General features: G+C 50.5%; 159 protein-coding genes and 4 pseudogenes (1 of these 163 cut by a window edge). 54 read left to right on the top strand and 109 right to left on the bottom strand.

The genetic code is table 11. From position 1 onward, the window contains the following. The first annotated feature begins 241 nt into the window (after positions 1-241). Positions 242-5,716 (top strand): CBM35 domain-containing protein, encoded by a 5,475-nt coding sequence (locus tag MHI42_RS30750; RefSeq protein WP_342421638.1) that lies wholly within the window; start codon positions 242-244, stop codon positions 5,714-5,716. A gap of 671 nt (positions 5,717-6,387) precedes the next feature. On the opposite strand, the gene MHI42_RS30745 is transcribed toward MHI42_RS30750, so the two are convergent. The 6 genes from MHI42_RS30745 to MHI42_RS30720 form a co-directional block, all read right to left on the bottom strand. Next, positions 6,388-7,539: a DUF4432 family protein gene (locus MHI42_RS30745; protein WP_342421637.1), complete on the bottom strand. Its 1,152-nt coding sequence runs from the start codon at positions 7,537-7,539 to the stop codon at positions 6,388-6,390. Positions 7,540-7,681: 142 nt separating this feature from the next. Further along, positions 7,682-8,389 (bottom strand): beta-phosphoglucomutase, encoded by a 708-nt coding sequence (pgmB, locus tag MHI42_RS30740; RefSeq protein ID WP_342421636.1) that lies wholly within the window; start codon positions 8,387-8,389, stop codon positions 7,682-7,684. After that, the gene (locus MHI42_RS30735) at positions 8,367-10,625 is read right to left on the bottom strand and encodes a glycosyl hydrolase family 65 protein (protein ID WP_342421635.1); all 2,259 of its coding nucleotides are present in this window, start codon (positions 10,623-10,625) and stop codon (positions 8,367-8,369) included. The genes pgmB and MHI42_RS30735 overlap by 23 nt, the downstream gene beginning before the upstream one ends. A gap of 52 nt (positions 10,626-10,677) precedes the next feature. Next, positions 10,678-11,502, bottom strand: coding sequence for a carbohydrate ABC transporter permease (locus MHI42_RS30730; RefSeq protein WP_171717275.1), 825 nt, complete (start codon positions 11,500-11,502; stop codon positions 10,678-10,680). 20 nt (positions 11,503-11,522) lie between these two features. After that, complete coding sequence (locus MHI42_RS30725) at positions 11,523-12,398, bottom strand: sugar ABC transporter permease (protein ID WP_342421634.1); 876 nt, start codon at positions 12,396-12,398, stop codon at positions 11,523-11,525. Between the two features lie 288 nt (positions 12,399-12,686). After that, entirely contained in the window at positions 12,687-14,036 is a 1,350-nt protein-coding gene (locus MHI42_RS30720) for an extracellular solute-binding protein (protein WP_342421633.1), read from the bottom strand. Between the two features lie 315 nt (positions 14,037-14,351). Here MHI42_RS30720 and MHI42_RS30715 point away from each other — a divergent pair, with 315 nt between their 5' ends. After that, on the top strand, positions 14,352-16,184 hold the full coding sequence (locus MHI42_RS30715) for a sensor histidine kinase (RefSeq protein ID WP_342421632.1): 1,833 nt from the start codon (positions 14,352-14,354) through the stop codon (positions 16,182-16,184). Beyond that, positions 16,177-17,799 (top strand): response regulator, encoded by a 1,623-nt coding sequence (locus MHI42_RS30710; protein ID WP_342421631.1) that lies wholly within the window; start codon positions 16,177-16,179, stop codon positions 17,797-17,799. The genes MHI42_RS30715 and MHI42_RS30710 overlap by 8 nt, the downstream gene beginning before the upstream one ends. Before the next feature lie 26 nt (positions 17,800-17,825). On the opposite strand, the gene MHI42_RS30705 is transcribed toward MHI42_RS30710, so the two are convergent. Beyond that, the gene (locus MHI42_RS30705) at positions 17,826-18,398 is read right to left on the bottom strand and encodes a hypothetical protein (RefSeq protein WP_342421630.1); all 573 of its coding nucleotides are present in this window, start codon (positions 18,396-18,398) and stop codon (positions 17,826-17,828) included. Between the two features lie 274 nt (positions 18,399-18,672). Here MHI42_RS30705 and MHI42_RS30700 point away from each other — a divergent pair, with 274 nt between their 5' ends. From MHI42_RS30700 to MHI42_RS30690, 3 genes are read left to right on the top strand one after another with little or no spacing between them, the layout of a single operon-like run. Further along, positions 18,673-19,443: an amino acid ABC transporter substrate-binding protein gene (locus tag MHI42_RS30700; protein WP_342421629.1), complete on the top strand. Its 771-nt coding sequence runs from the start codon at positions 18,673-18,675 to the stop codon at positions 19,441-19,443. 29 nt (positions 19,444-19,472) lie between these two features. Next, positions 19,473-20,132: an amino acid ABC transporter permease gene (locus MHI42_RS30695; protein ID WP_342421628.1), complete on the top strand. Its 660-nt coding sequence runs from the start codon at positions 19,473-19,475 to the stop codon at positions 20,130-20,132. Between the two features lie 15 nt (positions 20,133-20,147). Then, positions 20,148-20,891, top strand: coding sequence for an amino acid ABC transporter ATP-binding protein (locus MHI42_RS30690; protein ID WP_342421627.1), 744 nt, complete (start codon positions 20,148-20,150; stop codon positions 20,889-20,891). A gap of 593 nt (positions 20,892-21,484) precedes the next feature. Here MHI42_RS30690 and MHI42_RS30685 read toward each other — a convergent pair. Continuing rightward, positions 21,485-25,108 carry a glycosyl hydrolase 115 family protein gene (locus MHI42_RS30685; protein ID WP_342421626.1) on the bottom strand — a complete coding sequence of 1,208 codons (3,624 nt, stop codon included), beginning with the start codon at positions 25,106-25,108 and terminating at the stop codon, positions 21,485-21,487. Positions 25,109-25,239: 131 nt separating this feature from the next. On the opposite strand from MHI42_RS30685, the gene MHI42_RS30680 reads away from it, so the two are divergent. After that, positions 25,240-26,055 (top strand): helix-turn-helix transcriptional regulator, encoded by an 816-nt coding sequence (locus MHI42_RS30680; protein WP_342421625.1) that lies wholly within the window; start codon positions 25,240-25,242, stop codon positions 26,053-26,055. Positions 26,056-26,290: 235 nt separating this feature from the next. Here the strand turns inward: MHI42_RS30680 and MHI42_RS30675 are convergent, their stop codons facing one another. Next, on the bottom strand, positions 26,291-27,397 hold the full coding sequence (locus MHI42_RS30675) for an AI-2E family transporter (protein WP_342421624.1): 1,107 nt from the start codon (positions 27,395-27,397) through the stop codon (positions 26,291-26,293). Positions 27,398-27,574: 177 nt separating this feature from the next. Here MHI42_RS30675 and MHI42_RS30670 point away from each other — a divergent pair, with 177 nt between their 5' ends. Together MHI42_RS30670 and MHI42_RS30665 are read left to right on the top strand one after the other, a co-directional pair. Continuing rightward, positions 27,575-28,246, top strand: coding sequence for a response regulator transcription factor (locus MHI42_RS30670; RefSeq protein WP_342421623.1), 672 nt, complete (start codon positions 27,575-27,577; stop codon positions 28,244-28,246). Continuing rightward, complete coding sequence (locus MHI42_RS30665) at positions 28,243-29,313, top strand: HAMP domain-containing sensor histidine kinase (RefSeq protein WP_342421622.1); 1,071 nt, start codon at positions 28,243-28,245, stop codon at positions 29,311-29,313. The genes MHI42_RS30670 and MHI42_RS30665 overlap by 4 nt, the downstream gene beginning before the upstream one ends. A 75-nt stretch (positions 29,314-29,388) precedes the next feature. Here the strand turns inward: MHI42_RS30665 and MHI42_RS30660 are convergent, their stop codons facing one another. Beyond that, complete coding sequence (locus MHI42_RS30660) at positions 29,389-30,402, bottom strand: suppressor of fused domain protein (RefSeq protein ID WP_342424836.1); 1,014 nt, start codon at positions 30,400-30,402, stop codon at positions 29,389-29,391. A gap of 251 nt (positions 30,403-30,653) precedes the next feature. Between MHI42_RS30660 and MHI42_RS30655 the strand changes: the two genes are divergently transcribed. The 6 genes from MHI42_RS30655 (at position 30,654) to MHI42_RS30630 (ending at position 37,107) form a co-directional block, all read left to right on the top strand. After that, the gene (locus MHI42_RS30655) at positions 30,654-31,211 is read left to right on the top strand and encodes an SMI1/KNR4 family protein (RefSeq protein ID WP_342421621.1); all 558 of its coding nucleotides are present in this window, start codon (positions 30,654-30,656) and stop codon (positions 31,209-31,211) included. A 227-nt stretch (positions 31,212-31,438) separates the two neighbouring features. Next, positions 31,439-32,005 (top strand): papain-like cysteine protease family protein, encoded by a 567-nt coding sequence (locus MHI42_RS30650; RefSeq protein WP_342421620.1) that lies wholly within the window; start codon positions 31,439-31,441, stop codon positions 32,003-32,005. A 40-nt stretch (positions 32,006-32,045) separates the two neighbouring features. Next, complete coding sequence (locus MHI42_RS30645) at positions 32,046-32,789, top strand: hypothetical protein (protein ID WP_342421619.1); 744 nt, start codon at positions 32,046-32,048, stop codon at positions 32,787-32,789. A 46-nt stretch (positions 32,790-32,835) separates the two neighbouring features. Next, positions 32,836-33,357 (top strand): hypothetical protein, encoded by a 522-nt coding sequence (locus tag MHI42_RS30640; RefSeq protein WP_342421618.1) that lies wholly within the window; start codon positions 32,836-32,838, stop codon positions 33,355-33,357. 226 nt (positions 33,358-33,583) lie between these two features. Continuing rightward, positions 33,584-35,341 (top strand): ABC transporter ATP-binding protein, encoded by a 1,758-nt coding sequence (locus MHI42_RS30635; protein WP_342421617.1) that lies wholly within the window; start codon positions 33,584-33,586, stop codon positions 35,339-35,341. After that, a complete protein-coding gene (locus MHI42_RS30630; RefSeq protein ID WP_342421616.1) occupies positions 35,341-37,107 on the top strand; it encodes an ABC transporter ATP-binding protein in 1,767 nt (588 codons plus the stop codon). The genes MHI42_RS30635 and MHI42_RS30630 overlap by 1 nt, the downstream gene beginning before the upstream one ends. A gap of 91 nt (positions 37,108-37,198) precedes the next feature. Here the strand turns inward: MHI42_RS30630 and MHI42_RS30625 are convergent, their stop codons facing one another. The 12 genes from MHI42_RS30625 to MHI42_RS30570 form a co-directional block, all read right to left on the bottom strand. Beyond that, a complete protein-coding gene (locus tag MHI42_RS30625) occupies positions 37,199-38,788 on the bottom strand; it encodes a diguanylate cyclase (RefSeq protein WP_342421615.1) in 1,590 nt (529 codons plus the stop codon). Positions 38,789-38,951: 163 nt separating this feature from the next. After that, complete coding sequence (locus tag MHI42_RS30620; RefSeq protein ID WP_342421614.1) at positions 38,952-39,914, bottom strand: alpha/beta fold hydrolase; 963 nt, start codon at positions 39,912-39,914, stop codon at positions 38,952-38,954. A gap of 28 nt (positions 39,915-39,942) precedes the next feature. Beyond that, positions 39,943-40,968 (bottom strand): glycoside hydrolase family 130 protein, encoded by a 1,026-nt coding sequence (locus tag MHI42_RS30615; RefSeq protein WP_342421613.1) that lies wholly within the window; start codon positions 40,966-40,968, stop codon positions 39,943-39,945. A 23-nt stretch (positions 40,969-40,991) separates the two neighbouring features. Then, positions 40,992-41,825, bottom strand: coding sequence for a carbohydrate ABC transporter permease (locus tag MHI42_RS30610; protein WP_171717289.1), 834 nt, complete (start codon positions 41,823-41,825; stop codon positions 40,992-40,994). 3 nt (positions 41,826-41,828) lie between these two features. Then, complete coding sequence (locus tag MHI42_RS30605; protein ID WP_042138986.1) at positions 41,829-42,710, bottom strand: sugar ABC transporter permease; 882 nt, start codon at positions 42,708-42,710, stop codon at positions 41,829-41,831. A 123-nt stretch (positions 42,711-42,833) separates the two neighbouring features. Beyond that, positions 42,834-44,204 (bottom strand): extracellular solute-binding protein, encoded by a 1,371-nt coding sequence (locus MHI42_RS30600; protein ID WP_042138987.1) that lies wholly within the window; start codon positions 44,202-44,204, stop codon positions 42,834-42,836. A 319-nt stretch (positions 44,205-44,523) separates the two neighbouring features. Next, a complete protein-coding gene (locus MHI42_RS30595; protein ID WP_171717291.1) occupies positions 44,524-45,291 on the bottom strand; it encodes a response regulator in 768 nt (255 codons plus the stop codon). A 117-nt stretch (positions 45,292-45,408) separates the two neighbouring features. After that, a complete protein-coding gene (locus MHI42_RS30590; protein ID WP_342421612.1) occupies positions 45,409-46,704 on the bottom strand; it encodes an ABC transporter substrate-binding protein in 1,296 nt (431 codons plus the stop codon). Continuing rightward, positions 46,701-48,602, bottom strand: coding sequence for a sensor histidine kinase (locus MHI42_RS30585; RefSeq protein ID WP_171717292.1), 1,902 nt, complete (start codon positions 48,600-48,602; stop codon positions 46,701-46,703). The genes MHI42_RS30590 and MHI42_RS30585 overlap by 4 nt, the downstream gene beginning before the upstream one ends. 438 nt (positions 48,603-49,040) lie before the next feature. Then, the gene (locus MHI42_RS30580; protein WP_342421611.1) at positions 49,041-51,158 is read right to left on the bottom strand and encodes a cellulase family glycosylhydrolase; all 2,118 of its coding nucleotides are present in this window, start codon (positions 51,156-51,158) and stop codon (positions 49,041-49,043) included. Positions 51,159-52,475: 1,317 nt separating this feature from the next. Further along, entirely contained in the window at positions 52,476-53,039 is a 564-nt protein-coding gene (locus tag MHI42_RS30575) for a hypothetical protein (RefSeq protein ID WP_171717294.1), read from the bottom strand. Positions 53,040-53,249: 210 nt separating this feature from the next. Continuing rightward, positions 53,250-53,396, bottom strand: a complete 147-nt coding sequence (locus MHI42_RS30570) for a lmo0937 family membrane protein (protein ID WP_144026097.1) — start codon at positions 53,394-53,396, stop codon at positions 53,250-53,252. Between the two features lie 227 nt (positions 53,397-53,623). On the opposite strand from MHI42_RS30570, the gene MHI42_RS30565 reads away from it, so the two are divergent. Further along, complete coding sequence (locus MHI42_RS30565; RefSeq protein WP_342421610.1) at positions 53,624-54,652, top strand: alpha/beta hydrolase; 1,029 nt, start codon at positions 53,624-53,626, stop codon at positions 54,650-54,652. Here the strand turns inward: MHI42_RS30565 and MHI42_RS30560 are convergent. The 6 genes from MHI42_RS30560 to MHI42_RS30535 all read right to left on the bottom strand — a co-directional run bounded on the left by MHI42_RS30560 (position 54,649) and on the right by MHI42_RS30535 (position 62,657). Beyond that, positions 54,649-56,232: a glycoside hydrolase 43 family protein gene (locus MHI42_RS30560; protein WP_342421609.1), complete on the bottom strand. Its 1,584-nt coding sequence runs from the start codon at positions 56,230-56,232 to the stop codon at positions 54,649-54,651. The two genes, MHI42_RS30565 and MHI42_RS30560, sit on opposite strands and share 4 nt — an antisense overlap. Before the next feature lie 42 nt (positions 56,233-56,274). Then, positions 56,275-57,627, bottom strand: coding sequence for a sugar ABC transporter substrate-binding protein (locus MHI42_RS30555; protein ID WP_171717296.1), 1,353 nt, complete (start codon positions 57,625-57,627; stop codon positions 56,275-56,277). A gap of 96 nt (positions 57,628-57,723) precedes the next feature. Next, positions 57,724-58,563, bottom strand: coding sequence for a carbohydrate ABC transporter permease (locus MHI42_RS30550; protein ID WP_171717297.1), 840 nt, complete (start codon positions 58,561-58,563; stop codon positions 57,724-57,726). Then, positions 58,556-59,503 carry a sugar ABC transporter permease gene (locus tag MHI42_RS30545; RefSeq protein WP_342421608.1) on the bottom strand — a complete coding sequence of 316 codons (948 nt, stop codon included), beginning with the start codon at positions 59,501-59,503 and terminating at the stop codon, positions 58,556-58,558. The genes MHI42_RS30550 and MHI42_RS30545 overlap by 8 nt, the downstream gene beginning before the upstream one ends. 96 nt (positions 59,504-59,599) lie before the next feature. Further along, positions 59,600-60,868: a response regulator gene (locus tag MHI42_RS30540; RefSeq protein ID WP_342421607.1), complete on the bottom strand. Its 1,269-nt coding sequence runs from the start codon at positions 60,866-60,868 to the stop codon at positions 59,600-59,602. Next, on the bottom strand, positions 60,861-62,657 hold the full coding sequence (locus tag MHI42_RS30535) for a sensor histidine kinase (protein ID WP_342421606.1): 1,797 nt from the start codon (positions 62,655-62,657) through the stop codon (positions 60,861-60,863). Before MHI42_RS30535 ends, MHI42_RS30540 begins: the two co-directional genes overlap by 8 nt. A 223-nt stretch (positions 62,658-62,880) precedes the next feature. Between MHI42_RS30535 and MHI42_RS30530 the strand changes: the two genes are divergently transcribed. From MHI42_RS30530 to MHI42_RS30515, 4 genes are all read left to right on the top strand, one after another. Further along, positions 62,881-65,256: a helix-turn-helix domain-containing protein gene (locus MHI42_RS30530; RefSeq protein WP_342421605.1), complete on the top strand. Its 2,376-nt coding sequence runs from the start codon at positions 62,881-62,883 to the stop codon at positions 65,254-65,256. A gap of 288 nt (positions 65,257-65,544) precedes the next feature. Beyond that, on the top strand, positions 65,545-67,137 hold the full coding sequence (locus MHI42_RS30525; RefSeq protein ID WP_342421604.1) for an extracellular solute-binding protein: 1,593 nt from the start codon (positions 65,545-65,547) through the stop codon (positions 67,135-67,137). An 89-nt stretch (positions 67,138-67,226) separates the two neighbouring features. Further along, complete coding sequence (locus MHI42_RS30520; protein WP_342424835.1) at positions 67,227-68,165, top strand: ABC transporter permease subunit; 939 nt, start codon at positions 67,227-67,229, stop codon at positions 68,163-68,165. 12 nt (positions 68,166-68,177) lie between these two features. Next, positions 68,178-69,059: a carbohydrate ABC transporter permease gene (locus tag MHI42_RS30515; RefSeq protein WP_342421603.1), complete on the top strand. Its 882-nt coding sequence runs from the start codon at positions 68,178-68,180 to the stop codon at positions 69,057-69,059. Between the two features lie 96 nt (positions 69,060-69,155). Here MHI42_RS30515 and uidA read toward each other — a convergent pair whose 3' ends face one another. The 4 genes from uidA to MHI42_RS30495 are packed head-to-tail and all read right to left on the bottom strand — an operon-like array spanning position 69,156 to position 74,179. Beyond that, positions 69,156-70,955, bottom strand: a complete 1,800-nt coding sequence (gene uidA / locus MHI42_RS30510; RefSeq protein WP_342421602.1) for a beta-glucuronidase — start codon at positions 70,953-70,955, stop codon at positions 69,156-69,158. A 32-nt stretch (positions 70,956-70,987) separates the two neighbouring features. Beyond that, positions 70,988-72,331, bottom strand: a complete 1,344-nt coding sequence (locus tag MHI42_RS30505; RefSeq protein WP_342421601.1) for an extracellular solute-binding protein — start codon at positions 72,329-72,331, stop codon at positions 70,988-70,990. A 28-nt stretch (positions 72,332-72,359) separates the two neighbouring features. Further along, entirely contained in the window at positions 72,360-73,190 is an 831-nt protein-coding gene (locus MHI42_RS30500) for a carbohydrate ABC transporter permease (protein WP_342421600.1), read from the bottom strand. A gap of 11 nt (positions 73,191-73,201) precedes the next feature. Then, positions 73,202-74,179, bottom strand: a complete 978-nt coding sequence (locus MHI42_RS30495; protein WP_342421599.1) for a sugar ABC transporter permease — start codon at positions 74,177-74,179, stop codon at positions 73,202-73,204. 159 nt (positions 74,180-74,338) lie between these two features. Between MHI42_RS30495 and MHI42_RS30490 the strand changes: the two genes are divergently transcribed. The 3 genes from MHI42_RS30490 (at position 74,339) to MHI42_RS30480 (ending at position 79,481) form a co-directional block, all read left to right on the top strand. Next, positions 74,339-76,126 carry a histidine kinase gene (locus tag MHI42_RS30490; protein ID WP_342421598.1) on the top strand — a complete coding sequence of 596 codons (1,788 nt, stop codon included), beginning with the start codon at positions 74,339-74,341 and terminating at the stop codon, positions 76,124-76,126. A gap of 1 nt (position 76,127) precedes the next feature. Beyond that, the gene (locus MHI42_RS30485; protein ID WP_342421597.1) at positions 76,128-77,735 is read left to right on the top strand and encodes a helix-turn-helix domain-containing protein; all 1,608 of its coding nucleotides are present in this window, start codon (positions 76,128-76,130) and stop codon (positions 77,733-77,735) included. Between the two features lie 90 nt (positions 77,736-77,825). Beyond that, entirely contained in the window at positions 77,826-79,481 is a 1,656-nt protein-coding gene (locus MHI42_RS30480; protein ID WP_342424834.1) for a ribonuclease J, read from the top strand. A gap of 68 nt (positions 79,482-79,549) precedes the next feature. On the opposite strand, the gene MHI42_RS30475 is transcribed toward MHI42_RS30480, so the two are convergent. The 8 genes from MHI42_RS30475 to MHI42_RS30440 all read right to left on the bottom strand — a co-directional run bounded on the left by MHI42_RS30475 (position 79,550) and on the right by MHI42_RS30440 (position 88,911). Continuing rightward, positions 79,550-80,263 (bottom strand): glycosyltransferase family 2 protein, encoded by a 714-nt coding sequence (locus MHI42_RS30475; RefSeq protein ID WP_342421596.1) that lies wholly within the window; start codon positions 80,261-80,263, stop codon positions 79,550-79,552. A 47-nt stretch (positions 80,264-80,310) separates the two neighbouring features. After that, complete coding sequence (locus tag MHI42_RS30470; protein WP_342421595.1) at positions 80,311-81,072, bottom strand: SDR family oxidoreductase; 762 nt, start codon at positions 81,070-81,072, stop codon at positions 80,311-80,313. 257 nt (positions 81,073-81,329) lie between these two features. Beyond that, complete coding sequence (locus tag MHI42_RS30465; RefSeq protein WP_342421594.1) at positions 81,330-81,983, bottom strand: response regulator transcription factor; 654 nt, start codon at positions 81,981-81,983, stop codon at positions 81,330-81,332. Beyond that, positions 81,980-83,179 (bottom strand): sensor histidine kinase, encoded by a 1,200-nt coding sequence (locus tag MHI42_RS30460; RefSeq protein WP_342421593.1) that lies wholly within the window; start codon positions 83,177-83,179, stop codon positions 81,980-81,982. Before MHI42_RS30460 ends, MHI42_RS30465 begins: the two co-directional genes overlap by 4 nt. Before the next feature lie 139 nt (positions 83,180-83,318). After that, positions 83,319-85,511 carry an MMPL family transporter gene (locus tag MHI42_RS30455; RefSeq protein WP_342421592.1) on the bottom strand — a complete coding sequence of 731 codons (2,193 nt, stop codon included), beginning with the start codon at positions 85,509-85,511 and terminating at the stop codon, positions 83,319-83,321. Between the two features lie 155 nt (positions 85,512-85,666). Further along, positions 85,667-86,569, bottom strand: a complete 903-nt coding sequence (locus MHI42_RS30450; RefSeq protein WP_342421591.1) for a carbohydrate ABC transporter permease — start codon at positions 86,567-86,569, stop codon at positions 85,667-85,669. Further along, positions 86,566-87,432: a sugar ABC transporter permease gene (locus MHI42_RS30445; protein ID WP_342421590.1), complete on the bottom strand. Its 867-nt coding sequence runs from the start codon at positions 87,430-87,432 to the stop codon at positions 86,566-86,568. The genes MHI42_RS30450 and MHI42_RS30445 overlap by 4 nt, the downstream gene beginning before the upstream one ends. 96 nt (positions 87,433-87,528) lie before the next feature. Beyond that, positions 87,529-88,911 (bottom strand): extracellular solute-binding protein, encoded by a 1,383-nt coding sequence (locus MHI42_RS30440; protein WP_342421589.1) that lies wholly within the window; start codon positions 88,909-88,911, stop codon positions 87,529-87,531. A gap of 150 nt (positions 88,912-89,061) precedes the next feature. Here MHI42_RS30440 and MHI42_RS30435 point away from each other — a divergent pair, with 150 nt between their 5' ends. The 3 genes from MHI42_RS30435 to MHI42_RS30425 are packed head-to-tail and all read left to right on the top strand — an operon-like array spanning position 89,062 to position 93,429. After that, positions 89,062-90,855 (top strand): sensor histidine kinase, encoded by a 1,794-nt coding sequence (locus MHI42_RS30435; RefSeq protein WP_342421588.1) that lies wholly within the window; start codon positions 89,062-89,064, stop codon positions 90,853-90,855. 20 nt (positions 90,856-90,875) lie between these two features. After that, positions 90,876-92,456 carry a response regulator gene (locus tag MHI42_RS30430; protein ID WP_342421587.1) on the top strand — a complete coding sequence of 527 codons (1,581 nt, stop codon included), beginning with the start codon at positions 90,876-90,878 and terminating at the stop codon, positions 92,454-92,456. After that, a complete protein-coding gene (locus MHI42_RS30425) occupies positions 92,437-93,429 on the top strand; it encodes a helix-turn-helix domain-containing protein (RefSeq protein WP_342421586.1) in 993 nt (330 codons plus the stop codon). The genes MHI42_RS30430 and MHI42_RS30425 overlap by 20 nt, the downstream gene beginning before the upstream one ends. A gap of 54 nt (positions 93,430-93,483) precedes the next feature. On the opposite strand, the gene MHI42_RS30420 is transcribed toward MHI42_RS30425, so the two are convergent. The 5 genes and pseudogenes from MHI42_RS30420 to MHI42_RS30400 form a co-directional block, all read right to left on the bottom strand. Further along, positions 93,484-95,061, bottom strand: coding sequence for a sugar hydrolase (locus tag MHI42_RS30420; protein ID WP_342421585.1), 1,578 nt, complete (start codon positions 95,059-95,061; stop codon positions 93,484-93,486). A gap of 201 nt (positions 95,062-95,262) precedes the next feature. Beyond that, positions 95,263-96,219, bottom strand: coding sequence for a family 43 glycosylhydrolase (locus MHI42_RS30415; RefSeq protein WP_342424833.1), 957 nt, complete (start codon positions 96,217-96,219; stop codon positions 95,263-95,265). A 225-nt stretch (positions 96,220-96,444) separates the two neighbouring features. Continuing rightward, positions 96,445-97,161: pseudogene (locus tag MHI42_RS30410) on the bottom strand (glycoside hydrolase family 43 protein); the annotation flags it as partial. Positions 97,162-97,348: 187 nt separating this feature from the next. Next, positions 97,349-98,209 (bottom strand): alpha/beta hydrolase, encoded by an 861-nt coding sequence (locus MHI42_RS30405; RefSeq protein ID WP_342421584.1) that lies wholly within the window; start codon positions 98,207-98,209, stop codon positions 97,349-97,351. Between the two features lie 97 nt (positions 98,210-98,306). Further along, on the bottom strand, positions 98,307-99,245 hold the full coding sequence (locus MHI42_RS30400) for an NAD(P)-dependent oxidoreductase (RefSeq protein WP_342421583.1): 939 nt from the start codon (positions 99,243-99,245) through the stop codon (positions 98,307-98,309). A 296-nt stretch (positions 99,246-99,541) separates the two neighbouring features. On the opposite strand from MHI42_RS30400, the gene MHI42_RS30395 reads away from it, so the two are divergent. The 4 genes from MHI42_RS30395 (at position 99,542) to MHI42_RS30380 (ending at position 106,432) form a co-directional block, all read left to right on the top strand. Beyond that, positions 99,542-101,305 (top strand): thiamine pyrophosphate-binding protein, encoded by a 1,764-nt coding sequence (locus MHI42_RS30395; RefSeq protein WP_342421582.1) that lies wholly within the window; start codon positions 99,542-99,544, stop codon positions 101,303-101,305. 5 nt (positions 101,306-101,310) lie between these two features. Further along, entirely contained in the window at positions 101,311-102,219 is a 909-nt protein-coding gene (locus tag MHI42_RS30390; protein ID WP_342421581.1) for an acetaldehyde dehydrogenase (acetylating), read from the top strand. Continuing rightward, on the top strand, positions 102,200-103,207 hold the full coding sequence (gene dmpG / locus MHI42_RS30385) for a 4-hydroxy-2-oxovalerate aldolase (RefSeq protein ID WP_342421580.1): 1,008 nt from the start codon (positions 102,200-102,202) through the stop codon (positions 103,205-103,207). The genes MHI42_RS30390 and dmpG overlap by 20 nt, the downstream gene beginning before the upstream one ends. Before the next feature lie 165 nt (positions 103,208-103,372). Further along, positions 103,373-106,432, top strand: a complete 3,060-nt coding sequence (locus MHI42_RS30380; RefSeq protein ID WP_342421579.1) for an ATP-binding protein — start codon at positions 103,373-103,375, stop codon at positions 106,430-106,432. 14 nt (positions 106,433-106,446) lie between these two features. Here MHI42_RS30380 and MHI42_RS30375 read toward each other — a convergent pair whose 3' ends face one another. After that, positions 106,447-107,490 (bottom strand): glycosyltransferase, encoded by a 1,044-nt coding sequence (locus MHI42_RS30375; protein ID WP_342421578.1) that lies wholly within the window; start codon positions 107,488-107,490, stop codon positions 106,447-106,449. 181 nt (positions 107,491-107,671) lie between these two features. Here MHI42_RS30375 and MHI42_RS30370 point away from each other — a divergent pair, with 181 nt between their 5' ends. Further along, positions 107,672-107,827 (top strand): hypothetical protein, encoded by a 156-nt coding sequence (locus MHI42_RS30370; protein WP_171717346.1) that lies wholly within the window; start codon positions 107,672-107,674, stop codon positions 107,825-107,827. 67 nt (positions 107,828-107,894) lie between these two features. Next, positions 107,895-111,008 carry an ATP-binding protein gene (locus MHI42_RS30365; protein WP_342421577.1) on the top strand — a complete coding sequence of 1,038 codons (3,114 nt, stop codon included), beginning with the start codon at positions 107,895-107,897 and terminating at the stop codon, positions 111,006-111,008. Between the two features lie 21 nt (positions 111,009-111,029). Here the strand turns inward: MHI42_RS30365 and MHI42_RS30360 are convergent, their stop codons facing one another. The 5 genes from MHI42_RS30360 to MHI42_RS30340 form a co-directional block, all read right to left on the bottom strand. Continuing rightward, a complete protein-coding gene (locus MHI42_RS30360) occupies positions 111,030-112,157 on the bottom strand; it encodes a glycosyltransferase (RefSeq protein WP_342421576.1) in 1,128 nt (375 codons plus the stop codon). Between the two features lie 103 nt (positions 112,158-112,260). Next, positions 112,261-112,668 carry a hypothetical protein gene (locus tag MHI42_RS30355; RefSeq protein WP_171717349.1) on the bottom strand — a complete coding sequence of 136 codons (408 nt, stop codon included), beginning with the start codon at positions 112,666-112,668 and terminating at the stop codon, positions 112,261-112,263. Between the two features lie 37 nt (positions 112,669-112,705). Next, complete coding sequence (locus MHI42_RS30350) at positions 112,706-113,116, bottom strand: hypothetical protein (protein ID WP_342421575.1); 411 nt, start codon at positions 113,114-113,116, stop codon at positions 112,706-112,708. Continuing rightward, positions 113,116-114,453, bottom strand: a complete 1,338-nt coding sequence (locus MHI42_RS30345; protein ID WP_342421574.1) for a nucleotide sugar dehydrogenase — start codon at positions 114,451-114,453, stop codon at positions 113,116-113,118. The genes MHI42_RS30350 and MHI42_RS30345 overlap by 1 nt, the downstream gene beginning before the upstream one ends. Positions 114,454-114,482: 29 nt before the next feature. Beyond that, the gene (locus MHI42_RS30340; protein WP_342421573.1) at positions 114,483-115,220 is read right to left on the bottom strand and encodes a glycosyltransferase; all 738 of its coding nucleotides are present in this window, start codon (positions 115,218-115,220) and stop codon (positions 114,483-114,485) included. A 174-nt stretch (positions 115,221-115,394) separates the two neighbouring features. Between MHI42_RS30340 and MHI42_RS30335 the strand changes: the two genes are divergently transcribed. Continuing rightward, positions 115,395-116,108 (top strand): GT-D fold domain-containing glycosyltransferase, encoded by a 714-nt coding sequence (locus MHI42_RS30335; RefSeq protein WP_342421572.1) that lies wholly within the window; start codon positions 115,395-115,397, stop codon positions 116,106-116,108. Between the two features lie 79 nt (positions 116,109-116,187). Here MHI42_RS30335 and MHI42_RS30330 read toward each other — a convergent pair whose 3' ends face one another. From MHI42_RS30330 to MHI42_RS30300, 7 genes and pseudogenes are all read right to left on the bottom strand, one after another. Then, positions 116,188-116,907 (bottom strand): glycosyltransferase, encoded by a 720-nt coding sequence (locus MHI42_RS30330; RefSeq protein ID WP_342421571.1) that lies wholly within the window; start codon positions 116,905-116,907, stop codon positions 116,188-116,190. Between the two features lie 229 nt (positions 116,908-117,136). Next, positions 117,137-118,018: a glucose-1-phosphate thymidylyltransferase RfbA gene (gene rfbA / locus MHI42_RS30325; RefSeq protein WP_342421570.1), complete on the bottom strand. Its 882-nt coding sequence runs from the start codon at positions 118,016-118,018 to the stop codon at positions 117,137-117,139. Between the two features lie 1,655 nt (positions 118,019-119,673). Further along, a pseudogene (locus MHI42_RS30320) lies at positions 119,674-120,075 on the bottom strand (hypothetical protein); the annotation flags it as partial. Positions 120,076-120,504: 429 nt separating this feature from the next. Further along, positions 120,505-121,725: a hypothetical protein gene (locus MHI42_RS30315; protein ID WP_342421569.1), complete on the bottom strand. Its 1,221-nt coding sequence runs from the start codon at positions 121,723-121,725 to the stop codon at positions 120,505-120,507. 65 nt (positions 121,726-121,790) lie between these two features. Further along, positions 121,791-123,005 carry a hypothetical protein gene (locus MHI42_RS30310; protein ID WP_342421568.1) on the bottom strand — a complete coding sequence of 405 codons (1,215 nt, stop codon included), beginning with the start codon at positions 123,003-123,005 and terminating at the stop codon, positions 121,791-121,793. Positions 123,006-123,313: 308 nt separating this feature from the next. Beyond that, complete coding sequence (locus tag MHI42_RS30305; RefSeq protein WP_342421567.1) at positions 123,314-124,411, bottom strand: hypothetical protein; 1,098 nt, start codon at positions 124,409-124,411, stop codon at positions 123,314-123,316. A gap of 28 nt (positions 124,412-124,439) precedes the next feature. Further along, positions 124,440-125,537: a collagen-like protein gene (locus MHI42_RS30300; protein WP_342421566.1), complete on the bottom strand. Its 1,098-nt coding sequence runs from the start codon at positions 125,535-125,537 to the stop codon at positions 124,440-124,442. Between the two features lie 717 nt (positions 125,538-126,254). Between MHI42_RS30300 and MHI42_RS30295 the strand changes: the two genes are divergently transcribed. The 3 genes and pseudogenes from MHI42_RS30295 (at position 126,255) to MHI42_RS30285 (ending at position 133,139) form a co-directional block, all read left to right on the top strand. Further along, positions 126,255-127,361 carry a DUF4573 domain-containing protein gene (locus tag MHI42_RS30295; RefSeq protein ID WP_342424832.1) on the top strand — a complete coding sequence of 369 codons (1,107 nt, stop codon included), beginning with the start codon at positions 126,255-126,257 and terminating at the stop codon, positions 127,359-127,361. Positions 127,362-127,466: 105 nt separating this feature from the next. Continuing rightward, a pseudogene (locus MHI42_RS30290) lies at positions 127,467-130,955 on the top strand (hypothetical protein); the annotation flags it as partial. Between the two features lie 1,956 nt (positions 130,956-132,911). Beyond that, complete coding sequence (locus MHI42_RS30285; protein ID WP_342424831.1) at positions 132,912-133,139, top strand: histidine kinase; 228 nt, start codon at positions 132,912-132,914, stop codon at positions 133,137-133,139. A gap of 253 nt (positions 133,140-133,392) precedes the next feature. On the opposite strand, the gene MHI42_RS30280 is transcribed toward MHI42_RS30285, so the two are convergent. The 6 genes from MHI42_RS30280 to MHI42_RS30255 form a co-directional block, all read right to left on the bottom strand. Then, positions 133,393-134,562 (bottom strand): collagen-like repeat preface domain-containing protein, encoded by a 1,170-nt coding sequence (locus tag MHI42_RS30280; RefSeq protein ID WP_342421565.1) that lies wholly within the window; start codon positions 134,560-134,562, stop codon positions 133,393-133,395. A 33-nt stretch (positions 134,563-134,595) separates the two neighbouring features. Then, positions 134,596-136,305: a glycosyltransferase gene (locus MHI42_RS30275; RefSeq protein WP_342421564.1), complete on the bottom strand. Its 1,710-nt coding sequence runs from the start codon at positions 136,303-136,305 to the stop codon at positions 134,596-134,598. Positions 136,306-136,523: 218 nt separating this feature from the next. Further along, the gene (locus MHI42_RS30270; RefSeq protein WP_342421563.1) at positions 136,524-137,576 is read right to left on the bottom strand and encodes a sugar phosphate nucleotidyltransferase; all 1,053 of its coding nucleotides are present in this window, start codon (positions 137,574-137,576) and stop codon (positions 136,524-136,526) included. An 18-nt stretch (positions 137,577-137,594) separates the two neighbouring features. Continuing rightward, positions 137,595-138,368, bottom strand: coding sequence for a hypothetical protein (locus MHI42_RS30265; protein WP_342421562.1), 774 nt, complete (start codon positions 138,366-138,368; stop codon positions 137,595-137,597). Positions 138,369-138,402: 34 nt separating this feature from the next. Then, positions 138,403-139,659: a glycosyltransferase family 2 protein gene (locus MHI42_RS30260; RefSeq protein ID WP_342421561.1), complete on the bottom strand. Its 1,257-nt coding sequence runs from the start codon at positions 139,657-139,659 to the stop codon at positions 138,403-138,405. Continuing rightward, the gene (locus MHI42_RS30255; protein ID WP_342421560.1) at positions 139,656-140,780 is read right to left on the bottom strand and encodes a glycosyltransferase family 2 protein; all 1,125 of its coding nucleotides are present in this window, start codon (positions 140,778-140,780) and stop codon (positions 139,656-139,658) included. Before MHI42_RS30255 ends, MHI42_RS30260 begins: the two co-directional genes overlap by 4 nt. A 180-nt stretch (positions 140,781-140,960) precedes the next feature. Between MHI42_RS30255 and MHI42_RS30250 the strand changes: the two genes are divergently transcribed. Further along, positions 140,961-142,148, top strand: coding sequence for a glycosyltransferase (locus MHI42_RS30250; RefSeq protein WP_342421559.1), 1,188 nt, complete (start codon positions 140,961-140,963; stop codon positions 142,146-142,148). 275 nt (positions 142,149-142,423) lie between these two features. Then, complete coding sequence (locus MHI42_RS30245) at positions 142,424-142,918, top strand: acyltransferase (protein ID WP_171719033.1); 495 nt, start codon at positions 142,424-142,426, stop codon at positions 142,916-142,918. Positions 142,919-143,077: 159 nt separating this feature from the next. Here MHI42_RS30245 and MHI42_RS30240 read toward each other — a convergent pair whose 3' ends face one another. Further along, positions 143,078-143,707 carry a hypothetical protein gene (locus MHI42_RS30240; protein WP_342421558.1) on the bottom strand — a complete coding sequence of 210 codons (630 nt, stop codon included), beginning with the start codon at positions 143,705-143,707 and terminating at the stop codon, positions 143,078-143,080. Then, positions 143,697-143,978 (bottom strand): hypothetical protein, encoded by a 282-nt coding sequence (locus tag MHI42_RS30235; RefSeq protein WP_171719035.1) that lies wholly within the window; start codon positions 143,976-143,978, stop codon positions 143,697-143,699. Before MHI42_RS30235 ends, MHI42_RS30240 begins: the two co-directional genes overlap by 11 nt. A gap of 214 nt (positions 143,979-144,192) precedes the next feature. Here MHI42_RS30235 and MHI42_RS30230 point away from each other — a divergent pair, with 214 nt between their 5' ends. Continuing rightward, positions 144,193-144,555, top strand: coding sequence for a hypothetical protein (locus tag MHI42_RS30230; protein WP_171719036.1), 363 nt, complete (start codon positions 144,193-144,195; stop codon positions 144,553-144,555). A gap of 234 nt (positions 144,556-144,789) precedes the next feature. Here MHI42_RS30230 and MHI42_RS30225 read toward each other — a convergent pair whose 3' ends face one another. From MHI42_RS30225 to rfbH, 5 genes are all read right to left on the bottom strand, one after another. Continuing rightward, positions 144,790-145,191, bottom strand: coding sequence for a MerR family transcriptional regulator (locus MHI42_RS30225; RefSeq protein ID WP_171719037.1), 402 nt, complete (start codon positions 145,189-145,191; stop codon positions 144,790-144,792). Between the two features lie 164 nt (positions 145,192-145,355). Beyond that, on the bottom strand, positions 145,356-146,456 hold the full coding sequence (locus MHI42_RS30220; RefSeq protein ID WP_342421557.1) for a glycosyltransferase family 2 protein: 1,101 nt from the start codon (positions 146,454-146,456) through the stop codon (positions 145,356-145,358). Next, positions 146,453-147,571, bottom strand: a complete 1,119-nt coding sequence (gene rfbG, locus MHI42_RS30215; RefSeq protein ID WP_342421556.1) for a CDP-glucose 4,6-dehydratase — start codon at positions 147,569-147,571, stop codon at positions 146,453-146,455. Before rfbG ends, MHI42_RS30220 begins: the two co-directional genes overlap by 4 nt. Continuing rightward, the gene (rfbF, locus tag MHI42_RS30210; protein ID WP_171719040.1) at positions 147,553-148,329 is read right to left on the bottom strand and encodes a glucose-1-phosphate cytidylyltransferase; all 777 of its coding nucleotides are present in this window, start codon (positions 148,327-148,329) and stop codon (positions 147,553-147,555) included. Before rfbF ends, rfbG begins: the two co-directional genes overlap by 19 nt. Further along, positions 148,326-149,657, bottom strand: coding sequence for a lipopolysaccharide biosynthesis protein RfbH (gene rfbH / locus MHI42_RS30205; protein ID WP_342421555.1), 1,332 nt, complete (start codon positions 149,655-149,657; stop codon positions 148,326-148,328). Before rfbH ends, rfbF begins: the two co-directional genes overlap by 4 nt. A 420-nt stretch (positions 149,658-150,077) precedes the next feature. Between rfbH and MHI42_RS30200 the strand changes: the two genes are divergently transcribed. Continuing rightward, on the top strand, positions 150,078-150,239 hold the full coding sequence (locus MHI42_RS30200; protein ID WP_342421554.1) for a hypothetical protein: 162 nt from the start codon (positions 150,078-150,080) through the stop codon (positions 150,237-150,239). Positions 150,240-150,281: 42 nt separating this feature from the next. Here MHI42_RS30200 and MHI42_RS30195 read toward each other — a convergent pair. Then, positions 150,282-150,402 (bottom strand): annotated as a pseudogene (locus MHI42_RS30195) (VanZ family protein); the annotation flags it as partial. 259 nt (positions 150,403-150,661) lie between these two features. Between MHI42_RS30195 and MHI42_RS30190 the strand changes: the two are divergent. Next, positions 150,662-150,940 carry a hypothetical protein gene (locus MHI42_RS30190; protein WP_342421553.1) on the top strand — a complete coding sequence of 93 codons (279 nt, stop codon included), beginning with the start codon at positions 150,662-150,664 and terminating at the stop codon, positions 150,938-150,940. 45 nt (positions 150,941-150,985) lie between these two features. Here MHI42_RS30190 and MHI42_RS30185 read toward each other — a convergent pair whose 3' ends face one another. Together MHI42_RS30185 and MHI42_RS30180 are read right to left on the bottom strand one after the other, a co-directional pair. Beyond that, complete coding sequence (locus MHI42_RS30185; protein WP_342421552.1) at positions 150,986-152,170, bottom strand: ATP-binding protein; 1,185 nt, start codon at positions 152,168-152,170, stop codon at positions 150,986-150,988. Between the two features lie 120 nt (positions 152,171-152,290). Further along, the gene (locus MHI42_RS30180; protein ID WP_342421551.1) at positions 152,291-154,990 is read right to left on the bottom strand and encodes a response regulator; all 2,700 of its coding nucleotides are present in this window, start codon (positions 154,988-154,990) and stop codon (positions 152,291-152,293) included. 815 nt (positions 154,991-155,805) lie between these two features. Between MHI42_RS30180 and MHI42_RS30175 the strand changes: the two genes are divergently transcribed. The 3 genes from MHI42_RS30175 to MHI42_RS30165 are packed head-to-tail and all read left to right on the top strand — an operon-like array spanning position 155,806 to position 159,859. After that, the gene (locus MHI42_RS30175) at positions 155,806-156,948 is read left to right on the top strand and encodes a glycosyltransferase (protein WP_342424830.1); all 1,143 of its coding nucleotides are present in this window, start codon (positions 155,806-155,808) and stop codon (positions 156,946-156,948) included. A gap of 24 nt (positions 156,949-156,972) precedes the next feature. After that, positions 156,973-158,445, top strand: a complete 1,473-nt coding sequence (locus MHI42_RS30170; protein WP_342421550.1) for a glycosyltransferase — start codon at positions 156,973-156,975, stop codon at positions 158,443-158,445. 22 nt (positions 158,446-158,467) lie between these two features. After that, the gene (locus MHI42_RS30165) at positions 158,468-159,859 is read left to right on the top strand and encodes a class I SAM-dependent methyltransferase (protein ID WP_342421549.1); all 1,392 of its coding nucleotides are present in this window, start codon (positions 158,468-158,470) and stop codon (positions 159,857-159,859) included. Positions 159,860-159,984: 125 nt separating this feature from the next. Here the strand turns inward: MHI42_RS30165 and MHI42_RS30160 are convergent, their stop codons facing one another. Beyond that, positions 159,985-162,048 carry an S-layer homology domain-containing protein gene (locus tag MHI42_RS30160; RefSeq protein WP_342421548.1) on the bottom strand — a complete coding sequence of 688 codons (2,064 nt, stop codon included), beginning with the start codon at positions 162,046-162,048 and terminating at the stop codon, positions 159,985-159,987. 172 nt (positions 162,049-162,220) lie between these two features. Next, positions 162,221-168,229: an S-layer homology domain-containing protein gene (locus MHI42_RS30155; RefSeq protein WP_342421547.1), complete on the bottom strand. Its 6,009-nt coding sequence runs from the start codon at positions 168,227-168,229 to the stop codon at positions 162,221-162,223. A gap of 290 nt (positions 168,230-168,519) precedes the next feature. Here MHI42_RS30155 and MHI42_RS30150 point away from each other — a divergent pair, with 290 nt between their 5' ends. After that, positions 168,520-170,601 carry an RICIN domain-containing protein gene (locus MHI42_RS30150; RefSeq protein ID WP_342421546.1) on the top strand — a complete coding sequence of 694 codons (2,082 nt, stop codon included), beginning with the start codon at positions 168,520-168,522 and terminating at the stop codon, positions 170,599-170,601. A gap of 914 nt (positions 170,602-171,515) precedes the next feature. Here the strand turns inward: MHI42_RS30150 and MHI42_RS30145 are convergent. The 7 genes from MHI42_RS30145 to MHI42_RS30115 all read right to left on the bottom strand — a co-directional run bounded on the left by MHI42_RS30145 (position 171,516) and on the right by MHI42_RS30115 (position 182,560). Beyond that, positions 171,516-172,952, bottom strand: a complete 1,437-nt coding sequence (locus tag MHI42_RS30145; protein ID WP_342421545.1) for a glycosyl hydrolase family 28 protein — start codon at positions 172,950-172,952, stop codon at positions 171,516-171,518. A 93-nt stretch (positions 172,953-173,045) separates the two neighbouring features. Continuing rightward, positions 173,046-174,617, bottom strand: coding sequence for an extracellular solute-binding protein (locus tag MHI42_RS30140; protein ID WP_342421544.1), 1,572 nt, complete (start codon positions 174,615-174,617; stop codon positions 173,046-173,048). 80 nt (positions 174,618-174,697) lie between these two features. Then, entirely contained in the window at positions 174,698-175,570 is an 873-nt protein-coding gene (locus MHI42_RS30135) for a carbohydrate ABC transporter permease (RefSeq protein WP_342421543.1), read from the bottom strand. A 20-nt stretch (positions 175,571-175,590) separates the two neighbouring features. Then, entirely contained in the window at positions 175,591-176,364 is a 774-nt protein-coding gene (locus tag MHI42_RS30130; protein WP_342421542.1) for an ABC transporter permease subunit, read from the bottom strand. A gap of 724 nt (positions 176,365-177,088) precedes the next feature. Continuing rightward, positions 177,089-179,305 (bottom strand): helix-turn-helix domain-containing protein, encoded by a 2,217-nt coding sequence (locus MHI42_RS30125; protein WP_342421541.1) that lies wholly within the window; start codon positions 179,303-179,305, stop codon positions 177,089-177,091. A gap of 188 nt (positions 179,306-179,493) precedes the next feature. After that, on the bottom strand, positions 179,494-180,858 hold the full coding sequence (locus MHI42_RS30120; RefSeq protein ID WP_342421540.1) for a response regulator: 1,365 nt from the start codon (positions 180,856-180,858) through the stop codon (positions 179,494-179,496). A gap of 1 nt (position 180,859) precedes the next feature. Further along, entirely contained in the window at positions 180,860-182,560 is a 1,701-nt protein-coding gene (locus MHI42_RS30115; RefSeq protein WP_340985940.1) for a histidine kinase, read from the bottom strand. Positions 182,561-182,906: 346 nt separating this feature from the next. Between MHI42_RS30115 and MHI42_RS30110 the strand changes: the two genes are divergently transcribed. The 3 genes from MHI42_RS30110 to MHI42_RS30100 are packed head-to-tail and all read left to right on the top strand — an operon-like array spanning position 182,907 to position 186,358. Further along, complete coding sequence (locus tag MHI42_RS30110; protein ID WP_342421539.1) at positions 182,907-183,746, top strand: ABC transporter permease subunit; 840 nt, start codon at positions 182,907-182,909, stop codon at positions 183,744-183,746. A gap of 14 nt (positions 183,747-183,760) precedes the next feature. Then, positions 183,761-184,630, top strand: coding sequence for a carbohydrate ABC transporter permease (locus MHI42_RS30105; RefSeq protein WP_340985938.1), 870 nt, complete (start codon positions 183,761-183,763; stop codon positions 184,628-184,630). A 42-nt stretch (positions 184,631-184,672) separates the two neighbouring features. After that, positions 184,673-186,358, top strand: coding sequence for a hypothetical protein (locus tag MHI42_RS30100; protein ID WP_342421538.1), 1,686 nt, complete (start codon positions 184,673-184,675; stop codon positions 186,356-186,358). An 83-nt stretch (positions 186,359-186,441) separates the two neighbouring features. On the opposite strand, the gene MHI42_RS30095 is transcribed toward MHI42_RS30100, so the two are convergent. The 14 genes from MHI42_RS30095 to MHI42_RS30030 all read right to left on the bottom strand — a co-directional run bounded on the left by MHI42_RS30095 (position 186,442) and on the right by MHI42_RS30030 (position 204,386). Beyond that, on the bottom strand, positions 186,442-188,427 hold the full coding sequence (locus MHI42_RS30095) for a beta-galactosidase (RefSeq protein ID WP_342421537.1): 1,986 nt from the start codon (positions 188,425-188,427) through the stop codon (positions 186,442-186,444). Positions 188,428-188,651: 224 nt separating this feature from the next. Beyond that, a complete protein-coding gene (gtfA, locus tag MHI42_RS30090; protein ID WP_342421536.1) occupies positions 188,652-190,121 on the bottom strand; it encodes a sucrose phosphorylase in 1,470 nt (489 codons plus the stop codon). A 13-nt stretch (positions 190,122-190,134) separates the two neighbouring features. Next, a complete protein-coding gene (locus tag MHI42_RS30085) occupies positions 190,135-191,091 on the bottom strand; it encodes a sugar kinase (RefSeq protein ID WP_342421535.1) in 957 nt (318 codons plus the stop codon). Between the two features lie 32 nt (positions 191,092-191,123). Continuing rightward, complete coding sequence (locus MHI42_RS30080; RefSeq protein WP_171720075.1) at positions 191,124-191,978, bottom strand: AraC family transcriptional regulator; 855 nt, start codon at positions 191,976-191,978, stop codon at positions 191,124-191,126. A gap of 152 nt (positions 191,979-192,130) precedes the next feature. After that, positions 192,131-193,243 carry a sialidase family protein gene (locus MHI42_RS30075; protein ID WP_342421534.1) on the bottom strand — a complete coding sequence of 371 codons (1,113 nt, stop codon included), beginning with the start codon at positions 193,241-193,243 and terminating at the stop codon, positions 192,131-192,133. A gap of 85 nt (positions 193,244-193,328) precedes the next feature. Beyond that, a complete protein-coding gene (locus tag MHI42_RS30070) occupies positions 193,329-194,204 on the bottom strand; it encodes a carbohydrate ABC transporter permease (protein WP_171720073.1) in 876 nt (291 codons plus the stop codon). 12 nt (positions 194,205-194,216) lie between these two features. After that, positions 194,217-195,110 (bottom strand): ABC transporter permease subunit, encoded by an 894-nt coding sequence (locus MHI42_RS30065; RefSeq protein ID WP_218639446.1) that lies wholly within the window; start codon positions 195,108-195,110, stop codon positions 194,217-194,219. A gap of 152 nt (positions 195,111-195,262) precedes the next feature. Continuing rightward, complete coding sequence (locus MHI42_RS30060; protein ID WP_342421533.1) at positions 195,263-196,834, bottom strand: extracellular solute-binding protein; 1,572 nt, start codon at positions 196,832-196,834, stop codon at positions 195,263-195,265. A 183-nt stretch (positions 196,835-197,017) separates the two neighbouring features. Continuing rightward, on the bottom strand, positions 197,018-197,935 hold the full coding sequence (dapA, locus tag MHI42_RS30055) for a 4-hydroxy-tetrahydrodipicolinate synthase (RefSeq protein ID WP_342421532.1): 918 nt from the start codon (positions 197,933-197,935) through the stop codon (positions 197,018-197,020). Between the two features lie 52 nt (positions 197,936-197,987). Continuing rightward, entirely contained in the window at positions 197,988-198,992 is a 1,005-nt protein-coding gene (gene pdxA / locus MHI42_RS30050; protein ID WP_171720113.1) for a 4-hydroxythreonine-4-phosphate dehydrogenase PdxA, read from the bottom strand. A gap of 4 nt (positions 198,993-198,996) precedes the next feature. After that, positions 198,997-200,361, bottom strand: coding sequence for a four-carbon acid sugar kinase family protein (locus MHI42_RS30045; protein WP_342421531.1), 1,365 nt, complete (start codon positions 200,359-200,361; stop codon positions 198,997-198,999). 72 nt (positions 200,362-200,433) lie between these two features. Next, positions 200,434-202,185, bottom strand: a complete 1,752-nt coding sequence (locus MHI42_RS30040) for a PrpR N-terminal domain-containing protein (protein ID WP_342421530.1) — start codon at positions 202,183-202,185, stop codon at positions 200,434-200,436. Between the two features lie 74 nt (positions 202,186-202,259). Then, positions 202,260-203,420, bottom strand: a complete 1,161-nt coding sequence (locus MHI42_RS30035; protein WP_342421529.1) for an iron-containing alcohol dehydrogenase — start codon at positions 203,418-203,420, stop codon at positions 202,260-202,262. A gap of 279 nt (positions 203,421-203,699) precedes the next feature. Then, positions 203,700-204,386, bottom strand: coding sequence for a hypothetical protein (locus MHI42_RS30030; RefSeq protein ID WP_342421528.1), 687 nt, complete (start codon positions 204,384-204,386; stop codon positions 203,700-203,702). Positions 204,387-204,581: 195 nt separating this feature from the next. Here MHI42_RS30030 and MHI42_RS30025 point away from each other — a divergent pair, with 195 nt between their 5' ends. The 5 genes from MHI42_RS30025 (at position 204,582) to MHI42_RS30005 (ending at position 212,268) form a co-directional block, all read left to right on the top strand. After that, entirely contained in the window at positions 204,582-205,337 is a 756-nt protein-coding gene (locus MHI42_RS30025; RefSeq protein WP_342421527.1) for a LytTR family DNA-binding domain-containing protein, read from the top strand. Next, entirely contained in the window at positions 205,324-206,622 is a 1,299-nt protein-coding gene (locus tag MHI42_RS30020) for an ATP-binding protein (protein WP_342421526.1), read from the top strand. The genes MHI42_RS30025 and MHI42_RS30020 overlap by 14 nt, the downstream gene beginning before the upstream one ends. A 123-nt stretch (positions 206,623-206,745) precedes the next feature. After that, positions 206,746-208,785: a serine hydrolase domain-containing protein gene (locus tag MHI42_RS30015; protein ID WP_342421525.1), complete on the top strand. Its 2,040-nt coding sequence runs from the start codon at positions 206,746-206,748 to the stop codon at positions 208,783-208,785. Between the two features lie 705 nt (positions 208,786-209,490). Further along, positions 209,491-210,672: a collagen-like protein gene (locus MHI42_RS30010; protein ID WP_342421524.1), complete on the top strand. Its 1,182-nt coding sequence runs from the start codon at positions 209,491-209,493 to the stop codon at positions 210,670-210,672. Between the two features lie 27 nt (positions 210,673-210,699). Next, on the top strand, positions 210,700-212,268 hold the full coding sequence (locus MHI42_RS30005) for a hypothetical protein (RefSeq protein ID WP_342421523.1): 1,569 nt from the start codon (positions 210,700-210,702) through the stop codon (positions 212,266-212,268). A 195-nt stretch (positions 212,269-212,463) separates the two neighbouring features. On the opposite strand, the gene MHI42_RS30000 is transcribed toward MHI42_RS30005, so the two are convergent. Then, positions 212,464-213,633 carry a hypothetical protein gene (locus tag MHI42_RS30000; protein ID WP_342421522.1) on the bottom strand — a complete coding sequence of 390 codons (1,170 nt, stop codon included), beginning with the start codon at positions 213,631-213,633 and terminating at the stop codon, positions 212,464-212,466. 188 nt (positions 213,634-213,821) lie between these two features. Here MHI42_RS30000 and MHI42_RS29995 point away from each other — a divergent pair, with 188 nt between their 5' ends. Continuing rightward, positions 213,822-214,358: a cupin domain-containing protein gene (locus tag MHI42_RS29995; protein WP_342421521.1), complete on the top strand. Its 537-nt coding sequence runs from the start codon at positions 213,822-213,824 to the stop codon at positions 214,356-214,358. A 354-nt stretch (positions 214,359-214,712) separates the two neighbouring features. Here MHI42_RS29995 and MHI42_RS29990 read toward each other — a convergent pair whose 3' ends face one another. The 11 genes from MHI42_RS29990 to MHI42_RS29940 form a co-directional block, all read right to left on the bottom strand. After that, complete coding sequence (locus MHI42_RS29990) at positions 214,713-217,298, bottom strand: glycoside hydrolase family 2 protein (protein WP_342421520.1); 2,586 nt, start codon at positions 217,296-217,298, stop codon at positions 214,713-214,715. A 242-nt stretch (positions 217,299-217,540) separates the two neighbouring features. Then, the gene (locus tag MHI42_RS29985; protein WP_076243773.1) at positions 217,541-218,611 is read right to left on the bottom strand and encodes a Gfo/Idh/MocA family oxidoreductase; all 1,071 of its coding nucleotides are present in this window, start codon (positions 218,609-218,611) and stop codon (positions 217,541-217,543) included. A 22-nt stretch (positions 218,612-218,633) separates the two neighbouring features. Then, on the bottom strand, positions 218,634-219,791 hold the full coding sequence (locus MHI42_RS29980; RefSeq protein WP_076243774.1) for a Gfo/Idh/MocA family oxidoreductase: 1,158 nt from the start codon (positions 219,789-219,791) through the stop codon (positions 218,634-218,636). Between the two features lie 12 nt (positions 219,792-219,803). After that, a complete protein-coding gene (locus MHI42_RS29975) occupies positions 219,804-220,661 on the bottom strand; it encodes a sugar phosphate isomerase/epimerase family protein (protein WP_076243775.1) in 858 nt (285 codons plus the stop codon). Between the two features lie 66 nt (positions 220,662-220,727). Continuing rightward, positions 220,728-221,597: a carbohydrate ABC transporter permease gene (locus MHI42_RS29970; RefSeq protein ID WP_076243776.1), complete on the bottom strand. Its 870-nt coding sequence runs from the start codon at positions 221,595-221,597 to the stop codon at positions 220,728-220,730. Then, entirely contained in the window at positions 221,597-222,553 is a 957-nt protein-coding gene (locus MHI42_RS29965; RefSeq protein WP_076243777.1) for an ABC transporter permease subunit, read from the bottom strand. The genes MHI42_RS29970 and MHI42_RS29965 overlap by 1 nt, the downstream gene beginning before the upstream one ends. Before the next feature lie 97 nt (positions 222,554-222,650). Further along, on the bottom strand, positions 222,651-224,207 hold the full coding sequence (locus tag MHI42_RS29960; protein WP_076243778.1) for an extracellular solute-binding protein: 1,557 nt from the start codon (positions 224,205-224,207) through the stop codon (positions 222,651-222,653). Between the two features lie 76 nt (positions 224,208-224,283). Then, positions 224,284-226,113 (bottom strand): histidine kinase, encoded by a 1,830-nt coding sequence (locus MHI42_RS29955; RefSeq protein WP_076243779.1) that lies wholly within the window; start codon positions 226,111-226,113, stop codon positions 224,284-224,286. Between the two features lie 2 nt (positions 226,114-226,115). Next, complete coding sequence (locus tag MHI42_RS29950; RefSeq protein WP_076243780.1) at positions 226,116-227,129, bottom strand: response regulator; 1,014 nt, start codon at positions 227,127-227,129, stop codon at positions 226,116-226,118. 294 nt (positions 227,130-227,423) lie between these two features. Beyond that, positions 227,424-229,037: a response regulator gene (locus MHI42_RS29945; RefSeq protein WP_342421519.1), complete on the bottom strand. Its 1,614-nt coding sequence runs from the start codon at positions 229,035-229,037 to the stop codon at positions 227,424-227,426. Then, positions 229,012-230,686: the 3' portion of a sensor histidine kinase gene (locus tag MHI42_RS29940; protein WP_342421518.1), read on the bottom strand. Its footprint extends 89 nt past the window's final position; the window shows 1,675 of its 1,764 coding nt (coding positions 90-1,764); its start codon lies off the right edge, out of view — the gene reads right to left on this strand; it ends in the stop codon at positions 229,012-229,014. Before MHI42_RS29940 ends, MHI42_RS29945 begins: the two co-directional genes overlap by 26 nt.

Genomic DNA, 230,686 nt, shown 5'->3' with positions numbered 1-230,686 from the left:
CCCCTCTCCGGCTCGGCCAATCGCTCAAAATATCGCAAAACATGATGCGGAAAAACAGTTCCGCTCTTATTTTATAATGGAAGCGTAGCGCTGCAATTAATAGTAAGCGGTTTCAAGAAAAGCAGGGTCATATCTTTGCGGAGGAGGGCAAGTGAACATAACTTTTGTCAAATTGATCAGAAATTGCTTAGAAAAGGAGATTCATATGAGGAAAAAAAGCTCAAAGCTGCTCCCCCTGGTGTTGATACTTTCATTACTGCTGTCAGGCATCTCTTACGCGGATGTAACCTCAAATTACGTTAACCCGCTTATGGGCGGTGCTGATCCTACAGTGGCCAGGGCTGCGGACGGTTATTACTATTCTGCATCTTCAGGCGATAACAACATCACCTTGAAGAGGCATGAAACCATTCTCGGCGTATCTACGGCCAAAAGCAAAGTGGTCTGGAAGAAGCCCGATAACTTCGGCTATGTGTGGGGTCCATATGTCTACCGGCTGGACGGCAAGTGGTATCTGTATTTCTCTTCCGGCCCGGAGGACAGCTTCGGATATGGACATCCAAGCTCCTACGTTCTGGAGAACGCATCACCCGATCCTTTTGAAGGAACCTGGGAGCTGAAGGGCGAATCCGCCAATGAAGACAGCGACGGGCAGGTTACGGTCAAGCAGGGACTGCTGAACACGGAAGGCTACGGTTTGGCCTGCGGCGTGGTTACTATTAAAGGGGAACCCTACTTCACCTATACCAAATACTATTATTTCGAGGACCCTCAGAACCCGGAGAATACGAAATTCGATGAGAGTCCGACGATTGTCAAAATGAAGAACCCGTGGACCCTGGAGGGCCCGGAAGGCACGGTGGCCAAACCGGAATATGATTGGGAAAAGAAAAACGATAATATCAACGAGGGCGCTGCGGTAGTCGAAAGAAACGGTAAAATCTATTTTGCCTACTCGGCCAGCAGCTTCATGAATGATAACTATGCGGTAGGCGTATCCGTTGCGGATGCATCCTCAGATGTGATGAATGCGGATTCATGGGTCAAATATCCTGAGCCTGTGATGAAAAGATCGGATGAGAACAGCTCGTATGGCCCCGGCTCTCCCCTGTTCCTGAAGTCCGAAGACGACAGCGAAGACTGGATTCTGTATCACGGCATACCGACCCATGGGCAAGGCGGCGGGAACAGAGGCATAAGAGCGCAGCGGATTCACTGGGATGATAATGATTTCATCAATCTTGGCATTCCTTCCAACCCCGGCACAGTCCTGAACAGACCTTCCGGAGAAGAGAGAAGCGAAATCTATGAAGCCGAGGAGGCAAAGCTGTCGGGAGTAGCGAGAATCCCCGGAGGAACCGCTTATGCTTCGGGCGGCGTATACGAGAAGTACAATAACAGCAGCACTAATGACTATATAGAGTTTACAGTAAACACTACTGCTGGCGGGACCTACTCGCTGGATTTCAGATACAACAATAACACGGCGAATCCGGTTACCATGAAATTAGGCGTTAATGGGGCAGCCCGCGATCTTTCCTTCCCTTCGAATGCCGGATTTGAGGCGAATTTCGATCTGAAATCCGTTTATAACCTTCAGCTTAACGCCGGAAGCAACACAATCCGCCTGTCCGGCAAGAGTGCTTTGGCTCTGGATGCCATGATTATCAAGCGCAGCACCTTGTATGAAGCAGAAAATGCCGTGCTGTCCGGCAATGCAAAGGTTGATGCAGATCATCCGGGTTACAGCGGAACGGGATTTGCCGGAGGACTCTGGACCTCTAGCTCTGCCGTTTCATTCAAGGTAAATGCCGCTGCTGCCGGCAGCTATTCGGTTAAGCTGGGCTACAGCCTGGGATTCAACGATGACCGGACGCTGACTATGTATGTAAACGGGCAAAAGCTTAAGCAGGTCGATTTCTTCAGCCTAAAAAGCTGGGACCGCTGGGCCGACCGCTATGATAATGTTTTCCTTCAAGAAGGGGAAAATACAATCACTTATAAATATGACGAAGGCGATACCGGCAACGTCAATCTGGACTTTATAACCGTAACAGAAGCCACTACCTGGCATTATGGAGCAGAAGATGCCAAGCTGACTGGCGGTAACGATGCTGCAGTGGTTTACGCCAAAGACGGCAATCTGGGAACCGGTTATGTCACCGGGCTGTCCAAAGCGGGTTCGTCCGTAGAGTTCGCGGTAAATGTGGAGAATGCAGCCTCTTATGATGTGAAGCTGAGATATGCCAAAGAAGCTGCAGGCACAATCTATGGCCTGTATTTGAACGGCACGAAGATTAAGAATATTAGCCTCCCCTCTACCGGCGGACTTACCGTCTGGAGGGAGCAGCTTGACACGTTAAGTCTGAAGGCGGGTAAGAACACAATTACTTATAAGAATGAAACAGGAAACTCCGGCATTCTAAGTATGGACAGTATTCACCTTAACAAGCGTACTCCGTGGAGATATCAGGCCGAGGATGCCACCCGGCAAGGAAGCCTCAAGGTTGTCAGGGATCATTTATGGTATGAAGGCAACGGGTTCGTAGGCGGATTCGAGCAGACCGGGGACACGCTGAAGTTTGAAGTAAATGTTCCTAATACGGCTGATTATACGTCAACTTTGCGTTATTCCGGGGTACAAAGCTCGAATATTACCATGTCGATGGTGGTCAATGGACAGAAAATCAAGCAAGTGTCCTTAACTCCGACAGCGAATTGGGATATCTGGGCTAACAGTACGGAGTCCGTGAACCTCAAAGCCGGCAGGAATACGATTGAATTCATCCGCGAACAAGGAGATACCGGCAGATTCAATGTCGACAGTCTCACGATTGATAAGACGAGCGGCGGATTCATGAGCTCGATTGCGGGCAAGATCATTCCGGAGAAAATGGTCAAAATCCAGCCCAAGCACAGCGGAAAAGCATTGGATGTGGACAGAGTCTCCAGTGATCCGCTGGCGGTGATTAACCAGTGGTCCAACGGTGACGGTAATAATCAGCTGTGGAGATTCCTGGATCTCGGCACAGGCTATTATCAGATCCAATCGGTCCAAAGTGGCCATGTGCTCGATATTCTTCCCGGTTCAGCAATCCAGCAGCTGTGTCAGAATACAAAAGCTTCCGGAACGATACCGGATACGCAGCAGTGGAAGCTGGAGAAAGACGGAGATTACTACAAGATCATTAACAAAAGCAATAATAAAGTAATCACTGTAGAAGGAGCGTCCAAGAGTGACGGTGCAGCAGTGAGAGTAGCGGATGATCAGGCGAAGGATAACCAGCGGATGAAAATTGAAGTCCGTAACCTCAGCAATAGTGAAATCAGCGCTCTGACCGAGCTGAACGGGCGCTATGATATTACTTTTGATGCGGGTGGCGGAAGTCCGGCGCAGACAGTCGTTCAGGCTGCATACGGCGAGCAGTTAACGGCTCCGGCCGTAATGAATAAAGGTTATGTGCTGGAGGGCTGGTATAACGATTCAGAAAAATGGGATTTTGCCAATCAGACCGTGCCGGGAGTAATGACGCTGACGGCCAAATGGAATCAAAAGGCGCCGGAGGTGCAGATTGTCAGTGAAGGCTTGATGCGGGCGGGTTCAGCTGGAGTACTCCGCGCCGCCGGTAAAGGAGAAGGAACCCTGTCCTTCACCTGGTACCTCGACAAGGGCGATGGCTATGGTTATGGTGAGCCGGTCGGTTCGGGCGACAGCCTGACGCTGGCGGCGTTGACAGAAGCGATGAGCGGCTACCGGTATAAGGCGGTTGTGGCAGACGATAGCGGCTTAACCGGCGAGCAGGAATATATATTGCAAGTGCTCCCGGCTGCAGTAGAGTGGATTCCCCCTGCCTTTGCGGTAGATTTACCTTCTGCCATGGACGCCGTTGAGGGCGAACCTTTGACGCTGCTCGTTGATGCAACAGGTGACGTAGCGTCTATCGGTTGGGAAGTAAAACGTCCGGACAGCGGGGATTGGCTGCCGCTAACGAGTGTTACCGGTGCAGTATACCGCTTCACGCCGGGAATGGAAGATGACGGAACGCAGTACCGTGTGGTGCTGACCGGCAAAGCCGAGATGAATCCGGAACGTATCACCGGAACGGAGCTGGTGCTCAAGGTCTATCCGGCACATGAAATACCGGTGGTCCAGTCGTTTACGGCAAGTGTAAATCCGGTAAAGGAAGGGGATTCAGTTACCTTTAACGTTGTAGCCAATTCTGTGTATGGAGAGCTGAGCTACCGCTGGCTGAAGAACGATCTTGTGCTGGATGGTGCGGCCGGGAGCAGTCTGACACTGGATAAGGCTGCTATATCTGATGCAGGGGCATACAAGGTTGAGGTTATGAACACCCGTATGATCGGGGAGTATGCTTATATGGATGCGGTCGATACAGAGACGATTGAGCTGACTGTCAACCGTCAGCCGGTAACACCAACAGATCCTCCGGCGACACCAACGGACCCGCCGGTGACAGCAACAAGTCCGCCTTCATCTACGGCGAAGCCTGCGGCAACACCACAGCCTACCGCAACGCCGGGTCCTTCGGCTGCAGTCATAACAGCTGCTCAGCTGAGCAGTCCTGCGGTGAACGGTGTAGTTACAGTGCAGGCGGGGCAAGCGGCTGTGGTTGAGCTTCCGGTGAATGCCGGGGAGCTGCTGGGAACCTATTCCCTGCGTGTGCAGGGAGACGGAATAGAGCTTGTGCTGGCGCCGGAGCTGCTGAAGCAGCTGGCCGAAGCCCTGCCTGCTGGCGGGAGCAGCGGTGCCAAGATTGTGCTGAAGGTGCAGCCCAAGACACTGGAAGCTGCGAAGCTGAAGACAGAAGCTGGCGTAGCGCTGGCAGGCAAGCTGATGGATTATGACCTGAGTCTGGTAAAGGCAGACGGGACAGCGCTCCATCTGGAGGATTATCCGGTTCCGGTGAGCGTCAGCTGGCAGGCCGCCGGTCTGGACTCGAGGCTGCTTGGCCTGTACCGTGTGAGCAGTGACGGTACACTCACTTATCTGGGCGGAGCAGCTGAAGCGGGCAGATTAAAGGGACTTCTCGAGGGCAGCGGCACGTATGCGCTGCTGGAGTATTCCAAGCAATTCAGCGATGTTCCAGTCACACACTGGGCGTTCGAAGCCTTGCGTGAGCTGTCTGCGAAACATCTGATCAAGGGAATCTCGGAGCAGGCTTATCAGCCGGGCCGGAATATTACCCGGGCTGAATTCGTGCAGCTGATGGCCGGTGCGCTGCAGCTGGGCGGCAGAGGTAGCAACAGTGGCAACGGCAGCGGGAACGACAGTGGGAACGGCGACAGCGACACCAGCGGGAACGACAGCGGGAACGGCGACAGCAGTGGCAGCATCGCATTCGCTGATGTTCCGCAAGATGCCTGGTACAGGGATGCTCTTTCCGGCATGGTGCAGGCAGGGCTGATTACCGGACGGAGTCCGGTGTCCTTCCAGCCGAATGCAGAGATCAGCCGCGAAGAGATGACTGTCATTCTGATGCGGGCTTACAAGCTCCAGCATGGTGCAATCCCGGCCGCTCTAGACAACACTACTTCTATAAAGGATGCTGAGGACATCTCCGGCTGGGCAGCGGATCAGGTAGCCGCTGCGGCCTCACTCGGCTTCGTGAACGGACGGGCGGACGGAACCTTTGCTCCGAAGGCTGCCGCCACCCGTGCAGAAGCTGCGCAGATTCTGCTGAATTATTTGAAATAAGTCTAGCACGGAAACAGAGTGTAGCTGTTCCGTTCTGCAAGGCATAAATAAGGCGTCCCCCTGGATACAGTTCCTGGGGGAGCGCCTCTTATATATCCTATGACTATAAACTTCTACTTCTACTTCTACTTCTACTACTTCCGGAGCAGATTCGTACGAAATCGCTTCCCGGAATCAGATGCAACCGAACAATGGCTTAAGACCACCTGGCGAGGATACAAATGTTGTACTTTCTGCAACTTGCCTGCCAGGATACGGGGCTGTAAGGGAGGATTGTTGTACGAAATGCAAGAATTTCCCCGGTAGGCCGCTCGAGGAAGGAGAAATGTTGTATTTCATACAACAATCTTTAATTACCGCCGATTTAAGGAGACAAATGTTGTATTTCGTGCAAGATTTCAGGTTGTATACGCACGCTGGAGGGATGCCCGCAATAAAGTTTGCTGTCTACCGAAAACCAGGAACATACTGAAAGTTAAATAACCAGCCGCCGGTAGCTTTCCGGTGGCTGGTTATTTGTAATCCCTTTTAAACCTATTGTAGAAGGAACTTAGATTCTAACCTGCGGTGCTGGCCGAATCCTTGATCTACACAGGAAGTGTCAATCAGTTGGCCATCGTTCTTAAGTTTACCTTAATATAGCTGGAGTCCATGCTCCGGGTATAAATCAGTTATTTTGCTGCGCTACGGATCATGTGCGCAAGGGTTGTGATTTCCTGGGGATCACGCGAAGCCCCGATGATGATCCAGCCGGTGCTCTGGCCGCGGGGGCCGATATAGACTACTTCACCGTCTATCGTTTTTTGCTCCAGCGAATTGGGTCTGGTCTTGCAAGGCTCCAGCGCATACATGCAGTCACTGATCGCCCGTTTGGCGATTAGTGACCGGGGATAACATTGCAGGGAACGAATGACATAGGCTGCCGTATCCTGCCCGGCGTTCACCAGCATCTCGGCTGTCAGCTGCTCCCCGCCCCCGTCTGCACAATAGTCCCGGACCTGCGGCAAATCCAGAAGCCCCTCTACCGGCTCAGGAACGTATTGATAACAGCGGATCGGGTCCAGCCTGGTCTCGGAATCGTAGATGGTTAACGGGTCCACCTCAGGCGGGGCAGAGTCGCGGAGCAGCATTTTTGCGGTGGAGACCGGCAGGATATAACTCCCCCCACCCGTCATATAAGCTCCTGCCAGCTGAATATGGTACCCGTCATCCATTGGCTGGGCAACCTCCGTTAAATTCCGTACCGTGTCTTCCCGGAACAGGTAGGCTGCCCCATAGCGGGTTACGATCCGGACTGTTTTGGCATACACAGGCAAGGGCCCGTAGCCCCTCACCGGAACATTACCCTCCAGGCAGATCTGCTGCTCATCCCAGGTCAGCCGCACCGATTCCGGCAGTGCCGGGGAATAGGACCCCGTCCCGTGGACGGTTCTTACCTCATCCGGGGTACCGAAGATTTCCGGCCCAATGGCAGCCACCGCTGCATAGAAGCCTGAATCCCAGCCCGAATGCTCATTGTCGGATAGATCTACATGATCCGGATGGAGCAGGTACCGCTCTTCACGCTCCCAGCTGATTTTCTCCGCATCCAGCCGGATTTCCCCAATGTCCATCCCCCGTTCCAGAATCACGGTAAAGACAAGCCGGCCATTGGATATAGTCAAAAGGTGTAGGTGCGAGCCGAAGGAGTCCGTAACAAGCGTCAGGGTGACAAAGCCTCCTCCAGGCAGCACCTGGGGAGTGCCCGGCTGCAGCTGCTCCAGCGTCAATTCGCTTATTCGCTGACTACTATTTTGCTCATTGCTGTTCGGTTCATTGCTCATTCGCTGATAGTTCTTTTGCTCGTTGCTATTCGTCTCATCACTTATTCGTTTATTACTTACTCGCCCTTTGCTTATTCGTTCATTACTTACTAGCTCATCGCTTACTCGCCCATCGCTTACTCGCTCATCACTTCCCCGCCCATTACTCATTCAAACAGTCCCCCCTTCCGGAGGAACCGTTTAAGCCAATGTGGCTAAGCAGAAACACGGGGTCAAGCTTTTCGAAGCTGGCGATGGTAAGGTGAGCGCGGGCAAGCAGTGCCCCGTCTCCGATACCAACAACCCGCATGCCCGCCCGGATCGCCCCTTCTACACCGGCGGCCGCATCCTCAAAGACAAAACAAGCGGCCGGGGCTACTCCAAGCAGCCTGGCTGCTTGCAGGAACACCTCCGGGTCCGGCTTCGCCCTGCCGATGGTGTTCCCGTCCGCCACTGCGTCAAACAACGGCCTGATGTTCACCTTCTCCAGAATCAGCGGAGCATTTTTGCTGGCTGAGGCAATCGCTGTTCTGACTCCGCGTGAGCGTAACAGCCCAAGAAAGCCGCTTACACCGGGTAATACATCACCCGGAGTAAGCGTCTCCAGCAGCTCCTTGTACCACTCATTTTTGCGGGAGGCCAGCTCCTCCTTACGTTCCGCCGTCAGATCTGTGATTCCGCCGGAGCGCAGCAGAAGTTCAAGCGATTCCATACGGCTAACGCCCTTCAGCTGCTCATTGGTGCTCTCGCTGAAATCGAAGCCGAGCTCACCGGCAAGTCGCTTCCAGGCATGATAGTGAAATTTCGCGGTATCGACAATGACACCGTCCAGGTCAAAGATAGCTGCCTCAAAGGGTTGTGCCCGCAACATAGCCCCTCCCTTCCAGCTTGTACACTTCATGAGCATCCGGATGAATCGTGATCCGGTAGCGCTCCCCCTGCCAGGCAAGCTGGAAGCTCAGCTCCGTCCAGCCCTCAGGCAGCCGCGGCTCAAGCTTAATGTCCTTGCTCCACATCGCACTCTTCAGACCGGCTAACCCGTAGACGATCAGCTGCCACAAGCCGCCGCAATTGGCGATATGAATCCCCTCGGCAGCACCCTTCTTCTCCAGCGAAAGGTCGATAGCCATCACCCGCTGCAGGAAATTCGCCGCCGCTTCCGGCTGATTCAGCCAGGAGGCCACAATGCCGTGAACCGCCACGGACAAGGAGGAATCATGGGTAGTGATCGGCTCATAATAATCATAGGAGGCCTTCAGCTGCTCCTTGGAGAATTCCTGCGGGAACAGCAGCATCAGTTCCAGAACATCCGCCTGCTTAAGCGCCTTGGAGCGGTAATTGCGCTCCTGGGAGATGAAATGGCCGAAGGGTCTGGACCTGTCAGTCCAGATCCCGGCAAAATCCACATCCGCAAAGGAAGCAAAATCGTCAGACTGCGGAACAATTCCCGTTCCGCTGTCATAGGGCAACCGCAGCTTCTCCGCCGTATGCCGGAACAGCTCTTGTTCCTCCGGGCGAATACCCAGCCGCTCTACAGCAGCTGCATAGCTGTCCGGTTTGCTGCCTTGCAGGCTGTCCAGGCAGGCAATCGTCTGCTCCAGACTGAATTTGACCATGCGGTTGGTGAAGGCATTGTTACGGGTAAAGGGCAGATATTCGTCCGGTCCCATCACGCCGAGCAGCTCGCCCACTCCTTCCCGGTTCCAGTCTACCCGGTCACACCAGTACCGTGCCGTCTCCACCAGAATATCAATGCCGTAGTGCTCCAGGAAATCTTGATCGCCTGTTGCCCGCACATAATGGTAGAGGGCATACACAATATCCGCTGTTATATGAATTTCATGATCGGCGTATTGCCAGTTGGCGCATTGCTCTTCCCCGCTTAACGAGGACTCCCAGGCATACCTTGCTCCCCTGTAACCATAATTCTGCGCATTGCGTCTGGCTCCGTCCAGCGTATTGTAGCGGAACAGAAGCAGATTGCGGGCCGCCTGCGGGTTGGTGTGCAGGTAGAAGGGCAGCAGGTTGATCTCTGTGTCCCAGAAATACCGGCCGAAATAGGCCTCACCGGCATACCCCTTGGCACAAATCGCCACCCGGGCATCCTCCGGTGCGTTGGCACGAAGCAGATGATAGAGTGAAGCGCGGACATTTAATTGCGCCAGATCATCTCCCTTGATGATGATATCGGCCCCCTGCCATTTGCTCTTCCAGCAAGCAGCATGCCGTTCATATAGCTGGTCCCAGCCTATCTTACGTGCATGGCTAAGCTGCGCAAGCGCTCTGCTGCCGGCTTCGCCCTCCTCCATATCCCGGTCCGTGGTCACCGCCGTCAGCTTACTGATAGTCAGCCGGTCCCCGATCTGCATGGCGAATTCACCCCGGAGAGCAGCCGTCACCAGGCTATTCTCCTCCTGCCAGATCACCGCTTCAGAGGCTTCAAGCACAGAGTGCATGAAGATCCGGTTCCCCTGCTCCGTCAGCGTTTCAAGTGACAGGCTGCCCCCAACTTCCGCCGTGGGAACTACACTATCAAAATGATTCATCCCATTGGTGCGTACATCTCCCCGGAGAGAAGCAGCAGCCTCCAGCCTGCCTTCGCCTGCCAGCACCTCAACCTGTATTCGCTGGATACACAGATGGGTATCCGCCATACTGATGTAGCGCTCGAAGGTGCACTGTAGCTGCATGCCCTCTGCTGTCTCCCAGATTAATGTACGATGAAGGCTTCCATCGCGCAGATCCAGCCAGCGTCTGTAGCCGCTGATCCGGGAGCGGTCCATATCCAGGCTCTCCCCCGCAGAGCACAATTCAAGCCCCAGCATATAAGGAAGATTAACAATCTCCTCCTTCAGCAGCGGATGCCGGGCGACAATGCCCGGGATGAATGTCCCCTGCTTGGACTTCGGATGCCGCGGCTTCTCCAGCGTGACGTTATCCGGAAAGCGCAGATACTCCTCATCCTGAGGGGCATCGCTGCACCCCTCTTCAAAGCTTCCACGGGCATGCATATAGCCGTTCCCCTGGGTAAACAGCCCCTCATAATGCTTATGCAGTCCGGCATCATACCCGTTTTCTTTCAGACACCACAGGTGTTCCTCATTCATCTGCAACCCCTCAATTCTCCGGTATCTTTCCTTGGCATTCCCGTCCGCTCCGTCATCCCTTGACCGCTCCCGCAGCAAGTCCGGATACTACCTGCTCCTGCAGCAGGATATAGACTACAATACTCGGAATGATGACGACCATCGTAGCCGCAAACATGACGCCGTAATCACTGGCAAACTGGCTTTTGAAATAATAGAGCGCCAGCGGCAGGGTCCGGCTCTGATTGCCTGTCGTCAGAATGATCGCGAATTGAAATTCATTCCAGCAGAGCAGGAACTGCATGACTCCCGCCGTGCCGAAGCCCGGCTTCGAGATCGGCAGTATAATCCGGAAGAAGGTCTGAATGAAGCTGGCACCATCCAGGTAAGCCGATTCCTCCATCTCCTTGGGGATCGTCAGGAAGTAGCTGGATAGAATGTAGAGCGAGACCGGCAACCCAAAGCCGGTATAGACAATAATAAGTCCGATCAGCTTGTCGTACAGCCCGAGCGCGTTAACCGTCAAGTACAGCGGCTGCAGCATCGCAGCGCCGGGAATCAGCAGCGAGAGGGAGAAGGCTCCCATCAGCAGCTTTTTACCGCGGAAGTGAAAGCGCGCCAGGACATAAGCTGCCATTCCGAGCAGAAGCAGATTGAGCAGTGTTCCGAAGATCCCTACAATTACACTGTTGATGTAGAACCGGGATATCGGCGCGATCTGGAAGGCCTTCGTGTAATTGGAGAAGCGGAAGCTGCTTGGCCAGCCGAGGGAATTGCTCAGAATCTCGGCATTCGTCTTAAACGAAGCCAGCAGCACCCACAGGAACGGACCCAGCGACAACAGGACAATCAGGATTACAAATCCATACTTAAGTACACCCAAACTTTTTTTCAACATTCTCACCCCATCCGCTCCATTCAGTTTTGGGAGCTGCCTATTCTGAACAGATTTCGGCATAGCAGGACAAAGATCAAGCCAAAGCCGATTAGGAAAACGCCCACTGAGTTGGAATAACCGAAGTTATTGTCCATGAGAGCGGTCTTGTAAATGTAAATGGGCAAATTCATCGTTTGATTGCCGGGTCCGCCGCCTGTTGTCATTAGAATAATATCCATCTTCTGCAGCATGCTTGTTCCCGACAGAATCACGCAGGTCCCGATAATGTTGCGCAGCATAGGAATGATGATGTACAGGTTGATCTTGAAATTGCTGGCCCCGTCGATACGTGCCGATTCGAACAGACTTTCCGGAATGGCCGCAATCTCGGCCAGAATGAGAATCGTGACGACTGCCGCATACGGCAGCCAGGTCATCGTAACGGATAGAAAAGCCGTGGCATAATCCATGAACCAGTTCTGGGAGTAATCCGCATTGCCGAATAAACGGACGATACTGTTCACCGCACCGAATTCAGGATTGAGCATACACAGGAACAGCATACCTACGGCAGCCCCTGAGATAATATTCGGAAACATGTACACTGTGCGGGCAAACTTCCAGTAGAATTCCTTCATACTGAGAATAACCGCGAACAGGGTGCCGATGGCCACGTGGACCGTAGATTGCAGCACGACCCAGATCCCCGTATTCAGTGCGCTTTGGCGAAAATCGGCATCGTCCGTGAACAGCTTGATATAGTTAGCGAGACCGATGAACACCGGGCTGCGTCCTGCCGACCATTCCGTAAAGGATGTGCCGAACAGAATGACAAGTGAGACGGCATAAACAATAATAAACAATGCTACAGTCGGTAGCAGGAAAAGCGTGATATACCCTCTATTTTTCCTAACCATCCATATGGTCCTCCCCAATCCTCGTCATGCAATATAAGCTAAAATTAAGATGCTAACTTAAAGTTCAATCGTCACTGCGGTGAATATTTGGACTTCCGGCCGCTGCCCGCCCCCAGATTTCTTGATTTAAACCGCTGTTCGCGGTAGAAATCCGGTGACTGCTTATGCTTCCGGAGTGAGCTTTCCTCGGAAAGCTTTCAGGCGATCGCTATCGCTCCTACAGTTCCAAAATCCCCCTCCGGTCCTCTCACTTTTTGTTAATTTCTTTTATTCAGCTTACGTTGCTCTTTATTTATTCTTAGCGGCAATTTCCGTCAGTTCCTTGGCAATCTCTTCAGCCGTTGCCCGGCCCGCTGCCAGCTTCGGATACAGGTTCTTCCAGGCATCCGTTACGTTCGGATAGACGATGGAATCCAGTGTCCGGTAATGCAGCTGTGTCTTTTGAGCGACTGTAATCGATTCGACCATGATCGGATATTTCTCTTTTAGTGCATCTGATGGCTGAACTTCACTCGATACCGGCATGACATTGCCGTATTCAAGAGCGAGGGTCTGTCCTTCAAGCCCTGTTTTGAACTTGATGAATTTCTCCGCAGCATCGCGGGTTTCCGGCGTTTTGGCTCCGATCATATAGCCAACCTCATAAGTGGAAATCAGGCTGTTATTCGGATAAGCGGCGACACCCACTTTTGCATCGAAACCTTCACTGGATTTGGTCGGATCGCTGAAGTCTCCAATCATCCAGGGACCGTTGGCAATCATCGCAGCCTTGCCCTGGCTGAACGCGTTCGCTGCATTGGCATATCCCGCCCCAAGCGCATCCTTCGTCGTATACTTCTCCAGCAGCTCCTTCATCATATTAAGCGCCTGAATCATTTCGGGCGTATTGAAGTCGGTAGGGTGCAGGGTGTTCATGAACGTCTTGCCTTTCTCCCCGTTAGTGCCGATCATCGCAGCAAGAATCAGGTTGGATGTCCAGGCATTCTCCCCGGTCATCAGTGCGAGCGGAACGAAGCCTGCAGCCTTCAGCTTCTCGTTGTTGCTCATGAATTCATCCCAAGTCTCCGCCGGCTTAATGCCTGCCTTGTCAAACATTTCTTTATTGTAAAAGTAGCCGATATTCTGCTTCTGATCGCTGATCGACCAGATCTTCCCGTCCCGGGTATTGGAAGCGAGTGCATCTTCTCCGATGGCTGCCTTCCATTCCGCGTCCTTGTCTAAATAATCATTGAAAGGGGTTGCAAGATTCCCTTTGATCAAGACATCATTAATTCCGTCCTTGCCCATTACGACATCCGGCACATCCCCGGAGGCTGCCAGAATCTTAATCTTATCCACGTATGCCGCATCACTTGGAATCTCTTCAACCACAACCTCCACTTCATTGCCATATTTGGCATTGAACTGCTTGATCTGCTCTTCCTCCATCTTGGCTGATGCATGCGTGCCGACCCGGAAGGTAAGATAAGAAATTTTGACCGGCGCTTTAGCCGCAGGCGCTGCTGCATTTCCTGAGCCTGCCGTTGCGGCCGCTCCATTATTCTCTGCTGAATTCCCTGATCCGCATGCCGTAATGGACATGGTCAGCATCAGCATGCCTGCTAAGGTACAGCCCGCTTTGTACAAAGACTTTCGCACAATAAATCCCCCTTTAGAATGATGGCTTAAGCCAGGGCATCACCCTGCAGCCGATTACAGTTGTTTACAGCTCTCATTGTAGAACATAGAAAAAAAGTTATGAATTCGTTTTTCCGCATGATCTTTTATAATATCTTGAGCAAATCTGATTTGGCAGCGGGGCGGGTGTAAGGGTTTTCAGATTTCTTTAACTCTGTATCGTTTTCTTTACCATCTGGCCGGAAACGGCCCAATTTCACCCGGCTCTGCTATTCGCTGCCAAGAAATGAATATATAATGGCTGTACTACAGACTCATCAGCAAGGAGCAACCAACATGTCCAATCAGCATATCCTGAAGCGGATCAGCCTTCGTCCCCTACTCGGACGTTTCTCCCTAATTCCGGTACGAAATAAAATGGTCATTATTATCTTCCTGCTAATTCTGCTTCCGATGACGTTCGCCGGCTGCTACTTCTATTGGAGCATCTCCCAGATTCTAACGAGGAATGCCAATGATAATCTGTCCCTGCTGATCCGCCAGACCAACGACAATATCGAGAAGTCCTTTCAAATTATCGATAATACCTCCCTGCATTTCCTCTCTACTAAAATGTTAAGAAACTGGTTAATCGACGATATGTCGCTGAGCGATGACTTTTACAAGAAATTCGTCAATAAAAGTGAAATGGAGGAGGATTTGAAGTACAGCCTTATGTTCAACAATGCTTGGAATATCAGCCTGCTGTCAACGGCCTATGTATTTTTTGATAACGACAACTATGTATCCGTTCTGAAGTCCCCGCCTAACATTGAGCAGATTAACCGGAACAATCTCGCAGTCTATCAGTCGGTTAACGGCAGAATGGTCCGCGGCAAAGAAATCCTGACGCCAAGTCCCGGCGATCCCACGCTCTATTTCACCCGGGTGATGTCCAATATTAATCTTCCCGAGCAGCGCCTGGTGCTGATCTTCGGCACGAATGAAGCTGATTTAGCAGAGGAATATGCCGGACTGCTCGAATACCCGGGCGCCATAGCTTACATTATTGATAACCAGGGAGTCATCTATTCTAGTGCGGGTAAGCAGGAATTAGGTTCAACTGTTCCTCCCGATGTGCTCGCGCTGAGGGATCATACGGAAGTAAGTGAGGTCAAGCTTAATCAGGAGACTTATCTGGCCGCTTCCCGCAGCATCGGTACTACCGGTCTTACCTTCATTGCCGGCATTCCGAGGAAGCAGGTACTCGCCAAATTATCGGGAAGCATGCACAATTATATCTGGTTTATCGCACTGATTGCGTTCGTCTCGCTTGCAGCAGGTGTCCTGCTGTCGCTTCGCTTCACCCGGATTATCCGCGATCTGCTGCGGAGTATCCGTAAGGTCAAGAAAGGGGATTACAACACCAGAATGCCCGCTTTCAAGGACGCAGAGCTCAACCAGCTCAGTTCCACCTTCAACAACATGACTGACGAAATCAATTATCTGATCAAGGAAGTCTATGAGAAGCATCTGCTGGTCAAAGAGTCAGAGTTCAAATTTCTGCAGGCTCAGATGAATCCGCATTTTCTGTTCAATACGCTGATTACCATCGGCTACAAGGCAAAGCTGTCCAAAGATGAGACCGTTTACAAAATGGTCACGTCCCTCACTGAGCTGCTGCAGGCAAGCATCTATTCCAACAGTCTGGCCAAAATCCCGATCCGGCAGGAGCTGGATTTCATCAGATTCTATCTGTATCTGCAGAAGGAAAGGTTCGAGGACAAAATGGAGTACACGATCCAGATCGAGGATGAGGCCATACTGGATCTGTTGCTGCCCAAGCTCAGTGTTGAACCGCTGGTCGAGAATGCTGTGGTGCACGGGGTGGAGCGGAAGCTCGGCAAAGGAAACATCAACATCCGCATTTACCGCGAGAACGATTCGGTCTATTTCGAGATCACCGATAACGGCAGCGGGTTTGAGCATGTGCCCAAGAATTGGAATCATTTCGAGAGCGACACGATGCGCAAGCAGGGCCACAACAATATCGGCCTGATCAACACGCATAAACGGGTTAAGCTGCTCTACGGCGAGCCTTATGGCATTGAGGTCGAGAGCGAGCCTGGGGCAGGCGCGAGAGTCACTCTACATATACCGGCAGATCAGGGGGAACTAACACATGTATAAGGTGATGATTGTAGACGATGAGCCTGTGATCAAAAAAGGGCTGCAGTGCTTCATCGATTGGAGTATTCTTGAGTGCGAGGTTGTTTGTGAGGCGTCGAACGGGCTGGAGGCGGTCGAGCTGCTGGGCTACTACGATGTCGATATCGTTGTCACGGATATCCGCATGCCGGGAATGGATGGGCTTGCGCTCTCAGAGTATGTGCACCAGCACTTTCCGCAGACGAAGGTTATCATTCTTACGGCCTTCGCGGACTTCTCCTATGCCCAAACGGCCATTCAATATGAAGTCGTCGATTTTGTAGTCAAGACCAATCCCACAGAGCAGATTCCCCGGGCGATTGAGAAAGCCACACTGCTGCTGGAAAAAGAACGGGAGCAGAAGCAGAAGGTCCGGCAGCTGGAGAGCAAAATCAACGATAATCTGTCCGAAATCAGCGAAAAATTCCTCCGGGAAGCCGTCTATGGCCTGATTAGCGATGAAGCCGGTCTGTTCAGCCGCTCAAGCGAGCTGGGGCTGCAGCTGGAGGACTATTTCGCCATCTATATGGAGGTAAAAGATATACCCGGACCCCATGGCTCTGCCGGGAGCCCGGCGAATGACCATTACCGCTTCCTGGCCTCCATCCGCCAATTCCTTGCCCTGGCCTTCGGGGAGCATCCCTCTTATATTATGGCCATGGAGAAAAACACCCTGCTGGCGCTTGTCTCCATGACCGGCGGCAATACCGCGGTCTCCACCCAGGCCCTGCTCACGATCAGCAATGAAATCCTCGCCATGGCGGAGAATTTCAGGCAATATCATGTCAATATCGGCATCAGCCTGCGGCACCGGGATATATCGACGCTGTCAACGGCCTATCTTGAAGCGAGAGAGGCGCTGCAGGGCAGCTTTTATAATGATAATTATGTGGCTGTATATATCCCTCATGCGAACCAGGCCCTTACGCCTGCAGCCCCTCCCCATCATGCCGCCGAGCAGATTGCCGGACATCTGCAGCAGGGAGACAGCGAGTCGGCCATCCGTCAGCTGGACCAGCTGCTGGAGAACTACAGAAGCATTAAAGAGCCGATTGAGAACGTGAAGGTAGCCTGTCTGCTGATCAGCTCCTATTGCTTCCGCTTGCTGAGCACAAGCCAGCCCTTCGCACCGGAGATGGAGGAGAGCCAATCCGCCGTGTATAAGCAGATTCAGGAGAGCAAAAGCATCCAGCTGCTGGCAGATATTCTGGGGCGCCTGATTCTAAGCTGCTCAAGGGCCGTGGCGCGGAGTGACAGACAGCCTAATTACATCGTAATTGAATGCCAGAAATATATACGAGAGCACTACAATCAGAACCTGAGCCTGCAGATTATTGCCGACCATATCCATATCAACAGCAGCTACCTCAGCCGCCTGTACAAGAAGGTCACCGGTGAGTCCATCATCGATGTGATCAACAAATACCGGATTGACATGGCCAAGAAGCTGCTCCGGAACCCGGCAAGTAAAGTATTCGAAGTCGCGGAAGCCGTTGGTATTGAGACACCCGCCTATTTCACTCATGTGTTCTCCAAATACACAGGGATGAGCCCCAAGGAATATAAGCTGAATTATTCACAGACCGAACTGGGATAACCGGAAGAAGTACACCAGACTGTTGATCATATTGTCCACTCCGGAGCCTTGAAGGCCGAACATAATCCTTCGCTCCGGTAGTACGCAATGGCTCCGTTCAATTCCTCCAGATCGCATTCGATCTCTGCCTTGGTCATTTCCCGCACGATTTCTTGTGCCTTCTCCACGGCATTTGCCTTGACGTAACAGTGCAGGCACTCCAGGTACAGCCGGGGCTCTTTCTGTGAAGCCTGCTGCAGATAAGCCCCCCACTCATACCAGCCGTCATCCTTAAGATCCGCAAAATTCTCAATAGGAGCATAGGAGGTGAAAGAGGGATAGGTATCCGCCAGCTTGAAGCCTACCCGCTCCGCTACGGCCCGCTTTTTCCGCAGCTCCGGCAAATCTATCTTCTCCAGCACATACCCCTCAGGCAGCGATAGTTCGATTGGCGTGAACGTCTCACGGGTTACAATGTACCGGTGTCTTGTATACTCCCGTATGTATTTGTTGGGATGAACCTCTGGTATCTTCAATCTCCACTCTTCATTATCCGGTGTGACCTGATCCCAGAACCCCAGTGATTCTGTGAGCGCCTGGTTAAAAGCATCGTTGCTCATTATTCAATTTTATCACCTTAGACATTCCTCCTTATTTCAGGCCGCCTGTGTACCTGTTACAGGAATCTTATCCGATTACGAATTGAGATAAAATGGAAAAAATAAATAAAATAAGAGTCTGCGGAGCGGCATGCTTTGATTTATTTTGGACACAATTGTGTTCCCCTACTCTATCGACATTAACTCACATGATATGTTATTATGATAAACTGATAACGTATTAACGAACTAAAGCGCAGGCTGCTGCGTGTAATCTACTAGGGGGAATAGAGAGATGAAGAGACAAGGGATACTGGGTTTATTGGTAATTATGGCGATTGCTATAATAGCAGGCTGCTCCAGTTCGGGTGGCAATGACGGTAAGCTGGTGATCGGTATAGATGATAAGTTTGCCCCGATGGGCTTCCGGGATGATAACAATGAAATTGTAGGTTTCGATATTGACTATGCGAAAGCGGCTGCTGAGAAAATGGGCAAAGAAGTTACCTTCCTCCCGATTGACTGGTCTGCCAAGGAATCGGAGCTGAATAGCGGACGCATTGATATGATATGGAACGGCTACACCATCACGGACGAGCGCAAGGAAAAAGTGTTATTTACCAAGCCTTATCTGGAGAACAGTCAGGTTGTAGTCGTGCTTGCGGATTCAGCGCTGTCTACGCTTAAGGATCTGGCCGGCAAAGAGGTCGGACTGCAAAGCCTCTCCTCTGCTGCCGATGCCCTGGATGCTAATCCGATTAAGGCAGAGCTTAAAAATGTCTCCGAATTCACTGATAATGTGCTCGCCCTGACAGACCTGAAATCGGGTCGACTGGATGGAGTGGTCATTGATGAAGTTGTGGCCAGATACTACATAGCCAAGGATCCGGAGACTTACAAGCTGATGGATGAATCGCTGGCCCCAGAGCAGTATGGTATAGGGATTAAGAAGGGCAATGAAGATCTGCTGACGGAGCTGCAGAAGGCATTGGACGCGCTGAGCAGTGACGGAACGGCGGCCGAGATTTCCACGAAATGGTTCGGAGAGAACAAAGTACTTAACTAGATGGTTTCCTTTAGGAGTCGGGTGAAGATATGAATATTGACTATATTATTAAAATTTCCGGACCGATGCTGGAGGGGGCACGGACAACGGTATTGCTGTTCCTGATTGTGATCGTATTGTCCATTCCGCTTGGGATGGTGGTCACACTAATGGCCAAAAGCTCGATCAAGCCGCTGGCCTGGATCGCACATACGTATATTTACGTAATGCGCGGCACTCCGCTGCTCTTGCAGCTCTTGTTCTTCTGCTTCGGCCTGCCGCAGATTCCCGTGATTGGGCAATATCTGGTCATGGACCGTTTCGTCGCGGCCAGCCTTGGATTCATTCTGAATTATGGCGCTTATTTCGCTGAGATCTTCCGCGGGGGAATGCTCTCCATCGATAAAGGCCAGCATGAGGCAGCCAAGGTACTCGGGCTTAGCAAATGGCAGACCCTGCGCAAGGTAATTCTCGCCCAGATGTTCCGGGTGGCGCTGCCTGCGGTAGCCAATGAGTCCATAACCCTGGTCAAGGACACTGCCTTGCTGTATGCCGTAGCCGTACCGGAGCTGCTCAATTTCGCCAAAACGGCGGTAAACCGTGATTTCACGGTCACCCCTTTTGTCGTAGCGGGCGTAATATATTTGCTGATGACACTGGTGCTTACGCTGTTCTTCAAGACGCTGGAGAAACGTTTCAAATTTGAGTAGAAGGGCTGTTTGGCTATGAGTAGTATGATTGAAGTATCGCAATTGCAGAAATCCTTCGGCAGCCTTGATGTGCTGAAACAGATTACCTTTGACGTTAACCCCGGGGAAGTCGTTGCGGTGATCGGGCCTTCCGGCTCCGGCAAAAGCACCATGCTGCGCAGTCTTGTGCATCTGGAGGAGGTCACCGGGGGAAGCATCCTGATCTGCGGCCGGGCGCTCGTGGAGAACGGCAAATATGCCAGCGGCGCGGAGATTAGGGAAATCACCTCAACCATGGGCATGGTGTTCCAGCACTTTAATCTGTTTCCGCATCTCACCGTAAGGGGCAACCTGGAGCTTGCGCCGAGAACGCTGAAGCGGGAGAGTATTCAGGATATTACGGCCAAAAGCGAGGCGCTGCTCTCCAAAGTAGGTCTTGCCGATAAAGCAGACGTGTATCCCTCCATGCTGTCCGGCGGGCAGAAGCAGCGGGTAGCAATCGCCAGAGCGATGATGCTGAATCCGGACATTCTCCTGTTCGACGAGCCGACCTCGGCACTGGATCCCGAGCTCACCGGCGAGGTGCTGCGGGTCATCCGCCAGCTTGCCGAGGAGCACATGACGATGATTATCGTCACGCATGAGATGAATTTTGCCCGCGATGTGGCCGACCGCGTCTTCTTCATGGATAACGGCGAAATCGCCGAGTCCGGCACACCGGAGGAAATCTTCGGCAACCCGCAGCTGGAGCGGACCCGGACATTTCTGAACCGGGAGTAACGGGAGTAAATAGATGTGGATTTTAATAAGGGACAGTCCCATTAGCCATACAATGGCCACTTGGGACTGTCCCTTTTCCCTTTTCGTTTACCCTCGCAGTGGCATATTGTATTCGGTTTTTCGCATACATTTAGCTCGTTTACCCTCGCAGTGGCATAATGTATTCGGTTTTTCGCATACATTTGGGTCGTCACCCCTCGCAGTGGCACATTGTATTCGGTTTTTCGCATACATTTGGTTCGTTACCCTTCGCAGCGGCACATTGTATTCGGTTTTTCGCATACATTCGGTTCGTTTACCCTTCCACATTGCTCACTTCCGGCGGATTCAGGGGTACTTGTGCTCTTCATTTCCTCAGTTTGCCCACTTCCAGCCGATTCAGGGGCACTTATGCTCCTCATTCCAGCAGTTTGCCCGCTATCGGTGGATTCAGAGGAATCCCTCTATATCCGTAACAAAAAAAACAGCAGCCGGGAATTCCAATTCCCGGCTGCCGCTTTTATTCCCTTGATTCCTTGATTCCCTCGATTCCCTTGATTCCCTCGATTCTCTTAATCCCCTCAATTCCCCCCGAGTTCCTCAATTCCCCGTAGCTATCTTCGCTCCGAGTCCTTCCACTGCGCATCAACTGGCGGCAGCTCGTTACCGGTGGTCAAGTAGATCCGGTCGATCCGCAGCTGCGACTTTCTGGCCAAAACGGAGAGTACATGCTCACCGGCCGTGAGCGCAAGGTCGGATATCGCACACCAGTAATATACATACGCAGTGTTGTACGTATGCAGCGTACCTCCGCCGAACTGTTCGGATATCGGCTGCACCTCGCCATCCAGCGCCAGATAGCAGGAGTCCGACTTGTCGTTATAATGCCGGAGCAGCATCCAGACCTGGTAAGTTCCCGGTGTACTGATATTCAGCCGGTAATGCAACGCCGGAGCCTGCTCCGGGTGATCCCAGCGGATTCCCGGCATGGCAACGTGCATCGCCAGCCCGGTCCGTCCGTTCGTTTCCGCCTGCAGATGGCTCCAGCTCAGGCCGCTTCCGTCCGCAGCCGTTGTGAGATAAGCATTCGCTGAATTCTCCAGCGCATACTCCGCTTCAATCGCCAGAACCCCGTCCTGTTCAACGAAGACACCCGAACCAAATTCCTGAAGCCAATCCTTACTCCCGCCACTTCCGCTGATGTTAGCATAGCGTGGCTCACCTAGCTCAGCCTGCGGGGCATTCACAAGCTTATTAAAAATCTCAGTGTTCATCGTCTTGAAGAACTCCCGGTCCGCATACAGGACATTAGGGGGAGGAACTTCATCCGCACTTGTTAAATAAAGCCCGCTGCCCAGCTGTTCAAGCTTATCCCACTGCACATCGGGACTCTCGAGTCCATAGGCGGGAACCGGTGTTTCACCATGTCTGCTGAAGACAGGACCCAGATTGCTTCCGCTTTGCGCGTTGGTATACAGCACAAGTTTGGTAAGGGTCACATAACGGTCGACCATATAAATTTTTAGGGTATGGGCTCCAGAAGAGAGGAACGGAAGCTCCACCATGATTTTCTCGCCATTATCGAACACAGCTTCCTTCCACGCGCCAAGCCATTCGTCACGGGTCTCGCTTTCTACGATAAACGGCTCTTCTTCATCTATGCCGACGCCGAAGCGGATCTGCCCCGTGGAATCCAGTGTGAGGAACCGGTAAATTTCCAGCTCGAACTTCCCGCTATGCTGCAGATACAGATCATATTCCAGATGAGGATTCTCCTTCAGCACATCCCCGGCCGGAGTGAGCTCCGAGTGCCAGGCCATCACCGCGTCCCCTTCATGTCTCCCGAGGCCCGGCACGGTTACCCAGCCAGCCTTCGCCGCTTCTCCTTCCACACCATCATGAAAAATATTCCGGTCGTATCCCGCTGCCGGGATGGATACATAGCCGTCCGCTTCAATATAAGCGGCAACCCCTTCGGGTAGCTCTACGGCTTCCTCAACTTGAACCTTAACCGGAATCACACTGCCGTCCCTGTGATCAAGAACATTAATAATTCCCTGCTTACCCGCATGCTCCGCCGGATTCAATACCGATACGAGAATTCTCTTCTCGGTGTGGATCGTCCCTTCACTCTCAGAGAGGGTAATCCAGTCCGCTCCTTCAATGACTTCGATAGAATAAGGAAGGCTGCCAGCTCCCTGGTTCCCAATCTCAATCCACTTCTGCGTCATCCCATAAACTGAGAATGAGAGTACCTCATCATCATTCCACAGATTCACTTTTACACCGCTTCCGGAAATGCTCAGGGCAGGCTTTCTTGCCGGAAACATCGCTGTCGGCGGCGGCGGGAAGCTCTCAGGCGTGAGGATGCCCTCCCATTTTCCTTCGCTCATCTTATAATTGTAGAAATGCAGCATGGTCCGCTTGTAATCCAGCATTTTACCGGATAGCTCCGTGTACTGGTCTGCTGCCTGCATATTCCCCCGCGCGTAGGAAAGGTTGCTCCGGTCAGCATAATAGAACTCATGGTTGGTATAGTAGGACGCGTGAATCTTCATCAGGAACAATTGGAAGAATGCAGCACGCTCCTCCAGCGGCAGGCTGTCCAGAATCGCATTTCCCCGCCGAAAAATATCCTCAAGCATCTTCAGCCGGCGTCCAGCCTCATCCCCCAGCACCGTTTGCGTGAAGACATCCGAATTCATATGTTCAATCTTCCGCACATTGGTTACCCGGGCAAAAACTTCATATAACTCAGCCGCTTCAGCACCATGATTACCGGAGAAGTTCGTATTGATCCAGTGCTCGGTGAACTGCCGGGTATTCCTGGTAATCCCCGTTTCTTTCCCTGCTTCCCAGCCGTAGCGGATGAAGAATTCCATATCCTGCTCCAGCGGCTTGAGTCCGCCGATATTCTGCACCCATATATTCCGGATTCCCGATCCATAGGACTTCTTCAGTTCATTGCCGGTATGGGCCAAGGGAATCGAGTTGATAAACAGATAACTCATGGCCGTTCCCCCGTGCGCCCAGTAGGATGAATGGTAATACAGCCCGTGCCCGCCGCTGCGCCCCCGTTCCGCCTCATTCGGATAACGGCGCACATGCCCGAAATTGTCATTCGCCCAGATCAGTGTGACATCCTCCGGCACTTCAAGACCGAGATTGTACAGATCCAGCACCTCTTTATAGGGGACAAAAGTCTGCAATACCTCGGCCCCCTTGGCTTCCCCGAGTACTTTTATCAGAATCTTGCGCTGATCCTTGATAATATCACCAAGCAGACGTACCTTAGCCGTGGTCTTCTCCTCCGCGCTTAAGGAATCATCTTCATCAATCGACTTCGTATGAAACCCGGAATCATGAATACCGCGCATGCCCATCGTAAAGCTCACTTCATAATCCTTATTCTGTTCCACACTTTCCTGCCAGTATTCCAGCAGAACCTCGCGGTTTCTTCCTTCTATAGAATAGTCGTAGACGGCATCCGTATAGCCTTTGCTCATGATCCACGGCGTCCATTCGTTCTGGTTGCTGCGCAGCAGCATATCACAGTGGGATGTCCCGACGACAATCCCCATCTCCTCCGCAAGTGCGCCGTTCCGCAGGTTGCCATTGAAGAAATTCACATGCATCGCCGGCCAGATATAATTCCCTTTCAGGCGGAGCAGCAGCTCAAAAATTTTCTCATATGCCTCCGGGCCAATCGTATCGTCAGCGGTATGCAGCTTCGCCCAATCGTTCAGCTCCTCTTCATCATTCAGGAAGATGCCTCTGTATTTCACCGACGGCCAATCTGTCTTGGAGTAATCCGCAGGAAGGCTGAAGGATTCTTTGACTTTAACCGGAACATCCGCCCAGTAATACCACGGAGAAACGCCGAGCTGCTCACATAAATCGTATATTCCATAAATAGTCCCGCGTCTGTCTGTACCGATGATATACAATACACCGTCCACCAGCTCATGGAGAAAAGCTTCCCAGCGGTAAGCGCCTTCAGCTCTAAGCTTGTTGAGCGATAACTGCTTCCCAGAAATGTTCTCAGCCACCGCCTCGTTACCTGCGGTCCCGATTATAATGCTGCATTGACCGATCTCTTGTGACAACTCAGCCTTGCAGCCGCACACCGCCGCAATATCCCGGATAAGGTTGTTAACCGCTATATGTACCGCGCTGTTCTCTGTTTCGGACATGTAGATTTGGATTGTGGTGTTTCTCTTAAGTAATTCGTACGACAAGCTGCTTGCCTCCTATATCAACTCTATTTATTGACTCGAATATACAGCAAATCACAGCAATAATCTTTTAGTATATTGTTCATTTCGCGATTTGTTGTATTATATTGCTATAGATAAGGGAGGCGTCATTTATGAAAGCTGATTTATATCAAGCCCATCCGTTATTCTCCATGGAATACGAGAAACATGACTCCAACTACGAGATGCCGGCATTCCACTATCACAACTCGTATGAGCTATATTTTCTCGAAGACGGATATCATCATTTCGTGGTCAATGACGCCTTGTACGACATCACGATGCATGACGTGGCCTTATTCAAGCCCAATTCCTTTCACAAAAGCCGGGGCAATCACTCCTGCGCCAGGACCTGCCTGTATTTCACTGATCGCTTTCTGCGGCTGCACTTCACGGACCGCTCGATTCAGTCGCTGCTGGGCTGCTTCGACAAAGAAATCATCTCCACCAGCAAAGAAACTTTTCCGAGAATTAAGAAGCTGCTGCTGCTGCTCGACAAGGAGAACATTGATGATCCCTCTAACCGGATTTTCATCTATTTAGCGGATATCCTGAATATCCTGAATGAGAATGTAAGATCACCCAGAGTGGAGCATGTGCCTGCGGCCTACGCAAACTTCGCCCCGATCCTGCTATACATCAGTCAGAACTATAACCGGATCAGCAAAATCGAAGAAATCGCCGAAGCATTCTTCATGTCCAAATATTATTTATGCCATGTCTTTAAAGAAGCGACCGGTCTAACCCTGATCCAATACCTGAATAATATCAAGATCCAGCATGCCTGCAATCTGCTTGTGAATTCCAATCTGTCCATTCTTGAGGTCGGGAATGCCTGTGGTTTCAACTCCTCCATGTATTTCTGTAAAATCTTCAAACAGGCGCTATCGGTAACGCCCAGCGAGTTCAGAAAACAGGCCGCGCAGTAAGGGCCCTGTTAGTGGGATTAATCCCACTATTTTCATCATTCGGGCCATTTCCGGCGCTATTAGTGGGATTAATCCCTCTATTTTCACCATTCGGGCCATCCTCGGCGCTATTAGTGGGATTAATCCCACTATCTCTCACCATTCGGGCCATCCCCGGCGCCGTTAATAAGCATCATCAAGTCCAAAAAAGACCGGAAAGCCTAAAAACGGCCTCCCGGTCTTACCCGCACACAGCTTAATCCCCCGCTTCCGCAGGCACCTCCGGTTCCTTTTCCCAGCGCTGCCGGACAAACAGCTCATATAGCTTGACTGTGATAATCTTCAGCATCATGTAGACGGGAATAATCAGCAGGATGCCGATAATACCGCCGAAATCACCGCCCGCCAGGACCAGAATAATCGTGGTCAGCGGATGGATATCCATGCTTTTCCCGAAGATATAAGGCGCCACCAGGTTATCCTGAATCTGCTGCGCGACCAGCACAACCACGATCGACCAGATGGCCGTGGACGGCGACTCGATCAGACCGAAGATGAAGATCGGCACGGTGGACAGAATTGCCCCGATAAACGGGATGAAGTTCATCAGCACAGCCACCAGTGTCAGCAGCAGCGCATACGGCAGCCCAATCAGCAGAAAACCGAAATACATCAGCACGCCCAGCGCCAGATTGACCAGCACCCTCCCGACGATGAAGCTGCTCATCACCCCGTCGATTTCAGCAACAACGGACGCACCTTCCTCATGATACCGCTTTGGAAAGAAGCTCACGAGCTTATCGCCGAACTTCCCGCCTTCCTTGAGCATGTAGAACAGCAGGATCGGAAAGGTAAAGAGTACAATGGCGAAATTGGAGACGAAGGAGAATAGCCCCGACACATAGACCGTCAATAGCGAAAAGCCTTTATTCAAATAATCCATCAGCTGGCTGGCCGGATTCATATCCGCAGGAATCAGCTTCGACAACAAATCGCTGTCCTCCAGCTTCGTCAGCTGTTCTCCCACGGCATTGAATACGCCAGGCATATTATTAGCCAGATTCACCAGCTGATTCTGCAGCGACGGCCAGACACCTACCGTGAATCCCAGCAGCAGCACCGCAATAACCAGATAGACCAGCAAGATAGCGACGGTCCGGTTCAGCCTGCGGGAGGCCAGGTAATCAATCAAGGGACGCAGCAGATAATAGAAGAAGACGGCCAGCATTAACGGCACAATGACGACACTGAACAGCGAGATAACGGGTGTGAAAATAAAGTCCACCAGTGAGCTTACATAGATAATTCCCAGCACCAGCAGCACTGCGATACAAATGCGGATAAACAAATTCAGTTTGGCCATGAGTGACTCCCGTTTTCATATTTGAACCGGCGGTTCTTTTCCCTATAATATAGTGCGTCATTCTTAATTCAGACTAAATCGAGTCTAAAGAAAAGCTAAAGATTTTGTCTTTAGCCTTTTTTTACATTAGAATGATGGGGAAACGCGGTCAAATCCGACAACCTATGGAGTGAAACCATGATAAAGATCCTTGTTGTAGAAGACGATAAGCATGTACGCAAGCTGATGAACGCTGTCCTGAAACGGGAAGGTTATGACGTGGTAACGGCTGAGAATGGAAGAGAAGCACTGGAGGTTCTTGAAGTCCAGTATATCGATCTGATTATTCTGGATATTATGATGCCGGAGATGGACGGGTACGAATTTGCCGAAGAGCTCAAGGAAGCGGACAATCGAATTCCCATCCTAATGGCCACAGCCAAACAGCTACCTGAGGATAAGAAAAAAGGCTTCCGGCTCGGAACCGATGATTATATGACAAAGCCTGTAGATACAGAAGAAATGCTGCTGAGAATCCAGGCCCTTCTCCGCCGCTCGCAGATTGCGAGTGCCCGTAAGCTGGTGATCGGCAGGGTTCATCTGGACTATGACACATTAACCGTGACCCGGGACGAGGACAAGCAGACGCTTCCGCAGAAGGAATTCTATCTGCTCTATAAGCTTTTATCCTATCCGGAGCGCATCTTCACCCGCATCCAGCTGATGGACGAGATTTGGGGGATGGACAGCGAAAGCACGGACACTACGGTGAATGTGCATATCAACCGCCTGCGCAAACGTTTTGAAGCCTATCCGGAGTTCGAGCTGGTCTCTGTCCGCGGGCTCGGATATAAGGCGGTGAGAACATGAACATGATCAAGAGGCTGACGGGTAAAATCGGCCTGTCGCTCTACTTCTCGCTTGCTGTATTTATCATCTTCCTCATTACTGTTCTGATTACCGGTATACTGGTCTATCTGTTGATGGTCTTTGGTGTGCTCAATGAACGCATCATTCAGGATTTCAAAGTCCTTACCTTTATCACATTAATTGCCTGCATCATGATCGGCACCGTCACCTCGGGTCTGGCCAGCCGGAGGATGCTGAAATCCATCCGTACCTTCATCGATGCCACCAACCAGCTGGCAGGAGGAGATTTCACCACCCGGCTGCGGCTCAATAATCCGCCAGAATTCAAGATTCTCTCCGCTAATTTCAACCGGATGGCGGATGAGCTGGGCGGCATTGAGATTCTGCGCACGGATTTCATCAACAATTTCTCGCATGAGTTCCGTACCCCGATTGTGTCGATCAAAGGGTTCGCCGAAATTCTCAAGGATGATGAGCTGAGCAAGGAAGAACGGAATGAATATCTGGATATTGTCATTGAGGAATCCACCCGTCTGGCCGCCCTCGCCTCCAACGTCCTGAGCCTGTCCAAAGTGGAGGCCCAGACGATATTAACGGGCCGCGAGCCCTTCAACGTTGGCGAACAGATCCGCCAATGTGTCTTACTTCTGCATCCCAAAATGGAGAAAAAGCATATATCCATCACAGCCAACGTACAGGACTATGAGGTGCCGGGGAATAAAGAGATGCTGAATCAGGTCTGGCTGAATCTGCTCGACAATGCCATTAAATTCACTCCCGAGCATGGCGAAATCGAAGTTTCGATGCGGCAGGCCGAAGACAAGATCGAAATCACCTTCCGGGATAACGGTGCCGGGATCAGTGCGGCTGCACTTCCCAGGGTGTTCGACAAGTTCTATCAGCAGGATACTTCCCACTCCACTGCGGGTAACGGGCTGGGGCTTACCATTGTCCGTAAAATCACTGAGCTGCACGGCGGAACCGTCACCTGTGATAGTGTTCCGCTGCAAGGAACCACCTTTACCCTGCTGCTCCCTGCCTCAAAAAAGCTTCCGTCCACCAAATAAAATATCCCCACAAAGTGGGGCCTTATCTTCGATGATTACTCAACAAAGGGCGGTCCACCTGACCGCCCCCACCTATTAGCCGATGGTATCTATTACCTTGCCCTCCTGGTCTTTGATATACGTCTTTCTCACCCGTATCATCAGTTCTTTGGCCGTGGACAGCTTGAACTCGCTTTCCTTAGGCTTAAGCTTCGATTCCAGCTCCAGGACAGCAGCTTCACTTAGGCCGATGCGGATGTTCCCGCCGTCTTCCTTGCAGCCGGTCTCTTGTGCCGGTTCCAGCACAACCTGCAGCTTAGGGCTGGTGAGCGTCAGCTTCCTGCCCTTCAGCAGACGGCCGCGCAGCAGCCTGACTACCGTCGCTGCCTGCTGTGCCCCCATAGCCAGGACGGCCGGTGCTTTGCTGAGCAGACGATTTCTGCCAGGCTCGAAGTCCAATTGATCCACATACAGGATGCCTGTCTGGGACCCGTCACGTTCAATCCCCTGCCGCACTGCATCCTCTATTACCGGAAGCCGCAGCAGTGAATCCCGTCCAAGATCGGTGATAAATGCAGGTAGTACTCCTTGGCTGGCCTGCAGGAATGCGTTGGTATTCCAAGACATCATGGCTTCCAGTTCATCGGCGGTAATCCCCACCATTTGCAGAAACTCTACCCGTCCATTCGGGGTATCAATTGCCGGAAGCTCCGGATCACCGGTAAAAGCCAGAGCGGTCAGCCTCGTGTCTGCACCCAGACAGATAGGACCGTTCGCATCCAGATAATGTCCGGAAGCAAAAATATTGCCGCTGCTGAACACATATCTGGCCATATTCTGCAGCAGGTTCATCGCCCAGGCCGGAGGCTCCTCTTCTCCGGCAGTACGTGCCAGCCGGAAGGTCAGCTCAAATCCGTAGCCGCTGTATTCCGGGTCCTCTGATTCCTTGTCATATAGCTCAGAGAATCCGAAGGTTACAAAGTGCCAATGGGGATAAGGCAGCTCCGCCTTATAGGCACTGATTCCGTTCAGCGGGTCCTTTCCGCCTAGCATGTAAGGCAACAAGGCAGCATAATGCTTCGGCTCCTGTTGTCCATACAAACCCGACATCTGTTCCTCAATGGCATCCCAGCCGGTTGCTTCCACTTCTTCCTCGCTCACTTTGGTTCCCTCCGAATTCGAAATTATGTATTTTCGGCCTATTCAAGCCCTTAATCTCCCGTTCATTACCCGGAATTTATCTGTCATAATCAGCTATAACCAGTGCAAGATTCAGCTGCCTCCAAGTAATTGCCCTGATTAACCTGCCGCTCTTGTTCATGTTACACTAAATCTACAAGACTTAAGGGGGCTACCAGAAGATGAATGTAGAATCGTTGTTTGAGATTTGTTACCAGAAGCATCCGGGGGCTTCTGAGCCTGAGCTGACACGCTTCACAGAGGAATGGCAGAAGCCTTTGACGCAAGAGGAAATTGCGGAGATCACCGGACGGCAGCGGAATCCTTTTCCGGTTACCGATCCGCTTTATGCCGTATACCGGCCGTTCGATCCGGCACTCTGGACCATTCCTGACTTGCCTCTGCCTGCAGCATACCTGAGTTTCCTGCGTTACTCTAACGGCGGAGAATTCGGCAACGGTGAACGGTATGTCCAGCTGTTCGGTACGGACCAGTTACGCTCTATGATGCTTGCATACGAATTCCCCGAATACATGACGGGCGGGGTTCCCTTCGCCATGGACGGCAGCGGCCATCACTATATCTGGGATATGCGTACGGCCCGGGAAGATGGTGCCTATCCCATCCTCATCGCCCATTCCGGTAATCTCGGTTATGACGACGCAGCATGGATTGCCGGCAGCTTCGAAGAGCTATGCCGGGGAACCGTCTCGGCGGAAGATGTACTTTATAATTCTTGAAGCAGTGAGGTATTTAGGCGGAGCTGACCAGCTTCGTCTTTTTTAGTATTTACTCAGCATCTGCCACTGCACTACTTTCCTCAAATATAAAATCTATATTTTTCTATATAAACCCTTTAATTCCCACATTTAAAAAACTAATTGTGAATTATACAATCTAACCAGAAGACTATCGGCCGGTAGATTTCCGCTACATATTAACCCAATGCACAGGAAGGAACGTGAAGATGAAATTCTCCAGACCAAAAAAACTATCAATTGTTGCATGCTCTATTATTTCTATTTGTTTATTTTCAGCAAGCGCCTTCGCTGCAACTGCAGTAAAAATTAATGATGTAACCGCTCAGGTTCAGCAAGGAACCTATTTATGTTGGGCCGCAGTATCCAGTATGGCCGCCAAATATCTGGGAGTTACAAATGCAACTCAAACTAATATTGTAACCGCTGTTATAGGTTCCTACTATGATACAACAGGAAATGTTTACGATATGCAGAGAGGTCTTGCGGCATATAATGTTTCCTCGACAGCCTTAGTTACTGTCCCTACCTTCGAGAATGTAGTTTCCAACATTGATACAAACTCTAATGTAATTGCCGCTATGGTAAAACCAGGAACCAATAGCGGTCACGCTTTTTTGATTAACGGTTATTATTATAACACCGCAAATAGCACACAAAATTTGTACTACATTGATCCGCAATACGGCTCAAGCAATGTCCAGAACTTCAATACCTTTAAAAGCAATACCAACTGGACATGGGTCAATACAGTAAACAACATAAAACGAAAATAACTTAAAGCGCTTACTTTAAAAATGAACAGGGGGATTTTTTTTGAAACGTTATGCTATGGCGATGTTAATACTGTTTAGCATGTTAATCTGTAGTGGCTCAGTTTATGCAAGTACGGACTTTGAGAAGGCCGATTCTTCCATTAAAGAGATTATTCTGTCTGATTATCAGCTCCATTATGCCGATACGCTGGAATCCCACAAGGACAGTTTTCACGGTCTCAAAAATACAGTTTTTCACGATGCGACTCTGGGTGAAGGAATAGCATTTTATAGAATAGCTGATCTATCAGATATCTCTTCGCTAGAGTTTGCCGGATATAAATTCCCGCTCTATTTGGATGGTAAGCAAGTTGCTGTAATAGAAGCGAACAACGACACTGGCGAGTATAAAATATTCAATATCAGTAACCAGGATGATTTCGATAGAAAGCTTAAACAAGCAATAACTCAATATAAAGGCAAGGGCCAGATTCAACTCATTGATGACAAACACTATAATATTAATTCAGTTTATATTAACGACGAAGCAGACAAACATTATATTGACTTGAACACCAATAAGCTATCCACTCCAAAAGAACTTAATAATAAACTTAATGAACTTAATGACAGCTTTTATAAAACTAATACAGAAGATATGGGAGCGGCAGTTGTGGGTCTGGGAGGCGGAGCGCTTCAGCAGCCAAAAACTTCCATTTTATTACCAGTGGTTTTATCCGTTCTAGGCATGCTCTTCCTCACTCCTTTAGCATTACTCTTGTTCAACAAAAGAATCGGGAAATAATGAATATGATTAAGCCAGCCTCATCTAAGCACAGGAGAATCCATGTATGAAAAAAACAGTCTTCATCATGATGGGAATTATTCTGCTGTTGTTCACAGCCTGTAATAAAAAAGATTCAAACAGGATTCAAGATGATGAACGAGCTGCCGCAGAATATGTGAATTCACTGGGATACAAGATCATTGTCAACGAGGGGGAGACCTCAAGGTATACTCTCAGCCGGGAAATGTTTAGTGACCTTTCGTATATGAAGCTTTGGGCCGTTCAACAGACAGAGCCAGAATCCTATCTGGGGAAAGAAATCGTCACCTATGACTTTATTGTAAGCGGCCATCCTCTTGAGAAGAAATTCGCTTCTATCTACAAGCAAAATAATTATGACACCTCAGTAATGGTCATGTTTGCAGATGGTAAGGTTATCGGAGGCGGTTCAACACCTAAGAGCAAAAACAAACTTATTGTTATGACGGGCGGATACTATGCACTGAATGGTGACAGTCTGGAAGAGGTTACAAACATGAGTTATTCGGAATGGCTTGAAGAATGGAAACAGAAGTACGCAAATTAAGCAATATCATACTGATTATCCTTCAATAAACAGAGGCTATCCCAAGCTGAACGGCCACCTCATGGCCGCTCCCGGGATGGCCTCTTTTGTCATATCCGGTCTTCTTGGCCGCTCCCAGGACGGCCTCTTTTTCATAGTATTTTCTGCTTGTTTCAGCAAAAGTTAATTTTCAGTTTATCATTCTCCGGTACGATCATAGCAACAAACACGCAAAGGAGTCATTCTTATGTTGAAATTACTGAAGAACCTGGAGCCCAAAGAATGGTTCTTATTCGGCATCAGCCTCATGTTCATTATTGCGCAGGTCTGGCTGGACCTGGAGCTGCCTGACTACATGAGTGATATTACCCGGCTGATCCAGACCCCGGGCAGCGAAATGAGTGAGATCATTACGGCCGGAGCCTGGATGCTGCTCTGTGCGCTCGGCAGTCTGGCGACCTCGATTGTCGTGGCAGGGATTGCCGCCAGAATCGCGGCCGACCTGTCAGCCAGATTACGCGCCAATTTGTTCGATAAGGTGCAGTCCTTCTCCATGGAGGAGATCAGCAACTTCTCGACCGCCAGCCTGATTACCCGCTCCACGAATGATATCACCCAGGTGCAGATGCTGATTGTCATCGGCTTACAGCTGCTGGTCAAGGCACCTATCCTTGCCGTATGGGCAATCCTCAAGATTACGGGTAAAAGCTGGCAGTGGACGCTGGCGACAGGCGCCTCTGTTGGGCTGCTGGTACTGATTGTCGCAGTCAGCGTCACTCTCGTTCTTCCTAAATTCAAAAAGCTGCAACAGTTAACGGACAACCTGAACCGCGTATCCAGAGAAAATCTGAACGGTCTGCGGGTCATCCGGGCCTACAATGCCGAGAGCTATCAGGAAGAGAAATTCGCTTCTGCCAATAATGAGCTTACCCGCACCAATTTGTTCGCCAACAACGTAATGACCACGCTGATGCCGAGTATCTCCTTAATCATGAGCGGACTCAGCCTCTCGATCTATTGGATCGGAGCCGTGCTTATCCAAGCCGCCGAGGGCACGGCCAAGATGGGATTGTTCTCGGATATGATCGTCTTCTCATCGTACGCGATGCAGGTCGTAATGGCTTTTATGATGCTGATTATTATCTTCATCCTGCTGCCCCGTGCCCAGGTATCGGCCAAACGTATCAACGAAGTGCTGGAAACTGCGCCTAGCCTGAAGAACGGATCAATCACTCATTTCCCTGTGAAGCGTGAGGATGAGCTTGAGTTCAGGGGAGTCAGCTTCAAATATCCTGACGCAGAGGATTATGTGCTGGAGAATATCAGCTTTACGGCGAAGCAAGGGGAGACGGTTGCTTTTATCGGCTCAACAGGCTGCGGCAAAAGTACGCTCGTTAATCTCATTCCACGTTTCTATGATGCTACTGAAGGCGAAGTGCTAGTGAACGGCATCAATGTCAAAGAATACGACCAGCAGGTGCTGCGTAATAAAATGGGCTATGTCTCCCAGAAGGCGGTACTGTTCGGCGGAACGGTGGCTTCGAATATTGCTTTTGGCGAGAACGGTGCCGGTGAGGTGCTCAGCTCCGATATTGTAGATGCGGTGTACACGTCCCAGTCCTCTGAATTTGTGGAAAAGCTGGAGGGCAACTACGAGGCCCACATCGCCCAAGGCGGCTCCAATCTGTCCGGCGGACAGAAGCAGCGGCTGTCGATTGCCAGAGCGATTGCCCGGCGCCCGGAAATCTTGATCTTCGATGATTCGTTCTCGGCGCTTGACTATAAGACGGACCGCAAGCTGCGCAGCGAGCTGAAGAAGGAGGCTCATGCGTCCACGATGCTGATCGTCGCCCAGCGCATTGGTACGATTAAAGACGCCGACAAAATCATCGTGCTGGAAGCCGGGCAAATTGCCGGTATGGGCACGCATGACGAATTAATGCAGACCTGCGCCGTCTATCAGGAAATTGCTTACTCACAGCTGACCAAGGAGGAGCTCGCCTAATGAAGATGAAAACCAAAGCTAAAGGACAGAATACCTGGAGCAAGCTGCTCCGTTACTGCCGTAAATACGTTCCGGTGATCGTCATTGCGCTGATCTGCGCGGCGGCCGGAACCGTGCTCACCCTGCTCGGTCCGGATATGCTCTCCGAGATTACGGACAAAATCACTGCCGGTCTCGCAGGCGGGATCGATATGGACGGCATTGCTGCCATCGGCATTACCCTCGTCGTGATCTACGCCATCAGCGCCGTGCTCTCACTCTCGCAGGGCCTGATCATGTCGAATATTACCCAGAAGATCTCCAAGAAATTAAGAACCGATCTGGCTCATAAGATGAACCGGCTCCCAATCTCCTACTACAATAAGTCGGCCACAGGGGATATCCTCTCCCGGGTAACGAATGATGTGGATACCATCGGCCAGGCGATGAACCAGAGCATAGGTACAGTCGTAACCGCCGTAGCCATGTTCATCGGTTCGATCATCATGATGCTCCGGACCAATGTAATTATGACCCTTACCGCTATCGTAGCGACAATTATCGGCTTCGGCCTGATGGCGGTTATTATGAAGAAATCGCAGAAGTATTTTGCCAGCCAGCAGGAATTCTTGGGCAAAATCAACGGTCATGTTGAGGAAGTCTATACCGGGCATAATGTTGTAAAAGCCTACAACGGTGAAGCGCAGATGCGCACCACCTTCCAGGAACTGAATCAGGGGCTGAAGAACAGCGCCTTCAAAGCGCAATTCCTCTCCGGGCTGATGCCGCCGCTAATGGGCTTTATCGGTAATCTTGGTTTCGTTGCCGTCTGTGTCGTTGGCGCTGTACTGGCCTTGGATGGAACTATCTCCTTCGGGGTTATCGTCGCCTTCATTATGTATGTTCGTTACTTCACCCAGCCGTTATCCCAGATCGCCCAGGCCGCGCAGAATCTGCAATCGGCATCGGCCGCAGGCGGACGCGTGTTTGAATTCCTCGAAGAAGCGGAAATGGAAGACGAGAGCCGCAAAGAGAACACACTGGCAACTGCCGCAGGCAAAGTAAGCTTTGACCAGGTGAAATTCGCTTATGAGAATTCCGGGAACCTGGTGATCAAAAACTTCTCGACAGAAGTGAAGCCGGGGCAAAAGGTGGCCATCGTCGGCCCGACCGGCGCAGGCAAAACTACGCTCGTCAATCTGCTCATCCGCTTCAATGAGCTGACCGGCGGAGAAATCTACATCGATGACACACCGATCAGCAGCCTGACCCGGGAGAACATCCACGATTTGTTCTGCATGGTGCTGCAGGATACCTGGCTGTTTGAAGGAACAATCAGGGAGAACCTGATCTACAATCAGCAGAATATCACGGACGAGAAGCTTGTAGAAGCCTGCAAGGCCGTTGGCTTGCACCGCTTCATTCAGAGCCTTAGCGACGGATATGATACCGTACTGAACGATAAGGTCAACCTGTCCGCCGGACAAAAACAGCAGCTGACCATTGCCCGCGCGATGCTGAAGGATGCGCCGATGCTCATTCTTGACGAAGCTACAAGCTCCGTGGATACCCGGACTGAGCTGCTGATTCAGCAGGCGATGGATCAGCTGATGGAGGGCAGAACCTCCTTCGTCATCGCCCACCGGCTGTCCACGATCAAGAACGCCGATGTGATTCTGGTCCTGAAGGACGGCGATATCCTGGAAAGCGGCAGCCATACAGAATTGCTGGCGAAGAACGGATTCTATGCCGAGCTCTATAACAGCCAGTTTGAGCAGGCTTCCTAAGCGGAGCTTGCCCTTCAATGTGGAGCCTCCTTCACATTGAAACCGCAAAAACAACGGCAGGCTCGTAAATGAGCCTGCCGTTGTTTCGTGTTCATTCAGCGATAACCGTTCGGTTCCTCCCCCCGCTCTTCGCCAGATACAGCGCCTGATCCGCCTTCTCCAGCAATCCCTCCTGTTCAGGGGAATGCGATGGATAATGCGCCACGCCCTGAGAAACCGTAACCTGCACAGGAACCGGAGCCTCGCTTTGTTCTACTGCCCGGCGAATTCGTTCAGCTGCCTTAAAGGCTTCTTCAGGCGTGGTGCGGGCCAGGAGAATAACGAATTCTTCACCGCCATAGCGGTAACAGATATCGTCCGGGCGGAGAGAGGCCGCCACCACCCCGGCAATATGTATTAACACTTCATCACCACTGTTATGGCCATAAGTGTCATTAACGAGCTTGAACTTGTCTACATCCAGCATGACAAGTGAAAAGGGTAAATCGGCGGTTATCCATTGATTTATCGTTTGTTCAAGGGATCTCCGGTTCATCAGGCCAGTCAGAGCATCCGTCGCAGCTTCCTGGGTCAGTTGATCGGTCTGCTCCTGAATATTGGCCAAGGCAAGCAATACACCATTGGTCAGCAGATAGGCTTCCCGGCTCCAATACTGCTTCGCTTCCCGTAATTCTATCTTTTCCTTCCCCATCTTGCTCACCACATTGGCCAGATAGACAAAGGGGCTTGCAAACTTGCGCGCCAGGAGAATAACGCCCAGCAGCATGATGATAAACGGGAATAAGGAATAACCGATCAGGATACGAATGTGGCCGATCAGTTCCTTATGGATTTGCCCAATCGGTGAGACCACCACAATTCCCCATCCATTGGCCGGAACGCTCGAGTAGCCGGCAAGCAGCTCGGTGCCCCGGGTATTCCGCACCTGTTGCTCCCCGCTCTCCTTATTCATCAATCTTTGGACAACTGCATTGCTGCTGACACTCTCTCCGATAAGCTGCTTGTCCGGGTGATACACCAGATGCCCGTCCGAATCCACAATATAATAATAAGCGCCGGAATCCTCCTCCTGGCCGTTGTCAAAAATTTCAGACAGGACATTATTCTCCTGCAGATAGATCGTGCCGCTTAACATTCCGAGATATGTACCGGTGTTACCAACGATCGGTTGGCTCAAAAACACGATCAGCCGCTTAGTATTCGCTGTCAGATACGGGGAGGATATATACGGTTTTTGGACCGCCAAAGCTTCCAGACTATTGCTGGAGGTGATGTGCTTACCTGCTGTTCCCAAGCTGACAGGTGATACATTGCGGATTAATCCGCTTGCTTCGACCACTGTCATAGAATTGAAGAAATTGCTGCTGCTGCGCATCAGATCTAAATATTCATTCACTTTCTCCGGTGCCATGGTCTCGATACCGGACAATATACCGGCATTGTATTTCAAGCTGCCCTGCATAGATAGAAATAAGGAATCCATCGTCCTCGACATACGGTCAGCATTAATATAATTCAGATGGAGCGTCGTCTCCGTCAATGATCGTTTCTTGGACTCATACGAACCCACCAGAAGAATACCCGAAGTTAGCAGAATTACCAGCGTCACGAGCCCCGTTAACAGCGTTGTGAGACTCAGCTTATTACTTATGAGAAGCGCATTATTTAACCTATTAAGCAACCTGCAATCCTCCTTGGTGTCTGAAAACATAGTTACTTAATATTACAATGAATTATAGTATTGTTCGACAATGGATTATTTGCAGGAGAATTCTTGATTAGTTTCAGAAAAAAAGACAACAAAAAACAGCCCGTTCACAATGGTGAACGGGCTGTTGTTCATCTCACAACACCATAAATGCCTGCAGTGTCCGGTCGGCAAGATACGGAAGGTACTCATGGCCGTATTCGTGATATACCAGGAGTTCCTTGTCAGACGTGATTTTATTATATGCAGCAAATTGGGTCGAAGGAGGACAGATGGTATCTGTCAGCCCGGTTACCCACAGCACCTTAGCCTGCACCCGGTCTGCCAGATTCTGAATATCGATATAACCCAGGCGGCCAAAAATTTCATCCTCGCGCAGATGATGCGGGTCGAAGAAGCGGAAATAATAGTTCAGCTCCTCATAGGCAGAGGTTGTAATATTCGTCTCCCAGGCCCGCTTATAATCGGAGAGGAACGGATATACAGGTACGGCCACCTTAATGCGCGGCTCCAGCGAGGCACAGGCAACAGTAAGCCCGCCGCCCTGCGATAACCCAAAGGCGCCGACCCGCTCCGGGTCAACCTCCGGCATGGCCATCAGGATACGCGCGGTCTGGGCGGTATCGAGAAATACATTGCGGTAGTACAGATGATCCGGGTCCGGATCATCGATCCCGCGGATGATATGCCCCCGGACCGTTGTGCCCTGAACGCTCAGGTTATCCTCGGACAATCCGCCCTGGCCGCGGCAATCCATGGCGAGTACGCTGATCCCGTGGGCGGCATACCCCACCTTCTCCAGCCAGTCACCGCTGTCACAGGCGTAGCCGTGGAACATGACCACGCCCGGACCGCCTTTCCCGCCGGATAGGGTCTTGGGCCTTACATATTTGCAGTGTATTCTGGCTCCGCCGACTCCGGTGTAATACAGATGGAAGCAATCCGCCAACGGGCTCGTAAATTCCGCCGGCACCAGCTCATAATCCAGCGGCTGCGCATCCAGCTCGCGCAGCGCGCGCTCCCAGTAGTCCTCAAAGTCCACGGGCCTCGGGCTGCTGCCTTCGTATGCCTGCAGTTGCGGCAGTGATCTTTCGTTCATGCTGACTCTCCTTAGGGTTGATGATGTCCTAGATCTTGCCCAGGCCGGCATCATCGCCCACTTCCTCATGGGTGTCGATGACGTAGTTCACAATATCCTGCACAGTGGTGTAAGCTATGCCTACATAGGTATCGGCAGCGCCGTAGTAGATGGCGATGCGGCCGGTTTCAGCGTCGGTCAGCGCTGCGCAAGGGAACAGCACGTTGTTGACGAAACCTCTCTCCTCATACCATTCTTCCGGGGTAAGCACGAAGTTTCTCGAGCGGCATTTGACTCTCGACGGCTCGTCCTTATCCAGAATCACCGCACCCATGCTGTACACGAGGCCGTTGCAGGTTCCTGTAACCCCGTGATAGAACATCAGCCAGCCTTCGCTCGTTTCGATGGGGGCAGGACCGCCGCCGATCTTGGTGCTCTGCCACCAGCCTTGTCCGCCCTTGGTCATGACATGACGGTGTTTGCCCCAGTACACGAAGTCCGGGCTTTCGCTCAGGAAGACATCGCCGAACGGTGTGTGTCCGCTGTCGCTCGGCCGGGACAGCATCACGAAGTTGCCGTTCAGCTTCTTGGGGAACAGCACGCCGTTGCGGTTGAACGGCAGGAACGGATTCTCCAGGCTGATGAACGTTTTGAAATCCTGTGTCTTGGCTACCCCGATGGCAGCACCATAGAAATCTGTACACCAGATGATGTAATAGGTGTCTTCCACCTTCACCAGACGCGGGTCATACGCATAACGCGGTGCATACGGCTGGCCCGCTTCATCTATAAACTGAATCGGCCCGTCATCGATTGTCCAGTCCAGACCGTCCGCACTATGGCCCATCCGCAGGTGAGGGCGGGTAGTGTTGTCCTCTACACGGAACACGCCGAGAAAGCTGCCCTCATAAGCAATAACAGCACTGTTGAAGATCCGGGCAACGCCTTTGGCCGGATTGCGTTTGATGACCGGGTTGTCACTGTGTCTCCATACCGGATGGTCATTGCCTGCGGGTCTGTCCTGCCAAGGCATGTTCGGGATATTCTGGTCAGTAGTCAGCTTAACTTCTTTCAATGTAGGATTCCTCCAAATGTTTTTTATTTTACTGAACCTTGTGCAAAACCGTTGTAAATGTACTTTTGCAAGGAGACGAAGGCAATCAGCGTCGGAATGATCGCAATCATAATTGCCGCACAGATGACTTCCCATTGCGAGCCGTAAGGCCCTTTAAATTTGAATAGCGCGGTAGAGACGACCTGCAGGCTGCTTTTTGGCATGTACAGGAAAGGCGTGTAAAAGTCATTGTAGATGTTAACGCCCTTCACGATAATGACCGTAACAATGGCAGGGCTCAGCAGCGGCAGAATAATTCTCCAGTAAATCGTCCAGTACGATGCCCCGTCCAGCATGGCCGATTCATCCAGCGACTCGGAGATCGAGTCCAGGAACTGCATGAAGATATAAACGGCGATAATGTCTGTTCCAAGATACATCAGAATGGGCGCCCAGCGCGTATTGAACAAATCCAGCGAGTTGATGATCTGGAAGGTAGCAACCTGTGTGGTTACCGCCGGAATCAGGGTTGCCAGCAGAAAAGCGCCCATCAGCAGGCTGCTGCCTCTGAATTTGAAGCGGGCGAGAATATAAGCCATCATCGATCCGGTCAGGGTAGCGCCGGCAATGGAGATCAGTACGATGATGATGGTGTTCATGAAGCCCAGCAGCATTTTGCCGTCGACAAAAGCTTTGGTATAGTTGGTGAAATTCAGCCAGTTCTCCGGCATGGTAAGCGGTCCGGTACTGGCATACTCCGCATTGGTTTTGAGCGAGGCGAAGAAGACGACAATAATCGGAATTAGGGCGGCAAGCGCGCCTAAGACTAAGGTAAGGTACTTGAAGAAAGAAGCTGCGCTGTATTTGAAAGGTTGCATCTCTTACTTCTCCTCCTTAATCAGCACACGCTGCAGAATGGTCACGACAATAACAATACCCAGAAGCACTACAGCCATTGCCGAAGCAAGACCCAGCTTGCTGTATTTAAAGGCCACATCGACGGTCTGAATGACAAAGGTACCGCTGCCGTTAGAGCCGCCGGTCATGACATACGGAATTTCGAAGACACCGATCGCTCCGCTCACCGCGAGGATCAGATTGAGCTGCAGAATACGCTTGATGCTCGGAATGATAATATGTCTGAACTGGTGCCAGCGGTTCGCACCGTCAATTTCCGAAGCTTCATAAATATCGCTGCCGATGGAAGAAATCGCTCCGAGGAAGATGATGAAGTTCATCCCCATGTATCTCCAGACGGAAGCAAAGGCGAGGGAAATGTTGATCAGATGCGGATTCAGCAGCCACTTCTGCTGCCATGCGCCGAGTCCAACCAGGTCCAGCAGCGTATTGAGGGTTCCCTCCGGCTTGAAGAAGAACAGGAAGATGAACCCTATGGCTACCCCGTTGAGCAGTGTCGGGAAGAACAGAATGCCTTTGAACCAGTTCTTCAGACGGACATTGAAGCTCAGGATGGTCGCGAAATACAGGGCCAGTCCCATTTGCACAAAGGTGGCGAAGAAATAATACAGACTGACCTTAAACACGGCGAAATACTCCGGTTTGGTGAAGATCGTCTTATAGTTGTCGAAACCGACATAATCCATTTTCTTGCTGAAGCCGTCCCAGCTTGTGAAGCTGTACTGGAACATTTTGAATACGGGTAAATATGAGAACGTCAACAGCAGCAGTACCGGAACTAACGAGAACAGCAGGATGATCAATATCCGCTGATTTTTATAGCTTAAGTTGGACAATCTCTCCACACCTCCTAAGAACACTAGCTTATTACTCCATATCCTGCCTGTACCCGCAAAAGCGAAGGGGAAAATGCGCTGACGCATCTCCCCGTTCTCTTGAATCTGTCTTCACTCTGCGAGGTTTAAAGCTTATTGTGCGGTTGTAATCTTAGCTCTTGCCGCTTTCCATTTGTCGTTCAGGTCCTTCATGATATCGTCATAGGAATCCTTGCGGTTGCCGATGGCGGCTTCAATGATTACCTTCTTGAAGTCAGGCTGCCAGAGGCCGATCTCTGCCTCTTTATCGATCGCATCCACCCAGCCCTCTTCACCGGCTTTGGCGGGTGCAAGGGTGTCGAAGGTTACGTCCGTGCCTTCAAATTGCTTGAGGATTTCCGGAAGCTCAGCGCCCTTAACCGGGCTCATGCCGCCGCCTTCTGTGGTCGGATAGCCGGATTCATTAATGAACCAGTCCACCCAGGCTCTTGCCGCTTCCTTGTTCTGGCTGTGGATGCTTACACCCAGGTTATAATCGTCGGACAGCGGGACCAGAATTTTGTCTGCGTTGGTAGGGAAAGGCATGAAGCCGACATCATCCGGATTGGCAGCCAGGCCTTTGATCTGGCCGATGGCCCAGGAGCCGAGCATCATCGTCCCGATTTTACCGTTCGCCAGATCAGCCTTGGAGGATTCCCAGTCAGTAGTCGTAGGATCTTCTTCAATCAGTCCGTTCTTCGCGGCATCGTACATTACTTTGTACAGGTCGTAGTGAGGTTGTCCCGGCACGAAGTTATCATCCGAGGCAACCTGAGCGATATTTACATAATCGCGGTCTCCGGCAACCGTAGCCAGATCGGATTCCCATTGGGTGAGCGTCCAGCCTGCTGCATAGTTCGTGTACAGCGGAACTGCATCCGTCTTGTCTTTGATGCTCTGCAGAGCAGTCTGGAACTGTTCAAAGGTTCTTGGAACCTCAGTGATACCCGCATCTTTGAATACCTGCTTGTTGTAGATCACACCGGAGAAGTTAACGGTGACCGGAATCCCGTAAGAAATGCCGTCAACCGTGCGTTCTTCCAGGCCCGTATACTGCTGCTCCAGATCGGACATTTTACCCAGCGGCTCAAAAAACTCCGGCAGGTCCTTGATCGCCACGCTGGTTGGCAGCAGCAGCACATCACCGTAATCGCTCGTGCTCATCCGGATTTTGATCTGGTCCTCATAGTTCGACAGCGCTTCAAAATTTACTTTGACATCCGGATATTTCTCGTTGAACTTGGCTGCGTAATCCTTGAATACGGTATCAACGATATCCGTTCTTTGGGTGATTACCGTGATTTTGCCTTTAATATCCTTGGCTGCATCTCCCTCAGGAGCAGCAGTAGCCTCCGTGCCTGTCCCTGTATTCCCTGCGTTAGTTGCTGCTGCATTATCCGCATTGTTATTGCTCGAACAGCCTGCGAATAAACCCGCCATCAGCGTCAATGCTGCTAAACTTGTAACTGCCTTTGTCTTCTTCATTGCTGGTTAGACCCCTCTCTCCGATTCACAGATCATAATAACAATAAACTAACAGACTTCCACGGAATTAAAGATTAATTCACCACACATGAGCTTCATTAACGCCTATTCTCGTGAAAAAGAGTGTTGGTATCGCTTACAGACTAATTATAGATCGTATTCAACCCTAAAACGATGGTTTGAATTGTTTTTTCTGGTCTTCAATTTGTTATTTTTGTTTTTATTATTTTATTATTTAATACAAAAAAACATCAAAAAAAGAGGGCTTTCGCCCTCCGCAATTCATTTCATCCTGTTCACATGCATTTATCCGCGCTTCTTACTCTTTGGGAACTCGGCAGCCGCTCTTATAATCCTTGGGAGTCATGCCGCATATTTTTTTGAACAGCTTGTTGAAATATACGGGATCATTATAGCCGACCCGTTCGGCAATCTCGTAATTCTTGAGTTCAGGCTGCCCGGTCAGGAGCTCCTTGGCCTTCGCAATCCGTATACCAATCAGATAATCGGTAATCGTCTGTCCGGTCTTGTATTTGAACAGGCGGCTGATATAGCTGGCATTCATTCCGACCGTCTCCGCCAGGCGCTCCAGCTCGAAGTTATGGCTGTATTCCTTCTCCAGGATCACTTTGGTCTGTTCGACCACGTGATGTTCCCTGCCTCCCGGAGCCTGCAATACCGGCTGTTCCGTTCCGGAAGACTTCAGCTGCCTGTTCTCCTCTACCCGCTTCAGCAGTTCGTATAACTGGGCTTTCTCGATTGGCTTCAGCAGATAATCCATCACGCCGAACCGGATCGCCCGCCGAGCATATTCGAAATCGTTGAACCCGCTCAGTACCGCAATGGGCAGATTCTTCATATGGCCTCTGGCTTCTTCAATCAGCTTAAAGCCGTCCATCCTAGGCATCTTGATATCCGTAATCAGCAGATCAAGATCCCCTGATGACATCGCTGAAAGGTGATTCCACGCCTCCAGACCGTTACCATACGAGCCGATAACCTCCACTTCCACATCCATTCTGGAAGTAATCTTCTCAAGCCCGCGGCGAATTACTTCCTCATCATCCGCAATCATGATTCTGATCACTTGGCAAACCGCCTCCAGCCTTATTATCGCTTGCACAATGATTGCGTTACCATTTCAATTATAGGCTTCATCCCGGCAATATAAAATGTGCTGTATTGCTTTTTTATAGTCTTCTCTTTACTTTGTGTCCGTTAAAGCGCGTGCTTCCTCCCACTTCTCATTCAGTCCGTCAAAGGCCTTCTGTAAATCCGGCGCGGCAATCAGCTCCTGGATATAATCTCCGGAGGCAAAGGACAGCTTCGAGCGGTTGGCCATATCAATAAAGGTGTCCGTCTGTACGGTCGCCTCTACCAGCTCAGGCTGATAGGAGAGAAATTCACGGTATTGTTCCATGGAGGGCTCTGCGTTATCGTCCAGCGGAAGAAATCCTTCTGCGGTATAAGAGGTTTCATGGACCAGGAAGTCCACCCAGGCCATCGACAACTCCTTGTTTCTGCTGAATTTGCTGACGCCGATGAACCAGTCGGGATTCAGAGGTGCATAATGCTTCAGCCCGTTATCATAGGGAAACGGGAAAAAACCGATATCCTCCGGAGCCGCTCCGGCATCAAGGATCTGGCGGATAGTCCAGTTGCCGCTCAGGAACATCCCGGCCTCCCCTTTAGCCAGCTTGGTTTTGGAAATCTCCCAATTATTCGAGAACAGCTCTTCCTCTGCATAACCGCGGGCTATGATGGTACGGGTAATTCCGAGTAATCGGCCCCATTCATTATCAAGCTGCCAGGGAGCATTCTCATGAACCATATCGTTCAGGTAATCAGGATTCCCGGTCATGTAATTAACCATATTATTGCCCCATTCCCGCAGAGGCCAGACTGCACCGTAATTCATATAGATCGGTGTAATGTCCGCTTGCTTCAGCTTGGCGCAGATGGCGTAGAATTCATCCAGCGTCTGCGGAATTTCCGTGATGCCCGCCTGCTTGAACGCCTTTTTGTTATAGACAATCCCGCTTGTCGTTGTCCCGGTAGACAGCCCGTATCTTCTGCCGTCATAGGCAGCAAAGGTAGTGAACCTCTCCCCGGCAGACATCTCCGCACTAAGCGGCTCAAAAAAATAATCCAGCTCCTTCGCCGGCAGATTGACCGGCAGCAGCAGCACATCACCGGCATCCTTGGTGGAGAGACGCACCATAATATCGGTCGCATAGTTGGATAAGCCTTCGAATTCTACGCTTGCTTCCGGATACTTCTTCATAAACTGGTCGGCATACCCCTGCATTGTACCGTTCTCAATAAGATCAATCCGGTTCGTCAGCATGAGAATGGTACCGGACAGGCTCTGCTGTTCATGGTCTGCTGCAGGCGTTGCCGGAACGGCCGGCTGGCTGCCGGAGTTGTCACAGCCCGCAGACAGCAGAAGCAGCAGTAACAACATTATACGCAGAGGCCGGTGTGCGTTCGTCTTTTTCAATCCGGTTGACTCCCTTCTGTCTCTGATTCACTGGCCGAGCGGTACGGGGGAAGCGGCAGCGAGAGGATAACATCCGTTCCCTCGCCTAGCTTACTGAACACCTCAATGCCATAAGCTGCCCCGTAGTTCAGCTGTAACCGCTGATGTACATTTTTCATGCCGATCCCGCCATTGATGCTTTTCTTCGGAGGCGATTCCCGTTTCAGATCATCGTTCAGCTTGTCCAGGGTCGCCTGCTCCATCCCGCAGCCGTCGTCGCGGATATGGAACAGCAGCTTCTGGCTGGTGATCTCGCAGCTGATGCTGAGATGCATATGCTCTTTACTGTCATCAAGCCCATGGTACGCGGCATTCTCAATAATCGGCTGGAACACCAGCTTGATGATCGAATAATGATCCAGCTCCTCAGGTACATCGATCTGCAGCACGAACCGTCCCGGATAACGGCAGCCCAGAAGCTCAACATAGTTGCGGACATATAACAGCTCCTGCTTCATCGTTGTCCGGCCTGACAATTCACTGGTGCTATACCGCAGCAGCTTGCCCAGAATTGAGATCATATCGGCAGCTTCTACGTCATCGTTAATCTCCGCCGTCATCCGGATGGACTCCAGTGTGTTATAGATGAAATGCGGGTTAATCTGGCTCTGCAGCGCATGCAGCTCCGCTTCCTTCTTCTGCTCCTCGATCCGGTATATATCCTGAATCAGCTGCCTGATGCGGGCCAGCATCCGGTTGAACTGATGGCCGAGCAGGCCAATCTCATCCCGGCGTTTCACGCGGAAGTTAACATCCAGATCACCGCCCTGCACCCTTTTCATCAGCTGAATCATTTGCGTCAGCGGTTTGGTCAGCGCGAAGGACAGCACAATGGAAATGAACAAGGCCAGCACAATAATAATCAGTGTCGCCGCCAGGGTCGCGTTGCGGGTCAGCTTCACATCACGGGTTAATTCATCGACCGGAATGGAGATAATCACCTTCCAGCTCGTCTTGGAGGAGCTGGAGTAAATATTCAGCCGCTCCTTGCCCGAGACTGTATCATAGAAGCTTCCGGCCGCGCCCTGAGCGCTGCGGAATAGCGGAGTCTGCGAGATATCCTTCGTCAGCAGCTTCTGGTCACTGTCATAAATGACCTTGCCCTTCTCGTCCACGATCAGCGATGTACCGCGGGTTACCCGGTCAAGCTCCGCTACCTGGGTCTCCATATTGCTGATATTAGCCTCCACCGCAATCAGTCCGACCGGATTCCAGAGACTGTCGACAATTTTGCGGACAACGGTATAAGCATAACGGGTGCTCTGCAGATTGGTAGTGTAGGCCTGTGTGCCGAATAGCAGCGCTTCACCGCTGGAATCCTTGGCCTGCTCGGTCCAGAAGGCATAGCTCTGATCCAGATCAAGCCGCACGCCGCCATCCTTGGCAGAGTAATAACCGTTACCGTAGGCGTCAAAAATATAGACGGAGTTCGTCCCCCGCTTGATATTGTTAATGAAGGAGATGTTGCCCTCTATTCCCCTCTGGATAGACAGCAGCAGATCGAAATCGCCCGGCGCTACCCCGGCGTTTCCATGGTCCCCCTGGGTCATTTTCTTCTGTTCATAATACCGGTTGGACGCGATCAGATTCTGCTTGATATCGTTTACATAAGCCGGCATTGAGGAGATCCTTTTCATATCTTCTATGTAGTCATCGATCCCGTCCATCATTTGATCAATCAGCTTCTCTGAATAAGCGACGGTATTCGCTTGAATCGACTCGGAATAGCTCTTAAAGCTGATGATGCTGATAATAGAAAGAGGCAGTGTGATAATAACCAGAAAGACGAGCAGCAGCTTACGCTCCATGCCCATGTCCCTGATAAAAGACCACCTGCTGTGTTTGTGTTGATCCATCATTTGGTCTTCCCCTTCATCAGCTTTACCTAACTTTTTACAATACACCATAACATTTAACTAACAAAACAATTATACTTGTTAGCTTTGGCATACACAAGGAAAACTGCCTGCTGCTTCTATTAACTAGTAATGCCGCGGAAACATTAATAAATACCCTTTCACTTCTTACCGGGAAGTGAAAGGGCAGCAAAGTTAAAGCTCACGTGATTATGATTACGGTTCTACTCCCTGTAAATAATTATTAAAACAAACTAAATAATTGTCATGAAAGCGGTTTATTATTATTTTATCAGCAGATTCATTAATGAACAGGGGCTGTGTTTACATTTATATAACTGTATTTGTATTCCATTAAAAAAAGCTGTAAAAAACAAAGACTGCAACCCGATAACGGGTACACAGTCTTGGAGTGGTGAAAGATACATGAATGGTAGTTGCTTAATTGTTTGCTGCTGCATCAAAAACCGCAGCCCGCTTCGAGGTTGCTCTGATTCCGTCCGGCCCGTTGATGAGCGCATTTCCTTGTTCGGTGTAGCTGGTTCCTGCCCAATCATTGGACATATCCAGATACTCCAGACCGGGGCCATTTCCTTTCCAAGACCATCCGAGATACCCGACGCCTTTTTGCCGGGAATAGCTCATAATAGCCGCTTCATCGACATCACCATTCGTATGTCTGATTCCGAACTCACCGATAACCAGCGCCAAATTCTTGTTCAGCACATTATCAATATTAGTCTTAACCGTTGCCGCGTTCCCGCCTGCGTATTCATACATATGAATCGAGAACATCGTATTTTTCAGGGGATCCGCATTAAATACCTGTGTTCCATAATCAACTATGGATTGCGGATATTGCCCCCAGCCTGCTCCGTCAACCATAAGGGTGTTCTGGATACCGGCATTTCTAAGCTTCGGTATTACAGCTGTATATCCTTTAGCCCAGTTAGCCCCATCCCACGTGCCGTACCACTCATTGGCGATGTTGAGGATGACCGTCTTTTCTTTACCGATAAGCGCACTCTTCATTTCAATCCAGTAATTCGCAATATTATTCAGAACAGTCTCGCTGTCCGAGCCGGTTCCATCATGGACTTCAAGGACGGCTACCAGTTTATTCTGTTCACACAAGGTAATCAGACTCTGGATAGCTGCCAGATTATCTTTCGACCACTGCTGCCCATCGGAGAGAACAATTCTTACCGTATTTGCTCCTGTCCGCGCTATTGCAGGGATGGCAACGGTGTCCTGATCTTTGTACCAGGTGTAAGCATGGTTAATTCCCCTCATCACAAACGGAGTTCCGTTAGACTCATACAAGGTCGTTCCCTGTATATAAAATCCCTTGTTAGCGGAAGTTGAAGCGGTGGTTACACTCAAAACTGCGCTTGCCGGAGATACATTCCTTGCTGCGTCCTTCGCCTTGACTGTGAAATTGTATGCTGTATTGGCAGTCAAGCCGGTTACCGTATAGCTTGTGGTTGTACTCGTTCCGGCCAGAGCCGTTCCATTATAAATGTCGTACCCCGCTACTCCCGCGTTGTCCGTAGATGCTGTCCAGGTAAGGCTTACGCTGGTTTCCGTTTTTGAGGAGCTCTGGAGATTTGTTGGTGCAGTTGGCGGAGTGGAGTCCGGGGTAGTTACGATCTGTGTAAATCTCCATCTCTGTTGTGCGTTCCCGTTATCTGTCCATTGCTGTACATTAGCTCCATCTGCAGATGAGCCTCCTTCTACATCCAGGGCTTTACCGCTGCTTTTGGATATTAACTTGTAATATCCGTTGCCTGTAGCAACAATGCTCCACTTCTGACTGGCTGCATTGTTGTCCGTCCATTGGCGGACATTGGCTCCGTCTGTATTTGCAGGTCCTGCAGCATCCAGTGCCTTGCCGCTGGATTCGGCGATCAATTTATAGGCCCCATCCCCCGCATCAATCACCTTCCACCTTTGCTGGAGGGTCCCATTATCTGTCCACTGCTGCACATTGGCTCCGTCTGCGGCTGCACCTCCAGCCACATCAAGAGCTTTGCCGCTATGACGGGCGGTAAGCTTATACACCGCTCCGGAAGTAATACCGTTATCCACGGGGCCGCTATCCAAATACACTTCGAAATCCCAGAGGGAATACCCGTACTGGGTTGCCCGCTGCGTTCCATACATTCTCACATATCTGGCACTTCTGGCTTCAAATGAAATTTGATCAATCCCGCCGTCACCTGTTGTTGTCGAGTATACTGTACTCCAGCTGCTGTTATCTGTGGAGACCTGAATTTGATACGCTTTCGCGTAGGCAGCTTCCCAGTTTAGCCTAACCCCATTTACATTGTTTGCGCTTCCAATATCAACGCTGATCCACTGCGGATCTGCATAAGCAGAGGACCACCGGGTGGAAGAATTTCCGTCAACGGCCATATCCGGTGTTTTTGTTGAATCCTCGCTTGAGCTTGCAGCTGCGGTTGTGTTCCCTGCAAGGTTGGCCGCTGCACTAGTCTCCAAGGGCGGTACCACCCCAATAAGCAATCCGAACACCATAATTAATGACAACATTTTCTTCAAGCAACATCCCTCCCGTAATGGATAATCCCTGCATTAATTCCACTTTCGTTTGAATGGATATAGACCCAGCCCCGTCCTCCTTTCTCCTAATGGATTCAGTAGCCCTCTAACGACTACAGAATATTGTTTTGTTAGCATAACTGTCAATGGTTTCAATAACATAATTATAACTTTTGGTTCTTTCCGCCTATTTATTTTGTTATCAAGATGGACATTCGCTTTATAGCAAATTATATACACAAACCCAATTTTTTCTTATAAAAAAGCAAAAAAATAATACATCTCCTCCTTATTATTTCGATTAACGGAAAATGAAGGACAACTCCTCCCCTTTTCGCCGCTTATCCCGATACATGAAATTCAGCCCATTCCTTATGGCCGCTGTCATTGACGGGAAAGCGAATCCTTTCTATATACAAGAGCTGTAGTTTAAGACACTCATTTTGCAACATTTATATAAATATTAGATTCTTGTTAGTATGACTGGATTACATTTTTTCAGCATCCGGGACTTTGTACTCACCTTAGAGTGTGGAATACGGAATTGCGTGCGGCGTATACCATGCGCTCAAGATAATCCTATTAGAGAAAAATCACCCTAACGGGTGAGTAACGTTTGCGGTCAGCACTTCCCGCAGGCTTCCGCGGGTGCTTGGCGGGCTTATAAATTTGCCCTCTCTGGACCATCGGCTAGTCCAACGGACTGACAATCCGTTACGTTTTTGCAGGCTAAGCGGACTCAGATTCCGTTAATTGGCCCGCCGCAGCCCGTTTCATGCCCCATGAAAAGATAATAGATTCTCAGTCCCCTTCACTCTGCTGACGGTACGCTCAGATAATCCTCAACTGTTGCTTGGCAAGACACCTCCAGTGACCCCGGCGCTGGCGCTGGCGCTGACTCCGGCTCCGCAAATATTAGTTGGAAAAACGTATCTTAATTCAGAGGTTTTGGATGTTTTAAGGTAATTAGTTGTATAAACGTCATTTAATTTCACGCTTCCTCCCTACTGGGAGTGATTCCCGGCATATTAAGTGCTGTTTATCCAACTGCTGCCCGGCAAGGGTGCCTCCGTTCATAAGCAAGTGGAGAAATTCCAACTAAATAAATTGTACTTGCAATCATTCTGGTATAGCATTGCCGTGACTCCCAAGCATGTCTGGCCATCCGGCCGCTGCCCTCTTACAGTTCCAAAAATCCCTCTCCACATGTCCGTAAACCCTACAATTTCCTTAACAATAAAAAGAGGCTATCCCAGGCAGCCATTTCATGGCTTGCTGGGATAGCCCTTTATAGGAGATGCAATCTCCGGACTACGGCTACTGCCGTGTCTGCAGAATTTCATCCACCCGCTCCTTCGCCCCCTGCCAGGAGGTCATCAGCGGGAAGGCATATTCCTCCCGGGCCCGCAGGTTCCAGGGATGCGGGATACAGAGCACCTTCTTCCCTGCCTGTACAGCGGGCAGCAAATTATGCGGACCGTCATCAATCAGCAGATCGAAGCCGATCAGATGCTTGCGCTTGCAGGTGAAGAAGTTCTCGGCCGGGATATACGGCATGTGCTTTTGCAGCCAGTTCCATTTCTCAAGCACCGTTTTGGGCACAGCGGCTGTAACAATAATGACATCATACGCGTTGTGAAGCTTCTCCATCTCTTCGGTCACATATTCATCGAACAGCTCCAGCTCCTCGTACAGACCGGGTCTGCCGAAGAAAAGGTCCATCGTGCTGTCCGGATGGCGAAGGTGGTCTGTGTTCCAGTCCATCATATCCTCGTAGCGGAGCGGATGCGTAGGAAACTCAATGTTGTTGTGGTATATCGCACGTTTGACGAGATGGCAGATGGTATCATCCATATCAACGGCGATGATCGGCTTATTCATTGATTCTCCTCCAGGGTTGCATAGTGATTACATTATAGGCATCCGGAGGGGACGTGTCCAGACTTGCCGGAAGCAGGACTATTCCTTAAGGTCTCCTCTGCGGGAGAATTCAAGGATTACGCACGAAAGCACGCGTCCCTATTAGGGTACCGCGTGCTTGTGTGTGAACTGCTTAATTAAGTATTTGAACCAGCTCTTGTTTATGTCCTGTTAACTCCGGGATCGTCCCCGGAACAGGTTAATCACAAACAGTACCGCAGCGACAAATAGCAGAAGGTGAATCAGATTGCCCATAACATCAAAGATAAAGCCGAACAGCCATACTACGACAACGAGTCCGATTAATCCCCACAGCATAAGCTTACCGCCTTTCTCCTCGAGGGGTGTTTCTCTCTTTTTACCCTTCTGGAAGGAGGTTCAAACGGCTGCTTTGCAGACCGGAGGCCGTGATCCTGTGCCCAACCGGCAGATGCCGTTCCGGCTGGAGCAATTCCCATGACCCGTAGCTTGCTTGAATAGCGGGCATCCTGCTATACTGTTTTAAATAATACAATTGTATTATAAAAGGAGATTAACCAAACGCCATGATAAATTCTGCCCTTATCAAGAATTCCGCTTCCCGCAAACTGCGGAGCAAGCTGCTGAAGCTATTGTTAATTCTTATATCCGCAGCTGTTCTTATTACAGGGTTGGGGTTCCTGTATGAAGCCATTGCCTCCGCATCCGCCAAAAAAGATTATCCTGCACCGGGGAAACTGGTGGATGCCGGAGGATACAACCTGCATCTCCTGCAACAAGGAGCCGGAGCTCCCACGATTATTCTGGAAGCCGGAAGCGGGGAAACCAGCCTGTCGTGGAGAAATATTCCTGAACAGTTAGCCGAAACAGCTACCGTTGTCAGTTACGACCGGGCTGGATATGCCTGGAGTGAGCAGGCCGATACGGAACGCTCAGGCGCCAATATTGTGCGTGAACTACATAACGCACTTCAGAATGCAGGCATCCCCGGCCCTTACCTGCTGGTCGGACACTCCCTCGGCGGCATGTATGCCCGTCTCTTCACTCAGACCTACCCGGAGGAAGTAACCGGGCTGGTACTTATTGATGCCAGACCCGAGAATGACGACCGTGAGACGAAGCCGATTCTGGAGGCCGAGAATTATGCCGGCAACCCGAGTGCTTCCATGCTTACCTTGCTCAAGCGCTCGGGTGCGCTTCGACTGTTCCAGAACCAGCTGCTGGAGGGTCTGGTTGCGAAACAAGACCGCGGGCAATTCATTAACGTCATCTCTACACCAAGCTACTTTGCCGCCAAGGAGCAGGAAGCAGCGCTGGCAAGCTCTACCGAGGATGCTATCCGCGGACAGACCTTAGGAACACTTCCGGTGAAGATCATCGCCCGGGGAATGCCGCAGGATTACGCTGCTTTTGGGATGTCCGAAGAATCGGGCCGACGGCTGGAGGCCATCTGGCAGGCAGGACAGCGCAACATGCTGAACCTTTCTTCCAATAGTGAGCTTATCGTCGCCGGGAAGAGTGGGCATATGGTGATTCACGATCAGCCGGAGCTGGTCGTCAGGGCAATTCTGAGTGTACTCGAAGAGAAGTCTTAACGCACCTCGAACCGCCCGAACTCAGCGTAGCCGTTCTCCGCCGCTGCGTTAACCGGACCGCAAGCTAGCGCGAACAGGCCGAACTTGGCACCTACCCAGGCTCCTTCGCCTTCCTTCAACCGGAAAGGAGCTCCCAAATCCGTGTAAGCTTCTCCGTCAAGACTGTACGCCAGGCGGCATTCCGCTTCTTCCGAGACCATAAGCTGAAGATATACAGCGTCCGAGTCCAGCTTCACAAAATCATCCGTAAACGCACACTCCTGCTCTGCTTCTTCCTCCGGGCTTGCCGGCAGGCTCTCGAACCGGCCCAGGCATAGGCCGCCATCTTCACCGGAGAACAGGCTTAAATGTACCGCTTTATGCCCCAGCACTACCAGGCCTGCGCGTTCAGACAATGCTCCGAAATGCGGTTTGATCTGTACCTGCGCCGTGAATGCAGGCGCAGCGAACTTCTGCATCAGGAGCTGCGGCGCATCGTATAACCGCTGCGTCTCCAGCGGCGCGCAGCGGAGCCGGAGCCCCGGAGCCGGGTGAACGGAGGCAAGCCAGCCGTCCTGCGGATTGGCCTGCCACTGCCACTGCAGCCCCGGACGTCCGTCCGCGAAATCATCGGAGGTCCGGGGAGCCGCCGGAAGCGCTGTCCCGGTGCCTGAAGACTCCGGCTTGTACCATTCGGGTACCGGCTCTCCGGTCAAACCTCCCGCAGACTGCTGCCCTATTACCGGCCAGCCGTCAATCCATTCTACAGGCTGCAGATGGACAATCCGCCCGTAAGCCCCCTTGTCCTGGAAATGCAGGAACCAGCTTTCTCCTTCCGGCGTCTCTACCCAGCCGCCCTGATGAGGACCATTCACCAGGGTATCCCCTTGTGCCAGCACAATCTGATCCTCATAAGGGCCATAGATGGACTTGGAGCGGAAGGCAGCCTGCCAGCCGGTGGACACGCCGCCCGCAGGGGCAAGAATGTAATACCATCCGTCCCTCTTGTACATTTTGGGACCTTCCAGTGTCGGATGATCGACCGTTCCGTCAATAATCAGCCGGCCTTCATCCAGCAGCTCCCTGCCGTCCGGGCTCATCCCGCACACATGCAGAATATGCTTGATGCCGCTGCGGCTCTTCGCGAAGGCATGGACCAGGTAAGCCTGTCCGTCCTCGTCCCAGAAAGGGCAAGGATCAATCCAGCCTTTGGCTGCTTTGACCAGATGGGGTACAGTCCACTTCCCGAGCGGGTCCTCAGCCTGCGTCATGAAGATTCCTTCATCCGGCGTACCGAAGAAGATCCAGAACTTCCCGTCATGATGGCGCAGGCTGGGTGCCCATACGCCTTTACCGTGCTGAACCCGGTCATATCCCGGCAGATCCAGCCTGTCCAGCGCGTGATTGACGATCGTCCAGTTCACCAGGTCACGGGAATGCAGAATCGGCAGTCCCGGCATGTGGTTGAAGCTCGACGCGGTCATATAATAATCATCCCCGGCCCGGATCACATCCGGGTCGGAATAATCTGCATACAGCACCGGATTGCGGTACCGGCCGTTGCCAAGGTCGGATACCCAGGGCGTATTGATTGTCTCCATTGAATAACTCCTTCAGCGCCGGACGCCTACCGCCCGGGCAGTTTATTGTGCCGCCTTCTCCTGTTCCAGCAGCGATGCCCATTGATCCAGCATTTCCTGCGCGGTCAGCTGCTTGGCCATCACCTTCTGAATCAGCGGTTCCACCGATTTCTGCACATTGGAATATCCCGCCAGATAATAAGGCACATCGGAGAACTTCGTCTCCTGGCTGTTCAGCAGATCGGAGGCCGATTTCATATAAGGCACGCTCTGCACCCATTCATCGCCGGCAGCTTCTGTATTGGCAGGAATTTCGCCATAGAGTTTGCCGTATTTGCTGTTGATATCATGCGACAGGTAGAAGGTCATGAATTTCCAGACCGCATCCTTGTTCTTCGCCGATTTGCTCATCGTCAGCCCCAGCGGCATAAGGCCAGGGTGTTCGCGGTAGCCCTTCACGCTCTTCGGAAAAGGTACAGCTTCGAACTTCGTATAGTCACCGCCGAAGGCTTTCTCATGGGAGCTGGCCGAGCCTAAGTTATGCACAACGATTCCGGCTTTGCCCGACTGGAAGGTTGCGGCCAGTTCACTCCAGCCTTTATTGAGGTCATCCTCAGGTGTATAGACATTGTAAGAGCCCAGGTATTTCTCTACAAATTCAACATTAAGCGGGTCATTAATTGTTGCTTTGCCGTCTGCCGTGAAATAATCGGTAATGCCGGAGTAAGCATACATCAGCATTTCGAGCGTATTGGCACTGCCTGCGCCGCCGCGGATACTTAGCCCGTAACGGTCTTTCGATTTATCCGTCAGCTTGGCGGCAGCATCGAAGAATTGGTCCCAGGTATCGGGCAAGGTCAGTCCGGCTTCCTTGAACCAGTCCGGACGAACCCACAGATTCCAGGTTTGCGAGCTGTATGGTAGCGCATACAATTTACCTTCTGCCGTATCCAGCTTGCGGTTACTTGCAATCAGTTCCGGGTTGAGCAGGTCCTTGTCCGCCCACTGCTCATAATAGGTGTCCAGCGGCTCCAGCACCCCCCGGGCCAGCAGATCGGATTTGAAGTCATTCATCACATCCGGCGCCTGATCGGCAGAGATGGCCACGTTAACCTTTTGCTCATAAGCCGCGAGGTCTCCCGGTACGCCCAGATAATCCACGTCGATATCCGGATTCTCCTGCTCGAACTGCTTCACGATCTCTTCGAAGAAGGCATTGCGTTCTGTGGTTACAGCTGCAGCCCAGAAGCTGATTTTGGCTTTCTCTCCGCTTGCTGCTTTACCTGCCCCGTTATCCGCAGCTGCCGCGCTGTTCCCCCCGTTATTCCCGCCATTATTTCCGCCGCAGCCGGCCAGCAGCAGCAGCAATGCTGCCGATACTAGCGCCGTGCGTTTCGCTTTGTGTTTCCCCATCATTCTGTGATCCTCCCTAATTGAATTTCTTATATATATCTCAAAGGACGGAACGCGGCGTGTTCTGCCTGGCCGTGTCCATCCTTGCGATACCGGACACTAGCCTTTGACTGCGCCGCCCAGTCCTTCGACCAGATAACGCTGAATGAACATGAAGAGCAGCACGGGCGGAATCAGCCCGATAATACTGCCGGCCGCCAGCGACGCGTACTGGACGCTGAATTCGCCAACCATGAATTTGAGGCCGATCGGGATGGTGAAGCGGTCCGGCGTCGTAATGAACGAGAAGGCAACCAGGAATTCATTCCATACCCCGATGAAGGCGAACGCGCTTGTTGCTACTATTCCCGGCAGCACGATCGGCATAATTATCGCGAAGATAATCCGGAACCGTCCGGCTCCGTCGACCATCGCCGCTTCATCGATTTCCTTCGGTGTCGAGGAGATGAAGCCGCGCATCAGAATCGTGTTGAACGGAACCTGGAGCACGATGTAGAACAAGATAAGCGCGTACGGCGTGTTGATCATCCCGAGATTCTTGAAGATCAGGAAGAGCGGAATGACGAACAGAATGACCGGCATCATCTGGGTCGCCAGCAGCACCAGCATGAAGGCCCCTTTGCCCTTGAACTTGAAGCGGCTCATGGCGTAACCGTTAAGCACAGACAGTACCGTAATCGCCACTACCGACAGCACCGACACGAACACACTATTCATGAAATATTGCGAGAAATTGTTGTCATTCCACACATGTACGAAGTTCTCGAAGGTCGCCGGACTCGGAATGTACCGGACCGTGCCGCTAAGTACATCCCCCTCCCGCTTCAGCGAGGTGGAGATGGCCCACAGGAACGGAACCAGCACGAACATCAGTGTCAGGGCCAGCGGTATGTAGAACAGCAGCTTCGAACCCAGCTTGCGTTGCCATTTGCTATTCATCCTGCATCCCTCCTGACCGGTTCAGTCTGAGGTACAGGACAACGAAGATCATCAGGAACGCGAAGGTGACCACGCCAATGGCGGAACCATAACCATAGTTTCCTTCAAGGATGGAGGTCTTCATCATATAAATCGGCAGCGTGGTGGTCATATCCATTGGTCCGCCGTTCGTCATCGTAAAGATCATATCAATGGAGTTGAACTCCCAGATGGCACGCAGCAGCGTTGCGAACACAATACTTTCCTTCAAGAACGGCAGTGTGATGAAAAAGAGCTTCTTCACGCTCCCCGCACCATCCACCTCACAGGATTCATAGACCTCGTGCGGAATGGTCTGCAGCGCCGCCAGCAGCGTGATCGCGAAGAACGGAATGCCGCGCCACAGCTCGGCGACAATCACGGAACCAAAAACGGTATGAATATTGGCCAGCCAGGCGACCGGCTCAGAGATCAGTCCCACCTTCATCAGGATATCGTTGATGATCCCTATATGCTGGTTGAACATCAGCGACCACAGCATGGTGGTCAGCACACCGGACACCGCCCAGGGAACAAGCACCAGGGAACGGACCAGACCGCGCAGCTTGAACGCCTGATTCAGCAGCAGCGCAACCACGAGTCCGAATACGAGCTGCAGCACTACTTCTATCAGCACCCATTTCACCGTGATCCACAGTGAAGAGTAGAACATATCGTCCTGCGTGAATATATTCTTGAAGTTCTCGAGTCCGATGTAACCCGCTTTCTGCAGCCGGGTGAAATCATAGCTCTGCACACTGAGATCGAATACCCTGAAGATCGGGAAGACGAGAAGTCCCGCGATCAGCAGGACTGTCGGTGCGATCAGCAGGTAAGGGAACCAGCGGTCGCCCATTTTTTTGCGGGAAGATTTAGATTTGACGGACATTGTCTTGCCGCCGGTTGATTGGGATAATTCCATAACAGCACCTCCACGCTTATCTTAAACCAGCGCGTGAACATGCTGAATACACTATCTTTCGAAGATTGTTTGTTTTCTTTCACTCCTTTATTTGCTCTAGGAATGCTGCTGGTCCCTGCGGTACTCGGAGGGCGATTTGCCGTAATGCTTCTTGAACAGCACGCTGAAGTATTGGGGATTGCGGTACCCTACCTGCTCCGATACCTCATAGGATTTCGCATCTGTGGTAGACAGCAGCTCCGCTGCCTTGTCTATACGCAATTGAATGAGGTGCTCGCTTAAGTTCATGCCTTTATATTTCTTGAAGAGCGTGCTGGCGTACGCGGATGAAATATGGACATGGTCCGCGATGGCGGTCAGGTTCAGCTCCTCCTCATGAAAATGCAGCCGCATATACTGCTCCATCTCCTTCAGCAGCGTATGATGCGAATTCTGCGAATGGCGGATCTCACCGCTGACGAATACACCGGCCCCTCCGATGATCGGCTTCAGCTGGGCAGCGTTCAGAGCCTCGCTGTAGGAGATTGCGATGCGCTCAATTCCTTCCCGGCTGCTGCCCAGACCAATGCTGACCTGAAGCTTCAGACAGTTCTCCAGTGTCCGGCGGATCTCCTCCAGATGTTCAGTCAGGTGTTCTGCAGTGCCTTCATTGTCTGGCGGAGCAGGCAGGTTAAAGAGCAGATTGACCCGGTTGTTATAGACTGCCGAATACCGGTAAGGAAATGGCTCAGACACAAGCTCCGAGCAGATATTGTGGATGGAGAAGAGCAGCAGCTCCGCATTATCCCCTTCTCCGGAGCGGGCGAAGCGGCGGTTGTCCTCCGGCTGAATCACCGCTACCCGGAAGCAGGCCTCCGGCGCAGCTATGCCGAGATTGTCCAGTTCCTTCCGCGCCCACTCCGGGTTGGCGCAGCCCTCGAACAGCTCTGCGAAGAACTTGTTCTGAATCAGTGCCTGGCTCTTCCGGGCTGTCTCGGCTCCTCTCTTCTCGGCCAGCAGTGTGCTGGCGGCAGAAGCAACCGCATTTAGAATCACTTCATTATCCTCATATTTCAGAATGTAATCGGCCGCCTGCAGCCGCAGCGCCTGCTTGGCATACGAGAAGTCATCGTAGCCGGTCAGGAAGACGACCTTGGTTCCCGGATAGTCTTCGTTAATTCGTTCAGCCAGCTGCAGCCCGTCCAGAAAAGGCATCTGGATATCAGTCAGCACCAGATCCGGCCGCAGCTCCTCCATCCGCTTCAGCGCTTCTTCTCCGTCAGCGGCTGTGCCGGCTACCTCAATGCCAGCCTGCTCCCAGCGGATATTGCGCCGCAGGCCTTCCCGGATCCACACATCATCATCCACAATAAGCAGTTTAATCATGGGAATCTCCTTTCTTCTGCAACCGGGGCAGCTGTACCGTGACCCGGGTAAACTTCATCTCTTCGCTGTCCAGGACAAGGCCATAGACCGGCCCGTATTGCAGCACCAGCCGGCGGTGGGCGTTCCACAGTCCGAAGCTCAGCGCATTGTCGCCTGTGCTGTCCGCCTGCAGTGAACTGCGCAGCTGCGCAAGCCGCTCAGGGCTGATGCCTTGTCCGTTATCATAAATCTCCAGCACTGCGGATGCTTCATCTGCATAACCCGTTATCGTCACCATTCCTTTGCCGCGCTTGTTCTTGATGCCGTGATAGACGGCATTCTCCACGATAGGCTGCAGCGTCAGCTTCGGGATGCGCAGCGGCAGCAGCTCTTCATCCACTTGGATGGTATAATCGAAATCCTGGTTATACCGGATGTTCAGAATGAGCAGGTAGCTGCGCACATGCTCAATCTCTTCCGCGACAGTAATCAGCTCGGCGCCTTTACTGATGCCGATGCGGAAATACCGGGTCAGCGCTCCCACCATCACAGAGGCCCGCTCCCTCTCCTCCAGATCAATCAGATGCTTGATTGAACCGAGCGTATTGTACAGGAAATGCGGCTGAATCTGCGCCTGCAGTGCCCGCATTTCGGCCTTACGCTTCTGCTCCTGCTCCTCGCGCACCTCATTCAGCAGCTGCTCCACCGAATCGGAGAGCCGGGTCAGTCCGGTGGCCAGGACGCCGATTTCATTGCGCTGGTCAATCTGGAAGCTGACACTGAAATCCCCGCGCTCGAACCGCTTCACCTGCTTGGACAGGTAACGGATCGGGTTGCTCAGATTGCGTGCCGCCAGCGTCGCTGCCGCTGCCACCAGCACAAGGATAACCAGCGTGACCGCCAGAACGATCCACTGGATGCGCGATGCACCTGCGAGAATATCCTTCTCCGGCACAATGGCGGCCAGCACCCAGCCGTTCAGCGGCAGTGTCTGATAGGCAATATCCAGCTTCTGGCCTGCTGTACTGTCCACGGCAAGGCTGCCGTTCCCGCCTGCCAGTTGCCGTAATTCTGCAATTGTGCCCGGCTTCACCTCATAATCCACCTTCAGGGATTTGGAGAACAGCTCCCCGTCCGGGCTGATCAGCGCCAGTGCGCCGTTCGGACTGATCTGTACATTCTGCATAATTTCCAGGAAGTAGCTTTCACGCAAATTGATCAGCACAATTCCGCTGGAGGAGGAAGTCGGCGTGCCGATCATTTTGAAGCTGCTGAGCACCCGCCTGTCCTCCACTGTATCGAAGATGGCATCTTTGTGGCTGTTCAGCCAGTAGTAGCCTTTATCTGAATGGTTATACCGTTCCTGCCACGCCGGAAGATCGATTGAGACGCTCCGGGGCACGTATTCCTGCTGGAGGTTGAAAGACCGGCCGTTGTTGAAGGCAACATAAATGGAATCGACCATGGCATTATAGGAGTGGTATACGCTTTCAAGACGGTTATGAAGTTCAATAATGTCGTTGAATTTCTGGGGAGTGTCACCCTGATCGTTCACGGATAGCAGATTGCGCAGCGAGGTGGTATCCTCCAGATTAACCAGCTGTTCGAAGATCGTCAGAAATTTATCATCCAGGAACAAGGCGGTCTGATAGGTTGTATCGGCTAATGAATACAGCGAGTTCTTACGGAGCTGGTCACTGGCGGACCAGTAGGAGAACGAGCCTGTTGCAATAACGGACAGAATCATGACTGGCAGGAAGGTAATCAGCAATTTGGTCTGTATGGGCTTATCGAGATAATAACGTTTCATGTCCTCTTCCTCTCCCCTGTCTCGCAGCACAGCGGATGATTTTGCCTGCAGGCGCAGATGTAAGGGCTTTAATAAAGACTGAGTCTAGCACAGAACCGGGCAATTGGAAACATAACTTATCAGGAGCTTACCGTTATTTCCCTGTAATGACAATTGTGCTAACCTTGGGATGCATGTACAATATACGAAGCTATCGATTTGCAGCCCGGACAGGAGAATGCGGATGAAGAAAAGAAGAAGCAAATGGCTGGGCAGCCAGAGTGTATTGCTGACCTGGACCTTATCTTATATGGCCGTGCTGCTGCTTCCGGTCATTCTGAGTTCCATCGTTTACTTTCAGTCCAGCAAGATGCTCGCTGACGAGATTCATCTGGCGAACAATTCCTTGCTTAAGCAGCTGCGAGAGAACATGGATAAGCAGCTGGAAGCGGTCAACCGGCTCAACTTCGAGCTGAATTGGAATACCAAGTTCAGGGAACTGGTCGATCAGCACAAGTACTCTATTTTCCCGGAAGATTATATGTATGATCTGTACGACGCAACCAAGGATATGTCCTTATATCAATCGGCTTATGCCGAAACCGGCCTGTTCTATATCTATCTGGCCTCACGGGATACGATTCTGCTCCCCGGCGTTTACCGGAATACGAGATTCGCCTATGCCGAGCATAACGCCTCCGGCACCTTAAGCTATGAAGCATGGTTAGATATCCTCCGCCAGAACAAATTCAAGGGCTATGTACCGCTGACTCGTACAACCGAGAACGGCGTTTCCGTGAAAGCGCTCGCATATGTCAGCACCTATGACTACGAGGACGGCAAGCCGTCCGGAGCCAATGTGATCATGATCGACAACGACCAAATATTATCCTCGCTCATGAATATTGAAGCGTTCAGCAAAGGGCATGTGCTCATCACAGACTCCGACAACCAGGTGCTGGTATCCAGCTCCAATACAGATCTTCCGGCACAATTGCCCTTCGGCAAGCTGACCGGTGACAGCGGAATGTTCCTCTGGGAATTCGGCGGCGAGCGGTATGAAGTCTTCTCGATCCAGTCGGCCGAATCTAACCTCCGCTACATTTCCATGATTCCGAGTGAAGTCTATTGGCAAAAGGCGGAGCTGGTCCGCAGGCTGACGCTGCTGAGTATCATGGCCAGCCTGCTGGGAGGCGGGTTCTTGACTTATATTTTCCTGAGGAAAAACTATAATCCGATCCAGCGGATTGTACGTGCTTTCAGCAGCAAGACAGCCATCCGGGAGAAAGGCTCCAATGAATTCCTGTTTATCCAGCAGGCTGTGGATAGTACGCTGAGCGAACTGGACCATATGCTGCTGGAGAGGAAGCGGCAGAATTATTCGCTGCGTTCCAATTACATCCTGCGGCTGCTCAAGGGCAGGCTGGACGATGAGCTTCCTTTGGCCGAAGCCTTAAGCGCCTTCGATATTCAGCTCCTCTCCGGGGATTGTGCGATTCTTCTATTCTACCTGGAGGATCTCGATGTCTTCCTGGAGCGTGTCCAGGGCAAAACCTCCGCCCAGAAGCTGCAGCTGCTGCATTTCATTGTAAATAATGTAATTGAAGAGCTGGTCAACGTTAAGCACAGGGGCTATATGGCCGAAACGGATGATGCCATGCCTTGTCTGGTCAGCCTGTCTCCTGTCTCACCGGATGAGCACAATAGCGATCTGCTGCAGGTGGCCCGTTCCGCTCAAGAGTTTCTTGCACAGACGTATAATATCTACCTTACGGTGTCGGTCAGCCGGGTTCATCACGGCATTGATCAGATTCATCAGGCTTATCAGGAAGCATTGGATGCCATGGAATATAAGCTGGTGATGGGCAAACAGGAGATTCTGTCCTATGAAGAGATTGAGCGGAACAACATCCGTCCCGATACAGATTCCGGTTACTTCTATCCCCTTCAGCTGGAGCAGCAGTTAATCAATTATGTCAAAGTGGGCGATTTCCAGTCGGCCGTAACCGCCTTGGACGATATCCTGCAGATGAACCTGTCGAAGCACCCGGTGAAGGTGCCTTTAGCCCGTTGCCTCATGCTCGACCTGGTGGGGACTTTGATCAAGAGCATCGGTGAACTCGGACCCGCGCAGGATAATATCCTGCTGCAGAATCCGAAGCGTATTGACAGACTCACTTCTGCAGAGACGTTAGCTGAAATGCAGGAGCAGCTGAAGTCCATGCTTAAGGACGCCTGTGAATATGCCGGGACCAGACGGCTGCAGAATGTTCAGGAGAACCGTCACCGCGCCTTGAATGATCTAATCAGCGGGGTATCTGCATTTATAGACGAACATTTCACGGATCCGGGCTTGAACGTCTCCCTGCTGGGGCAGCATTTTGATATGAAGCCTACTTATCTGTCGAAGCTGTTCAAGGAGCAATCGGGGGAAGGGCTTCTGGATACGATCAACAAGCGGCGGATTGACTGGTCCAAGCAATTGATTCAGCAGCAGCGGCTGACGGTCAACGAAGCGGCCGAGAAGTCAGGCTTCAATGATGTGGGTACCTTTATCCGCACCTTCAAGAAGATCGAAGGCATTACACCCGGCAAATACAAAGAAACCATCGAAGATTAACAATGCCCTGCCCGTCACCCAACCGTGGCGGTCGGGTTTTTTTTGCGGTCAGCAAGGGCTTAATCCGCTCCCGCAGAGCAATCGCCTATCGTTTTGTGCATTTTGCCGATACCCGCAGCGGCTTTTTCAATTACATTGGATGTACTGCACATATACACCAAACCGGGGCGGACCGTATAGTTAGGGCATGAACCCGGCAGCACAGCAGGTTCTTACAACTACTAATGGAATCATTTGAGGAGGTTAACAGGAATGAGGAGAACAAGCAGAAAAATAATGTTTTCGCTCATGGCATCTCTGCTCGCAGGCAGCACGCTGGCAAGATGCTCGGAGAACAAGGCAGGGAATAATTCCCCATCCGGCTCAGACACAGCATCAGAATCAGCGGCGGTATACCCGATGCAAACGGACACTGCACTCACTTATTGGGGAGCATTACCCAATAATCTGACGGGAGTAAAATCTGCGCATGCGGAGGTTCCTTTTTATCAGGAATGGCAGAAACGTACTGGGGTGACCGTAGATTTCACCGCCCCTCCGGCTAACCAGATCGACGAATCCTTCAACGTGATGCTCGCCTCCGGTGAATTGCCTGATATGCTGGAGTACAACTTCTTCAACTTCCCGGGCGGTCCGGAAAAAGCAATCAAGGACGGCTACATCATGGAGCTGAATGACCTGATCGACAAATATGCCCCGAACTACAAGAAATATCTCCAGGAGCATCCCGAGGTTGAGAAAATGGTCAAAACAGACAAGGGAAGCTATTACTCGTTTCCTTTCATCCGCGGGGATGAATCGCTGCTTACCTTCCAGGGGCCGGTGATCCGCAAGGATTGGCTGGATGAGCTGGGTCTGCCCGTGCCTGAAACCATCGATGAATGGACCACTACTTTGAAAGCGTTTAAAGAGAAAAAAGGGGCTGCTGCACCGATCTCCTTCGTCGCCAAACCGCGTGTATTCAATGAACTGGGCAACGGCGCATTCATCGGGGCATTTGGCGTTACCCGCGACTTCTATCTGGAGGACGGGAAGGTTAAATTCGGTCCTGCAGAACCGGGTTATAAAGACTTCCTGAGCTTATTCCGGGGATGGTATGCGGACGGACTGCTGGATAAAGATGTGGCCACCGTCGATTCCAAGGTGATGGATGCCAATATTACTTCGGGCCAGACCGGGGCTACCTGGGCCAATGCAGGCGGCGGTATCGGGAAATGGCAGCCGATCCTCAAGGGAGCCGATCCGCAGGCTTCCATTGTCGCGGCCCCTTATCCGGTGCTGGAGAAGGGCACTACTCCAAAGTTCGGCCAACGGGATTATGCCTTCTCCACCGGCGGGATGGTAGCGATCTCGGCGACGTCCAAGAATGCGGAGCTGGCGGTCAAGCTGCTTGATTATGGCTACAGCGAAGAAGGCAATAAGCTGTTCAACTTCGGCACAGAGGGTGTCAGCTACACCATGGAAGACGGTTATCCGAAATTCACGGATCTGCTGATGAGCAATCCAGACAAGCTGGCCCCTGCACAAGCCATGTCTCTATACATCCGGGGCAATACGATGGGTCCCTTTGTCTCCGATAAACGGGTCTCCGAACAGTACCTGAACCTGCCGGAGCAGCAGGCCGCGATACCTATCTGGCAGAAGACGGACATGGTCAAATACCAGATTCCGCTGGTAACTCCAACTCCGGAGGAAAGCGCTGAATATGCCAACATCATGGCGGATGTGAACACGCTGGTCGATGAAATGACACTGAAGATTATCCTTGGAACGGAGCCGCTTGAGGCTTATGACAAGTATCTGGAGAAGCTGAATTCCGTCAAGCTCTCACGTGCCATTGAGATTAAACAGGCCGCACTGGAGCGGTACTTGAAGCGCTAAACTACAGTCAAGCCGGGAGCAGATCGTTGATCGGCTGAAGAGCTGCTCCCGTAAGGAGGAATAGAGAAACCATGTCCAAATTAGCTCCTATGACCGGTGTCCAAACTTCTGTTAACAACAGCTTTAAGCACCGTTTCCTCCGGGATTTCAAGCTGAACAGACTGCTGTATATCATGATGATTCCGGTCATCCTCTACTATGTCGTATTCCATTATGCACCGATGTATGGCGCGATTATTGCCTTCAAGGATTTCTCACCGATGAAAGGGATTCTAGGCAGTGACTGGGTAGGACTCCAGCACTTCAGGGATTTCTTCTCCAGCTATTATTTCTGGCGGATTCTGAGTAATACCATTATCATCAGCGTGTATTCGATTCTGTTCATGTTTCCGGCCCCGATCATTCTGGCTCTGCTGATCAATGAAGTGAGAAATCAGAGCTTCAAACGGATAGTCCAGACCTTCTCGTATATGCCCTACTTCATTTCACTCGTTGTAATTTGCGGGATGATTACCGACTTCACCAACAGCAACGGGGTCATTAATACACTATTCTCCTGGCTCGGGTATGACGGAACCGCTATGCTGCAGAAGCCAGGCTTGTTCCGCCCGGTCTATATCCTGTCTGAAATCTGGCAAAAGATCGGCTGGGAATCGATTATTTACATTGCCGCCTTGGCCGGTATTGACCAGGAGCAGTATGAAGCCGCCCGGATTGACGGTGCCAGCCGTCTGAAGCAGATGCTGCACATTACCCTGCCGGGAATTCTGCCTACGATCACCATCATGTTCATCCTGCGGATGGGCAATATGCTGAATGTCGGCTTCGAGAAAATCATTCTGCTCTACAATCCTGTAACCTATGAAACAGCTGACGTCATTTCTTCCTTTGTGTACAGAAAAGGCTTGCTGGAATTCGGCTGGAGCTATAGTTCAGCAGTCGGCTTGTTTAACTCGGTTGTGAATCTCATTCTATTGATCTCGGCCAATTACATCAGCCGCAGAGTTAATAAAACCAGCCTTTGGTAGGAGGAAACCGTTATGCATGCCGACACCGGCCTGAGAAATAAACTCTTTGATTACACCATTAACACCGTGCTGATTCTCCTTGTTATCGTAACGTTATATCCGCTTCTATATGTACTGTTCGCCTCCTTCAGCGATTCCGCGGAGCTGGTTGCGAATAAGGGATTCCTGTGGAAGCCGCTGGGCTTCAGTCTCGAAGCTTACAAGAGCGTGTTCAGCAATCCCGGCATTATCAAGGGTTACGGCAATACACTATTCATTCTGGTCTTCGGTGTCACCCTTAACATGCTGCTGACCGCAATAGCAGCCTATGTGCTGTCCAGAAGAAATGTAATGTGGAACAGCGTCTTCACCCTGCTGATCGTGTTCACGATGTTCTTCCACGGGGGCCTGATTCCGATGTACCTGATCGTCAAGGGTGTCGGATTGATTGATTCCATCTGGGCCACCATCATACCGTTCGCTGTCAGCACCTTTAACCTGATTATCATGCGCACCGCATTCTCGGCGATTCCCGAGAGCCTGGAGGAATCGGCCAAGATCGACGGCGCTAACCATTTGACGATCCTGTTCCGGATCGTATTGCCTTTGTCCAAGCCGGTTATAGCTGTAATGGTGCTCTATTATGCCGTCGAGAAGTGGAACGCGTGGTTCTATGCATCCATCTTTCTGAGGGACAGAGACCTGTTCCCGCTGCAGCTGATACTCCGGGAGATTCTGATTGCCAATTCGACAGACAGCATGTCGGCAGGAGCAAGCTCGGCGGACCAGTTCATGATCGGAGAAACGATTAAATATGCCACCATTATCGTGGCAACGGTGCCCATCCTGTGTGTGTATCCCTTCGTCCAGAAGTATTTCGAGAAGGGTGTAATGATTGGTGCGGTGAAAGGATAGTCTCAGAATATGCCCAAAAAGCCCGCCACAATGAACACTGCATAAATCGCAGGTGTACATTGTGGCGGGCATAATGCTATGTGTATCAAGCTTCCATTATTTCGGCTTATACCCGAAATCCGGGATAGCCGTCCATCTCTTGCGCAACTCATGTGCCGCTGCTTTGGGCTGGCGTTCCCGGGTGAAGATCCCCTTCTTGTTGCCTTGTACCCGGATAATTCCCTGGCCCGTGGCAAAGTCTGCGAAATTCCAGACCTGTTCGCCGACGAAATCTTCAAATTCGTCGAAGATCCCGTGATTGGCCCTGTAGAACTCCACCTGATATTCTTCCGTGAACATGATCGGTTCCACATCATGCAGTCCGGCTACGGTATCTGTTCCGTATTCAGTCATCATCATCGGTTTACCCGGACAACGTTTGGTCCAGGCCTCCAGTTCAAGACGGAGCTTGCCTTTGGCTGATTCGAGATCGCCTCCGTCCACATACCAGCCATAGTAACGGTTGAAGGCGAGCACATCTATCAGTTCGGAGATCTTATCGTTTAAGGGCGAAGCCTCTATATGTGTCACCAGGGTAACCGGGCGGTGCTGCGGATCTTCATCCCGCATCTGCTCGATCAGCGGCTTGAAGTACTCGTATGCTCCCTCTTCATAGGATGCCGGTTCATTAGCCACATTCCACATCACTACACAGGCATGGTTCTTATCCCGGTTAATCAGCTCCCGGATGACCTGCTGGTGATGCTCAAAGGTTTGGACTTCCTTCCATGTCTCTTTCTTCGATCCCCCGGATAACATCACCAGGAAATTAAGATCCAGACCTACCGCGGGCGTCTCATCAATGACAACGAAGCCTTCACGATCGGCAAGCCGCATCACTTCTTCGGCATAAGGATAATGCGCGGTACGGAAGGAGTTGGCTCCAGTCCATTTCATTAGGTTGAAGTCCATAATATTCGCTGCTTCATCTAAGCCCCGGCCATGAAACGGGGTATCCTCATGTCTGCCGTAGCCCTTGAAGTAAAAGGGCTGGTTGTTGATCAGGAACTGCCCCTCCCGCACTTCGACTGTCCGCACGCCAAACGGCAGCCCGTAGACATCCAGCACCTGCTCCGCTTCCAGCAGTTCAATCTTCAGGGTATACAGGTAGGCATTCAACGGCTGCCATAGGGTAACGCCGGGAATATCCAGCCGGCCGGAGCTTCCGGTCCCCGAGGAGACTGCGTTTCCCTCTTCATCCAGAACAGTGACCCGGATATCTGCTTCTCCGCTGACATCCACGCTGTAACGGACAATCCCGTTACCGCCGTGATAATCGGTTACGACAGTAATATCCTGCACGAAGGTTTGAGGCGTAGAGTAGATTTTCACCGGCCGCTGCAGTCCTGCAAAGTTGAAGAAATCGAAGTTCGGCTGATTCTTCAGCCTGGTCTTCCCGCCGGGTTCTTCAGTCTCTGTGTATAGACCTACAGGCAATGTCGTGTAATCCACAACATTATTGACGGCAACCGTCAGCCGGTTCGATCCAGTCCGGATATACTCATTAATCACGGCTTCGAAGGGCAGAAATCCGCCGGAATGCTCCATCACAAAGCTTCCATTGATGAATACCTTGGCCTTATGTGTAGCCGAGCCGAATCTGAGGACTAGACGCTCCTTCAAGATGTTCGCTGGCAGGGTTAGCTCCCGCTCGTACCATACCCAGCCGACATGATTGCGAATCTCCGGCTTCACGCCAAGATCATTATAGGCAGAGGGAACCGCCATAGGGATCGTATCTGTCAGCCTGGATGCATACCAGTTCTCTTCGAATCCCAAGCCGTGATCCAGCTTGAAATTCCATACCCCGGCCAGATCATACAGACCGCGGGTTTCCGTCATTATTGGATAAAGCACGGGCAGCACTCCTATCTAATCTCTGTTTTCATTCAGGATTTGGAATCAATGATCTTCTGGATCTTGGTTTGGGCATTCTGGATCGTCGCATCAATGCTTTGACCCGAGAGCATCATTTTATCAAACTCCTCCAGGAGCACTTTCTCAAGCTCTGCGTGATAAGGCACCGCTGTGGCTGTCGTAGTTGATTTGGTATTCTCCAGCACATAGAGCAGAGATTCTTTATCGATCATTTCCGGATTTTTGCTGCCGGCGATGATCCGGTCGACCACATCATTCAGATCAGCTTTTTTCCAGGATGGGATATTCTTCCCTTGCAGCACAATCCCTTCGGTGGAGAACCAGCGGATGAAGGTGTACGCTTCGTCTTTATGCTTGGATTTGCTGTATAGGCTCAGTACGTCACCGCTGACATTCGCAGAGATCGGATCTTCGGCATTCAGCTTGGGAAGCGGAGCAAACACAGTTTTGAAGCTGGCAGGAATGGTCTCGGTTCCCCCGGTTTCCGGGATCAGGAAGGAGCCTGTGACCAGCATGCTTGTATCCTGATTGAAATATTGCGGTCTGTAATTCAGCTTCTGGCTGACCACCTCCGAATACGGTGTGGCGGAGCCTTCCGCTTCTCCCTGAAGACGCAGCTCCAGCGACTTACGCATGAATGGATTATCAATATTGGCTTTCTTGCCGTCATCGGTGGTCAGATTCGCATTCACCGATTGGCCGAAGTTCTGCACCAGGTATCCATATTGAATCCAGCTGTGGAAATAGGTTCCGTACCGGGTTTTATCGCCCTCTTTTGTCGTCATAGCCTTCGCGTATTCCATATACTGATCCCAGGTCCAGTCCTTGGGCAGCTCGAGTCCCGCTTCCTTCAGATGATTCTCATTGATAATAACGAGACCCTGGGAGGACTTGCCGGGTAATCCGTAGACCTTACCGTCAATTCTGGTGTCGGACGTGTATTCATCCGTGTAATTAATTCCGTCTGTGGCCAAGTATTCATCCAGCGGCTCGATCATCCCCAGCCCGGCCCGTTGGGACAGGTAAGTCATATTGCTGAACATGATAATATCCAGATCATCGCCGCCGGCAACGGCCAGATCGAGCTTCTTGTAGAATTCGTTGGAGTTGTTATCTTCTGCGGAAGCGAACTCCACTTTGATATTGGGATGCGTCTTTTCGAACTCTGCAATCACTACATCCCAGTTATCCATTTTTTTGGCATACCAGTTGCTCAGCTTAATCGTTACCCGTTCATTCGTTCCTTCTCCGGTACCCGGGGTAGCCCCTTCTTCCGATTTGGCACCGCCGCACCCTGAAATCAGCAAGGATAATAGCGGTACCAGGATGAATAATTTCTTGTTGGCTTTGAACATTGTATAGACCCCCTATAGTGTAATTAGTCTAGCCTTTGACACTTCCCATAGCAACTCCCTCAATCACCTGCTTCTGCCCAATCATGAAGATGATTAATAGAGGTAGAATGGCTGAAACTGCACCTGCCATCATTAAGGAGTAGAACTCGCCGCTGAAATCAGCGAATTTCCGGATACCCAGCTGTAAGGTGAATAAAGAATCAGAACGAAGAAAGATCAGTGGATTCTGATAATCATTCCAGGTCCAGATGAAGCGGAGAATCATATAGGTTGCCAGGGCCGGCTGCACAAGCGGCAGGGCGATCCGGCTAAAGATCGTCCAGTGGCCTGCAGCATCAATCCGGGCGGATTCAATAATCTCATCATGAATACCGAGGAAAAACTGTCTCAGCAGGAAGGTTCCCAGCACACCTGAAGCGGCAAGCAGCACAAGTCCGATATGACTGTCAAACAGTCCAAGCCAGCGGTACATAATAAATTGCGGAACGAGAATGGCTTGGGTTGGAATCATAAAGGTGGCTAAGACAAGCAGGAATAGCATATCCCGTCCTTTAAAAATAACCTTCGAGAATCCATAGGCTGCCATGGCGGAAATAATCAAGGACAGCGCTGTCGACATCAACGTTACCTTCGCACTATTCCAGTAATACAGGGAGAACGGCACGGCTCCAGCCCATACCTGCCTGTAGTTCTCGACCATATTCCATTTCGTCGGAATCCACTGAATCGGATACTTCATGACATCAAGCTCCGGCTTAAAGGATGCGGAGATCATCCATAAGAAAGGCATAATAAACAGAATCCCTGCAACACCCATACACAATGTCACAATAACGCGGCTAAGCTTAATCGATCGCATGTTTAAACCTCCTAGTAGTTGACCCATTTCTTTTGTCCGACCCATTGAATCAGGGTCACCAGCAGGATGAGCATCAGCAGAATAATCCCCATCGCGGATGCATACCCCGACTCCAGGTTAATGAATGCAACTTCGTACAGATAAAATACGATTACTGAGGTTGAACCTGCCGGCCCGCCACCCGTCAACACCATAATCAGATCAAACACCTTGAAGGATCCGACAATCCCCGTAATTAACAGGAAGAATGAGGTTGGAGATAGTAAAGGTAATGTAATTCTGAAGAATTGTCTCAGCGGTGAAGCACCGTCCACATCAGCGGCTTCATACAAATCCCGTGAAATATTCTGCAGCCCGGCCAGATAAATCACCATGTTGAAGCCTAGCGAGGTCCACACCATAATAATCATGACCGAGATCAGCGCAAACTTGGGATCTGCTAACCACAGGGGAGGATTGTCCACACCTATGGATCTAAGAAATCCATTGATTGGGCCATTGTTCGGATGGTACAGCACTCTCCACAATAGGGCTATGGCAACAAAGCTCGAAATGAAGGGCATGAAATAAATCACTTTGAAGAATGTTTTGAAATACGTTGCTTTGTTAATTAATGCTGCCAGCACCAAAGCCAGAAACATCGCTACCGGGACCACGGCCATCATAATAAGGTTGTTAATCAGCGAACGGTGAAAGGATTCATCCTGCACCAGCCTGGTGTAGTTGTCCAGCCCGACAAAATGAAACCCCTCCAGCCCGGACACAAAATTCCAATCCGAGAAGCTAATCACACCGGATAAAAGAATCGGAATGATCACTAGGGTTGTGGTCAGAATGAGCATGGGTGAAATGAATAAGTACCCGGCAATATTGTCATACAAAGCCTGCTTGCGCATTCTGCCGGCCCCCGGCTTCCCGAACCGCTTCATCGTCCCCTCTTTAGGTATAACCTCCACGTTTTCCACCTCGTTTTCTTTTTGTATCTTCATTATAAAATCGCCCGTTTTATTGCACATGCAACGAATTTATCTATAGCGAAAAGTTTGTATAGCATTATTTTTTCTGAAATGAAAAAATTATTGGATGAGGTTAACGGCATAATAAAGTACCATGATCTAGTGAAGTTCTGTTACTGGAGGGGGAAATGAATGAAGAAGAACTATAGGCTAAGTCAATTATCCTTCCGGCAAAAGCTTATCCTGACCTCTATCGCCTGCCTGGTTATACCAGCGATCGGGATGCTGTATATAACGATGGTGTATTCCAAGCTTATTATCCGGGAGCATTCTTTGGAAAAAGCTACGCAATCCTTAACGATTGTGCAGTCACAGATCGATGTGATCTTCGAAGAGATGGTATCGGTCTCGAATTTCGTCCACTTTGATCCGGAGATTAAGACCCTGCTGGAGGATGCCAAGACCAATCCGGTCGCCGCAAGAACCTTGACCAGCCGGCTGGAGCAGGTGGCCGGCGATACCCTGGACTTACGCATCACGCTTCTGGACAAGGAAGGACATGCCTATTCCGATTATTCCTTTTACGACTATGATCCGCGTCAATTCATTGGACAGGGCTGGTTCCCAACTCTGGAGAAGCTCACACCGTATGACACTTTATTCATGGGGGCAGAAGCCAATTATCTGACCTCCCTTGAGCCTGAGAAGCCGTTTGTATTCATGACAGCTCGGGCATTAAGAGAGGGGATTGCCGCTCCGCCCTATGCCTACCTTATTGTCAGCCGCAGTGAAGCCTCCATTCGTGAGCGGTTTGCTTCATTAGAGGAAGATGTTTATCTGCTGAATGATAAGGATACAATTCTGTCCAACCGGAACCAGGCCCTGATAGGGTCTGATTTTAATACTCTGTTGCCAATCGATGAGCTGGTATTCCCTGATATCGTAGAATTTAAGAACGAGAATCAGCTCCTCCTCTCGCTGCCGCTTAAATATGCCAAATGGCGGTTAGTCAGCGTAGCCCCCTATGAACAGCTGACAGAAAGATTGAACGGGATCAACCGGACCGGCTTGTTCATTCAAGCTATTTTTGCGGTCAGCTTTCTGTTCGCACTAACTTATCTGCTGCGGAGATTCACGAAGCCTGTGCTTGTCCTGGGGAAGGTTGCCCGCAGAGTGGAATCCGGGGATATGATGGTCCGCTCCAACATCCGGGGAACCGACGAAATCGGCAGCCTGGGCCTCTCCTTTGATAAAATGCTGGACCGTGTCCAGCTCATGCTGCAGCAGGTGGAAGCCGAGCAGGAATTGAAACGCCAGGCGGAAATTGCGATGCTGCAGGCTCAGATTAATCCTCATTTCCTGTTCAACGTGCTAAGCTCCATCCGGCTAAAGCTGCTGATGAAACAGGATGAGGAGAATGCATTTATCGTCGGCTCCTTATCCTCTATGCTGCGGGCCAGCTTTTCAAGTCAGGATGAATGGGTCTCGGTGGCTTATGAGCTTGAATCCGCCAAGCAATATATGGAGCTCATGCGGTTTACGATGAGATACCCCACCAGCTCTGAGGTTCATGTGAATAAAGACTTGCTGCTGGAGACCGTTCCGCGGTTTATTCTGCAGCCGGTTATTGAGAATGCTTATAAGCACGGATTCGTACAAGGCGGGGGCAGGATTATAATTTCCATCATAAAAATCAAATCCATGCTTAACATAAGCGTCGAGGACAACGGAACGGGAATGGATGAACCTACGCTGATTGCGTTATTGCAGCATATTAAACAGCAGGAAGTGGATACAGATCCGGTGAATGTTGCCGGGTCCCTTGAACCTCCGCCCGCTCACGGGATCGGACTAATTAATGTCTATCAGCGGTTAAAGCTCATTTACGGGGACGACTTCGACATGAATATTGAGAGCATTCACGGACACCGTACAATCGTACAATTAGTACTGCCTGTGAAGCGGATAGGAGTGGACTAACGTGGTATATAAAGTAGTATTAGCCGATGATCACTATCCTGTACTGGAATATCTGAGCGCCAGTATTCCCTGGGATACCTTAGGCCTGGAGTTGTCGGCCGCATGCTCTGACGGCAAACAGGCCTGGGAAGCCTGCCGGCTGCATCAGCCTGATATTCTGCTCACAGATATCGGCATGCCGGCGATGGACGGGCTGGAATTAATCCGGAAGGCCCGGGAGGTGAATCCCCAGCTCCAGGCGATTATCCTGTCCTGCCACGGGGAATTCGAATATGCCCAACAGGCGGTGAAATTAAATGTTGCCGAATATATATTGAAAGAAAGTTTGCAAATTGATCAGGTCATTTCAGTATTGACTGAGGCGGTTTCCCGGCTGGAGGTTAAAATGATCTCCCAGAATAATTACCTCCAGATGCAGAAGCTGGTCACACAGAACCACTCTGCAATCCGGACGAGATTTATCCGTATGTTCCTCGAGCAGCCTGTCTGGGATGAGGCTGAATGGTTCGGACAAGCCGCCGCTATGGACATTCGCCTGCAAGAGGGACTGCCCTACCTGCCTGTCCTGGCTATCCCGGAACGCTCCCATGAGCTGGAACGGCGTTTCGGAGGCATTGTGAACATGCAGTTCGTGATAGATAATGTGCTGCAGGAATTTCTTGAGATCGAGGGCATTATCCAGTTCGCCTTAACCGAACGGCAGTTCATCCTCTTCATCCCCTTTCCGCGTATTCTGATCCGGAATCTTCATGAGGAATTCAGGGATAAATTCCGGCATGTCCAGAAGATGTCGAAGCTGCATCTGCGAATGGGGATTTCATTCTTTTACAGCGAGGCAACGTCAAGTCTGATCGACATCAAGAAGCAGATTCAAGCCTTACTGGATTCACAGGCCCTGCGCTTTTATACGGCTGAGGGAGCCATAATGAAGCTTGAACCTGTCCAGACAACTAATGAGGATCTGTTTGTTCATTATGCTGAAATTCTTCAGCAGTTAAGAGACTGTATTCAGAATGAGGATTGTGCACGGGTTACTGCTGCAGTTACAGAGATCAAGAAGCATATCGGGGACAAGAAATATCCGGTCGAAAGCGTAAAAAGCTGGCTCCTCAAAATGGTAATGGAGCTGGAATTAAAATATATCGTCATGCAAAATTTCGTAAACAATTTCAACAGTGAAATGCATCAGCGCTCCATCCGGGAGCTTGAGACCCTGGATCAGCTAATGGAGTGGCTGGAACAGTTCCTGAAAGACAAGATCTTGATGCTGAGGTCCATGTGGAAGCAAAATGTCCGGAAGGAAGTAGCCGAGGCCAAACGTTATGTCATGAATCATATTGGGGAGAAGGTAGGCATGGATGAGATGGCCCGGCGGCTTGGCCTGAACCCTACCCATTTCAGCCGGTTATTCAAATTCGAGACCGGTCTCACCTATATAGAGTTCGTGACCAAACTAAAAATGGAACGTGCGCAGGAGCTGTTGAATCAGACGAACATCACCATAGTAGATATAGCAGAGCAGTTAGGCTTTGACAATGTCAGCTATTTCATTAAGCTCTTCCGTAACTTCTCCGGTATGACTCCGGTAGAATACCGGAAATTGATCTAATGAAGGACCCTGTCTCCTGCTTGTGAAACGGATAATTCCCCATACCCTTAACCATAATAAGGATGACTGATATGAGGGGGTGTGGGATTGATGCCAGAACAACGGTTAGTGGTTGCCGCCTTGGGCGGTGTGAATGAAATCGGCAAGAATATGTATTTCCTGCAATACGGGGATGATATTGTTGTCATTGATTGCGGCTCCAAATTTCCGGACGAGAGTATGCTTGGCATTGATTTGATTATCCCGGACGTAGCATATTTATTAAAACAAATAGATAAGGTGCGGGCACTGGTAGTTACCCACGGGCATGAGGATCATATCGGCGGCATCCCTTACCTGCTCAAACAACTGAACCTTCCTCTCTATGCCTCCCGTCTGACCCTTGGATTAATCGAGAATAAACTGAAAGAACACGGGCTTCTCCGTGATGCCAGCCTGAACTGTATTGATGCTGACTCCATCCTCACCTTCGGCCAGATTACCACCTCCTTCTTCAACACCAATCACAGTATTCCGGACTGCCTGGGTGTTGTCTTCGATACTCCCGAAGGAAGGGTGGTTCACACAGGGGACTTCAAGTTCGATATGACCCCGGTGAACAAGCAATACCCTGATATACATAAAATGGCGGACATCGGTAAAAAAGGCGTCCGGATTCTGCTCTCGGAGAGCACGAATGCGGAACGTCCCGGCTTCACTCCATCCGAACAGCTTGTTGGCGCTCATCTGGAAGATGCCTTCAAAAAAGCAGAGCGCAGAATCTTTGTCTCCACCTTCGCCTCCAATGTACACCGGCTGCAGCAGGTTGTAGACGCTGCGGTTGTGACAGGACGCAAGCTCGCCTTGCTTGGACGGAGTATGGTGAACGTTGTTGCCGTATCCCGTGATCTGGGATATTTGAGCATTCCGGACGGCATGCTGATCGAGCCGGCTGAAGCGGCCAAGCTGCCGCCGCATGAGGTGGCAGTTCTGGTTACGGGAAGTCAGGGGGAGCCTATGGCTGCCCTCTCCCGCTTGGCGAATTCAAGCAACCGGCAGATGGAGATCGGCGCAGGCGATACCGTCCTGCTGGCCGCCAGCCCGATTCCGGGTAATGAACGTAACGTCTCGCGGATTGTAGACAATCTCTACCTCCTTGGCGCAAAAGTCATTTACGGAGCACGCAACGAGCTTCACGTGTCCGGACATGGCAGCCAGGAGGAATTGAAGCTGATGCTGACCTTAATGAAACCGGATTATTTCATCCCCATTCACGGGGAATACCGGATGCTGCATCATCACCGCCTGTTAGCCGAAGCTGTCGGGGTTCAGGGGGATCATATCTTTATTCTCAAGAATGGAGAGCTGGTCGAGTCGGCAAGAGGTGTGGTCCGTCCAGCGGGACGGGTAACTGCCGGGCAAATTTATGTTGACGGGATCGGCGACATCGGTAATGTAGTCCTGCGGGACCGGCGGCAGTTATCTGCAGACGGTGTGCTGATTACAGTCGTTACACTGAGTCAAGCGGATGGACGGCTGCTGAGCGAACCGGATACCATTTCACGCGGGTTCATTTACGTCCGCAATTCAGACAAGCTGATTGAAGAAATCAATCAGCTTGTCATTGCAACTCTCCAGAACATGAACGCAGCTGACCTCGGCCAGTGGAATATTATGAAGCAGACCCTCAAGGGAGCCTTAAGCAAATTCCTGTATGAGCAAACCAAACGCCGTCCCATGATCCTTCCGATTATTATTGAAGTATAAAATAACGGCCTGCTTTTGGTGTTCTACCAAAGACAGGCCTTTACCTTTCCTTCAAAGAATCCTGGAATTCACCTGGATTCGTTGTTGATCTGGTACAGAATCCCTCTTTTTTTGAGCCAGCCAATCACCATTGCATCCATCACGCCGGTACACCCGCTCTTCCAAATTCCATATTTAGATACGCCGTGCTTTCTTATTTGATGGGTTACCGTAACTTCAACGACCGAGAACCCGTTCATCTTGGCCAGTGTCGGCAGAAAACGGTGCATTCCATTGTATAAATGAAAGCTGTCCCCGACCTCCCGGGTGAACAGCTTCATTGGGCAGCCTGTATCATAAACCGCTTCTCCTGTAATCCAGTTGCGGATTCCATTGCCGAGCCGTGAGGATATCCTCTTAAGTCCCGTGTCTTTACGCTCCAGCCGTCTTCCGTTTACAAAATTTATCCTTTCGATAAAAGGCATCAGTCGGAATATATCCCGGGGATCGGTCTCCAGATCTGCATCCATCAGAGCGATTAACCCGCCCGTTGAACTTTTTATTCCAGCTGAAATCGCAGCGGTCTGCCCGTAATTCCTTTTGAAATGAATAACCTTCACTGCCGGGTCCAGCCGAGCGATCTCATTAAGCAGCAATGAACTCCGGTCCTTGCTTCCATCATTGACCAGGACAATTTCATAACTCTCAATTCTGCCGCTCAGCGCCTCCGTAATACTCCAATACAGATCGTTTATATTGTCTTCTTCATTATAAACCGGTACGACGACTGACAGACGGATCACCTGAAACACCTCAATTTCTGTTTAGGCATATGGCGGCAGACTGTGAGTTAGAAACCTGCTGTCCAGCCTGCATCCGCAGTAATTACAGCACCGTTGACGAAGCTGGATTCATCCGATGCAAGGAATAGAGCCACCTTGGCGATTTCCTCAGGCTGCCCGAGGCGGGGAATTACCCCTTTGATTACCTTAGTGCGTGCCGCACCAAGCTCATTTACATTGTTTATCGAATTGACGATATTCGTCATTGTCGCACCGGGAGCGATTGCATTACAGCGGATTCCTTGCTGTGCGTACATAAAACCTGTGTTCTTCGTAATGCCGACCACTGCGTGTTTGGAGGCGGTATATGCGACTCCGGCATGTGCTCCGCAGAAGCCCCCGGTCGATGCAGTATTTACGATAACACCCTTTCCTTTTGCAAGAAATATCGGCAGAGCCTTACGTATAGCCCTCACCACACTTTTCGTGTTCACATCAAACATCAACTCCCATTTCTCATCGGTAATATCACCGGCTGGCGCCATATTATCCATAATGCCGGCGTTGTTAACCAGAATATCAAGCGTACCAAAGGTGGAAACTGCCAGATCGATCATCTCATGAATGTCGTGCTCAAGGGCAACATTAGTCTGGATGGCAACCGCCTCTCCGCCGCTCGACCTGATACCAGCCGCAACGGCTTCTGCTCCTTCCAGGTTCAGATCGGACACGATGACTCTGGCACCTTCTTCCGCGTATAACTCCGCAATGGCCTTGCCCATTCCTGAGGCGGCACCTGTAATGACTGCTACTTTATTGTTCAAACGCATAATAATATTCCTCCTAGTTATAGATCCTGCAATGAATTAGGTAATGTTCTTCCATGCCTTAATCATACAGAGCGAAGGATTCTTTAACATCGTCCTAACGGGAAGAGCGGCCTGCCCTTTCGGGCAAGTAGAAACGGCTTTGCCGTCCTTTAATAAGGACGGTACCGTTTCAGCGAGAAAGATAAGGAATATTTATTGCGCGAAGCATATAAATTCTTATCTTTCAAAAAAAAACATGCGGAAACGGTCTCCGCATGTTACATATTCAATAATCCCCGCTCCAGGGCTGTAGCCACTGCCTGCGGCCTGGAATCCACACCCAGCTTGTTGTATATGTTGGTCAGATGAGCTTTAACTGTCCGCTCAGAGACACCCATATCGAGGGCGATGGCTTTGCTGGTGTCCCCCCGGGACACACTCTGCAGGATGAACACCTCCCGTTCACTGAGCAGGGAACCAGCGTCCCGGGAAGGGGCCGGAGCCTGCTGCTTGTCACGGACAGACAGGACACGTTCCAAGATATCGGCAGTGAGTAAAGTCTCCCCGCGTACCGCCGACTCTATGTTCCGGAACAGGTTCTCCCGGCTGGTGTCCTTCAGCAGATACCCTTTCGCTCCAAGCGCCAGACCTTTAATCATTAATTCATCTTCGTTGTAGGTGGTCAAAATAATAACCGGAACTGTACTATTCCTGCTCTTCAGCTGTTCCATCGTTTCCAGCCCGCTCATCACCGGCATGTTGAGGTCCATCAGAATTACATCCGGCTGCAGCACGTCTATCAAAGGCAGAGCCTGCTGCCCGTTCACGGCTTCACCGACAACCTGGAACTCATCACCTGTCTCCAGGATAAGCTTGAGCCCCTCGCGGACTACGTAATGATCGTCCACAATCAGTATTTTATACATGCTCATATGGATTCTCCCTTAACCAGTGGTGTCTCAATCGTAATCGTTGTTCCTTGGGAATTACTGAATACCTTCAACTCCCCGCCAAGAAGTCTTACCCTTTCCTGTAATCCTAACAGCCCGTAATGACCGGCCTCCCGGCCGATAGCTTCGGTGTTGAATCCGATTCCGTTGTCGGTAATTCCGATCGATAGCCGGCCCTTCTCATCCGACAATGACACCCAAACCTTGTCGGCCCGCGCATGCCGGGCGATATTCGTCAGGCATTCTTTAACGATATGGGAGCTGTGCTCCATCAGCAATCTGGATAAACGTCTGTTCAGCTTAAGGTCTGTAACTACAGGAATACCTGTCGAGTCTGTAAAATGCAGGATTTCATCTTCAACCGACTCCTTGAAATCAATTTCCGGAGCTGATTTGAGCCGTAAATTATCGATCGCTCCCCGTGCATCAGCCAAGGTCCTGCGGGCCTGCTGCATGGACTGTTTAATAATCTCCCCGGTCCTCTCAGTATTACCGCGTGACAAGTGTGCATCCGCAGCCTCCAGCCGCATAATCAGCCCCGCCACCCCCTGGGCCAGCGTATCATGCAAATCCCTGGCCATCCGCTGCCGTTCATTGGCGAGCGTCAATTCCTCCACTTTCTTATGAGCTTCCTGCAGATCCTGGAGAAAGCTCTGAATGCGCTGGCGCTCGTGCACCTGCCGGAAGAACATAATTGCAAAAGCAAACATAATGATCAGCATTAGTACAAATAGGGGGAGTAAAAAAATAATTTCTTTCGTATCTCCAACCGTCAGACCGGCGTCAAAAAAGATGATCACGCTGACAATAGCAGCAATGGATATTCTTTTGATCTGAATAGAAGAGTTGAGACTCTGGGCAATAAGCACGGGGAGCAGTCCGATTAGAACCGCCTGGTATCCGCCCGGCATCAGAATTGCACACCAGTAAATTAAAACGCCTTGTATAGAGAAATACAGCCAGAATTGTTTATTCGTAAACTTGTATGAAAACCAGTGCAGCAGTACATGGACTGAGAATAATCCTGTGAATACTGAAGGAGACAATATCTGCGGATCATGGTAAAACTGAAGAAACACAGTGGAAATATATACGACCGATGTCCAGATGACAGTCGGCAGTCTCGCTACGAACAAATCATTTATAAACTGATTAACCGTTGGTTTATTTTCTTCCACAGGATCGGCCTCCCCACGCAATTATACAATACTGAAGCATTGGTATACATCTTCCGATCCACAGATAACAGCAGGGAACCGGCTATCCGCCGATCCCTGCTGCCAGTATTCTATCTATTTCATTATCGTTATTGCGTATCTACGCCGATCTGGACACCTTCTGTGAATGCTTCAGCTCTACTTCCTTCATTACTTCCTCACCCTCGACATCCAGGTTCGGGAGCAGGCGGTCCAGCCACTTCGGGAAATACCAGGCTGACTTCCCAAGCAAGGTCATCACGCCGGGAACAATAAGCATCCGGACGATAAAGGCATCAAAGAGAACACCAAAGGCAAGCGCCAGTCCCATGACCTTAACCATCGGCTCCTCTGCCAGAATGAAGCCGGTAAATACAGCGACCATAATCAATCCGGCTGCAGTTACCACTCCGCCGCTGTGATGAATACCGGCAAGAACCGACTGTTTGGCATCTCCGCTCTTCTTGAAGGCTTCACGCATCCGGCTGACCAGGAAGACTTCGTAGTCCATCGCCAACCCAAACAGTACACCCACTACGATGATCGGCAGGAAATTGAATACCGGTGCCTCTGCATAGAATCCAAACAGCTTCTGGAAATAGCCATCCTGTACGACAAAGGTGACAAAGCCTAAGGTTGCACCCAGCGACAGAATGAATCCCAGTACAGCCTTGACCGGTACCAGAATCGAACGGAACACCAGCATCAGCAGCACAAAAGCCAAGCCGACGATGATCAGGCAGAATTTAGGCAACGCCTGGTTCAATTTCTGGGTGATATCAATGTTGACGGTAGTGCTGCCCGTTACACCAATCTTGACATGATCCTGCTGTTCAATGGCCGGGGCTTTATCCCGAATCAGATGCACAAGATCGATCGTTTCGGAATCATTAGGACCCGTTGCCGGCATGACGGTAATCAGCGACACTTTACCGGAAGGTCCGGTGACTGCCGGATTTACGGCAACCACATTGGGATAGGTTTTCACTTCCTCCATTACTTTATTAAGATTAGCCGCCGCCTCTTCTCCGCCATCCGTTTCGGCCAGAATGACCAACGGTCCGTGGTAGCCTGCACCGTAGGTCTCAGACAAGAGATCGTATGCCCGGCGTTCAGTGGTATCCGGCGATTTCTGCCCGTCATTCCCCAGGCCCGTCTCCATGTGGAAGAACGGCAGCGCAATGGTTGCCAGCAGCGCTACACCTGCCACGACAGCTATTAATGGCTGCCCGGTAACAAACCTTCCCCACAAATTCCCGCTGCCTGCGTTTTTCTGTTTGCTGCCTCTATTCCGGGAACGCTTAGCAGGAGCCTTAATCCGGCCGCCCAGCAAATCCAATACCGCAGGAACTACGAATATGGATGTCAATATTGCGGTGAGCACACAGAGCGCACCTGCCGCTCCCATCGCGGTAAGGAAGGGTACGCCAACGAACGAGAACCCCAGAAGCGCGATAATGACGGTTACTCCTGCAAACACAACCGCACTTCCGGCTGTGCCGTTCGCTATGGCAATCGCTTCGCGTCTCTCATATCCTTCTCCCAGCTGCTGGCGGTATCTGGCAATAATGAATAGTGCATAATCGATGCCGACAGCCAGTCCAAGCATCCCGGCCAGTGACAGGGCAAAGGAAGGGATATCCAATATACTTGTTCCGATGATAATCAGCATAATGCCAAATCCGAGCCCCAGACCAGCGGTAAGCACCGGGAGAACACCGGTAAGGATGGAGCCGAGTGCAACAGCGAGAATCACCAGAGCCAGCAATACCCCAAGTCCTTCAGCAGGACTGCTGGTTGCCATTTTTACATAGCCGTTCCCGATCAGTTCTGCCTGCCAGCCCGTATCCCGAAGTGAATCTGCAATTTCAAGAACGGAATCCTTCGATTCCTCTGTAACATCATCACCCGGAACGTTATAAGTAATCGTGGCATACCCGACGGTACCCTCCGCATTCAATGAATGATTGTCGTACGGACTTACAACTGAGGCTACCTCCGGGTCCGCTGCCGCTTCCTTGAGCTTCCCGGCAATCAGCTCCTTGGAGGCTTCAGAAGACAAGGTTTCGTTGTCCGGCGCCTTCAGCACCAATTGGGTTGTCCCAAGATTTCCTTGCGGATTCGGGAATTCCTTGTTCATAACCTCGAGTGTTTTCTGTGAAGCAAGCCCGGGAATACTGGTCTCCTCACCGAAATGGATCCCCATCGACAACGCCACAATCGCTGCTGCCACCACCAGCATAAGGCTCCCAATGAGGACCTTTAACCGGTTCTTCGCCGACCAATATCCCAGCCGGTATAATAATTTCGCCATAACAGTATCGTCTCCTCTGTGTAAGTTCTTCTCTATGCCCTTATCTTATAGACGTGTGAGCCTGCTGCCATCGTCCGATCGGGCGGGAAGCATCTGCCCTTTTGGGCAGACGCCGAAAAGCCCCCATATAGGGGGCCTTACCGGAAATCTTCATTTCATCCCTTAACTGATCCCACCGTAAGTCCCCCTACGAAATACTTCTGCAGAAAAGAGAAGGCAATCAGAAGCGGAAGTGCGCACAGCATACAAGCTGCAAACAGCACGTTCCATTGGGTCGGATTCTGCTGGTCGCCCATGAAGCCGAGCATAGCCAGCGGTAGCGGAGACTGCGATGACTTGGAGATAAACGTCATATTGAAGAAATAATCATTCCAGATCCAGATGCCCTGCGTGATGATCACCGATACCGTAACCGGAATCAGCAGCGGGAATACGACCGTCCAGAACCGGCGGAAGAGTCCCGCACCGTCAATATGGGCTGCTTCCTCTACTTCTTCCGGAACACCGCTGCGGATAAAGCCGGTATACAGGAAAGTGGAGAATGGCAGACTGCAGGTTACAAACATTAGAATCGGCGTGTACTGCGTGCTGGGAATCCCCAGGCTGTTGATCATTTGCACAATGGGGATCAGCACCATCTGCCCCGGGACAACCAGACCGGCCAGGAAAAAGAGGTACAGGAACTGGCTCCATCTGCTTTTGATCCGCGCCATCGGATAGGATGCCATGGCTGCGAAGACCACTACCAGCAGTACGGAAATGGCCGTCAGCACCACACTGTTCAGGAGAGCAGTTCCAAAATGCATCCGCTCAAAAGCTGTCCGGTAACTGGCAAAGGAAAGCTCATTGAACAAATTCAGCGGATTCGTATTGTTATCCGGAGACCGCAGTGAGGTGGATAATACAATCACCAGCGGAATCAGATTGAGCACCATAATCACGATGACCAGCAGCTGAAGCAGTATTTTTTTAAGTAAAGCTCCGGGGTTGAGCGCTTTACGCGTCTTTATGGCAGGCTCAGGCTGCAGTATTTTACCTGCTGTGGTTCCGCTATTCATGCTGACACCTCTTTTCTATTCATCAGCAGTACCGAGACGGCAGTAACAGCGATAATCAGGATAAACGAAATAATCCCCAGCGCCGAAGCCTTGCCGAACATCTGCTCCGTGAAGGCCATTTTATAAATTGAATAAATCAGGGTGTTAGTCGAAGTTCCGGGACCGCCATTGGTCATAATGAACGGGAAGTCGAAGGCTTTCAGCCCGTTGATCAGACTCAGCGTCGTGTTAATCGTAATCGAGGTGGCAAGCAGCGGTAGCTTCACATAACGCAGCAGCTTCCAGCCGCCGCAGCCGTCAATCCGGCCAGCCTCCAGCAGATCATTCGGAACCGTTTGCAGCCCTGCAAGGAAGATAATCATCGTTGTGCCGACATTCTTCCAAATTTCCACGAAAATGATCGAGTATAGCGCAGATGAATAGCTGCCCAGGAAGTTTAAGTTGTCATTCGGAATGCCCAGCTTATCCAGAAATGTGGCAATCATCCCGCTGTCCGGCATATAGACATAGCTCCAGATGAAGCCGACCACAATTGCACTGAACAACGTTGGAATGTACGAGATCGAGCGGTAGAAGCCCTTCCCCCGGATCTTCATGTTCAGCAGCAGCGCCAGCGCAAGTCCAATCAGGTTGCCCGCCACTACACTGACTACGGTATAAACCAGTGTGTTGCTGATCGAATTACCAAGCGTCCCTCCGTTAAACAAAGCCTTGTAATTATCGAAGCCGATATAATTGAAGGTCTGAGCAAACCCGTTATAGTCCGTCACACTATATTGAAACAGCTTGGTAATCGGAAAGATCCAAAAGGTCAAATAAAAGAGCAGCGCCGGGACTGCGAAGAAATACATCGTTTTTTTCATTACAGTAGATTTCATCTCTGTCTTATCCTCCTGTCCATAATTGTTCCGCCTCCCGCTGATAGATGACAGGTTGGCGGAACAATGATCAGTTATACCTTATTTGTTCTTCCACAATTCCTTGAACTTCGCATCCATAGCCTCTGTAACCTGCTCCGGAGTGGTCTTGCGTCCGCCAATAATTTCAGCAAATTTAGCTTCCATTTCTTCAGCTACACCTGTCGGCCACATCTGATTGGGGAAGTACACGGATTTTCCGTTATTCAGGTAGGAATCGTTGACTTCCTTGAAGAGTTCATGGTTCAGGGCCACACCTTTATATACACTGATCGAGCTGTTCGCTCCGGTCCAGGCTTTGAACAGGTCAGACTGGCCGTCAAACAGATAATTCATCACTTCTTTGGCGACATCCAGATTCTCCGACTTGGCATTCAATGCGAACCCGGCAGCAGTTGCAGCGGACACGTAAGTCGGCTGTCCTGCTTCATTCGCCGGCAGGGAGAAGAATCCGCGGGTAAAGTCAGCTGCACCTTTGGCCGTTAATGTAGCATAATCCCAGGTTCCGTCAAAAATCATCGCCGATTTGCCGTCAATAAACAGCTGAGCCGCTTGCGCACTTCCAAGTCCGAGTGAATTTTTGACCACATAGCCTTTGTCGTACAATTCCTTCATCTTGGAGATTGTAGCTGCCCATTTCGGATCTGACAGTGATTTCTCACCCGCCTGAAGCTTGGTGTCAAAATCCATTTCATCCGGGTAAACGACATTCGCGGCAATCTGATACATTCCGAACTGCAGGAACCACGGATCTTTATCCGCCAGTGAGATTGGAGTAATACCCGCGTCCTTCAGCTTCTGGCAGGCTTCAAGGAATGAAGGCCAGTCTTGCGGCATTTCCGTAATGCCCGCCTGCTTGAACAAGTCCTGATTATAGTAGACCCCCAGGTAATCCAGGCCGCCTGCGATTCCGTAAGGCTTGCCCTCGTAAGACATATCCTCCTTCGCGCCCTGGCTGATGTTATCCCAGAAGGCCAGATCGGACAGGTCGGCCGCATAACCAGCTTTGGCCATATCCAGCACTCCAAGGGATGCATTTCTCGGGAAAACCCAGTAAATATCCGGCCCTTGGCCTGAAGCAAGCTTGGTACGGATAGAAGTGAAATACTGCTCATCCGGAAGCTTCGAGGTTTCCAGCGTCACGTTAGGGAACTTCTCCTTGACGAGCTTAGGCATGATATCGAGTGCGAAATCCTGTCCGTCCGGGGCTTTCGTGCCGGATACCATCATTGTGAGTGTCACCTTCTTGGTGCTGCTGGAGGTATCTGCGGTTGCCGCAGCCGAAGCCTCAGCTTCCGGCTTGGTTGAAGCGTTCCCATTATTGGCCGGCTGATTCCCGTTGTTTCCTGATCCGCAGCCGGCAAGCAGTGTAAGCATCAACGCCAGCAGCAGCGTGCCCGTCCGTTTCTTTGATCGCGTTTTCATTAAATAACCTCCCTATTCTTCTATACCTTCGTTTTCCCGGCCGCCCTTCATCCCGGTGGCTGTATTGATATCTTAATCGTGAAAGCGGTATAATTACTTTTGCATTTAAGGTGCACTATTTTACGGTCTTCTACATCGGAGGAAACAAGCATGAAATTTGTCAGTATCAAAACGAAGCTTTTTCTGGCGCTGGTCCTTGTCTCCGTCATTCCGATAGTCATTGTCACGTATAGCTCCTATCAGAGCTATACCGATCTGGTCAACCAGCAGACCTCACTTGTTGCCTCCAACACCGTTCATAATACGGTTCAGGGCATTGAGGACATTTTCGGAAATATTGAACGCATCTCGCTGACCATCCAGCAGCAGTCTTCGAGTGCAACCGCATACAGTACGGTAAGTGATGAACTGAAGAAGCTTGCACTTACCAGTGACTCCTACGACATTTTCATTATACAGAACAAGCTGAAGCTGATCTTCGAGAATTTGCTGCTCAGCTATGATTATGTTAACGGAATTTATCTTTTTGCCCCTGACGGCAAAAACATCAGCTACGGCAGCACCGCCGAGCTTCAGGTCGGCTATGTCCCGTTCCAGGATGACTGGTATCAGCAGACCATAGCCAGCAAAGGCCAGCTTTATATCGGAGAACCCGGTGTAAAGCCCTATATTATTAATTCTGAACCTTCCCTTGTCTTCTCCCGGGCGCTTTACGATATGAAGACCCAAGAGTTCCTCGGCGTATTCATGCTGGACTGCAGTCTGGACATTTTCAAGGGCCTGAACCAGGATGCCGTACCTAATATGAGCTACTTTGTCCTGGCGAATGACGACGGCAACATTATCTATGACAGTACCGGCAAGAACACCGACACCCGGCTGCCAAGCGCCTTAATCCGCAGAACGGAGGCCATGGCGGGCGATGAGCTGGAATTTTACGACGGGGACATGTTAACTGTGATTCAAAAGCTTCCGGTCTATCACTGGAGTGTCATCGCCAATATCTCACTAAGCGGGCTGTATGAGAAATACGGGATATCCCAGAAGCTGATCGTTTACATTTCTCTGACCTGCGCGGTTATTTTCATTCTGCTCTCTATCCTGCTGTCCAACTGGATTACCAAACCAATTACCCGGCTGGCCCGGATCATGCGCAAAAACAAATCACAAAAGTTCATCACGACCGATATTGAGCCTCAGCGGGTGGACGAAATCGGCTTCCTGTATACGGAATACAACAAGATGATGAAGGACATCGATACCTTTGTCAGGGAAAGCTACCAGAATAAAATCCTGACCATGGACTCGCAGATGAAAGCGCTTGAAGCCCAGATTAATTCACATTTCCTGTACAACACGCTTGAATCTATCAACAGTATTGCCGAGATTGAGGAGGTAGACAGCATTGCAGTGATGACCAAATCCCTGGGGGACATGTTCCGTTATAGCATCAAGACCGACAGTGAGCTGGTGCTTGCCCGGGAAGAGCTGCAGCATGTCGATAACTATATGACCATCCAGCAGATCCGCTATGGCAGCAAAATCCGTTATGTCAAAGAAATGGAGCCGGCTGTGCTGGATGCCAGAATTCTCAAGCTGATTCTTCAGCCTTTGGTGGAAAATGCCGTCTACCACGGATTGGAGAACAAGAAGGGCAGCGGATTGCTTCTGCTCAGAGGCTACCTGGAGCCGGAGAGCGGGCGGATTATCTTTGAAATCCGCGATGACGGGATCGGTATTCCCGCCGAACGGCTGAATGAAATTCAGGAGCTGCTGGAGCTGCAGCCTGAGTTCATGGGACTGGGGCATCGCAGCAGACAGAGCATCGGCATTAAGAATGTGCACTCCCGCATTGCGCTCTATTACGGCTCTGACTTCGGACTGGCGATTACCAGCGAACCTGCGACGGGTACGGCCATAACCTTGACTCTCCCCTCCAAATAACACTGAAAGTAGGCTGGACCATGTACAAATTCATCATTGTCGACGACGAGCCTTTGATTCGCCAGGGCCTGCTGAAGAAGATCCGCAGCGTAACTGCTGAGCTCAGCTTCTGCGGTGAAGCAGACAACGGCGAGGATGCTCTTGAGCTCGTCCGCACACAGGACCCGCATCTGATCTTCACCGACATGCGGATGCCGGTCATGGACGGCAAATCATTGTTGCGGCAGCTTCAAAGCCAATATCCCGATAAAAAGATCATCGTCATCAGCGGTTACTCCGATTTCGAATATATGCAGGAGGCCATTTCGGCACGGGTAGTCCACTACCTGCTGAAGCCGTTCAGTAAAGACGAGATCCTTGGCGCTATCTCCAAAGCAATAACCGCGATCGAAAGTGAGCAGTCCTCCAAGGCGGAGACGCTGAGCATCACCAGAGAAGCTGAGCAGCTCAGTCTGCTTGGAGATATGCATGCCCTGCTGCAATATATTTCCGGATTCTATCCCGTGGAGCACCCGCCCGTGTTCCGCTCTGCCCCCATGCGGAATCTCATGTCTGCCGGCAGAATGGTCCTGTTAACTCTCTATACACCGGAAGAATTAGCTGCCCAGGAGCCTGCTTTGAAGGGGACCTGCCTGTTTCTTCTACACCCGCAGAGCAGGAAGGTGGCCTTCTCTCTCCAGCTCTATGACAGTTCACTTCCAGAGACCGAGATCCTGGAGCTGGCCGCCTCCGAAGCCCGGAAGCTGATTGCCGGTACAGGACCCCAGGCCTGCATTGGCATCAGCAGTGTAACAAGCACTGTGTCCGGGCTGCAGCAGGCACGCGAGGAATCTATGTCTGCCTTGAACTGCCGTGCCATCGCAGACCAGGGCCAGTATTTCCTCTACCATCCCGGCAGCTACCAGACCACGCCCGTGATGTGGGAAGGCAGCCGGGACCTGATCTTTTTCATTGAATCGGGCAACACAGGCAAGGTCACTGAAGGGGTGCACGAATATTTTGACTATTACCGCGGGCAGCCTGCAGCGACCATTCATCAGCTCAAAGAGAATTGCCGGCAGATCATCGCAGAGGTCAAAACGCTGATCTCGGCTTACTTCCCTGCCCAGAACGGACAGCATCCATCTTCGAGCCTCGAGGCCGTGCTCAGCATCTCATTCGATGCTGAGGAGATCCGGCTGTACTTCCTGACGGTGCTCACCTCCACTGCGGACTTGCTCAAGGAGCAATCAGTATACTCTTCTCCAAATGTCATCGACAATGTGAAGGTATATATCCGCAAAAACATTGCCTCACCCGTCACACTTGAGCATTTGTCAGGTCTGTTCTACATCAGCCCGAGCTATCTGAGTTTTCTGTTCAAAGAAAAAACCGGTGAGAATCTGATTGATTATGTCAACAAAGAGCGTATTGAGCGCGCCAAGCTGCTGCTGCGCACAAGTGAGGATAAGATTTATAAGATCGCCAAAGCTTTAGGAATCGACAACGCCAAATACTTTTTCCGGCTGTTCAAGAAAATGACGGGACACACACCGGAAGAATACCGGAAGCTGTGTGCAGCCGGAAAGGAGACCGGACCGGATGGATCACCGGGAGCTTGACCAGGAGCTGCGACGCCATAATACCATAGAAGCCAAGCAGCGGCTCACCCGCCGCAACATCGAAGAGTTCGGCGGCCAAGAAATGACCCTGCCGCCCGGAGAACGGGTTCCGCGTCTGCCGGAACACCTCTTCTTCTGCCAGGGTGATTATCATATCAGCAAGCACCACAGATTTGCGGCGATGCCGGAGCATACCCATTCTTTTATCGAGCTTAATTACATGTACTCCGGCCGCTGCCGTCAGAGGATCGGCGGCTCTGACATTGAGCTGACTCAAGGCCAAATCTGCCTACTCGATACGGATATGCCCCATTCGATATCCATTCTTGAAGAGGATGACATTCTGATTAATATTCTGATGCGTAAGGAAACGCTGAGCGCGGCATTTCTGACACGCCTCGGCATTGACGGGAGATTAACCGACTTTCTGGTCAATGCCCAGTCTCCTTCCACCGCCCATGACCGTTATCTCCTCTTCCGCTCGGAGCACTACCTGAACCTTCACCATATTCTCGCCAGCCTTATGTGCGAGTATTTCGATCCCCGTGAGTTCTCGGCAGATATGATCAGCGGCTATATGGTCATCGTATTCACGGAGCTCATGCGGGTACTGAACCAAGATCCTGCGCTAAGCGGGCTTCCTTTGACCAAGCGGGCCGATCTGCTGGAGATTCTGCAGTATCTCGAGCGGCACTTCCGTCATTGTTCCCTGAAGGATCTGGCTGCGCACTTTAATTTCAATCCGAATTATCTGGGCAATCTACTGAAGAAAAGCACCGGCAAAACCTTCGGGGAGCTGGTTCAGGAGCACCGTATGGCTTATGCCGCTCTCCTGCTCACCAGCAGCGGCAGCTCTATCGGAGAGATTGCCGGCGAATGCGGCTATGAAAGCCTGAGCTTTTTCCACAAGAAATTCGTTGAGCGCTACGGGCTATCTCCGCTGCTCTACCGCAAACATAACCAAACAACCTGAGACGCCGCTTGCTGCGGATGCTCAGGTTGTTCGTGCTGCCTTATCCAGTAGCTTCTACAGCTGATATTTACGGATCAGATAAGCCGGAGTACAGCTCCACGCATGGCAATAGCTGTTAATCAGATGACTGCCGTAAGGTGAAAAGCTCTTGTCGTTTGGATCATACAGCTCCCAGAACGTATCCGCTCCGTCCTTAATCATCTGCCCCCAGTACTTCTTGATCTCCCGGATGGCTGTCTCCCTCTCGCCTACCTGAATCAGTGCCTCAATGAAGTGATGAACCATATAAGGTGTGGACATCGGAATCGCAGACTTGTCCTCCAGCAGCCTCAGCATGAGCGCCTTCGCCTGCTCCGGTTCCGGAACTTCAGCCAGCACCATCCAGATCTGTGACGCATGGGAGACCTGTCTGTCCCTGCCGCTGATGAAGCAGCCGGATTGGGCGTCCCATAGATGCTCCGCCGCCGCTTGTGTAAGCTCTCCGATTGTCCGCTCCAGCGTAGCCTTACGCTCATCTCCGAGCAAAGCTGCCAGATGCAGCGCGCGCTTCAAATTATAGATTAAGATAGCTTGGGAAGGGGCCTGCTTGTTCAGGTTAGGGTGCCAGTCAATAAAGGACCACCAGCTCTCATCATCAGCAACGATTCCGCGTTCGTCGAGCCGCTCCAGCCCCAGCTCGATCTGCCGGTAAGCAGACGGCCACAGCTCCTCCAGCGTATTCCGGTCACCCGTAGCCAGGAAATAATCGTGAAGCACAGAGACAAAAAAGAGTGAATAATCATAGAGATACGTATCGTCCGCAATGACCTGCGGCTTCATGAACAAATTGGCTGTGATCCTTCCCCGTTCATCCGGATAAGCCGCGAACAGGTACAGACAGCGTTTCACAAGACCGTTGCCTGAGAATGTCTCATAATTGGCGAGCGCCTGCAGCCGCAGGTCACCAAGCCATAGTCTGCGGTCCCGCTTGGGCCCGTCCTCGAACACCTCCTGCATACACTCCTCCAGCGTCTTTACGCTGACTTCATCAATCGCCTGCAGCTCCGCGTCCGCAGAGGTGAGCGTGGCGGATAATGCAGAACGGTCAGCAGAGGTTACAGCTGTGCAGCTGATGTCGGCAAAGGATACCTTGTACTTGGGCGAGGTATCCAGAACCTTTAGCTTGAGATACCGGAAGCTGTATCTTCGTTCCAGCTTCAGGGCAGCGGGGAGCACATCCAGATGAATCCGCTCCTCCTGCAGCCAGGAGCTGCTAAGCCATCCGTTGTATTCTGAGAAGGGTTCCGCCATCTCCACCGGCATTTCACCAAGTGTAATCTGCAGATGCAGCGGGGCATCCGGCGGGCTGCCGACGGGAACGATCCGGATTGCCAGAGCTCCGACCAGATGCTCGCCGAAATCCACAATCACCTCTTCACCTTTGCCGAATGACATGCCGGGCAGGTCTTGTGCGTGTTGCACCGCTTCTGCCTGCCAGCCATGGATCAGCTGTTCATTCCTTATCATCCGGACGACCTGCTTCGGCGTACATTCCCGCTGAATGAGCCGGGGCTCCAGCTGCGCGGCAACTGCGGCAAACGCCTCATTTTTGCGAATGGATACGGCTTCCTGACGCTGCATAGCTTGTGTCATACTTGTAGTTCCTCCCTAGGGTAAGCTTGTTTCCTCCTCTAGTAAAACGCATTCCAGCCCGTTTGAACATGCAGTGAATACAGCAGATATTGCTCTTATTACAGTTTGCTTCCCTATTAGGGAACACTATTTGGATAATCCATTGCTCAGCAAGAAGGGGCACCCGGCTGCTTGGCGCATGCCGGGTACCCCTTCCTCATTCTATAAAGTTAGCTCATGGCCATCCGGCACCGGCAATCCGAATACCGGCAGTCCGTCTTCTCCCCATGCCACAGGCTGGACACGGGTATGACGGTTAGGGTCATTCAAGGGATCTCCCTCTATTTCCTTATAATTTCTGGCGTGATAGACGAGCAGGTCCTGCGTTCCATCTGCCGTTACCGTAAAGCTGTTATGTCCCGGACCGTACTGGCCGTTCTCTTCGCTGGTCGTAAAGACCGGGACCGGGGATTTCGTCCATGAGCCGGAATCCAACAAATTGCTGTCATCCGGCGCGGTTAGCAACCCCATGCAGTAATGGTGATCGGTCGCGCTGGCCGAATAGGTCAGAAGAACTCTTCCATTCTTTTTTATAACAGCAGGTCCTTCATTTACACGGTATCCAATCGTCTCCCACTCATAGTCCGGCCGGGTCAGCAGAATCTGCTCACCTTCCAGCGTCCATGGATTAGCCATCTTCGAGATAAACAGGCTGGAGTTCCCCTGAACCGAAGGGTCCTCCTGCGCCCACACCAGATACTGCGATCCCGCATGCGCAAAGGTAGTAGCATCCAGCGAGAACGTATCCCATGCGGTATAGATTCTCCCCTTCTCCTCCCAGCTTCCTTCCAGCGGATTGTCAGAATCATTCTCCAGTACATACAGACGCTGCGCAAAAGGTGCATCATCACTGCCGGCGGAGAAATAGATGTACCACTTCCCGCTGATGTAATGAATTTCCGGCGCCCATACATAACCGCTCATAATACCGGTGGTATGCTTCGTCCAGATGACAATAGGCTCACTGGCTGGAAGTCCGCCAATCGTCCGGGCTCTCCGCAGCTCAATCCGGTCATATTCGGGAACCGAAGCAGTGAAGTAATAATAGCCGTCACTATGCCGGTAAATGCAGGGGTCTGCCCGCTGAAGGACAACCGGGTTGGTGATTGTTTCATTCATTATGTAGCTATGTCCGTCCCCGAAGGCCGCCAGCAGCAGGCTGCGTTCTCCGGCAGTAACCGGAAGGACTCCGCCGTGGCGTTTGGTGTTTACACCAAGGTCGAACTCCCCGTCTGCAAGCACGCGGAAATCACCGCTGCTCAGGTCAGACGTTAACAAGGGAAGATATCCCTTCCCTTCCGCATAACGGTCCACAATCAGGCACCATTCCCCGCGGCCGTTCAGCTTATAAATCTCTGGGCCTTCCACGCCCATAATGGCCTCCAGAACCGGCGCATCCACAAAGCTGAAGGCGTCTTTATCCAGCGACGCACCTTGCTCCACCCGGATATTCTTAGTTGTCTCATCCTTCGAGAAACGGTAGTACCTCCCGCCAGCAGCGATAATTGTCGTATCAATGATATGGTTGTCGCGTTCAATGTACTTCTCGGCGGCTGTGAATTCCCGGAAATCCTTCGTACGTGCACTATATATCTTGTGCTTCCGATCACTCTCATGCGGCTCCTGAGTAGCCGAAGCCCAGAATACCAGGAATTCATCCGCAGCCTCATCGTAAATCGCCTCAGGAGCCCAGACACATCCGGCGCCCTCCACACCGACCGTGACTGCCCACGGCTGTGACCAGTTCACCAGATCTGCAGATTCCCAGACGATAATATCGCGGCTGCCGGCCTCCACGGCTGCACCCCAGCCCTTGCCGCTGGCAATGCGCAGATCGGTGGCAATCAGATAGAATTTGCTTTCCTTCGGCGAACGGATGATAAAGGGATCTCTGGCTCCCTTTTCCCCGAGCTCCGAGCGCAGAACAGGCAGACCCGCGTTCAGATCCTTAAAGTGCAGGCCGTCCTCACTGTAGGAGAAGTAGACCTGTTCGCCATCCGGCTGCTCCCCGATGAAATGAACTAAGAGATAACCGGTGTATGCGGGTATAGATTGAGACAAGCTAAGCCCTCCTTAGGGAATTATTATACCGAACAAATCTTCCAGTCCGGCTTCAGGTCGTTTAGTTAACATTAACATTAACCTATTCACTATTATATTAATATTATAGTTAGGGAACATAGATAGAGTCAATGCTGTTTCTGTTGAAAAAGGGAATTAACTTCAACTACAATTATGTTAAGCAAAGTTAATCTATCAAAAAATTATACAATTCTTCAAAAGTCTCTTTAGGCGCCTCTTCAGCCAAATAATGTCCACAATTGATTCCGCGACCCTCTACTTCTTCCGCCCAATCCCGCCAGATTGACAAGACATCATACCATTTTGGAAGCTCACCCTGCTCACTCCATAAAACTAGAACGGGACATTTAATTGTATGGATTCCCCGATCTGCCTCATCTAATTGATAATCGATAGAAGCACCAGCCCTATAGTCCTCACACATAGCATGAATCGTTCCCGGCTGATGTATACAACGTAAATAATCGTCCAGGGCTTCAGGGTGAAAAATGCTTCTGTCTCCCCGAAAGTAAAAACTGTCCGGGTCGTGGCCAATCAATTGTTCAGGAAGATCGAAGGGTTGGGCCAGAAAGAACCAGTGCCAGAACCCGAGGGCAAATTCTTTATTTGTGCGTCTGAGCGCTTCTCCTGTTGGAATAATATCAAGTACAGCCAGCTTAGTGATGGCTTCAGGGAAATCGAGTGCTAGCCGATAGGCACATCTGCCCCCTCTGTCATGACCCACAACTGAAAATTGATTAAATCCCAACTCTTTCATAATTGCAATTTGATCTCTGGCCATAGCCCGTTTGGAATAAGGAAAATGATCATTTGTTGTTTGAGGTTTGGAACTATCACCATATCCTCTTAAATCCGGCATAACGACCGTGAATGTTGTGGCCAGTAGCGGAGCAATGTGATGCCACATCATATGTGTTTGCGGATGCCCATGTAAAAGAAGCAGCGGAGGTCCTTCTCCGCCGTAGCGTAAGCGGATTTTCACTTCTCCAGTGTCGACCGTTCTCAGTTGGAAATTTTCGAATAACATCTTCTTTTCCTCCTTGTTTATAACCATTACTCAAAGTTACCCTTATATGTGCTTTTTTAAAAAAAGCCGCTGAACGGATTCAGCGGCTTCATTACCTTTACATTCCTATTTTCAATTGCCCGTAACCGGTCTGTATACTTTGTAAGGAGGTATAACCAGGCCGATACCCTATATCCGAAGCCTTATGGTTTAGAGAATAATAGTTATTTTTGGAGCCAGTAATCGAATCATGCGAAGGGTCACTCTGAATCTCATAGTTCAGTCCATGTGTTTCCGCGAAATAGTCCAGAATCTCAAATTTAGCTGCGGGTTTGAGCGAATATACATCATATACATTATTCATGACAATCTCCTGCAGACACAGCTTGATTAATTGAAGAAAATCCTTGGGGTGCACATAATCTCTTACGATGTTGTCTGCTGAAGTGTGCAGCACTTCTCCCGTCTTGATATGTTTAATAATATCCGTCAGCAAATACTTGGAATTCAAATCAATGAAAGCACTAAAGAAACCAAATACCCGGAGGTCCACAATTCTATAACTGTTCAGACTTCTATGTTTGGCCTCCATATTAAGCTTGGATATTCCGTAAAAGTCTTTGACGGACAAATGGTTAATATCCAAAGTAAGAGGCTTACCGTTGGTTGCCGGGCACTCAAAGTCAGATCCATACGCAGCCCCGCTGCTAAGATTAATGTACGTTGAGGTTGGGTACATTTGCAGATATTGCAGAATCATATTGTCGTATTGCTCCGTAATTTGAAAGACCTTGAACGGATGCTGAATCAGGTCCTGCGGATCTCCTATCCCTACACCATTAATAATAACGTCATATGCTGCTGCTTGTGCGAATTGCTCGTAACCGCACAGATGGACATGTTCTTTGAGGTTATTCTCAGCCAAAAAAAGGGCCAATCGGTCCTTAGAGCGTGCGAATAAATACAATTGATATTCGTTTGCAGACGCAAGACCGAGGATCAGAATCTTGGCAATGTGACCTGTCGCTCCAAGGATTGCGATATTGGCAGGTTTCATTATAGTAATCCCCTTTCCGGTTCAGACAACATCCCCGCTTCGCACAACTTGCTCGGATAACTCTTCTCATTTGTATTCTCCCCCATCTTTTTTATGATAAGAAAGCATATAGACTGTACCCTCCCAATACCATAGATCAGTAAGCCCGGGTGCACCGGCAAGTCCGGCATAAATTGCGGATTTAGTGGATCTAATTGAACTATTCCCGCAAAATCCGCATATAAATAAGCTTATCAAGATTGGGAAGACAGCCTTAGAATATCGCTGAGTTATAGGAAGGAGGAATCATCATTAGCATGCGGGTAGCGGATTATATCACGAACTCCTTATACGAAGAGGGCGGTGAAACTGTCTTTCTGGTCACCGGAGGAATGATCATGCATTTGACCGACGCCCTTTACCAGCACGGCAAGCAGGAATACGTCTGCTGTCATCACGAGCAGGCTGCCGCGATGGCCGCTGAGGCCTACGGAAGGATGAGCGGCAAGCTTGGCGTTGCTTATGTGACCGCAGGACCGGGGGCGCTTAATACCATTACAGGTGTAACCGGAGCCTACGTGGATTCTTCTCCAATGGTTGTCGTCGGCGGGAATTCCAAGATAGCACTTGCCCAGGTGAAGGGTCCGCGCCAATTTTCTCTGCAGGGCTTCGATTCTCTTGATATTTTTCGTCAGATTACCAAATATGCCGTCAGACTGGAGGACATCTCCCAGGTCAGATATGAAGTGGAGAAATGTATTTACCTGGCAAAGAATGGCCGTGTAGGGCCAGTATATCTGGAGGTGCCCGTGGACCTTCAAGGAGCCTCCTTTGACCCGGGTGCCTATTCCGGCTTCACTGAACCGTCCGATGCAGTACCGGAGATAACGGATGCCGAGCTGAAGCAGGTCCTGTCTGCGCTGAAGCGCAGCAGCCGGCCATGTCTGCTGGCAGGAGCCGGAGTCCGGCTTGGAGATGCTGTAGAAGCTATGCATGAATTTGTCGCAAAAACAGGAATTCCCGTCCTGACCTCCCGGCTCGGAATGGATCTGATGGATCATGAGCATCCGCTGTTTGTCGGCCGTCCCGGTACATACGGAGACCGGCCTGCCAACTTCACCGTGCAGAATTGTGATCTTCTGCTTACCGTTGGCTGCCGGCTTGGAATTGGCCTGGTCGGTTATGAATTTGTCGATTTCGCCAAGAAAGCGTTCAAGATCCATGTCGATATTGACTCCAAGGAATTGATTAAACCCTCTGTCATTCCCGATATTCCTATTCTGGGAGAGGCGCGGTCTTTTTTCAGCAGGCTTACTGCGTTATGGGATACAGCTCCTTCTTTTACAGATTGGGCAAACCAGACGCAAGACTGGAAGCAGCGCTATCCCGTGGACTTACCTGAATATGATAACGACAGCAGCGGCATCAATTCGTATCGGTTCATGACCCGGTTCTCGGAGCAGGCCCCGCAGGACGCCCTGTTTGTAGTAGACACCGGCTCCTGCTTCCATGTCCATGCTCAAGCCTTCAAGGTGAAGGCCGGACAACGGCATATCATCACGGGCGGATTGTCTACTATGGGGTATACGCCGGGGGCCATAGGGGCCTCTGTAGCCGCCGGCCGCCGGGAGGTCTATTGTATTACAGGCGATGGATCATTTCAGATGAATCTGCAGGAGTTGCAGACGATCCGCCACCATCAGCTTCCTGTCAAATTCATTCTATTCAACAACGGCGGATATCTGCTGATCCGGCACACCCAGTCCAACTTTATGAAGGGGCGTTACCTGGGCGAAGGACCGGATTCCGGGATAAGCTTTGTGCCGTTCGACAAGATTGCCGAAACATTCGGACTCGGATATATGAGAATCTCGCAGCTTGAGACAATGGAGCAGCAGCTCGGGGAATTATTCAGCCGGCCGGGACCGATGATCTGCGAAATTATGACTCCTACCGATCAGTTGCTCATCCCGCGGGTGTCCTCCCGCCAGCTGGAAGACGGAACAATGATGTCTATGGCCTATGATGATATGTTCCCCTTTCTCCCGAGGGATGAATACCAATCTAACTGCTTGGAGTGACTGCCATGCGCACGAAACAGCTAAAAGTTGCCATTCTGGGAAGCGGAAATATCGGAACCGACCTGCTCATCAAGATATTCCGCTCTGAGTACCTGACCTGCAGTCTCTTCACTGGCAGAAACCCGGATTCCAGAGGGATTCAGATTGCCAGGGAGTTGGGCGTACAGGTATCCGATCAAAGCATTGATGCCATTCTGAGCCATCCCGATTGCTGCGACATTGTGATTGATGCCACATCCGCTGCTGCCCATATCCGACACTATCCCTTGCTGAAAGCACTGGGCAAATTCGTGATTGATATGACGCCTTCTCAGATGGGTACAGCGTGTATCCCGGCTGTGAATCTGCAGGAATGTCTGGACCTCAATGATGTGAATATGGTCACCTGCGGCGGGCAGGCCTCTGTACCGCTTGCCTATGCCATCGCCAAGTCCCAGCATGAAGTATCTTATATAGAAGTAGTATCGAGCATCGCCTCCCTTAGCGCCGGACCTGCGACAAGAATTAATCTGGATGAATACATTGAGGCCACAGAGGATGCCATTCGCAGCTACACAGGCTGCAGACGTTCAAAGGCAATTCTCAACCTGAATCCGGCCATTCCCAGTATTGATATGCAGACCACGGTCTTCGCGGTTGTCCCTGATCCTGATATGGAAAGTCTAAATAGAGCTGTAGACCATATGGTGAAAAACATCCAATATTATGTGCCCGGCTATCAGCTTATTGTGCCACCGGTAATTGAAAACGGACGGATCGCCATGATGGTCAAGGTCCAGGGGCTTGGCGATTTCCTCCCCACTTATGCAGGCAATCTGGATATTATTAATTGTGCTGCGATTGCCCTGGCTGAAGAATATGCCAAACGCTTATTGTGTGCAAAGGAGAATGACAATGCACCCACTTATAATTAGCGACCCTACGCTCAGGGACGGTTCGCATGCCATCAAACATCAATTAAGCAGAGAGAACCTGCAGCTATACTCCCAAATGGCAGAGAAGGCGGGAATTGCTGTATTGGAGGTAGGACATGGCAACGGCCTCGGCGCCTCCTCCCTCCAGCTTGGCGAAAGTCTGCTGTCCGATGCGGAGATGCTGTCCATATGCAGAAGCAATCTCCGGCAGACTCTGTTGTCTATCCATGTTATTCCCGGCTTTGCCACGATCAACCGGGATCTGCGGGCAGCACTGGAGCTTGGAGTTGATATTGTAAGGGTGGCTTCCCATTGTACGGAGGCCGATCTGACGAAACGGCATATTGAATTTGTACGCGGGCGGGATCGTACCGCCTACGGCGTTCTTATGATGTCCCATATGGCTCCCGCCGAGGTGCTGGGCAGAGAAGCCCTGAAGATGCAGAGCTACGGCGCACAAGCGGTTATCCTGATGGATTCTGCGGGTGCTTATCTGCCCAAGGATGTAACCGCGAAGATTCAGTACTTGCACGGGATACTCGATATCCCTGTCGGCTTCCATGCCCATAACAATCTGGGTCTGGCGATCGGCAATTCACTGGCTGCAGCCGAGGCCGGGGCGACTCTCCTTGACGGCACCGTGCGCGGTTTCGGTGCTGGAGCCGGCAATGCCCAACTGGAGGTGCTGGTAGGGGCGCTTCACCAATCCGGCTGGGACACAGGAATAGAACTCTATTCTTTGCTTGAGCTGGCCGAGCAGGCAGAAACCGCCTTCGCCAAAGCGCCGAAGCTCGGCAGCATGAGTATCGTAAGCGGCATGGCTGGCGTGTTCTCCGGCTTTGTGAAGCCTGTGGAGCGGATTGCCACGGAGTATCATGTAGACCCCAAGGCGATCATGGTGGAGCTCGGCCGCCGCAAGGCCGTTGCCGGGCAGGAGGACCTGATTCTCGAGGTGGCGTTACACCTATCACAGCAAGCCGGATCTTGATCAACTAAGTTAAACCCGAACAAGGATAGCACTGCTGGTGCTATCCTTGTTCGGGTTTTTACTTGGATTTCGATCTTCATGTGTAATAAAAAGGATTCTGTCCTTTATTGTCGAAATGTGTTCTTTATGCGAACAATGACTGCTAGACTCCCGTACCCTTTAAAAATGGCCACAGCATTGATCTTCTTCCTGATCCTGCTGCTGGGTTGCCGCTGGATTTGGTCAGTGGTCAACGATACACCGGATCATCCGCAAGCTTCTGCGGGGATTCTGGATATGCGCGGCTGGGACTTCGAGCAATCCCATTCCATCCCCCTGCAGGGAGACTGGGAATTCTATCCGGGTCAGCTTCTTGCGCGGGCCGGATTCGGGGGGCAGAAGTCCGGCCATATACAGGTGCCTGGCAACTGGGCCAGTAGTCTGAAAGTGTCCCCGAATCCCTCTTTTGGTTACGGGACGTATAGACTGCGTATTCTGGTAGACCCGGCTCCAGCGGGGGCCTATGGCTTTTGGATAGAGCGTATTCTTTCCTCTTCGGAAGTTGAGATCAACGGGCAGATAGCGGCGGTCTTCGGGGAAGTTGCTGCAGAAGCCGCGTTATACCAACCCGTTACCAGATCCTATACGGCCACCTATAAGGGTGAACCAGCGGATGAGATTGAACTCATTGTGCGGGTAGCGAACTACAGCCATCCGGACCTTGGCGGAATTGTGAAGAATATCCGCTTTGGCTCACAGCATGCGATAGACAAGGAACGTTCGCTTTCCATCGCTCTTCAATTGGTTACTCTGATGATTTTGTTGCTGCATATTTTGTATGCCGGCATTCTATACTTGTTCAACCGCAACGAAGCGGCGCTTCCTGTATTTATTCTGCTGCTGGCGGCCCTCTCGGTCTCCATTGCGTCTGATCATGACTCCCTCTGGCTGCAATGGCTGCCGCTTAATGACAGCTGGGCCTTAAAAATCAAGCTTTTGGCTTACCTGTTTTCTCCTTTTTTGATGCTGCTGCTGATTCGGCATTTGACTGATATCCAGGATCGGCAAAAATCAATTCATTGGTTCGCTGCTGTACTAGGAATGTTTACTGTATTTGTTCTACTAGGTCCGCCCTTGCGTCTGTATTACTACTTTGAAGGGATATATTTATTCCTTTATCTTGTGCCCTTCATTTGGTTTTTTCACACCACCGGCAAACTGATTATCCGCAAGTACAAGCATTCGTTATATCTGCTGTTTACAGCTTCAGCTGTGATCTCAAGCCTGGTGTGGGGATTGATTCAAATCCTAAGTAAGGATTCCGGCATCTATTATCCCCTGGATCTGATTGTGGCGCTTATCGGGTTCTCGTCCTTCTGGTTTAAGAAATACTTCCAGAATGCCAAAGACAATGCCGAGCTATACCGTAAGTTGAGTGAATCGGATAAGAGGAAGGATGAATTCCTGGCCAATACTGCGCATGAATTACGCACACCTTTGCATGGCATCATTAATCTGGCCCAATCCGTATTTAACAGTGAACCAGCGGGTGAGCAAGCCCTTCAATCCCGGAGTAATATGGAGCAGTTAATTCTCATCAGCCGGCGGATGTCCCATATTGTCAACAACCTGCTGGATCTGTCACGTTTACGGGATCACCGCTTTGATCTTCACCCGGGGCCAATGTCCATTCATTCAGCTGCTGCAGGGGTGGCGGATATGGCGCAATATTTAATGAAGGATAAGCCGGTTTCTCTGTCCGTAGAGATTCCTGCCGATCTTCCTTTAGCTTGGGCTGATGAAAAGCGGGTCGTGCAGATCCTGTTCAATCTCTTACGCGGTGCCCTCGCATTCACAGACAACGGGTCTATCTCCATTACTGCCGAAAGCTTAGACGACGCTCTCCTTGTCTCTGTCTCTTATACGGGTTGCGGGATCGCTGCGGCAGAACTGGACCGCAATTATACGGCTTATGAATATGTCAACGAGGATACCGGAGGAATCGGGCTGGGGTTAAACATTAGCCGGCAGTTGGTTGAACTGCACGGAGGCTTCTTTGAACTAAGCTCCATTCCGGGGGTAGCGTCCAGCTTCAGCTTTACCCTTCCGGCAGCAACCGGTGATTCGCTGGAAGCGGCCCCGGATACGATCTTTGCTGCCGGGAATGACACTGCTCTGATTAGTATAGCTGCTACGGATCAGCAGGATTCTGGAGACGTTGAGTTCGGGCCGCGCAGTAGTCTATTAGCACAGCAGAAGCTTAATATTCTTGCGGTGGACGATGATCCCGTTAATCTAAAGGTTCTTGCAGACATCCTCTCTTCAGGTCAGTTTCAGGTCACGATGGCCGGCAGCGGAAGCGAAACTTTAGACTTACTGACGAATTCAGAGGTGGAATGGGACCTGCTGATTGCCGATGTTATGATGCCTCATATGTCAGGCTATGAGTTAACACGAAGGGTACGGAAGCGTTATTCCCATTCAGAGCTGCCCATCCTGCTGTTAACCGCCCGCAACCAGATCGAAGATATTTACGCCGGCTTCACCGCAGGGGCCAATGATTATGTAGCCAAGCCTGTACATGCAGCGGAATTACAGTACCGGGTATGGTCACTGGCTTCACTCAAACGCTCCGTACATGAACGTCTGAAGCTGGAGGCCGCTTATTTACAGGCGCAGATCCGTCCACAATTTATTTTCAATACACTTAACGCCATTACGGCACTCAGTGTCATCGATATTGATCAAATGCATGATCTAAGTGAAGCATTTACCACCTATTTGCGCATTAGCTTTGATACGGTGAATTCCGGCCAGTGGGTTAAGCTGGGAGATGAGCTTGAATTGATCCGGGCCTACCTGCATGTGGAGAATGCGATTCTGAAGGAACCGGTTTCTATCCGATGGGAGGTAGAGGCTGATCTGACCCTGTCCATCCCTCCCCTAATCCTTCAGCCCTTTGTTGAGAATGCCGTGAATCACGGGTTTACAGGGCATAATCGCAGCAAGGAACTGCATGTAAGGATTGTGGACCAGCCGGGCTCCATCCATGTTCAAGTAAGAGATAACGGAACCGGAATGGAAGATAGTCTGATCCGGGAGCTTCTGAATCCCACCCGGCATTCTAACCGCGGAGCTGGTATATCCAACACTAACCGCCGGCTGCTTCAGCGTTATGGCCGCGGGCTGACGATCACCAGTATTCCGGGAGAAGGAACAGAGGTTTCCTTTGAAATTCCGCAATGAGCAGGTGGCTTGAATTACATGGCTGTCTGCTGGTTGTATTGCAATACCTGTTCATTATGATAGTTGGCCTTATGAGGGTTCCCCAGATAGTCGTAGCATAAGGCCAGCTGATAATGTGGAAGCCAGGTGTGAAACATATGATTAACGATGCCTAAATCGCTGTTGTTCATGGGCACCTGAAGCGCCAATTCAAACCAGTACACCGCTTGCTCAACAGCCTTAAGTCCGCATAAATAACATCCTAACCGGTAACAAAACTCGGGTCCGGGTTCCTCATACACAAGACTCTGCCCTATTGCCCGAACGGCCTCGTGCAGGTTCCCCAGATGATAATAACACTCCGACTGCTTGATGCAGGCACGGATATTGTCCTCCACCCACCCCAACCCGGATGCCAGATAGGCCGCATAATAAAATATCGCTTCTTCAAAAGAATGATTATTCTTCAGCTCATTTGCAAAGTAAAACAAATCCCGTACCGGTAATTGCTCACCCTGCTCCACACGGGCCCGGTATATTTTCAGATTGCGGTCGGTAGGCTCCTTATCTTTCATGTGGGTAACCGCTATATCGCTGAGCAGAATATTTGCCGGGATGTCTAAATACTCGTGTACCGCGCCTATCCACTCAAAATTGCAGCTTCGTTTCACCAGCCGGTTGCGCCTGAGACTGGTTACAGCCCTGCCTTCGCCATCAAAGCCCACGTTATACTTCATGGCTACCGAGTCTATACCGGCTGGCAAAATCCGTTTCAATTGCATGAATTGCTCCCGGTCTTCCGGCAAAAGAATATCATCGGCATCAAGCCACACAATGTAATCTTTGCCGGCCTTACGGAATGAATAGTTTCTGGCTGCCGCGAAATCATTCACCCAGGCAAAATCATAGAGCTTTGCACCGAAGGAGCGGGCAATCTCCTTAGTACCATCTGTAGAACCTGTATCGATGATGATGATTTCATCAGCAATATCCCCGACTGACGATAAGCAGCGTCCCAGACTTTTTTCCTCATCCCGGACAATCATACATAAGCTGATTTCAATCATGGAATCGGACAATCCTTCCCCTCCTCACCCGGTTGATCTGATTGTTATGGATTTGGCGGACTTTATGTTCATGTATATGCGGACTTCCCGGAATGCGTTAATGGAATTATATTACATTTTTAAACATTGAAAATTTGTTCATTTTTTGTTCAGTTGGGGCGTTTACACTGTGCTCGAGGGGAGGCATCTAACCTTGGGCAAAAAACGAGCGGAAGAAAAACGTAAATGCGAGTCAGGCACCTGCACTAACAACCATTACGCCAAAGGGATGTGCAAGCAACATTATTGGAAGGACTGGCATTCGAAGAAGGAGGAGAAATCCAAAAATCCGGACCGGAAAATTCTGTGAAATAATGTCTTTAACTGACGTAAAAAATGAAGGGGAAACCCGTATAGCTGTAGAAGGTCTTTAAATTATGAATAGAGAATCCGCAAAATATTATTTGAAATATGTCGTTCTGACCCTTTGTTTTTTAGTTCTTTTGGTCGGCCTTCAGCAGGTTTGGCAGAAGGGCTTCTTCTCGCCTGAGCAACCTAAAGCTGAGCAGGGTGTACTTGATTTCCGGGGCTGGAATTTCGAACAATCCCATTCGCTTGTGCTGGATGGTCAATGGGATTTCTATCCCTCAAAGTGGATGACAAACGAAGATATTCTGAGCAGGTCCGGCAGAAATGAGCAGACAATTCAAGTTCCCGGCGATTGGACACAGGCCACCGGTTCATCCTACGGATATGGCACCTATGTGCTGCGCATTCGGATTGACCAGCCGATGGAGCAGCCTTATGTCTTCTGGTTCCATCAGATTCAAGCCTCTTCGGAGATTGAAGTGAACGGGAAAGTCCTGTACACCATGGGACAACCGGCTGAAGTTAAGGAACAGTATAGACCGGCATCCATTCCTTTTACCGTAAGCTATGATGCGGGGACTGAGGATGAGATTATTCTAATCATTCGTACGGCCAATTTTGATCACGGCACGAAATCAGGTATTTCCTACTCTATTCGCTTTGGTGCTGAAGCTTCCATGGATAGAGAACGCCGGTTGTCTGTAGGGTTTCAGCTTGGAACCATCATTATTTTCCTGCTGCATGCGGTGTATGCCGGAATATTATTAATCATGTCAAGGCAGCGTACCTTATGGATCTTTATTCTCCTGCTCCTGTGTACGGCGCTGTCTGTAGCTGCCGACAATGATGCGATACTCATGAATGTGCTGCCTCTGAATTATACCTGGGGTATCAAAATCAAATTATTGTCCTACTTATGGCTGGTTTTCTCCATGCTGCTGTTAACCTATAGATTTAATACACCCAAAGTTACAGAACTATCCTTTCGGATTTACGTGATGATCCTCTCCATTTACAGCATATATATGTTGATTTTCCCGGTTAAAGATATATTGAATCACGCCTATTGGATGTTCGGAGGATTATATAATCTCCCGGCTGTCTGGATGTTTATGTTATACGGGAAAATGGTTTACCAGCGAAAAAAGGACACCGGCTTTCTGCTGTTTGCTGCAAGTGCCATCATCTCCGGCCTTATATGGGGGGCTGTTGTGAACAACGGTGAGAAAAACCTCCCCTTTTACCCGATTGATATCCTTTCAGCCATTGTAGGTTTTTCTGCTTATTGGTTGAAGCAATTCTTCCGCCGGTCGTATGAGAATCAGGAACTCACCCACAAGCTGCTGATCGACCATCAACAAAAAGACAAGTTTCTGGTTCATACTTCCCGTGCATTGAAAAAACCGCTGGACAGTATACTACAGATCGCCCATTCTCAATCTGCTGCCAGTACTCAAGCTGCGGATTCCCCTTCGCACAAAAACATTGAACTATTAATCAAAATTGGAAACCGGATGTCCCTGCTGCTTGGTGACCTGCTCGATGCCCCCGTTCTTGGAGAGAAGGGGATTCAGTTGAATTTCAAAGATGTGGAGCTCCGGAAAGTTATCACGGATGTACTCAACATGCTCCTTTACTTAATTGAAGGCAAACCTCTGCAGTTAAGAGTCAATATCTCTTCAAAACTCTCACACGTATATGCAGATGAAAAAAGATTATCCCAAATTCTATTTAATTTGCTGCATAACGCAATGAAGTATACGGAGCAAGGAGAGATTATTATTGAAGCCTCTACAGTTGGTGACCGGGTTAAGGTCAGTATTACGGATACAGGAATAGGCATGGATGATGAAACCACGGCCCGTATTTTCAACCCTTATGAACAGGGGCAACAAAATATTGAAGGTGGAATGGGTCTTGGCCTCAGCATCAGCAGGCGGCTCGCAGAACTCCATCACGGCGAATTAACAGTGGTCTCAAGACTTCATGAAGGATCGGCATTCAGTTTCACCCTGCCTTCGTCACAGCATCAGATGCGTTTGATACCAGAAGATTCGCGGATGCATACGGAGCATTATCCCGCCGGAAGGGTCAAAGATCAGCGCCGCAACATTAGCGAAGATAAAAGATCTGCATATAAGGTCCATGCAGAATCGTCCGGTCCACTCTATGAGATGGCTAGACCGAATATTCTAATTGTGGATGATGATCCGGTGAACCTGAAAGTGTTGGCTAATATTCTCTCTGAAGAAAATTACAGATTAACTGCGGTCTCCAGTGCTCATGAAGCCCTTGAACTGATCCGCTCTGCTTCCTGGGATTTGATAATTGCCGATGTGAAAATGCCCCAAGTGTCAGGACATGAGCTTACTAAGCGGGTCAGACAACATTTTGATATTACGGAGCTGCCGATTCTCTTGTTAATTACCCATTCCATTTCAGAAGAGTCGTATACAGAATTCTTACATGGAGCCAATGACTATGTAACCAAACCTGTTGAGAGATTAGAGCTGAAGTACAGAGTGCAGGCATTAATTTCTTTGAAACAATCGATTGACCAAAGTCTGCGGATGGAAACAGCCTACTTGCAGGCCCAGATCAAACCGCATTTCTTATTCAACACCATCAACTCCATTATGGCCCTGAGTGAATTTGATATGGAACAGATGCGTAATGTAGCGGGTGCATTTGCAGATTATTTGCGGTATAGCGTTGATTTCATTAATACGAATCAGCTGGTGGATCTGGAGAATGAAATTTCCCTGGTGAAATCCTATTTATTCATCGAGCAAGTTCGTTTTGGAGACAGGTTAACTGTGGTGTGGGAGATCCAGCCTGCTCTCCGTTTCAAGCTTCCTCCGCTGTCCATCCAGCCGCTCGTTGAGAATGCAGTACGACATGGATTGCTAAGCCGGACGAAGGGCGGCGAACTGGTGGTGCGCATATATCAGGCGGAAGCTGGCGCTTGTATAGAGATTATAGATAATGGCAAAGGGATTCCGGCTGCTCAGATTGAGAACCTCCTAAGCCTTACCCGGCATGACACCGGGGGAATCGGCTTAAGGAATACCAACCGCCGCTTGATTCAGCGGTATGGCCAGGGTCTTCTTATTCAGAGTGAACCGGGCAGGGGCACGACCGTATCGTTCATGATTCCTCATGATAACCATCCGGTAGCTTAGTTCCATAGGGATTTCACCACCTCATACATCACGTCTAATGTCCCGCGCAGCTTGGAGCTTACTTCTATTGCCAAGCAAGACCTGGTCACCGGGCAGGTAAGTCAATGCCCGCTCATTATGCAGCCAGGCCTGCTCCCACTCCCCGGCTGCTGCGTAGCAGCGACTGACCAGCACATGGGGCAGCCAGGTATAGCAGGCCTGCGAGACAGGCCGGTTACCCGCACCGTCCTTCTGCCGGGCTATCGCCTGAAGATACCAGTAGACGGCACTGTCCCACTCCCGGTGTTCTTCGAAGAACCCGGCTGCAGCGCAGCAGATATCCGCCTGCGGAAGCCCATAGCGGAAGGAGCGGAAAAGGCTGTTCAGCCGTTTCTCAGCATCGCCCAGCTGCCGGTAGCATTCAGCCAGCCGCAGGCAGGCTGTAATCCGGTCCTCACGGTAGCCGCTCGGCTCGCTCAACAACTGCTCGTAGGAACCGGCCGCGGTTATAAATTCCCGGTCCTCAAAGCACTCGTTCGCATAATGGAATAACACACGCCCCTCCCCTCGGTCTTCCTCTGCCATCCAGCGCTCCAGAATGGTGCGGTTACGGCATGTATGGGCGGCAACAGGTCTATGTTCTATCCATATATCCGTATTCAGCTCAGCGGCAGTGCCAATATCCAGGTCTTCATGCACACGCCCGTGCCAGCGGAAATTCCGCTCACGTCTGACCATTCGCGGCCTCCGCGCTGTATACACGGGGAGTGATGCGGAAGCGGCCTTTTCTGAATCGGCAAATAACCGGGTACCCAGCCATACCACATCCACCTCTTCCCTCTCCTGCGCTAATTGCAGCTTTAAGCGGGCCAGCTTCGCTGCCTCCGGCGCTGCCAGCAGCTCATCCGCATCCATCCAAATCACATACGGCATAGACGCCTGTTCAAAGGAATAATTGCGGGCAGCCGCAAAATCATCCTCCCATGGATATGAAAATATCTTGTCAGTATACCCGCCCGCGACAGAGACGGTCCCATCCGTTGATCCCGTATCCACAATAATAATTTCATCCATAAGGCCGCTGACAGAATCCAGACACCTGGCCAGCACAGCTTCTTCATTCTTCACGATCATGCACAAACTGAACAGACCTTGCTGATCTGCGTCCATGTCTCTGCCTCCTTGTACAAGTTACCATTCTCATCACAAAATGCTTCCCCTCTCCCCTGTACCTATAGATTGGGGAGAGGCGGAAGCAATCTGCCAAAGCAAACTAGGACTGCGAAGCTATGCCAAAGAATACTTCAGGGCCATTACGGACGGTAGTCGAGATCCCGCTGATGAAAGCTGTATACACAAGTGTGGGTACCGCCGGAGCCGAAAGATCCTGTGCATGAAAGCTGTGCAGCTCATTGGAGCCGGTGGTAGCCACTGAGCCTTGCGCCGTGTAAATGATATTCGCCGGATCGAAGGATTCGCCACGTACCACTTGTATGGTATAAGGGTCCCCTTCGTCACCGATTAATCCAATTGTGCCGCTAAGAGTAATAACCGTATCCTCAATGGACGAGATCCCCAGACCAATCAAACCGAATAGTTCAGGGGCCGGACCAAGCTCAATACTGATTGATCCGCTGGACGGAGCATTGGATGAACTTCTGAGGTCTAAAAAGTATGCCATTGATAATTCCTCCTTAAATGTTGGGTTAGGATTCGGACTAAGACAGCGAGGCTACACCGAAGAACAATTCGGGACCGCTGCGGAACGTAGTCGGTTCCCCGCTGATATAAGCGGTGTACACAATGGAGGGTACAGCCGGAACTGAAAAGTCATGGACATGAAAGCTAATCATCTCACTGAAGCCAGAGTCAGCCACCGTCCCTTGCATCATATAAATGACGTTCGCCGGATTATAGGACTCGCCGCGGACTACGTGAATGGTGAAGGTGTCCTCCTCGTCACCGGTCAGTCCAATTGCGCCGCAGACCATAATGACCGTATCCTCGACGGAGGATGAGAATCCCATACCGATCCTTCCAAACAATTGGGGAGAAGACCCAAGCTTAATCTTGATCGAACCACTGCGCGGAGCATCGGATAAACTCCGCGCGTCCAAAAAGTATGCCATTATTTTCCCCACCTTACTTGATGCTGATATGGTTTGCCCAGCACGGCGATCCGTCCCCGCGTGCAGTCCTTAGTTGCGTTCCGGGTATCCAGAACAAGCGGTGCTGCATCCGCCAGGCCTTGATAATCCACGGCGGAATGGTCTGTCGCAATGACCACCAGATCGGCAGAGGACAATAGTGAAGGCTGCAGGGTGCGTGAGAAATACGTCATTTCCCCCAGCTTGAAGGAAGGGATATACGGGTCGCAATATTGGACAATAGCACCTGCTTCAAGCAGCAGGACGAACAGCGCGAGCGCCGGGGATTCGCGGATATCGTCGATATCTTTTTTGTAGGCGATGCCCGACAATATAATTTTGGAGCCCTTCAAGGTCTTGCCTTCAGCCTGGAGCAGCCACTGAATGCGTTCCAGGATCAGGCCGGGCATGCCCTGATTCACCCGGTCCGCGAGTTCCACAAAGTGCAGGGGCAGCCCGAGCCTGCCGGACTTCCAGGACAGATACAGCGGATCAACCGGGATGCAGTGTCCTCCTACACCGGGGCCGGGATAGAATGGCATGTACCCGAACGGCTTGGTTGCGGCAGCTTCCAGCACCTCCCATATACTGATGCCCATCCGCTCACATAGTGGTGTTAATTCATTGATGAGCGCGATGTTTACACTGCGGAAGGTGTTCTCAAGCAATTTGGCCGTTTCAGCAAGGGTAGTGGAGGAGACCGGGACCAGCGTTTCCACAAATGAGCCGTATAGAGCGCTGCCCGCTTCCAGGCATCTTGCGGTACAGCCTCCGATGATTTTGGGTGTCTGCTTCACGCTGATCCCGTCTTTGCCGGGATTGATGCGTTCTGGTGAATAACAGACATAGAAGTCTTCGCCAGCCACCCAACCACGGCGCGCCTCAATTACATTGCTCACCAGCTCTCTCGTTGTACCCGGATAGGTGGTGCTTTCCAGAATGATTAAGGTTTGTGGCTTCAGATAGGGAAGTGCTTCTTCAATCACCTGCCGGATAAATGAAGGATCCGGCTCACGGTTCTTATCAAGCGGCGTCGGCACACAAATAATCAAGGCATCTGACAGAGCAACGCAAGCATAATCATCGCCGGGAATGAGTCCCTCTTCTTCATTAATCACCTCCTTCAGGTCCTCATCGCGAATATCCATAAGGTAAGATTGTTTACGGAGCAGCGAAGCAATCTTGCTCCGGTCCGGATCAATGCCATAGACCTTGTATCCTGCCCGTGCGATCTCCAGCGCCATCGGCAGGCCGGTATAACCAAGTCCGGCCACGGCAATTACAGCCGAGCGCTCCTTTATTTTTTCAACAATGCCCAAGATGTCTCTCTCCCTCTCTCGTCCTGACTTTAGTTGTATTCAACTTCCGACATGAATTCTGCCAGCACATGTTTCATTTCTTCCCTGGAGAGACGGTTTTCGGACGGCACTTTTTTGACAGATACATTGGAGGAATGAACGACATTGACGAAATTCCTGGCTTTAAAAACCTCATGGGGCAGCAAAGCCACATTATGGTGGCCTTTGCCGGGAATAGCGATCCGTTCACCGGCAAGGTAGGCATCGGCTGAATACAGAAAGACATAAAACTGCGGGGAAGAATAGAATACCGGCGCCATTTGCCCTTGAACGGCATCCCACAGATATCCCCTTTGATTCACCAGCGCATCAGTGCCGGGTAAAGGGGTATAATCATGCAACTGCTGCACAAAGGTCCGGTGATACAAATCGTCCGAATCGAGTCTGGCAATGAACAAATCCCGGTAATGCCGGACAGGATGAAGCTCTTGAGCTTTACGGACCTCCTGGACCCATGAAGCAATGTGCAGGTTGCTCTCTGCGGTAGTCCCAAACCGGATATTGCCCGGCAAGGGTGGGTACTGCGCTAATTCTTCCTCTACAATACCGCTGCACCCTCCGGCAAGCTTGACGACAGCCAGAAATTGCTGATTGGTCTGCGCCTCCAGGCTTTTTAAGGTGAATCTCCGGAAAACACGGATCCTCTCGCTAATCCATTCCCGGGTAAGGCGGTTCGGGTTCATGCCATAATTGTTGAAGTTAATTTCGATCACGATAGTTTTCCCCACTGTTCAACCTCCTGCGGTCTGTTTATGCCACTATATGCACGAAGTCCGTAAAAGCCTGTATGTCCGTCTATTCTTCAGCGATTATTTATGGATTTCTATCAAAATAGTCAGGGGTACAATTAACCAGACTTCCCCGAGCATATGATGTTCCAACAAAGATTGGGGAGGGTTATTGTGGACTACGGCGTTTATTTGGAGCAGTATGAGGTACTGGGGAGGCTGGAGCACGCACTTACTCACCGCCTTCCTTATTCACTTGTGCGGGTAGGCGACGGGGAGAATCTTGTGCTTGCCCAAGACGGGGTTTGGCCGATGCAGGAGGTGCTGAAGGAGCCTTGGGCGATGAAAGCAAACAAGGGTCTTAAAGGAACATTTCTGCCGAATCTTGCTTTGCGGGATCAGCTCGTTGCCTCTGTGAAAAAAGCAGACATCGTGGGCATCCTGCCTTACGACGACGTGAGCATAAAAGCCCCGGTGCATCTGAAGCGGATGTTGACCGATTCGGTCTTTCAGCATTACGGGATTGAGCCTTCCGCTATCTGTCATGCCTGCATCAACCGCGAGTGGGCTGTCAGTTCCCGGTTCTGGGATCTGCTCCGCGGCCGCCGGGTGCTGCTGGCAACAGCCAAGCCGAAGCCCATCCGCAATATTCTGGCCACCTGGCCTTATAGCATCAAAGTCACACAGACCCTCGTGGTGGAGCGGTACGAGCAAATAGAGGAAACCATGAAGCAGGTGGAGGCTTATGCGAACAGCTTTGATATAGCTTTGTTCTCCTGTGGTGTCAATGCGGTCGTGCTAGCACAGCAAACGGCAGAACGGACAGGTAAAGCCGCGCTTGATTTCGGCAAGGCCAGTAATATTCTGCTGCAGGGCAGAGCGAATTAAGCCACGAGGGTTAGCTCAACTCCGGACATCAAAATAGCAGCCCAGTGGGCTGCTATTTCCGGTGCTGTGAATGGCAATATCATATGAATTCCGCGAGCACATGCTCCATTTCCGTAGTGGAAAGACGGTCTACAAGCGGCACTGTGGGGGCTGTAACAGACAAAGCATGAATGACATCAACGTAATTCCGGTCCTTCAGGACCTCATGGGGCAGCTTCATTACATTACGGTGGCCATTGCCGGGAATCATGATGCGTACTCCGGAGAGATAGGCGCTGGCTGAATATAGAATGACATAAAACTGAGGCGATGAATAAAATAGCGGAGCCATTTGCCCATGAACGGTGTCCCAGAGGTATCCCTTCTGATTCACCAGTGCAACAGTGCCGGGCAAGGGAATGTAATCATGCAGCTGCTGTACAAAGCTCTTGTGATACAAATCATCGAAGTCGATTCTTGTGATGAATAAATTCCGGTCTTGACCCTTATAGGGATTCTGCCGGGCTTGCCGGACCTCCCGGACCCAGGAAGCAATGCTTCTGTTGCTCTCCAGGTTAGTTCCAAAGCGGATGTTAGCCGGCAAGGGCGGGTGCTGCGCCAATTCTTCCTCTACCATGTCACTCCAGTCACGAGCTAGCTTGACAACAGCCAGAAATTGCTGGTTGGTCTGCGCCTCCAGGCTTTTCAAGGTGAATCTCCGAAAGATCCCGATTCTCTCTTTGAACCATTGTCTGGTGAGCCGGTTCGGCTTCAAGCCCGAGGTGTTGAAGTCGATCTCGAAAACGATGATATTCCCCATTGATCTAGCCTCCTGCACTTAGTTTCTGCCACTATATGCACTAAGTCCGGAAAATCCTGTATGTCCGTCTATTTTTTAGAGATATTAATGGATTTAATGCTAAGGCAAGCCTAATTAAGACAGGCGGGGCGGCTCAACGCAGATTATTCCCGCTTCGGCACTGCTAGCGCTATATGACATTAAAAATAGCAGCCCTCAGGCTGCTATTTGTTGATGATCGCATGTACCTTTATTTCGCGGCAAAAGATTCTTCTGCTATGCTCGACAAGTACTGTCCGTACGCCAACTTGCTTAGCGGCCTGGCCAGCTCCTGAAGCTGCGCCTTGGTAATATACCCTCTGTTAAAGGCGATTTCTTCTATACAGGCTACGTATAACCCTTGCCGCTTCTGTAGGGTCTCCACCAGATTGGCCGCCTCCAGGAGCGAGTCGGGCGTTCCGGTATCCAGCCAGGCCATTCCTCTGCCGAATAATTCCACGTTTAGTTGGCCTCTTCTCAAGTACTCCGTATTGACATCGGTAATCTCGATTTCACCGCGCCGTGAGGGCTTAATGCGCCGGGCGATCTCCGCAACCTGGTTGTCATAGAAGTACAAACCCGGGACCGCATAATTGGACCTGGGGAATAGCGGCTTCTCCTCCAGCGAAACTGCCTTGCCGGTTCCGTCAAATTCGACAACACCGTAGACCGACGGATCTTGTACCCGGCAACCGAATATTGTGGCGCCTTCCTGCTGCTGGGCGGCCTTCTCCAGAATATTGCTGAAGCTTTGCCCGTAGAAGATGTTGTCGCCCAGAATCATGCACACCTGATCCGTGCCGATGAATTCTTCGCCGATAAGGAAAGCCTCTGCAAGTCCGCGCGGCTGTTCCTGAACCGCATATTGAAACGACAGCCCCAGCTGTTCGCCGCTGCCCAGCAAGTCCTGGAACAGCCGGATATCCCGTCCTGTGGAGATAATCAGGATGTCCCGGATGCCCGCCAGCATAAGGACGGACAATGGATAATAGATCATCGGCTTGTCATACACCGGCAGAATCTGCTTCGACACCGACTTCGTCAGCGGATACAGCCTCGTTCCCGATCCTCCTGCTAGAATAATTCCCTTCATGCTGTCACACTCCCTCTTTTAATGCCCTCTGCCCCTTGTCCACTTTACATGAAATGAAGATCAACTCCCTGGCCTTGAACCATAGGAGTTGATCTTCAGTATTTACTGATGCAGCATGGGACTCTCTATTATTTGCTTTGCGTCTTATATCTTCCGCTGGAGAGGGAATAGGACAGCGGCCGATCTGAAGAACCGCCCGGAAGGTCAAAAGGTTGGACTGAGTAGTCCTCCAAGCTTATGCTGTACATATGATCAGTTCCGATATTGACAATATAGCGGCTGTCCCCTGTAAAGTTGATTCCACCTTGTAAGGGAGGATCCGGCATTGGAACAAACCGGCCGCTAGAAAACAGATTAGCGGGATTGTATATTTTCACCCCTTGATCAGTCTGAATGCCAATGTATTGTTCATCCGGCGACAGGGTAATCGAACGTAAACTACCTCCAATCGATAGCTCCAACTGCCCTCCATCCGGTGTAAGCCTAATAAGTCTAGAATCTTGCTCTGGATTGGCAGGATCTGATCCGTTGGTTATAGTCATTATATTTCCGTCCTCAAACTGTAGAATCCCCCATGTGCTATAACTCAGGCTGGCCTTGACGCCATTGCTGCTGAAGTTTCCAATCTCCGCGTAGGCGTAGTAGACATTGGCCAGACCAGGAGTAATTCGCACCTCTGTACTATCCGGCGAAATAACCAGCGGGTTGGAGAAACCCGGATAAGGCGCAGGTTGGATGACATAGGCTCCATCGAAGATATTCGGGACATATATCCCCGTTGCTATCTCATAGGCATGAACCTGGCCTGTGTAGATATAGAAGAAGGCATACCGGCTGTCAGGAGAAGCGGCAGAGAAGAGAACATTCGACTCCAGGGTCAAAGTGTCTACAGTCCCCATGTTCGCCAGATCATAAATCTGAACCTTGGCACCTGCTTGATCCGAAATACACACATACCTCTGGTCCGGCATCAACAGCAGGTCTGTTGCGTTCATACCGGCCATCAAGTCGATTCCCCAATCGACTTGTTCTAGCTGCGTATTGAAACGGTACAGTCTATCTAATACTGCATAGTAAATATAATCGCCATTTATTGAAGAGGCATAAGGTGCGGTCAATGGATATTGGATATTGGAGTCCATTGGGACGTATTTAGTTACACCATATAAAGCATCAAAAACTTGAACCCCGCCTGCAGCGAGATAGTATGCTGTTCTGTCCCTGATAGAAGGCCGCTCTTTTTCCGCCGCTTCCGCAAATAAATAGCGGTTCTCCACCCTTAAGTCGAAACCATCCGGCACAGGTATATCTATCTTTACCTGTAAGGAATACACCCCGGGTCCGCCGGCGTTATAATCTGTAAGACTGAAGGGACAATCCACACTGGCCCGCTCACCACCCGGGAAGCTGTCAGAGCTTTGCTGAATAGAATAGAAGGAGAAGTCTTTAATTAGGGTATCGTTGAAGAGTACATTGACAACGACAGGAACTCGTGTGGCGGTTAAATACGGTTGAAACGTTATCAGGAGATTGCCCTGTAAGAAGACATTCTGTCCACCGTCAATGTCCAGCTGGGGCAAGGTCAGAACCGTCTGGAAGTCATTGGTCAGGTTCAGGGGAGCCGCTGAATATTCATATTGGGCAGGAGGCAACGGCGCTCCGGTTTCCCCTTGCGGACCGGTGAATCCCGCCGGACCCGTAGCGCCTTTTTCGCCGGTACCTGTTGGTCCCTGTATTCCTTGCGGTCCTTGGGCACCCCTTGCACCTGTTGTTCCCTTGCGGTTTCCTCCTGTAGCTCCTGTCACAGCGCCGCCGGTCGCTCCCCTTGGTCCTACTCCCGTCTGTCCGGTCGGGCCCGTCGGGCCTGCGGGTCCCAAGGCACCGCTGCCTGTAGTGCCGGTTGCATCGGGCCCTGGCGCGCCCGTGTCACCGGTGGGACCTGTTACTCCATACCCTGTCGGTCCTACCGGCCCATTAAGGCCGAAAGCGCCTACGCCCCCCCTATAGCCCGTTACCCCTGTCGGGCCGGTGGGGCCGGTGGGACCGGTAATGCCTGTATCCGCTCTGACAGCGGTCACAGAAGCCAGCCCGGCAACCGCTCTTCCTATAGACGGGTGTGCCCGAATATTGCTATAGCTGACCACCCGGGTCTTGATGCTGTAAGCATATGTCCCCGGATGGACCGGAGCGCTAACCGTTACCTGCATCGTTCTTGCTGCTTCCTCTGCACCTGTATGGGACAACGTAACCAATTGGGTCTGAACAACGCTGCCGGCAAGGGCGGTCTCCAGTTCAATTCCTAAGACCGATGGGTCTGAAGTAATGCTCTGGAATACAATAGGAATATAAAAGCTAATGCGCGCTTGAGATTGCACTGCAGTGATTTCGATTGTCTCTGCCAAGTGGACTGCCGATCCCGGCATTCCCAGGGGAAGAGACGTAAGGTTTGACATAACTTCACCACTCCTTTTTAAAGTTCACCGGTTTTATATATTATCGGGAAGTACGGTTGCGCTTAAGGTGCCATAAGCAGAAATTGCCCACTGATCTGCCGCATTGCCCGTTGCCAGCAGATTAAGCTTCATTGTTGTCGGCGGCCCGTCGTACATGTAAATAAACGGAAAAACCTGCGATAGTTGAATATTTTCCTGCGCATTCGTCTGAGTATAATTACTATACTGATAGAAGATAGTCCCCTCACTATTAGTGAGTACAAATTCTATTTTCAGCCCAGTATTACCTAGTGGAAATGAGTTGTGTCCCCACCGCAGCTCCAGGCTACCCGCAATTTGGCAGCGCCCCTCCACTGTGGCAGCCGCCGGAAGTTCTACAACTGTATAGGGAATGCCCAGTTGAATGGCGGGGGTATGAACTGAATTAATGTTGTAATTCATCGAAGGAATAAAGGAGCCGTACGCTGGCGCTCCTGTAGGCCCCCGCGCCCCGGCGGGTCCCCTGTCTCCCGTCTCTGTTCCTGATCCGGCCGGACCGGCGTCACCTGTAAGACCAGTCAGCCCGATGGGCCCTGTATCACCTGTAGCCCCTATACCGGTAGCTCCGGTGGCTCCCCTCCCCGTGATCCCCGTGGCTCCGGTAAAGCTTGCGCCTGTCACTCCTGTCGCTCCTGCCGGTCCGGTGGACCCTCCAACAAATGCCGTCGCCCCGGATGGTCCAGTTGGTCCTGCAGCTCCGGTCGCTCCAGGAAGCCCAGGGCCTGGGTCTCCTGGATTCCCCGTAGGTCCTTGTGTACCTGTCGGACCGGTTGGACCGGTTGGACCCGTTGGACCCTGAGGGCCGAGAGGACCAGCAAATATAACCGGTCCTGGTCCGGTTTGCAGCAGCGGCGACCCGACCCGGATGTCGGAATCGATATTCTGATCATGAAGCCCTTTCAGTCTCAGTTCATAACGATGAATCCCTGCAGGCAAATGGTCACTGAACCTGATAATAGCTTCTGTCTGGATCAGACCGGCTGCCAGGGTCTGCGATTCGACCGATACATTACTCGCTGCAATGCGCGTATTAGCTCTCCATAGCTCATATTCCATGTGCAGATGGTAATATCCCGGGCTGAGGATGTCCAGCAGCAGAGGAACAGCCAACCGCAAATCCGCACTAGCAACCTGCTGTTCCACATCCGTCCGTATGCCCGAAAGAATCAGCACATTGCCGCTTCCGAGAGGAAGCGACGAATAGATCTCCGTCACGTACGCTCAACTCCTTATTTCTAAGATACTTTTTTTATTGATTTCAATAATGCAATTGAATAAGGTCAGTTTACGGTTAGAAATACTCTCGCTGTCGCATCGAACGAATTATAGGCGTATGTTGTATTCTGGGAGGTTTGAAAGGCAGTCACTGTAAGCGAATAAATATTCTGACCAATCGGCGGATTATCATCAATATCAAAGAATGCCAGAGCTTGGCTAGAGGGAACTGAATTATCTATACTACTGTAGCTGTAACGTAATTGCCAGAAATGGGTGAGTCCCACAGGTTGGCCATTCCGGTGGAGTTGATAGACCAAAACATTTTGGTATTCTTGATTCGGGGGATTACCATAGCTAATTTGGAGCGTTCCCTCAATAACTACACATTGATTGGCCGCATTGATCTGCACCGGCGGAAGCTGGCCTACAGGGTTTCCTCCGCTGGGGCTGCTCACCAGCAGAGTATTGCTCACAACCACCGGCAACGCCCGGCTAAGTCCGGCGGCACCCGTAGGTCCAGTCAGGCCAGTCGGTCCGGTGATACCTGATCCCGGGCCGGTCGGGCCGGTTATCCCCATGGCACCGGTATCCCCTGTCGGGCCAGCCGGGCCTATCCCGGTCCGGCCGGTCGCTCCGATCCCCGTGGCTCCGGTAGGACCGGGAATGCCCAGGCCAGGATTTCCTGTATTTCCTGTCGCACCAGTTCCGCCCCCCGATCCTACGATGACGCCTGTAGCTCCGGTTGCCCCTCTCAGCCCCGTCGTTCCAGTGATGCCAATGCCCGTCTCTCCGGTCGGGCCAGGAGTACCAGTTAAGCCTTTCGTGCCCCGGTTACCTGAATGTCCCGTTTCCCCCGTTGGTCCGGTAGGACCGACTTCCTCCGCCACTACCGAGGACCCTTGGATGGAGACGGCAGGGGCGCCAAAGAGTGGATTGACCTGGATATTCTGAAACGACAGAACCCTCAGCTCCAGCTGGAAATGCTGTGCTCCCTGGCCAAAGCTGCCTGTAATACTTGCATTCACATCGGCGGATAGGGAATCTCCGGCATTGCCGTTGCCTATATAAGGATCTGTAAGGGTGTGAAGGACTTGCCCGTCCTTCACAATGGATAACCCGATGATTAAGTGATAACTGCCGGACACTGCCGGCTTGAAGGACAGAGGTACGCTGAAATCAATTTGGGATAAGGGATAGCTAACCTCCAGCAATACAGGACTTTCCAGCCTGATTGCCGCTCCCGGACTTCCCAGTTCAACCGGAATCATTGATGACATGTGGACACAACCCTTCTTTCTCTTTCAATTTACTTGCCTCCCGCTAACTGACAGAACTGCCCAACTACACCTCCAATACCATTCTATGCAGCTGCCGGTTTGTCCAAGTCCACAAGATTAAATCTATCCTAGACATCCGCTTGGTCCGGCAGCATGAGATATTCTATGCCTCTGAATCTATTTGGCATGGGACAATACCCGAGAGAGCTGTAAAGAGGCGAATCGCTTGACGGTTTCCCTGACACTAACACAGCAAGGCGCCGAGTTAGGATTCTCGGCGCCTTGCCTGCTGTTCTTACACACGTGAATTAATTAATTCTGATCAGTTGGATGTTGGCGGAGAGATTCGCGCTTTCTCCGATAGGTTCCCCGGCAGTGTCATTGTATAAGGCTACACCTTGCGCCACTGTTGTCACTATAATACCGCCGCCCGACACAGCTGCAATACCGTCAGCGTCTATATAGGAGGTTGCTCCCCCTCCTGCGACAGCTGCTCCTTGCGCTCCTAAATCATCCGTGTTATATAATTGGAAGATCATAGGACCTGTAGGAGAGGGATTCTGGCCGCTCACATAATATTGCACGTAAATTGTTGCATCTGCCGGTAAATCAAAGAATGTGCCGGCATTCAAAATACTTCCGCTTTGCGGTCCTTCAACATCCCAGTTGATAGGATCTCCTGCACCTACTATCAAATCGGTTGTTGTTGCAGAGGCGAAATCTGCGAAGAAAGCAAGGCCGGTCATACCCGTCATACCGGTCTCTCCGGTCAGCCCTGTAAGACCAGTAGCTCCAGTCTCTCCGGTCAGCCCTGTCAGGCCGGTAGCTCCGGTTTCACCGGTCAGCCCCGTAACACCTGTAGCGCCCGTCTCTCCGGTCAATCCCGTCTCTCCGGTCAGTCCCGTGGCTCCTGTAGCTCCGGTCTCTCCGGTCAGCCCCGTAACACCGGTCAATCCCGTCTCTCCGGTCAGTCCCGTGGCTCCGGTCTCGCCAGTGGCTCCCGTTGCACCCGCTGGACCTTGCGCCCCCGCAATACCTTGAGCGCCTTGAGGACCTGGAGGCCCTCCCGGATCACCCGTTGCTCCTGTTGCTCCTGTTGGACCTACCATTATGGAAGCGTTAAGTACCGTCTCCAGCTTGTTGGTGAGAATGAATTCCTTTTTGACAATGTCGCGCATCATATTCCTTACACTTTCATTCATGGCCAGCACATCACCAATAGTTGCTTCAGGAGCTGTAACCCCGGGTAAAGTGCCCAGAATATACTGCAGCTTCTCTCCTTCGGCATTGATAATATGACTGAGCCCCAATTCTTCCATTGCAATGGAAGATAGCAGCAGGTTAACGGCATCATCCCTGGTAATATTTATCGTAGGGGTGATATTAGGCAAGTTCGCCTGAGACATGGAATCAACTCCTCTGTATTAAGATGGGTTAGAGCAATTTGATAATCGAAATCGAGGCTTCTATACCGGTTAAATCCCCAGCGCCGGTATTGTTCAAAGTCAGTGTATTGGGATTCTCATTAATATCTGACGGAAAGACGCTACCGCCCGCCACCATGTTCACCGCTGCCGGAATAGCAGATGAAGCTTGGCTTCCGGGAATGACAGCTCCGTTAAGCGACAGCGACAGCACCATTCCCTCTCCGGCTGCAGAAGTTGCGGTTGCCGAATATTGGACATAGTATAGAGCAGGCTCATTCACACCCCCCACATCATTATTCAGCAAATTAAAGGATCCTCCACCTCCAAGGCTGATACTTGAACCCAGTAGTATACCTGGACTGGTAAAAACCACTGGGGCACCGGCAGCAGCATCTCCTCCAGCGACATAATACAGCAAGCGGTCTGCCGGAGGTACCCCCCCTGCACCAGTAAGGCCGGTAGCACCGGTTACTCCTGTCGCTCCGGTAAGACCCGTCGCTCCCGTCTCGCCTGTAAGTCCCGTTACTCCGGTTAGACCGGTTACTCCGGTTAGACCTGTAAGACCTGTGGCTCCGGTCTCCCCCGTAAGGCCGGTTATACCGGTCGTTCCGGTTGCCGCTGTTTCACCTGTAAGACCTATGGCTCCGGTCTCCCCTGTAAGACCCGTAAAACCAACGGCGCCGGTAAATCCGGTATTCCCCGTTGCTCCATCATCCCCGGTCTCTCCTATTTCACCTATCAGACCTTGTGGACCCGGTGGCCCTTCGTCTGGACCTGTTGGACCGACTGCTCCCGTAGCACCGAAATCAACAGGCGCTGCAAGCAAACTCTCCAATTGACTGGTCTGCAGCCAGGCGCTTTTAACGGTTTCTCCCAATAAATTCCGGATGCTCGATGTAATGTCCTGAAGATTGGAGATGTTAACAACCGGTGCGGTTACTCCCGGAAGAGTTCCCAGCGCGTACTGCAGTTTCTCCCCTTCTGCATTAATAACGTGGCTAAGCCCTAATTCTTCCATAGCGATAGCCGACAACATCATATTGATGGCGTCGCTTCTGGTAAGCGTAATCGTTGGTGTAATGTTCGGCAGATTGGCTTGAGACAAATCAATCCTCTCCTTTCTTGTTTAGAATAGTCCATCATATGCCGGTCACAACAAATGGTTCGTTAATTCGTCCAGGCTATGTATGAAAATCAAATGCTCCTCTGAGCTGCCCCATTCAGCTATAAAATAAGGCCAGCCCGGATCCGGGCTGGCCTTAACAGAAAGGAATTACAGATCATGATTAATTCTTGCCAGTCTTAGCTCAGCATGACTATAGTGACTTTTGCCGCGAAAACCCCAAAAGGCATTCCTTGGATCGTGTTGCTCAAAGTAGTGCCATCATACATAAGAGCCAACTGAATTGTTGTGCGTTCATTAGTTAATAAGATATGGGTACCAGATAAAGCAGTAACCACACTGTCTTTTGGAGCCGCAATTTGAGATTCATATACTACCGAACCGTCTATGATGAGCTCCAGACCGGCTGGTTTTTCAAGAGTGGACTGAACAGTGGCTTGATACATAATCAGGTAGTTCCCGCTTTCGACCACAAATTCATTAGTATCTTCGCTATCCGGCCCACTGTTCGGCCCTATAGCATCCCCATTGCTTGAACCAAGAAGGATGTGGAAATGAGGAATTGGAAAGTCATCACTGGTTGCCGTTATTTGGGAGTTATTAAAAACAAATTGGGCGTAATTCTGGGACAAGTAGCCTGTCGGACCTACAATACCCACACCAGTTGCCCCAGTAGCTCCTGTAATACCAGTTGCTCCGGTGGCTCCGGTCTCTCCAGTGAAGCCCGTTGCTCCCGTCTCACCTGTCGGACCCGTTGCTCCCGTCTCACCTGTCAGACCTGTTGCTCCCGTCTCACCTGTGAAGCCTGTTGCTCCGGTCTCACCTGTCAGACCCGTTGCTCCCGTCTCACCTGTGAAGCCTGTTGCTCCGGTTTCTCCTGTCAGACCTGTTGCTCCCGTCTCACCTGTGAAGCCTGTTGCTCCGGTTTCTCCTGTGAAGCCTGTTGCTCCGGTCTCACCTGTCAGACCCGTTGCTCCGGTCTCACCTGTCAGACCCGTTGCTCCCGTCTCACCTGTCAGACCTGTTGCTCCCGTCTCACCTGTCAGACCCGTTGCTCCCGTCTCACCTGTCAGACCCGTTGCTCCCGTCTCACCTGTGAAGCCTGTTGCTCCCGTCTCACCTGTGAAGCCTGTTACTCCGGTTTCTCCTGTGAAGCCCGTTGCTCCTGTCTCACCTGTGAAGCCCGTTGCTCCGGTTTCTCCCGTGAATCCTGTCGCTCCCGTATTTCCCGTGAAGCCCGTTGCTCCGGTATTTCCCGTGAAGCCCGTTGCTCCGGTATTTCCCGTGTTCCCTGTTAACCCGGTGGCTCCTGCTCCCGTGAATCCTGTCGCTCCCGTATTTCCCGTGAAGCCCGTTGCTCCGGTATTTCCCGTGTTCCCTGTTAACCCGGTGGCTCCTGCTCCCGTGAATCCTGTCGCTCCCGTATTCCCTGTGAAGCCCGTTGCTCCGGTATTTCCCGTATTCCCTGTTAACCCGGTGGCTCCTGCTCCCGTGAATCCTGTCGCTCCGGTATTCCCTGTGAAGCCTGTTGCTCCGGTATTTCCCGTGTTCCCTGTTAACCCGGTGGCTCCTGCTCCTGTGAATCCTGTCGCTCCGGTATTCCCTGTGAAGCCCGTTGCTCCGGTATTTCCCGTGTTCCCTGTTAACCCGGTGGCTCCTGCTCCCGTATTTCCCGTAAGGCCCGTTGGTCCAGGATCACCCTGCGGACCTGGAGCTCCGACTCCACCAGCTGGTCCCCGAGTCCCCGGAGCCCCCGCTGTTCCTGTTGCTCCGGTTGGCCCTGTTGCTCCAGTTGGCCCTGTTTGACCTGTCGCACCGGTTTCCGTAATATTTTGTCCCGTGATTCCCGTCGGACCAGTTACACCTTTTTCTCCTGTGAGTCCTGTTGCTCCCGTTGCTCCAGTGTAACCTGTGAGACCTGTTGCTCCTGTGTCTCCCGTCAACCCCGTTGCTCCAGTATCACCCGTGAGTCCCGTTGCTCCAGTTTCTCCCGTCAACCCTGTTGCTCCGGTGTCTCCAGTCAGGCCGGTTGCCCCAGTTTCTCCCGTAAGTCCTGTTGCTCCAGTTTCTCCCGTCAACCCTGTCGCTCCGGTTTCTCCTGTGAGTCCAATCGCTCCGGTTTCACCTGTCAAGCCGGTTGCCCCAGTTTCACCTGTGAGTCCTGTTGCTCCGGTTTCACCCGTCAACCCTGTTGCCCCAGTTTCTCCCGTGAGTCCCGTTGCTCCGGGTTCGCCCGTGAGCCCTGTCGCTCCAGTGTCTCCCGTGACCCCCGTTGCTCCGGGTTCGCCCGTGAGCCCTGTCGCTCCAGTGTCTCCCGTGAGTCCCGTTGCTCCAGGTTCGCCCGTCAACCCTGTTGCCCCAGTGTCTCCCGTGAGTCCCGTTGCTCCGGGTTCGCCCGTGAGCCCTGTCGCTCCGGTATCTCCCGTCAGCCCCGTGGCGCCAGTGTCTCCCGTTAACCCCGTTGCTCCAGTGTCTCCCGTCAGCCCCGTCGCTCCCGTTTCACCCGTCAACCCTGTTGCCCCAGTTTCTCCCGTAAGTCCCGTTTCTCCCGTTTCACCCGTGAGTCCCGTTGCCCCAGTATCTCCCGTCAAACCTGTTGCTCCGGGTTCGCCCGTGAGTCCTGTCGCCCCGGTATCTCCCGTAAGTCCCGTCGCTCCGGTTTCACCGGTCAGGCCGGTTGCCCCAGTTTCACCCGTGAGTCCTGTTGCTCCGGTTTCTCCCGTCAACCCTGTGGCTCCGGTGTCACCTGTCAGGCCGGTTGCCCCAGTTTCACCTGTGAGTCCCATTGCTCCCGTTTCACCCGTGATTCCCGTTGCTCCCGTTTCACCCGTCAATCCTGTCGCCCCAGTATCTCCCGTCAACCCTGTCGCTCCGGTTTCTCCTGTCAGGCCTGTCGCCCCGGTATCTCCCGTCAGCCCCGTTGCTCCGGTTTCGCCCGTCAGACCCGTTGCTCCGGTTTCACCCGTAAGTCCCGTTGCTCCCGTTTCTCCCGTGAGTCCCGTTTCCCCGGTTTCTCCCGTGAGTCCTGTCGCTCCGGTATCTCCCGTCAGCCCTGTCGCTCCAGTGTCACCCGTTAACCCCGTTGCTCCAGTGTCTCCCGTCAAACCTGTTGCTCCGGTTTCACCAGTCAGCCCTGTTGCTCCGGTTTCTCCCGTGAGTCCCGTGGCCCCAGTATCTCCCGTGAGTCCTGTCGCCCCGGTATCTCCCGTGAGTCCTGTCGCTCCGGTTTCTCCCGTCAGCCCTGTCGCTCCGGTTTCTCCCGTCAGCCCTGTGGCCCCAGTTTCACCTGTCAGGCCTGTCGCCCCGGTATTTCCCGTCAACCCCGTTGCTCCGGTTTCTCCCGTGAGTCCCGTCGCTCCCGTTTCGCCCGTCAGCCCTGTTGCTCCGGTTTCACCTGTGAGCCCTGTCGCTCCGGTTTCTCCCGTGAGTCCCGTGGCTCCAGTGTCTCCCGTTAATCCCGTTGCCCCAGTTTCTCCCGTTAGCCCAGTTGCTCCCGTTTCTCCCGTCAGACCCGTTGCTCCGGTTTCTCCCGTAAGTCCCGTGGCTCCCGTTTCACCCGTGAGTCCCGTGGCCCCGGTATCTCCCGTCAACCCCGTTGCTCCAGTATCACCCGTGAGTCCCGTTGCCCCGGTTTCACCCGTGAGTCCTGTTGCTCCCGTTTCACCCGTCAGCCCAGTTGCTCCGGTGTCTCCCGTCAACCCTGTCGCTCCGGTTTCGCCCGTGAGTCCCGTCGCTCCCGTTTCGCCCGTGAGTCCCATCGCTCCCGTTTCACCCGTGAGTCCTGTCGCTCCGGTCTCACCCGTCAGCCCCGTGGCTCCGGTTTCTCCCGTCAGCCCCGTTGCTCCAGTGTCACCCGTTAACCCCGTTGCTCCAGTGTCTCCCGTCAAACCTGTTGCTCCGGTTTCACCAGTCAGCCCTGTTGCTCCGGTTTCTCCCGTGAGTCCCGTGGCCCCAGTATCTCCCGTGAGTCCTGTCGCCCCGGTATCTCCCGTGAGTCCTGTCGCTCCGGTTTCTCCCGTCAGCCCTGTCGCTCCGGTTTCTCCCGTAAGTCCTGTCGCTCCGGTTTCACCTGTGAGCCCTGTCGCTCCGGTTTCTCCCGTGAGTCCTGTCGCTCCGGTCTCACCCGTCAGCCCCGTGGCCCCGGTATCTCCCGTCAACCCCGTTGCCCCCGTTTCACCCGTCAGCCCCGTAGCCCCGGTTTCTCCCGTGAGTCCTGTCGCTCCGGTGTCTCCCGTCAGTCCCGTTGCTCCCGTTTCACCCGTCAACCCTGTTGCTCCAGTTTCACCCGTCAGCCCGGTTGCCCCGGTTTCTCCCGTGAGTCCCGTAGCCCCAGTGTCTCCCGTCAGTCCCGTTGCTCCCGTTACACCTGTCAGGCCGGTTGCCCCGGTTTCTCCCGTGAGTCCCGTAGCCCCAGTGTCTCCCGTCAGCCCCGTTGCTCCGGTTTCTCCTGTCAGACCCGTTGCTCCGGTATCTCCCGTCAGCCCTGTCGCTCCGGTTTCTCCCGTAAGTCCTGTCGCTCCGGTTTCACCTGTGAGCCCTGTCGCTCCGGTTTCTCCCGTGAGCCCTGTTGCGCCGGTTTCACCCGTCAGCCCCGTTGCTCCAGTGTCACCCGTTAACCCCGTTCCTCCGGTGTCTCCCGTCAATCCCGTTGCCCCAGTTTCTCCCGTTAGCCCCGTAGCACCAGTTTCACCTGTCAGGCCGGTTGCCCCAGTTTCACCAGTCAGCCCCGTCGCTCCCGTTTCTCCCGTGAGTCCTGTCGCTCCGGTCTCACCCGTCAGCCCCGTTGCCCCGGTTTCGCCCGTCAGCCCAGTCGCCCCGGTTTCTCCTGTTAGCCCCGTTTCTCCGGTTTCTCCCGTAAGTCCCGTGGCTCCCGTTTCACCCGTGAGTCCCGTCGCTCCGGTTTCACCCGTGAGTCCTGTCGCTCCCGTTTCACCCGTGAGTCCCGTCGCTCCGGTTTCACCCGTTAGCCCCGTTTCTCCCGTCAGCCCCGTTGCTCCAGTGTCACCCGTTAACCCCGTTGCTCCGGTGTCTCCCGTCAGCCCTGTTGCTCCGGTGTCTCCTGTCAGGCCGGTTGCCCCGGTTTCGCCCGTCAACCCCGTTGCCCCAGTTTCTCCCGTTAGCCCCGTGGCACCAGTTTCACCTGTCAGGCCGGTTGCCCCAGTGTCTCCCGTAAGCCCCGTTGCTCCGGTGTCTCCCGTCAACCCCGTTGCCCCAGTGTCTCCCGTTAACCCTGTTGCTCCCGTTTCACCTGTCAGGCCGGTTGCCCCAGTTTCGCCCGTCAGACCCGTTTCTCCGGTTTCACCCGTGAGTCCCATTTCCCCGGTTTCACCTGTGAGTCCTGTCGCTCCCGTTTCACCCGTCAGCCCCGTTGCTCCGGTGTCTCCCGTCAGCCCCGTGACCCCCGTTTCACCCGTGAGTCCCGTCGCTCCGGTTTCACCCGTCAACCCCGTTTCTCCGGTCTCACCCGTCAGCCCCGTAGCCCCGGTTTCGCCCGTCAACCCTGTTGCTCCGGTTTCACCCGTCAGCCCCGTTGCTCCGGTGTCTCCCGTGAGTCCCGTTTCCCCGGTCTCACCCGTTAACCCCGTTGATCCGGTTTCACCTGTCAAGCCGGTTGCCCCAGTTTCACCTGTCAGCCCTGTCGCTCCAGTGTCTCCCGTCAACCCTGTTGCTCCAGTTTCACCTGTCAGGCCTGTCGCCCCGGTTTCTCCCGTGAGTCCCGTGGCCCCCGTTTCACCTGTCAGGCCGGTTGCCCCGGTTTCACCTGTGAGGCCCGTCGCTCCGGTTTCACCTGTGAGCCCCGTGGCTCCAGTATCACCCGTGAGTCCCGTTTCCCCTGTTTCTCCCGTGAGTCCTGTCGCTCCGGTATCTCCCGTCAGTCCTGTCGCTCCAGTATCACCCGTGAGTCCCGTTTCTCCGGTCTCACCCGTTAGCCCTGTCGCTCCAGTGTCTCCCGTCAACCCTGTTGATCCCGTTAGACCCGTAGCCCCAGTATCTCCCGTCAACCCTGTTGCTCCAGTTTCTCCCGTCAGACCCGTAGCTCCGGTTTCGCCCGTCAACCCTGTTGCTCCGGTTTCACCCGTCAGCCCCGTTGCTCCGGTGTCTCCCGTGAGTCCCGTTTCCCCAGTTTCACCCGTTAGCCCCGTGGCACCAGTTTCTCCCGTCAACCCCGTTGCTCCGGTCTCACCCGTCAACCCCGTTTCTCCGGTCTCACCCGTTAGCCCGGTTGCCCCGGTTTCACCTGTGAGCCCCGTGGCTCCAGTATCACCCGTGAGTCCCGTTTCCCCGGTCTCACCCGTTAGCCCTGTTGCTCCGGTTTCTCCTGTGAGCCCCGTTTCTCCGGTTTCTCCCGTCAGCCCCGTAGCTCCCGTTTCACCTGTCAGGCCCGTCGCTCCGGTGTCTCCCGTCAGCCCTGTTGCTCCGGTGTCTCCTGTCAGGCCGGTTGCCCCGGTTTCACCCGTCAGCCCCGTGGCTCCCGTTTCACCCGTCAGCCCCGTGGCCCCGGTATCTCCCGTCAGCCCCGTGGCTCCCGTTTCACCCGTCAATCCTGTTGCTCCCGTTTCACCCGTGAGTCCCGTTTCCCCGGTCTCACCCGTCAACCCCGTTTCTCCGGTCTCACCCGTTAGCCCTGTTGCTCCGGTTTCTCCCGTCAGCCCCGTTGCTCCGGTTTCACCTGTCAGGCCGGTTGCCCCGGTTTCACCTGTGAGGCCCGTCGCTCCGGTTTCACCTGTGAGCCCCGTGGCTCCAGTATCACCCGTGAGTCCCGTTTCCCCGGTCTCACCCGTTAGCCCTGTTGCTCCGGTTTCTCCTGTGAGCCCCGTTGCTCCGGTGTCTCCCGTCAGCCCCGTTGCTCCGGTGTCTCCTGTGAGTCCCGTTTCTCCAGTTTCACCTGTCAGACCCGTCGCTCCAGTTTCACCTGTCAGCCCCGTTGCTCCGGTGTCTCCTGTCAGGCCGGTTGCCCCAGTTTCGCCCGTCAGACCCGTTTCTCCGGTTTCACCCGTGAGTCCCGTTTCTCCGGTTTCACCTGTCAGGCCTGTCGCTCCAGTTTCACCCGTCAGCCCCGTCGCTCCGGTATCTCCCGTGAGTCCCGTTTCTCCAGTTTCTCCCGTCAGCCCTGTTGCCCCAGTTTCACCCGTCAGACCCGTTGCTCCGGTGTCTCCCGTGAGTCCCGTTTCTCCAGTTTCTCCGGTTAGCCCCGTCGCTCCGGTGTCTCCCGTGAGTCCCGTTTCTCCAGTTTCTCCCGTCAGCCCTGTTGCCCCAGTTTCACCCGTCAGCCCCGTTGCTCCGGTGTCTCCCGTGAGTCCCGTTTCTCCGGTTAGCCCCGTTGCTCCCGTTTCACCTGTAAGTCCTGTTGCTCCTGTGTCTCCCGTAAGCCCCGTCGCTCCCGGATCTCCTGTAAGTCCCGTTGCTCCCGTTTCACCTGTCAGACCTGTCGCTCCGGTGTCACCCGTAAGTCCCGTAACTCCTGTGAAACCCGTAACCCCGGTTCTTCCGGTTGGGCCTGTTAATCCAGTAAACCCTGTAACTCCAGTGGCACCTGTTCTCCCTGGCGGTCCGAGGTCTCCCCTGCTACCTACGCCTCCTTGATTCCCTTGACGCCCCGTTGTTCCGGTCGGTCCTGCGGGACCGGTTGTTCCTGTAGGTCCTGTGGGGCCGGTTGCTCCTAAAGTCATACGTTATCAACTCCCCGCTGTTCTAAACTTTAAGGGCTGGTACATCCTTTTTTCATTGAAACCTGTCCTTTGTTCCTTAGATAATTAAGAAACGGGTACAACTTCCTCATTAAGAAGGAAGGTATCCGTTTCAGAATTAATCGAAGAGAGATTATTTCGCCCTAAAATTAACTTAAAGCAAAAACATTTACAAAGGAGTTGAAGAAACCGACTCTAACATTTTGGATACTTGAGGATGTAGATGTACCAGCTTGCACTACCACCACCTGTACCTTCATCGGTGCAAGTGTAGCATTTAAGATTCTTGCGGTTGACACTGGAACAACAGGTTTAGCGGCAGTACTGATTGCCCCCGAATAAAAAACTGACCCTTCATCCCTTTCGAACCCACCGCTAAAACCATCATCTATCATCAATGCGATACCTGGTGCAGTTCCATCTGGAAACTTCACCGCAGCTTGACATGAGAAGTAATAGAAATGACCTGCTGGCAATATAAAAGTATTCCCGCCAACTACTTCTACCCCGGAAATAGAGTCACCACTTACCACAAATCCCTCAATCGGCGTGTTCTCGGATGTGGTTGCTGGCGTATTCGCACTGCTTATAAAAGATCCAAAAATAACTGAGAGTGAACCCGTTGCTCCTGTATTCCCCGTATTTCCTGTCAACCCGGTTGCTCCTGTATACCCTGTATAGCCCGTTGCTCCCGTATTTCCTGTATTCCCAGTTAGTCCAGTTGTTCCTGCTCCCGTAAACCCTGTCGCTCCGGTATTCCCCGTGAAGCCCGTTGCTCCGGTATTACCTGTCAACCCGGTTGTCCCTGCACCGGTAATTCCTGTCGCTCCTGTATTCCCCGTATTTCCTGTCAACCCGGTTGCTCCTGTATACCCTGTATAGCCCGTTGCTCCCGTATTTCCTGTATTCCCAGTTAGTCCAGTTGTTCCTGCTCCCGTAAACCCTGTCGCTCCGGTATTCCCCGTGAAGCCCGTTGCTCCGGTATTACCTGTCAACCCGGTTGTCCCTGCACCTGTTATCCCTGTTGCTCCAGTGTTCCCTGTATTTCCTGTTAATCCGGTTGTTCCTGCACCTGTTATTCCTGTTGCTCCCGTATTACCTGTATTTCCTGTCAACCCGGTTGCTCCGGCACCCGTAGACCCTGTTGCTCCCGTATTCCCTGTATTTCCTGTTAATCCGGTTACTCCTGCACCCGTATTTCCTGTTGCTCCAGGATCTCCGACACCACCGGGGGCTCCGGCTCCACCAGCTGGTCCCCGAGTTCCCGGTGCTCCCTGTGTTCCTGTTGGTCCTGTTGGTCCTGTTGGCCCTACTGACATATAATTCCTCTCCTTTCTCTGAACAACAATAATTTATGATCCGTCCTGCCGGACCGGCTTCTGATTCCGAAGCGTAATAGAGCTGCTGCAGATCAGGCTTCCCGGAACAGCGACAAACTCTCCGCTGATCGGATTGCAGCCAAGGATCGTCTCGCGGTGAGCCAGACGATTCCTCTGAACCATCCAGAGATTCCGGTCTATTTCTTCTTCTTGCCAGCATAGATTAAGAGAGACCATAGTTTTCTGGACTAGCAATTCCTTCATGCCTCCCAGTGAATCCAAGTTCTCTCCACTAACTTCATCATATGGATTTATCCACAGCACATAAGGAGCAGTGAGGACCTCCTGTATACTCTCCCAGAGCTGAAATGGATTGCCGTCAGTAGGGAAATGAAGAACCTGCGCTTCCAATTCATCGGCAAGCCTCCTGGCGTCCTCTCCCATACCCGCATCGATAATGATCCATTCATCCGCGAGCGGCTGCCACTTCTCAGCCCACTCGCGCAGGGCGGAGAACGGCCCCCCTTCCCTGCCTAGCAGCAATGCTATGGACCAGGTATTCTCCGGGGTTGCAGTTGAACGTAGGGGAGGCTTCCGAAGAGAAGGTACGGAGGGGGCGCGGTTGCCCGATTGCAGCCGTTCTGGCACTTGCTCGCCTCCACCCAGCTGCGATAACTTAACTGCAGCTTCCACGAATGCAGGCGAATACTCCAGCGCTCTGCGGTACCAGGCAGCAGCATCACCGGGCAACCCGCGCATTTCATAGCAATTGCCCAGATAATAGCAGGGATAGAAGGTTCCCGCACCTTTGAGAACCATATATTGAAGAGCATTTTCTCCAAGAACCAGACAATGCTCGAAAGAGGAGATCGCGGCCTCCGTTTGCCCGATATGCATCAGAATGCACCCTTTATACAGATGCAGATCCACATAGTCCGGGTAGAGACCGATCGCCTTGTCAATGCCGGGCCAGCCTTCCCTGAAGCTGCCTGATGCCAGCAAGCATCCATATTTAAGCTTGTAAAAGAGTGAAGGCGGCAGCTTGCTCTGACCCAGTGACGCGGCAATAGCAAGATTGGCCTGCCGAAAGGCAAGCGCATATTCCCCAATCCGTTGATATTCACTTGCTATATGATAAAGACTCCACGGATCGGGATTCGGGTTATCTGCAACGGATTGCTGCAACAGCTTCAGATTGCGTTCATGTTTGGACTTCAGGGATGTCACGGACTCCAGGTAGCCGTAATGGAACAGCCGGACCGGCAGCACGACCGGCGGGCTTGTGTCTTCCGCAGAATCGGGTCTGGACAACGTCAACTGCTCATGAATATCTCCGGTGAAATGGAACCCTTCTCCGTTACGGAACAGGCGGCACTGGGCCAGCCGGTAAGCTTCATCCGGCTGGGGCCGGAACGCTCCATTGAAGTGGACTGTTTCGAGAGAAGCCAGCTTGCTGTCCCTGATTGTGCTTACCTGCCTCAGCTTAGGTGCGTCGGCAAGCGCAATTTCTTCATCGGCATCCATCCATAGCACCCATTCCCCCGTGGCATGGCGGAGACTGTAATTGCGCGCCTCCGCGAAGCTCTCCTTCCAGGGAAATTGGAGAACCTTCGCGCCGAGGCCATTGGCAATGTCCATCGTTCCGTCACGGGAGCCTGTGTCCACGACAATGATTTCATCTACACTGTCCCGTACGCTGAGCAAGCAGCGCGCAATCCAGGGTTCTTCATCTTTGACGATCATGCACAAGGAGATCAGAGGGGCGGTCGCCTTCGTTACTATCTTCCATGCTGGAGCTGCCTCCTTTCCATAATGGATTTACCGGACCGTGCGGACGTACCGGACAGCGTGATGCTGATGTAGATTGGCATCACCTCTCTACCTTATGACGCTTTCCGCCCGCATAGAACATTGTCGGATAAAGTCGGACAGCCTCTATTGATTTTGTAGGACTGCCGGAATTAGTCGCTATGGATGATCTCTTTCCTGGCCTCCATATCCGGTGCAGGAAGCAGATGCTTCAGATGATCCGCAGCATCTTTGCGGGCAACCAGAATTCCAGCGGAGCCTGCTGCAACAATCACATCGTCCAGCCCCACAAGCATCACCGGAATGTCAAGCTCATTGACAATCTGACAATTCAATGAATCTGGGCTGATCTGACCCCAGCCCAGAACAGAGGAAGCCAATTCTTCGGAGAGCGTGTTCCAGGTGCCCAGATCCTTCCAGCTATCCAGATAGGGCACACAGATCAGTCGGCGGTTCCCCTCCAAGACCTCAACATCGAAGCTGCTCTTGGGAAGGCGGTGATATTGGCGCTGTAATTCCGCATAATCTGCCGGGAAGCCCGCTGATTCCAGCCGTTTCAGCAGATCGCAGAGGCGAAAAGCAAAGATACCGCAATTCCACATCGCTTGCTGCACCAGCAGTTTCTCTGCCGTCGCCCTGTCTGGTTTCTCCACAAAGCAATCCACATGCACATACATTTGATTCTCCTGATGCCTTGGAGAAGAGGCCGGAGGTCTAGCCGGAACAATATATCCGTATTTCTCTGACGCTTCGCTTGGCCTCGCCCCCAGCAGGGCAACCTCCGCACAGGACTGACGGAGCGCATGATCCAGTTCGGCCAGCTTGAAGAAGAACTCATCACTCACGTAAGCGTCTACCGGCAAGACGATAACCGTCTCCTCGGGAGAAATCTTCTCCACGGAATATAAATAGGCCGAAGCCAGACCTATGGCCGGAAATGTATCTCTGCGCCGTGGTTCCATGATGATAGGCGGCGCGGCACCAAGTTGCTTCCGGATCAGTGTCTCTTGTCCGCTTGACGTTGCGATATACGCTTCATGATTAAGACCCGCAGCCGACAGCTGCCGCCAAATACGCTGCAGCATAGATTCGTATCCGCCGCCACCTGGAGCTGGCAGCACTTGAAGGAACTGCTTGCTCCGGATACTGCTGGAGAGCGGCCACAAGCGTGTACCGGAACCGCCGGATAGTAGCACCAGCTTCATGGTTCAACCTCCTTTCTCTTATTCGAAATTGTCTGCTGTAAGCCCGAGTGTCTGAAACTGCTCTTCTGTATCCCAGAAGGTCAGCATTCCATATCGCTTGCGGGTGTCCAGATACTGCGGAATTCCCGCCTTTCTCAAACCGTCGCTTACAATGACATATTCGTGGCGGCCGCTCCCATCCTCATATTGGACATACTCGAGTATTTCGCGGCGCATCAGATAAGTGCAATGAATAACATCGACTTCAACCAGTCCCTTTACACGCTGGAATAAGTACTCCATATACAGATCAGATGATTTGAAATATCCAAAGTCATCTGTCTCATGATGAAAATTGGAATAGAAACTCAAAGGGGATTCCGCTACCCTGAGCAAAGGTCCGACTACCGGCAGGTGGGTGGTGAGCAGGCTCTCCAGCGTGTCAGAGATGATGAAATTATCACAATCCGGCACAAAATAATGAGAATCCTTCGCCTTAGCCCATTCAATGGACTCCTGCCGCACTTTTCCCATCACCCTTAAGTGGAGGTCATTCCAATCATGTGGAGCGAAGTCCTGTACACGCTCTTCCATATCGCTGCCATCGAAATACACCTCATGGTATCTCTCACCCACCCGCTCTATCCATTCTTCTAGAATTTCTTTGGTACGGTCATTGTTGTTGTTCGTGCGAATATACAGATTGATTCGGGAGGCCGGGTAAGTCTGCTTCTCAATCAGTTGCAGATAGAGCGGCAGCACATGCGCCTTGTCCTTGGCCAGTATTGCAATCGTAACCAGATCCTGTTCCATAATATCCCTCCAATTCTAATGGGTTGCCGTAGACCTAAACGTCGGAGCGCATGACCGCGGCAGTCTCCCGGGCCTCCTGCTTCAACCGGCTGTTGATGGTTACTCCGCTGATATAGCCGAAGAAAGTGCTTTGCCGCGGTTTTTCAATATCCTCCGGATAAATTCTCTCGCCAGCCTGCCTTGTCATATAACGCGCCCCCTCTGCACAGGCGAGAGAGACGACCTGGTATTCGTGAAACAAGGAAAGTTTAAGACCCACGAATCTCCGGCACTCATCGGGAGTCAGAACATCTCCTTCCTGAAGCCAGAGAATATAAGGCTCTGTCGACATGCGGACTATCCATTCCCGGCACAGCTGCACACTCAGTTCACCTTTCACGGAATAGACCTGCCGGTTATAGCGGACGGCTGTTTCGGCAATGCGTTCATTTCCTGAACGGTTCACCACAATGATCTGCTCAGCCAAGTCTGTGAATGAAGCCAGCGTATCCTCCAGTGCAGCTTCATTGCCGGAAGAGATAATCCCCACGCACACGCGTATGGGGGGAGCGTAAATCAGCGAATGAATATTGGCCCCCCATTTCTGAAAAGCTTTGTTCTCGTTCTGCTTCAGCAGCGTGGATAGATCAAAGGAAGGATTCTGGCCCATACTGGCATGGCCGATATGGTGAATGAACGAATCTTCAGCAATGAGCAGCTTGTATCCATGCTGAATCGCCCTGAGGCAGAGATCGTCGTCCTCGTAATTGCCCAGGCCGTAACGTTCATCGAAGCATCCGATTTCATCCAGGACACTGCGCTTGACCAGCAGGCAGAAGCCAATCAGGCGGCGGACCTCCTTCACTGATCCGCGTCTAGCCTCGCAGTATTCTTGTGCAAATTCCTCCATATCCTTTAGTTCGCTGTAGGTTACAGGAACACACTGATGTCCGCTGATGTAATTGGTCACGGGTCCTGACATGCCGACCGTGCTATCGCTCTCAAGTGCACGAAGCATAGGTGCCAGCCACCCGGGTGGTACAACGGTATCATTGTTCAAGAACAGAATCTGCTCCCCATCCGCTACCTCCACCCCCTGATTGCAGCCCTTGGCAAAGCCCAGATTCTCCGCATTCTCAATCAGCGTAATCTCCGGATAATGAAACTTCAGGTAATTCACAGTTCCGTCCTTGGAGCCGTTATCGACAATAATAATCTCATGCTCTTCCGGAGTTCCCCGCTTGATGCTCTCCAGACATTGAATGGTTAAGGGAAGCTGATTAAGGGTGAGAATAATGATACTCGTCTTCATTGGACCAACTCCTTTCGTTCTTCAAACACGTGGCCTTCTATTTCCACATGGCTGTCCCCCAGCACTTTAGTATAATAATTCCGGTTATATTGGACGCTGGGATGAGCAGGATACTGCCCGTGCGCTACTTCGTTGCTATAGTCGGCATGCTTCTGGTCGCCCAGCTTGTCATAGCAGACACAGAGCTGCAGATGGGAAATCCAGGTTCTTGCGGATTCATTCTCAAGTCCCAGATCATTCCTCTTTGGTAAGGCTACAGCAAGCTCGAACCAGTAAACGGCCTGCTCATATTGTTGTAATTCCATGAAATAGCAGCCGATTTTGCAGCAAGCCTCCGAGCGCGGAAGATCATAATCGAACGTACGGCATAGCGACTGCAGCTGCTCTTTCTTTTGTCCAAGTGCCCCATAGCTGTCCGCCAGCCGCATGGATGCCTGAATATTGTCCTCTACCCACCCGTTCCCCTCGGACAGGAAGAGCTTATAGTTCTCCAGCGCCTCTGGATAGTGAGCATGATCGTACAGCTCATTGGCGAAATATATTTGGTCTCGCGGGGTAAATTCCTGACCCTCGGCCTTCATTTTCCGATAAATCAGTAAGTTGCGTTCTGTGTATTCTTTGTCTTTCTTGTGCGTGACGCAGACATCGCTCTCCAGCGTTGGCGGAGTAACCTCAACATATTCATGTACGGCGCCGGTCCATTTGAACTGGCAATCGCGCCTAAACAGACGATTTCGCCTTAAGGTTGCCATCGGCTTCCCATCCTCATCTGCCGTTAGAATGTAAGTCATGGCAACGGAATGATATTCGGAAGATAAAGAGGCCTTCAGAGTCTTAAAGCGCTCCCGGTCGGCTTCTTCAATGACATCATCCGCATCAAGCCATAGGATGTACTCGCACGCCGCTTGACTGAACGAGTAATTGCGTGCCGCTGCGAAATCCTGGATCCATTCAAAGTCATAGATACGTGCGCCATAGCCGGCTGCAATTTCCTTGGTGCGGTCTGTGGAGCCGGTATCCACAATCACCATTTCATCCACAATGTCCGCGACCGTTGACAAGCATCGCCCCAGACTCTTCTCTTCATTGCGTACAATCATGCACAAACTGATGGTCGGCAAGTCTGCTCCTCCTTCTTGCAGATTCTTAAAATTCGGATGTACCGGATTTCTGATTTATATATATGCTGGCCTTGCCGGATCATTCGACCGGATTTGCTTCGCATGATTCCTGTTTCGACTCATAAGCTAGAACAGATTCATCACCTGCATGTACCTTATTGTTGATAGAAGGAGGCTCATATGGATACTATTTCACCCTCGCTCTACTATCGTTTCTATCGCTACGGAACAGGCTGTAAGATTGCCAGTGGCGGTGCGGTCTCATTACCGGAGCAGACGGCTCTCGGTGCTAAGGTGTTGATACGGGAAGGGTATCGTTTGGATATCACGGCTCCTGCACGGGACGGCTCCCCCAAAATCGTTATTGGAGACCGCTGTGAATGCAATCGCTATCTGAACATACAGGCATTGAACAAGGTTGAATTGGAAGCGGATGTAATAACGGGGCCTTATGTGTTTATAACCGACGCGAAGCCGTCTTGGGAGAAGGGAGATCATAGTGTATCCACAGTAACGATTGGTGAAAGCTCCTGGATCGGGGCGCATTCCTCCATCTTAGGGAACGTGAGGATTGGTAAAGGCAGTGTGGTTGGTGCAGGGAGCGTCGTGCTGCAGGATGTGCCGGATTACTGCGTTGTAGCCGGCAATCCGGCTGTTTTCCGGCGGATCTATGAACCAGCGAGCGGAGAATGGATTCGGGTAAACAGCGAGTCACATGCACGGGAGCTTCTGGAACGCAGGAGAAGGGAGCCGCTTTTGTCTATATGCATACCGGCTCGCTATCAGGCCGGTGAGCTGCGGCGCTGTCTGGAATCTATTTATGCACAGACCGATGATGCCGGTCTAATCGAGGTCTGCGTCTTGGACGATGCTTCTGCAGACGAAACAGAGGAAGTGGCACACTACTACGGGAGTCTGTACCGCAGCTTCCGTTATCTCCGAAATCCGGCTTCCACCGATAGAAGCCGCCCTCTTCCCCAAGCAGTAGACATGGCACGCGGGAAGTTTGTAATGATTCACGATTCCGGCGCCTGCTTCGCGGCCGGATCTCTTATTCCGTTTCTGAATGTGCTGCACACCTATCCGGACTGCGGCTTCGTATTGATCGAGCAACGGCTTGTCCAGGGCACTCCGCAGACAGAATGGCGGGAGGGCATATCCGAATACCTCCGGCTGACCACCGAACGTTCTAGCGGACCACGCCTGCTCGTTCTCAACCGCCAGCAGCGGAAGCAGGCGGCTGAACCGCCTCAATTAGAGGAATCTCCGGGTCCTTGGGTATACCAGCAGTCTGCGCTGCTGAAGTCAAATCCGCGGTTCTGCCTGTGCCGGTATAAAATGTTCAGTTCTTCGACCAAATTTGATTGATGTTTGGGCATGGACTGAATATATATAGATTATAGTGGGGCAAATGATGCGCCGCTGGCTGTGAGTCCGGAAAGTCCAGCAAATAAGCAGGAAGTGGACCGCAATGAAGCGTACTTTGGCGATCTTCACACACGGGCTTGTCTGAAACAACCGCGACACCGGGCGGGCCGGAGATCGGTCCAGCCTGTAATTTCAGGGAGGGGATTTCGAATATGGAGAGCATCGGATTTTCTCATATAAACCGTTTTTATAAATACGGATCAGATAGCCTCATCATGGAAAAAACCGATATCAATTGCCCGGAGGAGATCTCCATTGGCCGTGATGTGCTCATCCTTGAGAACAGCTGGTTCACAGTCCTCATTCCCGGCCAAGGGACAGTGCCCAAAATCACAATAGGCGACGGCTGCAAGTGCAGCCGGAATCTGATTATTGCCGCCGCCAATAGCGTCGTTCTGGAGGAGGATGTAATCATTGGACCTGATGTATATATTGCCGACACCGATCATCAATACCGCAATATAGGCATCCCTATCCGGGACCAGTGGATTACCTCAAGCACTCAGAGTGTAAGGATCGGTGCCGGCAGCGAGCTCGGCGCCCACTGTGTTATTGTTGGCGGCGTATCGATTGGCAAAGGCTGCAGGGTCACAGCCAACAGCGTGGTGTCCGGCGATTTGCCGGACTTCTGCATCGCTGCGGGTAATCCCGCCAGAGTCGTGGACAGCTACGACCCTGAAGCAGGAGAATGGCAGCTTCCCGGCGGCTGACAGCTGTAGCAGAGCCGGGGCCACACTGTGGATGTAGCGGATTTCGTGGTAAATGATAACGCTTCAGAAGAACGTACGGCTCTTGTGCCGGAAAACTTACTGTGGCGTTTCCCCATTTCTGCTGCTGTACAAGCAGTTTCGAGTAGAGAACTGGACGGTTTATATGTTCCGTGGCCGCTTCAGGTTCTGGGAGGTTATGATTCCTGAATATACATCCGGCTTCTTGGGCTGCTGCGGCATAATATGGCGCAGTACCTTGGGCGGCTGCTGCGGCTGCAGACGCCGCGGCTTCGGTTGATGCTCGGCAGCTCTCTGCCACACCCGTGGCTGCTGTGCCGTGTGCTGCCGCAGTGTACGTTGCCGCTGCAACAGGGCGCGGTCTCCTGAGGTGCGCGTGCGTTCCAGCCGGCTTCGCTTCTTGCGGTAGACACGCTTGCGCTTGACCTGCGGCGGGTGCTTAAGTGTAAGACGGCCCGCTTTCCCGGGTGAATAGATAAGCTTACGCTTGGATACAAATGGAGCAGCGGCGGGACGTACGTCGTTCTTATCGTTCTTTATGAAGGCATAGTCCTTTACTCTGCGATCTGGCGATTCTGTTTCCGGGCCTTGGCCGGCTGCTTGAGCCTTTTCAAGCAGGCGGTGCGTTTCCGCCATAAACCGGCCCAGCTCCGCATCCGCATTGACTGAGAGCCGCTGACAGGTTTGCTTCAACAGCTCAATTTGTCCGACGGTTTTATGGATCGCTTTCACCAGCAGCTCATCCTCTGAATGTCCGAATTCAGCATTCATAATCGTTCACCCCGCTCATGAGCCGCCTGCTGGTGTCCAGTGTCCGGCAGATCATGGCTTGCTTCTGCGCCAAGGCTTCGATGATTCTGGCAACCGCCTGTTGTAAGGATTGAAGATTATGTGTACTAGATTCTCCCGGCAAGCTTCCACTTGCGGCAATAACATATTCAAGTTTGCGGATTTCAGCCGCGATCAGAGCCGAGACCGCGTCCTCTTCCAGAGCTGCAGCCAGAATAACCGCTTTTATCAACCGTTCCTGCTTTAGCATCACTTTTCTCCCTCCCCGCTTACGTTCATCTCTTTACCGTTATATATATGAGCTTTTGGCCTGTCCCTATCACCTCTAGTCCAAGGTTCAGCCGGCTTATATCGGATTTAACGGATTTCAGAGAATAAAGGGAATAGGACAACCTGCCGCCGATGTATATATAGCTATAACCAGATATCAAACGTACGGAAATCTTTATGTTCTGGAGGAGATCTACATGTCAATGCCCAACATTCCCAACATTACTCCCGATATCTCGGTTACGCGGGAGGATAGCATCTCTCTTTTGCTTGCCTCCATTGCAATCAACGAGATGTCCTTATCTCACATAATCAATGCCGAAGCGGAAGCCATGCAGGCCTTCGTGCAATCCGATCCCGGAAATATCAACTTTCGCAACATCATCCAATTGAACAATACCACCTCCAGACTGTTGGAAGAGATCACGCGGGGACAATGGCTGAGTCTAAGCAAAATGGACCGTATACTGCGCCTGTTGAGTGAACCGGGCAGCTGGCTGGACAAAACGATTGCGGAAGACGAAATGATAGAGTCAGAAGAAGAGGAAGAAGAAGAATAGCAATCCGCTGATGTCCTTCCGGTAAATCTTCTTACCAGATTGGTAGAGGGTTATGGCGAGGCCGGGAGAAAAAGATTGCTAGATTCAGGCGGCAGGCTTACTTTCCGCCTGTTCCGGCTGCTGAAATCCCAAGTCTCATCTGCACCCGCTTCAGAAAAAGTACGCATCATGATATCAAAATGGACAAGCTCAAACCATGAAGCTGACGCTCACAGAATTCGGGCCGGCATGTATTTATTGCACCTTCAAATGGTTAAGATGATCCGCAATCCGGTTAAGCTCATCGGCAAGCGCGGCAAGGGAAGCGACAAGTAGCTGCTGGCGGTCCGGCTTCTTCGGCTCAGCGCTGATTATCTCCATTGGCGGAGGAGGTTGCAACTCCTTCTTGTCCTCTTTGCCGTACATCGGAAAGCCGTCTTCAATCAGCAGACGAACAATGGTACTGAGATGGTAACGCTCTGCACGCAGTTCACTGATCCGCTTCAGTAGTTTCAAAGTTTCATAGGGGTAAAGCACCTGGTCTCCCTGACGGGTCGCGGCTACAAAATAAGAGAAATACTCTAACCATCTCTTCACTGTGGTCGGAGGTAATTTCGATATCGTGATCAATTCCAGTTGCGTGTAATGGCGAACCATAACATCTCTCCTCTTTCTAGTGGACTTATATATTTTAATGGTATTCGCGTTCCACGAAATAAATGTGTAAAATTACCTATTTGCGTTTTTTTGCATCAAAAAACGGCCAACTGCCTGACAGGGCAGTTGGCCGTAGATCCATCCGGCTATGGGAAATTGCACATTTACGAAGAAGCCTTAATCAGATTTACATAGGAGTCACCGAGAAATTCCTGGAAGTATTTACGATTAAGCTGCATGCTGGGGTGCGAAGGATAATAAGAAAGCGCAACCTCATTGTGGTAATTCGCTTTAACATGCTGGCCTGAGCGGTCATAGCAGACACATAATTGCAGATGGGGAACCCAAGTGGTGGAGGTCATATCCTGCAAGCCCATAGACGCTCTTCTCGGAAGCGAGACTGCCAGCTCAAACCAGTAAATGGCATGTTCATGGCGGCCCTGATCCATCAGTTCAAATCCCAGGCGGCAGCAAAACTCGGAACGGGGAATATCATAGTTCAAGGTCCGATATAACGCCTGCATCTTTCCTTGCTTGTTCTCCAGGCGTTCGTAGCATTCCGCCATCTTCAGGCACGCCTGGTAATTGTCCTCGATCCAGCCTTGACCCGTCTCCAGAAACTTGCCGTAATAATTGAGCGCTTCTTCATGAAGTGCGTGATCACGCAGCTCGTTGGCAAAATAGTAGAGGTCGCGCGGTGAGAAGTCTTCTCCCCTGGCCTCGCGTCCGCGGTAAATACGCAGGTTGCGGTCAGTGTATTCTTTATCTTTTTTGTGCGTGATACATATATTGCTCTCCAGCGTGGGCCCCCCCGCCGCCAAATACTCATGCACCGGGCCGATCCACTGGAAATTGCAGTCCCGCCGGACCAGCCGGTTCCGCCGGAGGCTTGAGGTCACCCTTCCTTCGCTGTCAACTCCCAGATTGTACGGCATGTTTACGGAATGGTATGCCGTGGACAGAGTCTCCTTAAGTTCCTTGAACAACTTCTGGTCTGCTTCCTCAATGACATCGTCCGCATCGAGCCATAGTATATATTCCTTAGTCGCCTTGCTGAAAGCCTCATTGCGGGCTGCCCCGAAATCATCGATCCATTCGAAGTCGTAGATGACAGCACCATATTCTGCGGCAATCTCCTTCGTGCGGTCTGTCGAGCCGGTATCGACAATGACGATTTCATCCGCGATATCCCGCACCGATTCGAGGCATCTGCCTAACCCGTTCTCTTCATTACGCACAATCATACATAGACTGATAGTAATCATTTTGCCCTCCTAATTTCGTCTGTCATATATTCGCGGATTTGTTGCTCACAGATCTTCCGCATATCCTGTTTAGCTTCTAGCGCCTTTTGCCATTCTACGGTCTTCTGCAGCGCCTGCTCCACACTCCAGCATGAATACCAGCCCAGCAGACGATGGGCTTTGGTGCTGTCAAGCTGCAGTTCTCCGGCCTCGTGCAGCGCGGATGAACCGGCAGGGTCCAGGTTGATGCCAGCCCCGTCCCCCCAGAGTGCAGCGAGCTTAGCTGCAACCTTCTCTACACTGTGCACACTCTCTTCCTCCGGGCCGAAATTCCATGCCGAGGCATATTCTGCTCCCTTTGATACCAGCTTCTCGGCTAGCAGTAAATATCCGCCAAGCGGCTCCAGCACATGCTGCCACGGCCGCGTTGCAGCCGGACTGCGCAGGAGCGGCCGACGCCCGGCAGCGAATGCCTTCAGGCAATCCGGCACCAGCCGGTCCGGCGAATCGTCTCCGCCTCCGATGACATTGCCGGCACGGGCGGTTGCAATGCCTACACCATGCTCGGCATAACGTTCCGGATGGAAGAAGCTCGTGCGGTAAGCCTGTGTTACGAGCTCGGAGCATGCCTTGCTGGCCGAGTAGGGATCATACCCGCCCAACCGGTCCGTTTCACGGTATCCCCATATCCATTCGAGATTGTCGTAGCATTTATCCGTAGTAATGTTGACGACAGCTTTGATCCGGCTGCCGGAATCCACGCTGCTGCAGACCGCCTCGAGCAGATTTACCGTCCCCATCACATTGACTTCGAAAGTGTCTGCGGGAATTTGATAGGAGGTCCGGACCAGGGGCTGGGCAGCCAGATGGAACACAACCTCCGGTGCTGCTTCCCGCAGCGCTGCATCCAGGCGGTGCCGGTTCCGCACATCCCCCCATGTAGTCTTGACCTCCTGTTCACCCCCGGTAAGCGTGAAGAGGGCATGCTCTTCCCGGTCCCAGGCATACCCGCTTACCCTGGCACCCAGCAGGGTAAGCCATAGACTAAGCCAGCTTCCCTTGAATCCGGTATGGCCGGTAATGAACACGGAGCGGTCCTTCCAGAACGCAGAGCGTTTCAGAAACTCTTCATCCATGGAAGGCCTCCCTCACGCCATAGCTGCTCCAGATACCGCTTGTCGCGGAGCGTATCCATAGGCTGCCAGAAGCCGTGGTGCTTATAGGCCATCAGCTGGTTCCTTCTGGCCAGCTCCCGGAGCGGGTCCTGCTCCCAAACCGTACTGTTATCACTGATCAGGGAGAATATCTCCGGCTGTAATACGAAGAATCCACCGTTGATCCAGCCTTCATCACCTTTGGGTTTCTCTACGAAGCCCTCCACCTTGTCGTCCCCTGTTATTTCCAGGGCCCCGAAACGTCCCGGGGGCTGAACGGCGGTGATGGTCGCCCATTTGCCGTGCGACTGGTGAAAGGCCAGTAAATTCTGTACATCCACATCCGCAATGCCATCCCCATAGGTCAGCATGAACGGCTCGTTACCGGTATATTTCTGGACTTGCCGGATACGCCCCCCGGTCATCGCCTCCTTGCCTGTCTCCGCAAGTGTCACCTTCCAATTGCGCGTCTGGCGGTTGTGGCGGGTAATCTGGTTGCCGTTTCCGTAATCAAACGAAATATCCGAGTTCTGCAAATAGAAGTCCGCAAAATATTTCTTGATGTCATGCCCTTTGTACCCCAGACAAATAACGAAATCATCAAACCCGTAGCTGGCATAATGCTCCATAATATGCACAAGAATGGGCCGGTCGCCGATCTCGATCATCGGCTTGGGCTTCAGCTCGGTCTCCTCGCTGATCCGGGTTCCATAACCGCCCGCCAGAATAACGACCTTCATTCCTTGCTCTCCTCCTTTCCCTCGAGCAAGCCAAGTATCACCTGCGCGGTGTAGCTAAGCATCTCAGTGTTTAAACCGGGAAATAGCCCTAACCAGAAGGTATCGTTCATAATCCTGTCCGTGTTGGTCAGGGGAGCGGCGATACGGTGAACCACACCCGCATAAGCCGGCTGCTTCAGCAGGTTACCGGCAAACAGCAGACGTGTGCCAATCCGCGCTTCCTCCAGGCTCCGCACCAGCTCATTGCGCGAAATAGGCGCTCCTTCCCTCACAGTGACCGGGAAGCCGAACCAACTTGGCTCGCTCCCGGCCGTCGCTTCCGGCAGAATCAGCCATTCTTCTGCAGGCTTCAGAGCAGCCTTCAGGAACTCAAAGTTATGCTTGCGGGCTGCGGTGAACCCCTCCAGCTTCTTAAGCTGAGCTACCCCGATGGCCGCCTGCATGTCAGTCGCCTTCAGGTTGTAACCGATATGACTGTAGGTATATTTATGGTCGTAGCCCGGAGGAAGCCCGCCTTTGGTCCAGTCATAGCGTTTGCCGCAAGTATTGTCGGTTCCTGGCGTGCACCAGCAATCCCTGCCCCAATCGCGCAGCGATTCAACAATTTTCTTGAGCCGGGCGTTCGATGTCAGTACCGCGCCGCCTTCACCCATCGTCAGATGATGCGCAGGGAAAAAACTGACCGTTGCCAAATCGCCGAAGGAGCCGGCGGGCTGCCCCTCATAAAGCGACCCTACAGCGTCGCAGGTATCCTCGATCAGCCACAGGCCGTGGCTGTTAGCAAAGGATTGGATGAAGCCCAGGTCAAACGGATTGCCCAGGGTATGCGCGATAATAATCGCTTTGGTTCTGGGACTCAGCGCGGCATCCAGCTGCGTTACATCGATGTTATAGGTAGGGATGTCTACATCGACAAATACGGGAACCAGACCATGCTGGATTAACGGATTCACGGTAGTCGGAAACCCCGCGGCGACCGTAATCACTTCATCACCGGGCAGCAGCCGACGCTTCCCGAGCAGCGGCGAAGTAAGCGCGGCGACCGCCAGCAGATTGGCACTGGAGCCGGAGTTGACGAGCAGCGCATACTTCCTCCCCATAAGCCCGGCGAAGCGTTCCTCAAACTCCGAGGTGTATCGTCCCGCGGTCAAATGAAAATCAAGAGAAGCATCGATCAGGCTGCCCAGCTCCTCCTCATCGAACACCTTGCCGCTGACGGGAACATAATCGCGCCCCGGCACGAACGGTCGTTCCGGCCACCGGCTGCGGTAATAATCGGCGGATAGCTTAATGATTTGTTCACGGAATATGGAAGCCTGACTGGTCAAACAAATCCCTCCTTCGTGTTCGGCCCTCTCCGTTTTATGGATTTGGTGGACTTGGTAAAGGATATATATGCGGCAGGAAACACGAATAGGAATGGAATTTAGCTAATCAAATATAATTCTGGTGGCATAAATGACATTATATGTTTATTTCGCCTTTAGAGATGGATATGATTGACATAATAATCCATTTCATTTTGACGCGCTCTATCTGTCAGAGGTTTCCTTCGGCCACGGATTATAAAAGGTAAAGTCGCGCAGCTAACCCCATCGTGAACGATGGGGTTAGCTGCGCCTTAGATCTCTATATACTTGCTTCGTTTCAGGCAGAGTGAAGCCTTCTTAGGAAGCACTGTAGACATGTATGTTGTACGTTTTGCAACTTTGATTCATAGATAGCCAGGTATTCGGGTGGATTGTTGTATGAAATACAAGAATAATCCTGCTAAGTCGCTTGAGAAAGGTGAAATCATGCCTTTTGTACAACAATTTTGGATTTGGGCCGATAGGATGAAGGAAATGTTGTATTATGTGCAGGATTTCATAAAAAACCCCCAATTCTTTGCCCTGGATAGCGGCCGTTAGCATTTAACCGATGTACTGCAGTCCTTACCAAACGATTCATCAGTTGCGCCAAACATTTTTTGAACGGACATCCAGCTTGTACATCCCAAAACCGACATGAGTTTAGAATGGCATCGTTAATATCGAAGCTGCCGAGAAACGAAAGTGCCTGTATGGTTTCCAGCTCCTACTAAGTCCATGAGTGTTTTGACATGGTTACTCCTTTGCCGGCTGCGTTTGTACTGCATAAAGGAACTTGCTCCCCAAACCCATTTTCATTACATTTCACACCTTTGGGAAATAAGCTGGTCAAATAACTTTTTCTTGTCTTTGGACCCTTTTATGGTAATCCATACTAGTATAGAATATTATGGTAAAAGAAAAAGCACCCCACTGGGGCGCTTTAACATGCACATAGTAATAACAAATTAAAGGAGAATATAATGGCCAAAAAAACAAAGCTCATATTAATTATACTTATCATCTTCATAGTGATTATCGTTTTAAATAGCATGAGAAGCAGCACTACTGCAATTGTACATATTACGGAAATCGGCAAACATACTATTACTGTAACCATGGAGTGGGGAGAAAAAATAGATATAAAAGTGCCTTCTAAATTTGATACTAGTGAATTTAATACAACATCTCATTATTTAGTTGTATACTACTCAAATATTTTTCGAACAAACATTTTAAATGAAATTGAGGAAACCAAATAAACGCGCTTGCTTCCCCGTCATCCTCATAAAACGAATCAGGGATTCTCAAATGATTCCAGCCTTAACCTTATCCAACCCTGCCACAGAGCAGGTAATCGCAAACGCAAACGTGCTGCCCTGTTCACTTGTATCCTTAAGCCATACTTTGCCGTTCATTAGCTCAGCGAGCTGCTTACAGATGGAGAGCCCCAGTCCGGCTCCGCTATAGCTTCCCGGTGAACGTCTTTCATGAATTTGCGAGAAGGAGCGGAACAGGTTGGCTTTCTGTTCTACAGGCAGTCCAATGCCGGTATCCTTAACTTCAATGGAGAAGGTAACCCGGTCTTTCGCAGCGGCCTCAGTTTGCACAATTATGCAGACCTCACCCTGCTCAGTAAATTTAAGCGCATTGCCCACCAGATTGGTGAGAATTTGATTAATTTTATTACTGTCCCCCAGCAGGGCAGGCTCATCTCTATGTTCATTGCCATAGATGGCATGCAGCCTGATCCCTTTCTTCTCAGCCTCCGCTGAGAACAACTGCACGACATGGGAGACCACATCACGGATGTGGAACGGGCTGCTCTCCAGTGTCATGGTCCTGGCTTCCATTTTGGAATAATCGAGAATCTGATCCATCATCGCCAGCAGATTGCTGCCGCTCTTCTCAATCACATCCACGTACAGCGTCTGCTCTTCGGACAGCTCTGTTGTCTGCAGCAGACTCGTCATTCCGATCACCCCGTTCATCGGTGTACGGATCTCGTGACTGAGTACGGCCAGCAGATTGTTTTTATCCTCAAGCACTTGAATGGCCTGTTCCTCCGCAGCTTTCAGTTGGGTAAGGGTCGATTCCATTTCCAGCAGATTCGTATAAAAAGCCGACAAGGACAGCAGCAGCTCCACATCCCGCTCCTGATACTGATAGAAATTCTGGTCAAATGAACACAACGACCCGTAGAATTCCCCTTGCGCAGTCCGGATCGGCACTCCGATGAACGAACATCCCCCCACGAACTGTGTCGCATCCATATCCCGGGTCAGCGGGTGGGTCAGATTATTATCTATTAAAAGCGGACCTTGCGCATGCTCGGTAACCAGGGCACAATACGATTCCTTATTATCTACCACCAGCCCCTCGACCAGCATGATCTTATCCCGGTTAAATGATTTGAGCACCTTGGTGGACAGGCTGTCCAGATTGGCAATGCAGAACGTATTCGCCGGGATTAGCTTGCTCGCAGTATCCATAACCTTCGCAGCCGAAGTATATAATTTGTTAGAGATGACAGATAAAACTTCTATATATTCCGTTTTCAACATAATCCAGCTCGTCCCTTCTACTCCTTGTTATACTGAATAGCTTCACTCTTATATAATCATTTTCATCAGGGTCAGTAACTGCTCCATATTAACGGGCTTGCTTAAATATTCAGTCGCCCCTGCCTCCAGAATTCTGGTTCTGTCTTCCTGCATCGCCTTTGCAGTCAATGCGATGACCGGCGTCTCCTGTCTCAACGGCATTTGTCTAATCCATTTGATCGTATCATAGCCATTCATCACAGGCATGATGATATCCATCAGAATCATATCAACAGCTGCTCCGGTCTGCAGGTACTCCACGGCCTCTTGGCCGTTAGTGGCCTTGGTTACGTTCAAACCATTTTTCTCCAGAATTTTCGTTAACGCAAATAAATTCCTTTCATCATCATCTACGATCAGAACTTCTTTATCGGCCAACAGGGAGTAGTCGTTATAATATCCGGTCCCGGCTGCGGCAACCAGTTCATCCGGGGTTTCCGCCGGCTTTTCCGGCAGCGGATGCTGTTCTTCATAGACAGCAGCATGCCTGGCAGGCGGCAGATAGACGTTAAAGGTGCTGCCTGCCCCCTTTTCGCTAACCAGACTGAGCTTGCCTCCAAGTAATGACACCAGTTGTTTGGTAATTGACAGCCCCAGTCCGGTGCCTCCATATTCACGCTCCGTATGCCCATCCGCCTGCTGAAAAGCATCAAAGATCAAGGCTTGTTTATTCTCAGAGATACCTATGCCTGTATCAGTAACACTAAACCGGATATAATGGCTGTCTTGTGCATCTTCGAATGGCTCAAGCTCATCTATGGAAGCTATACCAATTCTGAACGTAACCGAACCTTGCATTGTAAACTTAAACGCATTGGATAACAAGTTGCTCAGAATTTGCCGTAATCGCTGAGCATCGGTATAGATGATTTCCGGCACCCCTTCCTCCAGGTGTACATGGAAAGGAAGCTCTTTTTTCCGCGATAGCTGCCCGAAGCTTTGAAGTACCATTTCAGGAATTTCAGTAATATTAACCGCTTCAATCTCGATATTCATCTTCCCGGCTTCCACTTTGGACAGGTCAAGAATATCATTAATCAGAGCCAGCAAATCCTGTCCTGCAGAATGAATGGCATGCGAGAATTCAACCTCCTCGTCTCCAAGGCGCTCTGACTGGTTCTCCATTAGAAATTCAGACAGCAGCAAGATCCCGTTCAGCGGAGTTCTAAGCTCATGTGACATATTTGCCAAAAACTCAGATTTATATTGTGTGCTTTGCTGCAGAATCTTAGCATACTGGGTGAGCTCTTCCTGGGCTTGCTCCGCTTCCAGCGTTTTTTGCTCAGCCAGGACCTGCTTCTCTTCCAGCTTCTTGTTGGTGGCGTGCAGAATTTCTGTCTGGATATGAAGTTCTTCAGACTGTGTCTGAAGCTCTTCTGTATATACTTGGAGCTCCTCGTTCAAGCTTTGTGATTCTTTCAGCAATCCGTCGATCTTCATACTGCTCAGAGCACCATTGAGAGCTGCACCGAAATGCCCGGAGGTCGACTCCAGAAAGAGAATATGCAGACTGGATAAAGGCTTGAAAGATGCTATCTCCACAACGGCAAGCACTTCTCCCAGGAAGCTGACAGGGATTAGAACCAGTGACTGCGGCGAAGCAGCACCAAGTCCTGAGCGGATATGGATGTAGGACTCCGGCAAGTGATCTACATGAATCAGCCTGCCCTCTTTCGCACATTGCCCTACCAGTCCTTCTCCGAAATTGACTTGCTCGTGATCGCTACCCACAGCAGTACCCGCAAATACCGATACTCTTGTTAAAAAATCCTGGCCGTTGTCCTGCGTGCGGACATACAGGGTTGCATAGGGGTAATCCATAATTTTGGCAAGCTTACTTAGATAAACATCTCCCAGTAATGCGGTCTGCGTAATGCCCTGATATTCTGACAGCATCTCCTTCTCCTGCTGCTGCAGCCTCAGCCGTTCTTGCTGATTATCCAGCAACAGATTAACGGCTTGTCCCAGGTCACTGATTTCATCATTGCTGGTAATTGAAATCCGTGTGCTCAAATTCTCAACTTTCACCAGATCTGTAAGTGTGCCTGTGATTTGGGAAGCCGTACGCGAGATGGAACGGGCGATGACCACAGATGCAGAAACTGCTGCTGCTGCGATCAGGAACCAGACGATATACAGCAATTCCAACAGCACTGTATTCCGGTCTGCCTGGTTTGTTATTAACCGATTGGTATTCTCATTCCTGTTGTCACGGAACGCACTGATCTGATTACGGATATGATCCATTTGATCGATGCTGGAATTTGTCTTGAAGAATTCCCCGACTTGACCGTCCTCTCCCGCTTTCTTTAATTGAATGACATGCTGGGCGGATAGCTCAATCCACTGCTCTATATTGTTCTTGATGCTCTGAAGCCGGCTTTGCTGTACAGAATCCATAGCATTTAATATAGATAATTCATCAAAATTAGTTTCCCACGCAGCCAGCCCCTGGCGGAAGGGCTCCAAAAAATTATCATCACCTGTAATGACATATCCACGCTGGTCTGTTTCCATATCCAGTATATTTTTCTCGATTTGATTAGTCAGGCTGGTAATTTGCCGATCCTGATGTGTAATGAAGTTGGTTTCTTGCTGCAGGGAATTTATTCTCCAGTGGATGACGATTACAAATGCCAGCAGGCAGACAATAATCAAAATCGTTAAAGAAAGAATTTTCTGTTTAATCGTAAAACGAAATTTCTTCACGAATGTCCTCCATCCTCAATTGACCCAAGTATAAGTCGGTTAGCCTGTTAAGCTTACACTTTTGTCAGAAGTTAATATAGTTCTTTTCTCTCATGGTTTTGCATCACTTATCAATTCCATTCCGCTCTGCACTTGGCCGGTACCTAAAAACCCGTATGAAAAATATGTATTTAAGACGGATTCGGTTGACTTATATATCGTTCTTGGTACAAAAGACCCTGCGGTGACTGGAGATTTCGACGCTTATTACAGCGCAGATCACTTCACGATGGAGTTCAGTGAACGATTGTCCACCCTCCTGTTACCCCCCTCGCCTGCTAATGCTGTTTATATTTTCAGGCGGAAATCTGTTTCCTCCTAATTCTATTCCAGGGGACAATGCCGCTATCCGCACCTCCACAACTTAGGTCCGGAATGTCCAGAATGTCCGGCAAATCCGATATTCTTCTGTTATCCATCATATTTATGAGCGATTGCCATATAAATTAATCAAACAGTTACACGGGTGAGAAGGAGCCTGACCGATATCAAGGAAGGGAGAATCAGCTTTGACACTATATATTCCGCCTGAACTTGCTGAACGGTTTGCACAGTTTGGAAGCAATACCTATATTCAGAACGGAGGCATAATTGAGTCCCCGGAGCAAGTATCGATAGGAAGCAACGTCTCGATTCATGCTCCATACTCATTGACATCCACCAATGCAAATGACGAGGTCTCTAGTGGGGCTCCAGTTATTTCTATAGGAGACGGCTGCCAGATCAGCGGCTGTTTACAGATCAGTCCCCGCAAAAAGGTTACCCTGGAGCCGAATGTGCTGATTCATTCCAATGTTCGGATCGAGGGAGAGGTCACAGTTGGCGAAGGCTCCTGGATAGGCGCAAATTGCCAGCTGTCCGGGAATATACGCATCGGAGCCGGGAGTGTGGTAAAGGCAAACAGCATTGTCCTGGACAATGTGCCTGATTATTGCGTGGTTTCGGGCAACCCCGCTGCTGTTGTGCAAGTCTATGAGATTTCCTCCGGAAGCTGGGTCGAGGTGTCCGATAACAAGCAGGCTCAGGCACTTCTTAATGCCCGAAGCCGTCTTCCCCTGTTATCCATTTGCATTCCCACTTTTAACCGTGCAGCTTATCTGGACACTTGTCTTCAGTCGATTTACTCACAGATCGGAAATAACGAACTGATAGAAGTGGTAGTCTCTGATAACGCTTCTACAGATGCCACGCCAGAGATCATAGACAAGTATAAGTCGCTTTACTCCAATATGAGAGCTGTACGCAACGACACGAATATTGGCGGAGACCCTAATATTTTTTATGTAACTACGTTGGGGAGAGGGAAATTTGTAAAAATGCAGGGAGATGATGACTATTTTGTGGCCGGTAAGATTATGCCTCTGCTCCATTTACTGCACAGTCATCCGGAATGCGGAGTCATTCATATTAGCCTGATTAACGGAAGTAGGCCTCCCGGCGCAGGCTCCGGTATGAGCAATTTCCTGGCCGCCACCACTCTTTATGCGGCCTTTATCAGTTCTATTGTTTTAAGACGTGAAGATCTGGAGAACATCGAGAATCCAACGCTGTTTATGACTTCTAAATTTAATCAGCTATACCTTCAATATTCAATACTGAAGAATAACCCCCATTTCTGTATTATGTACAATAGTATGTTCAGTTATGGCGGTGCCTACAATGTAAAATACAGTTTTGCTGAAGTTTTCTTTAACGGTTATCCTTCTATCCTTAGCCATTTCCTGGGCACTGGCTTGACTGCCGGGGAGATCGCCCGGGAGAAAAGACAAACACTTTATAATTACACAATTCCCTGGTTTCGAAACAATAAAGCAACTGTAAGTACAGATGAGTTTGAAGAGGTATATACAAAATACTATCAGGAAGAACCCTACTACGAGGATGCCTTGGCCATCATGACAGCTATCCGCCAATCCTAATTTCATTTCAGGAAGGAAGTTCATATGTCACACCCCTTAGAGCCTGAAACTGTTTCCAGTTTCTATCACTATGGCAAGAATACAGTTATCTCAGCCAATGGGCTGTTCGAGCATCCCGAATCCATCCTTATCGGCAACAGGGTATCCATTAAGGAACATTATTGTATACAGTCCATCCAGAAAGATAGCTTGCATGAACCGCAAATTATTATCGGTGATGATTGCAAGTGTGCACAAGGACTCACTATTCACTCCATAAACCGCATAGTAATCGAACGTAATATAACCATAGGTTGTAATGTAAGCATTTCGGATACCCAGCATGAGTACCGTGAAGTAGGAATACCGATATTGGCGCAAGGAAGGGCCGCAATGAGCGGGGAGGTTTTTATCGGGGAAGGTGTTCACATAGGCGACGGAACGGTTATTGCAGGTAATATCAGGATAGGCAGGCACAGCATCATTCGTCCCGGAAGCGTCGTTGAGCAAGATATCCCTGAGAACTGTGTGGCAGGCGGCTCCCCGGCGCGGATCCTGCAAATAAATGAACCTGCATTGGACCGAAGGGTAGCCGTACGTCCGGAAAAAGTACCCCGCACGCCGGAGTCCCCTCCGCTCCTTTCCATTTGTATTCCAACCTATAACCGCGCGGCCAATCTGGATCTTTGTCTTGCTTCCATCTTCAGCCAATTACAGCATGATAGTCCCGTAGAAGTCATTATTTCTGACAACGCCTCTACCGACGATACCCCTCAAGTGATTGCACGTTATGCCGCCCGCTATCCATGTCTCAAATCTTTCAGAAACAGCACAAATATAGGTGGCGACCGCAATATATATCTTGTAGCACAGCTGGCAAAGGGGAAATTCATTAAATGGCAGGGCGATGATGATTATTTTGTAGAAAATTCAATCCCCCCGTTGCTGGATGTCATTAAAAATCATACGCAGTGCGGAATCATATATCTTAATGTGCATAATCATGACGGCCAGGTATTCACCGCTGAAGGTGCACCTGCCTTCCTCAGGCTTTCAGGCATTATGTCTACCTTTATTTCCGGCATTATTTTAAGAAAGGAAGACTTTGAACAAATTAAAGAACCCTTCCTTTATATAGATTCATCGCTCAATCAAGCTTACGTTCAATATGAAATATTAACCCAAAACCCACATTTTTGCGTCGTTAATCGGAGGATATTTAATTTCTCGGGTAATCCCCCTGCAGGATACAATCTCGGTGAAGTAGTTTTCCGTAGTTATCAGACTATTTTACGCCATTTTGTTGCAAAGGGGTTAACAGAGGAGGATGTCCGGCAAGAAAAAAAAGCTTCCCTCTTCAATTATATTCTTCCTTGGTACAAAGGGATTATGCGTGATCATGCCCCAGTGGTTACCGAGGACTTCGAGAAAATCTTTAAAGAATTTTATGAAGAGGAATCCTATCTGGACGATGTTTTACAGCATATTGCAGCTATAAAGGCTCATGCGCAAGGCTAAACCTTAAACTGGAGGAATGATTATGGATAATCAGGCTACACTTCAGGAAAACGATCAGCAGAACACACAACAATCTAATCTTTCAACCGCCTCTCTTAATTTGTTGAAATATGCCAATATATTATACACTCAAGGCAATTTTGAACACGCTGCTGTGTTTTATGAAAAATTTCTATTGGAAGCAGAAACTTTATCACAAGAAATGATCGAGGCGTACGGAAAACTTTCAGATTGTCACAATGCCTCCGGAAAAGTGAACGAGGCTTTGTTCGCGGCTTTTCAATCCTTTGCTTACGGAACCCCTCATCCCGTAATATGTTACAAAATCGGAGTTTCGTTTATGAACAAAAACCATTTGGATATAGCTGTTTTTTGGTTTGACATGGCGACGAAGGCAACAACGGGACAAGAGCATATGGAATACGATGTCTCCTTTTCAACCTGGCTTCCCCATTTACAGTTATGTGTGTGCTATGACCGGCTGGGTAATCGTGAGAAATCATTTCAGCATCATAAATTATCGCAAGGCTACTATCCCAATCACCCAAGCGTAATAACCAATCAACAATATTTTGATTCTTTGTTCCAAAAGGGAGTATTGCCCGCCTCACCCGCTCAGGAAAAAAATGAAGTATTGGAAATCCTGGACACCGAACAAAATGATGTTCTTTTTACGGGGGAACGGGTCGTCATTAACGATGTGGTCAAAAAGAATTATGGAGATGTGCTGGAAGAGCATCTGAACAGATACAGATTAGCCCAAAAATACGTCAAGGATAAACGGGTGCTGGACGCCGCCTGCGGAGCGGGGTATGGCTCCAAAATGCTGCAGGCGGCCGGGGCCAGCCATGTACTTGGCGTAGATATCGATGAAGCCAGCTTGTCAAATGCGCGCAAAACTTACGGTCATGATCTAATTGAGTATGCCTACGGCAATGTAAACAAGCTCGAACTGGAAGACAAAAGCTTTGATGTCGTTGTTTCCTTTGAGACCATTGAGCACATAGATGACGGCAGTGTATGGATTAAGGAATCCTCCAGGCTTTTAAAAGATGACGGGATCTTTATTGTCTCCACACCTAACCGCAGCATTGCGAACCCTTCCGCTTATTTTGTGGAGCAGCCAAGAAATCATTACCACAAATATGAATATACGATTGTCGAGCTTGTGGGAGAACTCCTGAAGGAATATGATATCCTGGAGCTATACGGGCAAACCTTCACTACAGACTATGTTGCCTTCCAAACCCAGATTATCAGAAAAGCGAGAAATTTGGGCGCAGCAAGCACGCCTTATACCAATCCTGTCATTAGCGGCTACGAGCTAGTGGCTCTGGGAGAAGTAAAAGATATGAATCCTTTGTACGTGGTCGCCGTGTGCCGAAAAAAACGCGTTGCCCCCATGGACAAATAACATGGCAGGAACAATAACAGGACCGGCCCCAGCGGCCGGTCCTGTTATTGTTCTGTATCTTGTTTCACAACCAATCACGCTTGCCCGGAACGGATTCGTGAACGGGGCAGCCTTGATGTCTGGTCCTACAGTCCAGACATGTTCCCTCCCGGAATGAGCTTCTGCAGCCTGACCAGAATGGCCGCTGCCTGCTCACGCACCAAGACCTGCTTCGGCTCAAAGCGGCCGCCGCTGCCGATCATAACTCCGTATTCGTTGACGGCTTGAATCGCCTGGCGGCTGGCTGGAGTCAGGCCTGTAACATCAGCTAAGCCCATACGTTCAGGACTACCGTACGTGGTCAGCTGTGCAGCTTGGACAACCATGACCGCTGCTTCTTCCCGCGTAATGCCGCGGTCCGGCTCAAACTTGCCCGAAGAGGAGCTAAGGATGCCGAGTTCCACAGCCTTGGCAACCGTACCGCTATACCATTTGCCTGCCGGTACATCGGTAAATCCGGAGGCAGGCTTGGAATCCGGGAACTCATGCAGCAGCCGCAGCAGCAGGGTCAGAAATTCGGCCCGGGTCAGCTTTTGTTTCGGTGCAAGCACATTCCCGCTGGAACTCACGCCCTGAATATACCCGCTGCTCAGCGCCATAGCGATATCCCCCCTTGCCCAGGCGGCAACTTTACCGGCATCGGTAAATCTGGCTAGCTCAGGGGAAGCAATATGCAGCGCAAACGTACGCTTGGCTAACGCGGGAGCGCCATCTTTCCGGTATTTGGTAATCTGCACCGGATAAACGCCAGGCTTCATTCCTGCAAAGGACACCTTTCCGGTGCTGTCAGCGACTACGCTGGTCCCCTGAAGAGTTACCGTCACCCCAAAGGCCGGAAGGCCGCCTAGCTGGCTGTTCGATCTGGTGATCCGCAGCGAAAACGGTGTATTGGCAGTAGCATAACTTCCGCTCTGCTGGCCATACTGGTCCTTCCATTCCACCGTTATCCGGTCTAATAGCTCCGTGTCATCGGCATAGTACACCAGCAATTGGTCGCCGTCACCAACGGTAAGCCTGGATGAAATGTTCTCAGGAAACAGCCAGGCGCTTCCCCCGCTGTAAACGGCAATTTTCCATTCTCCGCGTCCCTTGTACCGTCCGTTCTGAATTCCTTCAATAGCAGTGAAGGCCGGCTTGGCGGCATCTGCATTCAGCTTATAAGCAAGACCCTTCGACTGTAAAAAAGCGGCGGCCGTCTTCAACGCATCACCGCCCGTTATCCGTCCGCCGGCAAGCGTACCGCCGGGGCCTTCCACCTGGATCACCGCCCGCTCAGGTCCGGCATGATGCAGTCCGCTGTACAGAAGTCCTGCCTGTTCCGCCAAAAGCTTGTATGAGGTCAGGGCAAGATAGCTGTTCACCGTGGCTGAACGGTCACTTGAGCCGCCTCCCATTTGCGCAAAGCCGCCACCCGGGAGCTGCGCAGACAGCAATTGGTCCAGCAGCGATGACCCGCCTTCTTGCGCAAAGTCTGCCGCATCCATTCCCAGGGAGGATAGGGCAATAATCACTTGCGCCGTGGTCTCAGTCTTGCCGTCCAACCCGCCGTCCGGCTGCTGCTTGTCCCTCAGCCACTGCACAGCCTTCTCTACAGGCTGCTCCGTTAGTTCCGTTCCCGCTACCGAAGCCAGCGCCGTGAGCACCCGGGCTGTTGACACCGGATCTCCATTACTCCGGCCGGCCATGGACCAGCTGCCGTCCGCCAGCTGCATGCCGAGCAGCTGATAGAGGATCATATCGGGATAACGGTTCGTCCGTTCATAAGTATTGAAGGTGGAGTTATTCGTAGTAATATAAGCGGCAGCTACAACGGCTGCCCCTTCTGAATCAAGACCGGCATGGTTCATGAGCAGCGGATACAAATCAATGCCGGCGGTGTTGTTGATATTCCCGCCCGCAGCACTATAAGCCAGCGCAGTCTGAACCAGATCGGACGCCTTGGCGAACTTGCCCCGCTGCTCCAGAATCCGGTCTGCGGTCCTCTCCAAATATCCGTTAGGCAGACTGCGCCCGTTCTTGAAGAAGCCTACGGCTGCTTCGTCCGGAAACAGCTGTTCAGCCAGCAGAACACGCTCTGCCCCGTCAAGCAGCTGCTGCATTTCCGCTGTGAAATGCACCGTCGCCTTTGGCCCTGCAGACGGTTCCGCCATTATTACCCTTCCATCCATCAATAGCAGCAATATACATAATGCAATAAGTGCAGTCTTCCTGGTCAACCAGTTCATTGGTGCTGCTCTCATATCTATTCCCCTCCAGTGCGTTTGGCTAGTCCTGTAAGGTTAGACGCAGAAGAATGGGAATTTGTTCCTCATCTGGAGCAGCTTAAATCAATCCCAGCACTCTTGCCACAAGCACCGCAGCTTCCGCCCGCGTGGCCTGTGACTTCGGAGCAAAATCGCCTGAGCTCCGGCCTTCGATGAAGCCTCCTTCAGTCATGAGTTTCACCGCATCCAGGGCAAAAGTGGAGATTAACGGTGCGTCGCTGAACTTGACTGCTTCACGATGCTTCGGCAGTTCTTCTCCCGCCGCTTTCAAAACGCGGACGGTGATGACCGCCATTTCTTCCCGGGTAATGCTGCGGCCCGCACCGAAGGTACCGTTCCCGTATCCCGTAACAATTCCCAAAGCCTCCGCTGATGCAACCGCATCCGCATACCACTGGCCGGATCTCACATCCTGGAAGGAGGAGCTTTGACCTGCCTGCACTAATTCAAAGGCTTCCATCATCATCTTCAAGAACTCGGCGCGGGATACCGCGCGCCCGGGAGCATAACTATTATTCCCGGTCCCCTGCACAATTTCGCGGGCCGACAAGGCAGTAACGCCATCCTTCGCCCATGAATAAGCATCCATGTCTTTATAAGAGGTTGGAACCGAGAGCACCGCATACTTGCTGAAGTGTCTGGCGCCAAATACAAGCCTTCCGCTTGTTCTGTCATATTTGGAATTCTTGATTACCTCCAGACCTCCGTCATCACTCAGGGAAGCAGCGACCAGTCCATATACGGATTCATCCGCTTGCGGCGAATAGGGAATCATTACCTTCACCACGCTGCCGTTGGCGAAGATGTTCACGCTCTGCCCGTTAACGGAGAGCCCCAATTCATAGACAGGCTTGTTCTTGAGCAGGCCGGACAGTGATGCCTGCCATCCAGAGCGGTCCGCCTGTCCGACCGACACGGCCAGTTTATCTGTTTCCTTCAGGTTGCCGGACGCATCCAGAGGAATTAACAATGATGCGAATCCGGTCTCAACCGACAGAAACCTGATTCCTTCCCGCTGTGACTTGAGCCAGGCACTGGCCGGAAGCTCCAGCGTAATGAAGGACAGCTCTCCGCTTGGCTGCACTTGAATATGCAGGGTGTCCTCCTTATTCTGGATCGCCTGCTTGAGGGCTTCCTCCAGACTTGCTTCACTCAGTGTGATTAGCGCTGCGCCCTGATGTAAGGCAGGAACAACCTGGATACGGCTTCCATGTACGCTTATTACTGTCTGGACTGGGGCCGGAATGGCGGTCCCTCCTGTATTCCCGCCGTCAACCGGTGAAGCCGGTGGCGGCGGTGACGGCGTTGGCGGTGATTGCTCCTCCTCCTTCAGTGTCTTTACCGTATAGTCATTACTTGAAGCCTTGTTACCCGAATCATCGAAGGCGGTCACCCGGAACGTATAGGACATATCCGGCAATAACCGGGTGAAGCCATACTCATAGGTATCCCCTGTTACAGTACCATGTACTTCTCCGTTCAGCAGGACCTCATATCCGGCCAACCGCACATTATCAGCCGGGGCATTCCAGCCCAGCTTCAGGGAGTTCGCAGTAATGGAGGAAGCCGTTAATCCGGTCGGTGATGTCGGGAGTACCGGCGGCGTTGGCGAATCTTCATCCATTACAGCCACATTGGCGACTGCCGGCACATCCGTGCCGTAGACCGCGCCGGTTACCGTGAAGCTTCCCACGGAGCTGTATTGAACCGGGTCGATATCCTGCCATAGTACAGACAGGGATCTGATCGTCTTATCGCTATACACTGCCTCTACTACTGACGGCAGCTCCGGAGCTGTTCCTACTGCTGTTGTAACTTCCACCTTGTTCAGACTGACAATGACCGGTTGGACCACCAATTGCTCCATGGCTGTCAGCAAGCCGGTGGCTGCCGCGTCGATAGCGGATTGGGCCGCATCCGCAGCCAGGTCCAGCGCGGCAGCTTTTGCCGTATCCAGAGTTACAAGACTCTCTTCCGTATAGAGGTCACGCTGCACACCTTCAGCCTGCTCTCTCAGATACTCCAGCAGTGTCCGGTCAGCTGTCTTCTGATAGAATTCCAGCTCCGCCACGTTGGCGTTCCCGCTTGGGGAATAATAACGCAGATAGCGGTAAGCTGTATCTTCACTTATGGCAGCCGTATGCCATTCAGCGGTGGTGATACCGCTTATGGTGTATAGATCCGTGTAGTGCTCTCCATCTGAAGAGCCCTGAAGAATCGCTCCATTGACCCTTCCGAGATGGGCCTGGGTGCTTCTCGGATAGAATTTGAAGCTGGACAACGCCTTGTCATTGCCCGCTCCCAGATCGGCAACAACCCAGCCCGGATTGGCTTTGGTATCGGTATACGTAGCCTTGTCACCGTCGAAGGCCTTCCAGCCGTTGGCAGCTTCGGATAATTTCCCGTCCCACGAGATATGGGACGCCTTCACCATCGGTTCGGTAACTGCTATTCTCTCTGCTGGCAGCTCCGTGACCGTAACCAGCAGCCGCTCCGCCTGGAACAGCTCATTAAGCAAGGCCAGCATATCTGCGCCTTGATCTCCGGCAGCTTCCACAATCCGGTCCGCCTCTTGCTTGTACTGGTAGTAGCTTAGCCGGGTGTATCCTTCAGGCCCTTTCACCTTCGACTCAAGGACTGCGGCTGGAATACTATATTCGCCGAATATTTCTACTTCAGCTACATTGCCGCTCCATGAAGCTGGGTTCACTATTCTTAAATACCGGTAAGGCTTGCTGTCCTTCATTTGTTCTTCATTAATATAGGTCCACGATTGGTCAGCCGCCCCAGACACAGCCGGGGTGAGATTACTCCAATTCAGCTCATCATTGGAGCCTTGAATGATCAGGCCGTTCATCCGGCTGGCATAACCTGTTCTCGGCAGCAGAATGACGCCGCTGAGCCTGATAGACGCATCTGGCCCGAAGTCCAGCGTATAATAAGCCCCGTTGCCGCTGGCCAAGTCTCCATAGGTTGCAGTGTTGCCGTCAAACAGCAGATAGCCGACCTTGTCTGCAGGCAGACCATTACTGCCGTATTGGGCACTTGAAGCCGTCACACGGGCCAGCTTCGTGACATCCACATATTTGGACTTGTTTACATAGTAGAGCACTGAATGATCTGTAGTGAACAGGGCAGGCGCGGCCGGCAATCCGCCTGCGGTTGTATAGTTAATAGAGAATTTGATCTTGCCCGCCGGCATAGCACTGTCCATAATTACAGAAGCCGTCCAATTGATCCGGTCTGTGGTGTGAATGGAGGCTTGCCGGCCCTGTAGGGTAACCTCTACACCTTCAATAGGTTCAGCAGATTGGAAGGACAGGTCCACCCTGCTGCCGGTTTCTACCCTGTTCTGAGTACTCTGCGGGGAGCTGAGCGTTACAGACTTCAGCTTGTTATGGGTCTCATGCCGCAGGCCATAGATGCGAAGCTCGGACAATTCGAACATCGTGCTTGACGGCTCGATCATCTGAAGCTTCAGGAAACGGAACTGGCCTTCCTGCTGCGCTTCACCGACCTCCAGAGTCTGCATTGCATCCGATACCGTAGTTACTCCCGGAGTGAGCCGGGTCCAGGACTCCTTGTCATTCGAGCCATATACTGCAGCCCCGCCAATCCGCTCAGGGAATCCGGTTCTGAGCTGAAGCGCGAAGGCCGTGGAGGATACCTTGAAGTTCTCCCCGAAATCCAGAATATAGCTGAGACTGTCGGCCAGATAATATCCGGCAAAGCTGTCCGGCGCGTTATCGATCAGATTACCGATCTCTGTACCGAAGGTGGAAGAAGCTACCGTATCGAAATAACGCATGCTTCCGTCTTTCATCAGGGGTGTCAATTCCTTCAGACCTTGGGCGGCGAGATTCAGCCCGGCCAGCTTCCGGTACATCTCTTCATCGGATGCGCTTGGCAGCGCATTCGTCACATCGTCAATCATGGCCATATATTCCGCCAGTGTCGTGGAGATGTAGCTGGTTTCCGGATTGTACCTGCCGGCAGCAGCCGTTGCCGCCTCCTGCCGGTTCCTGCCTACTGTAACGGTTACAGCTTTGGCTGTTACGGCAGCTCCATCGTCCGCGCTTAAGATCAGGGAATATACCCCCGGCTGCTCCGGCATCCAGGAGAACTCACCCGTGCTCTCATTGAATACAGCCCCTTCAGGTTTAGGGTCCAGCTGATAGGTCACAGTATCGCCTGCGGCTGCATCTTTGGCAGACAGATCAACCTGGAGTGCAGCTTCAGAGCCCGTATAGGCATATGCATTCACATCTGCCGGTCCGGAAGTGAAGACCGGCGGGGTCAATCCGGCTGCCGGCGCCAGCAGCAGATGATCGATGTCGACCAGTGTTCCGGGACCCGTAACCTTGAAATAGATCAAATCGCCCAATCCATGATATTGATCCATGGTCAGCGTTATATATTTCCACTGGCCCTTCGTATCCGGCAGTACGAGCTCTGATTCCGTCCAGCCGTTGACTTCCAGCCTCGCTGTTCCATTGGTCCGGATGCGGAGAGCAACTGTCTTCAGGCTTGTGCTTGAAGCGACCACAGAAACCCGGCTGCCTGCTTCTGTAGCCTTAACCTGCACGTAGGAAATGTCTCCTTCTTGCCGGGTCACCGCATTGGAATCCAGCCTGGTAGCCCGCTGCTCGATTTCTGTCCAATCTGCGCTGGGCGAGACTTCGGGCAAGGTGGATGCCCCTTCGGAAGCCGCTTCCTTGGGGATGAACAGCCAGTAGTCCGCCCCGCCATCGGGTGATTCCCAGTAATACGGCGTCCGCTTATTGAACATTTCGGCATAGTATGGAGCTTCCTTCTCTATATCCAGCCCCATGCTGTATTTATAGTAATAATACTGGCCGTATACATTGCCGCCGATCCGCCCCCGGTATGCACCGGACAGCACTTTATAAATTACCGGATTTCCTTCCGCGTCGTAGCGGGCCACAACGGGAGTCCAGGGTGTGTCATAACCCAGCATATATTGGGCGAAGTAATCCGCCGCCTTCAGAATCCGGTTGCCCAGGAAGGCGTAAGCGGTTACAGCATTATCCGCAGTGGACAGCGTTCCATCCGCCGGATCAACCTTCGTGCCCTGGGCATCCAGTAACCGTCCCAGAATCTCCACATTGGTAAGATCTCCAGCGCCGTGAGCCTGGTCCCGGCCCATCTCCACATGCTGAACTCTCGGCGTCTCCAGCTGTTCACCGGTTACGGCGTCTTCCGTCACCAGCCGGAACAGCTGCCGGATCGCACCGTTCTGGCCCTGATCCACGGCAGTCTTATTAACCGTAAACCATTCAACGCCTTCCTTGTACCGGTCCATATTGTCTGTGAAGATATAACCGGACATCGCCCCGAGCAGCGGATACAAATGCTGGTTCATGAAATAGTTATTGCCGTGCAGAAAGGTCTCCGTCATCGGCACAATCAGATTGGACGTGAATTTGGCGGTATCCGCTTCCGTCCAGCTAAGCGCCCCGTTCCGGGCAACGGTGTACCGGAGAATCTCCGCCGCGGTCACCATCCGGTTCAGCGGAATGCCCATATGGATATGAGAGTCCGTAAAATACGTATACTGGGCCGGGTCCATCTGCTCCCAGATGCGGATAATAGCCATCGCATTGGCCCGATAAACTTCATCTCCGGTAATGTAATACATGAGAGCTTGCGTATACGCACTTAACCCGTCTGTAACGAATGCTCCCTTGCTGTTCACGGCGACGCTTTTCGGCTTGGACGGATCTGCCGCGCTGGCCAGGTTTGATGTAACGGTTCTGGAAGCATACGACGACTTCGTCATGGCCGCGTAATACGAAGCCCAGGGCTCCTTCCCCGCGATCACCTGCTCGCGCATATTTTCCAGAACAGACTTGGTCACTCCCACCCCGGGATGGGTAAACCCGCCTCTGACCGTCTCATGAATAATAACCATATCCGTGGGTTCAGGAATACTGGCCTCCGCCTTAGCCATAGGCAGGGCAATATCTACAATCAGGGTTACAGCTAACAGGATGCTTGAGATCATAATGACAAGCGCTTTCGATAACAGGGATTTCCCGATGCTCATATCCAACCTCCTTGTGAATGAATAACTTTGTGTTATACAATCCGTTTCCTCGCGGAAACACGGCTCATCATAGCAAATTCTCAACTTGCTATCTATTGTAAATTCTTTTGTTTTCTTATGTTTTCATTCAAACTTTAACGAAAGCTCCAATCCCCCCGCAGGAAAGATCCGGATTATAAAAAGCATTAAGAAATGCACTCTTTCTAATATAATTGGAATTTATTCCCGGACGGGATTGGGCTATAGTACGGGATGGAAGCGATTCCATAATAAGAAGGAGAGCTGATAATATGAAAAAGTTTGTGATGATCCTGTTTATCCTCACCCTTGCAGCAGGTTTAACCGGACTCGTACCGGACCAGCAAGCGGAGGCGGCTCCGGCAGGCGGCTTTGCACATCCGGGCCTGCTCCATTCGCAGGCGGATTTCGACCGCATGAGGCAGATGGTGAATGCCGGAACCCAGCCGGTTCTGGATGGGTGGAACCAGCTCGTGAACAGCCCGCTGTCGCAAGCCGGCTGGACCCCGCAGGCAACCGCCACGATTATCCGCGGCGGCACGGGAGATAATGTGGCTCTGCTCTATAGGGATACAGCCCGCGCTTACCAGAATGCCCTGCGCTGGAAGATCAGCGGAAGCACGGCCAACGGAGACACCGCGCGCGATATTCTGAACGCCTGGTCGTCCACCCTTACGGCCGTCTCAGGCAATGCGGACCGTTATCTGGCTTCCGGCCTGTATGGCTATGAACTGGCCAATGCAGCCGAACTCATGCGGGATTATCCCGGCTTTAATGTAACGCAGATGCAGGATATGCTGATCAATGTCTTTTACAAGCCGCTGAATGAACGGTTCCTGATCGGCAATGAATTCGGCCAGGATCATAATGACGCCTACATCCAGAATTACTGGGCCAACTGGGATCTGGCTAATATGGCTTCGGCTGTGGCTATCGGAATCTTCTGTGACCGCGCGGATATCTACAATGTTGGAGTTGAATATTACAAGCACGGAGCTGGCAATGGCTCGATTTATAATGCGATTCCCTTCCTTCATCCGAACGGGCTGGCCCAGTGGCAGGAATCCGGGCGCGACCAGGCGCATACCCAGCTCGGCGTCGGCCTGATGGCTGTAATTAATGAGATGGCCTGGCATCAGGGCGACGATCTGTACGGCTGGGCGAACAACCGCTTCCTGCGGGCCGCCGAATATGTAGCCAAATACAATAACGGGGCAGATGTGCCGTTTGCCGCCTACGAGTGGGGCACCGGCACGAACGGTGCCGTCCAGTCCCAGACCGTTGTCTCCAATGCCAGCCGCAATGAGGTCCGCCCCATCTGGGAAATGATCTATAACCATTATGCTAACCGGAAAGGAATAGCAGTCCCCAATATTGCTGCCCGCGCCGCGCTGACAAGACCGGAAGGTGGCGCGAATACGCAGTACCCCTCCACCTTTGACCAGCTTGGATTCGGCACGCTGCTCTATACCCGCCCGGCTGGCTCCGGGGAATCAGCATCTCTTCCAGGAGGCAATATTCCGGATGGTACTTACCGCTTCTCCGTCCGTTTGGACGGCAAGGCTATGGAAGCCGCCGGTACGGCGAACAACTCCCCGGTACGGAAATCAACCTATACTGGAGCAGTCAGCCAGCAATGGACCGTAACCCATCTTGGCGGCGGCCAGTACAGCATTAAGAATGTGCAGAGCGGGCTATTCCTCGAGGTCGCAAGCGGCTCTCTGGACCATGGAGCCAAATTCCAAGTATACTCCGGCAACGGCGGAGACCATCAGAAGTTCGCTTTCATCCCTGTAGGCAGCGGATATTACCGGATTACCCCTGTGCATTCGAATAAGCCGGCCGATGTGGTCAACGCTTCGTCTAGTGAAGCCGCCCTGATTGATCAATGGCGTTACTCGCTCGGCAGCCACCAGCAATGGAGACTCGAACCGGTCTCCGTGAATGTCCGCCTGCAGTCGTATAACTACCCGGACCGCTTCCTCCGGCATAGCAGCTACCGCGCCCGGATAGACGCCGGCGTCTCCCCTGCCCAGGATTCACAATTCAAGATGGTTGTCGGCCTGGCCAATGCGGGTGGTGTATCGTTCGAGTCTGTCAATTACCCGGGACGGTTCCTGCGGGTCCGTTCCAACGGGGAAGTATGGCTGGACCCGGGCGACAGTACTGCAGCCTTCAATAATGAAGCAACCTTCCGCCGCGTAGCCGGCTTGGCCGACCCGCAGAAGTCCTCTTATCAGATGTGGACAGACCAGACCAAATATTTGCGCCACAGCAATTATCTGTTATTCGCTCAGGCCGAGTCCGGTTCTGCATTCAGCGCAGATGCTACCTTTACCGAGGTCACTCCTTAAGCCGGTTTGCTGCAAATGTATTCTTTCCCTAGACAGAAGGGGTTGTCCCAAAATCCAGGAAACGGCTGCTTGGAACAGCCCTTGTTTTTGGAGAAGGATGTACGTCAGCACTTGGATGGACACTGCGTGAACGGAACGTTGTTCCAATCGCTGTGCTCTCCAGATTTTTTTCATTCCCCTTAGCGGTGAAAATCCGGAGACCAAGGCGACCGCTGCCGCTTTTACGCGGGTCAGTCCGTCCCCTCCGCTGTTTAAGCGGGAATCCAATTTACAATCTAAAAAAGAATTCTCTCTTTAGCCTACCTCCAGCCACTTTTTTCATGCTGCGAAGCAGAATACACCGGAAGCCCCGGTTGTCCTTCTGCTGTCCAAATACGCTTTCCGGCCTTCCCCACAGCCTGGATATCTTTCTTTTCGGATAGGCGTAGTTTCTTCACTGCCTAGCCTGCATCTGCAATTTTCTGGAGGATTTTTCGAGGAATTGCTGCGCTTTTTCTATTTACGGCTGTAAACACCGCGTATCGATCTGTCCTTGGTGTAAACTATTGACCAAAAAAGCAAAACAGCGCTTCCCCTGTTATGGGGGGAGCGCTGCTCTATGTTTTAGTCTATGACTGCTCGCTTCAGCAGATTGCGGGCAATCGAATGCCCCGGTTGTTCTTTTGTCCTGATACACTTTCCCCGCTTAAACAGCGGAGGGGACGGACTGACCCGCGTAAAAGCGTTAGCGGTCGCCTGAAAGCTTTCCGCAGGAAAGCTCGCTTCGGAAGCATCAGCAGACCCCCGGATTTTCACCGCTAAGGAGAATCAATAAAATCTGGGGGCAACAGCGATTGGAACAACAGTCCGTTCGCGGAGCGTCCATCCAAGTGCTGACGTTGATCCTTCTCAAAGAATTAGAGCAGTCCCAACCCTTACAACACCTTTATCCCCTGAGCATGCTTCCCGATGATGACATACGGCTCTTCTAATTGAAAGGCGCTGCCGTTCACCGTTACATTCTCAAAAGTAACGTCTTGGACAACCCGTGCATCGTCATACCCCTCAATATGCGAAGGATTCATGCAGGTTCCGTTAAAGTGAATGTTCCTGAACGTGATCTGCTCAATCCGCTTGCCCGGAGCCGGGTTATATTTCTCGTTCTGCAGTACCCGCAGATTGAATAATTCACCAAGCTCAAACGATTCAATCCGGATATCCTCGTACGCTACATTGCGGACGGTATTGTTGTCGCCTGCGTTAATCGCCAGGCAACCCCAGTAATCGGGCTGGGGCTCATGATGCTCCAGGATATCGAGCTCCGTGAACCGGATATTCTCAATCACATCGCCTTCTCCATCATAATCGCCATGCGTGCCGATATTGACCGGGTGGGCGACATCCGCCCACAGAATGGAGCCGCTAACCGAGACATCCCGAGTATCGCCCCGGAATTCGCCACGCGATGCGTACACTGCTATACAATCGTCTGATGTGCGGAGGAAACCTCCTTCAATGGTGATCTGTTTGCAGGCCATCATATCAATGCCGTCACACCAGCCGCGCGTACTGAACGATTTCAGGTTGCGGATCAGGACATGCTCCGACTGGCCGAGAAGTACGGTGTAGTGCGGGGGATCAATCACGGTTATCCCTTCGATGTGGATATGACTTGAATACTTGATTTCGAAGCCCCGGTAAAAGGTATTCTTCTCATAATCCGACATGTACAGGATACCCCTGCCTTTAACTGTCACATCATGAACCCTGTCACACACAAACCCTCCATAAACGACAGCCCCTCCCGGTATATACACCGTGCTGCAGGAAGGAAGATGCAGCAGCGGCTCACTCAGCCGGTGAATGCCGGGTCTGAAGAAAAGGATTCGCTGTGAGCCCCCATCTGCATTATGCTCCAGCTGTTGCTGAAGCTCCTCTGTATTATGCAGTCCCGGCTCCAGCATCAGAAGCTCACCGCCTTCCATGTCCGGCAGCTGCTCTTCCGGCGGATTCGCAAAAATATGAAGATTATGAAACCGTTCGCCATTGACTTCAACCGACAGCAGCTTAGGCCCGTCAATGGTGAACGACAGGCTGCGGCCGCTTATTTCCCCCACTAAACCGGCTGATAGCGGCCGGATCACAGCCTCGCGGACCGTCTCAGGATGATACTCCACTTCAATGTCAACGGTTCCGGAGCAATCGAACATGACCATAGATGCGTTCCGTACATTGTGCATATCCACTTTGACGTTGTAGCTGAAGAGCGGCTTCCACTCCTCACCCGGCGTCCGGACGCGGACAGAGAAATCCGGGTTGTGCACGGCACCCTCCGGTGCCGGATAGACATGAATCCAATTTTCCGATATCAATATTCCCACTCCTGTCAGTAAATGATGAAACCGGCTGTGCAGGCATGTCTCCATGTCTTCACAGCCGGTCATGAATTCGTGCGTGTAATAGACTTATTTGCTGCGCTCTTCGTAGATCTTCTGGGCTTCATCCAGCTCCGCTTGTCCGCCTGACTTCAGCCACTGGGCTTTGAAATCATCGAATGCCTTGTCCGTGTCTGCTTCTCCTGTGATAGCTTTAATATAAAACTGGGTCTGAAGCGTATTCAGAATCGTCTCATATTGCGCCTTTGTCGTCATAACAGTCGATTGCATCAGGTCTGTCAGCACAGTGAGTCCGTCGATTTTGGTGTACTTGTCACGGAAGGCAATTTTGTCAGCAGAGAAATGATATTTGGTCATCGCTTCCACCTTGCCGCCGAGCGGATTATAGAAGCCTACACCTAATGCCGCAAAAGTTTCCGCTGGATTCTCGATAGCCACAGCCAGATCGCCCTCCAGATTATACGTTACCCCTTCCTTACCGAAAGTGGTGGTCAGATACCCTTCTTTATCCGTGGCGACATACTCCAGGATCTCCAGAATTCTCTGTCTCTTCTGATCATCCTTTTCAAGCTGAACGCCGAAGAAGATTGGAGGCTGCAAGGCGCCATTGGAGAATGCATACTTCTTGCCGTCAGGCCCGGTAAGCGGAGTCCCCGGAACCAGCTCAATTCCCTTATCTACCGATACCTGGCCGAAGTAGCCGTCTTTATACAGATGATGCCACATGCCGGTATCGAACATGCCGGTTCTCAAGCTGATAAATTTAGTCTGAATTTCACCATTGCCATCCGTAACGAATTCCGGGTCAATAATTCCCGCCTCGAACCATTTGTTCAGAAGTGCCAATCCTTGTCTGGCTCCCTCCGTAATCGCACCGTATTCCACTTTACCGTCCGAACCCAGCTTGAACTGGAACGGGTTCACACCGTAAGCGGCAAAGATGGGATTAAACATCTGCATTTGCGCATCTTTACCGCGTCCGGACATCCCGAAGGTATCCTTCTTGCCGTTGCCGTCCGGATCGCCATTCGTGAACTTGGTCAAGACATCTTCCAGCTCCGTCAGATCTTTGGGAGCCTCGCTATAACCAATCGCTTTCAGCCATTGTCCGTTATACCCCGGCATGAAGCCTGTGCTGCCGTTGGACCATACCTTTGGAACTCCCCAGTTCTTGCCGTTATAGCTCCCGGCATCCCATGCCTTGGGATCAACACTCTCCACGTCTGCCACATATTTGGGCATATAAGTCTTAATATCCTCCACCGGAATGCTGGCGATTACGCCCTGATCCGCCCATTGCACCATGTCCCCGACACTTCCATCGACAGCCAGAACATCCGGTATGTTGCCGGAGGCAAGCATGACCCCAAGCTGTTCTTTCCAGGTTGCCGTTTCAAATTTCACATTTTTAATTTTGACGTTGAATTTCTGCTCAATGAATTTCTGCACATAGTTATTGTCGGCTTCCGGCGCGTTCCAGTTGTTCGCCCAAGTGATTTCAATTGGCGCTTCCGTTCCCGGATCTGCTGGAGTATTGGATGAAGAAGTACTATTATTCCCGTTATTGCTGCACCCGCTGGCAAGCAAAGATGTGGACAGCAGCAATGCTGCCATGCCGGTCAACCATGTCTTTGTTTTCATTTTTCTAATATCCTCCCTTTTTTCCTCTGGTGCTTGTTATTTAAACAATCCTGCCTGCATAGCAGATTGAGTACAACCTGTTACCCTTTGAGCGAGCCTACCATTGTACCTTTGACGAAATACTTTTGCAGGAACGGATAGACAATGATAATCGGCAGAGCCGTGAACATCAGGGTGGCCGCCTTAATCGGCTCCTGATATCCCAAAGCCGTGTTTGTTGTATTGGAGGCGTACATGGACAGGTCCTCGCCTGTGATCACGACCCTCCGCAAAAAGGTGGTCAAGACCTGCTTGTCAGGGTCCTGAATATAGAGCACGGCATCAAACCAGGCGTTCCAGTGTCCAACTGCCGACCATAGAGACAGCGTAGCCAGAACCGGCAGAGACAGCGGCAATACAATCTGGAAAAGAATCCGCAAATCGTTCGCTCCGTCAATTTTGGCTGAATCCTCAAGCTCATCCGGGATCGCCTGGAAGAAATTGCGCAGAATGAGCATGGAGAAGGTGCTGACCAGCCCCGGCAATATGTATACCGCACGGGTATCCAGCAGCCCGAGGTTCTTAATCAGGAAATAGGTTGGAATCAGGCCGCCGCCGAAGAACATCGTAAATACGATCAGGAGCGTAAACACATTGCGGTGGGGCAGATATCTTCTCGACAGGGGATAAGCTCCCATGGACATGAAGAGAACGGAGCATACCGTACCTACTACGGTTCTGAAGACGGTATTGCCGAAGCCGATCCAGATATCATTTTTCCCCAGTACCCGCTCCCATGCATACAAGGATACCTGCTTCGGATACAGGTGGATGCCCAGTCTTAACGACTCTGCGGGACTGCTGAACGAGATCGACAGCATATGAACGAATGGATATAACATGATCATGCAGAGAATAACCATGAATGTAATCAGAAAGATTTGAAACAGCGTACTCCCTTTGCCTTGTCTCACTGCCTGGTGCTCCTTTCAAATTAGAATAATCCGTCTTGCCCCAGCTTCTTCGAGATATAGTTGGTGAACAGCACCAGCATGAAAGCGATCACATTCTTAAATAATCCTACCGCTGTCGTCAGACTGAATTGAAAATTCTGCAAGCCTACCCGGTACACATAGGTATCCAGAATATCAGCCACTTCATAGGTTGCGGGCGAGTACAGGTTCAGAATCTGGTCGAACCCTGCATCGAGAATTCCGCCCATCCGCAGGATAAGCATCAGCACAATAACGGGCAGGATGGACGGTAACGTGATTTTGAGGGTCTGCTTCCACCTGCTTGCCCCGTCCATGACAGCCGCTTCATATAAATCGGGGGAAACTCCCGTGAGCGCAGCCAGATAGATGATCGTCCCCCAGCCTACTTCCTTCCAGATCGCCGAGGTCACCAGTGTAAATCTGAAATAATGGGGATCACCAAGAAAATAAATCGGGTCCAGACCGACCAATGTAATAAGGTAGTTCACTACTCCAGTGGATGGAGAGAGCAAGGTGATCAGAATACCGCCCAGAATGACCCAGGAGAAGAAATGGGGCAGATAGGTAAGCGATTGGGCGATCTTTTTAAACTTAGACGACCGGATTTCATTAATCATCAGCGCAAGAATGATCGGCGCGGGGAAACCGAATACAATATGATAGATACTGATGACAACCGTATTCTCCAGAATTTTGAAGAAGTCAGGCGATTGCAGGAACAGAAATTTGAAATGCTTCAATCCGACCCAGGGACTCCCCCAGATCCCATCCATAATCCGGAAATCCTTGAATGCCAGCTGAATTCCATACAAAGGTGAGTATGCGAATACGGCGTACCAGATCAGTACGGGTGTAAGTAATAGAAAGAGATACCTGCATTTTTTATATTCTTTCCATACTGCTGCAATCTTTGAGGTTTTCCTCCCGGGCCGAGTTTTCCCGTCCGAAGTGACTAGCGAGGTCATTACAGTTGCTCCTTTCCAAAATAGACAAGCTCGGTAGATTCATCATGTGCCGCTCACAAATGTAAGTTTAGATTTATGGAAGCGCTTTTTCTAGTTCAACTTCATTCAATTCCTTATACTTTCTTTCGTTTTGCCGCCTGCAGAAGTTCAATTATTTAAGCGGTTATCCACTTTCGGCCGAAATATGAACACATCAGCGACTCTTTCTTATGAATAGTAGCCGCTACTCAAAATGCTGAAGCGCTACCTCCCCTTATGAAATTAAGTGGTAAAACGTATCTTATTTTTGCTATTTAAGTATCGTGCTGTTTGACATTGCCTCCTTCGCCCTTTAGCAAGTGTAGAATATCCATCTATTTTTCAGCTGCCGCGGTATCCCGACTCCCGTAGGTGTCTTCCCACGCCGTATAAGCCGCTTCTTCACCGTTATCCTCACCTTTTCAAACTGCATCATTTCCTATACAAACAAAAAACCTTCATTGGCGTGAAGGTTCGGGATAATTAATATTTAAGGCTGGCGTTGCTAGGACATTCAATTCTCCAAAGTGATCCAATCCGCATGGTCCTTATGCGATTTCCTGTATTGGACTGGGGTAACGCCGTACCGAGCTTTGAATTTGCTGTGAAAATATTGCGGATTACGGTAGCCGACCTGCTCGGCAATCACCGCTATAGACAGCCGCGAATCGGCAATCAGCAGCTCAGCGGCCTTCTCCAGTCTCAGCTTCGTTACATATTCGGTGAACGGGGTTTTGGTGACTTCACTGAATAAGGTGGAGATATAAGCCGGTGCCAGCGAGACTTCCCTCGACAGAATCTGCAGCGATAAGTCTTCATGCAGGTGACTGGATATGAAGGCCTTTAATGTACGGATGACCTCCGCATGGGCATGATTGCCTTCAGCATTCATCAGTTCTGTAATTTCTGTACACAGCTTCCTGATGCTTGTCATCGTTTCGTACAGGGTATCCTTCTTCAGCTCGTCGAACAGATTGGAATACGGAAGCAGATGCTGCAGCTTCAGCTCAATCACACACTGGTAGAGCTGGGCAATCAGCTGGAGCACGGCCAGCTCTGCGGCATCAATCTGCACCTCTTCTTTATGCAGCGCCGAAACAAAGGTATCGAGGAAATCATTCACTCCCTTAAGGTCCCCTGCCTTCAGCGCATTGCTGTAATGCTCAAAATTAAAGAACATAGGCTCCGCATTTAGGGACTGCGTCTTGTGGAATGAAATCACCGTATGCTTGCCGTAGATAAAATGATACCGGCTGGCCTGCTGCGCCGTCTGATAGGAATCAGGAATATCTTCAATAGAATGAACCTTCCGGCCAATGGCCGCCTGAAAGGTGAAGCCCTCGCCGGAGATCCGCTGCAATCCCTGCAGATCATTGATAAGAATGGACGGTTCAAATCCGCAGTCCAGTTCCAGGTAATACAGAATGATCGCCTCTCTTGCATTGAGTGAGATGAATTCTCCCGGAAGCGTGCTGTAGAGCTCATACCTGGCTTTTAACCCCTCCGGCTCCCCTGCGGTAAGCTGAAGGTAGGCTGCGCAATAAGCGGTATCCGGCAGTACTCTCTCCTGATGCTCCTCGCTCTGGCTGACCCCCAGCAGCAGATTGATAAGCTCGCTTTTCCTCGCCTGGGATTCCAGATCCACGATCTTGTCTTTCATTAATGAAAAGGTATCCCCGATAATCATATACTCATTCCCGCGGGAGTCATGTGAATGCGCCGGCTGGAAGCTGCCGATCTTGGCCATCAGCTGTTTGATGGGGATATAGAGCTGCTTGGAGAACAGGAAAGAGATCAGAAGTCCGAACAGAATAATGACGGCCGAGGCGGTATATAGCCCTGTTTTTAGATGCTCGGTGAAGAGTTCTACGGTGTTGGTCGGCCGGTACATCGCATAGGTCCATTGATGAGCCGAATGAACGGATGGAAGCTGTGACAAGACTCCCGGAACTCCGCCCTCCTTAATCCTTCTTTCCTGGGCAGATCCCGAACCAAGCGCTTCCTGCAAAAGCTCATCGATTCTGCTGTTCTCCCCGCCGGCTGAGAATAGCACATGATCCGTTCCATCCAACACGAGAAGCTTATCTTCCGGGGAACTGAGCATCGGCGCCACAACGGTCTGCAGATAATTCACGCCTACATCGATGATGAAATACCCTGCAGCCTTCACGCTCGGCAATTGATAAGGAAGCTTAATCACATAGCTGATAACCTGCTCGCCGTTTGCGTTGGTCCGGACCGTCCACTTCTTCAGCGGCATATGGGCCAGTTTCCAGTAGAATCCCGATTCCAGCGAATTGGCTGTTTTCATATAAAATTTGTCCGCATCCACCACATAATCATTCCCTGGGAAATATACCGCCACATTAGTGACACCCGTATTCTCCACTTTGAAGAACTCCAGATCATTATTGAAGGAAGCCGCCCGGCTCAGATTCCCCTTCCAGCCCCCGTACAGAAGCTGGCTCAGATTGGCGTTGCTTTGGATAAAATTGATGGACAAGGCCTTGTTTTGCAGGTTATCCTCATATTTTTTGAGCAGTGTCTGTTCAATAAACGTCTGAACGGCATTCAGCCGGGTGACACTGTCTTTAGCAATTTCCTGATCCATCATACGGTTGGCCTGGGTATACCAGTAGCCGCCCATCGTGCTGATTAGAACAACAGAAAGAATGGTATAGGATAAAACCAGGTGATTGAATATGGTTTTTTTATAACCGTATTTGTTCATGCTGCTCCCCCTTTTCTCTGTATACCCGCTTACTTTTTGGCACCCGCTAAATAAAACGCTTTCATTAATAACCTTCAATAACCTCCAAGGAAGCAAGCTTCCTGCACTCTCTTCATGATACCAGCTTTTTAAATTTCTTTACTATTATAAAATCTTTCGATTTATTCATTTTATTTGCGAAAACGGGTTTATTTCAGTTTGATCTGCTGCTTACGATATTGCTGGGGAGTCACGCCATACCGCTCCTTAAAAAGCTTAATAAAATATTGCGACTTCTTATAACCCACCATTTGAGAAATATCCATCACATGTAGCTTGGAGCCGGTTAATAGCGTGGCAGCGCGTTCAAGCCGTTTGACCGATATATAGCTGGACAGGTTCTCTCCAGTCTCCTGCTTGTAGAACTTGGATAGATATACAGGATGAAGATGGGCAATTCTCCCTAAATCTTCAAGACTGAGTGCTTCAGCGAGATTGCCGGCGATATACTTCCGGATGTTATCGATGATGTCATCATTGGAAAAATCCGCATCCCTGCCCAAGCGTGAGACGGCCAGCATTACATCTTCATACACTTCCTCCGGCTGCTTTAGCCGAACAATAATCCAATCTAGAATCTCCTTGGCATGCAGTTTGTCATTGGTAAGATACAGGAAATAAATCGCCTCCAGCAGATACATGATTCTCTCTTTCCTGTGCATGAACTTAGGAAACTGCTTCTGAATTCTTTGCCTGGAGCACTCCCATTTCCGTGACTCCAGCTTGGAGAATGCATCTATGCTCCGCAGCATATTGAAGTCGCCCGGAACTACCTCTTCCTGATAGAAGAATTGATAGAAAGAAGATCGGACCGAATCCTTGAGATTCAACTGAAATGGTGCCGACAAGGTGATGGAGGGAAGAGCAGCTATTAATTTCCGGGTTTCCGGTTCAGGAATCATCCCTGCCAAACAAGAAGATGTCGTCCAAATGAATGCATCAGGACCATCCACGGCCTTCTGGAGCTTGGTCTCCTCTTCAGTATCCGCGGCAGACAGCTGGAAGAACCGCATAGACTTTTGTTCACAACCGCTGCTTAAGGGTTTACATTCCTGAATCAGAGAGCCATTCTCAGTAATAACCGACAGCAGATAGCCCAGACTGTCATAAGGCTCCATGATCGTATCACTTGCAGGTTTGCTCGCTGTGACCTCTTTCGTGACATTTCGTATGACCTTTTCCATATCCTCTTTATCCACAGGCTTTAACAAATAATCGAATGCTCCCAGACGGATTGCCTTTTGTGCATATTCAAATTCTGAATAACCTGACAGAAATATCACCTTGGTCTTCAATCTCAACGTACTGACATACTCAAGCAGATCAATCCCCGAAACTTCAGGCATACGGATATCAGTGATCAGAATATCAGCGGGAGATTCTTCCAGCATTCGCTTGGCTTCAATGGAATTTGTCGTGGTGTCCACCTGGTTCACACCGAATTCTCTCCAATTCAGCAAATGCTTCAAATACTCCACGATGTAATGCCCATCATCCACGATCAATACTTTCACACTAATCCCCTTCTTCCAGTTGAAAATCGATGTGCAGGCTGACCGAGAGTCCTCCCCATTCATTCGTATAAAAAAACAACCCGCTGTTATTGCCATAGGAATTTTTGAGCCGCCTGTTAATGTTCCATAGTCCGATACCTGTTGTTCCCATCGGGGCCTCTTCCTGTGCTATATGCTCCCGGAGCTGCTGCAGCCCGTCTGCCGGAAGCCCCTTCCCATCGTCGGAAACGGTGATTTTAACACCCTGGCCCATTTCCTCGGCTGCGATGAATACACGGTGTGCCCCCTGCTGCTCTTCAATGCCGTGCTGAATCGCATTCTCGACGATGGGCTGAATCATCAGGGGCATAATCCGCCTTAGCCCGATGTCATACGGCAATTCAATCCGGTAATTAATTTGCTTGCACAGTGCCATGATCGCCAAATAATGATCTGACAGCGCCAGTTCGGAAGCTACAGATACATGCCTGGAGTCAAGCTTTGTCAGATAACGGTAATATTCGGCTAAATGCTTGCTCATCTGTATGACTGCATCCGGTGATGCCTTGGCCATCGACATAATAAAGAAAAGGCTGTTGTACAAAAAATGCGGATTGATCTGCGCCTGAAGCTGCTTCAGCTCTGCATTCTGGCGTAGCTCCGTCTCCGATGCAAGCGAATCAAACAGCGCCTGGATTTGCGACACCATGTGGTTGAAGCTTTTGAACAGGCTGTCAAATTCATTGCCCGGATTTTCTTTGATCCGCGTACCGTAGTCGCCATGCTCTACCTGATAGAAGCGCTTGTGCAGCAAATATACATTGCGGTAAAAGTTACGGTAGAACATCGCGATTACGAACAGACCAATGATCAGAATAATTAAAATGCTGATAAAGAATACCTGATGATTCCGGTTAAGTGGATTCAGAACATCGTTCATACGTGTGTATGTAATTAAATAGGAATCTATCGGTTCAGTATATTTGGACAGAATGACGTAGTTTCCATCAGCCGCTTTATAATTGTATTCCATCACTTGGCCCGGATTGGCTGCAATCATCCCTTTAGCCGCTTCAACAATGTCGGAGTTCATGCTCCGGGTTCCAACCAGCAGGCTTTTGTTCAGCAGAAAGAAGGCATCCGCATTCTCACTGTTCAGAGCTTTATCAAGCAGACCCATCAGATAATCTGTTTTGATCTTGACCCCTACAACATATTGAATATCCATGAGACTGCTGGGTTGTTGGATATAGGGATAGACAGAAAAAAAGTACAAGCTTCCATTAATCGTCTCCCATCCCCTGCGCTGCACCTCTTTGAAGGGCTCAGCGCTTTGACCGCTCATCGTAGAGATGAAGGTTCCGTCCGATCTCCAATAGATACCCACCATTTCCACCGACTGGCTGGACACCAGCGTATTATTGATCATAGACCATATATCATTCTTCTTCATTTGGGAATCATACGTGCTTAGAACCTGTTTTTGCTTCTCGTAATAACGGACCGAGCTGTCTGTCGTATACTGGATTGCATATGTCCTGGCCTCAGAAAGCACACCTTCCAGCATACTATCCGTATAGATGACCTGATTCTTGGAAGATTGGATCAGGCTCTGCTTAAGTGTCTTGGCACTATGCGTTTCCATGACATAGAACAAAACCAGAGTAAGCGTAAGAAAGAATACGAAGAAATAAATAAAGCGCTTCATATTTATTTTTTTCAAAACAGAGACCTCCTTTCAACACCACGGCTGACCGTCTCCCTATAATAGCGCAACCTTCCTTAAAGCAAAAGAGAAGCGCTTGCCTGTAGAAGGCCTTTTGTTCATCTTGTTAAGATCGTGGTTATAATATTTATTTTATGGCATTTCGTGATGTAAGCGCTTTTGTTAGTCTTAAGTAGCAGCACAGACAAAATGATTGTGAAAGGGGGTAAAGCCTATCTCACAGGTACTGGATACAAAGGTAAACCGGGTTAAAGCGGAGAAATTTCAAAAGACCGGAAAAAATCCGTGGAAGAAAGAAATCAAACAGCACTGGCCTTTGTATATACTGTGTATGTCGGCTTTGATGTTTGTCTTAATTTTCGCTTATGCTCCCATGGTCGGTCTAGTCATGGCCTTTCAAAACTACAAGCCCTGGCTTGGGATCACAGGCTCAGAGTGGATTGGTCTGGATAACTTCGTGAGAATTTTTCAATATGAAGAATCAACACAGGCCATTATCAACACGCTGATTATTGCTGTCTTCAAGATTGTGGTCGGTATTATTGTTCCGATTATTATGGCAATACTTCTTAGCGAAATCCGCAGTGTCGGACTCAAGAAGAGCATTCAGACGCTGGTTTACCTGCCTCACTTCCTATCCTGGGTCACGGTAGCAGGAATTATGATTGATATTCTGGGTCTTGACGGCGGTGTTAACCATTTCCTCTCCAGCGTCTTTGGAACAGAGCCGATTTTTTTCTTAGGTGATCCCGCCTACTTCCGTCCGACGGTCATCATCAGTGATCTTTGGAAGAACTTCGGATTTAGTATGATCGTCTATCTGGCAACGATTACAGGTATCGATCCCTCTTACTACGAAGCAGCCGAGATTGACGGGGCAACCCGCAGGCAGCAAATCCGCCATGTAACCCTGCCCAGTATGCTGCCGATGATTATAGTGATCTCGACGTTGAGTTTAGGAAGCATTCTTGATGCAGGCTTTGATCAGATTTTCAATCTCTATAATCCGTTGGTATACAGCACCGGCGACATTATAGATACCTATGTATACCGCTCCTCTCTGCTCAACGGACAATACGGCTACGGTACTGCGGTTGGATTGTTTAAATCCGGAATTAGCTTTATTCTGATTGTCATCTCCTACCGGATCGCTTATAAGCTGGCGAATTACAAAATCTTCTAGAAAGGAGACCGGATATGTATCACAAGACTAAGGGATATAAAGTATTTTCTGTGTTCAATCATTTTCTGCTCATTCTGGTTGCCCTAACCTGCCTGCTGCCCCTGCTGCATTTGCTTGCCCAATCCTTCAGCAGCAAGGCTGCGGTCAACGGTAATCTGGTCTCCTTTTGGCCCGTACATTTCACAACCGAAGCTTATGAAAAAACGTTCAGAAATTCAAACTTCACCGGATCCATGCTGATCTCCTTAGTACGCACCGTCCTCGGGACGCTTATCAGCATGTTCGTAATCACCACTGCCGGATATGCATTGTCCAAAGAATTCCGCGGGCGCAATGCCTTAATGTGGATCTTCGTGTTCACTATGCTGTTCTCGGGCGGACTGATTCCCTCCTATATTCTGGTGACCAGTCTTGGCATGAAAGACACAATTTGGGCACTGGTACTGCCTGGAGCTTTCGGCGCTTATAATCTGATCCTGATTATGAATTTCTTCAAGACCATTCCGAAGGCACTGGAAGAAGCGGCTTTTATCGACGGAGCTTCCTTCTTCGGCATTTTCGTAAAGATTTACCTTCCCCTATCTCTTCCGGGCTTGGCTACAGTCGGCCTGTTCATTATGGTCGGGCACTGGAATTCCTGGTTTGACGGAATTCTGTATATGTCTAATACAGCCAACTACCCTCTCGCCTCTTTTCTGCAAACCGTTGTAGTCCAAAGCTCAGCACAGAGCATGGCACTGAGCCAATCCGAGGCGGCTGCCATGTCGGAGCAGAGTATCAAGGCTGCACAAATCTTTGTGAGTACGCTGCCGATTATTCTCGTTTATCCGTTTCTGCAACGATTTTTTGTTAAGGGAATCGTTCTCGGTGCTGTAAAGGAATGAACTGGAGCCAACGCTAAAACCCATCATAAAGGAGACCTATCTATGAAGCCGAAACAAACCTTTGCGGTAGCCGCATCCTCATTGCTGATGGCCGGCATGCTTGCCGGCTGTGTATCGAAGAACAGCGGGAGCACCGCCGCATCAGACGCAACGCTGAAAGACGGGAAATATGACCCGGTAATCACCATTACCTCGGCTAAGCAGCAGGATGAGAACGCAGGCAAATATATTAACGGCGATAGCCTGAACGACAACGTGATGACCCGCTGGGGTGTAGATAACCTGGGTATCAAAATTGAAACAACGCTGCTCGGCGGTGACGCTGCCAACTATAACACCAAGCTCCGTCTTGCCCTCACCGGATCCGAGAAGCTGCCGGATATTATTCCGGTATACGACACATCACTCGCGAATGACCTCATCCAGTCCGGGCAAGTGAAGGAGATTACAGAGGATATCAAGAATTATATGCCGGACCGGCTGAAGGAGGTTTACAAGAAGTATCCGACAACCTTCAATCCGGTTATCCAGGACGGCAAAGTATACGGCATGGCTATCTCCCCCACCTTGACCGAAGGTCAAGTGATGTTGATCCGGCAGGATTGGCTGGATAAATTAAATTTGAAAGCGCCCACAACAATCGATGAATTTGAAAAGGTTATTGCTGCCTTCACGAACGACGATCCTGATGAAAACGGCAAAAAAGATACCTATGGATTTGATTTCTCCGGTAAGGAAACCTACAACACCGGCTGGGTCAGTGATCCGGTAATGATCTTCAGTGCTTATACCGGGAAACACCTTCCCGGCCAGTGGTACAACGACAATGGTAAGCTCACCTACGGATCGGTAGCAGACGGCAATAAGGAAGCTCTCGCCAAACTTCGTGACTGGTATTCCAAAGGCTATCTGAACAAGGAGCTGGCCACACAAGGAGCCTGGGATGCACTCGCTGATTTCACGGAAGGCAAAGCTGGCATCATTATCGGACGTCCCTGGCTGTATGGCAGCGTGAAGGATGTCGAGAAGAATATCAGGGGAGCCAAGATCTCCGCATATCCGACGATTAAAGGCGTAAAAGAAGACAAAACCTATCAGGCTGGCCAGCTTAACGACGGTGTCTTCATGTTCAATAAGAATTTCACTAATATGGAAGCATTCTTCCTGTACTATGACAAATTGTATGATGCGGCATTCGGAACAGGTGATTTCAAATACGGTTATGCAGAGGGCTATGACTACGATATCGTGAATGGTGAGATCGTCTTTGATCCCACAAAGTTTAATACACCGCTTGAAGTCATTCAGGCTGCTGGCAAGATGACCTTCACCAAAAATACGCCAAGCATAGACGAAGCAGGCAAACCCTATTATGATTTGGCTAACGGTGCCACTCCAGACAATGGCGTCCTGATGCGGGCAGCGGCTCCGGGGGACCAAACGACAAAAGACGGATTTGTGATCTCATATGAGAATAAAGACGTATTGCTTCCCAACGCCTTCAATGGCGTGCCTACCAAAACAATGCAGTCTTCCTGGGAGCAGCTTCTCACCATGGAGCGCGAGACTTTCACCAAGATCATCTACAGCAAGGAACCGCTTGAGTCCTATGATGAGTTCGTGAAGCAGTGGCATGAAAAAGGCGGAACGCAGATTACTGAAGAAGTGAACGACTGGTTAAAGAAAGCAAATGAAGTCGACGTCATGTCTGCAATGGGACTGAAATAGCCGGTAATTCGGCATAATCGAAACAGCCGTCACCCGCGCATTATTCAGCGCGGTGACGGCTGTTCCGTTTGCTCATAATTCATTTAAAAGCCTGTCTTTGGTATTTCTTCAGGCGCCTGGACAGTTGATTGTACTTGGCCTGTGCGGATTGCATACATGTTCCGGTGAGCTATCATCATCTGCTCCACAAAAGCCTGATATGGCTGCTGGCAGACATCAATGACTCCAATCTGATAATTCTCCCCGTCAAACCGCCCTAACACGGTCTGATCATTAAGCTGAAAATAATGAACACCGATCAGGCCGGGTATTGCCGCAGCTTGTTCAACATAGTAGCGGTACGCGAGTCCCCGCTCCCGCTGGGTAGCGACAGCCCGGATACCATAAGCCGGCAAGCCGGAATCTGCAGCTCCAAAGTGATATTCCCCGATCATTACCGGCCGCTTCAGCTTCCTGCTGATCTGCTCAATAAGCTCCTGATCCGGCTGAAGCTGATAGCAATTGATGCTGAATACATCGAACGCTTCACAGCCTTCCAGGAGGTCTTCGTTAGAGATCCAGGCATAGCGCATACCCAGATTTAAGTGATGAGGATCCGCTTCCTTGCAAGCCTTCGCAGGAATTTCCACATAACGCCTGATCATCATCCGGTTAAATAACGTGAAATCCTTTTTCTGCTCTTCATTCCCCTCCGGGAGTGTATTATTATAGTCCAATAGGTCCCGGAAAGCATCGTACGAGGATTCCCAGGCTGCGTTCCAGCAGTCCACGGAGCCGTATTTCTCTTCAAGCCAGGCAATCAGCCGGGTTTTGGATGCGGATGAAGCGGGGCTGCGCAGCATCTCCGCCGTTAAATTCAGTCCGTCAACGAATGCCCACTGCGGTTCGTTCCGCATGAAATACCCTACCATTCTCTTGTCTTCCTTAAGCACAGCCAGCTGCCTGGCGAACGCTGACGCCTCCTCCTCATATTCGGAGCTGAATACATCGGGGAAATCACGGTAAATCGACATTCCCGTCGACGGAAAGCTGTGCATCGGATACACATAAGGCAGCTTGGAGCTGCCGATGAAGTCGGGGGCCGACCAGTTGCCGATGGTGTTGATGCCCCAATCCTTCAATCTCCACTCCGTCAATTCTCTCCAGCACTCCCGCCACTGCTCCCCGAACGCCTGAATCATATTGGCAATAAAAGGATCGTAGCCATCTTCGCGCCATGCATCTCTGAACAGCCCCTCCCGGTCAGGAAGCTCCGGCAGCAAATGCTCCATTCCCGCTATCCACATCCCGGATGAAGGCCCGATGCAGTCTATGCCTGCACTGAATAAAGCATAACCTTCAGGGTCGGCAAACCACCACCGGGTACCGTCGAATTCCGTCCTAAAAAATCCGGTAGCGGCAAATTGCAGGCCCTTCCAACCGCCATATGTACCTGTCGGCCACCTGGAGGCAGCCTCCACCTGCCGTGCTTTTTCCAGCTCCGCATTCAATGCGGATACCATATCTCTGGAAGACAGGGTTTTCCCCTGCCATTCCTTCCAGGAGAGCTGCCCCAGCTCATCAATATAGGAGACCGGTGCATAATGGAATTCCGGCTCAGTCCGGGTTAAGCGCAGGCCCGACATTTCGAAGTACCTTGCTGAAACCGAGGGGATTGTACCGACCGATAATCCGGCAACCCGGCTCCGGTCGACGAACGAATCTCCCCTGAGCACCGATTGCAGGACGCCGGGATAACGGTCCAGGAACAGCTTCTCGCCATTTAATGCCGTGAGCGGTAAGCACAGCCGTGTTCTTACACGGGGAAGCAGCCCATAATGAACCGAGATTGACCTTCCGGCCTGATCCTGAAATGTGAAAAGAATAACCAGCACATCATGGCATTCATGGTAGAAATCAGCGGTTAAATATTCATATTCAATCCAAATATCCGCTTCAACAAGTGACAAATCCAGCTCTGCGCTCCCCCCCGTTAAAGCGGTTTCAATCTGACAATGCTGCTCATCGAGCGTTACAACTCTGACTCCTTCGGATAAAGAATGGAACTTGGCTGGCAATGGTAAGGTCATTCTGTTTGTTTCGCTCCTCTCCCGTGAAAATTCAAGCCAGCGTAACATTTACAGCATTTACGCATGGCCTGATCCAATTCACAGTCATTATATCTGAGGCGTTCATACAAGTCGATGCCACAATCTCAACCTATGCCCGACAAATCCGGCTTGAAATAGCCATAGATTTATCCGATTGCCAGAAATGGATGTCCGGCAAATTTACCATTTGATCATTCTATCCCTCAAATCTCAAACTGAACACTCGATCCATCCGGTCCCGCATAATCGATGACCGTTCGTTTAATGGCCAGATCAATATGCAGCGTGCAGTGCAAATCCCCCTTGGTCCACTGCAGCCGGACCTCATGACTTGCCGATTCCAGCACGCGGAATTCACCGTTAAACGCGCCATATTCGTTGCGGAACCGGATCAGCGCAAGGAGACGCTGGACTACGCCCCTGCCAAGCGCCTGCTTAATCTCGTCTATACTGAAGTTATGACGGTTAATCTCCCGCCCTTCTCCTGTGCGGCGAACCGCTTCGTCATCGTTCTCTCCGGCCAGAAGTCCGGCGTAATACACCTGCGGGATGCCGGGAGCGAAGAACTGGATGGCACGGGCTGCCAGATAAGCGTCATCATCACTGTTCAGCACGGAGTAGTAGGAGCAGCGGATCTGGTGTACATCGAATCCATCCTCGGCCTTATGACCCTCAGAGACAATCAGGCTCAGATTGGCGCCGCGTTCAAGACAAGCATCGACCAGCTTACGTGCTTCCTTCGTGTCGATCAATCCGTCGAGATCGGGCTTGACGGGGATACCGTCATGACAGTCCAGCATCGTGAACTGCTTCGCAGGGCGCGTAGTCAGGTATTCCTTCAGCGCTTCCGCATTTTTGTTGACAAGGGTATCAAGGATGCGGTAAGGCAGAATGAAATCATAGATCCAGAACCCGCGCTCCGCCAGTTTATATTGAATGCTGTAGTGGGAATGAACCTCCGGCAGCAGCTCGATATCCAGCGAATCGGCCAGCTCCCTGATCCAGTCCAGGAACCCGTAGATCTCAGGCTCAACGAAGAAGCAGCTTGTACCCAGCTTCTTGATGATGTAACCTACAGCATCCAGCCGCACAATCTTTACGCCGTTGTTACGGAAATTCCCGAAGATATCGCTCAGCAGCTGCTTAACCTTATCCGAATGTATATCGAGGTCAATTTGTTCCGAGGGATCGGTTTTGCCGAAGGTCGTCCATACCTTCTCCTCTTCACCCGTCTCTCCGACCGTGAAGGTGGAATAGGGCAAGGGGCGTCGGAGAAACATTTTGCCGATATCGGCCTGCACAGGCTGTCCGTCTGCCCAGACCTTATCGAGTGTCAGGAACAAATCCGCGTACGGTGAGCGTCTTCCCTGTCTCAGGAAATCCTGGAAATACTCAGACTGCCGGGAAATATGATTAACCATCACATCCAGCAGCACATCATGCTTCGCCCCAATCACCTTAATATCTTCCCAGGAGCCAAATGCAGGCTCGATCTCAAAATAAGTAAGCGGAGCAAAGCCCCGGTCGCCCGAGGAGGGAAATGGGGGAAGGATATGAATACCGCCCTTAAAGATATCTGAAAAATGCTCATCCAGCACATGGTTTAGGGTCTGCAGGTTCCCGCCCAGCGAGTCGGGATACGTAATCAGCTGCACTTGATTGTGAATTGCCATAACTCTCGCCCTCCTAGATTTGGTACTTCGTCTTGAATGTCTCAAGTTCCGGCAGCTCTACGACTGCCCCTGTATATTGCAGCTTATACGCGCTGACTGCCAGCCCGAACTTCAGCGCTTTGCGGACCGGATAGCCCTTGATGAGCGCCGTGTACAAGCCGGACCAGAAGGCATCCCCTGCCCCCGTCGTATCTGTCACCTGCGTAGCCAGCGTATCCATCTTCACCGTTTCCTGCCCGTTTGAGGCGATCGCGCCGTCTTTGCCCAGAGTCAGAATGACCAGCTTCACTCCCAGGTCCAGGAATTTCTGCAGCTGATTCTCCGGGGTGTCTTTCCCGAACAGCCGCTCGGCATCGTCTTCCGACGGCTTCGCGATATCAACTTGCGGAAGGATCGTTTTGATATACTTAACCCCGTCCTCCCCTTTCTCCCATAGTGCCGGATGGTAATTAGGATCGAAGCAGACGAGAACCCCGTTGCTGCGGGCATCCCGGATCACTTGCTCTACCGCCGATCTCACCGGCTGCCTGGACAGGGGCCAGCAGGAAAAATGAACGATCTTCGTCCGCAGCAGGACTGAGCGCAGCTCCTCGGTGTAGGTGAGACGGTAATCGGCTCCCCGGTAGAAGATCGGGACCGGCGTGGACTTGCTCTTGGTCACGACCACCAGGCTGGTTGCTTCGTTTACATGCTGCACACAGCTTGTATCCATCCCGGCTCTCTGCAAATGCTCCACCAGAAACAACCCGAGCCCATCCGTCCCCACCGCAGACGCCACAAGCGGGCGGATGCCCAGCCGCTTGCTATTCATGGCGATATTGGCCGGTGAGCCTCCGAAATATCTGTGGTACCTGCTGTACTCAAAGGAGTCGCTGTACCCCTCCGATATCATGTCTACCAGCAATTCCCCGACCGTTAGAAGATCGATGTCCTTCTCTTTAAATTTCAGGCTATGCTCAAAATCAAACATGGGTATTCCCCCATTCATCTATAAATACGGCTTTAGTTCAACAACCCCTGGTTGTGTTTCTTATAGGACATGGGAGAGACTCCCGTTACATTTTTAAACATCTTGGAGAAGTAGAGTGAATCCGTAATCCCGACGGAAGCTGATACTTCCTGAATGTTAAGGTCAGTCTTTTGCAGGAGCATTTTGGCATTTTGGATGCGGATTTTGCTGATATATTCCGGGATAGACATTCCAGTGATCCGCTTAAAGTAACGGGAGAGGTAGGAACGGCTATAGTTGACGTGCTTGCACAGCATATCCACATCAATATGCATGTAGTAGTTCTGCTCGATGAACAGAACGGCCTGCTGTACCACGCTTTCGGAGCCGGTCCGCAGGCCGGCCTCGCCGTAATGCTTTGACCCCTGCTCAACCAGGTGGAAAATATGCAGCAGATAGCTAATGCACAGCAGCTGCCCGTTCCCCGCTTCCGGAAGCTCCTGGATCAGCAGCAGCATTTTATTAATAATGGTATGTGTTGCAATTCCCGCCAGGCAGCAGTGATTAATATCGAGCCCCATCAGATTCAGATAATAGGGAATATGCTGGCCGCCAAAGGAGACCCACATAATCTCCCACGGGTCCTCGGGGTCGGCATAGTAGAAATGCTTTTCTCTGGGAATCAGGATAAACATGTCTCCCTGGTTCTGCATTTTGTTGACATGATCGCCTTGGGTTAAATAGCCCTTGCCGCTGAGGACAAACACCATTTTATAAGTCTCCAGGACGCGCGGGCCTACGACATGGTCTTTGCCGCACTTCCGGTGACCAGCCCAGGTAATATAGGCAGACTGCTCCATTTGTGTTTTGGTCGGTGTGTAAAAATGCTGTACAATATGCTCTTCCATTTCTGCTTCACCTCAATGAAGTTGCCGTAATTTAGGTCTCTCACTGTACCGCACCGCATTTTCTTTGTCAATCGACCCAACTGGAAACAGCTCTGCCGTCCTATCATATCTAAAAGAGCCCCGTAAAGGGGCTCAGCCCGGCAGCATTCCGGTTACTCGGCACCGGTAACCCACTGCTCCGTGAAGGAGATAAATTTCATCGTGCGGCGGTTGCCGAAGGAATATGCTGCATGCAGACTTCCATCCGCCGCCTGCATGATGCATGGATATTCGTAGCGGCGGTTGCGGATTAGATTTTTGTGGCCGCTGAAGCCCTCACCTGTCTCCACATGACGGCGGTACGGCCACGTTCTGCCCTCATCCTCTGAAATGGCTACAGTAACAGGACAGCGTTCAAACGGCCAGACAGTAATATCCGGCTTGTCATTGAAGCGCAGATCATTGTAAATGATGGCGAGCTTGCCGCTCGCAAGCTTGATGGCGGAAATGCTGGAGTTATTGTTCGGCAGCTCGGTGCGTACCGGTTCCGTCCAGTTCTCCCCGGTGTCATCCGATTTGGCAAAGTAAATATAGTCTGCCGCGCGGCTGCGGAAGAGCCCGATCAGCTTCCCTGGCGCCATCTCGATCACGTTGCAGTGCACACGGCCGCGGCTGCCGGGAACCTCGACGCTGCGCCAGGTCGCGCCTTCATCGTCGGAGATGTTCATGACCGTAATATCGCTGCCGTTGCGGGTATCATCATTGAAGCAGATCCAGTTCTCGAAGATCCATCTTCCGCTGGAGAGAACCTGAATTTTCTGGCGGCAGAATGAGCCTTCACGCGGGAACATAACCTCCGCCTCCCCCCAGGTATACCCGTTGTCCCTGGAAACCTTGCGGTAAATCTTGGAGGTGTACTGCAGGTTGAACTCCGGCGGCTCATCGGCGGTACGGGCCCGCTGGGCCGTGTACATCACCCACAGCTCGCCGTTCGGATGAAGAAACAGGGACGGATTCTGCTCGCTGAAGCCGTTATCGTCAGAAATTCTCACAGCGGGTGTCCAGGCATCCGCCCCGGCGTTCAGACGGGACATCACGATGCTGACATCCGGGTTGCCTTCATCCGAACCGGCAAACCAGACGCAGAGCAGATCGCCGCCCGGCAGCTCCTGCAGGTCACAGGCATGGCTTGTTTCGAAATCACAGGGCAATAGGGATTCCGCCAGTCCGAGGCGGCGGTTGAAATACAGCTTTCCGTCTTCAGTAAGGTCATTTAATTCAATCATAGGATGATTTAACATAATGCACTCCTTTAGTTAAAATATATGAATTTATAGGTTTCACACATAAATTATTCTTCTATTAAGTGGCTTACTTCACAGAGCCAAGCAGAATCCCTTTCTTGAAGTACTTCTGCACAAACGGGTAGATCAGCACAATCGGCACCATCGCTACGAAGATGGCCGCTGCCTTCAGGTTGCCGGGGTTCAGCATAATGCCGTCCTGGATAATCGTGCGGAAGGCCGTATTGGAATCGCCCGAGCTGATGACAAGTCTTTTTAACATAACCTGAATTGTCTGCAGGTTCGGATTTTGCAGGTAAATGAGCGGCATCAGATACTGGTTCCAGATAAACACGGCATAGAAGACGCCGATTGTGGCCAGGATCGGTTTGGAAATGGGAAGAAAGACACGGCTCATAACCTGAAAATCGTTGGCGCCGTCGATTTTGGCTGCTTCCTCCAGCTCTGTTGGCAGGCCATCCAGGAAGGTCTTGGTAATAATCAGAAATTGTACATTGATCGCATTGGGAATAATCATGACCAGCCAATTGTCCACAAAACCAAGCTTATTCAAGACAATATATGCCGGAATAATTCCCGCTTCAAATACCCAGGTGAACACGAACAGGCTCATGATCAGAAAACGGCCCTTAATCTGCTTGCGGGACAACACATAGGCCGTCATATACGTCAGCATAAGCGCAACAACTGTACCAATCGCCGTATAGATGCCCGAATTCAGCAGCCCGCGGAGAATGCCGAGACTGGAGTTCGTCAAAATATATTGATAAGCTTCAAAGTTAGGGTTCTTCGGAAAGAACACGACGTCTCCTGAGGCGATGCTTCTTCCGTCACTGATGGAGAGAAAGAATATATACAGGAAAGGATACGTACAGACAAGAGCGATCAATAGCAGAAAAATATTGTTGCAGATGTCGAACAGACTGATCTTTGTTCTCATCATCCTTCTCCTTTCTCAGAATAGCCGTGTATCGGAATATTTAGTGGACAGCTTGTTGGTTCCGACAACCAGAACGTAAGCAACCAGCGATTTCAGCAGATTGACTGCCGTGCCGTAGCTGTATTCCGGGAACCCTGTGCTGGCAAAGGCCAGGCGGTATACATAAGTCTGAATGACATCAGCCGTCTCATAGACGCTTTGATTGTACATAAGCAAAATCCGGTCCAGATCGACCGTGAAAATGTTGCCGACGCTGATAATCAGCATGATGGCAAGCGTTGGCTTCAAGGAAGGGAGCGTGATATGAAACATTTGCTGAAAGCGGCTGGCACCGTCCAGCGAAGCAGATTCATAGACGGATGGATCAATAGCTGCCATTGCAGCAATATACACGATTGCCGAATAGCCGAAGGTCTGCCATACCTGGAGCAGTACATAGTTGCTGCGGAACCATCCTGGTTCTGCCATGAAGTAGATGGTGTCCAGGCCAAAGCGGGCCAGAATGTCGTTAACCAGGCCGGTCGAAGGCGAGAGCAGCGTGTACAGAATGCTGACCATAACGGCCGAAGAGATGAAATAAGGCAAGAAGCTCAGGGATTGCACGCTTCCTTTAATCCAGCGGACCCGCACCTCGTTCAGCAGCAAGGCGAACAGAATCGGAATGGGAAACGTGAATAGCAGGGAATAGAAAGCGAGAATGAGCGTATTTTTGACAAGGGTCCATATATACGGGTCTTCAAAGATACGCTGAAAATGCTCCAGACCGACAAACGGACTGCCCAGCACCCCGCGAAAAGCGCTGAAATCCTGAAAAGCGATAATCATCCCGCCCAGCGGAGCCAGTTTGAACAATACCAGGCTGATCAAACCGGGCAAAAGCATGAGCAGCAGGAGCTTGTTCGTATTCATATAGGCGAGAAAACGGCGCATCCCCGTTTTTCGGGGAAGAGGCGTCATTCTGTCACTTGTTATCACTTTCTCCACCACCCATTTGATCTGAATTTGTACCCTGTATTTAGGTGCCGCGCCTTCCGGGGGGAAGGCGCGGCCAGTGCTGTTGTTTACTTGTACATGGCGTCGTAAGCTTCTTGCTGTAGGGCTACAATCTTCTTATATCCTGCTGTTTCCATTTCACCGAGGAAGGCATCCCATTCACTCATTGGGCGTTTGCCGTTGACGAATTCCGTCACTCCTGCGGTAACCGCCTCATTGACCTTAGCGGAAAGATCAGCCAATTGTTTAGCCTGATCAGCCGAGTAGGTCACCTGTACACCGGTTTTCAGACTTTCGTCTGTGAACAGCTCCAGTGCAGCATTGCGTACAAGCTCTGTATTCCAGGAGTAGAACGCGTCGTTGTCAATCGGCTTGACGAAGGTCAGACGGTCGTTAAGGAAAGACCAGCGCGGTTCTCCGGCGGGCGTTGCTTCCTGCTCCGTGAAGTCCACTGTGTACTGCTTATTTCCGCCCTCATCTTTATAGCTTTCCCCTTCAACGCCCCATGAAACCAGCGTCTGTCCTTCATCGGAATAGAGATAGTCCAGGAATTTGATAATCGTCTCTGCTTTGTCTTTACTGTCTGCGTTAATAACCATTGCTCTTAGGGTGTTGTATTGGGTTTCCGTTGTCTGCACGGAAGGCTTTCCGTTCAGGTCCTTCAGATAAGGCAGGATGGCAATCTTGTAGTCCGGATCGTTGTCCGGTCCTCCATTATCCATGAACCAGGATGGACGGGTCAGGTAGTCATAGCTGATGGAGCCTTGTCCTGTAAGCATTTTGGATTCCCAGCTTTCCTCCGTACCGGAGCCTGCCACCCATTCAGGGTCGATCAAGCCTTCGCTGTAAAGTGTTTTATACCACTCCACCATTTTCTTGTATCCGTCGGAATACAGGTCAGTGCCCGTTTTGCCGTTGCCGTACACCCCTCTGGATATGCCGTCATCGTAATTCGCGGCTGCATTGAACGCGCTCTGGAAGCGGATATAGCCTTCACGGCCGACCATCGGATAGTAATTCTTATCATCCTTGCCGTAATACGCTTTCAATTTGCGCATCGCATCGGTCAGCTCATCAATCGTCTGCGGAGCCTTGGTAATGCCGGCCTTCTCGAAATGATCGGCGCGGTAGAAGATGAAGTCTGCAAAACGCGGAGCTTCGGCAACCAGTCCGAATATTTGTCCGTCCTTATCGGTAATCAACGTTTTGTAACTGGGGTTCTTCTCGATATAGCTCTTGATATTAGGCCCGAACTCTTCGATATAAGGAGCCAGGTCGACAAACGCGCCTTGGGCACCGTATACGGTAGCCTGTGAAACGGAAACAATACCTGAATCAGGGAAGGTACGGCTAATAATTTTCTGGTCCACGGAAGCGTAGTACTCATCATCGTTAGAGCCGCCGGGAACAAATTCAACGGTCGTGCCTGTTGCCGTTTCCACATGCGGATACCACTTGTCTTCCTTCAGCCAGTTGATAAATTTATCATGCATCAAATAAGAAAAGCTGCTGCTTCCTTCCGCCCCGCTGTTGCCGTTGTTAGCAGTATTCGTTTTTGTATTTTGTGAGCAGCCGGCCAGCACAGACCCTGAAGCAAGCAGAGCGGCAAAGACTAAATAAAACGCTTTCTTTTTTCTCATTATTAGTTCCCCCTCGAAGTGTAATTTGAAATACTAAGAGTGTCTTCAGAAGTAGTATCTCATGACCCAAGTATAAAATTAATGAAAAAATAGCTATACCTCATGGAAAATTGCGCACAAAATCTTTTTTGTGCTACTGATTTTTAATAGGAGTTGCAATTTGCAATACAATAGGCCGAAAAATCACAATAACCCTCTCGCTGTATAATCGGCCACCATACGGCGCACCTCCTCCAAGGCCTGGGGGGTGAGCGGAGCTACCGGCCGCCGGGCCGGACCTGCCGGCAAGCCGATTTCATCCAGCACCGCTTTCAGCACGGAAGGCAGGGTACCCAGCGCAAAGGCTGCCCGCAAACCGCGGAGGACACGCTGCGCCTGCTCTGCCTGCTCATATTCACCGCGGCGCCAATACTCATAAATGGCCACCACTGTGGCCGGGAAAATATTGGCCGTTGCCGCAATAGCCCCTGTGCCGCCCGCCATCAGCGTGGACAAAATCAGCGAATCCGTTCCGGCAAGCACGGAGAAGGATTCCGGTGTGCGGTCGATCAGCTGCAGAATGTTATCGAAGCTGCCGCTGCTGTCCTTGATGCCGACCACATTCGGCAATTCCGCAAGCCTGGCCACAGTCTGCACGCTGAGGGTATTGCCTGTACGGACCGGAATCGTATACAGCACAAGGGGCAGCGATGTTTCCCCTGCCACAGCTTCAAAATGGTATTGCAGCTCAGCCTGCGTATAGGTAAGAAAATAAGGGGTAATCACGGAAAGTGCGTCCGCTCCCGCCTGCTCCAGTCTTTGCGCCAGACGGCTGGTCTCGCGTGTTCCGGAACAGCCTGCACCTGCATATACGGGCACACGGCCGCGGGCCTCATCAATGACGATTTGCGCTACCTCCAGCTTTTCTTCAAAAGAAAGATTAAAGAATTCACCGTTGGTCCCCAGGCAAAACAGCCCGTGCACTCCGGCATCAATGTAACGGTTCACCATCTTCCGCAGTGCCTTCTCGTCAATCTCCTCCCGCTGATCCAGCGGAGTGACCATCGCAGGTATAATTCCCTTCACTTCCAGCATGGTTCCCAGTCCCTTCCTGTTATTCATTCAGATTCATTCAGATCTATTTCAAGCGCAAACCTTCCCGGTATGTTGATGCTTAAACCGTCTGCTTCGGGGCCAGTTCAACAGCCGAACGGATCGCCTCCAGCATGCTTTTCTCATCCGCAATGCCTTTTCCCGCAATATCAAACGCTGTGCCGTGATCAACAGAGGTACGGATAATCCCGCCCTTCAGACCCACGGTAATATTAACGCCGTCCTCTATGCCCAGCACCTTAATGGGCGCATGTCCCTGATCGTGGTAGCAGGCGACAACAATATCAAAGTCTCCCCGCATGGCCCTGTAAAAAAGGGTGTCCGCCGGAGCAGGACCATATACATCCATTCCTTCCATCCGCGCTTTCTCTACGGCCGGAACCAGCTTCTCTTCCTCCTCTCCGTTTCCGAACAACCCGTTCTCCCCTGCATGGGGATTGATGCCGCACAGGGCAATCCGCGGATGATTATTCCCTGCTGCCCGCAGCACCTGATCCGCCAGCTTCAGCACTTTATACGTCCGTTCCGGCGTAATCAACTCCACAGCCTTGATCAGCCCGACATGGGTCGTCAGGTGAATAACCTTGAGGCGGCCGGTGGACAGCATCATCGAGAAATCCTCCGTCTCTGTCAGCTTGGCCAGAATTTCGGTGTGTCCGGGATAGAGATGCCCTCCCTTATGCAGCGCCTCCTTATTCAGCGGGGCGGTACAGATGGCCTGGACTTCACCGGACTTCGCCAGCTCAACAGCCTTGGCAATATAATGGAAGGCTGCATTTCCCGCCGCTGCGGACAATTGCCCGTAAGGAACGGCATCCGGCAGAAGCTTCAGATTGATACAGTCAATGATCCCGTGCTGGAAAAGCGCCTCTGCGACTCCTTCTATCGGGCGAATCTTCATTGCATCCCGGCTAGAGATGGCAGCCGCCCTCTCCAGCGTTCCGGTGTCACCGACAACGAGCGGGCGGCACACCTCATAAATATCAGGGTGCGATAACGCCTTTACAATAATCTCAGGACCGATACCGGCCGCGTCCCCCATAGTAATGGCAATAATCGGCTTCATCATGTCACACCTCTCTCTGCAGAGCCTTCACGGAGCGTACCAGTACCTGATCGCTTCCGAAAGCCCCCGCTTTCGTAATAATATATCTGCCGGATTCACCCGGCGTCCGCCCAAGCGGGACTCCGTTCTCCACCTCATTAATGAGCTTAATCTCCACATCACTTAAATGGTGGCAGACCTGCTTCGCGGTATCTCCTCCGGTTAGTACCATATGGCGGATACCGCACTCGGCGATAATCTCAGCAGCCACCCGGCCAAGCGCTGCGCTGATGCGCTCTCCTACTTCCGTAGCGCTCAGACCACCGGAGCGCCCAAGCTCAGTGACACGGTCGACCTCTTCCGGATCGCCCGGCGTATAGAGCGCCACATGCCTTCCCTCCCGGGAGATGATACCGGTTGCAAGCTCACGGACACGCTTCAATTCCACAGCGCATGTTCCCGGGAAGAGCAGCTTATCCGATTCAACCACGAGAGCAGAGACACCGTCTTCTTTCACCAGCTCGGTCAGCTGGCGGCGCGACCACGGATTGACACTGCCCACTACAATAAGCACAGATTTCGGATCTGAATACAAGGTATTTTCCCAGTGGGTTGCCTGGCTTTTGTCCGTCCTCTCCAGTACAACACCAGCTCCCGCTTGCTTCGGCGCTTCCCTAATGCTGCAGAGAATCTGCGTTGTTAATGCGCCGGCCAAACCCGCTGAACCGGCCCATACCACTTTCGGACCTCCCGGTCCTCCGGGGAACAAGGAAGCGATCAAGGCCAGATCCTCTTCCTGCTCCGCATCGAACACAAGGTAAGGAATGCCGGACTGGCGGCAGCCGGCAAGCCGCTTATCCAGCGCAGCCCGCCCGCCTCTCAGCAGTTCCAGCGGAATAAGGGCGGCCGGATAACGGCTTTGCCGCTCAAGAATGGCAGAGAAGGCCGATTCCGTTGCCGGATGCTTGGGATCATTGGCCATCTCCGTCTCGTGCAGCGGCATCCCGTTCACATACACAATTCCTTCTGTCAGCGTGCGTCCCACCTTCGGGAAAGCCGGGGCAATAACAATGAAATCAGGCTGCAGCGTCTCATAAACCGCGTCCAGCTCACTGCCGATATTTCCGCGCAGCGTAGAATCAAACTTCTTATAGATGACAGGAGAGGTAGCTTCTCCGCCGCGCCCCAGAAACAGACATACATCCTTGACTCTCTGATAAGCCTCCTGCGGAGGAAGAGAGCGGCTGTCGGTATCAAATACAACAGCCTCCTGTTTCCCGCCGCCCGTCTTAAGCTCCAGGAGTACAGAAGTGGACAAGCCCTGACGGGCCATTTGCACCCCCGTATCATTCGCCCCGGTCAAGTCATCCGCGATGACGGCGATGTTCATTTTCTAACCCCCTCCATACAACAGCAATTACACATATACAGCAGAACGCTGCTTCAGGGAGCAGCCGCCCTGTCAATCCTCTTTTAATTTGCGCCACAGCGTTGAGCGGTTGATGCCAAGCCGCTTGGCGGCCAGCGACTGGTTCATATTCTCCTGCTCCAGGACGGTCTGGATGATATCCCGTTCAATGTCCTCCAGCGGCTGATACAGGTTCAGTTCCTCCCTGCCGGGCACCGTGTCTAACCCGCTGCGTGCTTTCCGGCTTCCTTCCTCCAGCAGCGCCAGCGCCTCAGGTTCAATGAACGGCCCCGTGGATGCCGCTACAAAGAGATCCATCACCGTGCGCAATTCGGTGAAATTACCCTGCCACGGATGCGCGAGAAGCGCCTCCATGACCTCGCTCCGGATACCGGCAATCTGCTTGCCCTGGCGTTCATTCGTCCAGATCAGGCAGGCGCGGATGCTGCGTTCCAGCCACGGCGTATCCCGCAGGGCCGGAAGCGGGATTCTCCGGTCCTGTAAGCTGCGCAGCAGCTTGCCGGCCAGCCGGTCCTCAGCAGCGAGCACCTCCGGATCCCTGTCAAACAGAAACACCGTCTTCATCTTGCGCTTGATAATGAATTCAGCCAGTTCCCTCTGCTGCTTGGCAGAGAGCAATTCCGCCCCTTCTATGGCGGTAACGCGCCCGCCGCCGTACAGCATCAGCTCCATCATGGCTTTCAGCACCTCTTCCGATGATCTCCGGATATTAAGGTGCAGAATGCCGTCCCTTGATTCGGAGAGGGCGGCGTTGATAACGTAACGCTTGCGCCCGCTGCCCTTTTCGCCATATACGGCTGCGGGATAAGCCTGAAAGTCCGTCTCCAGCCCGACGTCTTCCCGGTGGGAGAAATAAGGGGCTTCCGTCAGAAGGTAACTGGCGGCAAGACCGCTGCGTTCCGGTTCATCAACGGATGAATGCAGCATATACAGTAAGCGTTCATCTGCGGCAGGCAGTATTTGCGCCTGCAGGTACAAGCCCTGCTCCGGTTCATAAACGGATGTCACCGTATCAAAGTCCGCCCCCCGGCCGGCGTCCCTGAGCATTTCCCGCAGACCGGGGTACATGGTATAGAGCGTATCTGCTGTTTCAGGAAGCCGCAGAAGCTGCTTGAACGAAGGGTTGGCGAACTCCAGCTTGCCGCCTTGATCCACCGCCGCATATCCGTCCTCCAGCTTACCGAGCATGGCTTCGTACATTTCATTCTTGACCTTCAGCTTCCGGGCTGATTTATAGAGCTGTCCGGCCCGCGAGAACGCTTCCATTAATGACTCCCTGCCGGAGGTAATTAATACGCCCTGCAGACCGCTTTCGGCCGCGATCTTGACCGTAATGCTGTCGCCAATGATAACCTGGATGCCTCTCGCTTTGGCGTCTGCCAGGGCAGCACTGACTTCCTGCTCCTGATGGATAACCGTGTATGAAATATCGACCTCCATCAAGCTGGACACGGACATAAAGCCTTCGATGATATTGGGAAATCCGATCATTTCACATTTGGCGTTGTATCCCTGTACCAGCGTCAGGATCCGTAATATGTCGAATCCGGAAACGGGAATTTCCACAACGGGCAGATAGGAATGCTTCTGCAGCAGCTTTGCCGTCCCGCCTCTGCTGATAATAATATCGTAGCCTTCCGTGTGAATGCGGCCGATCAGCGGCAGCACCCTCGACAGATCTCCATGCTCCACTACAATCTCAAACTCCTGAAGCTCATTCTGTAGACTTAGCGTTAATTCAGATAACCCCGGGTAAGGAGCAATGACTATTGCTTTAATTTTCATGCAGCTATTCATCCTTGTTTTTTTAATGCCATTATAACCCAGCCGCCATTCAATAAGCAGCATCAAACCATTCCTTAGTGAAACAGCTTACCGTATACCGCACCGATGTCATCCAGTGTCATCACCTTCGGGTTGTTAGCCATCAGCCGGGTAACCTGCGAAGCCGCGAGTGAAAGCCCGGGAATATCGCCGCGCGCAGCTCCGAAGAGCGTCAAATCCTGAGGAATGCTCATCTCCTGCGTCCACAGCCGGATTTGCCCGATCACCTGCTCTGCATCCCGCTGACTTCCCTCTCCGGTCTGAAGCCCCATCGCTCCGGCTACAAGAGCCAGCCGTTCCACAATGACATCGAAATTAAATTCCATTACATGCGGCAAAAGCATGGAATTAGCCACTCCGTGCGGCACATGAAATTTCCCGCCAATCGGATAAGCCAAGGCATGTACAGCTGCCGTTCCGGCGCAGGTCAATGCCATTCCGCCGTACATGGAACCGATCAGCATATCCTCCCGAGCTTTTCTGTCGTCTCCGTGGTGATAGGCCTGCAGGATACTGGCAGAAATGCTGCGGATGGATTCAAGCGCGAACATGTCGCTGAACCGGTTGGCCTTGTTGGAAATAAACGATTCAAGCGCATGGGTATAGGCATCCATTCCTGTCGAGGCTGTAATATCACGCGGCAAACCAAGCGTCAACAGCGGGTCCAGAATGACTAATGCCGGCAGCAGGTACCGGCTGACAACACCGATCTTCAGCTCTTCCTCCGGCAAAGTCACAATAGCGTTGGGTGTCACTTCCGAGCCTGTGCCCGAGGTGGTGGGAATCAGGACTGTCGGAATACCCGGATTCGGAATCAGATCCGTCCCCAGCATGTCACGGACAGAGAGGCTGTTGGTCTTCATGACAGACAGCAGCTTCACAACATCCAGCACACTGCCTCCGCCGATACCTATAATCGCATCGCAGGGAACTTCGGCTATTGCGCCGGAGAGCGCTTCCAATTGGGCGATGGTCGGTTCAGGCTGAACATCGGTATTCCAGTGCACGGCGATCCCGCCGCTCTTCAGGCGGTTTGTAACTTCATCCAGCGTGCCGCTGCTTTGAAGAAAGGGCTGGGATACAAGCAGTACCGATTTCAGAGATCCCAGTCTTTGCAGATGCTCCACAATCCGCTCCAAGGAGCCGCAGCCCGCGATAATGCTGCGAGCCGTTTGAAAGAAATACTGTTCCATCATATCTTCTCCTCTGGATATCTTGATACATCTGTATTCGAAATTAGTATAGCATATCGTTGCAATAATTCAACTTTTAATTGTTTATATGGAGGTAAAATTAAATATCGTTGCTTTTTGCAACGTTATCTTATGAAAATCAAATGAACTCATTTGATCTGTGATTTCTATAAGCTATAGAATCCAAACTTTAAGCGGGATATATTCAACAAAAAAACCCGCCCACCCATTAAGGCTGACGGGTAAACAGTATGAATTGTACGAATATCCTGAACCAGGACTTTAATTTCTTTCAAGTGTCGCCAGGGAAACCATTACCCAGGGAGAAAACTTATTGGACAATGCGCCCTTAGGATTGTGTATCCGGAAAAGAAAAGCTTCACCTTCCTGATTCTTCCATACCATATAATCTACTACTCCTTTATCACCAGTAGCCTGCAAATACAATTCTGCAAACCCGAGCGGATGTTCAACCAATTCTCCACTATAATCTTTAGCACTGCCTGTAGCGGAAAGCTCAGTTTCACCTTGTTGCTTCAGCGCAGTGAGATCGTATTCAGAAGCCAAACTTTCAATTTCCGCATAGTAGGCCGGGTCCTCCGTAAGTGATAAACGGTTAGTCTGTGCATTCAATGTGAAATCCCCAGTGATATAAAGGGAGTATCCATCACCTTGCTCCAGTGTAGCCGTTTGCCCGCTAACCCCACCCTCCTGTTCACCGAATTCCCGGGTCTCTGGCCGTTCAGAGGTCTGAGGATCAGTAGGGTCAGGAGCTGCGGACGCTGGCGCCTCCGTGACTGAGGGAGTGGCCGAAGGTACTGGAGTGGCTGTAGCTTCAGCAACTGGCGTAGTAACTATACTTGTTGCTGTTGGCTCTGTCTCATTTGCAACTTCATTGTTGCTGCACGCGCCTAAAATTGAGGCGGATAGAATAATAGTGGCAGCTGCCGTAAATAATTGTTTGTTCATTGTATACCTCCTCTATCTGGATAATAGTTATTACCCAAAACCTGCAATCCCTCCCCCAAGGCCCCCAATCCGACTGTATTCCAGGGATTCCAATATGCATTTGATCCAAGAAGTTGTTTGTCATTATTAATAATGCTATATACTGTTATGAATACATTTATAGGATATTGCACCGGAACGAAAGGGGTGGCATTCATGTATAGAGTAGCGATATGCGATGATGAGGAGAAGCAGCGGGAGCTTGTTAAAGGAACTCTGATAGGCTTATCCATCAAGACAAATATAGAATTCGAGATGGAGTTATTCCACTCGGGAGAGCAGCTGGCCGCTCATTATGAGCGTGGCGAAGCACCCTTCCATATTCTAATTCTTGACGTGGAGATGGGCGGAATGAACGGGATTCAGACGGCACGGAGAATCCGCGAGCTGAAGCACTTTGATGAACAGATTATTTTCCTGACCAGCTACCCTCAATATATGGTGGAGAGCTTCGATGTCATCACATTCCAGTATTTAATCAAACCGGTAGCGCCTCTCCTCCTGGAAGAGAAGATCACCAAGCTATGCCAATATTTTCAGGCCCAAGATAAGAAATTCATGGTCATTAAATCCGGTTATGATGAAGTTGTATTACGATATGATGATATTATTGCGATTGAGGTTGCCAAAAGCCTAACGATAAAAAGCAAGCTGCATGTGATCACCAAAGCCCAAATCTATGAGAGCAAGGGCATTATTGCAGATTATGCCGCAGCTCTAAAAGACAGTAACTTCCTGCACATCCACCGTTCGATTATTATCAACCTGCTGCATGTGAAGAAGTTCGCCAGCGGCTCCGTTCTCATGTCGAATGGGATGGAGCTTCCTATAGGCCGGTCCAAGATCAAAGAGGTTAAAGATTACTACACCAAATTCATGATCATGAAGGGTAATTCGTATGATTCTATATAACCTGCCGATCGTCCTCTGTGTGCTGCTGGTGATGTGCTTTCAAACCAATTTTTTCTTCAATTCCGTCTTTGACAAGTCCGCCAGGAAGACTAACCGGATTCTTTACTTCATCATTTACGGATTGCTTTGTTTCATATATTTAGTCATTCCGATGAATTCCTATATAGCCTCTTGTGTCGCATTGCTGATGATTTTTGGTTTGGCGCAATCCTATGATGTGGAGATCAAGACCAAGGTCATTTTTTCTATCCTGTATGCGGTTTTGATGACGATGGTCAGTTTTATCTCGCTTTATATTTTCTCAAGTCTAGATTCCATAGATTTCACTACCCTGGATTCGGGTAACGGGCAGGACCGGCTGACCTTTACGAAGGCATTAATCCTTAGCTGTGTGATTATGTTTGCTGTTATTCAGGTGATCAGATTCATTTCCAAACGCAGAAGCTTCTCTTTGCCTTACCGTTACTATATTTTCTTCTTGATCGTCCCCCTGGTCAGTATCTATCAGATCAATGTACTTACTGTCACCAGTGAGAAAAACATCTATTATTTCATGGCGATTATCGGATTCCTGTTCCTGAATGTGATGGTCGTCTATATTTTCGATACGATTATTGATAAATTTCAATTCATGCATGAGAATGCACAATTGCAGCACCAGATGAATTATCAGGATGCGAATTATGAGAAAACGGTGCACAGCTTCAAATCCATTAAGCGGATTATTCACGACACCCACCAGCAGTTCCTCTACATTGAAGAGTGTATTAAACGTAATGATTCAGCGGCGGCACTGGAGCATATCAGGGTTACCTTAAATAAAGTCGAGGACGCCTATCAGCGGGTGAACACCGGACATCTCGTTATAGATGCTCTGGTCACGAATACCCTTAATATTGGACAGGCCAACGGAATTAGAATAGATACCAGGCTTCAGCTCTATTCGCTGGAAGTAAATATTGACCGTTATGACCTATGTGTCGTTCTTGGCAATATGCTGGATAATGCGATAGAAGCCTCTAAGAAGGTTAAGGTGGCAGAGGACCGGTACATGCTCATCCAGATTCATTCGAATGAATCTGCGCTGTTCATCCACATCCTTAATCATATGGACAAAGTGACCGCTCCCTTGCACAGCCAGAAGCCGGACCCGGAGTATCATGGCATCGGCTTAACCAATATAGCCAGAATATGCGATAAGTACGGTGGCAACATGACCATCGAGTCCGGACACAAAGTCTTTAACAATATGGTCGTCCTCCCCTTTCACACGGTCAATCCTTAGACAAAACCATTGTTTAGGGATTGTTTTTTTCGTTTCAGGGTACTTCGGATCTTCTTCCTCCTTCTTGCTTGTATGATGAATCCATGATTACATTTCGAGCAGCAACAGGAGGAGGAAATAAGGATGAAGAAGTTGATTGCCGCAGTATTGGCTTCGGTGTTAGTGATCCCCATGGCCCAGGCCTCGGCACAGGAGAAGGGGACAACCGTGGAAGAAAAGGCCCGCGCGCTGGCTTCAGAGATCATCTCCAATTATGGGGTAAGCGGACTACAGTATGCCATCAGGGATAAAGGCTCTATCACCCTGTCCGGGGGTGCCGGTGTGTACGATAAAGCCACTCAGGCACCGGTCACGAAAGATACGATGTTTGGGATTGGCTCGGTCAGTAAAATGCATGTCTCGGCCGCGGCGATGATCCTGGCGGATTCCAAGGCCATTGATATCGATAAACCCCTCACTACGTATTTACCGCAGTTTAAGATGGCCGATGCCAGATATAAGGACATCACACCGCGGATGCTAATGAATCATTCGTCAGGTCTTTACGGCAGCCACTATGGCAACAGCATGCTGCTGGATGACAACGACACACAGAATCATGATGAATTACTGTCAAGACTGGAGTCCGAACATCTGAAATCCGATCCCGGAGAATATTCCGTGTATTGCAACGATGGCTTTCAGCTGCTCGAGCTCATGATTGAGCAGGTGAGCGGTTTAAGCTATTCCGAATTCCTGGACCGGTACCTGAGCCGTCCGCTGCAGTTAAGCTCCACCAAAACGCCGCTCGATACGTTTGACAGACAGCAGCTGGCCAAAACCTATTTCCCGGGGCTGGAGCAGGCTCTGCCCGTTGAGAACGCCAACGTTATTGGTGCCGGTGGAGTCTATTCCACGGCAGAAGAATTGACCGAGTTTGCTGAAGTGCTGATCGGAAACCGTACGGATATTTTATCCGAAGCCTCCGTCAAGGCTATGCAGAAGCCTGAATATAAGAATGGAATCTGGGTACCGGATGAACGAAACACCTTCAGCTATGGTCTGGGCTGGGATGCTGTGAGCCTGGCCCCGTTCAGCGATTACGGAATCACTGCTCTAACCAAAGGCGGGGATACAATTATGTATCATGCTGCGCTAACTGCAATACCCGATTCCGATATTTCAATTGCTGTACTTTCCTCCGGCGGGAGCTCGATCTTCAATACGATTTTCGCCTCGAATATCCTGCTGGAGTACTTGAAGGATACCGGGAAGATTGACAAGCTCCTGCCGGACTCAACCTTCGAACCCCCGGTAAAGGCGGCCATGCCCGCTGAGTTGAAATCCTATTCGGGATTATACGGCACAGTAGGCGCTACAACAGCCATAACGGTTAAGGACGGGGAGCTTGACCTGCCTGCCCTGGAAGGCGGACTGATCCCTGCACAGAAATATATCTATACAGGCAACGGGCAATTCAAGAGCAGCGATGGCCGTTCCGCCGTAAGCTTCGATCTGCAGAAGAACGGCATAACCTACCTAAAGCTTAATGCCGAGTTGGATTTCCCCGGAGCCGGCCAGATGGTGATGGTAACCTACGAATATCAGAAGCTGGAGTCCAATCCTCTAACCCCAGTGACGAAGCAGGCCTGGGAAAAGAGAAACGGGAAAAATTACTATGCTTTGGATGAGAAGATCAATTCATTATTTTATCTGTCCCCTGCGATCCTAATGAAGAATATCGCTGTGGATGAGGGGTATGCCTCAGGCACCCGGATTGTGGATGAGCACCAAGCCGTCAATGCGGCTGAAATACCGGTCATGAACGGAAGAGATGCGTTTGACTTGAATTTCTATACGAAGAACGAAGCGGAGTATTTAACCATCGATGGCAATGCTTATATCAGCGAAGATGCGGTTCAGCCTATCTATGGAGGCCGGTCATCAATCAGTACGGTACCCGCTAATGGTCAAGGGATATGGTTCAAGATCGGTGAGAAATCAGCCGGGAAAACAATGACTGTGACTGCTCCGGCAAGCGGCGGCTTCGCTGTCTATGCTGCCGACGGGATGATCGTTAACTTCTCTGTGGTGACCAAGGAGCCTTCAGCAGTCTTGCCGCAAGGCGGTATGGTTGTGTTTGGCGGTCAAGCCGGAGATGTATTTAAGATTAGTATACAATGACAGAAAATGGATGGCCGGCTATGATGCCCAATGAAGTCGTTGTAGATTTAACAATTATAGGGCGTGCGATATTAAGAGCCAGTTACCGGAATTCCGGTAACTGGCTCTTAATGCCGTTGGGCCGCCATCCTGGTCACACGCTAAAGGTTACAGATACAGTGAGCGAGAAAGATAAGGATCATTTTGGGTGAAGCATATAAATTCCTATCTTTAAACAAAATCAATCTATTAGTTTAATCATGGATAGAAATATATTGCAGGAATAAATAATTGTACTCGTTTTAGCGTCCACACCTTGAGAAAAAATTTGAATATTCTATGTAGAACATGAACTCTACATACCTTTGAGAAGGAGGGACCAAGTAAATGGCTATTCTATCAACTGGACCGATAGAAAATAATCTGGTCAGTGGTGCAAGGCCAACACAACAGCTAACCATTAAAGCTGATAATGCTGACTCTGTTAATGATGCAAGTATTTTGATTCAGGGTTACTTCCTAAACGGGATGAGAGCTTTATATGTACTTGAATTAATTAGTGTAAATCCTAATGAAGCAATAACAATGGATTTTTTTGCAGACCTAGATGCTTTTGAGTTTGTCTTCACAACGACCGGTTTAGCAGAACAACAAATTGAAATTTCAGTTTGGGGAAAAAATGCCGCGGGACAACTTGTAACTCCTCATCGAATCGTATCTTCTGAATTGTTAGGAGCAAGCACAGGAGTCACCGGAGCGACAGGTGAAACTGGGGCCACTGGAGCCACCGGTATCACCGGAGCGACAGGTGAAACTGGGGCCACTGGAGCCACCGGTATCACCGGAGCGACGGGTGAAACTGGGGCAACGGGGGCTACCGGTCTCACCGGAGCGACTGGTGAAACAGGGGCAACTGGGGCCACCGGCGTCACCGGTGCGACTGGTGAAACGGGAGCCACTGGAGCTACCGGCCTCACCGGAGCGACTGGTGAAACAGGGGCCACTGGGGCCACCGGTGTCACCGGTGCGACTGGTGAAACGGGAGCCACTGGAGCTACCGGTCTCACCGGAGCGACAGGCGCAACAGGTGCAACGGGAGCCACTGGAGCTACCGGCCTCACCGGAGCGACAGGCGCAACTGGGGCAACGGGAGCCACTGGAGCTACCGGCCTCACCGGAGCGACAGGCGAAACAGGTGCAACTGGTGCAACTGGCGTCACCGGAGTGACAGGTGAAACAGGGGCTACTGGTGCAACTGGCGTCACCGGAGTGACAGGTGAAACAGGGGCTACTGGTGCAACGGGAGCCACCGGCCTCACCGGGGCGACAGGTGAAACAGGAGCAACGGGAGCCACCGGCCTCACCGGGGCGACAGGAGCAACGGGAGCTACCGGCTTCACCGGAGCGACAGGCGCAACAGGTGCCACCGGGGCAACGGGAGTCACGGGGGCAACAGGTGCCACTGGAGCCACCGGTCTCACCGGAGCGACGGGGGCAACCGGAACAGGTGGCACATTACAAAACGGACTGTTTACTGTGAATGTAGCATCTGTAGTAAATGGGACAGCCATTTCGTATACGACCTCATTTATTAATGGCACTAATATTTTGCACCCGTCAAATACGACCTTTGTACTGGCCATAGGACACATTTATTTAGTTTCTTTTACTTTCAGGGCAACTAGTTCAGTAAATGGAAATGTTACTGTTACACCAAGATTAAATCTAGTATTTCAAAGTCGTTTTTCAGGCAGATCAGTTACTGGGACTGTAGATGCTAATGTGAGCGTATCTGGTACGTTCTTAGTGGACACTACCTCAACTGCTATCACGTTAGATTTTCTATATAATGGGTCAGCAACAACTACATTTACGGATGGTTCTGTTTCAATTATTCAGGTTCAGTAGAATATTAAGCAAAGGAGAATCGAAGATATGGCTATCCTATCAACCGGACCGATAGAAAATAATCAGGTCAGTGGTGAAAGCCCAACACAACAATTGACCGTTAAAATCGAAAATCGTGATTCAGTCAATAATGCGAGCATCATGATCCAGGGATACTACCTAAACGGGACCAGAACGTTATATATACTCGAAACAATTATTATAAGCCCAAATGAGGTAGTAACGAAGAATTATTATGCGAACTTTAGTGCCTTTGAGTTTATCTTTACAACCAGCGGTGTAGCAGAAGATCAAATTGAAATGTCCGTTTGGGGAAAAAATGCTTCAGGGCAACTTGTAACACCTCACCGTATCGTATCTTCAGAATTGCTAGAAGCAACAAGTACTATCGATCCTAATGCAACCATAGTGGGAGTAGGACCAAATGTTAGCTCTCAATTTAGCGAATTAAGAACAAGTGAAAAAACACCGATTATTGAACTGACCTCGGTATATGGATTATCTAATCTAAGAGACGTTGTTGCCACACTGGGCAGTGCTACAGTTGGAAATACCAACACGGAGTTTCAATTAACTACGACAGCATCGGGCGGAGATATTGCCATCCTCCAAAGTTCGGAGAGAGGAAGGTATGAATCAGGTCTAGCTGCCGAAGCAGGTATAGGCATCCGTTTACCGGTTGCGCCAACAGGAAGCCAAGTGGTGAGATGGGGTGCTTTTGACGATCAAAATGGCTTATTCTTTGGTCAGAGTGTAGCGAATGGAATATTTGTAGCAATTCGAAGAGCAAGTGTTGACACTGTAATTCCTCAAACATCCTGGAACGTAGATAAATTAGATGGAACGGGGCCAAGCGGGATAACGCTTAATTTATCGGAAGGTAACATTTTTCAAATGGTATTTACTTGGTATGGGTACGGAGTCATTGAATTTAGAGTAGTGCTTCCCAATGCTACGACTTTAGCACAAGAAGTGATTACAGTTCACCGGTTCTCACCTAGCGGACAGACAAGTCTTGCTGATCCGAATCTTCCCCTGCGTGCAGAAATATTTAATAATGGCACAGCAGCTGGACTCAATTTATTTGTTGGAGGAAGACAATATAGCATTTTAGGCAAATATAATCCGGTCTTCAGGGTTACTTCCGAAAGAAGAACAGTAACTGCATCAGGAACCCTTACACCTGTTTTGTCCTTTCAAAGAAAGGAGATTTTCCCGCCAGGTTCAGGTAGAGCCAATTCAGTCAGTGTAAAACTCGAAGCGATTGATCTTATAACTTCAGAAGATATTTACTATCAACTCATACTCGGTGGAACGATTGATGGAGCTTTTACAAACTTCCCCACTGTGACTACTAATATCCCCTCTTCAGAGACAGCTCTACTAGTTAATAATACTCTAACGACAATCTCGGGCGGTCAAGTCCTATTACAAGGGCTGGCAGCTGGAGCTGGAGGAATTGCTCGAATTTCAGCCTCTGCTTCATTATTGGATTTCCAATTGCCGGATAATGAATTTGTTTCACTGGCTGTAGCAAATTTAAGCGGCGCTACTAATTCTGTTACTGCAACCTTCAGTCTTACAGAAGAATGGTGAAACTAAATTCAAAAAAGGGGAGATTATGTCATATATTCTCCCCAACAATATAATTCTTCAATGGAGACGCCCTTCTGGATAATCACCCTATTAATGCTTATATAAAATTATCAATGCGTAAGATAACTTGTTATGCTAATTGTGTGATAACAAGATATGCAGAAATTCGCTCCGGTTGCCCCCTTAGAACCAATGTTATGGATTCATAAATACAACCTCGTATTCGGGAAAAGCCTCCGTCCATTTGGCAATCGTCTTTGGCAGTTCAGTTGTATTCGGCACGTTGGTGTAGAACCGGACAATGGCAATATCGAATTCCTCCAGGCTGTTCTCCTCATCCGTGTCGAGTACCGCTGCCCAATAGTGGCCCTGTTTGTCATACATAATAATCGCTTCTGTCAGTGTAAACAGTCCGCGCACGCCGCCTGAGATTACGCTTGCACCCAGACCATCCAGATCCTTCGGCTTATCCAGCAGCTGCATGCTGTAGAGGAACAGATCGTAATCATCCCCTACAACTGTGCGGAAGGCCTTGTCTTCTGCCGCTGTCTTGAATACACCTGTATCCTTCAGCGTGTAGACGCCCTCTTTGTACGGACCTCTGGCATATTCGCCGGTGTAGGTTACATTCGCTCCCGCAGAGTATACTGGCGAAGGGCTGGTTACATACAACTGGCCGGTCAGCAGGTAGAAAAAGACAACCGAACCGTCCTCTTCCTTATATACAGCCATCCGTTTGCGGACCACGGCCGACTCTTCATACAGCTGGCCGGAATGGCCGCCATCGAACGCATCGATGGAAAAGGTCAGCTTATCGCTCTTGACGTTGCTGAATTCTACATATCCCCCATAGAAAGGCGATTTGCTTGCCATATACCATTCGCCGTTCCACTCGGCAGCTGCCGGAACCTTAACACTCTTGGCCGCTGTTGCCGTTAACGCCTCTACCGGCAGCTGGCGGGTACCGTCCGGATTGCTCCATACCCCGGCAAAGCCGGTGCCGGCAATCCACCAGCCCTCGAAGCGGCCCGTTTCTTTGCCTTTGGCATCGTATTCATACATATTGACTATTTTGCCTCTGACATCACCTGTGAGCTTGATCGTCTTTTTGTATTTATCGTAATAATAACTGCCGGTCAGCTTCCCGCTGCTCTCAATCTTGACCGACATATGAATCGGCAGATTCCCGTTGATTGCGCCGGTCAGCGGCACCAATCCGTTCGTGGCCGGACTTTGGGCTGTCGCCGCTGCCACCTGAACCGGAGCAGCCTTGTCTTGTGCCGGAGCGGCAGCAGCCGCCGGGATAATGAAGAGTGCAGGCAGCAGCAGCGCGGCAGCCAGCAGTGTACCTATTTTACGTATCATAATGAACCCTCCCTCTCATGCCATCTACACAGATATATTACACTGTATGCCATGAATTACCCTTTTGTTGTCAGATAGACCCTCAGATTATCTAAACCCAGGAGAAAATTTACGGCGTGAGGATACACTATGATGGGGTCATCAAAAGGTTTGGGTAATGACAACTAAAGACAAGGAGATGATTAGGAATGCCAGAATCCCATCATGACAGACCGAAGCAGGATAGCTCTATTGAAACCTTCACCTTCAAGTCCGACAAGCTGCTGCCGAATAATCCGGAGCTTCCGGCAGTTCTGTATAAAGGTGCATTTCAGGAGAATCCGGCAAACGCAGAGCAGATCTTTAATAATAACGGCTGGCGGAACAGCTGGGTGAACGGGGTATTCAGCTATCACCATTACCACAGCAATGCGCATGAGGTGCTCGGCGTGATGTCCGGCAGCGCCAGCCTGCAGCTCGGCGGCGATGCCGGCCGCAGGGTTGAGGTGTCGGTGGGAGACGTACTGGTGCTGCCTGCCGGTACGGCGCATAAGCGGCTCACCTCCTCGCAGGACTTCCGCATCGCCGGCGCTTATCCCGGCGGAGCAGATTACAACACCCGCCGGGCCACGCCGGACGACTTCGAAGCGGCGCTGCCCGAGATCCGTGAGGTGCCGCTGCCGGACAGTGATCCTGTTTATGGTGAGGCAGGTCCGTTGTTGGAGGTTTGGGCGGCAGAGGGTTAATGTGATCCCGCTTTTGCTCATAGGTTTACACTTACGAAGCTGTACAACAAATAACCCATCAAGTATTTCCTTGATGGGTTATTTGTTGAAAGTTTTAGCTTCTTCCGGGGCTTCTTTTCCGTAAACCTGTAATTCCAAGCAAGCCTAAGAGACCCAACCAGCTCCAATTAGTTCCCCGATCCTCATTGGCGACGGATTGGGCTCTGTAGTTTCCATTCTGTATAGCTGTTGAATTCTGATTCCCGGTTGTGCTAACATTCCTAGCATTCAAGCTGTCATTCGTTTGATTGACCGAGTAAGACAATATAGCCATTGTCTTTTTCGAGGGTATTTTTGTGTTCAAAAAATAACCAGTTATAATAGGTCATTCAATGAAGATACAACTAGACTTTCTAGTGAAACCGGATGCCCCTGGGGGTCTGTAAATGCAACAACTTTAGACTCTCCAGGCAGCAGATCAAAGTAATTGTTACTGCAGCGAACATGCTCGCGAGGCAATTCAAGTTTTACCATACGAACCAAACTGCCTACTGCTGTAACCGTGATCATTCCCTTCATTTCTTCGAATTGAACTTGAAGCTCTGCGGCTTGCAATTCGATATCTTTGGGATCACAAAGATAATAGGTATTCTCCGGTGCAGCAAAATTGGAGGCCGATAAACGTACAAATGTCCTGGATAGTGGATTTCCGTTTAAGAGTTGCTCTTTCTTAAGTACAGCCGCTTGGAAAGAGCTGTTTTCCGGAATGTCTACACAGATATCCTGTGCATACAGAAGTTTTCCCGAAAAATCGTACGTCTCCAGCCTTACCGTACCAGTTATGGCTTCCAGTCTGTCATTGATTACCCATATCTGTACTTCTTCCCCCTCATCGTATACCAGGCTAAGAAGAAGCGGATGAAAGAACGTACGGGCATAGTAATACGAAGCCTTAGGCATTAGCTCATAATCAATCAGCGACCAACTCGTACCGGGCCATGAATCCCCGAGCTGCCAAATTAAAGCCCCGCTATTGTACGGCTTCATTCTCCTGTAATGCTCAACCCCATACTTCAGGCCCTCTGCCTGTGTCAGCATAGAGTAATTCATATATTCCTCTATATTCCGGGGTACTCCTGTGTACCCTTCCATTAACAACAGACCTTTTTTATGATTGGTATCTTTATTCCGGTATGCCATTTCTTCACTGCCCAAATGAAACTGACCCTCTGGAATATACTTTTCTAATGTATAGCGGTTTGCTGAAGCATGCAGCCCGAATTCACTGCTAAATAATGCCTTATCGCTCTTGAAATTTTTGAAACTGACTCCTTCCACCGTGTAATTGATAACCGGCACTTCACCCGCCTTGCGCGGGTACACTGAGCCATGCCATACCTGCCAATTATGTCGGTCACCTATCTCCGGGTCGTTGGCATCATTTCCTCCAAAAGGTGATGATGGCCAATAGGGCCTACTCTCATCCCAAACAGAGAGCAGACTTGGAAGCAGCTCGTGATAGATCCGTCTGCCATAGAATGGGCAGTTAATATCTCCCGCAGACAATTTCATATCGTATAACCAGTCAATCTCGTTATTACCGCACCATATCGCCAAGGAAGAATGATTACGCAAGCGCTTGATATTATCAATGGCTTCACGCGTTATATTCTCCATAAAATTGCGGCTGAAGTCAGGGTACAGTGCATTGGCAAAAGGGAAGTCCTGCCATACCAAAATACCTTGCCTGTCACACTCATCATAAAAAATATCCTTCTCATAGATTCCTCCAGCCCAAACACGCAGCATATTCATATTTGAGGAGGCAGCAAGTTCTATTAAATCTGCATACTTGGCTTCAGGTATTGCTCCTATAAGGTGATCAACGGGAATCCAGTTTGCACCTTTAGCATAGATCGGCACCTTGTTCAACAGAAATGTAAATGTTGGATGCCCTTCTGCAGTGTGTGTCTGCAGCTCAATCGTTCTGATGCCAACGCGTTCGGTACGCACATCTATAATCTTTGCTCCTACGGACAGCTCTGTCTGCAGCTCATACAGGGCCGGAGTTCCCAGATCATGTGTCCACCAAAGCTGGGGATCAGGCACAGTAAGAATTGCCTCTAGCTTCAGCGGACCGCCCGCTATCACAGTGTCCATTGAAACAGCTGCTGAAGCGGCCAACTCACCGGAAGGATCCAATAGAGTAAAACGACAAGTATATTCCAAGCCCTTCTTCTTATTGAAATAGTCCTCCCAGCTTCGGTTGCCTCCAATCTCTACTTCCGCTTCAAGAGCAATCTTCGCACTAGTCTGATCAAATTGCACCGTTCTGGCGTATACACTCTCTAGTCTTGCTTCGTTCCAGACAGTGAGAATTACGGGTCCACAAATACCGGCGGTTACCATCCGCGGACCCCAGTCCCATCCAAAATTCATCGCCGCTTTGCGTATCCAGGGACGTTCTTTCGAATAAGAGGACCACTGAAGCGGTTCAATTTTTTTGTGATAAGCAGCAAGCGGATCGAATCTTACAGCAATAGTATTTCGTCCAGATTGAAGGAGACCACTGACATCGAAAGAGTGGGACATCAGCATGTTGTCTGTTCTGCCCACTTCCAAGCCGTTGACATATAGAGTAGCCAGTGTATCCAGTCCTTTGAAGGTTAACTTGGTCCGTTCCTCTTGACACTTGGGTGAATATTCAAAAAAGGTTCTATACCACCACTCTTTGTCTTCTATCCACCGGGAGGACTGATCATTATGCCCATAGTATGGCGAAGGAATGATCCCCCGCTTAATTAGTGTGGAATGTACATCCCCCGGCACTTCAGCAGCCATCCAGAAACGATCATCAAATGCAAGTCGTGAGCACTCGGCCGGTGCCGTTCCCGGGTCAAACCCTTGCATTCTCCAGGACTGCGCCAGCTCGAGTTGAACCACTTCATTAACATTGTTCATACGATGTATTCACCTATGGTATTGAAATTGCGGATAGGAGTGGGCTCCAGTTCAGGTTTGACTATATAGCGGAATTGTAATTTCATAGTATCCTCCCAAGACGTTTTTTATAATGTGTTTGCGCTGCTAATTTTGGAAATCGATGAATATCCAGATGCTCCATTCATGCAAATCAGCAGAATTCTGGCTATTCGGACGATCAAATCCACTTAAGGTGGAAGGAGGGAGTATTAGTTAAAAAGCTAAAGCTCCAGCGGTAACAATACAGTTTGTCGCGTCTCTTGGGAACGATAAACTGCTAATACCAGCTCTAAGGCATGAAGGCTGTCTTCGCCACTTACCCTCGGCTCATGTCCTGTACAGATCGCTTCCACGAAATTAGAGAGCTGGCTAAAATGGGAATCGCCATATACCTTGTGGTATACCCCTTGCGACGAAGCTTCCAACTCTGGCTCCCACTGATTGGAAACGCTGGGGTCCATGCCATGTGTGCCTATGTTCTCCGCGCCCTTGTAATGCTCATAAATTATCTTATTATTCTCAATAATACATGTACCGGTTTCACCGATAATTTCTACCCGCGTATTTAATCCGGGATAGGCACTGCTGGTAGCAGTAAAAGATCCCATGGCTCCGTTCTGAAAACTGAATAACGCTGCAACCACGTCTTCGGTTTCAATCAGAGGATGGGTACGATTAGCCGTCTTTGCAGTAACCTCCAGAACAGGACCGCCAAAATATTGTACCAAATCCACTGTATGAATTGCCTGATTCATCAGTACGCCTCCTCCGTCCAGAGTCCATGTCCCGCGCCAATCGCCGCTTTCATAATACGCATCTGAACGGTACCAATGAACATTGCCATTAACGAGGATAAGCTTACCGAAACGTCCTTCCTCTAACATTTGCTTCACACGGAGTGAGGCATAGTCGAACCGGTGTTGGAATATGCCTGCCAGCATGACACCTTCCTCCCGGCATTCTTCAACCATCCTTTGTGCCATCGCCATATTGATATCCATCGGCTTTTCAACTATCACATGCTTTTTGGCACGAGCCGCCGCAATAGTCATCTCCCCGTGCATTCCGCTAGGCGTACATATTGACACCGCAGTTATCTCTGGATCTTGGAGCATATCCGCATAATTACTGTATGCCCGACCACCAAATTCTATCGCATACTGTTCTGCTTTCTCTTGAACAGAGTCCACAAACCCAGCAGTCACAGCCGTCTCCAGCAGCTGCAACTGCTGTGCGTGGTGCCTTCCAATCACGCCGCATCCGACAATTCCAATTTTCAGACGTTCACCCATGATCTTCACCCTTCGAGCTGCTTTAATGTGTTCCTGAGACATCAAGTGTACCTTCAGTTACACTTTTCTTAAAGGTAGAGTTATCAATTCGCGTTTTCAGCTTTTCAAAGAATAATTCTTCATTAAGTGGAAGTTCTACCGAAAGGTCAGTCCACGCAGATAAATGCATTGCATTTGAAATAGTTAGTCCCTTAATCCCTTCGATACCTGGAGCGAGCAGTTCGGTGCCATTTAAAATTGCGTCAACCCAGTTATTTATAATTCCAACATGCTGAGTATTTTCACCTGGAGTAGGAATTTCACATTTCCAGCATTCAGGACTACCAAAACCGCCTTTATATTCACTGTTAAATTTTCTTTCAGGCATCCTTAGCCGCCAGAAGGTTAATTTGTCATCTTCTATGACAATTTTACCACGGTCACCGGTAACTTCCAGCCGGTTGGTTCCCGGTGCTTCCCCTGTCGTGGTGACGAACAGGCCAGTAGCCCCATTAGCATACTCAACATATGCAGTTACATCATCCTCGACTTCAATGTTGTGATATTTTCCATAAGACATAAAAGCACGTACTTTTGTCGGCATACCACATATCCACTGCCATAAATCCAGCTGATGCGGATCCTGATTTAGCAAGACTCCACCACCTTCTCCTGACCAGGTAGCCCGCCATCCCCCTGCATCATAGTAGCTTTGCGACCGATACCAATTAGTAATAATCCATATTGATCTTTTAAGCTCTCCAAGTTCTCCAGAGTCAATAAGATCTTTTAGCTTTTGATATACTGGATTAGTCCGCTGGTTGTACATAATAGAAAACACCTTATTGCTTTGCTGCGCAGCTTCATTCATTTCTCTAACTGCTTTCGTGTAGACACCTGCTGGCTTTTCAATTAATGTGTGATAACCGGAACGTAAAGCCTGTATCGCCAGGACTGGGTGATCGTAATGGGGAGTAGCGATTAGAACTGCATCAAACTGGTTTGATTTAAAAAAAGCATCCTTATTGTCATACAATTTGACCTTGTCTCCATAGCTTTGCTTTACCCAATCCAGGCGTTCTGCTCTTACATCACATACTGCCGCGAGTTCAGCATTGAGTACTTTTCCTGACATAATACTTTGAGCATGAGATGTACCCATGCCTCCAACACCTATAATTCCAATCCGGATTTTTCCCATAACAGCCTCCCCCTACTTATCAATTCGGTCTAAAATTCTTTTTAAGGCTTGGACAGCAATAGCGAAGCTTCTGGCTCCGCCTTCAGGCAAGTCATAACCAGGTGAATGGGGCTCCAGATCGGCAAAACCCTTGAAATTACCCAAATGCGGTTCAAGTGACAGAAAACCTTCGTAGCCGCTATTACGTAACTCCCTTAATATTTCTTCGACAGCTCCGTCACCTTCTCCAGCCGGTACCACATGATGGTCGCTATAAACGGCATCCTTTATATGCACATATACAATGTGGTCTTTAAGTAATTCATATCCTTCCGGATAATTCTTCGCATCACATTGCACAAAATTTGCAAAGTCAAATACGGCTTTTACATTATCAGATTCCAGACTCTCCAGCAGGTCCACACATCTTTCCGGCGTATCTCCATAGATATCTTTTTCATTCTCGTGAAGAAGAATTACGTCGCTGCCTTTAGCAGCCTCAACAAACTGGCTTAGACGCTGAATCACTTCCTCCCGGTAGTTTTCCGGGCTCTCTTCTGCAGGAATAAAAAAACTGAATATTCTGATATAGCGGCATTCCATTACTTTGGCAACTTCTAAAGTATATTTAAATAGCTCGAGGTGAGGAACAAAGTCATCGTTAATACCGATTTTCCCAAGCGGGGACCCAATAGCGGACAGCTTAAATCCTCTTGCATCAAGTTGACGCTTGAATTCTTTTATTTCTTCCAAAGTATAGTAGACCAGATTTTTCCCCTCTATACTTCTCATTTCAATAAATTTAATTCCATGCTGGTCCAATACATCCATTTGTGTTTTTAAACTAGCATCAATTTCATCAGCAAATGCAGATAATACAAACTCACTCATAGTCTGATATCCTCTCTTTAATAGGTGTGATTAGTGCTTAATTCTTCATTTAGTTGAACTGTACAACTATCCCTTAACCGACCCTACAAACATTCCTTTGTTAAAATGTTTTTGGAGGAACGGATATATTATTAATAGAGGTACTGCAGTAATCAAAATAGCTGCCATTCGTGCTGCTGGTGTATATGCATAGATTGGCTCAGCAAGTTGACCGATCTTATCGTCATTAATAATGAGCATCTGCCTTAAGAATACTTGCAGCGGCCATTTAGAATTATCATTTAAATAAATAATTGCTCCAAAATAAGTATTCCAGTTACCAACCATATAAAACAGTGTGAACGTAGCGATCGCCGGCTTGGATAAAGGAATTATGATGGAGGCAAACAGCCTCCACTCACCACAGCCATCGATTCTTGCTGACTCTTTGAGCTCGTAAGGCAGCGAACCAAAAAAACTGCGCATGACAATTATGTTAAACGGAGCGATTGCAGCCGGCAGCCAAAGCGCCCAATAGGTATCAATAAGTCCAAGACCGTCTATAACTAAATAGGTCGGAATTAGACCACCAGAAAACAACATTGTGAACAGGATCATAAAATTAAAAAGGGATCTGCCCTTTAACCAATGTTCAGATAAGCCGTAGGCCATCATGGAAGTAATCGTAATATTTATTAAAGTCCCGAAAACGGTAATAATAACAGAGCTTTTGAAGGCACTAATGAAACCGGGATTATATAATAAATATTTATATGCTTCCAGCGTCCATTTGCTGGGAAAGAGAAAGAACCCTCTCGTATAATAATCCTGCACTGGAGCAAACGATGTTGTCACCACATAGAGGAGCGGAAAAGCAATCATCAACGTAAACAAGGTCAAAAATGCGTATACAAATACACTAAATAGTCTGTCTCCACTCCTAAATCGAATTCCCATTAGTAAACTCCCTCCTCTCCAAACCGTTTTGCGATCGTGTTTGCGCTCACTACCATAACGAGACCGACTACAGATTTAAACAATCCAACGGCTGTCGCATAGCTGAAGTCGCCTTGCACCAAACCTTGCCGATATACGTACGTTTCAAATACATCTGATACTTGAAGATTCAATGGGTTTTGCAACAAGAAAATATGCTCAAAGCCTACATCAATAAAGCTTCCAAGCCGCAGAATAAACATAATCAATATGACTGACTTCAACGACGGCAATGTGATGCTCCATATTTGTCTTAATTTACTCGCACCGTCTACCTTGGCTGCCTCGTATAATGCGGGATCAATTGAGGCTATTGAAGCTAAATATATAATTGCACCCCATCCAGCACCTTGCCAAATATTTTGAAATAACCAAACATATCGGAAATAATCCGGGTTTGTCATTAAATTAATACGCCCGAAACCCATAGCCTCAAGTAGAACGTTTATGCCACCGTCCTGCGACCGAAAAAATAACATGGTAATTCCAACAATGATGACCCAAGATAAAAAATGGGGAGCATAAAGTATGGTCTGTATAGAACTTTTAAAGTATTTATTCTTTATTTCATTAAGCAATATCGCGATTAGAATCGGAAATGAAAAGGCAATGAACGTATCCAGAAGACTTAGGTACAAAGTGTTTTTTAACAAGACCACAAAGTCTCTCTCTGAAAACAACCTAACAAAATGTTCAAGACCAGCCCATTCGCTTTTCCATACTCCACGGAAGGGCGTATATTTTTTAAAGGCAATAAATATACCGAACATTGGAGCATAACGAAAGACGAGAAAATAGATTAATCCCGGAAGGATCATCAAATAAAAAGGCAGAGCACGTTTTAGGTATTTTTTCCTTGAAAAAACATGTTTATTTAATCCATTTGCAGATTTAGATGGTATAACAGTTTGATCCATCTCCACTTCCTCCTATTTCTAAAAACCCAAGCGCCTTGAGTAGCACAGGCCGCAAAGAAGCGTGCGGTCTGTGCTACTCTTAGGCTCATGAATCTCATTATTTGTTTGCTGCTTCATTGATTTCTTTTATGATTTGTTCGCCACCATTCGCGAGCCAATCGGAGGAAGCCTGCTCGATAGAATCAACCGGTTGTTCGCCCACAATGATCCTGAACACAGCCTCTTGGAATTTTGCATTTAAACTCGCAGATTTATCAATAGAGGTCTTTGAGTAATATTCCAGTCCCATTGCATCGTTTGGCCAAGGATACTTTTCGGCAAGTGCAGTATACTCATTATGACGCTTAAGTTCGGCTTCATCGGTCCAAAGGTAAAGATTAAAATCATTGCCTGGGCGTTTAAACAGGTTACTGTTTAAAAAGCGTGGTACATCTGGCTCCCAACGATCGGTAACTTGCCATTTGCCATCATCGCCTTTTTTATAATGAATTCCTTCAATCCCATTTTTCATAATTTGAGTTCCTTCATCCGTTACCCACCAGTCAAGGATTTGAAGAATACGATCAATCTTCTCTTCGTCCGCTTTTGCATTAATTACCCGTTTAGTTGTGCCGAACGAAGCATTCGGATTGCCTCGATACCCGTTAGGTCCGATTGGAGGAGCCATGGCAACAATTTCAGGATTTGTATCAGGGAATGCCTTTTTGACAGCGCTCTCAATTTCAATCTTGTAATTATTATGATACGAAAATATCCCCAACTTGTTTGATTTCTTTAGTTCGTCAAGTTCTGTACTTTTACGCAACATGAAGTCCCGATCAAGTACACCCTCATCGTAAGCCTTATTCATAAACTTAAGGAATGCCTTGTATTCCTCAACTTGTGATTGGTGCGGGATCAATTTCCCGTCTTTCTTCATCCATGGATTTGCGATGCCAAAAGCGTTTCGAAGTGCCAGATTTTCAATATCATACCCGCCAGCAAATCCGATTGTATCATTCTTACCATTACCATCAGGGTCCTGTTGTGCAAATGCTTTTGCAATCTCATAATACTTGTCAACGGTAAACTCTTCGGCTGTTGGAACCTTCATTCCAAGCTTATCCAACCAGTCTTTGCGGATCTGCACAGTATCGCGTACTATCCATGATATTTCTGGAATTCCATACACTTTATCTTTGGGATTCAGTATCTTCATCGCTTCATGCTCTAATGGGTATGACGCAAATAGATTCGGATATTTTGGTAACCAGTCTGTCAATTCCAAAAATGCACCTTCAGATTGCCAAGCCAGGTAAGTTGCTGCATCGACAGGATAAAAGTCAGGCAATGATCCTGATGCTGCCATAACCTTGAGTTTTTCGTCGTACTCCGGTCCATTAATAAGATCCAGTTTAATATCCACATTAAACTTTTCATTTAAGAATTTAATAGTGGGATGATCCTCTGTCCATTTCGGCCCGCCCCAGAACTTAGCAGCAAACCTAAGTTGAATCTTTTTCTCGTTCTTCGCTACTGCAGCCGAGGAATTCTTATTTGCGGATGATGCGGACTCATCCTTCAAACTAGAATTTCCACTTCCGCCGGACGAACATCCTGCGACGAAACTAAATGCCAATAACCCGATTACGGCTTTTTTTATATACTGCTTCAAAGTAACACTCCCTTTTGTGTTATTTTCCTTACATACTCATTATAAAGGGACCAATTACTTATAAAATTGCACGTTTTTACGATTTGTTATCCTTTTTAATGAATGGAATTCTTACTGAAACTACCGTACCTCTACCAAAGAAAGAGTGAACTTTAATGCCATATGCTCTTCCATAAGAAAGCACCAGACGATTATGAACATTGACTAATCCTAAAGATCCATCTGTCTTCATGCTAGCATTCGGTTGATTTGTAATAGATGCAAGGCGTTTCTGCAACGTTTGAAGCAGCACCTGTTCAATTCCTGAACCATTATCACCAACCTCAATAATTAAATCGCCTTCTTCAGGATATGCACTTACGATAATAGCCGCCTTTCCATAACGGGGTTCGACTGCATATTTCACTGCATTCTCGACAAGAGGTTGAATGGATAATTTGATAATACTTGCCTGTAAATATTTTTCATCAATATTAACTTTGCTTTCAAAGTTCTTCGTATACCGGATATGAATGATTTCCAGATACTTCTTTAAGTTTTCGAGTTCTTCCTTAAGCGAAATTTCTGATTGATCGAATTTTGCTGTAAACCGGTATAAAGCTGCTAGATTCTCAGCTATTCGCTCAATTTTGGGTACTTGCTCCAAAAATGCAATGCTCTTAATAATATCCAGCGTGTTATAAAGGAGATGTGGATTAATTTGATTTTGCAAAGCTTGTATAGTGGCCTCTTTCTGCAATAATTTCATTTGAACCTCTGTTAATTCCATGCTATATACCGTATTTACCAATTCACTTAATCTTTCGGCCATCCGGTTGAAGCTTAAACTGAGCATGTGGATTTCATCGCGTCCTGGAATTATTTTAGCCCTAACGGATAAGTCACCTGTTTGCAGTTTTTCCATCGCTTTTTTTAATTCAATCATAGGCCTTGTTAGTCGCCCCGCGACAAAAGGTACGGCAATGAGAATAGCCACAATTAATAGAGCCATAACAATGACTGCGGAATATTGGGCAAAATGAAGCCCTGTAGCCATCTCGCTTAAAGGAACCAGTGCAATGGTTTTCCAACCTGTTAACTCAGAAACGCTATATGAAACAAGGTATTGCTCGTTCTCCCATACTTGTAGAGTATTGTTTTTTTTTAATGAAAGCCAAGACAAATCTGTCTCATTTATTGAAGCAGCCAGCCAACTCGAGTTTGGATGATAAACAATTTTTCCATCGGACGAAACTATAAAGATATATCCAGTTTCACCTATCTTCATATTTCCGATCATGTTTCTGATTTCTGATAAATTCATATTTAAGATAAGTTTTCCCGAGAGCTTAGTATTTGTTACATCGAAAATGGGGATTGCAGCAGAAATGGTAGGGATTACTTCTTGATTCTCTAAGAATGTTGGGAAGAGTTCCAAATTACTGCTGAGGGGAAATTTGTACCATGGTTGGGATAAGGCTTTTTCCGGAAAAGCGCCAGATGCTTCCAGAACTCTTTGATCCACCGAAGTAAGGTAAATTTTTTCAATCTCCGGATAGTTAAATGAAATATATTTTTTTAATATATCCTGGATCATCGAGAGTCTTTCTTTACTAAATGAAGTACCGTCCCGAAGCCAATCTTGTATTAGGCTAGAGTCATCTTTCTGCAATAACAAACTTGAATACCGAAGTACACCTGCATTCATTGCATAGGTAGATTTTGCAATTTGCTGAAAATAAATTTCAAGCTGATGATTAAGACTTTCTGTTGTAGTCTGAGCAATATTAAAAAAGTCTTTCTGTGTTGCACGACTGTAATAATAGTGCGAGAGAATATTCATGGATAACACCGCAATCAATGCTATGGAAAAAAAACTGATGATGATTTTTTGCCTCAGGTATAAACGGCCAAACCACCTTCTCATGACTATAACCCCCAGCTTTTTCGATACTCGTTAGGCAACATTCCCGTTATACTTTTAAATACACGAATAAAATAAGGTTGGCTAGAAAACCCCACTTTCTCAGAAATGAATAATAATTTGTCATTAGTCGTTCGGAGTAGTTCCTTTGCTTTTTCTACTCGTGTACGGTTAATATAAGAAATTAGTGTCTCTCCCGTATATCTTTTAAACTGAACACTAAAATGGGATATACTTAAATTGGTATATTCCGCCATTTGTGTTAACGTAAGATCATCCCTATAATTGCAATGAATATAATCGCAAGCAGATTTAATAACATACTTAAACTCTCTTTTATTACGGTCCGGGTGCAAAAACCACAGTTCCGCTAATGTGCTAAGGTGTTTGCGTATTTCCTGCTCTGGAATTCCGTCAAAATTTGATAAAGTCGTATGTTTCGCTTCAATACTGGATAATAAGGAGCTGAGTTTGGACTCAATAATCCTGATCAAAGTTAAATAAGCCGCATAGTGAAGGTATTTGACGCTTCGAATGTCTTCTTCAAGTTTTAGGAAGCGCTTTATTCCTTCAGCATCCGGAAGATCATTGACTGTATCAAAGTAAGTTTGGATTTTCATTAGATAATAATTCATTTTTTCAATTTCGGTTAATTTCTCCATAGCTTCGAATAAAGCATTTTTCAGATCTTCGCGATTAACGGGTTTCAGCAGGTATCGGTTTACACCGTAGCTGATTGCTTTTTGCGCATATTGAAAATTCTCATAACCACTAAGAATAATAATTGCCATTGGAATTTTATGCTCTGAAATCATCCGTACAAGTTCAAGCCCGTCCATTTCTGGCATCATAATATCCGTAATAAGAACGGTTGGCCAAATCTGTTGAATAATGTGCCAAGCCTCCTCACCATTCGTAACGTCTCCCACAACTTTAATATCATGTCCCATGCTTTCTACCATCTCGACAATCGCAGCCCGAATCCACGGCTCGTCCTCCGCAACCAAGACTTTTAGCATGAATGCACCACCCTTTATCTTTTTTATTTTCACTTAAATCCCTAAAAACAATTAATAGTATGTGTAGCATAACATAGAATAATTTTGTTTACTGGCTTAATGAAAACAAAAAAGCATTACTACATTTGGTAAAGTATTAGAGGATTCTGATACTGTAAAGTTATATATAACAACAGTGCCATGTACACAAAGACTTCAAAAAAAAGTAAGTACACTGGTTGTTAAAATCAGTGTACTTACTGAAGCCTTTCAATAAGTTGATTAAAGATCTGTTATTATTACAAACAATCATCCTTAATCCTCATAATAATAATCCCGATATTCCTGAGGAGTGACGTCGTTAGCTTTCTTAAATATATATGTGAAGTACGCAGCAGTCTGATACCCTACCTGTTCCGCTACCTCATAAACCTTTATATTAGGGTCCTTCAGCAGTTCCTTCGCTCTATCCAAACGCTTCTCCAATATAAAATCGGATATCGTTCTTCCCATTTCCTTCTTGAACAAAACGCTTAAATAGCTTGCGTTCAATTGAAAGTGTTCGGCCAATTGTTTGACGGTCAGTTGTGTTTGAAGACCTTTTTCCAAATAAGCTTCAACGTTACGAATAAGATGATGCTGCTGCGTAGCCTGTTCCTTGCGCTCAAGTTGTGCGAACCTCGTCATGTACTCCAAGACAACCTCACGAACTTCCAACGTACGGACGCATTCCAGCAAGTCATGCCAGACCATCATATAGTGAGTGTTGTCATTGTCGTTCAAACGATTAAACCTTCGCACCAATTCGCTGATCAAACCCATGGCAAAGGCCTTTACATATGTGATAGAAATGTCATTTTGCATCAACAGCATATCAAAAGCATGATTAAATTGCGCAACGGCCCGCTCCTCTTCGCCTGCTTCTAGAAGCCTGACGATTTCCGGAATTTCCTCATCCCGTAACTGAAATTCGCGGTATTCGGTCGCTTGGATTTGATCGAAATAATGAATTTGTTCACTTCCGGTAGACTTCAATTGAGTGAGCATATGTTTCAATTCCTTATAAAGTCTTGGAACCTCCCCTATACCGATGACTTCTCTACTCACACCTATCGTGATCGTAGCATCGTGTTGCTCACGGATAACTTCCTGCACGAAAGCGAACTGCTTTTCCAACTGGGCCCGTTCACCTGGAGAGGCGTTCAATTGCAAGACAGCCACTTCGTCGGTAGCTGTTCTTCCGATATAAATTTGACCATACCCCGAGATTCCCACTCGAACGGTACGAACTAACGAGTCACTTAGAAGAATTCGCTGCTCGGCATTCTGCATGGGCAATCCGTGTAAATTGTCGTAAGTAAACAGGAACAATCGATTCTCCCGGTCTCCGGGAGGCAAATCAAGAAGATGCCTCCATGAGTTGGCTTGCTCCGCGTTTTGAATTCTTCCTTCTAGCAGTTCATTAACGAATCGATCATGGAGAACGTCAATGCTTCCAATGACTCTCTCCTTCAATGCTGTAGTTTCATTTTCGATCATCCGTTTCTTTTCGATAACTGTTCGGAACGAAATCAACTTTGCTACCAGTTCCTCGATCTTGATCGGTTTCAGCACATATCCCTTTGCGCCTAGATTAATCGCTTCTTGGACGAATTCGAACTCATTGTACCCGCTGATTATCAATGTCTGCATAGATGATAATCTCGGATAATTTGCCGTAATCGTAGCAAGCAGTTCGATCCCTGTCATTCCAGGCATTGATACATCCGTAATCAGAACGTCTACAGGGGTTTCAGCCAAGGTCACCAAGGCCGCTTCAGCCGATTCTGCAGTTAGCGGCCGCTCATAACCGATATCGTTCCAATCAATATACTTTGTCAATCCTTCGATATGCAGCGGTTCGTCATCCACGATTAACGCTTGAATCATAACCCTCACCTCTCATAATTTGGGGCTTATTCGTGCAGACGGGAATGCGAATGGAGATGCATGTCCACTCGTTTTCGATGCTGTCTATAGCAAAATGTCCTTGCAAACCGAAATACAAACGCAGCCGCTCTCTTATATTGTTAAGCCCAAACCCGTTTCGGGTGCCTTCATATTTCTCCATGCGAACCAGTTCCAATACCTCTGGACGTAAGCCTTTGCCATTATCAAATATTTCAAAGTGGACTTCTCCATCCAATCGAACAATGGATATACGGATCTGCGCATGGACAACCTGCGTAATTCCGCTATGTAAATAGCAATTTTCCACAATCGGCTGAAGCAAAAGTTTGATCGTATACAAGTCCAAAACCTCAGGATCTATGTCCCACTCCACCGAAACCCGATCCGGGTAACGCAACTGTTGAATTTCAAGATAGGCCTTTACATGCTCTAGCTCGTCGCGAATTGCGGTCACATTTTCCCGATTATTCAGGGCAATTCGATAGAAGGTCGTTAACGCATCAATGATTCTAATCTGCTTTTCATCATGCAGATCCAGTGCGCGCCAGCGTAGCAGCCCTAAGGAGTTATAGATGAAATGCGGATTGATTTGGGCCTGTAATGCTTTAAACGATTGTTCTTTCTCCTTTATTCCGACTTGCGCATTCTCTTCGACAAGCTTGCCTAAGCGGCCTGTCATATGATTGAACAGCAATTCTAGTTCACCAAGCTCGTCTTGCACCCTGTTTTTTACGCTTACCTCGAAATCACCGCGGGAAATATCATTCATTCGTTTCCCCAGTTTGTGAATCCGCCACACGAAGTTGTTTAAAAAGGCATATAGCAAGAAAATGGATAACATCAAGAAGAAAACGATGCCTGCTCCCACAGAGATGAAAATGAGCCGAGATTGTTCTTCCATTCGGTCCAAATGTACCAGCGCGGCTACGGTCCAACCAGAATCCAGTTTGCTGGTCACAAACAGCTTGCCGTTCATTACGGCATTCATTTCAAATGAATCATTCCAGTACGGCTGTATCGAAGATTCGTCCAACCGGATTCCGATTTGTTCTTGACTCGAGGAAGCTATGATATTTCCTCTTTCATCCACGATATACAAATCGCCGGCTCCATCGAATGGACGATGGAGGAATTCCGCAAAGACCTCGTTATAATCCAGTCGCATATAAATAATTCCGTAATACCCGCCGATATGGTTTGAAATCTTATGAGAGACCACCAACTCGCGTTCGTTATCAACGCCATTGGACCATTTAAGCGCTCCCGGAGTCTCAATTGTTCGCTCAAACCATGCTTCCTCTCTTTCACCGGATATCATCCGGTTCTCCGGTCTCCAAAGGAACCCCCCATCCTGAACGAGCGTACTGTTCGAATGGTAAATACGAAACGACTTAATTCCCGGTAAATACTGATCTGTATATTGAAAAGACCGGTCCACATACAGCACGGTGTCCAGTTGCTCGTATATATCTTTGTATTCACGGGAAAGTCTGGAGATCAGTTCTCCATCGGTAGCGGCACGGGTAACGATTAAATCGTAACTTTGCTTTTTGAATGCGATGCTTTGGGCATTTTGGCGAACGGCTTCCTGTATCGTAATTAAATAATTCTCACGAACCAGGTAAAGA

It is taken from the genome of Paenibacillus sp. FSL E2-0178 (assembly GCF_038593005.1).
GTDB classification, from domain to species: domain Bacteria; phylum Bacillota; class Bacilli; order Paenibacillales; family Paenibacillaceae; genus Paenibacillus_AQ; species Paenibacillus_AQ phytohabitans.
The sequence above is the reverse complement of the archived record's forward strand: the minus strand, read 5'-3'. Positions and strand labels throughout refer to the sequence as shown.

Bases quoted from the DNA above. Each gene is read 5' to 3' on its own strand.
- MHI42_RS30065 (WP_218639446.1), bottom strand. From the start codon at position 195,110: ATGAATACGAACAAGCTCCTGCTGCTCATGCTTTTGCCCGGTTTGATC.
- rfbA (WP_342421570.1), bottom strand. From the start codon at position 118,018: ATGAAGGGAATTATTCTAGCAGGAGGATCGGGAACGAGGCTGTATCCG.
- MHI42_RS30525 (WP_342421604.1), top strand. From the start codon at position 65,545: ATGGCATCTCTGCTCGCAGGCAGCACGCTGGCAAGATGCTCGGAGAAC.
- MHI42_RS30610 (WP_171717289.1), bottom strand. From the start codon at position 41,825: ATGCAACCTTTCAAATACAGCGCAGCTTCTTTCTTCAAGTACCTTACC.
- MHI42_RS30020 (WP_342421526.1), top strand. From the start codon at position 205,324: ATGATTCTATATAACCTGCCGATCGTCCTCTGTGTGCTGCTGGTGATG.
- MHI42_RS30530 (WP_342421605.1), top strand. From the start codon at position 62,881: ATGAAGAAAAGAAGAAGCAAATGGCTGGGCAGCCAGAGTGTATTGCTG.
- MHI42_RS30425 (WP_342421586.1), top strand. From the start codon at position 92,437: ATGGATCACCGGGAGCTTGACCAGGAGCTGCGACGCCATAATACCATA.
- MHI42_RS30450 (WP_342421591.1), bottom strand. From the start codon at position 86,569: ATGAATAGCGGAACCACAGCAGGTAAAATACTGCAGCCTGAGCCTGCC.
- MHI42_RS30675 (WP_342421624.1), bottom strand. From the start codon at position 27,397: ATGGCCAAACTGAATTTGTTTATCCGCATTTGTATCGCAGTGCTGCTG.
- MHI42_RS30395 (WP_342421582.1), top strand. From the start codon at position 99,542: ATGCGGGTAGCGGATTATATCACGAACTCCTTATACGAAGAGGGCGGT.
- MHI42_RS30220 (WP_342421557.1), bottom strand. From the start codon at position 146,456: ATGATTACTATCAGTCTATGTATGATTGTGCGTAATGAAGAGAACGGG.
- MHI42_RS30305 (WP_342421567.1), bottom strand. From the start codon at position 124,411: ATGTCTCAGGCGAACTTGCCTAATATCACCCCTACGATAAATATTACC.
- MHI42_RS30185 (WP_342421552.1), bottom strand. From the start codon at position 152,170: ATGGATACTGCGAGCAAGCTAATCCCGGCGAATACGTTCTGCATTGCC.
- MHI42_RS30535 (WP_342421606.1), bottom strand. From the start codon at position 62,657: ATGAAACGTTATTATCTCGATAAGCCCATACAGACCAAATTGCTGATT.
- MHI42_RS30505 (WP_342421601.1), bottom strand. From the start codon at position 72,331: ATGTTCAAAGCCAACAAGAAATTATTCATCCTGGTACCGCTATTATCC.
- MHI42_RS30405 (WP_342421584.1), bottom strand. From the start codon at position 98,209: ATGTTATTCGAAAATTTCCAACTGAGAACGGTCGACACTGGAGAAGTG.
- MHI42_RS30015 (WP_342421525.1), top strand. From the start codon at position 206,746: ATGAAGAAGTTGATTGCCGCAGTATTGGCTTCGGTGTTAGTGATCCCC.
- MHI42_RS30545 (WP_342421608.1), bottom strand. From the start codon at position 59,503: ATGGAATTATCCCAATCAACCGGCGGCAAGACAATGTCCGTCAAATCT.
- MHI42_RS30660 (WP_342424836.1), bottom strand. From the start codon at position 30,402: ATGTCGGGTTTGTATGGACAACAGGAGCCGAAGCATTATGCTGCCTTG.
- MHI42_RS30330 (WP_342421571.1), bottom strand. From the start codon at position 116,907: ATGGGGAATATCATCGTTTTCGAGATCGACTTCAACACCTCGGGCTTG.
- dmpG (WP_342421580.1), top strand. From the start codon at position 102,200: ATGCACCCACTTATAATTAGCGACCCTACGCTCAGGGACGGTTCGCAT.
- MHI42_RS30655 (WP_342421621.1), top strand. From the start codon at position 30,654: ATGAATGTAGAATCGTTGTTTGAGATTTGTTACCAGAAGCATCCGGGG.
- MHI42_RS30540 (WP_342421607.1), bottom strand. From the start codon at position 60,868: ATGATTAAACTGCTTATTGTGGATGATGATGTGTGGATCCGGGAAGGC.
- MHI42_RS30640 (WP_342421618.1), top strand. From the start codon at position 32,836: ATGAAAAAAACAGTCTTCATCATGATGGGAATTATTCTGCTGTTGTTC.
- MHI42_RS30520 (WP_342424835.1), top strand. From the start codon at position 67,227: ATGACCGGTGTCCAAACTTCTGTTAACAACAGCTTTAAGCACCGTTTC.
- MHI42_RS30635 (WP_342421617.1), top strand. From the start codon at position 33,584: ATGTTGAAATTACTGAAGAACCTGGAGCCCAAAGAATGGTTCTTATTC.
- MHI42_RS30495 (WP_342421599.1), bottom strand. From the start codon at position 74,179: ATGAAGATACAAAAAGAAAACGAGGTGGAAAACGTGGAGGTTATACCT.
- MHI42_RS30430 (WP_342421587.1), top strand. From the start codon at position 90,876: ATGTACAAATTCATCATTGTCGACGACGAGCCTTTGATTCGCCAGGGC.
- MHI42_RS30140 (WP_342421544.1), bottom strand. From the start codon at position 174,617: ATGAAAACAAAGACATGGTTGACCGGCATGGCAGCATTGCTGCTGTCC.
- MHI42_RS30585 (WP_171717292.1), bottom strand. From the start codon at position 48,602: ATGATGGATCAACACAAACACAGCAGGTGGTCTTTTATCAGGGACATG.
- MHI42_RS30170 (WP_342421550.1), top strand. From the start codon at position 156,973: ATGTCACACCCCTTAGAGCCTGAAACTGTTTCCAGTTTCTATCACTAT.
- MHI42_RS30570 (WP_144026097.1), bottom strand. From the start codon at position 53,396: ATGCTGTGGGGATTAATCGGACTCGTTGTCGTAGTATGGCTGTTCGGC.
- MHI42_RS30480 (WP_342424834.1), top strand. From the start codon at position 77,826: ATGCCAGAACAACGGTTAGTGGTTGCCGCCTTGGGCGGTGTGAATGAA.
- MHI42_RS30350 (WP_342421575.1), bottom strand. From the start codon at position 113,116: ATGGCATACTTTTTGGACGCGCGGAGTTTATCCGATGCTCCGCGCAGT.
- MHI42_RS30690 (WP_342421627.1), top strand. From the start codon at position 20,148: ATGAGTAGTATGATTGAAGTATCGCAATTGCAGAAATCCTTCGGCAGC.
- rfbG (WP_342421556.1), bottom strand. From the start codon at position 147,571: ATGGATGAAGAGTTTCTGAAACGCTCTGCGTTCTGGAAGGACCGCTCC.
- MHI42_RS30630 (WP_342421616.1), top strand. From the start codon at position 35,341: ATGAAGATGAAAACCAAAGCTAAAGGACAGAATACCTGGAGCAAGCTG.
- MHI42_RS30060 (WP_342421533.1), bottom strand. From the start codon at position 196,834: ATGAGAAAAAAGAAAGCGTTTTATTTAGTCTTTGCCGCTCTGCTTGCT.
- MHI42_RS30040 (WP_342421530.1), bottom strand. From the start codon at position 202,185: ATGAAAATTAAAGCAATAGTCATTGCTCCTTACCCGGGGTTATCTGAA.
- MHI42_RS30085 (WP_342421535.1), bottom strand. From the start codon at position 191,091: ATGTTTGATTTTGAGCATAGCCTGAAATTTAAAGAGAAGGACATCGAT.
- MHI42_RS29990 (WP_342421520.1), bottom strand. From the start codon at position 217,298: ATGAACAATGTTAATGAAGTGGTTCAACTCGAGCTGGCGCAGTCCTGG.
- MHI42_RS30025 (WP_342421527.1), top strand. From the start codon at position 204,582: ATGTATAGAGTAGCGATATGCGATGATGAGGAGAAGCAGCGGGAGCTT.
- pgmB (WP_342421636.1), bottom strand. From the start codon at position 8,389: ATGTTGCGGGCACAACCCTTTGAGGCAGCTATCTTTGACCTGGACGGT.
- MHI42_RS30075 (WP_342421534.1), bottom strand. From the start codon at position 193,243: ATGATTGAATTAAATGACCTTACTGAAGACGGAAAGCTGTATTTCAAC.
- pdxA (WP_171720113.1), bottom strand. From the start codon at position 198,992: ATGAAGCCGATTATTGCCATTACTATGGGGGACGCGGCCGGTATCGGT.
- MHI42_RS30650 (WP_342421620.1), top strand. From the start codon at position 31,439: ATGAAATTCTCCAGACCAAAAAAACTATCAATTGTTGCATGCTCTATT.
- MHI42_RS30700 (WP_342421629.1), top strand. From the start codon at position 18,673: ATGAAGAGACAAGGGATACTGGGTTTATTGGTAATTATGGCGATTGCT.
- MHI42_RS30165 (WP_342421549.1), top strand. From the start codon at position 158,468: ATGGATAATCAGGCTACACTTCAGGAAAACGATCAGCAGAACACACAA.
- MHI42_RS30725 (WP_342421634.1), bottom strand. From the start codon at position 12,398: ATGGTTAGGAAAAATAGAGGGTATATCACGCTTTTCCTGCTACCGACT.
- MHI42_RS30715 (WP_342421632.1), top strand. From the start codon at position 14,352: ATGTCCAATCAGCATATCCTGAAGCGGATCAGCCTTCGTCCCCTACTC.
- MHI42_RS30730 (WP_171717275.1), bottom strand. From the start codon at position 11,502: ATGTTGAAAAAAAGTTTGGGTGTACTTAAGTATGGATTTGTAATCCTG.
- MHI42_RS30575 (WP_171717294.1), bottom strand. From the start codon at position 53,039: ATGAATAAGCCGATCATCGCCGTTGATATGGATGATACCATCTGCCAT.
- MHI42_RS30390 (WP_342421581.1), top strand. From the start codon at position 101,311: ATGCGCACGAAACAGCTAAAAGTTGCCATTCTGGGAAGCGGAAATATC.
- MHI42_RS30435 (WP_342421588.1), top strand. From the start codon at position 89,062: ATGAAATTTGTCAGTATCAAAACGAAGCTTTTTCTGGCGCTGGTCCTT.
- MHI42_RS30100 (WP_342421538.1), top strand. From the start codon at position 184,673: ATGAAGCCGAAACAAACCTTTGCGGTAGCCGCATCCTCATTGCTGATG.
- MHI42_RS30045 (WP_342421531.1), bottom strand. From the start codon at position 200,361: ATGAACATCGCCGTCATCGCGGATGACTTGACCGGGGCGAATGATACG.
- MHI42_RS30080 (WP_171720075.1), bottom strand. From the start codon at position 191,978: ATGGAAGAGCATATTGTACAGCATTTTTACACACCGACCAAAACACAA.
- MHI42_RS30150 (WP_342421546.1), top strand. From the start codon at position 168,520: ATGAAAAAGTTTGTGATGATCCTGTTTATCCTCACCCTTGCAGCAGGT.
- rfbF (WP_171719040.1), bottom strand. From the start codon at position 148,329: ATGAAGGTCGTTATTCTGGCGGGCGGTTATGGAACCCGGATCAGCGAG.
- MHI42_RS30470 (WP_342421595.1), bottom strand. From the start codon at position 81,072: ATGCGTTTGAACAATAAAGTAGCAGTCATTACAGGTGCCGCCTCAGGA.
- MHI42_RS30260 (WP_342421561.1), bottom strand. From the start codon at position 139,659: ATGAAGACGAGTATCATTATTCTCACCCTTAATCAGCTTCCCTTAACC.
- MHI42_RS30265 (WP_342421562.1), bottom strand. From the start codon at position 138,368: ATGGAACAGGATCTGGTTACGATTGCAATACTGGCCAAGGACAAGGCG.
- MHI42_RS30035 (WP_342421529.1), bottom strand. From the start codon at position 203,420: ATGATGGAACAGTATTTCTTTCAAACGGCTCGCAGCATTATCGCGGGC.
- MHI42_RS30440 (WP_342421589.1), bottom strand. From the start codon at position 88,911: ATGAAAACGCGATCAAAGAAACGGACGGGCACGCTGCTGCTGGCGTTG.
- MHI42_RS30275 (WP_342421564.1), bottom strand. From the start codon at position 136,305: ATGATCGTCAAAGATGAAGAACCCTGGATTGCGCGCTGCTTGCTCAGC.
- MHI42_RS30665 (WP_342421622.1), top strand. From the start codon at position 28,243: ATGAACATGATCAAGAGGCTGACGGGTAAAATCGGCCTGTCGCTCTAC.
- MHI42_RS30240 (WP_342421558.1), bottom strand. From the start codon at position 143,707: ATGAATGCTGAATTCGGACATTCAGAGGATGAGCTGCTGGTGAAAGCG.
- MHI42_RS30250 (WP_342421559.1), top strand. From the start codon at position 140,961: ATGGATACTATTTCACCCTCGCTCTACTATCGTTTCTATCGCTACGGA.
- MHI42_RS30745 (WP_342421637.1), bottom strand. From the start codon at position 7,539: ATGAGCAATGAACCGAACAGCAATGAGCAAAATAGTAGTCAGCGAATA.
- MHI42_RS30465 (WP_342421594.1), bottom strand. From the start codon at position 81,983: ATGAGCATGTATAAAATACTGATTGTGGACGATCATTACGTAGTCCGC.
- MHI42_RS29945 (WP_342421519.1), bottom strand. From the start codon at position 229,037: ATGATTCAAGCGTTAATCGTGGATGACGAACCGCTGCATATCGAAGGA.
- MHI42_RS30600 (WP_042138987.1), bottom strand. From the start codon at position 44,204: ATGAAGAAGACAAAGGCAGTTACAAGTTTAGCAGCATTGACGCTGATG.
- MHI42_RS30225 (WP_171719037.1), bottom strand. From the start codon at position 145,191: ATGGTTCGCCATTACACGCAACTGGAATTGATCACGATATCGAAATTA.
- MHI42_RS30420 (WP_342421585.1), bottom strand. From the start codon at position 95,061: ATGACACAAGCTATGCAGCGTCAGGAAGCCGTATCCATTCGCAAAAAT.
- MHI42_RS30500 (WP_342421600.1), bottom strand. From the start codon at position 73,190: ATGCGATCGATTAAGCTTAGCCGCGTTATTGTGACATTGTGTATGGGT.
- MHI42_RS29980 (WP_076243774.1), bottom strand. From the start codon at position 219,791: ATGGGAAAAATCCGGATTGGAATTATAGGTGTTGGAGGCATGGGTACA.
- MHI42_RS30030 (WP_342421528.1), bottom strand. From the start codon at position 204,386: ATGAACAAACAATTATTTACGGCAGCTGCCACTATTATTCTATCCGCC.
- MHI42_RS30130 (WP_342421542.1), bottom strand. From the start codon at position 176,364: ATGGATGGGATCTGGGGGAGTCCCTGGGTCGGATTGAAGCATTTCAAA.
- MHI42_RS30705 (WP_342421630.1), bottom strand. From the start codon at position 18,398: ATGAGCAACGATGCTTTTAACCAGGCGCTCACAGAATCACTGGGGTTC.
- MHI42_RS30070 (WP_171720073.1), bottom strand. From the start codon at position 194,204: ATGATGAGAACAAAGATCAGTCTGTTCGACATCTGCAACAATATTTTT.
- MHI42_RS30245 (WP_171719033.1), top strand. From the start codon at position 142,424: ATGGAAAAAACCGATATCAATTGCCCGGAGGAGATCTCCATTGGCCGT.
- MHI42_RS30620 (WP_342421614.1), bottom strand. From the start codon at position 39,914: ATGAACGAAAGATCACTGCCGCAACTGCAGGCATACGAAGGCAGCAGC.
- MHI42_RS30160 (WP_342421548.1), bottom strand. From the start codon at position 162,048: ATGGCGGAACCGTCTGCAGGGCCAAAGGCGACGGTGCATTTCACAGCG.
- MHI42_RS29950 (WP_076243780.1), bottom strand. From the start codon at position 227,129: ATGCTAAAAGTCTTGGTTGCGGAGGACGAGCCGTGGATTCGGGCTGCG.
- MHI42_RS29955 (WP_076243779.1), bottom strand. From the start codon at position 226,113: ATGAGAAGGTGGTTTGGCCGTTTATACCTGAGGCAAAAAATCATCATC.
- MHI42_RS30095 (WP_342421537.1), bottom strand. From the start codon at position 188,427: ATGACCTTACCATTGCCAGCCAAGTTCCATTCTTTATCCGAAGGAGTC.
- MHI42_RS29985 (WP_076243773.1), bottom strand. From the start codon at position 218,611: ATGGGTGAACGTCTGAAAATTGGAATTGTCGGATGCGGCGTGATTGGA.
- MHI42_RS30200 (WP_342421554.1), top strand. From the start codon at position 150,078: ATGAAATACAAGAATAATCCTGCTAAGTCGCTTGAGAAAGGTGAAATC.
- MHI42_RS30380 (WP_342421579.1), top strand. From the start codon at position 103,373: ATGGCCACAGCATTGATCTTCTTCCTGATCCTGCTGCTGGGTTGCCGC.
- MHI42_RS30735 (WP_342421635.1), bottom strand. From the start codon at position 10,625: ATGAATGAGGAACACCTGTGGTGTCTGAAAGAAAACGGGTATGATGCC.
- dapA (WP_342421532.1), bottom strand. From the start codon at position 197,935: ATGAATAACAGGAAGGGACTGGGAACCATGCTGGAAGTGAAGGGAATT.
- MHI42_RS30415 (WP_342424833.1), bottom strand. From the start codon at position 96,219: ATGAATGAAACAATCACCAACCCGGTTGTCCTTCAGCGGGCAGACCCC.
- MHI42_RS30670 (WP_342421623.1), top strand. From the start codon at position 27,575: ATGATAAAGATCCTTGTTGTAGAAGACGATAAGCATGTACGCAAGCTG.
- MHI42_RS30105 (WP_340985938.1), top strand. From the start codon at position 183,761: ATGTATCACAAGACTAAGGGATATAAAGTATTTTCTGTGTTCAATCAT.
- MHI42_RS30555 (WP_171717296.1), bottom strand. From the start codon at position 57,627: ATGATGGGGAAACACAAAGCGAAACGCACGGCGCTAGTATCGGCAGCA.
- MHI42_RS30445 (WP_342421590.1), bottom strand. From the start codon at position 87,432: ATGAAAAAAACGATGTATTTCTTCGCAGTCCCGGCGCTGCTCTTTTAT.
- MHI42_RS30455 (WP_342421592.1), bottom strand. From the start codon at position 85,511: ATGGCGAAATTATTATACCGGCTGGGATATTGGTCGGCGAAGAACCGG.
- MHI42_RS29995 (WP_342421521.1), top strand. From the start codon at position 213,822: ATGCCAGAATCCCATCATGACAGACCGAAGCAGGATAGCTCTATTGAA.
- MHI42_RS30565 (WP_342421610.1), top strand. From the start codon at position 53,624: ATGATAAATTCTGCCCTTATCAAGAATTCCGCTTCCCGCAAACTGCGG.
- MHI42_RS30190 (WP_342421553.1), top strand. From the start codon at position 150,662: ATGGCCAAAAAAACAAAGCTCATATTAATTATACTTATCATCTTCATA.
- MHI42_RS30230 (WP_171719036.1), top strand. From the start codon at position 144,193: ATGTCAATGCCCAACATTCCCAACATTACTCCCGATATCTCGGTTACG.
- MHI42_RS30560 (WP_342421609.1), bottom strand. From the start codon at position 56,232: ATGGAGACAATCAATACGCCCTGGGTATCCGACCTTGGCAACGGCCGG.
- MHI42_RS30110 (WP_342421539.1), top strand. From the start codon at position 182,907: ATGTTTGTCTTAATTTTCGCTTATGCTCCCATGGTCGGTCTAGTCATG.
- MHI42_RS30550 (WP_171717297.1), bottom strand. From the start codon at position 58,563: ATGAATAGCAAATGGCAACGCAAGCTGGGTTCGAAGCTGCTGTTCTAC.
- MHI42_RS30355 (WP_171717349.1), bottom strand. From the start codon at position 112,668: ATGGCATACTTTTTAGACCTCAGAAGTTCATCCAATGCTCCGTCCAGC.
- MHI42_RS30125 (WP_342421541.1), bottom strand. From the start codon at position 179,305: ATGAACAAATACGGTTATAAAAAAACCATATTCAATCACCTGGTTTTA.
- MHI42_RS30310 (WP_342421568.1), bottom strand. From the start codon at position 123,005: ATGTCATCAATGATTCCGGTTGAACTGGGAAGTCCGGGAGCGGCAATC.
- gtfA (WP_342421536.1), bottom strand. From the start codon at position 190,121: ATGGCAATTCACAATCAAGTGCAGCTGATTACGTATCCCGACTCGCTG.
- MHI42_RS30490 (WP_342421598.1), top strand. From the start codon at position 74,339: ATGAAGAAGAACTATAGGCTAAGTCAATTATCCTTCCGGCAAAAGCTT.
- MHI42_RS30360 (WP_342421576.1), bottom strand. From the start codon at position 112,157: ATGGACGCAGATCAGCAAGGTCTGTTCAGTTTGTGCATGATCGTGAAG.
- MHI42_RS30400 (WP_342421583.1), bottom strand. From the start codon at position 99,245: ATGAAACCTGCCAATATCGCAATCCTTGGAGCGACAGGTCACATTGCC.
- MHI42_RS29975 (WP_076243775.1), bottom strand. From the start codon at position 220,661: ATGAGTGAGTTTGTATTATCTGCATTTGCTGATGAAATTGATGCTAGT.
- MHI42_RS30710 (WP_342421631.1), top strand. From the start codon at position 16,177: ATGTATAAGGTGATGATTGTAGACGATGAGCCTGTGATCAAAAAAGGG.
- MHI42_RS30000 (WP_342421522.1), bottom strand. From the start codon at position 213,633: ATGATACGTAAAATAGGTACACTGCTGGCTGCCGCGCTGCTGCTGCCT.
- MHI42_RS30280 (WP_342421565.1), bottom strand. From the start codon at position 134,562: ATGTCAGTAGGGCCAACAGGACCAACAGGACCAACAGGAACACAGGGA.
- MHI42_RS30270 (WP_342421563.1), bottom strand. From the start codon at position 137,576: ATGAAGCTGGTGCTACTATCCGGCGGTTCCGGTACACGCTTGTGGCCG.
- MHI42_RS30005 (WP_342421523.1), top strand. From the start codon at position 210,700: ATGGCTATCCTATCAACCGGACCGATAGAAAATAATCAGGTCAGTGGT.
- MHI42_RS29965 (WP_076243777.1), bottom strand. From the start codon at position 222,553: ATGGATCAAACTGTTATACCATCTAAATCTGCAAATGGATTAAATAAA.
- MHI42_RS30680 (WP_342421625.1), top strand. From the start codon at position 25,240: ATGAAAGCTGATTTATATCAAGCCCATCCGTTATTCTCCATGGAATAC.
- MHI42_RS29970 (WP_076243776.1), bottom strand. From the start codon at position 221,597: ATGGGAATTCGATTTAGGAGTGGAGACAGACTATTTAGTGTATTTGTA.
- MHI42_RS30515 (WP_342421603.1), top strand. From the start codon at position 68,178: ATGCATGCCGACACCGGCCTGAGAAATAAACTCTTTGATTACACCATT.
- MHI42_RS30365 (WP_342421577.1), top strand. From the start codon at position 107,895: ATGAATAGAGAATCCGCAAAATATTATTTGAAATATGTCGTTCTGACC.
- MHI42_RS30695 (WP_342421628.1), top strand. From the start codon at position 19,473: ATGAATATTGACTATATTATTAAAATTTCCGGACCGATGCTGGAGGGG.
- MHI42_RS30155 (WP_342421547.1), bottom strand. From the start codon at position 168,229: ATGAGCATCGGGAAATCCCTGTTATCGAAAGCGCTTGTCATTATGATC.